General features: G+C 71.1%; 210 protein-coding genes, 4 pseudogenes and 4 riboswitches (1 of these 218 cut by a window edge). Of the genes and pseudogenes, 131 read left to right on the top strand and 83 right to left on the bottom strand.

The features are described 5' to 3' along the window. Positions 1-1,227: the 5' portion of an MFS transporter gene (locus ACFQ6S_RS13860; RefSeq protein WP_383407740.1), read on the bottom strand. It extends 111 nt beyond the left edge of the window; 1,227 of the gene's 1,338 nt are visible here — the first part of the coding sequence; its start codon is at positions 1,225-1,227; its stop codon lies off the left edge, out of view. 188 nt (positions 1,228-1,415) lie between these two features. Here ACFQ6S_RS13860 and ACFQ6S_RS13855 point away from each other — a divergent pair, with 188 nt between their 5' ends. Continuing rightward, positions 1,416-1,811, top strand: coding sequence for a winged helix-turn-helix transcriptional regulator (locus ACFQ6S_RS13855; protein WP_383407737.1), 396 nt, complete (start codon positions 1,416-1,418; stop codon positions 1,809-1,811). On the opposite strand, the gene ACFQ6S_RS13850 is transcribed toward ACFQ6S_RS13855, so the two are convergent. The 5 genes from ACFQ6S_RS13850 to ACFQ6S_RS13830 form a co-directional block, all read right to left on the bottom strand. Next, positions 1,812-2,234, bottom strand: a complete 423-nt coding sequence (locus ACFQ6S_RS13850) for an acyl-CoA thioesterase (RefSeq protein ID WP_383407735.1) — start codon at positions 2,232-2,234, stop codon at positions 1,812-1,814. It abuts the gene before it with no gap. 51 nt (positions 2,235-2,285) lie between these two features. After that, positions 2,286-2,915: a hypothetical protein gene (locus tag ACFQ6S_RS13845; protein WP_383407732.1), complete on the bottom strand. Its 630-nt coding sequence runs from the start codon at positions 2,913-2,915 to the stop codon at positions 2,286-2,288. A gap of 128 nt (positions 2,916-3,043) precedes the next feature. Next, positions 3,044-3,643 carry a histidine phosphatase family protein gene (locus ACFQ6S_RS13840; RefSeq protein WP_383407729.1) on the bottom strand — a complete coding sequence of 200 codons (600 nt, stop codon included), beginning with the start codon at positions 3,641-3,643 and terminating at the stop codon, positions 3,044-3,046. 3 nt (positions 3,644-3,646) lie between these two features. Next, positions 3,647-4,180, bottom strand: coding sequence for a hypothetical protein (locus ACFQ6S_RS13835; protein ID WP_383407726.1), 534 nt, complete (start codon positions 4,178-4,180; stop codon positions 3,647-3,649). 25 nt (positions 4,181-4,205) lie between these two features. Beyond that, the gene (locus ACFQ6S_RS13830) at positions 4,206-5,417 is read right to left on the bottom strand and encodes a pyridoxal phosphate-dependent aminotransferase (protein WP_383407723.1); all 1,212 of its coding nucleotides are present in this window, start codon (positions 5,415-5,417) and stop codon (positions 4,206-4,208) included. Between the two features lie 87 nt (positions 5,418-5,504). Between ACFQ6S_RS13830 and ACFQ6S_RS13825 the strand changes: the two genes are divergently transcribed. Beyond that, on the top strand, positions 5,505-6,131 hold the full coding sequence (locus tag ACFQ6S_RS13825) for a winged helix-turn-helix transcriptional regulator (protein ID WP_383407721.1): 627 nt from the start codon (positions 5,505-5,507) through the stop codon (positions 6,129-6,131). Between the two features lie 62 nt (positions 6,132-6,193). Here the strand turns inward: ACFQ6S_RS13825 and ACFQ6S_RS13820 are convergent, their stop codons facing one another. Genes ACFQ6S_RS13820 through ACFQ6S_RS13810 form a run of 3 tightly spaced genes read right to left on the bottom strand, consistent with a single transcriptional unit; the run spans position 6,194 to position 9,823 of the window. Further along, positions 6,194-6,997: a hypothetical protein gene (locus tag ACFQ6S_RS13820; RefSeq protein WP_383407718.1), complete on the bottom strand. Its 804-nt coding sequence runs from the start codon at positions 6,995-6,997 to the stop codon at positions 6,194-6,196. Beyond that, complete coding sequence (locus ACFQ6S_RS13815) at positions 6,997-8,265, bottom strand: VWA domain-containing protein (protein ID WP_383407716.1); 1,269 nt, start codon at positions 8,263-8,265, stop codon at positions 6,997-6,999. Before ACFQ6S_RS13815 ends, ACFQ6S_RS13820 begins: the two co-directional genes overlap by 1 nt. A gap of 43 nt (positions 8,266-8,308) precedes the next feature. Then, positions 8,309-9,823 carry an IucA/IucC family protein gene (locus ACFQ6S_RS13810; protein ID WP_383407713.1) on the bottom strand — a complete coding sequence of 505 codons (1,515 nt, stop codon included), beginning with the start codon at positions 9,821-9,823 and terminating at the stop codon, positions 8,309-8,311. Positions 9,824-9,917: 94 nt separating this feature from the next. On the opposite strand from ACFQ6S_RS13810, the gene ACFQ6S_RS13805 reads away from it, so the two are divergent. Then, positions 9,918-11,447, top strand: a complete 1,530-nt coding sequence (locus ACFQ6S_RS13805) for an IucA/IucC family protein (RefSeq protein WP_383407710.1) — start codon at positions 9,918-9,920, stop codon at positions 11,445-11,447. 50 nt (positions 11,448-11,497) lie between these two features. Here ACFQ6S_RS13805 and ACFQ6S_RS13800 read toward each other — a convergent pair whose 3' ends face one another. After that, positions 11,498-12,175, bottom strand: a complete 678-nt coding sequence (locus tag ACFQ6S_RS13800) for a DUF429 domain-containing protein (RefSeq protein WP_383407707.1) — start codon at positions 12,173-12,175, stop codon at positions 11,498-11,500. Positions 12,176-12,304: 129 nt separating this feature from the next. On the opposite strand from ACFQ6S_RS13800, the gene ACFQ6S_RS13795 reads away from it, so the two are divergent. The 6 genes from ACFQ6S_RS13795 to ACFQ6S_RS13770 all read left to right on the top strand — a co-directional run bounded on the left by ACFQ6S_RS13795 (position 12,305) and on the right by ACFQ6S_RS13770 (position 17,088). After that, complete coding sequence (locus ACFQ6S_RS13795; protein ID WP_383407704.1) at positions 12,305-12,664, top strand: low affinity iron permease family protein; 360 nt, start codon at positions 12,305-12,307, stop codon at positions 12,662-12,664. A 146-nt stretch (positions 12,665-12,810) separates the two neighbouring features. Further along, positions 12,811-13,788 (top strand): polyphosphate kinase 2 family protein, encoded by a 978-nt coding sequence (locus ACFQ6S_RS13790; RefSeq protein WP_383407701.1) that lies wholly within the window; start codon positions 12,811-12,813, stop codon positions 13,786-13,788. Positions 13,789-13,804: 16 nt separating this feature from the next. Beyond that, a complete protein-coding gene (locus tag ACFQ6S_RS13785) occupies positions 13,805-13,990 on the top strand; it encodes a hypothetical protein (protein ID WP_383407697.1) in 186 nt (61 codons plus the stop codon). Positions 13,991-14,031: 41 nt separating this feature from the next. After that, complete coding sequence (locus ACFQ6S_RS13780) at positions 14,032-15,792, top strand: SulP family inorganic anion transporter (protein ID WP_383407694.1); 1,761 nt, start codon at positions 14,032-14,034, stop codon at positions 15,790-15,792. Positions 15,793-15,895: 103 nt separating this feature from the next. Next, positions 15,896-16,810, top strand: a complete 915-nt coding sequence (locus ACFQ6S_RS13775) for a HipA family kinase (protein ID WP_383407691.1) — start codon at positions 15,896-15,898, stop codon at positions 16,808-16,810. Then, positions 16,807-17,088, top strand: coding sequence for a SelT/SelW/SelH family protein (locus ACFQ6S_RS13770; RefSeq protein WP_383407688.1), 282 nt, complete (start codon positions 16,807-16,809; stop codon positions 17,086-17,088). Before ACFQ6S_RS13775 ends, ACFQ6S_RS13770 begins: the two co-directional genes overlap by 4 nt. Position 17,089: 1 nt before the next feature. On the opposite strand, the gene aceB (ACFQ6S_RS13765) is transcribed toward ACFQ6S_RS13770, so the two are convergent. Beyond that, positions 17,090-18,712: a malate synthase A gene (aceB, locus tag ACFQ6S_RS13765; protein ID WP_383407685.1), complete on the bottom strand. Its 1,623-nt coding sequence runs from the start codon at positions 18,710-18,712 to the stop codon at positions 17,090-17,092. Between the two features lie 209 nt (positions 18,713-18,921). Then, entirely contained in the window at positions 18,922-19,524 is a 603-nt protein-coding gene (locus tag ACFQ6S_RS13760) for an NTP transferase domain-containing protein (protein ID WP_383407683.1), read from the bottom strand. A 241-nt stretch (positions 19,525-19,765) separates the two neighbouring features. Between ACFQ6S_RS13760 and ACFQ6S_RS13755 the strand changes: the two genes are divergently transcribed. Further along, positions 19,766-20,077, top strand: a complete 312-nt coding sequence (locus tag ACFQ6S_RS13755) for a DUF5955 family protein (protein WP_383407680.1) — start codon at positions 19,766-19,768, stop codon at positions 20,075-20,077. Between the two features lie 6 nt (positions 20,078-20,083). Here the strand turns inward: ACFQ6S_RS13755 and ACFQ6S_RS13750 are convergent, their stop codons facing one another. Together ACFQ6S_RS13750 and ACFQ6S_RS13745 are read right to left on the bottom strand one after the other, a co-directional pair. After that, positions 20,084-20,767 (bottom strand): DUF6304 family protein, encoded by a 684-nt coding sequence (locus ACFQ6S_RS13750; protein ID WP_383407678.1) that lies wholly within the window; start codon positions 20,765-20,767, stop codon positions 20,084-20,086. Between the two features lie 5 nt (positions 20,768-20,772). After that, positions 20,773-21,567, bottom strand: a complete 795-nt coding sequence (locus tag ACFQ6S_RS13745) for an IclR family transcriptional regulator (protein WP_383407676.1) — start codon at positions 21,565-21,567, stop codon at positions 20,773-20,775. A gap of 250 nt (positions 21,568-21,817) precedes the next feature. Between ACFQ6S_RS13745 and allB the strand changes: the two genes are divergently transcribed. Further along, a complete protein-coding gene (gene allB, locus ACFQ6S_RS13740) occupies positions 21,818-23,155 on the top strand; it encodes an allantoinase AllB (protein ID WP_383407673.1) in 1,338 nt (445 codons plus the stop codon). A 38-nt stretch (positions 23,156-23,193) separates the two neighbouring features. Continuing rightward, positions 23,194-24,324: an allantoicase gene (alc, locus tag ACFQ6S_RS13735; RefSeq protein ID WP_383407670.1), complete on the top strand. Its 1,131-nt coding sequence runs from the start codon at positions 23,194-23,196 to the stop codon at positions 24,322-24,324. Between the two features lie 63 nt (positions 24,325-24,387). Here alc and ACFQ6S_RS13730 read toward each other — a convergent pair whose 3' ends face one another. After that, entirely contained in the window at positions 24,388-25,155 is a 768-nt protein-coding gene (locus ACFQ6S_RS13730; RefSeq protein WP_383407667.1) for a 3-oxoacyl-ACP reductase family protein, read from the bottom strand. Positions 25,156-25,258: 103 nt separating this feature from the next. Between ACFQ6S_RS13730 and ACFQ6S_RS13725 the strand changes: the two genes are divergently transcribed. The 3 genes from ACFQ6S_RS13725 (at position 25,259) to ACFQ6S_RS13715 (ending at position 27,323) form a co-directional block, all read left to right on the top strand. Then, entirely contained in the window at positions 25,259-26,068 is an 810-nt protein-coding gene (locus ACFQ6S_RS13725) for an AIM24 family protein (RefSeq protein ID WP_383407664.1), read from the top strand. An 89-nt stretch (positions 26,069-26,157) separates the two neighbouring features. Beyond that, entirely contained in the window at positions 26,158-26,784 is a 627-nt protein-coding gene (locus ACFQ6S_RS13720; protein WP_383407661.1) for a dihydrofolate reductase family protein, read from the top strand. Between the two features lie 152 nt (positions 26,785-26,936). Continuing rightward, complete coding sequence (locus tag ACFQ6S_RS13715) at positions 26,937-27,323, top strand: ribonuclease domain-containing protein (protein WP_383407658.1); 387 nt, start codon at positions 26,937-26,939, stop codon at positions 27,321-27,323. A gap of 60 nt (positions 27,324-27,383) precedes the next feature. Here ACFQ6S_RS13715 and ACFQ6S_RS13710 read toward each other — a convergent pair whose 3' ends face one another. Then, the gene (locus ACFQ6S_RS13710) at positions 27,384-27,584 is read right to left on the bottom strand and encodes a hypothetical protein (RefSeq protein WP_383407655.1); all 201 of its coding nucleotides are present in this window, start codon (positions 27,582-27,584) and stop codon (positions 27,384-27,386) included. 179 nt (positions 27,585-27,763) lie between these two features. Here ACFQ6S_RS13710 and ACFQ6S_RS13705 point away from each other — a divergent pair, with 179 nt between their 5' ends. The 3 genes from ACFQ6S_RS13705 to ACFQ6S_RS13695 all read left to right on the top strand — a co-directional run bounded on the left by ACFQ6S_RS13705 (position 27,764) and on the right by ACFQ6S_RS13695 (position 30,994). Next, complete coding sequence (locus tag ACFQ6S_RS13705) at positions 27,764-29,008, top strand: sensor histidine kinase (RefSeq protein WP_383407652.1); 1,245 nt, start codon at positions 27,764-27,766, stop codon at positions 29,006-29,008. A gap of 82 nt (positions 29,009-29,090) precedes the next feature. Then, positions 29,091-29,771, top strand: coding sequence for a response regulator (locus ACFQ6S_RS13700; RefSeq protein WP_383407649.1), 681 nt, complete (start codon positions 29,091-29,093; stop codon positions 29,769-29,771). A gap of 44 nt (positions 29,772-29,815) precedes the next feature. Beyond that, complete coding sequence (locus ACFQ6S_RS13695; protein WP_383407646.1) at positions 29,816-30,994, top strand: cytochrome P450; 1,179 nt, start codon at positions 29,816-29,818, stop codon at positions 30,992-30,994. A gap of 35 nt (positions 30,995-31,029) precedes the next feature. On the opposite strand, the gene ACFQ6S_RS13690 is transcribed toward ACFQ6S_RS13695, so the two are convergent. Beyond that, positions 31,030-32,052, bottom strand: coding sequence for a Gfo/Idh/MocA family oxidoreductase (locus tag ACFQ6S_RS13690; protein ID WP_383407643.1), 1,023 nt, complete (start codon positions 32,050-32,052; stop codon positions 31,030-31,032). 129 nt (positions 32,053-32,181) lie between these two features. On the opposite strand from ACFQ6S_RS13690, the gene ACFQ6S_RS13685 reads away from it, so the two are divergent. The 14 genes from ACFQ6S_RS13685 (at position 32,182) to ACFQ6S_RS13620 (ending at position 50,812) form a co-directional block, all read left to right on the top strand. Further along, positions 32,182-32,919 carry a GntR family transcriptional regulator gene (locus ACFQ6S_RS13685; RefSeq protein ID WP_383409256.1) on the top strand — a complete coding sequence of 246 codons (738 nt, stop codon included), beginning with the start codon at positions 32,182-32,184 and terminating at the stop codon, positions 32,917-32,919. A 205-nt stretch (positions 32,920-33,124) separates the two neighbouring features. Then, a complete protein-coding gene (locus tag ACFQ6S_RS13680) occupies positions 33,125-34,273 on the top strand; it encodes an ROK family glucokinase (protein ID WP_383407640.1) in 1,149 nt (382 codons plus the stop codon). Positions 34,274-34,275: 2 nt separating this feature from the next. Continuing rightward, positions 34,276-34,851 carry a sugar kinase gene (locus tag ACFQ6S_RS13675; protein WP_383407637.1) on the top strand — a complete coding sequence of 192 codons (576 nt, stop codon included), beginning with the start codon at positions 34,276-34,278 and terminating at the stop codon, positions 34,849-34,851. Positions 34,852-34,961: 110 nt separating this feature from the next. After that, positions 34,962-37,784, top strand: coding sequence for an SNF2-related protein (locus ACFQ6S_RS13670; protein WP_383407634.1), 2,823 nt, complete (start codon positions 34,962-34,964; stop codon positions 37,782-37,784). A 512-nt stretch (positions 37,785-38,296) separates the two neighbouring features. Further along, positions 38,297-39,889 carry an SWIM zinc finger family protein gene (locus ACFQ6S_RS13665; RefSeq protein ID WP_383409254.1) on the top strand — a complete coding sequence of 531 codons (1,593 nt, stop codon included), beginning with the start codon at positions 38,297-38,299 and terminating at the stop codon, positions 39,887-39,889. Between the two features lie 148 nt (positions 39,890-40,037). Next, on the top strand, positions 40,038-41,045 hold the full coding sequence (locus tag ACFQ6S_RS13660; RefSeq protein ID WP_383407631.1) for a hypothetical protein: 1,008 nt from the start codon (positions 40,038-40,040) through the stop codon (positions 41,043-41,045). Positions 41,046-41,462: 417 nt separating this feature from the next. Beyond that, the gene (locus tag ACFQ6S_RS13655; protein WP_383407628.1) at positions 41,463-43,589 is read left to right on the top strand and encodes a hypothetical protein; all 2,127 of its coding nucleotides are present in this window, start codon (positions 41,463-41,465) and stop codon (positions 43,587-43,589) included. Between the two features lie 86 nt (positions 43,590-43,675). Continuing rightward, the gene (pelF, locus tag ACFQ6S_RS13650; protein ID WP_383407626.1) at positions 43,676-45,187 is read left to right on the top strand and encodes a GT4 family glycosyltransferase PelF; all 1,512 of its coding nucleotides are present in this window, start codon (positions 43,676-43,678) and stop codon (positions 45,185-45,187) included. Then, a complete protein-coding gene (locus tag ACFQ6S_RS13645; RefSeq protein ID WP_383407623.1) occupies positions 45,184-46,599 on the top strand; it encodes a hypothetical protein in 1,416 nt (471 codons plus the stop codon). The genes pelF and ACFQ6S_RS13645 overlap by 4 nt, the downstream gene beginning before the upstream one ends. An 86-nt stretch (positions 46,600-46,685) precedes the next feature. After that, on the top strand, positions 46,686-47,687 hold the full coding sequence (locus tag ACFQ6S_RS13640; protein WP_383407620.1) for a GDP-mannose 4,6-dehydratase: 1,002 nt from the start codon (positions 46,686-46,688) through the stop codon (positions 47,685-47,687). A gap of 31 nt (positions 47,688-47,718) precedes the next feature. Beyond that, positions 47,719-48,432 (top strand): NDP-sugar synthase, encoded by a 714-nt coding sequence (locus ACFQ6S_RS13635; protein ID WP_383407617.1) that lies wholly within the window; start codon positions 47,719-47,721, stop codon positions 48,430-48,432. Positions 48,433-48,438: 6 nt separating this feature from the next. Then, on the top strand, positions 48,439-49,365 hold the full coding sequence (locus ACFQ6S_RS13630) for an NAD-dependent epimerase/dehydratase family protein (protein WP_383407614.1): 927 nt from the start codon (positions 48,439-48,441) through the stop codon (positions 49,363-49,365). Then, positions 49,362-50,024, top strand: a complete 663-nt coding sequence (locus tag ACFQ6S_RS13625) for a spherulation-specific family 4 protein (RefSeq protein ID WP_383407611.1) — start codon at positions 49,362-49,364, stop codon at positions 50,022-50,024. The genes ACFQ6S_RS13630 and ACFQ6S_RS13625 overlap by 4 nt, the downstream gene beginning before the upstream one ends. 20 nt (positions 50,025-50,044) lie before the next feature. Beyond that, positions 50,045-50,812, top strand: coding sequence for an endo alpha-1,4 polygalactosaminidase (locus ACFQ6S_RS13620; protein ID WP_383409252.1), 768 nt, complete (start codon positions 50,045-50,047; stop codon positions 50,810-50,812). 21 nt (positions 50,813-50,833) lie between these two features. Here ACFQ6S_RS13620 and ACFQ6S_RS13615 read toward each other — a convergent pair whose 3' ends face one another. Continuing rightward, positions 50,834-52,258: a Gfo/Idh/MocA family protein gene (locus tag ACFQ6S_RS13615; RefSeq protein ID WP_383407608.1), complete on the bottom strand. Its 1,425-nt coding sequence runs from the start codon at positions 52,256-52,258 to the stop codon at positions 50,834-50,836. Positions 52,259-53,371: 1,113 nt separating this feature from the next. Here ACFQ6S_RS13615 and ACFQ6S_RS13610 point away from each other — a divergent pair. The 5 genes from ACFQ6S_RS13610 (at position 53,372) to ACFQ6S_RS13590 (ending at position 57,403) form a co-directional block, all read left to right on the top strand. Further along, positions 53,372-53,860 (top strand): GNAT family N-acetyltransferase, encoded by a 489-nt coding sequence (locus ACFQ6S_RS13610; RefSeq protein ID WP_383407605.1) that lies wholly within the window; start codon positions 53,372-53,374, stop codon positions 53,858-53,860. A gap of 703 nt (positions 53,861-54,563) precedes the next feature. Beyond that, positions 54,564-54,767, top strand: a complete 204-nt coding sequence (locus ACFQ6S_RS13605) for a cold-shock protein (RefSeq protein WP_006136369.1) — start codon at positions 54,564-54,566, stop codon at positions 54,765-54,767. Between the two features lie 338 nt (positions 54,768-55,105). After that, positions 55,106-56,587, top strand: coding sequence for a DEAD/DEAH box helicase (locus ACFQ6S_RS13600; protein ID WP_383407602.1), 1,482 nt, complete (start codon positions 55,106-55,108; stop codon positions 56,585-56,587). A gap of 46 nt (positions 56,588-56,633) precedes the next feature. Beyond that, positions 56,634-57,044: a CBS domain-containing protein gene (locus ACFQ6S_RS13595; protein WP_383407599.1), complete on the top strand. Its 411-nt coding sequence runs from the start codon at positions 56,634-56,636 to the stop codon at positions 57,042-57,044. Between the two features lie 50 nt (positions 57,045-57,094). Next, the gene (locus ACFQ6S_RS13590; protein WP_383407597.1) at positions 57,095-57,403 is read left to right on the top strand and encodes an SCO5918 family protein; all 309 of its coding nucleotides are present in this window, start codon (positions 57,095-57,097) and stop codon (positions 57,401-57,403) included. Between the two features lie 101 nt (positions 57,404-57,504). On the opposite strand, the pseudogene ACFQ6S_RS13585 reads toward ACFQ6S_RS13590, so the two are convergent. Further along, a pseudogene (locus ACFQ6S_RS13585) lies at positions 57,505-57,861 on the bottom strand (hypothetical protein). Positions 57,862-58,973: 1,112 nt separating this feature from the next. Between ACFQ6S_RS13585 and ACFQ6S_RS13580 the strand changes: the two are divergent. Both ACFQ6S_RS13580 and ACFQ6S_RS13575 read left to right on the top strand, forming a co-directional pair. Then, positions 58,974-59,312, top strand: a complete 339-nt coding sequence (locus ACFQ6S_RS13580) for a MerR family transcriptional regulator (RefSeq protein WP_383407594.1) — start codon at positions 58,974-58,976, stop codon at positions 59,310-59,312. A gap of 244 nt (positions 59,313-59,556) precedes the next feature. Continuing rightward, entirely contained in the window at positions 59,557-59,760 is a 204-nt protein-coding gene (locus tag ACFQ6S_RS13575; protein ID WP_055495910.1) for a cold-shock protein, read from the top strand. 277 nt (positions 59,761-60,037) lie between these two features. On the opposite strand, the gene ACFQ6S_RS13570 is transcribed toward ACFQ6S_RS13575, so the two are convergent. After that, on the bottom strand, positions 60,038-60,562 hold the full coding sequence (locus ACFQ6S_RS13570) for a hypothetical protein (protein ID WP_383407590.1): 525 nt from the start codon (positions 60,560-60,562) through the stop codon (positions 60,038-60,040). 727 nt (positions 60,563-61,289) lie between these two features. Next, the gene (locus ACFQ6S_RS13565) at positions 61,290-62,975 is read right to left on the bottom strand and encodes a ribonuclease J (protein ID WP_383407587.1); all 1,686 of its coding nucleotides are present in this window, start codon (positions 62,973-62,975) and stop codon (positions 61,290-61,292) included. 776 nt (positions 62,976-63,751) lie between these two features. Here ACFQ6S_RS13565 and pcaC point away from each other — a divergent pair. The 3 genes from pcaC to ACFQ6S_RS13550 are packed head-to-tail and all read left to right on the top strand — an operon-like array spanning position 63,752 to position 66,571. Continuing rightward, positions 63,752-65,053, top strand: a complete 1,302-nt coding sequence (gene pcaC, locus ACFQ6S_RS13560; protein ID WP_383407584.1) for a 4-carboxymuconolactone decarboxylase — start codon at positions 63,752-63,754, stop codon at positions 65,051-65,053. A 46-nt stretch (positions 65,054-65,099) separates the two neighbouring features. Beyond that, positions 65,100-65,735 carry an MBL fold metallo-hydrolase gene (locus ACFQ6S_RS13555; protein WP_383407581.1) on the top strand — a complete coding sequence of 212 codons (636 nt, stop codon included), beginning with the start codon at positions 65,100-65,102 and terminating at the stop codon, positions 65,733-65,735. A gap of 56 nt (positions 65,736-65,791) precedes the next feature. Beyond that, positions 65,792-66,571, top strand: coding sequence for an exodeoxyribonuclease III (locus ACFQ6S_RS13550; protein WP_383407578.1), 780 nt, complete (start codon positions 65,792-65,794; stop codon positions 66,569-66,571). 18 nt (positions 66,572-66,589) lie between these two features. On the opposite strand, the gene ACFQ6S_RS13545 is transcribed toward ACFQ6S_RS13550, so the two are convergent. Further along, on the bottom strand, positions 66,590-68,356 hold the full coding sequence (locus tag ACFQ6S_RS13545) for an SGNH/GDSL hydrolase family protein (RefSeq protein ID WP_383407575.1): 1,767 nt from the start codon (positions 68,354-68,356) through the stop codon (positions 66,590-66,592). A gap of 222 nt (positions 68,357-68,578) precedes the next feature. On the opposite strand from ACFQ6S_RS13545, the gene ACFQ6S_RS13540 reads away from it, so the two are divergent. After that, entirely contained in the window at positions 68,579-68,986 is a 408-nt protein-coding gene (locus ACFQ6S_RS13540) for a DUF6278 family protein (RefSeq protein ID WP_383407572.1), read from the top strand. A 283-nt stretch (positions 68,987-69,269) separates the two neighbouring features. Here ACFQ6S_RS13540 and ACFQ6S_RS13535 read toward each other — a convergent pair whose 3' ends face one another. Further along, entirely contained in the window at positions 69,270-70,838 is a 1,569-nt protein-coding gene (locus ACFQ6S_RS13535) for a CocE/NonD family hydrolase (RefSeq protein WP_383407570.1), read from the bottom strand. A 116-nt stretch (positions 70,839-70,954) separates the two neighbouring features. Next, positions 70,955-71,716: a hypothetical protein gene (locus ACFQ6S_RS13530; RefSeq protein WP_383407567.1), complete on the bottom strand. Its 762-nt coding sequence runs from the start codon at positions 71,714-71,716 to the stop codon at positions 70,955-70,957. A 119-nt stretch (positions 71,717-71,835) separates the two neighbouring features. Here ACFQ6S_RS13530 and ggt point away from each other — a divergent pair, with 119 nt between their 5' ends. Continuing rightward, positions 71,836-73,635, top strand: coding sequence for a gamma-glutamyltransferase (gene ggt, locus ACFQ6S_RS13525; protein ID WP_383407566.1), 1,800 nt, complete (start codon positions 71,836-71,838; stop codon positions 73,633-73,635). A gap of 21 nt (positions 73,636-73,656) precedes the next feature. On the opposite strand, the gene ACFQ6S_RS13520 is transcribed toward ggt, so the two are convergent. From ACFQ6S_RS13520 to map, 7 genes are all read right to left on the bottom strand, one after another. Continuing rightward, entirely contained in the window at positions 73,657-76,206 is a 2,550-nt protein-coding gene (locus ACFQ6S_RS13520) for an ATP-dependent Clp protease ATP-binding subunit (RefSeq protein WP_383407564.1), read from the bottom strand. A gap of 134 nt (positions 76,207-76,340) precedes the next feature. Beyond that, a complete protein-coding gene (locus tag ACFQ6S_RS13515) occupies positions 76,341-78,221 on the bottom strand; it encodes an ABC transporter ATP-binding protein (protein ID WP_383407561.1) in 1,881 nt (626 codons plus the stop codon). Beyond that, positions 78,218-78,643, bottom strand: a complete 426-nt coding sequence (locus tag ACFQ6S_RS13510) for a lasso peptide biosynthesis B2 protein (protein WP_383407558.1) — start codon at positions 78,641-78,643, stop codon at positions 78,218-78,220. The genes ACFQ6S_RS13515 and ACFQ6S_RS13510 overlap by 4 nt, the downstream gene beginning before the upstream one ends. Further along, positions 78,640-78,894 (bottom strand): lasso peptide biosynthesis PqqD family chaperone, encoded by a 255-nt coding sequence (locus ACFQ6S_RS13505; protein ID WP_383407555.1) that lies wholly within the window; start codon positions 78,892-78,894, stop codon positions 78,640-78,642. Before ACFQ6S_RS13505 ends, ACFQ6S_RS13510 begins: the two co-directional genes overlap by 4 nt. A gap of 30 nt (positions 78,895-78,924) precedes the next feature. Continuing rightward, positions 78,925-80,772 carry a lasso peptide isopeptide bond-forming cyclase gene (locus tag ACFQ6S_RS13500; protein ID WP_383407553.1) on the bottom strand — a complete coding sequence of 616 codons (1,848 nt, stop codon included), beginning with the start codon at positions 80,770-80,772 and terminating at the stop codon, positions 78,925-78,927. 25 nt (positions 80,773-80,797) lie between these two features. Then, complete coding sequence (locus ACFQ6S_RS13495) at positions 80,798-80,908, bottom strand: keywimysin-related RiPP (RefSeq protein ID WP_383407550.1); 111 nt, start codon at positions 80,906-80,908, stop codon at positions 80,798-80,800. 325 nt (positions 80,909-81,233) lie between these two features. Beyond that, positions 81,234-82,010, bottom strand: a complete 777-nt coding sequence (map, locus tag ACFQ6S_RS13490) for a type I methionyl aminopeptidase (RefSeq protein ID WP_383407547.1) — start codon at positions 82,008-82,010, stop codon at positions 81,234-81,236. Between the two features lie 64 nt (positions 82,011-82,074). On the opposite strand from map, the gene ACFQ6S_RS13485 reads away from it, so the two are divergent. From ACFQ6S_RS13485 to ACFQ6S_RS13445, 9 genes are all read left to right on the top strand, one after another. Beyond that, entirely contained in the window at positions 82,075-82,335 is a 261-nt protein-coding gene (locus tag ACFQ6S_RS13485; RefSeq protein ID WP_383407544.1) for a helix-turn-helix domain-containing protein, read from the top strand. A gap of 158 nt (positions 82,336-82,493) precedes the next feature. Continuing rightward, a complete protein-coding gene (locus tag ACFQ6S_RS13480) occupies positions 82,494-84,074 on the top strand; it encodes a hypothetical protein (protein ID WP_383407541.1) in 1,581 nt (526 codons plus the stop codon). Between the two features lie 191 nt (positions 84,075-84,265). After that, on the top strand, positions 84,266-85,108 hold the full coding sequence (locus tag ACFQ6S_RS13475; protein WP_107907925.1) for a nitrilase-related carbon-nitrogen hydrolase: 843 nt from the start codon (positions 84,266-84,268) through the stop codon (positions 85,106-85,108). Beyond that, positions 85,105-86,388 (top strand): aspartate aminotransferase family protein, encoded by a 1,284-nt coding sequence (locus tag ACFQ6S_RS13470; RefSeq protein WP_383407538.1) that lies wholly within the window; start codon positions 85,105-85,107, stop codon positions 86,386-86,388. Before ACFQ6S_RS13475 ends, ACFQ6S_RS13470 begins: the two co-directional genes overlap by 4 nt. Positions 86,389-86,426: 38 nt before the next feature. Beyond that, positions 86,427-87,992 (top strand): PucR family transcriptional regulator, encoded by a 1,566-nt coding sequence (locus ACFQ6S_RS13465; RefSeq protein WP_383407535.1) that lies wholly within the window; start codon positions 86,427-86,429, stop codon positions 87,990-87,992. A gap of 155 nt (positions 87,993-88,147) precedes the next feature. Next, positions 88,148-88,990, top strand: a complete 843-nt coding sequence (locus ACFQ6S_RS13460; protein ID WP_285514726.1) for a nitrilase-related carbon-nitrogen hydrolase — start codon at positions 88,148-88,150, stop codon at positions 88,988-88,990. Positions 88,991-89,030: 40 nt separating this feature from the next. Then, entirely contained in the window at positions 89,031-90,434 is a 1,404-nt protein-coding gene (gene hydA / locus ACFQ6S_RS13455; protein WP_383407531.1) for a dihydropyrimidinase, read from the top strand. 11 nt (positions 90,435-90,445) lie between these two features. Further along, complete coding sequence (locus tag ACFQ6S_RS13450) at positions 90,446-91,468, top strand: TIGR03842 family LLM class F420-dependent oxidoreductase (protein WP_383407528.1); 1,023 nt, start codon at positions 90,446-90,448, stop codon at positions 91,466-91,468. A 202-nt stretch (positions 91,469-91,670) separates the two neighbouring features. Further along, on the top strand, positions 91,671-93,218 hold the full coding sequence (locus ACFQ6S_RS13445; RefSeq protein ID WP_383407526.1) for an NCS1 family nucleobase:cation symporter-1: 1,548 nt from the start codon (positions 91,671-91,673) through the stop codon (positions 93,216-93,218). 21 nt (positions 93,219-93,239) lie between these two features. On the opposite strand, the gene ACFQ6S_RS13440 is transcribed toward ACFQ6S_RS13445, so the two are convergent. Both ACFQ6S_RS13440 and ACFQ6S_RS13435 read right to left on the bottom strand, forming a co-directional pair. Then, positions 93,240-93,911, bottom strand: a complete 672-nt coding sequence (locus ACFQ6S_RS13440; RefSeq protein WP_383407523.1) for a hypothetical protein — start codon at positions 93,909-93,911, stop codon at positions 93,240-93,242. A 150-nt stretch (positions 93,912-94,061) separates the two neighbouring features. Next, positions 94,062-94,603, bottom strand: a pseudogene (locus ACFQ6S_RS13435) (DNA-binding protein); the annotation flags it as partial. Positions 94,604-94,670: 67 nt separating this feature from the next. Here ACFQ6S_RS13435 and ACFQ6S_RS13430 point away from each other — a divergent pair. Continuing rightward, positions 94,671-94,808: pseudogene (locus tag ACFQ6S_RS13430) on the top strand (LuxR C-terminal-related transcriptional regulator); the annotation flags it as partial. Here the strand turns inward: ACFQ6S_RS13430 and meaB are convergent. The 3 genes from meaB to ACFQ6S_RS13415 are packed head-to-tail and all read right to left on the bottom strand — an operon-like array spanning position 94,757 to position 99,761. Then, positions 94,757-95,788 (bottom strand): methylmalonyl Co-A mutase-associated GTPase MeaB, encoded by a 1,032-nt coding sequence (meaB, locus tag ACFQ6S_RS13425; RefSeq protein WP_383407520.1) that lies wholly within the window; start codon positions 95,786-95,788, stop codon positions 94,757-94,759. The pseudogene ACFQ6S_RS13430 and the gene meaB sit on opposite strands and share 52 nt — an antisense overlap. Beyond that, positions 95,785-97,959: a methylmalonyl-CoA mutase gene (gene scpA, locus ACFQ6S_RS13420; protein WP_383407517.1), complete on the bottom strand. Its 2,175-nt coding sequence runs from the start codon at positions 97,957-97,959 to the stop codon at positions 95,785-95,787. Before scpA ends, meaB begins: the two co-directional genes overlap by 4 nt. Next, complete coding sequence (locus tag ACFQ6S_RS13415) at positions 97,959-99,761, bottom strand: methylmalonyl-CoA mutase family protein (RefSeq protein WP_383407515.1); 1,803 nt, start codon at positions 99,759-99,761, stop codon at positions 97,959-97,961. The genes scpA and ACFQ6S_RS13415 overlap by 1 nt, the downstream gene beginning before the upstream one ends. Before the next feature lie 234 nt (positions 99,762-99,995). Further along, a riboswitch (cobalamin riboswitch) is annotated at positions 99,996-100,068 on the top strand. A 61-nt stretch (positions 100,069-100,129) separates the two neighbouring features. Between ACFQ6S_RS13415 and ACFQ6S_RS13410 the strand changes: the two genes are divergently transcribed. From ACFQ6S_RS13410 to ACFQ6S_RS13400, 3 genes are all read left to right on the top strand, one after another. Beyond that, entirely contained in the window at positions 100,130-100,351 is a 222-nt protein-coding gene (locus ACFQ6S_RS13410) for a CbtB-domain containing protein (protein ID WP_383407512.1), read from the top strand. A 21-nt stretch (positions 100,352-100,372) separates the two neighbouring features. Beyond that, entirely contained in the window at positions 100,373-101,131 is a 759-nt protein-coding gene (locus tag ACFQ6S_RS13405) for a CbtA family protein (RefSeq protein ID WP_383407510.1), read from the top strand. Between the two features lie 144 nt (positions 101,132-101,275). Then, positions 101,276-101,605 carry a hypothetical protein gene (locus tag ACFQ6S_RS13400; RefSeq protein WP_383407507.1) on the top strand — a complete coding sequence of 110 codons (330 nt, stop codon included), beginning with the start codon at positions 101,276-101,278 and terminating at the stop codon, positions 101,603-101,605. A 20-nt stretch (positions 101,606-101,625) separates the two neighbouring features. Here ACFQ6S_RS13400 and ACFQ6S_RS13395 read toward each other — a convergent pair whose 3' ends face one another. From ACFQ6S_RS13395 to aceA, 5 genes are all read right to left on the bottom strand, one after another. Next, complete coding sequence (locus ACFQ6S_RS13395) at positions 101,626-102,219, bottom strand: histidine phosphatase family protein (protein WP_383407504.1); 594 nt, start codon at positions 102,217-102,219, stop codon at positions 101,626-101,628. Between the two features lie 96 nt (positions 102,220-102,315). Next, entirely contained in the window at positions 102,316-104,634 is a 2,319-nt protein-coding gene (gene metE / locus ACFQ6S_RS13390; RefSeq protein ID WP_383407501.1) for a 5-methyltetrahydropteroyltriglutamate--homocysteine S-methyltransferase, read from the bottom strand. Positions 104,635-104,788: 154 nt separating this feature from the next. Further along, positions 104,789-105,013: riboswitch (cobalamin riboswitch) on the bottom strand. Beyond that, the gene (locus tag ACFQ6S_RS13385) at positions 105,007-105,879 is read right to left on the bottom strand and encodes a 3-hydroxybutyryl-CoA dehydrogenase (RefSeq protein WP_383407498.1); all 873 of its coding nucleotides are present in this window, start codon (positions 105,877-105,879) and stop codon (positions 105,007-105,009) included. (Overlaps the previous riboswitch by 7 nt.) Then, positions 105,876-107,468: a malate synthase A gene (aceB, locus tag ACFQ6S_RS13380; protein WP_383407495.1), complete on the bottom strand. Its 1,593-nt coding sequence runs from the start codon at positions 107,466-107,468 to the stop codon at positions 105,876-105,878. The genes ACFQ6S_RS13385 and aceB (ACFQ6S_RS13380) overlap by 4 nt, the downstream gene beginning before the upstream one ends. 92 nt (positions 107,469-107,560) lie before the next feature. After that, positions 107,561-108,844 (bottom strand): isocitrate lyase, encoded by a 1,284-nt coding sequence (aceA, locus tag ACFQ6S_RS13375; RefSeq protein WP_383407492.1) that lies wholly within the window; start codon positions 108,842-108,844, stop codon positions 107,561-107,563. 377 nt (positions 108,845-109,221) lie between these two features. Here aceA and ACFQ6S_RS13370 point away from each other — a divergent pair, with 377 nt between their 5' ends. From ACFQ6S_RS13370 to ACFQ6S_RS13340, 7 genes are all read left to right on the top strand, one after another. Then, a complete protein-coding gene (locus ACFQ6S_RS13370) occupies positions 109,222-110,625 on the top strand; it encodes a short-chain fatty acyl-CoA regulator family protein (protein WP_383407489.1) in 1,404 nt (467 codons plus the stop codon). A gap of 214 nt (positions 110,626-110,839) precedes the next feature. Next, positions 110,840-111,018, top strand: a riboswitch (cobalamin riboswitch). A gap of 54 nt (positions 111,019-111,072) precedes the next feature. Then, a complete protein-coding gene (locus ACFQ6S_RS13365; RefSeq protein ID WP_383407486.1) occupies positions 111,073-112,122 on the top strand; it encodes an ABC transporter substrate-binding protein in 1,050 nt (349 codons plus the stop codon). Beyond that, a complete protein-coding gene (locus tag ACFQ6S_RS13360; RefSeq protein WP_383407483.1) occupies positions 112,119-113,132 on the top strand; it encodes a FecCD family ABC transporter permease in 1,014 nt (337 codons plus the stop codon). The genes ACFQ6S_RS13365 and ACFQ6S_RS13360 overlap by 4 nt, the downstream gene beginning before the upstream one ends. Then, positions 113,129-113,911: an ABC transporter ATP-binding protein gene (locus tag ACFQ6S_RS13355; protein ID WP_383407480.1), complete on the top strand. Its 783-nt coding sequence runs from the start codon at positions 113,129-113,131 to the stop codon at positions 113,909-113,911. The genes ACFQ6S_RS13360 and ACFQ6S_RS13355 overlap by 4 nt, the downstream gene beginning before the upstream one ends. 1 nt (position 113,912) lies before the next feature. After that, positions 113,913-114,311, top strand: coding sequence for a (2Fe-2S) ferredoxin domain-containing protein (locus tag ACFQ6S_RS13350; protein WP_383407477.1), 399 nt, complete (start codon positions 113,913-113,915; stop codon positions 114,309-114,311). 67 nt (positions 114,312-114,378) lie between these two features. Further along, on the top strand, positions 114,379-116,205 hold the full coding sequence (locus ACFQ6S_RS13345) for a gamma-glutamyltransferase family protein (protein WP_383407474.1): 1,827 nt from the start codon (positions 114,379-114,381) through the stop codon (positions 116,203-116,205). A 158-nt stretch (positions 116,206-116,363) separates the two neighbouring features. Further along, complete coding sequence (locus tag ACFQ6S_RS13340; protein WP_383407471.1) at positions 116,364-117,209, top strand: inositol monophosphatase family protein; 846 nt, start codon at positions 116,364-116,366, stop codon at positions 117,207-117,209. On the opposite strand, the gene ACFQ6S_RS13335 is transcribed toward ACFQ6S_RS13340, so the two are convergent. After that, entirely contained in the window at positions 117,145-117,747 is a 603-nt protein-coding gene (locus ACFQ6S_RS13335) for a hypothetical protein (protein ID WP_383407468.1), read from the bottom strand. The two genes, ACFQ6S_RS13340 and ACFQ6S_RS13335, sit on opposite strands and share 65 nt — an antisense overlap. Before the next feature lie 97 nt (positions 117,748-117,844). On the opposite strand from ACFQ6S_RS13335, the gene ACFQ6S_RS13330 reads away from it, so the two are divergent. The 10 genes from ACFQ6S_RS13330 to ACFQ6S_RS13285 all read left to right on the top strand — a co-directional run bounded on the left by ACFQ6S_RS13330 (position 117,845) and on the right by ACFQ6S_RS13285 (position 127,276). Beyond that, positions 117,845-119,257: a phytoene desaturase family protein gene (locus tag ACFQ6S_RS13330; RefSeq protein ID WP_383407465.1), complete on the top strand. Its 1,413-nt coding sequence runs from the start codon at positions 117,845-117,847 to the stop codon at positions 119,255-119,257. Positions 119,258-119,433: 176 nt separating this feature from the next. Then, complete coding sequence (locus ACFQ6S_RS13325) at positions 119,434-120,462, top strand: SCO3242 family prenyltransferase (protein ID WP_383407462.1); 1,029 nt, start codon at positions 119,434-119,436, stop codon at positions 120,460-120,462. A gap of 32 nt (positions 120,463-120,494) precedes the next feature. Then, a complete protein-coding gene (locus tag ACFQ6S_RS13320) occupies positions 120,495-121,355 on the top strand; it encodes a sugar phosphate isomerase/epimerase family protein (RefSeq protein ID WP_383407459.1) in 861 nt (286 codons plus the stop codon). An 86-nt stretch (positions 121,356-121,441) separates the two neighbouring features. Continuing rightward, positions 121,442-122,137: an EboA domain-containing protein gene (locus ACFQ6S_RS13315; RefSeq protein ID WP_383407456.1), complete on the top strand. Its 696-nt coding sequence runs from the start codon at positions 121,442-121,444 to the stop codon at positions 122,135-122,137. 2 nt (positions 122,138-122,139) lie between these two features. After that, positions 122,140-122,994: a TatD family hydrolase gene (locus tag ACFQ6S_RS13310; protein ID WP_383407453.1), complete on the top strand. Its 855-nt coding sequence runs from the start codon at positions 122,140-122,142 to the stop codon at positions 122,992-122,994. Positions 122,995-123,001: 7 nt separating this feature from the next. Continuing rightward, positions 123,002-124,159 carry a metabolite traffic protein EboE gene (gene eboE / locus ACFQ6S_RS13305; RefSeq protein WP_383407450.1) on the top strand — a complete coding sequence of 386 codons (1,158 nt, stop codon included), beginning with the start codon at positions 123,002-123,004 and terminating at the stop codon, positions 124,157-124,159. Continuing rightward, positions 124,156-125,544, top strand: coding sequence for an alkaline phosphatase family protein (locus ACFQ6S_RS13300; protein WP_383407447.1), 1,389 nt, complete (start codon positions 124,156-124,158; stop codon positions 125,542-125,544). Before eboE ends, ACFQ6S_RS13300 begins: the two co-directional genes overlap by 4 nt. Next, positions 125,541-126,248 (top strand): hypothetical protein, encoded by a 708-nt coding sequence (locus ACFQ6S_RS13295; protein ID WP_383407444.1) that lies wholly within the window; start codon positions 125,541-125,543, stop codon positions 126,246-126,248. Before ACFQ6S_RS13300 ends, ACFQ6S_RS13295 begins: the two co-directional genes overlap by 4 nt. Continuing rightward, positions 126,217-126,729: a cytochrome P450 gene (locus ACFQ6S_RS13290; RefSeq protein ID WP_383407441.1), complete on the top strand. Its 513-nt coding sequence runs from the start codon at positions 126,217-126,219 to the stop codon at positions 126,727-126,729. Before ACFQ6S_RS13295 ends, ACFQ6S_RS13290 begins: the two co-directional genes overlap by 32 nt. 37 nt (positions 126,730-126,766) lie before the next feature. After that, positions 126,767-127,276, top strand: a complete 510-nt coding sequence (locus ACFQ6S_RS13285) for an O-acetyl-ADP-ribose deacetylase (RefSeq protein ID WP_383407438.1) — start codon at positions 126,767-126,769, stop codon at positions 127,274-127,276. A 3-nt stretch (positions 127,277-127,279) separates the two neighbouring features. Here ACFQ6S_RS13285 and ACFQ6S_RS13280 read toward each other — a convergent pair whose 3' ends face one another. After that, on the bottom strand, positions 127,280-128,245 hold the full coding sequence (locus tag ACFQ6S_RS13280; protein WP_383407435.1) for an alpha/beta fold hydrolase: 966 nt from the start codon (positions 128,243-128,245) through the stop codon (positions 127,280-127,282). 100 nt (positions 128,246-128,345) lie between these two features. On the opposite strand from ACFQ6S_RS13280, the gene ACFQ6S_RS13275 reads away from it, so the two are divergent. Then, the gene (locus ACFQ6S_RS13275) at positions 128,346-129,905 is read left to right on the top strand and encodes an FAD-dependent monooxygenase (protein WP_383407433.1); all 1,560 of its coding nucleotides are present in this window, start codon (positions 128,346-128,348) and stop codon (positions 129,903-129,905) included. Then, positions 129,902-130,393, top strand: a complete 492-nt coding sequence (locus ACFQ6S_RS13270) for a hypothetical protein (protein ID WP_383407430.1) — start codon at positions 129,902-129,904, stop codon at positions 130,391-130,393. The genes ACFQ6S_RS13275 and ACFQ6S_RS13270 overlap by 4 nt, the downstream gene beginning before the upstream one ends. Before the next feature lie 30 nt (positions 130,394-130,423). Here the strand turns inward: ACFQ6S_RS13270 and ACFQ6S_RS13265 are convergent, their stop codons facing one another. Further along, positions 130,424-130,786 carry an ArsR/SmtB family transcription factor gene (locus ACFQ6S_RS13265; protein WP_383407427.1) on the bottom strand — a complete coding sequence of 121 codons (363 nt, stop codon included), beginning with the start codon at positions 130,784-130,786 and terminating at the stop codon, positions 130,424-130,426. A 162-nt stretch (positions 130,787-130,948) separates the two neighbouring features. Between ACFQ6S_RS13265 and ACFQ6S_RS13260 the strand changes: the two genes are divergently transcribed. Further along, the gene (locus tag ACFQ6S_RS13260) at positions 130,949-132,418 is read left to right on the top strand and encodes a DNA-3-methyladenine glycosylase 2 family protein (protein ID WP_383409248.1); all 1,470 of its coding nucleotides are present in this window, start codon (positions 130,949-130,951) and stop codon (positions 132,416-132,418) included. Positions 132,419-132,462: 44 nt separating this feature from the next. Then, entirely contained in the window at positions 132,463-132,945 is a 483-nt protein-coding gene (locus ACFQ6S_RS13255; protein WP_383407424.1) for a methylated-DNA--[protein]-cysteine S-methyltransferase, read from the top strand. 11 nt (positions 132,946-132,956) lie between these two features. Here the strand turns inward: ACFQ6S_RS13255 and ACFQ6S_RS13250 are convergent, their stop codons facing one another. Then, positions 132,957-133,328: a VOC family protein gene (locus ACFQ6S_RS13250; RefSeq protein WP_383407422.1), complete on the bottom strand. Its 372-nt coding sequence runs from the start codon at positions 133,326-133,328 to the stop codon at positions 132,957-132,959. Between the two features lie 162 nt (positions 133,329-133,490). On the opposite strand from ACFQ6S_RS13250, the gene ACFQ6S_RS13245 reads away from it, so the two are divergent. The 4 genes from ACFQ6S_RS13245 to ACFQ6S_RS13230 all read left to right on the top strand — a co-directional run bounded on the left by ACFQ6S_RS13245 (position 133,491) and on the right by ACFQ6S_RS13230 (position 137,109). Then, positions 133,491-134,132, top strand: a complete 642-nt coding sequence (locus ACFQ6S_RS13245; RefSeq protein ID WP_383407419.1) for a hypothetical protein — start codon at positions 133,491-133,493, stop codon at positions 134,130-134,132. 111 nt (positions 134,133-134,243) lie between these two features. Then, positions 134,244-134,468 carry a ferredoxin gene (locus tag ACFQ6S_RS13240; RefSeq protein ID WP_383409246.1) on the top strand — a complete coding sequence of 75 codons (225 nt, stop codon included), beginning with the start codon at positions 134,244-134,246 and terminating at the stop codon, positions 134,466-134,468. After that, positions 134,425-135,849, top strand: a complete 1,425-nt coding sequence (locus tag ACFQ6S_RS13235; protein ID WP_383407416.1) for an NAD(P)/FAD-dependent oxidoreductase — start codon at positions 134,425-134,427, stop codon at positions 135,847-135,849. The genes ACFQ6S_RS13240 and ACFQ6S_RS13235 overlap by 44 nt, the downstream gene beginning before the upstream one ends. A gap of 24 nt (positions 135,850-135,873) precedes the next feature. After that, positions 135,874-137,109 (top strand): cytochrome P450, encoded by a 1,236-nt coding sequence (locus ACFQ6S_RS13230; RefSeq protein ID WP_383407413.1) that lies wholly within the window; start codon positions 135,874-135,876, stop codon positions 137,107-137,109. Between the two features lie 16 nt (positions 137,110-137,125). Here the strand turns inward: ACFQ6S_RS13230 and ACFQ6S_RS13225 are convergent, their stop codons facing one another. The 3 genes from ACFQ6S_RS13225 to ACFQ6S_RS13215 form a co-directional block, all read right to left on the bottom strand. Beyond that, on the bottom strand, positions 137,126-137,872 hold the full coding sequence (locus ACFQ6S_RS13225; protein ID WP_383407411.1) for an NAD-dependent deacetylase: 747 nt from the start codon (positions 137,870-137,872) through the stop codon (positions 137,126-137,128). Between the two features lie 178 nt (positions 137,873-138,050). Then, positions 138,051-138,557: an NUDIX domain-containing protein gene (locus ACFQ6S_RS13220; RefSeq protein WP_383407408.1), complete on the bottom strand. Its 507-nt coding sequence runs from the start codon at positions 138,555-138,557 to the stop codon at positions 138,051-138,053. Positions 138,558-138,596: 39 nt separating this feature from the next. Further along, entirely contained in the window at positions 138,597-139,670 is a 1,074-nt protein-coding gene (locus tag ACFQ6S_RS13215; protein WP_383407405.1) for an ADP-ribosylglycohydrolase family protein, read from the bottom strand. A gap of 214 nt (positions 139,671-139,884) precedes the next feature. On the opposite strand from ACFQ6S_RS13215, the gene ACFQ6S_RS13210 reads away from it, so the two are divergent. Beyond that, positions 139,885-141,003, top strand: coding sequence for a glycerate kinase (locus ACFQ6S_RS13210; RefSeq protein ID WP_383409243.1), 1,119 nt, complete (start codon positions 139,885-139,887; stop codon positions 141,001-141,003). Between the two features lie 330 nt (positions 141,004-141,333). Here ACFQ6S_RS13210 and pssA read toward each other — a convergent pair whose 3' ends face one another. The 9 genes from pssA to ACFQ6S_RS13165 all read right to left on the bottom strand — a co-directional run bounded on the left by pssA (position 141,334) and on the right by ACFQ6S_RS13165 (position 152,502). After that, positions 141,334-142,185: a CDP-diacylglycerol--serine O-phosphatidyltransferase gene (gene pssA / locus ACFQ6S_RS13205; protein ID WP_383407402.1), complete on the bottom strand. Its 852-nt coding sequence runs from the start codon at positions 142,183-142,185 to the stop codon at positions 141,334-141,336. Then, on the bottom strand, positions 142,172-142,831 hold the full coding sequence (locus ACFQ6S_RS13200; RefSeq protein WP_003996602.1) for a phosphatidylserine decarboxylase: 660 nt from the start codon (positions 142,829-142,831) through the stop codon (positions 142,172-142,174). The genes pssA and ACFQ6S_RS13200 overlap by 14 nt, the downstream gene beginning before the upstream one ends. A gap of 170 nt (positions 142,832-143,001) precedes the next feature. Continuing rightward, entirely contained in the window at positions 143,002-144,207 is a 1,206-nt protein-coding gene (locus ACFQ6S_RS13195; RefSeq protein WP_369173703.1) for an acyl-CoA dehydrogenase family protein, read from the bottom strand. A gap of 3 nt (positions 144,208-144,210) precedes the next feature. Then, positions 144,211-144,723: a MaoC family dehydratase gene (locus tag ACFQ6S_RS13190; protein WP_093905754.1), complete on the bottom strand. Its 513-nt coding sequence runs from the start codon at positions 144,721-144,723 to the stop codon at positions 144,211-144,213. A gap of 5 nt (positions 144,724-144,728) precedes the next feature. Next, the gene (locus tag ACFQ6S_RS13185) at positions 144,729-145,691 is read right to left on the bottom strand and encodes an HpcH/HpaI aldolase/citrate lyase family protein (RefSeq protein WP_383407398.1); all 963 of its coding nucleotides are present in this window, start codon (positions 145,689-145,691) and stop codon (positions 144,729-144,731) included. Then, positions 145,688-147,736, bottom strand: coding sequence for a protein meaA (locus ACFQ6S_RS13180; RefSeq protein WP_383407395.1), 2,049 nt, complete (start codon positions 147,734-147,736; stop codon positions 145,688-145,690). The genes ACFQ6S_RS13185 and ACFQ6S_RS13180 overlap by 4 nt, the downstream gene beginning before the upstream one ends. A 17-nt stretch (positions 147,737-147,753) precedes the next feature. After that, positions 147,754-149,097: a crotonyl-CoA carboxylase/reductase gene (ccrA, locus tag ACFQ6S_RS13175; RefSeq protein ID WP_383407392.1), complete on the bottom strand. Its 1,344-nt coding sequence runs from the start codon at positions 149,095-149,097 to the stop codon at positions 147,754-147,756. Between the two features lie 599 nt (positions 149,098-149,696). Continuing rightward, positions 149,697-150,509 carry a TetR family transcriptional regulator gene (locus ACFQ6S_RS13170; protein ID WP_383407389.1) on the bottom strand — a complete coding sequence of 271 codons (813 nt, stop codon included), beginning with the start codon at positions 150,507-150,509 and terminating at the stop codon, positions 149,697-149,699. Between the two features lie 187 nt (positions 150,510-150,696). After that, a complete protein-coding gene (locus tag ACFQ6S_RS13165) occupies positions 150,697-152,502 on the bottom strand; it encodes a 3-hydroxyacyl-CoA dehydrogenase family protein (RefSeq protein WP_383407386.1) in 1,806 nt (601 codons plus the stop codon). A gap of 375 nt (positions 152,503-152,877) precedes the next feature. Here ACFQ6S_RS13165 and ACFQ6S_RS13160 point away from each other — a divergent pair, with 375 nt between their 5' ends. Then, positions 152,878-153,453 (top strand): adenylosuccinate lyase, encoded by a 576-nt coding sequence (locus ACFQ6S_RS13160; protein WP_383407383.1) that lies wholly within the window; start codon positions 152,878-152,880, stop codon positions 153,451-153,453. Between the two features lie 6 nt (positions 153,454-153,459). On the opposite strand, the gene ACFQ6S_RS13155 is transcribed toward ACFQ6S_RS13160, so the two are convergent. From ACFQ6S_RS13155 to ACFQ6S_RS13140, 4 genes are all read right to left on the bottom strand, one after another. Further along, positions 153,460-153,996, bottom strand: a complete 537-nt coding sequence (locus tag ACFQ6S_RS13155) for a GNAT family N-acetyltransferase (protein ID WP_383407380.1) — start codon at positions 153,994-153,996, stop codon at positions 153,460-153,462. 40 nt (positions 153,997-154,036) lie between these two features. Continuing rightward, positions 154,037-154,435, bottom strand: a complete 399-nt coding sequence (locus tag ACFQ6S_RS13150) for a RidA family protein (RefSeq protein ID WP_383407377.1) — start codon at positions 154,433-154,435, stop codon at positions 154,037-154,039. Positions 154,436-154,497: 62 nt separating this feature from the next. Continuing rightward, positions 154,498-156,075: an alpha/beta hydrolase gene (locus ACFQ6S_RS13145; RefSeq protein ID WP_383407374.1), complete on the bottom strand. Its 1,578-nt coding sequence runs from the start codon at positions 156,073-156,075 to the stop codon at positions 154,498-154,500. Between the two features lie 163 nt (positions 156,076-156,238). Beyond that, the gene (locus ACFQ6S_RS13140) at positions 156,239-157,276 is read right to left on the bottom strand and encodes an Rv2578c family radical SAM protein (protein WP_383407371.1); all 1,038 of its coding nucleotides are present in this window, start codon (positions 157,274-157,276) and stop codon (positions 156,239-156,241) included. Positions 157,277-157,467: 191 nt separating this feature from the next. On the opposite strand from ACFQ6S_RS13140, the gene ACFQ6S_RS13135 reads away from it, so the two are divergent. The 5 genes from ACFQ6S_RS13135 to ACFQ6S_RS13115 all read left to right on the top strand — a co-directional run bounded on the left by ACFQ6S_RS13135 (position 157,468) and on the right by ACFQ6S_RS13115 (position 164,383). Beyond that, entirely contained in the window at positions 157,468-157,911 is a 444-nt protein-coding gene (locus tag ACFQ6S_RS13135; protein ID WP_383407368.1) for an SRPBCC family protein, read from the top strand. 163 nt (positions 157,912-158,074) lie between these two features. Next, entirely contained in the window at positions 158,075-160,462 is a 2,388-nt protein-coding gene (locus ACFQ6S_RS13130; RefSeq protein ID WP_383407365.1) for an MFS transporter, read from the top strand. 187 nt (positions 160,463-160,649) lie between these two features. Then, positions 160,650-163,085 (top strand): SpoIIE family protein phosphatase, encoded by a 2,436-nt coding sequence (locus ACFQ6S_RS13125; protein WP_383407362.1) that lies wholly within the window; start codon positions 160,650-160,652, stop codon positions 163,083-163,085. A 153-nt stretch (positions 163,086-163,238) separates the two neighbouring features. Then, positions 163,239-163,964 carry a class I SAM-dependent methyltransferase gene (locus ACFQ6S_RS13120; protein WP_383407359.1) on the top strand — a complete coding sequence of 242 codons (726 nt, stop codon included), beginning with the start codon at positions 163,239-163,241 and terminating at the stop codon, positions 163,962-163,964. A gap of 134 nt (positions 163,965-164,098) precedes the next feature. Further along, complete coding sequence (locus ACFQ6S_RS13115) at positions 164,099-164,383, top strand: hypothetical protein (RefSeq protein ID WP_383409312.1); 285 nt, start codon at positions 164,099-164,101, stop codon at positions 164,381-164,383. A 10-nt stretch (positions 164,384-164,393) separates the two neighbouring features. On the opposite strand, the gene ACFQ6S_RS13110 is transcribed toward ACFQ6S_RS13115, so the two are convergent. The 6 genes from ACFQ6S_RS13110 to ACFQ6S_RS13085 form a co-directional block, all read right to left on the bottom strand. Beyond that, positions 164,394-164,810 carry a universal stress protein gene (locus ACFQ6S_RS13110; RefSeq protein ID WP_383407356.1) on the bottom strand — a complete coding sequence of 139 codons (417 nt, stop codon included), beginning with the start codon at positions 164,808-164,810 and terminating at the stop codon, positions 164,394-164,396. A gap of 2 nt (positions 164,811-164,812) precedes the next feature. Then, positions 164,813-166,309: an APC family permease gene (locus ACFQ6S_RS13105; RefSeq protein WP_383407353.1), complete on the bottom strand. Its 1,497-nt coding sequence runs from the start codon at positions 166,307-166,309 to the stop codon at positions 164,813-164,815. 112 nt (positions 166,310-166,421) lie between these two features. Then, positions 166,422-167,288, bottom strand: a complete 867-nt coding sequence (locus ACFQ6S_RS13100; RefSeq protein ID WP_383407350.1) for an energy-coupling factor ABC transporter ATP-binding protein — start codon at positions 167,286-167,288, stop codon at positions 166,422-166,424. Then, a complete protein-coding gene (cbiQ, locus tag ACFQ6S_RS13095; RefSeq protein ID WP_383407347.1) occupies positions 167,285-168,034 on the bottom strand; it encodes a cobalt ECF transporter T component CbiQ in 750 nt (249 codons plus the stop codon). Before cbiQ ends, ACFQ6S_RS13100 begins: the two co-directional genes overlap by 4 nt. Before the next feature lie 3 nt (positions 168,035-168,037). Further along, positions 168,038-168,388 (bottom strand): energy-coupling factor ABC transporter substrate-binding protein, encoded by a 351-nt coding sequence (locus tag ACFQ6S_RS13090; RefSeq protein ID WP_383407344.1) that lies wholly within the window; start codon positions 168,386-168,388, stop codon positions 168,038-168,040. Continuing rightward, positions 168,385-169,086, bottom strand: coding sequence for an energy-coupling factor ABC transporter permease (locus ACFQ6S_RS13085; RefSeq protein ID WP_383407341.1), 702 nt, complete (start codon positions 169,084-169,086; stop codon positions 168,385-168,387). Before ACFQ6S_RS13085 ends, ACFQ6S_RS13090 begins: the two co-directional genes overlap by 4 nt. A gap of 29 nt (positions 169,087-169,115) precedes the next feature. Then, positions 169,116-169,303, bottom strand: a riboswitch (cobalamin riboswitch). 100 nt (positions 169,304-169,403) lie between these two features. On the opposite strand from ACFQ6S_RS13085, the gene ACFQ6S_RS13080 reads away from it, so the two are divergent. From ACFQ6S_RS13080 to ACFQ6S_RS13050, 7 genes are all read left to right on the top strand, one after another. After that, the gene (locus ACFQ6S_RS13080; protein WP_383407338.1) at positions 169,404-170,237 is read left to right on the top strand and encodes a M55 family metallopeptidase; all 834 of its coding nucleotides are present in this window, start codon (positions 169,404-169,406) and stop codon (positions 170,235-170,237) included. Further along, positions 170,230-171,534 carry a M20/M25/M40 family metallo-hydrolase gene (locus ACFQ6S_RS13075; RefSeq protein WP_383407335.1) on the top strand — a complete coding sequence of 435 codons (1,305 nt, stop codon included), beginning with the start codon at positions 170,230-170,232 and terminating at the stop codon, positions 171,532-171,534. Before ACFQ6S_RS13080 ends, ACFQ6S_RS13075 begins: the two co-directional genes overlap by 8 nt. A gap of 17 nt (positions 171,535-171,551) precedes the next feature. Beyond that, complete coding sequence (locus tag ACFQ6S_RS13070; RefSeq protein ID WP_383407332.1) at positions 171,552-173,504, top strand: prolyl oligopeptidase family serine peptidase; 1,953 nt, start codon at positions 171,552-171,554, stop codon at positions 173,502-173,504. Continuing rightward, positions 173,501-174,436 carry an LD-carboxypeptidase gene (locus tag ACFQ6S_RS13065; protein ID WP_383407329.1) on the top strand — a complete coding sequence of 312 codons (936 nt, stop codon included), beginning with the start codon at positions 173,501-173,503 and terminating at the stop codon, positions 174,434-174,436. The genes ACFQ6S_RS13070 and ACFQ6S_RS13065 overlap by 4 nt, the downstream gene beginning before the upstream one ends. Before the next feature lie 142 nt (positions 174,437-174,578). Next, positions 174,579-176,360: a CocE/NonD family hydrolase gene (locus ACFQ6S_RS13060; RefSeq protein WP_383407327.1), complete on the top strand. Its 1,782-nt coding sequence runs from the start codon at positions 174,579-174,581 to the stop codon at positions 176,358-176,360. A gap of 57 nt (positions 176,361-176,417) precedes the next feature. Next, positions 176,418-176,672 carry a DUF1049 domain-containing protein gene (locus ACFQ6S_RS13055; RefSeq protein ID WP_383407323.1) on the top strand — a complete coding sequence of 85 codons (255 nt, stop codon included), beginning with the start codon at positions 176,418-176,420 and terminating at the stop codon, positions 176,670-176,672. A gap of 19 nt (positions 176,673-176,691) precedes the next feature. Next, on the top strand, positions 176,692-177,240 hold the full coding sequence (locus ACFQ6S_RS13050; protein ID WP_383407321.1) for a GNAT family N-acetyltransferase: 549 nt from the start codon (positions 176,692-176,694) through the stop codon (positions 177,238-177,240). Here the strand turns inward: ACFQ6S_RS13050 and ACFQ6S_RS13045 are convergent. Both ACFQ6S_RS13045 and ACFQ6S_RS13040 read right to left on the bottom strand, forming a co-directional pair. Next, entirely contained in the window at positions 177,218-177,565 is a 348-nt protein-coding gene (locus tag ACFQ6S_RS13045) for a DUF6204 family protein (protein ID WP_383407318.1), read from the bottom strand. The genes ACFQ6S_RS13050 and ACFQ6S_RS13045 overlap by 23 nt on opposite strands. Before the next feature lie 150 nt (positions 177,566-177,715). After that, positions 177,716-178,063: a VOC family protein gene (locus ACFQ6S_RS13040; RefSeq protein WP_383407315.1), complete on the bottom strand. Its 348-nt coding sequence runs from the start codon at positions 178,061-178,063 to the stop codon at positions 177,716-177,718. Positions 178,064-178,160: 97 nt separating this feature from the next. Here ACFQ6S_RS13040 and ACFQ6S_RS13035 point away from each other — a divergent pair, with 97 nt between their 5' ends. After that, entirely contained in the window at positions 178,161-178,658 is a 498-nt protein-coding gene (locus tag ACFQ6S_RS13035; RefSeq protein ID WP_383407312.1) for a phage holin family protein, read from the top strand. Positions 178,659-178,665: 7 nt separating this feature from the next. On the opposite strand, the gene ACFQ6S_RS13030 is transcribed toward ACFQ6S_RS13035, so the two are convergent. Further along, a complete protein-coding gene (locus ACFQ6S_RS13030) occupies positions 178,666-179,757 on the bottom strand; it encodes an enolase C-terminal domain-like protein (RefSeq protein ID WP_383407309.1) in 1,092 nt (363 codons plus the stop codon). 242 nt (positions 179,758-179,999) lie between these two features. Here ACFQ6S_RS13030 and ACFQ6S_RS13025 point away from each other — a divergent pair, with 242 nt between their 5' ends. The 13 genes from ACFQ6S_RS13025 to ACFQ6S_RS12965 all read left to right on the top strand — a co-directional run bounded on the left by ACFQ6S_RS13025 (position 180,000) and on the right by ACFQ6S_RS12965 (position 189,668). Then, on the top strand, positions 180,000-181,559 hold the full coding sequence (locus tag ACFQ6S_RS13025; protein ID WP_383407306.1) for an FAD-dependent oxidoreductase: 1,560 nt from the start codon (positions 180,000-180,002) through the stop codon (positions 181,557-181,559). Beyond that, on the top strand, positions 181,556-183,403 hold the full coding sequence (locus ACFQ6S_RS13020) for a transketolase (RefSeq protein WP_383407303.1): 1,848 nt from the start codon (positions 181,556-181,558) through the stop codon (positions 183,401-183,403). Before ACFQ6S_RS13025 ends, ACFQ6S_RS13020 begins: the two co-directional genes overlap by 4 nt. Further along, positions 183,400-184,329 (top strand): non-homologous end-joining DNA ligase, encoded by a 930-nt coding sequence (ligD, locus tag ACFQ6S_RS13015; protein ID WP_383407300.1) that lies wholly within the window; start codon positions 183,400-183,402, stop codon positions 184,327-184,329. The genes ACFQ6S_RS13020 and ligD overlap by 4 nt, the downstream gene beginning before the upstream one ends. Positions 184,330-184,411: 82 nt before the next feature. Then, on the top strand, positions 184,412-184,744 hold the full coding sequence (locus tag ACFQ6S_RS13010) for a gas vesicle protein (RefSeq protein WP_383407297.1): 333 nt from the start codon (positions 184,412-184,414) through the stop codon (positions 184,742-184,744). Positions 184,745-184,796: 52 nt separating this feature from the next. After that, a complete protein-coding gene (locus tag ACFQ6S_RS13005; protein WP_383407295.1) occupies positions 184,797-185,222 on the top strand; it encodes a gas vesicle structural protein GvpA in 426 nt (141 codons plus the stop codon). Further along, positions 185,219-185,989, top strand: coding sequence for a GvpL/GvpF family gas vesicle protein (locus ACFQ6S_RS13000; RefSeq protein ID WP_383407292.1), 771 nt, complete (start codon positions 185,219-185,221; stop codon positions 185,987-185,989). Before ACFQ6S_RS13005 ends, ACFQ6S_RS13000 begins: the two co-directional genes overlap by 4 nt. 4 nt (positions 185,990-185,993) lie before the next feature. Further along, positions 185,994-186,254, top strand: a complete 261-nt coding sequence (locus tag ACFQ6S_RS12995) for a gas vesicle protein GvpG (RefSeq protein ID WP_383407289.1) — start codon at positions 185,994-185,996, stop codon at positions 186,252-186,254. Continuing rightward, complete coding sequence (locus tag ACFQ6S_RS12990; protein WP_383407286.1) at positions 186,254-186,919, top strand: DNA primase; 666 nt, start codon at positions 186,254-186,256, stop codon at positions 186,917-186,919. Before ACFQ6S_RS12995 ends, ACFQ6S_RS12990 begins: the two co-directional genes overlap by 1 nt. Further along, complete coding sequence (locus ACFQ6S_RS12985) at positions 186,916-188,022, top strand: SRPBCC family protein (RefSeq protein ID WP_383407283.1); 1,107 nt, start codon at positions 186,916-186,918, stop codon at positions 188,020-188,022. Before ACFQ6S_RS12990 ends, ACFQ6S_RS12985 begins: the two co-directional genes overlap by 4 nt. Beyond that, positions 188,019-188,357: a gas vesicle protein gene (locus ACFQ6S_RS12980; protein WP_383407280.1), complete on the top strand. Its 339-nt coding sequence runs from the start codon at positions 188,019-188,021 to the stop codon at positions 188,355-188,357. Before ACFQ6S_RS12985 ends, ACFQ6S_RS12980 begins: the two co-directional genes overlap by 4 nt. After that, a complete protein-coding gene (locus ACFQ6S_RS12975; RefSeq protein ID WP_383407277.1) occupies positions 188,354-189,148 on the top strand; it encodes a GvpL/GvpF family gas vesicle protein in 795 nt (264 codons plus the stop codon). The genes ACFQ6S_RS12980 and ACFQ6S_RS12975 overlap by 4 nt, the downstream gene beginning before the upstream one ends. Beyond that, complete coding sequence (locus tag ACFQ6S_RS12970; RefSeq protein ID WP_031475810.1) at positions 189,145-189,333, top strand: gas vesicle protein; 189 nt, start codon at positions 189,145-189,147, stop codon at positions 189,331-189,333. Before ACFQ6S_RS12975 ends, ACFQ6S_RS12970 begins: the two co-directional genes overlap by 4 nt. Before the next feature lie 71 nt (positions 189,334-189,404). After that, positions 189,405-189,668, top strand: coding sequence for a gas vesicle protein K (locus ACFQ6S_RS12965; RefSeq protein ID WP_383409239.1), 264 nt, complete (start codon positions 189,405-189,407; stop codon positions 189,666-189,668). A gap of 7 nt (positions 189,669-189,675) precedes the next feature. On the opposite strand, the gene ACFQ6S_RS12960 is transcribed toward ACFQ6S_RS12965, so the two are convergent. The 3 genes from ACFQ6S_RS12960 to ACFQ6S_RS12950 form a co-directional block, all read right to left on the bottom strand. Further along, positions 189,676-189,846, bottom strand: coding sequence for a hydrophobic protein (locus ACFQ6S_RS12960; protein WP_107908017.1), 171 nt, complete (start codon positions 189,844-189,846; stop codon positions 189,676-189,678). Between the two features lie 40 nt (positions 189,847-189,886). Further along, a complete protein-coding gene (locus ACFQ6S_RS12955; protein WP_383407273.1) occupies positions 189,887-190,708 on the bottom strand; it encodes a class I SAM-dependent methyltransferase in 822 nt (273 codons plus the stop codon). A 124-nt stretch (positions 190,709-190,832) separates the two neighbouring features. Then, complete coding sequence (locus ACFQ6S_RS12950; RefSeq protein WP_383407270.1) at positions 190,833-192,329, bottom strand: bifunctional phosphatase PAP2/diacylglycerol kinase family protein; 1,497 nt, start codon at positions 192,327-192,329, stop codon at positions 190,833-190,835. A gap of 75 nt (positions 192,330-192,404) precedes the next feature. On the opposite strand from ACFQ6S_RS12950, the gene ACFQ6S_RS12945 reads away from it, so the two are divergent. The 3 genes from ACFQ6S_RS12945 to ACFQ6S_RS12935 all read left to right on the top strand — a co-directional run bounded on the left by ACFQ6S_RS12945 (position 192,405) and on the right by ACFQ6S_RS12935 (position 195,187). Next, positions 192,405-193,064: a histidine phosphatase family protein gene (locus ACFQ6S_RS12945; RefSeq protein WP_383407267.1), complete on the top strand. Its 660-nt coding sequence runs from the start codon at positions 192,405-192,407 to the stop codon at positions 193,062-193,064. An 81-nt stretch (positions 193,065-193,145) separates the two neighbouring features. Then, a complete protein-coding gene (locus ACFQ6S_RS12940; RefSeq protein ID WP_383407264.1) occupies positions 193,146-194,765 on the top strand; it encodes an ABC-F family ATP-binding cassette domain-containing protein in 1,620 nt (539 codons plus the stop codon). Between the two features lie 131 nt (positions 194,766-194,896). Next, the gene (locus ACFQ6S_RS12935) at positions 194,897-195,187 is read left to right on the top strand and encodes a DUF6158 family protein (RefSeq protein WP_383407261.1); all 291 of its coding nucleotides are present in this window, start codon (positions 194,897-194,899) and stop codon (positions 195,185-195,187) included. A gap of 22 nt (positions 195,188-195,209) precedes the next feature. Here the strand turns inward: ACFQ6S_RS12935 and ACFQ6S_RS12930 are convergent, their stop codons facing one another. From ACFQ6S_RS12930 to ACFQ6S_RS12920, 3 genes and pseudogenes are all read right to left on the bottom strand, one after another. Then, entirely contained in the window at positions 195,210-195,761 is a 552-nt protein-coding gene (locus tag ACFQ6S_RS12930) for a type 1 glutamine amidotransferase domain-containing protein (RefSeq protein WP_383407258.1), read from the bottom strand. Between the two features lie 79 nt (positions 195,762-195,840). Continuing rightward, a pseudogene (locus ACFQ6S_RS12925) lies at positions 195,841-196,216 on the bottom strand (CBS domain-containing protein). 45 nt (positions 196,217-196,261) lie between these two features. After that, on the bottom strand, positions 196,262-196,654 hold the full coding sequence (locus tag ACFQ6S_RS12920) for a DUF2795 domain-containing protein (RefSeq protein ID WP_383407255.1): 393 nt from the start codon (positions 196,652-196,654) through the stop codon (positions 196,262-196,264). A 131-nt stretch (positions 196,655-196,785) separates the two neighbouring features. Between ACFQ6S_RS12920 and ACFQ6S_RS12915 the strand changes: the two genes are divergently transcribed. Together ACFQ6S_RS12915 and ACFQ6S_RS12910 are read left to right on the top strand one after the other, a co-directional pair. Beyond that, positions 196,786-196,917: a hypothetical protein gene (locus ACFQ6S_RS12915; RefSeq protein WP_383407253.1), complete on the top strand. Its 132-nt coding sequence runs from the start codon at positions 196,786-196,788 to the stop codon at positions 196,915-196,917. 135 nt (positions 196,918-197,052) lie between these two features. After that, positions 197,053-197,238 (top strand): hypothetical protein, encoded by a 186-nt coding sequence (locus ACFQ6S_RS12910; protein WP_383407250.1) that lies wholly within the window; start codon positions 197,053-197,055, stop codon positions 197,236-197,238. A 14-nt stretch (positions 197,239-197,252) separates the two neighbouring features. Here ACFQ6S_RS12910 and ACFQ6S_RS12905 read toward each other — a convergent pair whose 3' ends face one another. Beyond that, on the bottom strand, positions 197,253-199,388 hold the full coding sequence (locus ACFQ6S_RS12905; protein WP_383407247.1) for a PQQ-binding-like beta-propeller repeat protein: 2,136 nt from the start codon (positions 199,386-199,388) through the stop codon (positions 197,253-197,255). 148 nt (positions 199,389-199,536) lie between these two features. Then, a complete protein-coding gene (locus ACFQ6S_RS12900) occupies positions 199,537-201,126 on the bottom strand; it encodes a serine hydrolase domain-containing protein (RefSeq protein ID WP_383407245.1) in 1,590 nt (529 codons plus the stop codon). Between the two features lie 110 nt (positions 201,127-201,236). On the opposite strand from ACFQ6S_RS12900, the gene ACFQ6S_RS12895 reads away from it, so the two are divergent. Beyond that, complete coding sequence (locus ACFQ6S_RS12895) at positions 201,237-202,457, top strand: sensor histidine kinase (protein ID WP_383407242.1); 1,221 nt, start codon at positions 201,237-201,239, stop codon at positions 202,455-202,457. Then, entirely contained in the window at positions 202,448-203,095 is a 648-nt protein-coding gene (locus ACFQ6S_RS12890; protein ID WP_383407241.1) for a response regulator, read from the top strand. The genes ACFQ6S_RS12895 and ACFQ6S_RS12890 overlap by 10 nt, the downstream gene beginning before the upstream one ends. A gap of 118 nt (positions 203,096-203,213) precedes the next feature. Here the strand turns inward: ACFQ6S_RS12890 and merB are convergent, their stop codons facing one another. Further along, positions 203,214-204,356, bottom strand: a complete 1,143-nt coding sequence (gene merB, locus ACFQ6S_RS12885; protein WP_383407238.1) for an organomercurial lyase — start codon at positions 204,354-204,356, stop codon at positions 203,214-203,216. 118 nt (positions 204,357-204,474) lie between these two features. Between merB and ACFQ6S_RS12880 the strand changes: the two genes are divergently transcribed. Then, positions 204,475-205,593 carry an acetate/propionate family kinase gene (locus ACFQ6S_RS12880; RefSeq protein ID WP_383407236.1) on the top strand — a complete coding sequence of 373 codons (1,119 nt, stop codon included), beginning with the start codon at positions 204,475-204,477 and terminating at the stop codon, positions 205,591-205,593. A 257-nt stretch (positions 205,594-205,850) separates the two neighbouring features. On the opposite strand, the gene ACFQ6S_RS12875 is transcribed toward ACFQ6S_RS12880, so the two are convergent. Then, on the bottom strand, positions 205,851-207,611 hold the full coding sequence (locus ACFQ6S_RS12875; protein ID WP_383409236.1) for a PucR family transcriptional regulator: 1,761 nt from the start codon (positions 207,609-207,611) through the stop codon (positions 205,851-205,853). 252 nt (positions 207,612-207,863) lie between these two features. Here ACFQ6S_RS12875 and ACFQ6S_RS12870 point away from each other — a divergent pair, with 252 nt between their 5' ends. From ACFQ6S_RS12870 to ACFQ6S_RS12825, 10 genes are all read left to right on the top strand, one after another. Then, the gene (locus tag ACFQ6S_RS12870) at positions 207,864-208,391 is read left to right on the top strand and encodes a general stress protein (protein ID WP_383407233.1); all 528 of its coding nucleotides are present in this window, start codon (positions 207,864-207,866) and stop codon (positions 208,389-208,391) included. A gap of 67 nt (positions 208,392-208,458) precedes the next feature. Then, positions 208,459-210,375, top strand: a complete 1,917-nt coding sequence (gene dnaK / locus ACFQ6S_RS12865; RefSeq protein WP_383407230.1) for a molecular chaperone DnaK — start codon at positions 208,459-208,461, stop codon at positions 210,373-210,375. 11 nt (positions 210,376-210,386) lie between these two features. Next, positions 210,387-210,971: a nucleotide exchange factor GrpE gene (locus tag ACFQ6S_RS12860; protein ID WP_383407227.1), complete on the top strand. Its 585-nt coding sequence runs from the start codon at positions 210,387-210,389 to the stop codon at positions 210,969-210,971. A 6-nt stretch (positions 210,972-210,977) separates the two neighbouring features. After that, a complete protein-coding gene (locus tag ACFQ6S_RS12855) occupies positions 210,978-211,913 on the top strand; it encodes a DnaJ C-terminal domain-containing protein (protein WP_383407224.1) in 936 nt (311 codons plus the stop codon). Beyond that, a complete protein-coding gene (locus ACFQ6S_RS12850) occupies positions 211,913-212,281 on the top strand; it encodes a chaperone modulator CbpM (RefSeq protein ID WP_383407221.1) in 369 nt (122 codons plus the stop codon). The genes ACFQ6S_RS12855 and ACFQ6S_RS12850 overlap by 1 nt, the downstream gene beginning before the upstream one ends. Continuing rightward, positions 212,272-214,911, top strand: coding sequence for an ATP-dependent chaperone ClpB (gene clpB, locus ACFQ6S_RS12845; RefSeq protein ID WP_383407218.1), 2,640 nt, complete (start codon positions 212,272-212,274; stop codon positions 214,909-214,911). Before ACFQ6S_RS12850 ends, clpB begins: the two co-directional genes overlap by 10 nt. Then, positions 214,908-215,366, top strand: coding sequence for a thioredoxin (gene trxA / locus ACFQ6S_RS12840; RefSeq protein ID WP_383407215.1), 459 nt, complete (start codon positions 214,908-214,910; stop codon positions 215,364-215,366). Before clpB ends, trxA begins: the two co-directional genes overlap by 4 nt. Before the next feature lie 6 nt (positions 215,367-215,372). Then, positions 215,373-215,633 (top strand): UBP-type zinc finger domain-containing protein, encoded by a 261-nt coding sequence (locus ACFQ6S_RS12835; protein WP_383407212.1) that lies wholly within the window; start codon positions 215,373-215,375, stop codon positions 215,631-215,633. Next, positions 215,633-217,414, top strand: coding sequence for an FAD-dependent oxidoreductase (locus ACFQ6S_RS12830; RefSeq protein WP_383407209.1), 1,782 nt, complete (start codon positions 215,633-215,635; stop codon positions 217,412-217,414). The genes ACFQ6S_RS12835 and ACFQ6S_RS12830 overlap by 1 nt, the downstream gene beginning before the upstream one ends. Positions 217,415-217,461: 47 nt before the next feature. Beyond that, positions 217,462-217,965: an Hsp20/alpha crystallin family protein gene (locus tag ACFQ6S_RS12825; protein WP_383409234.1), complete on the top strand. Its 504-nt coding sequence runs from the start codon at positions 217,462-217,464 to the stop codon at positions 217,963-217,965. A 102-nt stretch (positions 217,966-218,067) separates the two neighbouring features. Here ACFQ6S_RS12825 and ACFQ6S_RS12820 read toward each other — a convergent pair whose 3' ends face one another. Continuing rightward, on the bottom strand, positions 218,068-218,292 hold the full coding sequence (locus tag ACFQ6S_RS12820; protein WP_383407206.1) for a hypothetical protein: 225 nt from the start codon (positions 218,290-218,292) through the stop codon (positions 218,068-218,070). 138 nt (positions 218,293-218,430) lie between these two features. Between ACFQ6S_RS12820 and ACFQ6S_RS12815 the strand changes: the two genes are divergently transcribed. From ACFQ6S_RS12815 to ACFQ6S_RS12805, 3 genes are all read left to right on the top strand, one after another. Continuing rightward, positions 218,431-220,362, top strand: a complete 1,932-nt coding sequence (locus ACFQ6S_RS12815; RefSeq protein WP_383407203.1) for an MFS transporter — start codon at positions 218,431-218,433, stop codon at positions 220,360-220,362. Between the two features lie 21 nt (positions 220,363-220,383). Further along, positions 220,384-220,776 (top strand): DUF2267 domain-containing protein, encoded by a 393-nt coding sequence (locus ACFQ6S_RS12810; RefSeq protein WP_383407200.1) that lies wholly within the window; start codon positions 220,384-220,386, stop codon positions 220,774-220,776. Between the two features lie 68 nt (positions 220,777-220,844). Then, positions 220,845-221,240 carry a DUF2267 domain-containing protein gene (locus ACFQ6S_RS12805; RefSeq protein WP_383407197.1) on the top strand — a complete coding sequence of 132 codons (396 nt, stop codon included), beginning with the start codon at positions 220,845-220,847 and terminating at the stop codon, positions 221,238-221,240. A 129-nt stretch (positions 221,241-221,369) separates the two neighbouring features. Here the strand turns inward: ACFQ6S_RS12805 and ACFQ6S_RS12800 are convergent, their stop codons facing one another. Next, the gene (locus ACFQ6S_RS12800; protein WP_383407194.1) at positions 221,370-222,563 is read right to left on the bottom strand and encodes a PP2C family protein-serine/threonine phosphatase; all 1,194 of its coding nucleotides are present in this window, start codon (positions 222,561-222,563) and stop codon (positions 221,370-221,372) included. Between the two features lie 506 nt (positions 222,564-223,069). Further along, entirely contained in the window at positions 223,070-223,519 is a 450-nt protein-coding gene (locus tag ACFQ6S_RS12795; protein ID WP_383407191.1) for a DUF1931 family protein, read from the bottom strand. Positions 223,520-223,649 lie beyond the last annotated feature (130 nt).

The following is a 223,649-nucleotide window of genomic DNA, read 5'->3' as shown; positions in this document are numbered from 1 at the left end:
CGCCGCACCCTCGTCGAGCAATCCCTCCGTACGGCTCGCCGCCAGTACCGACAGCACCGCCAGACCCAGCGAACCGCCCACCACCTGCGTGGTGTTGAAGAGCCCGGACGCCAGCCCCGCGTCCTCCTCCCGTGCCCCCGACATCGCGAGCCCGGTCAGCGCGGGCATCGCGGCGGCGAAACCGGTGGAGAGCAGGAGCAGGGGCGGGAGTACGTCCGTGACGTACGACCCGTCGACGGGTGCCCGGCTCAGCAGTGCCATGCCGGCGACGATGAGCACCAGCCCCGCCAGCAGCACCCGGTACGCGCCGAACCGGCCGACGGTACGGGCCGACAGGCCCAGCATCAGCACCCCGATGGCGATCGGCGCCGGCAGGAAAGCCGTGCCGGTGAGCAGCTCGCCGTAGCCGAGGACGCGTTGCAGATAGAGCGCGCCGATGAACTGGAAGCCGTACATCGTCGCGATCATCAGGATCTGCACGGCGTTCGCACCGCTCAGCAGCCGGGAGCCGAACAGACGCAGCCGCAGCAGCGGACGCGCCGCCCGGGCCTGGCGGAGGGTGAAGGCGACGAACAGGGTCAGGGACAGGGCCGCCAGCAGCAGCGTGGCGGTGAGCTCGCGGTCGCCGGCGCCGACGATGACGTACACCGTGAGCATCAGAGCGCCGGTCACCAGCGCCGCGCCCGGGTAGTCGGCGCCCTTGCCGAGCCCCGCGCCGCGGTCCGGTGCCAGGACCCGTACGGCCGCGAGCCCGGAGACGATTCCGATCGGCAGGTTGATCAGGAAGATCCAGTGCCAGTTCAGGGCCTGGGTCAACGCCCCGCCGAGGAACGTGCCGAGCGCCCCGCCCGCCGCGCCGACCGCGCTGAACACCGCGATGGCGCGGGCCTGGTCGCGTGGTTCGGGGAACAGCGCGACCAGCATGCCGAGCACCACGGCCGAGGTCATCGCCCCGCCCACGCCCTGCAAGGCGCGCGCCGCGATCAGCATGGCCTGCCCGTTCGCCACCCCGCACAGCACGGAGGCCGCGGTGAACACGGCGAGGCCCGCCGTGAACATCCTTTTGCGGCCGATCAGATCGCCGAGCCTGCCCACCAGCAACAGCAGTCCGCCGAAGGGGATCAGATACGCGTTGACGACCCAGGCCAGGCCCGGCCCCGAGAAGCCGAGGTCGCTCTGGACGGCCGGCATCGCGACGGTGACGATGTTGCCGTCCAGGATGGTCATGAGCGTTCCCGCGCAGAGCACGACGAGGGACGCCCAGCGGGAGTACGTTCGCTGCGTTCGGCGCGGTGTCCGCGTCGGGGACTCGACGATGGCCATGGCGGCGCTGCCTCCGGATTCTCCATAGGTGCACGACTTGTAACGGGGTACATCGTGAGTGACCATGGAGAGCGGCGTAAGGAGGCAGTCCGATGTCCCAGAGGAACACCGGTGTTACCGTCCAGGCAGTGAACGCGGAGGCGTGCCCGGTCCGCGAGGTTCTTGACAGGGTCTCCGGCAAATGGAGCGTCCAGATCCTCGTCGCGGCGGCCCACGGACCCATCCGCTTCACCGAGTTGGAGCGCGGCATCGAGGGCATCAGCCGCCGGATGCTGACCCTGACGCTGCGCAATCTGGAGCGCGACGGCCTCGTCACGCGCACCGTCCATCCGACGGTGCCGCCGAAGGTGGAGTACGAACTCACCCCCGTGGCCCGGGAGTTGCACGAGACCCTGCGACGCCTGACCGACTGGGCCGAGCGCAACAGGGTCCACATCGCCGAGTCGCGTGCGGCCTACGACGCCGAGCACGACACGGAGCAGGAGTGATTACAGCCCGAACAGGCTCGGGTCCGTGGACAGTTCCTTGAAGTAGTCCTGCGGATTCGCCACCAGTTTGCGTTCCTTCAGGTCCAGCAGCCCGCCGACGCCCGTGAGCTCGGCCGCCACCGTGCCGTCGGCCTTGCTGATGGTCTGCCGAACCTTGAACGTCTTGCCGCCCGACCACTCGAAGGCGCACGTCACGTCGACCTCGTCACCGGCTGTCAGCTCGCGTTCGTAACGGATGGTCGTCTCCAGCGCGACGGGTCCCACCCCCTTGCCCATGAGGCCCGTCTGGCTGATGCCCGCGGCCTGGAGCAGCGACCAGCGGGCGTGCTCGGCGTAGTTGATGTACACGCTCTGGTTGACGTGCCCCTGCGTGTCCGTCTCATAGCCGCGGACGGTGACCGGGACGGAAAACGGCTCGCTCACTGCTTCCCCCTCTGACATTCGGTGGACTGTGCACTGATCTTGGCACGCGCCTCATGCCCGGCGTGGGGACGCCAGCAGATAGCGCGCTCTGGTACGAGGCTCGGTGTACTCGCCGACCTGCCAGCCCGCCTCTTCCAGTGTGGCCGCGCAGGCCCGCAGACGCGCGCCGTCGGGCTCGCGCACGGCGACCGCCTCCGGCTGCGGGGTGGCCCGCACCTGGTACCCCTCCTCGGAGTCCGGCCAGGCCGGAGGGTGTCCGGCGGCCTCCAGCGCGAGCGCGGCGGCCTGCACCAGATGCGTACGCTCCCACCCGCACGGCCGGTCCGTCGCCCCGTCCGGATTGGTCATCCGACGCAACTCCAACAGCCCCTGCCAGGCGCCGCGCACCTCACGCAGCCGCGCCGGGCCCGGCTTCGGGGCGTCCTGCTCACCGCCGATCCGCGCGGCGAAGACACCACCGGCCGCGGGAGCCTCGGCTTGCGCGGGTGCCGTCGGCTCGGCCTCCCGTATCCGATGCCCGGTCGGCGTCAGAAAGTGGTCGTGCGGCGGCCGTGGGTGCCGGAAGGCGAGCCCGCGTTTCACCAGCGCCGCGAGTTGTGCCTCCGTGCCCCGCAGCCGCCCGGTGACGGGATCGGCGCTGTCGATGACACGCCGCTGGGCCGCGGTCGGTGGTCTGGTCACGGCGTGCTCCTCCCCGGGCGCTCGGGCGCCGGCCCCGCCCTCGCGGCAGGACACGGGCACCCGAACTGGTGGCAGGGTGCCGGCCGCCCCGCCTCCCGGCGGGGCACCGGCACCATCTGCTGGGAAGGCTACGACCCGGGTCTGACATTCCAGCCGGCGATCACCGGCCGCCCGTGCTCCGTGCTCAGCCGGCACACCGCCCCCGTCGCCAGCTGGAACAAGGCCCCGTCCGCCGGCGGCAGCCCGAGCCGCCGGGCGGTGAGCACCCGCAGGAAGTGCCCGTGCGCCACGAGCACCACACAGCCCTCGTGGTTCGCGAACGCGGCGTCCACCTTGGCCAGGATCCGGTCGGCGCGCTCCCCGACCTGGTCCGGGCTCTCCCCGGGATGCTCGGGCGGCCCCGGCGCGACACCGTCCGTGAACAGGAACCACCCCGGCCGCTCGTGCTGGATCTCGATGGTCGCGATCCCCTCGTACCCGCCGTAGTCCCACTCCCGCAGATCGGTGTCGATCCGCACGTCGTGCAGCCCGATGAGCTCGGCGGTCTCCCGGGCCCGCTCCAGCGGGCTGACGAACGCGGCCCCGATCCGATGCGACCGGATCAACGGCACCAGCCGCCGCGCCTCCTCCCGCCCGCGCTCGGTCAGCGGAACGTCCGTCCATCCCGTGTGCCGTCCGGACCGTGACCACTCGGTCTCACCGTGCCGGACGAGGAAGAGATCAGCCATGAGTCACAGGCTAAGAGCCCAGCGCTCCAACTCCGTGAAGTCACGCTCACGCAGTCCCCTGCGCGCGTCGACCGGCAGCAGCAGCGCGGCGGCGTCGTGATGGGCCGCGACATGCCGTACGTCGAGGTCGGTGATCATGTCGTCGACCCAGACGAACGGCCGCCCCGCCGCCCACGCCAGCACGTGCCGGGTCTTCCAGTACAGCCCGTCGGGATCCCTCTCGAACGGCTCCGGCCACTCGATCACCGGCAGATCGGCGGGCAGTCCGATCACCGGCGCGATCATCTCGTTGGCCTGGTGCTGCCAGGTGGTGGCCCACGCCAGCTCGTAGGGCAGCGCCAGCAGCCGCGCCCCGTGCCCCGGATGCAGCCGCACCCGCAGACCCCGACGCAGCCGCCGGGATCCCGGCGGCTGCCGGGCCGACCAGCTCGCCGGATGCACCCGGCGCGTGACATAGCCGCGATGGCCGAGGTACAGGGCGCGGAACGGGTTGAGGGGGCCGTCCACGTCGAGGAGCAGGAGAGGGCGGGTGCTCATGCACGGGTCCTACCCGCGCAGACGGTCAGTCCTGCCGGTATCCGCTCAGGAACCGCCCGATCCGCCCGATGGCCGCCTCCAGGTCCTCGGCGTACGGCAGGGTCAGGATCCGGAAATGGTCGGGGGTCGGCCAGTTGAAGCCCGTGCCCTGGACCACCTGGATCTTCTCCCGCAACAGCAGGTCCAGGACGAACTTCTCGTCGTCGTGGATCTTGTGCACCTTGGGGTCGAGGCGCGGGAAGGCGTACAGCGCGCCCTTCGGCTTCACGCACGAGACGCCCGGGATCTCGTTGAGCTTCTCCCAGACCACGTCGCGCTGTTCGCGCAGGCGGCCACCGGGCTCGGTCAGCTCCCGGATCGACTGGCGGCCGCCGAGCGCGGCCTGGATGGCGTACTGGGCGGGCGCGTTGGCGCACAGCCGCATGGAGGCCAGCATCGTCAGGCCCTCCAGATAGTCCTTCGCGTGCTGCTTCGGACCGGTGACCACCAGCCAGCCGGAGCGGAAACCTGCCACCCGGTAGGTCTTCGACAGGCCGCAGAAGGTGAGGACCACCAGATCGGGGGCGAGGGCGGCGGCCGAGTGGTGCACGGCGTCGTCGTAGAGGATCTGGTCGTAGATCTCGTCGGCGAAGACCATCAGGCCGTGGCGGCGCGCGAGGTCGAGGATGCCCTCGACGATCTCCTTGGGGTAGACCGCGCCGGTGGGGTTGTTCGGGTTGATGATGACCAGGGCCTTGGTGCGGTCCGTGATCTTCGACGCCATGTCGTCCAGGTCGGGGTACCAGCCGGATTGCTCGTCGCAGAGATAGTGCACCGCCTTGCCGCCGGCGAGGGTCGTCACCGCGGTCCAGAGGGGGAAGTCCGGGGCCGGGATGAGGATCTCGTCGCCGTCCTCGATCAGCGCCTGTACGGCCATGGAGACCAGCTCGGACACACCGTTGCCGAGGAAGACGTCGTCGACGCCGACCTCCAGGCCGAGCGTCTGATAGCGCTGGGCGACGGCCCGGCGGGCGGAGAGGATGCCGCGCGAGTCGGTGTAGCCGTGTGCCTGGGGGAGCATCCGGATCATGTCCTGGAGGATCTCCTCCGGCGCCTCGAAGCCGAAGAGCGCGGGGTTGCCGGTGTTCAGGCGCAGCACGCTGTGGCCCGCCTTCTCCAGTGCGTCGGCGTGCTCGATCACCGGGCCGCGGATCTCGTAACAGACTTCGCTCAGCTTGTTCGACTGCCGGAACTCCATGCGCGCTCGCCCCTCCGGTTTCGTGTGTTGCTTGGTTTTACCAAGTTCGAGCTTGGAAAGTCCAACAACATGTCTAGACTGCGTCGCATGTCACCTCGCCGAAGCTACGACCAGTACTGTTCCGCCGCACGCGCACTCGATGTCGTCGGCGACCGCTGGACCCTGCTGATCGTCCGGGAACTGCTGGCCGGCCCGCGGCGCTACACAGACCTGCACGCCGATCTGCCGGGCGTCAGCACGGACGTACTCGCCTCTCGGCTGAAGGACATGGAGCGGGACGGCATCAGCACGCGGCGCAAGCTGCCGCCGCCCGGAGCGGCGTACGTGTACGAACTCACCGCACGCGGCCGCCAGTTGCTGCCCGTGCTGCAGGCGCTGGGGGAGTGGGGTCAGGCCGAGCTCGGCGCGCGGCGCCCCACCGACGCCGTGCGCGCGCACTGGTTCGCGCTGCCGCTGCTACGGGCGCTGGAAGGGGAGGGCGTCGTCGAAGTCCGGCTGGCGGAGGGGGAGTTCCACCTCCACGTCGGCGCCGAGGACGGGCCGGTCTACGGGGAAGGCACCGCGCCCGTGGAGCCCGACGCACGGCTGGTGCTGGACTCCGGGACGTGCGAGGCGCTGGCGCGGGGGGAGTTGAGTCTGGCGGACGCCGTACGGGACGGCCGGATCGAGGTGACCGGCGAGGGGACCTTGGCCAAGGCCCTGCTCGACCTCTGAGAAGAGCGAGGCCCGCCGCACGATCACGTACGACGGGCCTCGGTGGTCGAGTTGACGGGATGTCAGACGCCGGGCGGCGCCTGTGACGGCCGCCCCGAGCCGCGGGTCAGCGCGTACCCGCCGATCCCCGCGAGCGCGGCCAGCGCCCCGCCGATCGCCGTCCACACCCACCGGTCGGACCACCAGCCGGAGGCCCAGCCGTCCTCGGGCTCGATGCTGGACAGCACCGCCGAGGCCGACGAACTCTCCTCTTCCTCCTGCGACTTCACGGCCACGCCCGGCACCAGCGGCCGGGCCAGCGACCCGTCCACCGCCGCCGAACCGCCGATGTCCTCGGAATCGACCCGGACCTCGGCGCCGACCGGCAGACCGAGGTCGGAGGTGGGCACGTCCACGACCGTCAGCCGGATGTAGTACGTGCCCGGCAGCGGGTCATCGGCCCACTGCTCCGACCAGGCCCGGACGGTACGCAGGACGCAGCTCAGCTCGACCGAGGCCGCGTTCGCCGCGGCGGTGCGCGTCTGTGCCCCGTACTGGCAGGCCTGGCGGCGCCGCAGGCCGTCGTACACATCGATCTGCCAGGTCTCGGCGGCGTGCGTGTCCGGCAGCTTCACCGTCGCCTTGACGGTGGGGCGCTGACCGGCGTCCGCGGGGAAGGACCAGTACAGGTAGTCGCCCGTGGAGGCGCTCGCCGTGGCCGTCTGCCCCTGCTCGATCTCCGTCGCCGTACGGTACGAGGTGCCCGCCTGCGTCGGCGCGCCGGCGTCCTCCGACGCGCTCGGCGACGGCGAGGAGTCGGCCGCGGCGGGACCCGCCGCCAGCCCCAGCGCCAGCAGAGCGCCGCTCAACACACTTGTGATCCGCATCAGTTGGTCCTCCAGACCGCGAGCCGCCAGCGGGACAGCCAGCCCCAGACGAGACCGGCGAGGAAGCCGGTGAGGATCAGCGCGCCGAGCAGCCACCAGCCGCGCCCGAGGCCGAAGGAGGCCACGTCGCTCGACGTCGACGGCCCGTCCACGACGTCGACCGTCAGCTCCAGCGGCAGACCGGGCGTGGTCTGCACACCCGAGCCCGCCGAGAAGGAGTGGGTGACCTGGAGGCACACGGTCTCGGCGGGCGCGCCGTCCTCGTCGTCGTCGATCTCGGCCTTCGGGTAGCGCACGCCGGTGGACACCACGTCCGTACGGCCGTTGCCCGCCGCCTCGCCGCGCACGATCTCCCGGCCGCGCTCGGTCACCGCCCGCAGCAGCACCCCGTAGGAGGGGTTCACCGCACGGTCGGCCGACACGCTCACGGACGCCCGCAGCTCCTGGCCGGGCTCGACGTCCACGCGGTACCAGCGCTGCCGTCCGAACTCCTCGCGGTCGGTGTACAGGCCGGACTTCAGCGTGGGTGCCTTCGCGCACCGGTCGGCGCCCGTCGTCGCGACCGGCGTCACCACCGGATCGGCCGCTCGGTCCACCAACTGGTTGACCTTGTCGGTGAGTTCCTCGGTGTGCTCGACCGAGGTGAAGGTGCCGCCGGTCGCCTCCGCGATGCAGCTCAGCTGCTGCCGCATCTTGGTGTTCGGGACCAGACCGAGCGTGTCGATGGTCAGGCCGATGCCCTTGGCGGCGATCTCCCGGGCCACCTCGCACGGGTCGAGCGGGGCGCAGGTGTCCTCGCCGTCGCTGATCAGCACGATGCGCTTCGAGCCCTCGCCGCCGTCCAAATCGTCGGCAGCCTTCAGCAGCGCCGGGCCGATCGGCGTCCAGCCGGTGGGCGCCAGCGTCGCCACCGCCGCCTTCGCCTCGGTGCGGTCCAGCGGGCCGACCGGGTAAAGCTGCGCGGTGTCCTTGCAGCCCGTCCTGCGGTCGTCGCCCGGGTAGTCGGCGCCGAGCGTGCGGATGCCGAGCTGGACCTCTTCGGGCGTCGCGTCCAGCACCTCGTTGAATGCCTGCTTCGCGGCGGCCATTCGCGACTGGCCGTCGATGTCGCGCGCTCGCATCGAGCCGCTCACATCGAGGACGAGGTCGACCTTCGGTGCGAGCGCACTGGTCTCGTCGGCAATCGCTCCGGCCGGGAACGCCATCCCGGCCGCGAGCGCGGCGAGCAGGGCGCAGACCCCGGTCACCAGCCGTGTTCTTGTGATCATCGGCGGATCTTATTGATCAGAGGTGTCCCGCTTCAAAACGAGGTCAGAACACCTCGGTGACCAGCGGATTGGGCAGCCGCGCCCACTGGTCCCCGGGTGTTCCCGGCGAAAGCCGCATCAAGGTCAGCGCCTTCGTGGGCAGCGCCTCCGCACGCAGTGCGGCCAGATCCACGGTCCCCGGCAGCTCCCCTACGACCGCCTCCAGCGCCCCGCGCAAGGCCGGGCCCGAGCCCGCCGTACCCGCGAGCGCACCGGCCACCAGCGAGCCGAAAAGCTTGCGGCGCAGGGCCGTCACGTCGTCCGTGACGATCCGGCCGGTCAGCTCGGGGACCGGGATGCCGTGCCGGGCCAGGCGCTCGGGACTGACCCGGATGTCGGCGAGGTCCCGATAGACCAGCCGCACCGGGGAGCCGCCGGGCGACACCACCACGAGCAGGTTCTGACCGTGCGCCTCCAGCGCCACCCCCAGCTCCAGCAGCCGCAGCCCCACCGTGAGGGCGAGCAGGGCGAACTCGGCCTGCCAAGCGGGGGATCGGGCCAGCTCGGTGGTGGCCAGCGCGGCCACCGGTACGACCCGCTCACCCGAGGCCGCGTACACCTGCGGCGACTCCCGCACCACCGCCGCCAGATCGGGCGAGTCGGCCGTCGCCGCCCCCAGCGTGCGGGTGACATGCAGCAGCCCGTCCATACGGGCCGCCAGGGTCTCCGCGAAGTCCGACAGCGTGGCCGACAGGCCGATGGAGTACACCGAGATGTCCCGCACCGAGGAGGTCAGCCGGGCGCTCAACGCGGTCTTGACGTGCGGCCCTTCGGGGAGGGCGAGGGTACGCAGGGACATCAGCGGATGCGCGGCGATCCCGCCGTCGTAGGGATCGCGGGGTCGCTTGAGGACATGCTCGGCCTGCCAGGGATGCACCGGGATCAGCAGCCGCTCCCCGTCCCGCATCCCCTCCGGCCACTCGCCCGTCACCAGGCACTCCCGCGCCCGCACCGGAACCCGCGCCAGCGTCACCACCGGACGGTGCTCGGGCCCGTACGCCAGCTGCTCGGCGACCGAGAAACCGGGCCGGGAACGGCAGTTGGGGTGGAACGGATGCCCGTCGACCACCCGCTGCTCCCACTCCCAGTCCCGCGTCGGCCACTCCTTCGAGTGGCCCTGCTGGCCGGCCCGGGACAGCGCCAACGAGGCGACGCTGTGGCCGAGTTCGGCGGCCAGGGAGGTGCCGTGCGGTACGGCGAGGTCGGTCAGCAGCCGGGCCGGATCGTCGTACGGGGTCTCGCCGAGCCGTACGGCGGTGACGTACGCGGTGGTGGCATACGGGTCGGCATGCGGGCCGTGCAGCCGGCGGCCGTCCGAGAGGCCCAGGGCGAGGCCCTCCCGGCCGCGCTCACGCCGGGCCACCCAGGGCAGCGGCTCGTACGCCAGCGCACGCCACAGCCGGGTCAGCACGGCCGCGCGGGCACCGGGGAGTTCGGCCGTGTAGCGCGCTACGAGCTCGGGGCGCACTTCGGCCAGTTCGGCGGCGACCTCGGACTCTGCGCTGAGAGGACGGTGCACGGGCGGGCTCCTCGGGTACGAGTAGAACGTCGGGGCAGGCGCCGACGAGGGACATACTGATCGTCTCCCCGCCTGAACGGACCGTAGAGAACGAGTGGATCGCGTGCATCTCAACCCTCCGCCCGCCGCCGACGTCGCGGAACGCGCCGACGCCCACTCGGTCGCGCCCTTGCTCAACTGTCTGCTGCGCGAGGCGGCCGCACCGCACGGCGGATCCCGCGACGCGGACGGGCGGGCACCGGACGACGGGCGGCGGGTGTACCGGCTGCGCGGCTCGGGCCGCCTGCTGCGCGTCCTCGGCGAGCGACGGCCCGCCGAGCCCGAGATGTACGTGAGCGACGCGTGGCAGCGCATCGGGCACGCCGAGCTCGTCAAACTCGTCGCGGACGAACTGCGCCGCCACACCGGCCTGTCCAACCACGAACTGCCCGCCGAGATCATCGACAGCCGGAACGCGCTGGCCGCGCTGCTCACGGCACGCGCGCGTGCGACAGCGCCGGACGACCTCTACCTGCGCTCCGAACAGTCCCTCCTCACCGGCCACCCCTTCCACCCCGCTCCCAAGGCGCGCGGCGGCGGCCCGGTCGCGACCTGGCTGCCGTACGCCCCGGAGGCACACGCCCGCTTCCCGCTGACGCTGCTCGGCCTGCGCGAGGACACGGTCGTCGAGGAGGGCGACACCTCCGCGCTCGACGCCCTCGGCGAGGCCCCGCCCGGGTACCGGCTGCTGCCCGCGCACCCCTGGCAGCTGGACCTGGTCGGACGGGAGCTCGCGGACGCCTTCGCCGACGGGCGGCTGGTGCGGCTGGGCACGACCGGCTTCGACACCTGGCCGACGGCCGCGATCCGCACGCTGTACGCCCCGGAGCGCGACCTCTTCGTCAAGTTCAGCCTGGACGTGCGCATCACCAACGACATCCGTCGGCTGTGGCGCCACGACCTGCTGAAACTCCGCCGCACGGACACAGCGACGGCGGCCGCCCTCGCGGCGATCGACGGCCCCGCCGCCTGGCTCGGCGACCGCGGCTACCGCACCGCCGACTTCGCCTTCGAGGAGCTCGCGGTCCTGGTCCGCGACGGACTGCGGGGCCGGGTGCTGCCGGGCGCGACTCCGCTGCTCGCCGCCGGGCTCGTCGAGGGCTTCGAGGGAAGCCCGCTGCAGGGCGCCCAGGACCCGGCGGCATGGTGGGAGGCATATCTCGCCCAGGTCGTCCCACCGGCCCTCGCGGCCTTCGCCGACCACGGCGTCGTGCTCGAAGCGCACCTGCAGAACACGCTGGTCGCCGTCGGCACCGACGGCATGCCGGTGCAGGCCCTGTTCCGGGACGCCGAGGGCGTGAAGCTGCTGCCGGACGTGTCCCGGGCGGCCGGCTGGGAGCGGCTGGTGTACTGCCTGGTCGTCAACCATCTCGTCGAGATCGCCGGCGCCCTCGCCGCACACCACCCGACCCTGAACCCCTGGCCTGCCGTCCGCCGCGAACTGGCCCGCCACGACCTCCCCGAGATTCCGGCGCTGCTGTCGTCCCCCACCCTCCCCGGCAAGACCAACCTGCTGCTGCGCTGGACGGGCGCGGACGGCGCGGACGCCCGCTATCTGCCCTTGCCGAACCCGCTGGCAGGCTGAGCGCCGGGAGCCTCGAAGACCGGCGCCGTACCTGCTGGACGGACAGGCCCTCAGTACCGGATCTCCACGGCGCGGCCTTCCGCGTCCAACTCCGGTACCTCCGGGATCCGTTCCGCGACTCCCTGTGCGATCCGGTGTGCCGACCAGGCCGCCGCGGCGGCGTCGAGCACGTCGTCGGCCGGTACGCGGTCCGCCTCGCCGAGCTCGTCCGGCAGTACGACCCCGGCCGCGGCCAGCAGGGAGCGGCGCGTGTGCTGGCCGCGCCAGGTCTTCTTGGCGTGCGCCGGCGGCACCCCGCCGGCCAGGGCACGGAAGGACACCTCGGGGTGCACCTCGTGGATCCGCTCGTCGGCGAGCCAGCACGCCCGAGCCTCCAGCAGCTTCGGAGCGAGCGCCCACGCCTGCCGGCTCAGCCGCTGCCCGGTCAGCTCATGGCACCGGTCACCGGCCGCCACGTACTCCGACTCCTGCCACGCAGGCCGCGGCGCCACGAGGAAGACGGTGCTGCGCCGCTCCCGGAGCAGCACCCTCGCCCCGAGATCCGCGGCCCGCCAGCCCCGCTCGACCAGCCCCAGCGGCATGTCGACCGCGATGGCAAAGACACCTCCGGCCCGCTCGATCAACGCGTCCAGCCGGACATCCACCAGGCTGACGGCATACCCGCCGCCCGTGAGAGCGATCCCCACCCAGCCCTGCTTGCCGCAGGCATCGACACCCAGGACATCCACCGCGTATGCCTGCTTTCTCCTCCGAGGTGCCCCGCCGAACCGCTGGAACCTGGATCACCGGCGGGGATGCCGTCGCCGATGGTGGGAACTCGGACCGGGCTTCTCCCAGCTCTGCGGAAGGCAGTGGCCATGACCGTTCGACATCCTGCCGCGCGCCCGGACGGACGGTACAAGCGTCTGTCCGAATCCGCGGCCCACTTCACCAGCTCGCTGCCCTTCTACATCATCTGCCTGGCGCTGGTGGCCTTCTTCATCGTCACGCACGCGGCCGGGCTCGATGAGACGTGGATGTTTCTGGCCGGGGACATGATGACCGCGGTGACCTTGCTGCTGCTGGCCCTGCTGAAGAACTCCGAGCAGCGGGCCGAGCACGCCATCCAGCGGAAGCTGGACGCCATCGCCGCGGCCCTCCTGGAGGAGCGGGAAGGCAAGACCGGCGAGGCCACCGAGGATCTGCGACGGTCGATCAGGATGGACGAGGACGTCTGAGCGCCCGGATCGGAACTCGAACCACCCCCGGAGGGTGAGGCGGAGCCGCTCCCGTCGCTGTGATCTGTTCGTGCCCGGTGATCGGCGTCGCGGTGACCGACGCCGAGGTGTGTCAGCGGGCCGGACGGAGAAGGGGCGAGCGGGTGATGGTCGACGACAGGGCCGCAGGCATAGCGGCCTTCATCGAGCCCTTGCGGGTCGAGCCCGGCACGAAGGTGCACCTGGCCGAGGACTTCGATCCCGGCTACAAGGCGGGCATCCGGAAGAAGAAGGAGGGTGTGGAGCTGCTGCGCGGCGGCATCGAGCTGCTCGCGGACTACCAGCGGCGACTGGCCGCCCAGGACACCTACGGAGTGCTCGTGTGTCTCCAGGCGCTGGACGCCGGTGGCAAGGACGGCACGATCCGGCACGTCATGAGCGGCGTCAATCCGCAGGGTGTGAGCGTGTCGTCGTTCAAGGTGCCCTCCGACGAGGAACTCGACCACGACTATCTGTGGCGCTATGCCTGCCGCCTGCCCCGACGCGGGGAGATCGGGATCTTCAACCGCTCGCACTACGAAGAGGTCCTGGTGGTGCGGGTGCACCCGGAGAACCTCGAGCGGCAGAAACTGCCGGAGGCGGCACGTGGACCGGACGTGTGGGAGCGGCGCTACCGCGAGATCAATCAGTGGGAGCGCTATCTGACCGACAACGGCTTCAAGGTCGTGAAGCTGTTTCTGAACCTGTCCAAGGAGGAACAGCGCGCCCGCTTCCTCAAACGCATCGACGTTCCCGAGCGGAACTGGAAGTTCTCCGCGGCGGACGTCCGCGAACGGGCCCGGTGGGACGACTATCAGCGGGCGTTCTCGCAGATGCTGTCCGCCACCAGCACGCAATGGGCGCCCTGGTACGTCATTCCGGCCGACCACAAGTGGTTCGCGCGTGTGTGTGCCGCCGCGGTGCTGGGGCACACCCTGATCGAGATCGATCCTCAGTATCCGCAGGTCAGCGACCGGACCCGGCGCGACCTGGCAAAGGTCAGGCGTGAGCTGGAACGCCAGGCCCCGGAGGGTGCCGCGTCCGACCCTTATGCGGAGTCGGCCGGGAAGCCCAAGAAGCGCGGGCGCTCCGGCGGGAAGGGCTAGCGACCCGGCCCCATCGGTGGGCGACGCCGGATCGGAGGACGTCCATGACCGCGCACAGCGGAGCAACCGACTGCTCGGCACGACCGGACTGGAACTGCGGGAGTTCGCCTGGACCCTCGTCCCGCCGCTGCTGCTTCTCGCCCTGTGGGGGCTCGGTAAGTTCCTCGTGCGGCGAGGCGCCGGGTCGGTGCCGCGTGGGTGACGCCTTCCGGCGCCCCGACCGGGCAGAGGGGAAGGACGGTCATGAAGAGCGGTCATCTCCGGGCGCGGGCGGCGCTGGACCGGCTGCGGGCCGTGCCGGGAGTGCGCGCGGCGCTCTCCTACCGGCGCGAGTGGCTGATGAAGGACGTGATCGCCGGCGTCGTCCTGACGACGCTGCTGGTGCCGCAGGGCATGGCGTACGCGGACCTCGCCGGCCTGCCGCCGATCACCGGCCTGTACACCTCCATCCTGTGCCTGCTCGGCTACGCGGTGTTCGGCCCGTCGCGGATCCTCGTGCTGGGCCCCGACTCCTCACTCGGCCCGATGATCGCCGCCACCGTCCTGCCCCTGGTCGCCGCGGACGGAGACCCGGACCGGGCCGTCGCCCTGGCCTCGATGCTCGCGCTCATGGTCGCCGTCGTGATGATCCTGGCTTCCGTGGCCAGGCTCGGCTTCATCGCCGACCTGCTCTCCAAGCCCACCACGATCGGTTACATGAACGGCCTGGCGCTGACCATCCTGATCGGTCAACTGCCCAAGCTGCTCGGCTTCGACGTCGACGCGGACAGCCTGATCGGCGAGTGCGCGGGCCTGGTGGAGAAGCTCGCCGATGGTGCCGTCGTGCCCTCCGCTGCCGCCGTGGGGATCGGCGGCATCGTGGTGATCCTGCTGCTGCAGCGCTCTCTGCCGAAGGTGCCGGCCGTCCTGGTCATGGTGCTGCTGGCCATCGGCGCCACCACCCTCTTCGGCCTCGGCGAGCACGATGTGGACCTGGTGGGCACGCTGCCCGAGGGCCTTCCGCCCCTCACCGTGCCCGACATCCGGCTCGACGACCTGGCACCGCTGGCCGGCGGCGCGCTCGGCATCGCCCTGGTGTCCCTGGCCGACACGATCTCCAACGCGTCCGCCTTCGCCGCCCGCACCGGACAGGAGGTCCGCGGCAACCAGGAGATGGCGGGGATCGGCGCCGCCAACCTCGCGGCAGGCCTCTTCCAGGGCTTCCCTGTCAGCACGAGCGGTTCACGCACCGCGGTCGCCGAGCGGGCCGGCGCGAAGAGCCAGCTCACCGGGGTCGTCGGTGCCGTACTGATCACGCTCATGCTCGTGCTGCTCCCGGGCCTGTTCCGCAACCTGCCCCAACCCGCCCTCGCCGCGGTCGTCATCACCGCGTCGCTGTCGCTGGCCGATGTGTCCGGAACGGTACGGCTGTGGCGGCAGCGGCGTATCGAGTTCCTGCTGTGCATGGTCGCCTTCGCCGGTGTCGCGCTGCTCGGCGTGCTGCCGGGCATCGCGCTCGCCGTCGCGCTCTCGGTGCTCAATGTCTTCCGGCGCGCCTGGTGGCCGTACGAGACCGTGCTGGGCCGGGTCCCGGGCCTGGACGGCTTCCATGACATCCGCTCCTACCCTCAGGCGGAGCGGCTGCCGGGTCTGGTCATCTACCGCTTTGACGCGCCCCTCTTCTTCGCCAACGCCAAGACCTTCCGGGACCAGGTCCTGCGGCTGGCCCGGACGGACCCCGCGCCGAGCTGGATCGTGCTGGCTGCAGAGCCGATGACAGACGTGGACACCACGGCCTCCGACGTCCTCGAAGACCTCGACGAGACCCTCAACGCCGAACAGGTCCACTTGGTGTTCGCCGAGCTCAAGGACCCGGTCCGGCGCAAGATCGACCGCTACGGGCTGACCCGGACGATCGACCCGGCCCACTTCTTCCCCACCCTGGAGTCCGCCGTCAGCGCATTCCGCCGTCGCACGGGCGCCGAGTGGACCGCCGTCCCGCCCTCCGACGCGGACCACCGGTGACCCCGCCCGACCGCACGCGACGCCGATGTCTCCGGGGCCGATGAATTACACGCTTGATTACTATGCTCATCGTGCAGGCAAACGAGATGCGGGGCCTTGGAAGATGCTGAGAGAGGTCACCGCAACCCGCTACGTCGAACCTCTGCGCTCCGGCGGCTCGGTCCCCGGCGTCGTCGAGGCCGACGACCTGGGCATGTACGTCGTCAAGTTCACCGCCTCCGCGCAGGGCCGCAAGGCGCTGGTCGCCGAGGTGATCGTCGGTGAGCTGGCCCGCGCGCTCGGGCTGCGCTTCCCCGAGCTGGTCCTGGTGCACTTCGACCCCGCCATCGCGGACGGCGAGCCCCACCAGGAGGTGCGCGAGCTGCACGCCGCCAGCGCGGGCGTCAACCTCGGCATGGACTTCCTGCCGGGCGCGCGGGACTTCACCCCGGAGGTCGCGAAGGCCTTCCGCGTGGACCCGTTGGAGGCGGGTCGGATCGTCTGGGTGGACGCCCTGACGGCGAACGTCGACCGTACGGTGCACAGCTCCAACCTGATGATCTGGCCGACGCTCGGCACGGTGCCGCCGCGCCTGTGGCTGATCGACCACGGAGCGGCCCTGATCTTCCACCACCGCTGGGACGGCTCGGACCCCGAGAAGGCCTACGACTTCCGCCATCACGCGCTGGGCCACTACGCCCCCGACGTGCGCGCCGCCGACGCCGAGCTGGCGCCCAGGGTGACCGAGGAACTGCTGCGCGCGATCGTGGCGGAGGTACCGGACGCCTGGCTGGCCGACGAGCCCGGCTTCGAGACGCCCGACGCGGCCCGTGAGGCCTACGTCGCCCACCTCCACGCGCGCGTGAGGGCGTCCGCCGCCTGGCTCCCCACCGACTTCCCCACCCGGGAGGAACTCGCCGCCGAGGAGGCCCTGCGGGCGGCGAGGTCACAGCAAGGCAGGCCCAAGTGGCTGAAGCAGGTGCCCGACCTGCACGGCAAACCGGCCGCGGAACAGGATTGGTCGGTGCACCTCGGATGAGTGGCCGTGTCGAGATCGAGTACTGCACCCAGTGCAAGTGGCTGCCGCGCGCGGCCTGGCTGGCGCAGGAACTGCTCACGACCTTCGAGGCGGAGCTGTCCGAGCTGGCGCTGAAGCCCGGCAAGGGCGGCGTGTTCGTCGTCCGCGTGGACGACGAGGTGGTGTGGGACCGTCGCGGGCAGGGCTTCCCCGAGCCGACGGCGGTCAAGCAGGCCGTACGCGACCGAGTGGCCCCGAGGAAGTCCCTGGGCCACTCGGACAAGGCGTCTCAGGAGTAGGTCAGCCCCTCAGCTGCTCGTACGCCGGCAGCGTCAGGAAGTCCGCGTAGTCCTCGTCGAGGGAGACCTCCAGGAGCAGGTCGTGGGCCTGCTGCCAGTGGCCGGCCGCGAAGGCCTCCTCGCCGATCTCGGCACGGATGTTCGCCAGTTCCTCGGCGGCGACCTTGCGCGCCAGCTCGGGCGTGGCCTGCTCGCCGTTCTCGAACTCGACGCCCGCGTTGATCCACTGCCAGATCTGCGAGCGCGAGATCTCCGCGGTGGCCGCGTCCTCCATGAGGTTGAAGATGGCGACCGCGCCGAGGCCGCGCAGCCAGGCCTCGATGTAACGGATGCCGACCTGGACGGCGTTGACCAGACCCGGGTACGTGGGCTTGGCGTCCAGCGAGTCGATCGCGATCAGGTCGGCCGCCTCGACGTGGACGTCCTCGCGCAGCCGGTCCTTCTGGTTCGGCCGGTCGCCGAGCACCTTGTCGAAGGACTCCATGGCGATCGGCACCAGGTCGGGGTGGGCGACCCAGGAGCCGTCGAAGCCGTCGCCGGCCTCGCGGTCCTTGTCGGCGCGGACCTTCTCGAAGGCGACCTTGTTGACCTCGGCGTCCCGGCGGGACGGGATGAAGGCCGCCATGCCGCCGATCGCGTGCGCGCCGCGCTTGTGGCAGGTGCGGACGAGGAGTTCGGTGTACGCCCGCATGAACGGGGCCGTCATCGTCACCGCGTTGCGGTCCGGCAGCACGAACTTGGCGCCGCCGTCACGGAAGTTCTTGACGATGGAGAACAGGTAGTCCCAGCGGCCGGCGTTCAACCCCGAGGCGTGGTCGCGCAGTTCGTGGAGGATCTCCTCCATCTCGTACGCCGCCGTGATCGTCTCGATGAGGACGGTCGCGCGGATGGTGCCCTGCGGGATGCCGACGTAGTCCTGCGCGAAGACGAACACGTCGTTCCAGAGGCGGGCCTCCAGGTGCGACTCCGTCTTCGGGAGGTAGAAGTACGGGCCCTTGCCGAGGTCGATCAGGCGTTGGGCGTTGTGGAAGAAGTACAGGCCGAAGTCGACGAGGGCGCCGGGGACCGGCTCGCCGTCGACCTGGAGGTGACGCTCGTTCAGGTGCCAGCCGCGCGGGCGCATGACGACGGTCGCGAGCTCGTCGGCGTCCTTGAGGGCGTACGACTTGCCGGACCTCTCGTCGGTGAAGTCGATGTTCCGGGTGTACGCGTCGCTCAGGTTGACCTGGCCGAGGACGACGTTCTCCCAGGTGGGCGCGGAGGCGTCCTCGAAGTCGGCGAGCCAGATCCGCGCGCCCGAGTTGAGGGCGTTGATCGTCATCTTGCGGTCGGTGGGGCCGGTGATCTCGACGCGGCGGTCCTGGAGCGCGGACGGGCACGGGGCCACCCGCCAGGAGTCGTCCGCGCGGATCGCGGCGGTCTCCGGGAGGAAGTCGAGCGTGGACGTCCGCGCGATCTCGGCGCGGCGCTCCGCGCGGCGGGCGAGCAACTCGTCACGCCGGGGCGTGAACCGCCGGTGCAGCTCGGCCACGAAGGCGAGGGCCGCCTCGTTAAGGACCTCCTCCTGCCGGGGCAGGGGCGCGGCGTCGACGATGGCCAGCGGGGACGGCGCTGGTGCGGACATGAGCTGTCACTTCCTTCAGCGAGCTACGAAGACGAGCTGTCGAGCTTTGGCACCGGGTGCCAGTCTTCCCGGATACGTCGGACAACGCCCGTGGACGGGACGGGCGCTTCTGATCAGTGGATACTAGTTTCCTCATGGTGGAAGTTCAATGGTTTGTTGACGTCGAGATTCTCTGAGTCGAGGCAAGATGGCTCCCGGTGCCACCGCACTTACTCAAGGTGCGCGAGATCGGCCTCCGTGTCGATGTCGTACGGCTGTGCCACGTCACCGCACTCGACGAGTCTGATGGCCTCCTGGTGCTCCTTCAGGTAGGCGCGTGCCCCACGGTCGCCGGTCGCGGTCGCCGCGATGCCGGACCAGTGGGCGGCACCGAAGAGAACGGGATGCCCGCGTACCCCGTCGTAGGCGGCCGAGACCAGCGACCACTCGTCCTCGTATGCGGCGAGCACCCGCGTGACCGCCTCCGGCCCGATGCCGGGCTGGTCGACGAGCGAGACGAGCGCCGCGACGGCCCCCGTACCGGCGAGCGAATCGAGTCCGGCGCGCAGCGACGAGCCCATTCCGTCGGCCCAGTCCGGGTTCTCCACCAGGACGCAGTCATCGAGCTCCGCCTGCTCCCGTACGGCGGCGGCACGCGCCCCCAGCACCACGTGCACCCGGGCGCAGCCCGCGGCCCACAGCACTTCGGCCGCGTGCTCCACCAGCGGCCGGCCGCGGTGCAGGAGCAGGGCCTTGGGCCGTCCGCCGAGCCGTCGTCCACCCCCGGCGGCTAGGAGCAGACCGGCGACCGCGGGTGTTTCGTCCTCAGTCATGAACCTCGTCCTTCTCCTGTCTTTCACGGTCATGCGTCCCGTCTTTCTCGGGCCTGCCTCCTGCATACCTGACACCTGCGCGCGTGCCTGACTTCCCACGACTGAAATTCCGTCCGCGTGGTGGCGCTTCGGCATCGGGTGGCGTTTACTGACCCGCGTCCCCGGCGCCCGAGCTACGCCAGGGGTGCTCGGCGGGCGATGCGCGACTACTGGCGCACAACGGCGTGCGAGGGGGAGAGCTTTGTTGCGGAGCTTGGGGCAGAGGCCGGTGACGGGCAGCGACGAGGACCCAAGGGTGGCGGAACTGCGGACGGCCGTGTCCCGTCTGCGCCGCGAACTCGCCGCGCACCCGGCCGAGTTCCCGGACCGGGGGATCGCCGAGGACGAACTCGCGGCGCTGGCCGCGATGGTGATCTCAGGAGCACCGGAGACTCCTCGGCTGCGGAGGTCGCTGCTGCTGATCGCGGGGGCGATCGGGTCGGTCAGCGCGCTGTCCCCGGGGCTCACCCAGGTGCGCGACGCGGTGGAGATGTTCGGCGAGCCGAGGCGCTAGCCCGCTTCAGCGGCGGAACGGGAACTCGCTGCGGTAACCCCAGGTGGACGTCCGGTGCTCGAACTGGTCGCACAGCCAGGTCTCCTGGACGAACTCGGTGTGCTGCGGCCAGATCGTGAGGATGCCGCGCGGGCCCTTCTTGCCGTCGCACTGCCGGTAGACGTCCTTGGCGTCCCGGAAACAGGCCAGCCCGCTCATCATCCCGTGGCCGACCGGGTGGTAGTCGGACCAGGCGCACGCCACGCATGCCTTGAGCCGGGTGTCCGGGGGCAGCGCGAGCGCGATCTCGTGCAGCCCGTCCTCGAAGTCGTACGTGGGGTGCGTGGTGCGGTGGGCGCGCCCGTCGAGGCCCAGGGTGAGGGTCAGGTGCTCCTCGTCCAGGCCGCCGGTGCCGGCCGGGTTGCCGAGCCGCAGCGCGCAGTGCAGCGTGGCCGCCCGCTCGCCCTGTCCCTCGACCTCGACGGGCATCGTCAGCCCCCATTCCAGGAGGCAGGCGCACAGGTCGCCGTCGAGGAAGGTGAACATCGCGTCGAGCGGAGGCTCCCCGGACAGCGCGCCGAGCGTGTCCATCGTCTCGCCCTCGAAGCGGACGCCTCTGATCGTCGTACGGATCGTCTCCCGGCCGTCGGTCTCGAGGACGATCTCCTGCGACCCGTGCCGGTCGGTGTAGCGCCCGGACCAGCGCCGCATCGGCGTCAGGCGTGGTTCTGGGTGGCCAGCGCCTCGGACAGCTCGCCCGCGACCTGCTGGAGCACGGGCACGATCTTCTCGGTCGCCGCCTCGGTGACCCGGCCGGCCGGGCCGGAGATCGAAATCGCGGCCGCGGTGGGGGAGTCGGGGACGGGGACCGCCAGACAGCGCACCCCGACCTCCTGCTCGTTGTCGTCCACCGCGTAGCCGCTGCGCCGCACGTCCTCCAGGGCCGCGAGGAAGCCGTCCGCCGTGGTGATCGTCTTCTCGGTGGCGGCGGGCATCCCGGTACGGGACAGCAGGGCCCGCACCTCCTCCGGCGGGAACGAGGCGAGCAGCGCCTTGCCGACGCCCGTGGAGTGCGGCAGCACCCGTCGGCCGACCTCGGTGAACATGCGCATCGAGTGCTTGGACGGCACCTGGGCGACGTAGACGATCTCGTCGCCGTCGAGCAGGGCCATGTTCGCCGTCTCGCCGGTCTCCTCGACCAGTCGGGCGAGGTAGGGGCGGGCCCAGGTGCCGAGCAGCCGGGAGGCGGACTCGCCGAGCCGGATCAGGCGCGGGCCGAGGGCGTACCGGCGGTTGGGCTGCTGGCGTACGTATCCGCAGGCCACGAGGGTTCGCATGAGGCGGTGGATGGTGGGCAGCGGCAGACCGCTGCTCGCGGACAGCTCGCTCAGGCCGACCTCGCCACCCGCGTCCGCCATCCGCTCGAGCAGATCGAAGGCGCGCTCGAGGGACTGGACCCCGCCGCCGTTGGACTTGGCGGACTCGGTGGTGCTGGCGCTGGACGTCGGCACGGCACGTTCCTTTCGGGACCGGTGGGAGGGCAGAAGCCTACCCGTCGGTCGGTTGACTCCCTGCTTGTACGTAGCTACGTTCTGCTTGCTGGAATTGTAATTCCGCTTTGTGGAAACGTCCAGAGAGTGTCGGACGGGTGCACTGTGGAGAAGTGTGCCCTTGACGGCGCCGGAACGGGAGACAAGACTCCTTCAACAGAACGTTGAATTCCGTGAGAGCGGAAGCAAGAGGCGGCAGAGAGGGGTCCGGGTGTCCGACGCTGAACTGGTGCTGCGCTCGACGCGCGTCATCACCCCGGAAGGGACACGGGCCGCCTCGGTCACCGTGTCCGCCGGCAAGATCACGGCCGTACTCGGGTACGACGCCGAAGTCCCGTCCGGCGCCCGGCTGGAGGACCTCGGCGACGACGTCCTGCTGCCCGGCCTGGTCGACACGCACGTGCACGTCAACGACCCCGGCCGCACCGAGTGGGAGGGCTTCTGGACCGCCACGCGCGCCGCGGCGGCCGGTGGCATCACCACCCTCGTCGACATGCCGCTCAACTCCCTCCCGCCGACGACGACGGTCGACAACCTCCTGACGAAGAAGGCGGTCGCCGCCGAGAAGGCGCACATAGACGTCGGCTTCTGGGGCGGCGCCCTGCCCGACAACCTCAAGGACCTGCGTCCGCTGCACGAGGCAGGCGTCTTCGGCTTCAAGGCCTTCCTCTCGCCCTCGGGCGTGGACGAGTTCCCGCATCTCGACCAGGACCGGCTCGCCCGGTCGCTGGCCGAGATCGGCTCCTTCGGCGGCCTGCTGATCGTGCACGCCGAGGACCCGCACCACCTCGAAGCGGCCCCGCAGCACGGCGGCCCCAAGTACGCCGACTTCCTCGCCTCGCGCCCGCGCGACGCGGAGGACACGGCCATCGCCCAGCTGATCGCCCAGGCGAAACGTCTCCACGCGCGCGTGCACGTACTGCACCTTTCGTCGAGCGACGCGCTGCCGATGATCGCCGAGGCGAAGCGGGAGGGCGTACGGATCACGGTCGAGACGTGCCCGCACTACCTCACCCTCACGGCCGAGGAAGTCCCGGACGGCGCCAGCGAGTTCAAGTGCTGCCCGCCGATCCGCGAGTCCGCCAATCAGGACCTGCTGTGGCAGGCGCTGGCCGACGGCACGATCGACTGCGTCGTCACCGACCACTCGCCCTCCACGGCCGACCTGAAGACCGACGACTTCGCGACCGCCTGGGGCGGGATCTCCGGACTCCAGCTGAGCCTGGCGGCCGTATGGACTCAGGCGCGCAAGCGCGGACACGGCCTGGACGACGTCGTCCGATGGATGTCCGCGCGGACGGCGCAACTCGTCGGACTGGACCAGAAGGGCGCCATCGAGGCGGGCCGCGACGCCGACTTCGCGGTCCTCGCGCCTGAGGCGACCTTCACCGTCGACCCGGCCGCGCTCCAGCACCGCAACCGTGTGACGGCGTACGCGGGCAAGACCCTGTACGGCGTCGTGAAGTCCACCTGGCTGCGCGGCGAACGCATCGTCGCGGACGGAGAGTTCACCGACCCGAAGGGGCGACTCCTCACCCGGACCAGCTGAATCCCACCCATCGACCTCGAAAGGCAGACCTGATCACCGTGACGGCCCAGCATCAATCCGGTTCGGCAGGCTTCACCGGCGACTCGAACCCCTACGGCGGCGGCGACCCGTACGCGGACTACCGCACCGCCGACTTCCCGTTCACCCAGTACGCCAACCTCGCCGACCGCCGGCTGGGCGCAGGGGTCATCGCCGCCAACGACGAGTTCTTCGCCCAGCGCGAGAATCTGCTGGTGCCCGAGCGGGCCGAGTTCGACCCCGAGCACTTCGGGCACAAGGGCAAGATCATGGACGGCTGGGAGACCCGGCGGCGGCGCGGTGCCTCCGCCGAGCACCCGTGGCCGACGGCCGAGGACCACGACTGGGCGCTGGTGCGCCTCGGCGCCCCCGGCGTGATCCGCGGGATCGTCGTCGACACCGCCCACTTCCGCGGCAACTACCCGCAGGCGGTGTCGGTCGAGGGCGCGTCGGTACCCGGCTCCCCGTCTCCCGAGGAACTGCTCGGCGACGACGTGAAGTGGACGACGCTGGTCCCGCGCACACCGGTCGGCGGCCACGCGGCGAACGGTTTCGCGATCTCCGCCGAGCAGCGCTTCACCCACCTCCGGGTCAACCAGCACCCCGATGGCGGCATAGCGCGCCTGCGGGTGCACGGAGAGGTCGTACCCGACCCGAAGTGGCTGGAGGTCCTCGGCACCTTCGACGTGGTCGCCCTGGAGAACGGCGGTCAGGCCGAGGACGCCTCCAACCTCTTCTACTCGCCCGCCACCAACACCATCCAGCCGGGCCGCTCCCGCAAGATGGACGACGGCTGGGAGACCCGCCGGCGCCGCGACCAGGGCAACGACTGGATCCGCTACCGGCTGGCGGCGCAGTCCCAGATCCGGGCGATCGAGATCGACACCGCGTATCTGAAGGGCAACAGCGCGGGCTGGGCCTCGGTGTCGGTGAGGGACGGCGAGGGCGGGGACTGGACGGAGATCCTCCCGCGCACCCGTCTCCAGCCCGACACCAACCACCGCTTCGTCCTGCCGGCCCCCGCCGTCGGCACGCACGCGCGGGTGGACATCTTCCCGGACGGCGGCATCTCCCGACTCCGCCTGCACGGCTCACTCACGGAGCAGGGCGCGGCGGGGCTGGCGGCGCGGCATCAGGAGCTGGGCGGCTGAACCCGTGGGGCGCACCGGCCGGACAGCACCGGTGCGCCACGTCGTCCCACTCCCCACGTCACCTCACGCCGCGTGGCCGCCGTCCACCGCGAACTCGGTCCCGGTGACGTAGTCCGCCGCGGCCAGATACGCCACCGTCGACGCCACCTCCTCCGCCGTGCCGAAGCGGCCCAGCGCCGTCATCTCCGCCTGGCCGGGCGCATAGGGGCCGTTCGCCGGATTCATGTCCGTGTCGATGGGGCCGGGGTGCACGATGTTCGCCGTGATCCCGCGCGGGCCCAGCTCGCGGGCCAGGGCCTTCGTCAGACCGATCAGGGCCGACTTGCTGGTGGCGTAGAGCGTCCCGCCGGGTCCCGGCACGCGCTGGGCCATGCAACTGCCGATCGTGATGATCCTGCCGCCGGTGCCCATCCGGGCGGCCGCCGCCCGTGAGGCCAGGAAGACGCCCCGGACGTTCACGGCGAGGACCCGGTCCACGTCCGCGAGCGCGAGGCCCTCCAGCGGCCCCAGCACACCGATTCCGGCGTTGTTGACCAGCACGTCCAAACCGCCGAGCGTCTCCGCCGTACGGCCCACCGCGCCCACGGCCTCGTCCGGGTCGCCGGAGTCCGCCCGCAGCGCCACGGCCCGCCGCCCCAGCGCCTCAATGGCCCGTACGACCTCATCGGCCGCGTCCTTGCCGTTCACGTACGTCACGGCGACGTCCGCGCCCTCCCGCGCGAGCCGCACGGCCGTGGCCGCGCCGATACCGCGGCTGCCGCCGGTGACCAGGGCGACCTTGCCGCGCAGGGTTGTGTGAGTGCCGGTCGTGGATTCGTCAGTGGTTGTCATGAGTCCATCCCAGCGCCGCGGGGGAGGAAGTGCTGGCGGCGAACGGACACCTAGGTGGCCCAGGGAGCGGAACTCTTTCCTCCGGATCCGTCGTTCACCCCATGTGACCCTTCAGCAAGAGATCGTCGGCAACGCCACGCAGATGGCGGTCGTCAGCCTCCAGCCCGGTCGGACCGTGTACTGCGAGGCGGGAAAGTTCCTGTTCAAGACCACGAACGTCGCCATGGAGACGCGTCTGGCCGGGCCCTCCGGCGGCGGTCAGCAGCCACCGGGCAGCGGCGGCATGGGCGGCATGCTGCGCCAGGCCATGGGCACCGCCATGCAGGTCGGCCAGCGCGTCCTCGCGGGCGAGTCGATGGCCTTCCAGTACTTCACCGCCCAGGGCGGCGAGGGCACCGTCGGCTTCGCGGGTGTGCTGCCCGGTGAGATGCGGGCACTGGAGCTCGACGGCACGCGCGCGTGGTTCGCCGAGAAGGACGCCTTCGTCGCCGCCGAGTCCACGGTCGACTTCGGCATCGCCTTCCAGGGCGGCAGGACCGGCATGAAGGGCGGCGAGGGCTTCGTCCTGGAGAAGTTCACCGGGCACGGCACCGTGATCATCGCCGGGGCGGGCAACTTCATCGACCTCGACCCGGCCGACTTCGGCGGCCGTATCGAGGTCGACACCGGCTGCGTCGTCGCCTTCGAGGAGGGCATCCGCTACGGCGTCCAGCGCGTCGGCGGCCTCAACCGCCAGGGCATGATGAACGCCGTCTTCGGCGGCGAGGGCCTCTCCCTCGCGACCCTGGAGGGCAGTGGCCGCGTCATCCTGCAGTCCCTGACCATCGAGAGCCTCGCCAACGCCCTGAGGAAGGCGCAGGGCGGCGACAAGCAGGGCCCGGCGGGCGGTCTCTTCTCGACGAACGCGGGATGAGGAGGCGCGCGGCCCACCGATGAGTTGCGGGTGCCGGTGGGGTCTGAGGTGATGACAACAGACCCCACCCCGGAAAAGAGGCACTCCTCATGGGCAAGCTCGTTTCCACCCTCTTCGTCACGCTCGACGGTGTCTACCAGGCGCCCGGCGGCAGGGAGGAGGACACCCGCGGCGGCTTCGAACACGGCGGCTGGGTCTTTCCGTACGCCGACGACGACTTCGGTCAGTTCATCAACGAGGTCTTCGCCCGTCCGGCCGCCTTCCTCCTGGGACGCCGTACGTACGACATCTTCGCCTCGTTCTGGCCGAAGGTGACCGACCCCGACGACCCGGTCGCCTCCAGGCTCAACGCACTGCCGAAGTACGTCCCCTCCGCCACGCTGACCGACCCCGACTGGGCCGGCACCACCGTGCTCGGCGGCGATCTCGGCAAGGAGGTCACCGCCCTCAAGGAGCGCACCGACGGCGAGCTCCAGGTGCACGGCAGCGGCGCCCTGGTCAGGTCCCTGCTGGCCCTCGGCCTCGTCGACACCCTCCACCTGCTGACCTTCCCGGTCGTGCTCGGCGCGGGTCAGCGCCTCTTCACGGAGGGTGCGGTGCCCACCCGGTTCACGCACACCGGCGGCCGCAGCACGGGCAAGGGCGTCGCCATCAACTCCTACGACCTCGCGGGCCGCCCGGAGTACGGCACGTTCGGGCTCCCCGAGGGCGCGTGAGCGTCCGCCCCCGGCGTTCTCAGCCGGCCTGATGGAGATCGGGTGAGAACGCCGGGACGCACGTTAACTTCCCGAAAACTCATCGGGCTTGAAGGGAAATTCTCCCGTCTTGACATTGACATGCCACTGTCTACGCGCGTCATCATGAAGCCATGAGATTCCCCCCACGAATCACTCGCATCGGCGCGGCAGCCGCCGTCCTGTCCGCCCTCCTCGTCGGCGGCACCGTCACCGCCACTCCGGCCGCGGCCGCGGTGGGCAGCATCTGCTACAGCGACCTGCCCTCCCAGGCGTACGACACGCTCGAGCTCATCGAGCAGGGCGGCCCCTACCCGTATGAGCAGGATGGCACCGTCTTCCAGAACCGGGAAGGCATCCTGCCGAGCCAGTCGTCCGGGTACTACCACGAGTACACGGTCAAGACGCCTGGCTCCTCCACGCGCGGAGCTCGCCGGATCGTCACCGGCGAGAAGAGCCAGGAGGACTACTACACGGCCGACCACTACGAGTCGTTCGACCTGGTCAACTACGGCTGCTGAACCCGCCGACCACGGTCGACGCCGAGGAACGGTGCGACCAGCCGGGAGTCCGGTCCGCGTTCAGCCGGACTTCCGGCTCTCGGCGGCGGCGAACAGCGCGGCCGCCAGCACGAGCAGGGCGACGCTCGCGTAGATCTCGAAGCCGTCGAGGAAGCCGATCCGCTGTACGAGCCCCCAGTGCCAGTCGGTGAACTCGTGCACCAGACCGGCGATGCCCTGCACCAGGGCGATGAATCCGAGGATCTCCAGCAACTGCTTCATGCCATGACTCTCGCCCCGCGGTGCCCCCCACGCCAAGAGACCGCGGGGCGAGCCATGGCCGACGGAAGTCCACGTTCCGGGCGGCCCGCCGCGACCGAAGTCGGCGGCGGCACGACTTTGGTCGCCGATCGCGCCCGAAGAGACGCGTCGGGGTCCCGCACTGCGTAGATTTGTCGACCGTGAGTGGTGACAGGCAGGGGTACACGCCGCAGGCGTTCGCGGGGCGACGCTGGCTGCTGCCCTCGGCCCTGATCAAGGAGTTCGACCTCGACCCGGACCGCTCCGGGCGGCCCCGGCGCACCGCGCGCGACTGGGTGGTCGACTTCTCCTGCTTCCTGGTGGCCGTGATCATCGGTCTGCTGGCCGCGGACACCATCACGAAGGAGAACCTCCCCGAGGCCTACGCCGCCTTCGACCAGGTGCTGGGCGCACTCTCCTGCGCCGCGGTGTGGCTGCGCCGCCGCTGGCCGGTCGGGCTGGCCGCCGTGATGGTCCCGGTGGGCCTGGTGTCGAGCACCGCGGGCGGCGCGGGCCTGGTCGCCCTGTTCACCCTCGCCGTGCACCGGCCCTTCCGGTACGTCGCCTGGGTGGCCGGCACCTACGCGGTGCTGAACCCGCTGTACTTCCTGTTGCGCCCCGAACCCGACATGTCGTACGGCTGGTCGGTCTTCCTGGCCTCGCTGCTGACGGTCGCCGTGGTCGGCTGGGGCATGCTCGTGCGGTCCAAGCGGCAGCTCATGCTGAGCCTGCGCGACAGCGCCCGGCGCGCCGAGAACGAGGCCCGGCTGCGGGCCGAGCAGGCACAGCGGCTCGCCCGGGAGGCCATCGCCCGCGAGATGCACGACGTCCTCGCCCACCGGCTGACGCTGCTCAGCGTGCACGCGGGCGCGCTGGAGTTCCGGCCGGACGCGCCCCGCGAGGAGATCCAGCGGGCGGCCGGAGTCATCCGGGAGAGCGCCCACGAGGCGCTCCAGGACCTGCGGGAGATCATCGGTGTGCTGCGGGCCGACGAGCCCGACGACACCGGCCGCCCGCAACCGACCCTCGCGGCGCTGGAGGCGCTGGTCACCGAGTCCCGCGAGGCCGGCATGAAGGTCACCCTCGACCAGCGCGTCACCGACCCCGCCGCCGTGCCCGCCTCCGTCGGCCGCACCGCCTACCGCATCGCCCAGGAGGGCCTGACCAACGCCCGCAAGCACGCCCCCGGCACGGAAGTCACGGTCACCGTGACCGGAGCGCCGGGCGAGGGCCTGTCCGTGGCGGTCCGCAATCCCGCCCCCGAGGGCCCCGTCCCGCACGTACCGGGCTCCGGGCAGGGCCTGATCGGCCTGACCGAACGGGCGACGCTGACGGGCGGTCTGCTGGAACACGGCCCGACGGGCGACGGAGGGTTCGAGGTACGGGGCCGGCTGCCGTGGGGATGACGCCGGCCGTCGCGCCGTGCCTGCGGGATACTCCTCCCGATCCGGCACCTGCACGCCGTGCAACCGTGATTACGTGAGCCCCATGACTGCGATCAGACTCCTCCTCGTCGACGACGACCCGTTGGTCAGGGCGGGCCTGTCCTTCATGCTGGGCGGCGCCGACGACATCGAGATCGTCGGCGAGGGGGCCGACGGCGCCGAGGTCGAGGCGCTGGTCGATCGCACCCGGCCGGACGTGGTCCTGATGGACATCCGGATGCCGTCCGTCGACGGCCTCACCGCCACGGAGCGGCTGCGCGGCAGGAAGGACGCCCCGCAGGTCGTCCTGCTGACCACCTTCCACGCCGACGACCAGGTGCTGCGCGCCCTGCGCGCGGGCGCCGCCGGGTTCGTGCTCAAGGACACCCCGCCCGCCGAGATCGTCGCGGCGGTGCGCCGCGTCGCGGCCGGCGACCCGGTCCTGTCGCCCACCGTCACACGCCAGTTGATGGACCACGCGGCCGGCGCCGCCGCCGACACCCGCCGCACGCGCGCACGCGCACGGCTCGCCGATCTCAACGACCGTGAACGCGAGGTCGCCGTCGCGGTGGGCCGGGGCCTGTCCAACGCCGAGATCGCCGCGACGCTCTTCATGAGCGTCGCCACCGTCAAGACGCACGTCTCCCGGGTCCTCGCCAAGCTCGACCTCAACAACCGTGTACAGATCGCCCTGTTGGCGTACGACGCGGGACTTCTGGAGGAACTCGACGACGGCGGGCACTAGTCGGGGCTTTCGTGCGTTCTCGGTGTGGCGGAGGGGGGAGCGTCATGGCGGACGTGATCGACCTGGGGGAGTTCGGAGACGGGTTCCGGGTGAACCCGCATCCTGTTTACGCGCGTCTGCGCGAGCAGGGTCCGATCCACCGGGTTGTGCTGCCCGACTGGCAGTCAGAGGTCTGGCTCGTCGTCGGGCACGAGGAGGCGCGCGCGGCGCTCGCCGATCAGCGGCTGTCCAAGGACGGCGCCAAGATCGGCCTGAAGTCGCTCGAGGAGGCGATGATCGGGAAGAACCTGCTGGCCACCGATCCGCCCCAGCACACCCGACTGCGCGGGCTCATCTCGCGCGCCTTCACCATGCGCCGCGTGGAAGAGCTGCGGCCGAGGGTCCGGCAGATCACCGACGAGCTGCTCGACGCCATGCTGCCGCGGGGCCACGCCGACCTCGTGGAGTCGCTCGCCCACCCCCTGCCGCTCACCGTCATCTGCGAGCTGCTCGGAGTGCCCGAGATGGACCGCTCGGAGTTTCGCAGGATGTCGACGGAGGCGATCGCCCCGACCAGTCCGGGCAGTGAGGTCGACGCCTTCACCCGCCTCGGGGTGTACTTCACCGACCTGATCGAGGACAAGAGGTGCGCCGGGCCCACCGGTGATCTGCTGAGCGACTTGATCCGCACCACGGCCGAGGACGGCGACCGGCTCTCCCCGGACGAACTGCGGGGCATGGCCTTCATCCTGCTGATCGCCGGCCACGAGACGACGGTCAACCTGATCACCGGCGGCGTCCACGCCCTGCTCACCCACCCGGATCAACTGGCCGCCCTGCGCGCCGACATGACCCTCCTGGACGGCGCGGTCGAGGAGATGCTGCGCCACGAGGGTCCGGTGGAGACGGCGACCTTCCGGTATGCCGCCGAGCCCTTGGAGATCGCGGGCAACCACATCGAGAAGGGCGAGCCGGTGATGGTCGGTCTCACGGCGGCCAACCGGGACGCCGGCCGCTATGCCGCTCCCGACGCCTTCGACATCCACCGGGACACCCGGGGCCACCTCGCCTTCGGCCACGGCATCCACTACTGCCTGGGCGCTCCCCTGGCCCGCCTCGAGGCCCGCACGGCCCTGCGCTCCCTCCTGGAGCGCGCACCCGGCCTGGCGCCGGACGGCCCACCGGGGGAGTGGCTGCCCGGGATGCTGATACGGGGGATGCGGAGCCTGCCGGTGCGCTGGTAGCCGCACGAGCGCGGACGCCCATGCGCGTGCCCCGTTCACATTGCCGCGGCCTGGGTCCCGCCCGGAAGCTCCCCGATCGCGACCGGTCTTCGCTCGCGTCTCGACAGCTCGCAAGCCTCCGAGACCCGCAGCGCCTGCAGGGCCTCCCGCCCGTCGCAGGGGTTGGCCCGCTCACCGCGCACGACCTCGACGAACGCGTTCAGCTCCGCCTCGTAGGCGGGCCCGAACCGCTCCAGGAACCCGCCCCACGGCTTGTCCGCCGCGGGTGGCCCGGTCGGCTCGGTGGACGCGATCGGCGTACGGTCGTCCAGGCCGACCACGACCTGGTCCAGCTCCCCGGCCAGCTCCATGCGTACGTCGTACCCGGCGCCGTTCAGCCGGGTCGCCGTGGCCGTGGCGAGCATGCCGTCGTCCAGTGTGAGCACCACCGCCGCCGTGTCCACGTCGCCCGCCTCACGGAAGATCGCGGGGCCGGCGTCGGAGCCGGCCGCGTACACGTCGACGATCTCGCGCCCGGTCACCCAGCGCAGTACGTCGAAGTCGTGGATCAGGGTGTCGCGGTACAGTCCGCCGGACGCCCGCAGCCAGTCGGCCGGCGGAGGCGCCTGGTCGCTGGTCAGCGCCCGCACGGTGTGCAGCCGTCCGAGCCGGCCGGACCGCACCGCCTCGCGCGCGCCCGCATAGCCCGCGTCGAAGCGCCGCTGGAACCCCATCTGAAGCACGGTCCCGGCGGTCTCCACCTCCCCGATCGCGTGCAAGGTGCCCGGCAGATCGAGGGCTATGGGCTTCTCGCAGAAGACGGGGAGCCCGGACCGTGCTGCCCGACCGATCAGTTCGGCGTGGGCCGAGGTCGCGGTGGTGATCACCACCGCGTCCACGCCCCACCTGAAGATCTCGTCCACTCCAGGCGCCGCCGTCTCGCCCAGCCGGTGCGCCAGATCCTGGGCACGCGACGTGTCCGCGTCCGTGAGGATCAGGGACCCGACGTCGCGATGGCGGCTGAGTGTGTTGGCGTGGATCGTGCCGATGCGGCCCGTACCGATGACCCCGATGCGCATGGAAACAAAGTGCGGGTTCAGTGCGTACCCTGTCAATGCAAATGTCCGGACAATCAAACTACACGACTTCCCGTCAACAACGCGTAGAGCTACAGTCGGCCCGTGCCGAAACCAGAAGTGGACCCGACCGTGGAACTCGAGCTCAGTGTGGACCGGAGCAGTCCGGTGCCCTTGTACTTCCAGCTGTCCCAGCAGCTCGAGGCCGCGATCGAGCACGGAGCGCTCACCCCCGGCAGCCTGCTGGGCAACGAGATCGAACTCGCCGGACGCCTCGGCCTGTCCCGGCCGACCGTCCGCCAGGCCATCCAGTCACTGGTCGACAAGGGCCTGCTGGTGCGCCGCCGGGGTGTCGGGACCCAGGTCGTGCACAGTCAGGTCAAGCGCCCGCTGGAGCTCAGCAGCCTCTACGACGACCTGGAGTCGGCCGGCCAGCGCCCGGCGACGAGGGTGATCGTCAACACCCTCGTCCCGGCATCCGCCGAGGTGGCGGCCGCGCTCGGAGTCGCCGAGGACAGTGACGTACACCGGATCGAGCGGCTGCGCCTCGCGCACGGCGAGCCGATGGCGTACCTGTGCAACTTCCTGCCGCCCGGCCTGCTGGGCCTGGACACCGCGCAGTTGGAGGCCACCGGCCTCTACCGCCTGATGCGCACCGCCGGCATCACCCTGCACAGCGCCCGCCAGACGATCGGCGCCCGCGCCGCCACCGCCGCGGAGGCCGAGCGCCTGGCCGAGAAGGAGGGCGCCCCCCTGCTCACGATGCAGCGCGTGACGTTCGACGACACGGGCCGGGCGGTGGAGTACGGCACGCACACGTACCGGCCGAGCCGGTACTCCTTCGAGTTCCAGCTGCTCGTACGTTCATGATTGACCGATTGGTACGTTGCAATGTCAGGACATTGCAACGTGCCGTGGAGTGCATCGCCCCGTGAGGGGCGCGGGGCGGTATCGATGTGCGGCTCCGCCGCGTGGGCGCGATCAGCCACGACGAACGGGCACCCGGCATGTGACGCGCACCCCCTTTGTCACCCCGTTCGGCACCCAGCGTGAGCGTGCGGCAGAATCGGCCCTGATGAGCACCTACCGCGACTTCACCGCCCCCATCGGCTCAAGGCGGGCCCCCGTTCTGAGGACGGTGGGCCCCAGAGAGCGCCGCTCACACCTGTCGGCGCCCAGAGTCCCCACCGTGGGCATCGACATCGGCGGCACCAAGGTGATGGCGGGCGTCGTGGACGCCGACGGCAACATCCTGGAGAAGCTCCGCACGGAGACCCCGGACAAGTCCAAGAGCCCGAAGGTCGTCGAGGACACGATCGTCGAACTGGTCCTGGACCTGTCCGATCGCCACGACGTCCACGCCGTCGGCATCGGCGCGGCCGGCTGGGTCGACGCCGACCGCAACCGCGTCCTGTTCGCGCCCCACCTGTCCTGGCGCAACGAGCCCCTGCGCGACCGTCTGGCCGGCCGGCTCGCCGTGCCCGTGCTGGTCGACAACGACGCCAACTCCGCCGCCTGGGCCGAGTGGCGCTTCGGCGCCGGCCGGGGCGAGGACCACCTCGTCATGATCACGCTGGGCACCGGCATCGGCGGCGCGATCCTGGAGGACGGTCAGGTCAAGCGCGGCAAGTACGGCGTCGCCGGCGAGTTCGGCCATATGCAGGTCGTGCCCGGCGGCCACCGCTGCCCGTGCGGCAACCGCGGCTGCTGGGAGCAGTACAGCTCCGGCAACGCGCTGGTGCGCGAGGCCAAGGAACTGGCCGCCGCCGACTCCCCGGTGGCGTACGGGATCATCGAGCACGTCAAGGGCCAGATCGACGACATCAGCGGCCCGATGATCACCGAGCTGGCCCGCGACGGCGACGCGATGTGCATCGAGCTGCTCCAGGACATCGGCCAGTGGCTCGGCGTCGGCATCGCCAACCTCGCGGCCGCCCTGGACCCGTCCTGCTTCGTGATCGGCGGCGGTGTCTCGGCCGCCGACGACCTGCTGATCGGCCCCGCGCGGGACGCCTTCAAGCGCCATCTCACCGGCCGCGGCTACCGCCCCGAGGCCCGCATCACGCGCGCGCAGCTCGGCCCCGAGGCCGGCATGGTCGGCGCCGCCGACCTCGCCCGCCTGGTCGCCCGCCGCTTCCGCCGCGCCAACCGGCGCCGGGTGGAGCGGTACGAGCGCTACGCGCGGTTCGCCGAGGCCCGTCGAGCATCACAGGGGCCCGCGTAACCATGTCCGTACCCCATCAGGCCGACGCTTCCGGCGAGCCGCAGCAGTCGGCCGAGGACCGTCGCCACATGATCCGGCGCAGGGCGCTCACCCTGCTCATCATCGTGCTGCTCATCGGCGTCCCCGCCGGCTATCTCGTGATCTCCGCCAACCAGAGCCGCGACAGCGGCAAGGACAAGGAGGAGAAGTACTCGGCGACCGGTCTGAGCAAGGGCTGGCCGTCGAGGGTCCAGCGGCGCGTCTACCAGATCCCGATCCCGCATCCGGCGTACAAGGTCGCGTACTACGAGACCAACAACTGGAAGACCAGCCGTCTCTACGTCCAGTTCGAGACGAACGGCGAGAACCTGGACTCATATCTGAAGGCCATGGGCGCCGACCGGGACGATTTGGAGCAGGACGACATCACCATCAACGCCCGCGACCGGAAGGTCACCGGCTGGGACTTCACCGGCCCGGGCCCGTGGTACGGCTTCATCCACAAGCAGAAGAACCCGGCGCCCACCAAGGACGTCGTCGTGAACATGTCCGATCCGGACCGTCCGTTCGTGTACGTCGTCTCGCGCACGGTGCCTTGATCGCCCCGTGAGGTACCGGCCTCGCGGCGGGCGCCGGGGCCGATTGTCAGACCCCGCCCGTAGAGTCGAAGACGGTTGATCCGACTCGAGGGCGGGAGGTGACAGGACGTATGAGCGACAGGGTCGCGGTGGCCGGGCATGCGGGGCAGGCCGTCCCCGTCAGGCTCGCGGCTGTCTTCCTGCCCGCGCCGCTTCCCCGTGAGGGGCGGGTGGCCTTCTGGGACCCGGAGGGCGGACCGCTGCCCGCCGAGGACACCGAGCTCACCGTCGTACGACGCCATGGAGCCGGCGTCCGCCGCCGGACCACCCCCGCGCTGTCCCTGCCGCTGGGCGAGGCCCTGCCGCTGCTCGTGCGGGCCCGTCGCGACCCGGCCGCCCATCCCGCCACCGCCTGCTGGGGCGCCGCCGCGCTGCACGCCCTGCGGCTCACCGCGCGCGGCCGGCTGCTGCCCGGTCTGACCCCCACCGGCCACGACGCCTGGCGGGCCGGCCCCCTCGACCCGGACGACATCGCGCACCTGCGCGCGGTCGCCGCCGCCCTGCCCCACGAGGGCCACGCGGTCCCCCTGCCCGGCTCGGGCCCACTCCGGCTGCCCGAGCCGGAGGCCCTGATGCGCGCCTTCCTGGACGCCGTCGCCGACACCCTGCCCCGCACACCCGCCGCACCGCACACCTCGGGGAAGCCCTTCGCCGCGCGCGAGGCCCAGCACCTGCCCGGCGCCCACGACTGGGCGGCCGAGGTCGCCGCCGGCATGGACGCGGGCGTGCGGATCTCGCTCCGCCTGGACCTGTCGGCGTACGACCTCTTCGACGACCGTGACGAGGGCGTACGCAGCGCGGGCGCGGCGATCGTCCAGGTGCACAGCCTCACCGACCCCACCCTGGTGGCCGACGCGGCGGCCCTGTGGTCGGGCGAGGCGGACGCGGCCTTCGGGCCACGCGCGCGGGTGGACGCGGCACTGGCGGTGCGGCGCGCCGCCCGGGTGTGGGCGCCGCTCGACCGGCTCGCCGAGCAGGACGTGCCCGACGTACTGGCGCTGTCCGACGAGGAGTTGGGCGACCTGCTGGGGGTGGCCGCGACCCGGCTCGCCGCGGCCGGGGTGGCGGTGCACTGGCCCCGGGACCTGGCGCAGGACCTCAGCGCGGCGGCGGTCGTACGGCCCGCGCCGGGCTCGGCCACCGACGGCACCGGCTTCTTCGAGAGCGAGGAACTGCTCCAGTTCCGTTGGCAGTTGGCGATCGGCGGCGACCCGCTCACCGAGGGCGAGATGGACGCGCTCGCCGAGGCGCACCGCCCGGTGGTCCGGCTGCGGGACAGCTGGGTGCTGGTCGACCCCGCCCTCGTCCGCAAGGCACGCAAGCGCGAACTGGGCCTGCTCGACCCGGTCGACGCACTCTCCGTCGCCCTCACCGGCAGCGCGGAGGTCGACGGCGAGATGGTCGAGGCGGTACCGGTGGGCGCCCTGGCCGCGCTGCGGGACCGACTGACGGCGGGCGTACGGCCTGCGGAGCCGCCGCCGGGACTGCGGGCGACCCTGCGGGACTACCAACTCCGGGGCCTGGGCTGGCTGGAGCTGATGACGTCCCTGGGACTGGGCGGCTGCCTGGCCGACGACATGGGGCTCGGCAAGACGATCACGCTCATCGCGCTGCACCTGAAGCGCGCCCGGACGGCCCCGACTCTGGTGATCTGCCCGGCGTCGCTGCTCGGCAACTGGCAGCGCGAGATCAACCGTTTCGCACCCGGCGTCCCCGTCCGCCGCTTCCACGGCCCGGACCGCACCCTGGAGGGCATGGACGGCGGCTTCGTGCTCACCACGTACGGCACGATGCGGTCGACGGCACCGGCCCTGGCGCAGCACACCTGGGGCATGGTCGTCGCCGACGAGGCACAGCACGTCAAGAACCCTTACTCGGCGACGGCGAAGGCCCTGCGCACCATCCCGACGCCCGCACGCGTGGCGCTGACCGGCACACCCGTGGAGAACAACCTCTCCGAGCTCTGGGCCCTGCTCGACTGGACGACGCCGGGACTGCTCGGCCCGCTGAAGTCCTTCCGCGCCCGGCATGCGCGCGCGGTGGAGAACGGGGAGGACGAGGAGGCGGTGTCCAGGCTGGCCCGCCTCGTGCGGCCCTTCCTCCTGCGCCGCAAGAAGTCCGACCCCGGCATCGTCCCGGAACTGCCGCCCAAGACCGAGACGGACCACCCGGTCCCGCTCACCCGTGAACAGGCCTCGCTCTACGAGGCGGTGGTGCGTGAGTCGATGTACGCCATCGAGACGGCGGAGGGCATGGCGCGCCGGGGCCTGGTGCTGAAGCTGCTCACCTCCCTGAAGCAGATCTGCGACCACCCGGCGCTGTATCTGAAGGAGGAGGCAGCGCCGGCGACCGACCGACTGGCCGTCCGCTCGGGCAAGCTGACGCTGCTGGACGAACTGCTGGACACCTTGCTGGCCGAGGACGGTTCGGCGCTGGTCTTCACGCAGTACGTGCGCATGGCCCGCCTGATCGCCTCCCACCTCGCCGGCCGTGCCGTTCCGGTGGACCTGCTCCACGGCGGCACGCCGATCCCGGAGCGCGAACGCATGGTGGACCGCTTCCAGAGCGGCGCGACCCCGGTACTGGTCCTGTCCTTGAAGGCGGCGGGCACCGGTCTGAACCTGACCCGCGCGGGCCACGTCGTCCACTTCGACCGCTGGTGGAACCCCGCCGTCGAGGAACAGGCCACCGACCGCGCCTACCGCATCGGCCAGACCCAGCCCGTCCAGGTCCACCGCCTCATCACCGAGGGCACGGTGGAGGACCGCATCGCAGAGATGCTCGAATCCAAGCGCGCCCTGGCCGACGCGATCCTCGGCTCCGGCGAGTCGGCCCTCACGGAACTGACGGACCGTGAGCTGTCCGACCTTGTGTCGCTGAGGAGGGAGTCGTGACGGGGCCGGAGGAGCGGAGCCGATCGGACGAGCCCGAGCCCCGACCGGCCGACGCGGTCCGCCGGGCACTGCGGGCTGCTCGGGAGCGGCGGGGCGCCGAGCAGGAGGCGTCTGCGGGCGCGGAGTCGGCCAGGGGTGAGGGCGACCGCCGGGCAGCCCGGCCGGGTGATGCCGTCCGTGCCGCGCTGCGGCCCGTCCGGGAGCATGGCAGGGCGGTTGAAGCCTCCACCGACGGCGTGGAGAGGTCGGAGGGGGCCACACGGCCTACGAACCCCCGAACCTCCAGCGGCGACGCGGACCGGCCGGACACGGAAGCGGGCTCCGCCCCCGAGGCACCCGACCCCGCGGCCGACCCCGCGCCCGACCCCGAGTCCGGCCGACGAGGAGCGCGCCCCGGGGATGTCGTGCGTGAAGCCTTGCGCGCTGCCAAGGAGGAGCGGCGGCGGGCCGAGTCTCAGGAAGCCGACCGGACCGTGACTCCGGGCACCCGAAGGCCGCGTCGGCCCGAGACCATGACCCGTTCCCGTGACCGACAGGACGCGGGCGCCGGTGCCGACAAGCGGCGTGCCCGTGACGTACGGAGCCTGCTCGCGGGTGCTTTCCAGATGCCGTCCCTGGACTCGCCCCATGGGGATGGCTCGACGCCGACGGATCCTGCCGAAGGCGGGCGAGGCGAACCGACATCCCCCGCCCCCGACACAACGGCTCCCTTCCCCGCCCCCGACACAACGGCTCCCTCCCTCGAGCCCGCCGATTCCGCGCCCCACCCGCCCCGCCCCGCCACGACCGGCACCCCACCCGGCCCCGCAGCTCCCGCAAGGCCCCAGATCCCCCGCTCCATGGCCGCCCCCGCCCGGGACGGCGAACTCCGCCGTACCTTCCCCGCGTTCGCGCCCCGCCCGTCCGACGACACCCGCTTCGCGGAGAGTTGGTGGGGCAACGCCTGGGTGTCAGCTCTGGAAGAGGGCGCCCTGGACGCCAAGCGGCTCGCCCGCGGACGTGGATACGCGCAGGAGGGGCATGTCGATGCCATCACCGTGACGCCGGGACTCGTGCTGGCGTATGTGCGGGGGAGCCGGCCACGGCCGTATCGCGTGCAGGTGCGGCTGCGGACGCTCGACGACGCCGACTGGGCGCGGTTCCTGGACGTCGTCGCCGAGCGGCCGGGGCACATCGCGGCGTTGCTGGACAAGGAGATGCCGCGGTCCCTGGCCGAGTGCGGGGTGTCGCTGCTGCCGGGAGCGGGCGACCTCGAACCCCGGTGCAGCTGCCCCGACCGGGGTCACCCCTGCAAACACGCCGCGGCCCTCTGCTACCAGACCGCACGTCTGCTGGACGCCGACCCCTTCGTCCTGCTCCTGCTGCGCGGCCGTGGCGAACGCGCGTTGCTCGACGCGCTGTCCCGCCTCAGCGCCGCCCGCGCGGCCCGCGCCGCGCAGGAACAGGATCCGGCGCCCCTGGCGGGCGTGCGGGCCTCCGAAGCGCTGGCCCCGGAGCGCCGACTCCCGCCCCTCCCGGCCCCGTTGCCCACGCCCCCGCATCCCGAGCAGCCGCCCGTATACCCGGCCTCCCCGGGCGGCCCGGACCCCTTCGCGCTGGACCAGCTGGCGACGGACGCGGCCGCCCGCGCGCACGCCCTCCTCGGTACCGGCCGCGACCCGGTCGCCGAACTGACGCTGTGGCAGGACGCCGTCCGGCTCGCGGCCGCCCGCCCCGGTTCCGGCCTCACGGCCGGCACCCGCGCCCTGTATGCGTCCCTCGCCTCCGCCGCGGACCGCACTCCGGCCGACCTCGCCCGCGCGGTCGCCGCCTGGCGTCAGGGCGGCTTCGAAGGGCTCGCCGTCCTCGAAGAACCCTGGGACCCGCCGGCCGGCCGCTTCGACCGGGCCCGCCCCCTGCTCCTCGCCGCCGACCTCCCCGCCTTCCGCCCCTGGCGCAACCGCCTCACCCACCCCCGCGGCCATGTCCAGCTCCGTCTCGGCCGCGACGGCCTCTGGTACCCGTACGAATCGGAACCGGGTCATGACGACTGGTGGCCGCGCGGCACCCCCGACCTCGACCCGGTCGGCGCTCTCACCGGCCTGGGTGCGACGCCGGAGAGCTGATGCGGGCTCAGCCGTCGTGGCCGGCCCGCCCACCCCCTGCCCGATCACGACGGTGGCCTTCGCCCGTTTCCCAGGAGCAACTACACTGCCGCGGTGTCGCCTTGCGGCACACAGCAGCTGGCCGGAAACGAACGGTGGGAGAGAGGCCATGGCTACGGGGGGATGGGTTCCTGGACCCGGCGCGGGGCAACCGGGCGGCAACGGACCGGGCGGTCAGGGCTGGGGCGCCCCGTACGGACCGACGCCCACCGGCCCCAACGGGCCCAACGCGGGCGGCAACCCCTACGGTCCGCCCGTGCCGAACCCGTACCCGAATCAGAACCCGTACCCCCACCCGAACCCGCACCCCTACGGCCCGCCGCCCGGCGCACCCGTTCCCGCGGCGCGCCGCCGCAGCTGTCTGTGGTACTTCTCCCCGCTCTTCCTCGCCGCCGTCATCCTCCGCTCCGCACACCGCATGGCCACGAAGCTCTTCGTGCAGCAGAGCGGGGACCGGATCGTGGACCGCGCGGTGGACCGCGTCCAGGTGGCCCGTACGGTGCTCGGCGTGCTGGCGACCCTCGCGCTGATCCTCGTCTACGGCGTGGAGAAGAACCGCTGGAACAACGCGGCGGAGGCGGGCTTCGCCAACGCGATCGTCACGCCGATCCTGCTGATCTGCACCGGGCCGCTGGTCATCCTCGGTTTCATCCTCTACGCGCCTGCGCACCTGAGGCCCCAGCTGCGTTCCCGGCTGCACGCCCCGCTCAAGGCGGTGGGCTGGTACCTGCTGAGCCTGGTCGTCCTCGCCGCGATCATCTACCTCGCGGGCGGCACCGGATTCAAGGACAATCTGCACGGCTGGCAGGTGGCGCCGTTCGCGCTGGTCGTGCTCGTCGCCATCGTCTGGGGTCTGCCCTTCCTCTTCCTGGCGTCGCTGTACTCGGCCCGCAGCGCCTTCAACACCGCCTATGTCCACCCGATGCTGCCGCCCGTGGTCACCGGCGTACTGGTGTGGGTGCTCGCCCTCTTCAACCTGATCGACAGCGGTATGCCGCAGGGTCCGCCGGTGGCCCAGTTCTGTTCCGTGCTGGGCGGACCGCTGTCGGTGACCGCGGTCTCGGCATGGGAGATGTGGCGACTGCGCACCCGGTTCGGAGTCACCGTCCGAGGCTGACCGGGGCCGCGCGCGTTGCCGCCTTCCTCGGTCGTCGTCCCGGCGAGATGACCTGAAACCGGCCGCGACGGGCCGTCCGACCGGTCCATACCAGTGGCAGTCGCATCGACGAGGTCCAGCGGCCCGTCGGGGCGGTACTGCCCCTGCCACCTGGGCGGCAGAGCCTGAAGCGGCCGCTGATCGGGTGCGTGATCCATCGTCGAGCACACGAACCGGCCGTAGTGACCGAGCGTTCCGCCCCTGCGTTTTTTCGTCAGGTTCCCCAGCAAGAGCACGAAAGCTCCACAGATACCTCACTATTTGACGCGACGGATGCGTCGACGACCGGTCTCTGAGGGGGAATCCGGCGTCACGCGTGGGGGTGCGTCCGCTCTGCGGAGCAGTGCTCACCCCTGCCCGGGGAGGGGACAGCACCGCATGAAGCGGACCTTACGTACGACCCTGCTCACGACGGGTGCGCTGATAGCCGCCTTCGGCCTACCGGCCGCACAGGCGGCGGCCGCGCCGCCGCCCCGCATCGACCTGCGGGTGCTCGTCGTCAGCGACGGCGGGCCGGCCACCGACGCCATCGCCGCCGAACTGGACACAGCGGGAACGCCGTACACGGAGATCGACCTCACCAGGTCCGACCGTCCCGTGATCGACGCCGGCTATCTCGCGGACACCGTGGACGGCCGGGACCGCGCCAAGTTCCAGGCGGTCGTCCTCCCCAACGACAACCCGTTCCCGGCGAACTCGCCGGAGATGGCCGCGCTGGTGACGTACGAGCAGGCCTACGGCATCCCGCAGGTCGACGCGTACACCTACGCCCGACCCGAGGCCGGACTCCAGTACCCGGTCCACGGCGGCTACTCCGGCAGCGTCGACGGGGTGCAGGCCCAGGTGACGGATGCCGGGCGGGCCGGTCCCTTCGGGTACCTCGACGGGCCGGTGCCGTTCGAGGACAACTCGCCCACCGTCGGCGAGAGTTACGCCTTCCTGTCGACTCCGATGGCCGGCGCCGACTTCACACCGTATGTACAGGCGCCGATCCCGGGCACCGCCAAACAGGGCTCCCTGGTGGGGGAGTACCGGCACGACGGACGCCGCGAACTCGTCGTCACGTTCGTCTACAACCAGTACCAGCAGCAGTTCCGGCTGCTCGCCCGCGGCGTCGTCGAGTGGATGACCGGCGGGGTGCACCTCGGCTCCTCCCGCAACTACTTCGCCGTGCACGTCGACGACGTCTTCGCGGCCGACGACCGCTGGAACTCCACCCTCAACTGCACACCCGGCGACGTGGACTGCACCGACCCCGGCGCCACGCCCGACCCGATCAGGATGACCGCCGACGACGTCGACCGCGCCGTCGCCTGGGAGCAGGAGCGGGGCTTCACGCTCGACCTCGCCTACAACGGCGCCGGAAGCGTCGACCACCGTGAGGACAACAACGGAGCCGACCCGCTGGCCGACCGGCTCTTGGCCGAACGGGCCGAGTTCCGGTGGATCAACCACACCTACACGCACGCCTTCCTCGGCTGCGAACAGGACACCACGGTGGTGCCGTGGCGGTGCGCCACCAACGCCGACGGCAGCACCAGGTGGGTCGGCCGCAGCGCCGTCGCCGACGAGATCGCCCACAACACCGTGTGGGGGCAGTCGGCCGGACTGCCGCTGGACGACGACGAGTTGGTGACCGGGGAGCACTCCGGGCTACGGGTGCTGCCGCAGCAGCCGGCCGACAACCCCAACCTGGCGCTCGCCCTCGCCGACAACGGCATCACCTGGCTCGCCTCGGACAACTCCCGCGAGCCCGCCCAGCGGCAGGTCGGCCCCGCCACCACGGTCCCGCGCTACCCGATGAACATCTTCTACAACGCGGGCCGGGCGGCCGAGCAGGTCGACGAGTACAACTGGATCTACACCAGCCGCGCACAGGGCGGCAGCGGCATCTGCGAGGACAACCCGGCCACCACGACCTGTCTGCCCGAGCCGCTCGACACCGCGACCGGCTACGCGCAGCACATCGTGCCCCTGGAACGGCAGATCGCGCTCGGCCACGTCCTCGGCAACGATCCCAAGCCGCACTTCATCCACCAGTCCAACCTGGCCGAGGACCGGATCGCCTACCCGGTCCTGGACGGTGTGCTCGACACCTACGACACGCTGTTCGCGCAGAACACGCCCGTGGTCAACCTGAGAATGAAGGACATCGGCAACGAGCTGAAGCGGCGCGCCTCGTGGCGGACCGCGGAGGCAGACGGGCAGGTCACCGCCTACCGGATCGGCGACACCGTCACGATCGAGAGCCCCGCCGGCGTCGACGTGCCCGCCACGATGCCCGAGGGCACCACACGGGCCGGCGCCGCCTTCGGTGACGCCTACGCGGGCGAACGGTCCGGGTGGACCGCCCCGGCCGCCACGCCGCTCACCCTCACCCTGCCGCAGTCCGCGGCAACCTCCACGGCCGCCGGCCCGAGCGGTTCCGCGCCGGCCACCGACCCGGCACCGGACGCCCGGGTGCCCGAGGGCGTGGCCGAGCCCGTCTCTCCCGCGGGGAGCTGACCGGGCGCACCGGCAGCGAGGTCCCGGCCGCCCGTCGGCGCGCCGGGACCGGCACCCTCACCACACCTCGGCCGTGGAGCACATCAATGCACGTTCACCACGGCGCGCGACGCAACGACGCCGCGCGCGTCACCCTGCTCACCGAAGGCACCTACCCGCACAGTCACGGCGGTGTGAGCGTCTGGTGCGACCAGCTCGTCACCGGCATGCCCGACATCGAGTTCGACGTCATCGCCGTCACCGGCACCGGACGGGAGTCGATCGTGTGGGACCTACCTGACCATGTCCGCGACGTCCTGTCCGTCCCCATGTGGGGCTCCGCTCCTTCAGGCCGCCCACCGCGCGGCCGGTCGCGCAGGCAACTCGCCGCCGCCTACGAGCGGTTCCTGACCGCGCTCGTCGACCCCGGCGCCGAGGACGGCTTCGCACCCGCCCTGCACACCCTGGCGCGAGCGGCGGCGGGCGGCGAGCTCAGCCCTTTTCTGCGGGGCGACACGGCGATCGCGATCCTGACCGCCGTATGGACGCGTCCCGGTCTTGCCGTGTGTGAGGCGCGGCCGACGCTGCATGACGCGCTCACCGCCACCGCTCTGCTCGAACACGCGCTGCGTCCGCTGGCCGCGCCGCCTCCGCAGGCCGGCGTCGCGCACGCCGTCAGCGGAGGCGTCGCCGTCCTGCCGGGGCTGGCCGCACGGGAGCGGTACGGGGTTCCGCTGCTGCTCACCGAGCACGGGGTGTATCTGCGCGAGCGCTACCTCGGCTATCGCACCGCGCCATACCGATGGCCGGTGAAGGCGGTGGTCCTGGGCTTCTTCCGGCTGCTGGCGGAGGAGAGCTACCGCCAGGCGGCCCTCATCACCCCCGGCAACCGTTACAACCGGCTGTGGGAGGAGCAGGGCGGCGCCGACCCGGAGTCGATCCGCACGGTCTACAACGGCGTCGATCCCGCGGCCTTCCCGCCGGCCGGCCCGGAGCCGGAGAGTCTCACCCTGAGCTGGGCCGGGAGGGTCGACCCGATCAAGGATCTGGAGACCCTGATCCGTGCCTTCGCCCTCGTCCGGGAGCAACTTCCGGACGTACGCCTGCGGTTGTTCGGGGGCACGCCCCGGGGCGGTGAGGCGTACCGGGAGCGGTGCGAAGCGCTGGCCGCCGAGCTGGGACACGGGGACGCCGTGACCTTCGAGGGCCGCGTCGAGGACATCAAGGACGCCTATGCCGCGGGGAACGTGGTGATGCTGTCCAGCATCAGTGAGGGCTTCCCGTTCACGCTGATCGAGGCCATGTCGTGCGGGCGGGCGACCGTCTCCACCGACGTCGGCGGCGTGCGCGAGGCCGTCGGGGACACCGGGCTCGTGGTGCCGCCGCGCGACCCGGCCGCCATGGCCGCCGCGGCGCTGGAGCTGCTGGGCGATCCCGTGCGCCGGCGGGCGATGGGCGAGGCGGCGCGGCTGCGGGTGATCGAGCAGTTCACCCTGCGGCAGACCATCGACACCTTCCGCGCGATCTACCACGAACTGGCGGCGGGGAAAGTGGAGTTGCCCGCCAGAATCGTGCTGCCCGCTCCGGCGGTCACCGGCACGGGGAGCCTGACCCGATGAGCGGTCCGATATCCCTCGAACCCGGTGGTGCCGAGCAGGACACCCTCGCCCTGCGGCTGGCCGAACCCCGCCCGCCGCGCCGCCGCCCGCGCTGGGCCCTCGACGACGAGACGCTCGCGATACGGCTGCCCGGGCAAGGGCCCGACGAGGCCGCGGTCAGCACGCTGGCCGCCGAACTCGCCGACGCCGTCGGGCCCGCCGTCCATCCCTACGAGGTCGCGGCACTGCTGGAGGCGGAGGGCCTGTCCGCCTCGGTGATCAAGGAACGGTACGGCCACCCGAACCTCTTCTCCCTGGCGACCGCGCTGTACGAGAGGGTCCCCAGGACGTTCCCCGAGCCGCCGCCCGCGACCGACCCGTGGCGGCCCGACACCCTGCGCTGTCTGCTGCGCGGCGTGCTGTTCGCGCTGCCGGCCCTGGCCTACCTGCTCACCGCGCCGCTCTGGCCGCTCGACCGGCACGCTCCTGTGCTGATCGTGGCGGGCATCGCCTCGTGGGCATGGGGGCAGGCGCTCGGCCACCGTGCGCACCTGAGGCTGGTGGCGGGGCGCCGTGAGGCGTCCGGCACCTTGCTGAGCGGGTCCTTGCTGGGCGCCGTCGTGGCCACGTCGCTCGCCGTGCTGCCCGCCGACAGCCCGGTGGCCGTCGGGGCGGCGGCCGCCCAGTCCCTGTACCTGGCCGCGGCGAGTGTGCTGCTGGTCCTGGCCCGGGAACGGCTGCTGCTGGCCGCGCTCAGCCCCTTGATCGCGGGAGCCGCGGCACTGCCCTGGTGGGAGCCCGGGCCGGAACTGCGGGCCGGATTGCCCCTGCTGGCACTCCTGGCCACGCTGGTGGCCGCCGGTTGGGTTCTGAGGGCGGGCCGCTCCGGCCCGGCAGCGGCCGACGCCGCGCGGCCGAGACTGCTCGCGTCCGTCCCTTACGGCCTGTTCGGGCTGGCCGCGGCGGTGCTCGTCATGCTGGAGGGCCGACGGCAGCCGTACGCGGTGATCGCCCTGACCCTGAGCATGGGCCCGGCCGAGTGGCTGCTGTACCGCTACCGCGGCTGGTCGGTCGCCGCGCTGCGGGTGAGCGCGACCCCCGCCGGATTCCTGCTGCGCTCGGCCGCCGTCCTCGGCCTGTGCCTGTCCGCCTATCTGTTGCTGTTGCTGCCGGCCGCCCTGCTCACCGGCTCCGACCCGGCCACACCACTGCTGCTCGCGGCAACCCTGTGGACCGCCCTGCTCCTACAGGCGTTCGGGGTGGCCTGGCCGCCTGCCCTGCTCTGCCTGGCCGCCGCCGGAACGGCCGGAGCGGTCACATTGCCGGCCCTGCCACCGGAACCGGCCGTGCTGCCGGCGGCCTGCGCTGCCGCCGCCGTCTGCCTTGCGACCTGTGCGATACGCCGGCTCGGCCGGCCCTCTCCGCACGCCTGACCAAGCGAACGATCCCGATCGGACCGCAGACCGGCACTGTCCGCGCCGGGTCTCCCGTCCGGCCACCACTATGAAGGGACCAAGAGTTGACACCCGCACCGCTCGCCGCCGTCACCGGAGCCGAAGGCTTCATCGGCTCCCATCTCACCGAGGCGCTCGTCGCCTCCGGCCACCGCGTCAGGGCCATGGCCCAGTACAACTCGTTCTCCTCGTACGGGTGGCTGGAGACCCTGCCCGCCGAAGTCCTGGACCAGGTGGAGATCGTCCTGGGCGACGTACGCGACCCGGGCTCGGTGCGCGGCCTGCTCGACGGCGCCGACTGCGCCTACCATCTCGCCGCGCTGATCGCGATCCCGTACTCCTACCAGGCCCCGCACAGCTATGTGGACACCAACGTCACCGGCACACTCAACGTGCTGGAGGCGGTGCGCGCGCTGGAGATCCCGCGTCTGGTGCACACCTCGACCAGCGAGACGTACGGCACCGCACAGACCGTGCCGATCACCGAGGACCACCCCATCAACACCCAGTCGCCGTACGCCGCTTCGAAGGCGGGCGGCGACCGGCTGGCGGACAGCTACCACGCCAGTTTCGGCACACCCGTGGTGACGCTCAGGCCGTTCAACACCTTCGGTCCGCGTCAGTCGATGCGCGCGGTGATCCCCACCGTCATCGGCCAGGTGGCGGCCGGGCAGCGCACCATCACGCTCGGCGATCTGCGCCCCGCCCGGGACTTCACCTTCGTCGAGGACACCGCGCGGGCGTTCCTCGCGGTGGGCACCGCCCCGGCGGACCGGGTGGTGGGCCGCACCTTCAACGCCGGGACCGGAGGGGAGATCTCCGTCGGTGACCTGGTCGCGCTGATCGGCAAGGTCATGGACGCCCCGCTCGACGTCCGCGAGGACTCCGCGCGGCTGCGGCCCGCGGCCTCCGAGGTGATGCGGCTCGTCGCCGACGCCACCCGGCTGACCACGGCGACCGGCTGGCTGCCCGGCAGCACGCTGGAGGAAGGACTCGCACGCACCGCGCGGTGGTTCACCGACCCGGCCAACCTGGGCCGCTACAAGACCGGCATCTACAACATCTGACCCGACCGGCACGTATCGCAGGAGGTATGCCATGCACGCAGTGATCCTGGCCGGGGGGAAAGGCGTGAGGCTGCGGCCGTACACGACCGCGCTGCCCAAGCCGCTCGTCCCCATCGGCGACCAGCACGCGATCCTGGAGATCGTGCTGCGCCAGCTGTCCACGGCCGGCTTCACCCGCTGCACCATCGCCATCGGTCACCTGGGCGAGATCATCCGTGCCTACGTGGGTGACGGGACCCAGTGGGGCCTGAGCGTCGACTACGCCACCGAGGAGAGCCCGCTCGGCACCATGGGCCCGCTGCTCACCCTGCGCGACCGGCTGCCCGAGAACTTCCTCGTCATGAACGGCGATGTCCTCACCGACCTCGACTACGCCGACGTACTGCGCACGCACGAGGCGTCGGGCACGCCCCTGACCATCGCCACCTACTCCCGCAAGGTGCACATCGACTTCGGGGTGCTGACCACCGACGCCAGCCGGGTCGTCGCCTTCACCGAGAAGCCCAGCATCGACTACCGGGTGTCCATGGGCGTCTACGGCGTCTCCCGGACCACCCTCGACGACTACACCCCCGGGCTGCCGCTCGGCTTCGACGAACTCGTGATGGACCTGCTCGCCGCGGAACGCCCCCCGCACGCCTACGAGTTCGACGGCTACTGGCTGGACATCGGCCGTCCCGACGACTACGACCGGGCCAACGCGGAGTTCACCAGCCGCAAGTCGATGCTGCTCAAGGGGGCCTGAGGAGCCATGCACATCCTCGTACTCGGCGCCACCGGCTACCTGGGCGCGCATGTCGTCGAGCACCTGCGCACCCTGCCGGACGCGCGGGTCCTCCTCGCCGGCCGCTCGCCGGCCGCCGACGTCGCCGTGGACCTCGCCGCCGACCGCCCGCAGGACCTGGCGGCGGCCCTTGCCGAGGCCGCGCCCGACGCCATCGTCAACTGCGCGGGAGCGACCGGCGGCGACGCCGTCACCCTCGCCGAGGTGAACGCCCGGGGCCCCGCCGTGCTGTGCGCTGCACTGAGGGCCGCGGCGCCCGGGGCCCGCCTGGTCCATCTGGGCTCGGCCGCCGAGTACGGACCCACCGGCCCCGGAGTGCGGGTGGGGGAGTCGGCGGCGACCCGGCCGGCCGGCCCGTACGGCGCGACCAAGCTGGCGGGCACGGTGGTCGTGACCGCGTCCGGGCTGGACGCGGTGGTGCTGCGGGTGGGGAACCCGGTGGGCGCGGGGGCCCCGTCCACCGGGCTGCCCGGCCGGGTCGCGCGGCTGCTCGCGGACGCCGGGGACGACCCGGAGGCGGAGCTGCGGCTCGGCGACCTGTCCGCGCACCGCGACTTCGTGGACGTACGCGATGTGGCGCGGGCGGCCCGGCTGGCGGTCACGGCCGCCGGACCGCTGCCGCCCGTGCTGAACATCGGCGGCGGCGAGGCCCGCCCGGTCCGCGACCTCGTGCACACGCTCGCGGGCACGGCCGGCTTCCGGGGCCGGATCGTCGAGGCCGGGGCCGGCGGATCCGCGCGGTCCGCGCAGGTGTCGTGGCAGTGCTCGGACATCACCGCCGCCCGCGACGCCCTCGGCTGGACACCCACCCACACCCTCGACGCGTCCGTGGCGGCACTGTGGGCGGCCGCCCACCCCGGTCGGCGCACCGCCGAGGAGGTACCGGCGCGGTGAGCCTGCTGATCCCGCTGTACGTGCATCCGGCCGAGGACCCGGCCGCCTGGCACCGGCTCATCACGTGCGCCGCGCGCACCTACGCCGTCGTGCTGAACCCGGCGAACGGACCCGGCCGGGCCCCGGACCCGGCGTTCGTCACGGCGGCCGGGGCACTGCGCACGGCGGGAGCCCGCGTGCTGGGCTACCTCGACACGGACTACGGAGCTCGCGATCCGGCGCTGATCACCGAGGATCTGCGCCGGCACCAGGAGTGGTACGCCGTCGACGGCTGCTTTCTGGACCAGGTGCCGGCGGCTTCGCACGGACTGCCGGACTGCCGGCGCCTGGTCCGCTCCGCCCGCCGGCTCGGGGCGTCGACGGTCGTCCTCAACCCGGGCGTCCACCCCGCTCCCGGCTATGCCCGGCTCGCCGACCTGACGGTCACCTTCGAAGGTCCCTGGTCGAGATACGTGTCGGACTTCAGCCGCCCCTCGTGGACCGAGCGGCTGCCCGCCGAGCGGCTGTGCCACCTGGTCTATGGCGTCCCCGAACCGCTCGTGCCGCTCGCCATGCGGACGGCGAGGGAGAGGGGCGCGGGGGTGAGCGGGCCGGTGACGGGAGATCTGCCCAACCCCTGGTCCAGGCTGACGCCCGCGCTGGCGGAGGCGGGCCGGTGAGGCGGGCCGTCTCGGCCGTCATGGCGACCCTGCTGTCCCTGGCCGCCCTGGCCGCGTGCTCGGACAGTCCCGACTCCACCTCCGCCGCCGTGCGTTGGCAGCCCCGTCCCGGGCTGGCGTGGCAGTGGCAGCTCGACGGCAAGGTCGACCGGTCCGTCGACGTGCCCGTCTACGACATCGACGGATTCGAGAACAGCGCCGACGACGTCGCCCGCCTGCACCGGGACGGCCGCAAGGTGATCTGCTACGTCAACGTCGGCGCCTGGGAGGACTATCGCCCCGACCGCGGCGACTTCCCCCGCTCGGTGCTCGGCAGACCCAACGGCTGGCACGGCGAACGCTGGCTGGACATCCGCCGGTTGGAGGTGCTGCGGCCCATCATGGAACGCCGTTTCGACATGTGCCGGGACAAGGGCTTCGACGCGGTGGAGCCGGACCTGGTCGAGGGCTACGGCAACCACACCGGGTTCCCGCTCACCGCTCACGACCAGCTCCGCTACAACCGCATGATCGCCGCCGCCGCTCGTGAGCGTGGGCTCGCGGTGGGCCTCAAGAACGACCTGCCCCAAATCCCGCAGCTGGTCGCCGACTTCGACTTCGCGGTCAACGAGGAGTGCGCCCAGTACGACGAGTGTGCGCTGCTCGAACCGTTCACCGCGGCGGACAAGGCGGTCTTCCACGTGGAGTACGCCCGGCCCACGTCCCGCTTCTGCCAGGCGTCCCGCAAGCTGCGCCTCTCCTCGATGCTGAAGAGGCTGCAACTGGACGCCTGGCGCAGGCCGTGCTGACGCGGCCCACGGAAGTGTGGTTCAGCGAAGGGGCGGCATGTCCGTGGGGCTGGAGTCGAGTCCGGGCCGCTTGCCGGCCCAGGCGCCCCGGGTGAAGTCCGGGATCTCGACCGGGCGGCCGTCCCTCGCCAGGGACGCGGCGCTCAACGGGACCGCGGCGCACCAGGCGGCCGAGTCGTACACATCGATGTCGGGCACCAGCCCGGCGCGCATCGACTGGACGGTGCGCCACTGCAGGACGTAGTCCATGCCGCCGTGACCGCCGTTGTTCGCGGCGTCGTCGCCGACCTTCTGCCACAGCCAGTGGTCGAACTCCTTGCGGTAGTCGGCGAAGTCGCGCCAGGTGTGGCCGCCGTGGTCCGGCTCGAGGTAGACGCGGGCGCCGGTCGGGGTGGGCCCGGCGTAGTCCTCGACGATCCCGCGGCTGCCGGCGAGGGTGTTGATCCTGCTGTACGGCCGGGGTGAACTCACCTCGTGCTCGGCCCGGATGATCCTGCCCTGCTCGGTCTCGATGAGGCAGGTGACCAGGTCGCCGTTGATGTACGTCTCCTTCCAGGACGGGTGGTCCCGGGGGATGAAGCGCTCGCGGTAGTCGGCGAGCCCCTTCGGCGCGGTCGCCGTGGCGCGCAGGGTGGCCATCCGGTCGCCGCGGTTGATGTCCATGGCCGCCGCGATCGGGGCCAGCCCGTGCATGGGGTAGAGCGACGCGGTGCTGCGGGTGTGCCACAGTCGCCGCCAGGAGTCGGTGTAGTACGTGTCGGAGAACAGGAGTTCACGCAGGTCGTGCTGGTAGCCGCCATGGCCGTTGGTGATGTCTCCGAACAGGCCGGCGTGCGCCATCTTCAGCATGGCCAGTTCGTTGCGGCCGTAGCTGCAGTTCTCGGCGAGGAACAGATGCCTGCGGGTGCGCTCGGAGGTGTCGACCAGGTCCCACAGCTGACGCAGTTCGGTCGCGACGGGGAGTTCCACCACGGCGTGTCTGCCGGTCAGCAGTGCGGCTCTGCCGTGCTCGTGGTGGAACTCCCACGGGGTGGCGACGTACACCAGGTCTATGTCGTCGCGCCGTAGCATCTGGGCGTAGGAGTCGGCTGATCCGCCGTACTCGGCGGGGCGGGGTTCGCCCTTGCTCACCAGCCGGTCGGCGGCGCTTCGCGCGCGGTCGGCCCGGATGTCGCAGACGGCGGTCACGGTGCAGCCGGGGACGGCGGCCCAGCCCATGACCATGCCTCCGCCGCGGTTCCCCAGGCCGATGACACCGACACGGACGGTTCTGTGGACCTCGTACGGCACGCCGATCATCGACTTCTGTCCGGGGCGGCGGCGAGGCACCTGTCCGGTCGCGGCGGACGCGGCCGGCGCCGTGGCGGTCATCCCGGCCGCGAGGGCGCCGGTGGCGACGGCTCCGCCCAGGAGCAGTCGGCGTGAGACAGCGGGGGTTTCGGACATGACGGCAACACTCCTCGGTGGGGTGGCTTGCATCACTGCCGGTGCACTGTCGGGGCTGTGCGGACTGTCGGGGCATGACTCTGCGGGCTTTGCCGGTCCATGTCAATACGTGCTCGATAGGATGCAGTTCCGAGCAGGATCAAGCATTGAGGGGCAGTTGACGAGACGTCAGGACGGTTGATCGAACGTGAAGCCGAATGTGGAGGATCTTCGCGGAGTCGCAATACCGCTTTGACGGGCCAGAAGACGTACCCGTACTGATCTTGGGCCCCTCCCTTGGCACCACTTGGCACAGGTTGTAGGGACCGTCCAGGGGCGTCTACACCAGTCAATCGCGGGCATGAAATCGCAGGTCAGGGCCTACTGGTCCGAGAGGGTCCGCCCAGTTCGTGATAGCTGCGTGATAGCAGGTGATACGGCGAGGCCCGCCAGAAACCGTTCCGACGGCGACCTCCGCGCGGAGTCGTGAGACGCCGAAGCCGCGCCGGAGCGCTCCGGCGCGGCTTCGGCGTCTGCTGGCACGCACGATGCGGTCGAGTCCTCATGCAGTCCGCTTGTGGAAAGGGCGCGCGGCTTGACCGCACGGATAACGGACCCCGGATAGGGAATCTCGGCTGGCGGTATCAGCCTGATCCCGCCGACCCCGGCGAACACGGCGAGCAGCTGGTGCGCGGGCGCGCGGTTGATCTCGCTGAGGAAGCGCTGGGCGAGGGCGCGGTTGCCGATGGCGCCGCGGATGGACTCGATCGTCCACTGCTGGTCGCTCGACCATCCCTGCGGTCACTGGAGCGCATCGTCCCGGTGCCGCAAGCTTCGTGATCACCTCTCTCAGCGGCCGATCTCCCGGCCGCGCTGCACCGCCGCGACGGTGTCCTTGGCGATGCGCTCCCAGCGGCCAATCGGCAGGCCCAGGGAGAACAGTCGTCGACCACCCCGTTATCCAGCTCCCCGCAGCGGTTCGGGCGTCCAGTTGCTGCTGGCGGGCGGCCCATTCGGCGCAGTGAGTGGTCGATCGGAGCCTGGGCGAGTGGTTCCCGGGAGCGGTGCAGGAACGCCTGCCCGAGCAGCCGACCCGCCGCTGGAAGGCTCTCCCCGGTGCGAGATACTCTCCCTATGAGTTCAGGCACTTCCCCGGTCAGCCAGCCGATCACGATACGGAGGGCAGTCGCGCGGGATGCCAAACGGCTCACGCGGCTCGTGCGTGGCTCGGGCGCCTATGAGGGTAAGTACGCAGCCGCAGTGGCGGGCTACCGGGTCGGTCCTGATTACATCGAAGCCCACCGCGCCTTCGTAGCCGTCGGCGCCGACGAGCGTGGAGGCCGGGTCCTCGGGTTCTACTCGCTCGTCCTCGCTCCACCGGAGCTCGACCTGCTGTTCGTCGCCGACGAAGCCCAAGCACGTGGTATTGGACGGCTGCTCGTCGCGCACATGCAGTCCGAGGCCCGTGCCGCCGGGCTCGACCGTGTCAAGGTCGTGTCGCATCTTCCCGCCGAGGACTTCTACCACCGCGTCGGTGCAGTGCGGACCGGGACCGCGCTCGCGAACCCGCCCGCTGTGCCGTGGGACCGTCCCGAATTCGAGTTTCGCATTCCTTCGGAATGACGCGGTGTGGTGGTTCACGGGGCACCGGCTTCGTCTGCATGGTGGCTGGCAAGCAGGAGCCGCTGGACGCCGCGCGCTCCGTGTGTGCCGTCGTCTCTGCCCTGGCGGGGGGATCGCCTGCGCCAGGGCCTCTCCTGTGACGACACGCGTGTTACGACGCCTAGCACGCGGCACGGAAACTCCCCGCGACGCACCAGGTCGCAGCCCTTCGCCCGAGAGAACCCCAACGCCCTGGAGGCGTCTTCCACGCTCCCCGTTCCGCCCCAAGTGTGCGGATGCGTGCGGGGCTGTACTGGGCGCCTCTGCAACGCGTTGGGCTGTCTGCGCATTCAACTTTGTCTGTCGGTTTCTGAGGTGGCGCTGGGGTGCGCCGTCGACATGAGCTGCTAGACCCCTTGGGGGCGGCGTCTTACGAAAGCCGCGAGTATCTGTGCCCGAGAGATCAGATTTTGATGGACCACGCAGTGGGAATTTTTGCCGCGAAGAGCAGAGTGGAATTATCCAACGTACGCGGGCCGTTCCGGCGTGCTACTGTCGATCTCAGTTGCAGTTGTGGTTCCCAAAACTTCAAGTGCCCCCACCAGGCTTCTGCCGGTCGGGAGCCCTTTTGTATTTCCGGTCATTTCCGGGCGGGGTAATCATCGCGGCGACACGGCGTTCGCACAGTGTGGATGCCGACGCACTGCCCCAAAGGAGATATGACATGGCTACTGGTACCGTGAAGTGGTTCAACGCGGAAAAGGGCTTCGGCTTCATCGAGCAGGACGGTGGCGGCGCCGACGTGTTCGCCCACTACTCGAACATTGCGGCGCAGGGCTTCCGTGAGCTGCTCGAAGGCCAGAAAGTGACCTTCGACATCGCGCAGGGCCAGAAGGGCCCGACGGCCGAGAACATCGTTCCCGCCTGACGCTCACGCACCATCTGTAGCTGGGGCCCGCATCCTTCGGGGTGCGGGCCCCAGCTGCACGCATCTCCCGCAGCGGTTTCCCGCGGGACGACTCTGAGGAATCCGCAGTCTCACCGCACGCGGCTCGTCCTTCAGAGACGCAGGCGCATCCTGAAGAGCTGCACCGCAGCGGACGCCCGGATTTTACATCCCATCGCGTCGATCATTTCGTCACCTGTGCTCCGGAGTTTCCGCCGGCCAGATCTGCTCGATTTGCAACCGGTCCATACTTGTAATTCTCCATGCCGCTCATCGCTGCGGGAATTCCTTGATATGTGCCACATCGAGGAAGGTTCCGCATGAACCGCACGTACACGAACGACCGCTCCGCCCGCACCCGTAATGCCAGCGCCGACGCCGGAAGGGGCGGCCGCCGCTTCGGCTCGCAGGCACCGCGTCGTTCCGGCGGGCCTGCCCGTTCCGGCGGTTACGGCCGCCGACCCGCCGCAGTGCAGGGTGAGTTCGCGCTGCCCAGGACGATCACCCCCGCGCTGCCCGCCGTCGAGGGCTTCGCCGATCTCGACATGCCCGAGCAACTTCTGGCCGAACTCGGCAGGCAGGGTGTGACCGCACCGTTCCCGATCCAGGGAGCGACGCTGCCGAACTCCCTGGCAGGCCGCGACGTGCTGGGCCGCGGACGCACGGGTTCGGGCAAGACCCTCGCCTTCGGCCTCGCCCTGCTCGCCCGCACCGCTGGACAGCGTGCCGAACCCCGTCAGCCGTTGGGACTGATCCTCGTACCGACGCGTGAGCTGGCGCAGCAGGTGACCGACGCGCTCACGCCGTACGCCCGTTCCGTCAAGCTGCGGCTCGCCACGGTGGTGGGCGGGATGCCGATCGGCAAGCAGGCCGGCGCGCTGCGCGGCGGGGCCGAGGCCGTGGTCGCGACGCCCGGCCGGCTCAAGGACCTCATCGACCGTGGCGACTGCCGACTCGACCACGTGGGCATCACGGTGCTGGATGAGGCCGACCAGATGGCCGACATGGGTTTCATGCCGCAGGTCACCGCGCTGCTCGACCAGGTGCGTCCGGAGGGGCAGCGGATGCTGTTCTCCGCCACCCTGGACCGTAACGTCGACCTGCTGGTGCGCCGCTATCTGACCGAGCCTGTCGTGCATTCGGTCGACCCCTCGGCTGGTGCGGTCACGACGATGCAGCACCACGTCCTGCACGTCCACGGCGCCGACAAGCACGCCGCCACGACCGAGATCGCCGCCCGCGACGGCCGCGTGATCATGTTCCTGGACACCAAGCACGCCGTCGACCGGCTGACCCAGGATCTGCTCAACAGCGGGGTACGGGCCGCCGCGCTGCACGGCGGCAAGTCGCAGCCGCAGCGCACCCGCACGCTGGCGCAGTTCAAGACGGGGCACGTTACCGTGCTGGTGGCGACCAACGTCGCGGCGCGCGGCATCCACGTCGACAACCTCGACCTCGTCGTCAACGTCGATCCGCCGACCGACCACAAGGACTACCTCCACCGCGGCGGACGTACCGCCCGCGCCGGCGAGTCCGGCAGCGTCGTCACGCTCGTCACACCGAACCAGCGCCGCGGCATGGTCCGCCTCATGTCGGACGCCGGAATCCGGCCGCAGACCACCCAGGTCCGCTCGGGTGACGAGGCCCTGAGCCGGATCACCGGAGCCCAGGCCCCGTCCGGAACCCCGGTCGTCATCACCGCACCGGCGGTCGAACGCCCCAAGCGCAGCGCCACCTCCCGAGGCCGACGCCGCCCCTCCTCGGCGACCCGCCGCACCCCCGTCGGCCATGCGGCGGCCTAGAACCTTCGTGACCAGGAAGCTGACCCATCTCTGCAGGAGGTACCTTTTGACGCTGATTCAGTTGCCGCCCCGCCCGGCGGACGCCAACGCCAACCCCGTGCACAGGACGGTGGTTGAGGTCATGGACGCGGCCGGACCGCAGGTCTGTGACGACATGAGCGTAGAGGTGGCGCTGGCGGTCATGGCCGCCGCACGCACGGCCCGACTGGCCGTCTGCGACCAGGACGACCAGCGCATCGGTCTGGTGACCCGAACCGACCTCGCCGCCGTTCGCGACAGCGGCGCTCACACGGACCGGGTCCGCCTGCGCGACATCCTCGGCGACCACGGATCGTTCACCTCACCCGTGACCACGATGGCCGAAGCAGAGCACGCGATGCGCACCCGTCGGCTCGGTGCCCTGCGAGTCGTGGACGAGCAAGGCAGCGCCCCGGGCATCCCCGCCCTCTCCCGCTGAAACACCTCGCCCCTGGTCGGACCGTTCTCCCTTTCTCTCTGTGAGGCCACATGCGCTGCGTCATCGCCCGCTTCCCCTTCGAGCTCACCAGGGGCGGCGTGCTGGAATCGATGAAGGGCGTCAAGCCCGAACCGGTCACCGGTGAATCGGTGATCGTCGGCCGCCGCCACTACCCCGTCAAGCAGGTGGGCCAGGTCATCACCCGTCAGGACCGCCGTGACTTCAGTGCCGCCGAAGTCCTGCGGGCCATGACTCAGCTCGGCTTCACCTGCCGCGCCGTCCCCAAGGCCGCGCCCCTGGGCATTCTCAGCCCGATGCAGCACGCCTCCTCGATGCTCGGCACCCCCGTAGCCGTCTGACCGGGAGATCAGGCACGAGCCGATGCCCGAACAGCAGCGTGGGCCCTACCGGTACGCCGGTCGGGCCCACACTGCATGCAGCCGGTTCCCGTCGCCGTCGCTCAGCGGTCGGAACAGCTGAAGTCGCCCACCGTCCAGGCGCTGACGTCCTCGATCGCAACCCGGTACATCCCGCCCGCCTCCGGGATCCCCACCGTGCCCTGCAGGATCCGGGCGACATGGAAGTGCAGATGCGTGGGCGGCCTGCCCTCCTTCACGGGGCGTCGAAGACGGCGGCGAACTCGCCGAAGCGGGCGGAATCCCTCAGCACATCCGAACCCTCTGCCTCCACACCGCTTCGGGAGCCAGGCGGCCGGTGATGACAGTGCCACCGGTGACCACGGTCAGGGACATCTGGTTGCCTGCCCGGACTCCACCAGGGCGGCGACGTCAACGAGCAGCTCGTCAGACTTCGACATGAAGCGGACCTTCAAATCAGGGGTACGTATGCGCGGCACATGCCGGCTGCGGTCGTGAACAACGCATTGGTGACCAGCTCGGACACGACCAGGACCACCGTGTCCGCTGGGTCAGGGGCCGCGGCGAGAGTGACCGCGGGACGAGGAAGCAGATCCCCGTCAAGGCACTGAGGCGGCAGCAGGAGCGTCAACCGGTGGTGTTCTTCACGAGACGCAGTGTTGGCCGGTGCGCTCCGACGGTAGCCGCGGCGCAGTCGGCGACGCCACGATCAGCCCGACGTGCTGCGCGGCGGTGGTCACTGCGAGCGCCGGACGGAGCCTCGGAGCTGCTCGAACCATCCATGGACCGGTCGAGGCATTCTGGTCGAGGCTGATTACATCCTCTTCGAGGGCGCGGAAATCTATGCCAGCCGGAGTAGACATTGGGTGGCGGTGTGGTTATGGTTTCTCTCGTAGCCGAGATCGAGCGAGGCCCGGCAGAGATGAACTGCCGGGCAGTGGTACGCAGTTTGCAGTTTGCAGGGCGGTGCGGTGGTGGAGTTCCGAAGCCAGAGCGGTTGCAGGACGGTGACGGGACTGACGACCGGGCCGGGTGGCCCGCAGTGATCAGGGGCCGCCATGAGTAGTACCGCAGTGGCAGTAACCGTAAGTGAAGGTTCGCAGTACCCAGCAGTGAAGTCAGTGAGCAGTACCTCGGTGAAGGCGTCGGCTGCGGGCGCGCGCACCGGGAGGTTCGGCAGTGGGGTTCTAAGCCAGAGCAGACGCAGGACGGGCGACGGGGCTGGCTGCCGAAGAGTGGCGCTGTTCGCGGCCACCAGTAGTTCGTAGTTTCCGTTGGTGAGTAGTTGATCAAGAGGGAAGAACGGAGGAGCCGAGCGCCATCAGGATCGCCCGGGCGGAAGTGTTGGACCCGGGTACCGCAGGACATCGATAGTGAGGTGGTCTCCGGTCAAGCAACTGCGATCCCCGCGCCCCCGACGTCATCTCGGTCGGGTCTGCGCAAACCGAGGGCCGGTGCAGTATCAGGGCCGGCAGATGGTGTAGTAGTTCCTTCGGGGCCTTGGTGCCAGTACGGCGCCAGGGCCCCTCCAGGCGTTCCACAGAGAGGTGCAATGACAGCAGACGACACGTTCGGCCGTCTCGATGACGACGACTACCCCGCCTACACCATGGGCCGAGCCGCTGAACTGCTCGGCACCGCCCCCGCCTTCCTGCGCGCACTCGGCGAACACCGCCTGATCACCCCGCTGCGCTCCGAAGGCGGCCACCGCCGCTACTCCCGCTACCAGCTGCGCATCGCCGCCCGCGCCCGGGAAATCGTCGACCACGGGACCCCCATCGAGGCCGCCTGCCGGATCGTCATCCTCGAAGACCAGCTCGAGGAAGCCCAGCGCATCAACGCCGAATATCGCCGTGCCGCCGAATCATCGAACCCAACGGCAGCATCATGAGATGAGCGTGCCCGTCAGCGTCGGCGGGCACCGCACGCACGGGCTCCGTGTGCGGCCTGATCATTTCCTATGGTGACGCGGTGTGTGGGCGTGTAGCGTCTGCGTCAGCTGTCGTGGTTCGGAATTCCCTCTTGCCCGCGCCCCTGGTGTGGGCATTTTGCTGTGCTGTGCCGCAGGGACCAGGGCGATCACCTCCGTCTGCCACATGGAGTGGGAGGCGTTCATCGACTGGAAGGCATGAGACATGGCAACGGGAACTGTGAAGTGGTTCAACGCGGAGAAGGGCTTCGGCTTCATCGCCCAGGACGGCGGCGGCCCGGATGTCTTCGCGCACTACTCCGCGATCAACTCCACAGGCTTTCGTGAGCTCCAGGAGGGCCAGGCCGTGACGTTCGACGTCACCCAGGGCCAGAAGGGTCCGCAGGCCGAGAACATCAACCTGGTCTGACCTCCCAGACCTGCTCGAGAGATCGCGCGCGCCGCGTCCGGTGGCCGCCGCCCGTGCGGGCCCGGCCGCCCACCTCGACGAAGGCGCCTGCTCTCGTACCGGGCCGGCACAGGAACAGGGGCCGCGCAGCAATGGCTGCGCGGCCCCTGATCTGTCCAGGCCCTGGGCCGCTGCGACTTCGGCCCGGAACTTCCTGACCTCAGCTGCTGCCAAGCGTCGTCGGACACGGGAGCCGCATGTCCTGCGCGGCTGCCGTGCAGCGTGGAGGAGCCGCGGCTCAGACGCTCGTCCAGGCGTCGGGGAAGGCTTTCCGTCCAGCCGGATCGTCCGACCTGCGGTCTGCGTGCAGGACGCGCCAGGCGGTGAGCTCGAGATCTCGGAGCCACAGTTCTCCGATGACCTGTGTCTGGAGGTCGGGCAGACGGTCGGACTCGACGAGGGCCTGACCGATCACCTCCCCGGCCGCGACGCGCTGGGACGGGGTCATCTCATCGACGGCCGAGAGGACCTGCCGGGCCAGGGCGGTACCCTCTCCTGCCAGCGGCGCCGGCCGGGCCCGCAGTACCAGGGCCTTGATGTTGACGGGCAGCAGGTACGCGGTGCCCGACGACCTCCACAGGTCCGACCAAAAGTTTTCTCCTGCCTTGGTGGGGGCAGGCAGCGCGGCCAGCAACCCGAGGAGATGGCCGGTGGCCGCATAGCCGTCGCAGTGGGCAGCTGTGACGACTGCGATGCCGGCGACGCCCTCCACATCGAGCCGGCCGGCCTCGAGATGCGGAACCAGGTCCAGTTGGTGTCCCAACTGGTCTGCGAGGGCGGACCTCAGGAAGCATCGGCGATCCTTGTGCGTAGGCGAGCGGAGATGCCGTTCGGAAGCCTTGAGCGTTCCCATGACCAGCCGTTCTACTCGGCTTCGGCAGGCCCGATTGGCGGTAGCGCCAACGGGGCTGGAGCTCCCAGGGTGGCGAACCGGCCCGGGGCCCGGCGACGTGGCTCTGGGGTTCCGGACCGACCTCCCGGCATGTGTCCAGGTGAGGTTTCCTGGCATGACCGCATGGTTGCCAGTGACACCCAGGAGCCCGGGGGAGGACGAGAAGCTGTGTCCCGCGACGCCACTGAAGTCGAATGTGGTCACGTCGAGTCAGCTCGTGGAGAGCGTCGTGCAGTCGGGCTCCCCGACGAATCACCGGGCGACCGTGCGGGGGAGGGGGCTCACTCGGTTGCTGCACCGCGTACTGCACCGCCATCTCCCTCGCCAGCTACTGACCCCGCGGCGTACAGGTGGGCGAGGTCCTGCACGCCCTCGCATGGCGTGACCGTGACGCTCCGGACACTTCAGGGACCGTCCTCAAGGTGGGACAACACCCGCTGAACTGTAGGTTTCTCGCCTCCAGTCCTTAGGAAGTATTCCCGATGACTCATCCTGTGCAGTGCGTTGCCACCCCGGTCTCCTGGGGTGGCTGCTGACTCCCGTGCCCGACCTCGAGGCCGGCGGGCCGGAACCGGGAATCGTGCTGCCGGGCGGTGGCTCAGGCGTCGATGATGACGGGGATGATGAGGGGCCTGCGGCGGTGCGTGCGGAACGCCCAGTTCGCCACGGCGCGGGCGACGAGCTGTTCGAGTTGGCGCGCGTCCCCGACGCCTTCCTCGGCCGCGGTGGACAGGGTCTTCTCGATGACGGGGATGACCGGCTCGAAGGTGGTGTCGTCGTGGACGAAGCCGCGGGCCAGGAAGTCGGGGGCCTCGGCGAGGGCGCCGGTGTCCGCGTCGACGATCGCCACCACCGTGACCACACCTTCGGCGGCGAGGGTGAGGCGGTCCTTGAGGGACGCTTCGGTGGCGCCGCCGACTTCCATGCCGTCCACGTAGACGTTGCCGGCGGGGACCTTGCCGGTGATGGACGCGCGCCCGTCGACGAGGTCGACGACGACACCGTCCTCGGCGATGACGACCCGCTCGGGGTCGACGCCGGTACGGATGGCGAGGTCGCCGTTGGCCCGCAGGTGGCGCCATTCGCCGTGCACGGGCATGACATTGCGGGGTTTGACGATGTTGTAGCAGTAGACGAGTTCGCCGGCGCTGGCGTGCCCGGAGACGTGCACCTTGGCGTTGCCCTTGTGGACCACGTGGGCGCCCCACCGGGTGAGTCCGTTGATCACCCGGTAGATGGCGTTCTCGTTGCCGGGAATGAGGGAGCTGGCGAGCAGGACGGTGTCGCCCTTGCCGATGCGGATCATGTGGTCGCGGTTGGCCATCCGTGACAGCGCGGCCATCGGTTCGCCCTGGGAGCCGGTGCACACCAGAGTGATCTTGTGGTCCGGGAGCTTTTCCAGCTCCTTGGTGCTCACGACCAGACCGGACGGGACCTTCAGATAACCCAGGTCACGGGCGATGCCCATGTTGCGGACCATCGACCGGCCGACGAAGGCGACCTTGCGGCCGTGCTGGTGGGCGGCGTCCAGGACCTGCTGAATGCGGTGCACATGACTGGCGAAGCTGGAGACGATGACCCGGCGGGGCGCGGTGCGCATCACCTGCTCGATCGCCGGGTTCAGCTCACGCTCGGAGGTGGTGAAGCCGGGTACTTCGGCGTTGGTGGAGTCGGTGAGGAACAGGTCCACGCCCTCCTCGCCGAGGCGAGCGAAGGCACGCAGGTCGGTGATGCGGTCGTCGAGAGGGAACTGGTCCATCTTGAAGTCGCCCGTGTGCAGCACCATCCCGGCGCCGGTGCGGATCGCGACCGCGAGGCTGTCGGGGATGGAGTGGTTGACCGCCACGAACTCGCAGTCGAAGGGCCCGAAGCCGCGCCGGTCGCCCTCCCGTACCCGTGCCGTGCGCGGCCGGATGCCGTGTTCCTTGAGCTTGGCCTCCAGGAACGCCAGCGTCAGCTTGGAGCCGACGACGGGAATGTCGGACCGCTCGCGCAGCAGATACGGCACGCCGCCGATGTGATCCTCGTGGCCGTGGGTGAGGACCACGGCCACGATGTCGTCCAGCCGGTCCCGGATCGAGGTGAAGTCCGGCAGGATCACGTCCACGCCGGGCTGGGTCTCCTCGGGGAACAGCACGCCGCAGTCGACGATGAGCAGCTTGCCCGCGTGCTCGAAGACGGTCATGTTGCGGCCGATCTCACCCAGGCCGCCCAGGGCGATGACCCGCAGCCCTCCTTCGGGAAGGGGCGGGGCGGCTTTCAACTCGGGGTGCGGATGACTCATACCCTGACGGTACCCGGAGCGCGGGACGACATGATCCACTGCCTGTGTGATCTCTTCTTCCCGACGGAGCGGAGCGTCCGCAGTGGGTGCCCCGGGACGATCGGATCACGCGGGCGGACGGCCCGGGCATGCACGCACGGCCGCTGAAGTATCGAGGTCGCATGTGGTGTCGACCTTCGCGGCCCGTTGTGGTCGGCCGGAGTCGGATTCAGGGTGTTCCAGAGCTGGGATCGTGCATGGAGTGCGGGCTTGAGCGCGGGGGCCGTGAGCATGGGGAGAATTTGCGGGTGCTGTCCTGCGGAGGGGCCTGACTCCTGAGATCTGTGACCGGGGTGCTCACGCTGTGTCGACCTTGGTCGGGGATGGTGCGTTGCTGGTACCGGGCCGGCCGGGTGTGTCTCCATAGGGGCTTGCCGACCAGGCGTCGTCACGGTTCTGACCGTCCGCGCGGTCCGGTGCCGGCTACGCGATGCGCCATCGGGGCGGGAAAGGTGAACGAGCATGACCGGTAAGTCCCCTACCCCGCGTACCTCCGACGCTCCATGGGGGCGCCCGACAAGCCAGTGCGGCCCTGCACCGCATTGTGTTCACCCGGCTGCGCTTCAATCCCCGCACCCAGGCGTACTACGAACGCCGCACCCAGGAGGGCAAGTCCCGCCGTGAGATCATTCGATGCCGCAAGCGATATGCCGCCCGAGAGGTCTTCAACCTGGTCAGGACGGCGTCCAGCGCCCCCCGTTATAGGGGCCTCCGTGAGAGATGAGAGGGTCTGACGGGTGAGCGAGACACCACCGAACACCCTGCAATACCGCTTTGACGGGCCAGAAGACGCCCCGGTCCTGATCCTCGGTCCCTCACTGGGTACCACCTGGCACATGTGGGACCGGCAGGTCCCCGAGCTGACCCAGCAGTGGCGTGTCTTCCGGTTCGACCTGCCCGGACACGGCGGTGCGCCCGCGTACCCGGCCGGCTCCGTCGGCGACCTCTCCGAACGGCTGCTCGCCACCCTCGACAGCCTCGGTGTGCAGCGCTTCGGCTACGCGGGCTGTGCGCTCGGCGGCGCACTCGGCATCGAACTCGCGCTGCGCCACCCGGAGCGCATCGCCTCGCTCGCGCTGATCGCCGCCTCGCCCCGGTTCGGCACTGCCGACGAGTTCCGCCAGCGGGGCGTGATCGTGCGCACCAACGGCCTCGACCCCATCGCCCGTACCTCGCCGGACCGCTGGTTCACCACCGGCTTCGCCGCCGCCCAGCCCGCGATCACCGAGTGGGCGGTGCAGATGGTGCGCACCACCGACCCCGGCTGCTACATCGCCGCCTGCGAGGCGCTGGCCTCGTTCGACGTGCGGTCGCAGCTGGCCGGGGTCGCGGTCCCCACTCTCGTCCTCGTCGGCTCCGACGACCAGGTCACCGGCCCCGCCGAGGCCCGCACCCTGGTCGCCGGGATACCGGACGCCCGGCTCGCCGTCGTCCCCGGCGCCTCCCACCTCGTCCCGGTCGAACAGCCGGCCGCCGTCACCGACCTGCTGGTCCGGCACTTCTCCACCGCCTGGCAGCCCGCCTACGACTCCACCACCGGCCAGATGGCCATCGTGGCCGCCCCCGTCAAGCCGGTGCTGGCCGCCGCGCCGGCGCCGCAGCCCACGCCCATCGCCGAGATCGCGCCGGCCGTCGTACCGATGCAGACGCTGGGACGGCCCGATCCGTACGAGGCCGGGATCAAGGTCCGCCGCGAGGTGCTCGGCGACGCGCATGTCGACCGGGCGCTGGCGCAGGCTGACGACTTCTCGGGGGACTTCCAGGAGTTCATCACCCGGTACGCATGGGGCGAGATCTGGGACAGACCCGGCCTCGACCGGCGCTCCCGCAGCTGTGTGACCCTCACCGCCCTGGTCGCGGGCGGGCACCTGGACGAACTCGCCTTTCACGTACGCGCCGCCCTGCGCAACGGCCTCACCCCGGACGAGATCAAGGAGGTCCTGCTCCAGGCGGCCGTCTACTGCGGCGTCCCGGCGGCGAACAGCGCCTTCCGGGTGGCCCAGAAGGTGATAAGGGAAGAAACCACTCCGCAGGAGTGAGCGTCCCGGACGGGTGCGCGCCAGGACGGGCCGCCAGGATGGAGCCATGAAGCTCACGAAGAAGTCGCACGCCTGCATCCGGCTCGAGAAGGACGGACAGACGCTCGTCCTGGATCCCGGCGGGTTCAGCGAGGAGGACGCCGCGGTCGGCGCGGACGCGATCCTCGTCACACACGAGCACCCCGACCACTTCGACGAGGCACGGCTGCGGGCCGGCATGGAGGCCGACCCGGCCGCGCACATCTGGACGCTGAAGTCCGTCGCGGAGAAGATCTCGGCGGCCTTCCCGGGCCGTGTCCACACCGTCGGCCACGGCGACACCTTCACCGCCGCCGGCTTCGACGTCCAGGTCCACGGCGAACTGCACGCCGTCATCCACCCGGACATCCCGCGCATCACCAACGTCGGCTACCTCGTCGACGGCGGCCGTGTCTTCCACCCGGGCGACGCCCTCACGGTGCCCGACCACCCGGTCGAGACGCTGATGCTCCCGGTCATGGCCCCCTGGAACAAGATCGCGGAGGTCATCGACTACGTCCGCGAGGTCAAGCCGCAGCGCGCCTACGACATCCACGACGCCCTGCTCACCGACCTGGCCCGGCCTATCTACGACCGTCAGATCGGCGGCCTCGGCGGTGCGGAGCACCTGCGTCTGACGCCGGGGGACTCCGCGCAGCTGTGACCGGTCCCACCCCGGGCGGGGCCGGGTTGTCAGTCCCGCCCGGTAGGTTGTCAGGCATGCGCATCGCGACCTGGAACGTGAACTCGATCACCGCCCGCCTGCCCAGGCTCCTGGCCTGGCTGGAGAGCAGCGGCACCGATGTGCTGTGCCTCCAGGAGGCCAAGGTCGCCGAGGACCAGTTCCCGTTCGACCCGCTGCGCGACCTCGGCTACGAGGCGGCGGTCAACGCCACCGGCCGGTGGAACGGCGTGGCGGTGCTCTCCCGCGTAGGCCTCAAGGACGTCGTCAAGGGCCTCCCCGGCGACCCCGGCTACGACGGCGTCCAGGAGCCCCGCGCCATCTCGGCGACCTGCGGCCCGGTCCGTGTCTGGTCGGTCTATGTGCCCAACGGCCGTGAGGTGGACCACCCCCACTACGCGTACAAGCTCCAGTGGTTCGAGGCCCTGAAGGCCGCCGTCGCCGGTGACGCGGGCGGCAGCCGCCCGTTCGCGGTGATGGGCGACTACAACGTGGCGCCGACGGACGACGACGTCTACGACGTGGCCGCCTTCGAGGGCCTCACCCATGTCACCCCCGCCGAGCGCGCCGCCCTCGCCTCCCTGCGCGAGTCCGGCCTGTCCGACGTGGTCCCGCGCCCCCTCAAGTACGACCACCCGTACACGTACTGGGACTACCGCCAGCTCTGCTTCCCCAAGAACCGGGGCATGCGGATCGACCTGGTGTACGGCAACGAGCCGTTCGCCAAGTCCGTCACCGACTCCTACGTGGACCGCGAGGAGCGCAAGGGCAAGGGCGCGTCGGACCATGCGCCGGTGGTCGTGGACCTGGACGTGTAGGGCAGCACCCTTCGGCGGTCACGGCACGAGCGCCCGCAGGTCCACCGACCCGGCCAGCGCGGCGAGTCCCGCGTCCCCGGGATGCAGATGGTCCCCGCTGTCGTAGGCGGGGAGCATCCGCGAGGGCCGCGCCGGGTCCCGTACGACCGCATCGAAGTCGAGCACGCCGTCGAACACCCCGGCGCCGCGGATCCAGGCGTTGATCTCCACCCGCTCGGCATCGGCGGCCGCCGTGCACTGGGTCTCCCCCTCGCACGGCAGGATCGTCGCCGCCAGCATCCGCAGCCCGCGCGCATGCCCCCGGTCCGCGATCTCCCGCAGCCCGGCGATCACCTGCTCCGCGGTCGTGCCCCAGCGCACATCGTTGATGCCCTCGAACACCACCGCCGTACGCGCCGACGTCTGGGCCAGTACATCCCGGTCGAACCGGTACAGCGCGCTCACCCCGGCCGTGTCGGTGGAGACCCCGTCCCCGGGATAGCGGTCGGAGACCACACGGTTGCCCGAGATCCCCTGGTTGAGCACCCCATAGTGCGGGACCACACTCTGGTTCAGCAGCCGTGTGGCCAGCACATTGGGCCACCGCCGGTTGGCGTCCACCGTGGACTTGTCGCCGTCGGTGATCGAGTCCCCCAGCAGGACCACCGACCCCGGCCCGCCGCCCACGTCGACACCGGTCAGCAGCGGCCAGTTGGTCAGGACGGTCGGATAGGCGGAGGCGGAGGTGTCCGCCGTGTGGTCGCCCGGTGCGCTCACATACGACCGCTGCTGTGCGAGCCGGTGCACGGGCGCCGCCGGAACGGTCCCCGGCAGATGGAAGCTCACCAGCAGATTGCCGTCGGCGGGCACGCTGAAGCCGAGCGGGTCGCTGTACGCCTGTGCCCCCGCCGGGATCTCGACGCCCGCCGCACCCCGGAACGACACCCGGACCGGTGCCGCCTTCGCCGCCGCGCCCGACTGCTGCACCGCCACCGTGGCCCTCCCGATCCGCACCGGCCCCGCCGCGAAGGTGTTGTCGAACCGCAGCCGCACCCGCGGCCCGCCGACGGAGGTGTGAACCACCAGGCGCAACGTCCGGTCGGCCCACGGGCCCACGGTCGGATAGCCGCCCGTCGCGCTCGCCCAACTCCCCGTCCAGCCGGCGGCCGGGGCCCGAACCGCCGCCGCGAACACATGCATCCCGGTCGCCTGCGGCAGCCGTACGGACACGACCTCGCGGCCCGTCACGATCGGCACGGTCATGACGTACAGCCGCGCCCGCGCGGTGAGTTGCCCGCCGGGTGTGTTGATGTGCGGCAGGGCGACCGCCTTGGTGGCGAGCGGGCCGGTGCGCCAGTCGGGAGCGGTCAGGTGGTAGGCGGACCGGGTGCCGTCGGCGTACAGCACCGTCCCCGCCGCGCCGATGTCGGCACCGGCCGTACCCGCCACCAGGAAGGCGAGCGCGTCGCCGCGGCCGGTCACGCGCACGTCCTGCCCGGCGGCCCGGACGTTGTCCGGCTCGCCCGGCTGCCGGTTCGGCCAGGTCAGCCGCGCCCCCTGAACCGTGAGCGGGCGGCCGGGCGTCCAGCCGGCGGCCGTGAGGTCCTGAGCCGACAGCGAGGCGCCCTTCCCGTCCAAGTCGGCCTCGGCGGGCCGTGCGTCGTCGCTGACGGCCGTGTTGTCGAAGAGCCGCTCCAACGGGAGCGGCACGGCTCTGCGCTCGGTCGCGGCCTGCGCGGAGACTCCCGGCACGAGGGCGGCGAAGAGGGCAAGGACGACCGCAGAAATCCACACACATCGGCGCACTGCCGACTCCTCCCGTTCACGACCACTCAGGACTGCGTATGACTGCGCATGACAAGTTCGGTTCACATGAGTCGTTCAGACGAGACGCAGGACGCATCGAGAAAGTAGAGAGGCACCCGTGACCCGTCAACGAGCCATGCCAGAAGTCGGCGTGAAGTCGACCGGAATCGACGGCCCGCGCGCCTGTGGTGCGCTCGGCAGTGCGAATGACACGCTGTGCGTATGAAGATCCCTTTTCTGGGCCACCGGCACGAGAAGCGCGGGGCCCCCGACCCCGAGGGCATCGCCGAACTGCTCTCCGAGTGTGAACTTCTGCGTTCGCACGCGTCCCGGGCCGGGATCCAACTCGATGACACCGTGGCCTCGTTGGAGGCCCTGGATCAGCTGCTGCCGCGCTGGCGGGACGACGAGGAGAGCCTGCCCTGGCTGGGCAATGACGCCGGGCTGTACCTCGGCACCGTCATCGTGCGCACCGTGCCCGGTGCCGCCTGGGGGTTCTGGCCGGACGGTCAGCCGGTCGTCCGGCTCGCCTCCGGCCGTGAGTTCGACGTCGTGACCTCGGGGCGGGAGTGGGCCGCGAGCGGCGTGCCCGAGCTGTCGCAGCTGTACGCGGAGGTCGCGGAGGCGTGAGGACCGCGGGACGGTTTCACGTAAGAGCTGCATAAATACGGCTAATGCCCGAAAAGTGCGTGTCGTCCCATAAGTCCTTCGCTGCCCGGATAGTTTGCGGCCATCGCAACGCAGCTGAACCGACCTCGACTACGATGTTCCGTCCGTCCCCAGGACCGTGGCGGTGGCCCCGTCCACGTCCAGGGACGCTGCTGCCGGGTGGGGTTCCCCCCACGGCCCCTGGACGCAGGGGCAGCAGGGGGCAGCAGTCACAGAGCCATACCCGTCCGGCGCCGGCCGGAGATCACTGCTCGCGCAGTGGAATCGACACGTACGACGGGTCGTTCGCCGGCGAGGAGAAGGTCAGCCGCGCGCCGGACGGGTTGTGCTCGATGTAGAGCGGGTCGACCGTGTCGACGACCAGGGCGAGACGGTGCCCGGCCGGAACGTCGTAGGCCGTGGAGTACAGCTCCAGGTCGACGCCGAACGGCTGTCCGGGCGTACGTCCGTGGAAGGTGTACGGCGCGTTGCTGACCAGCTTGCCGAGGCCGAGCGGGCCCACGTCGTACAGGTAGGCGACGAGGGTGCCGCTCTCCTTGGTCGGGGTGACAGTGGTGTGCAACTTCGCGGTGCCGCGCACATGTTGGGCCGTGGCGTACTTCTCCGACTGCCAAACGCCCGCCCACAGCCGCGGGATCAGCGGGATCGAGGCCACCGGGGGCAGTTGGGCCACCTGGTCGAGGATGCTGGACAGGAAGACGACACCGCCGTTCGCTCCCGAGTCGATGTTGGTGCGGATCGTGGTCGAACCCCCGAGGGCGATCTTCCTGTCCGTCGCGCCGACCGACTTCCAGTCCGGGTAGCCCTCGTAGCCGCCGTTGGTGCGGGACTTGAGCCGGACCGGCAGTTCGCGGTTGACGCCGTTGTCCTCGCCCTTGAGGTAGTGGTCGAACCAGCGCTCGGTGTCCGTCCACACATCGTTGGGCAGGCCGAACAGCCCGGTCAGCTCGGCGGTGGCGTGGTCGCCGGGACGGAACTCCAGCCGCTTGGGGCCCGTCAGCTTCTCGTAGAAGTCCGCGTACTGGTTGGGCGGGAAGATCGTGTCGCCCCAGGCGTTGGCCATCATGACCGCGGCACCGCTGTCGTTGAGCTGGTCCACATATGTACCGACCGAACGTTTCTTCCCCCAGTTGATGATGTCCTGTTCCTTGGACAGGTTGGAGGCGTAGAAGTCGTCGAAGATCTGCCTCAGTTCCGCGCTCTGGCGTCCGGTGATCAGGCCCGCGCCGTCCAGCAGCGCGGCGGCCTGGACGTGCTGGGTGCGGCCGGAGTAGATCGAGCCGATGAGGTCCGCCCAGCCGCTCAGGGCGGCGACCGCCCTGACCCGCTTGTCGTGCGCGGCGGCCAGCAGGCTGATGCCGGCGCCGTACGAGACGCCCGCCATGCCGATGTGCTTCGCGTCGGCCGGGGTGTTGGCGAGCGCCCAGTCGATGACCCTGGACGCGTCGGCTATGTCGGGCGGGCCGGCCACTTCTATCTCGCCGCCCGACTGCCAGAATCCGCGCACGTTGTAACTGACCACGATGTAGCCCGAGTCGGCGAGCTTCTGGGCCTGCGCGAAGTACTCGACCTGGGGCAGGCCCCAGCTCGTGGGCAGGACGAGCAGCGGGTAGCGGCCGCCGGCGTCGGCGCCGGCCGGCGTGACGACGTTCGCCTTGAGCTTGGTGCCGCCGTCGCCGGTGATGTCGACGAAACGGACGCTGTTGGAGGCCGCTTGGGCCACGGGGGCGAGCCCGAGGGCGCTACCGGCGACCAGGGTCGCGGAGACGGCGCCCACGGCGGTCGTACGCAGGGCCTTGCGATGGGTTCCCACAGGTCACTCCTCACTCGTGTCAGTGCAAAGTGACCGAACGGTAACCTTGGCCCCTTACCGCAAGTAACCCGTCGGTAAGTTACGTGCCAGTAACGATTACCGGAATGTAACGGACCTCAGGAGGCGCGGTGTGCGTTGCGCGGAGCCGCCGCCGGTGTGGGCAGGGGTGCCTGCGCCGCCCGCGTCACGTCCGCGACGAGCTCCACCACGTCCGGGCCGTACGCCTGCGAGTTGACCACCTTCAGCAGCAGGACGAAGGAGCCGGTGCCGTGCTTGCGGGTGAGTCGCTCATGGTTGCGGGCGAGGTAGCGGGTGGCGGCCTGGTTGGTGATCGCGGTCTGCCCGCAGAAGAGGAAGACGGGACGGGGGCCCTGGCTCTCGCCGACGGTGAGCCGGGCGAGCAGTGCGTACTCCTCCTTGCCGACCTCCACCCGGTAGCGCTCGGAGCCGATCTGGAAGGCGCCCCGGTCCGGGCCGGGTTCGGCGTCGACGTTCACCCGCACACCGGGCAGCAGGGAAGCCAGGTGTGCCGTCATACGGCGGTTCGACGCCGGGCCGCCGACGCAGAACTCGGTGCGCTCGCCGAAGCCCTGGCGGGCCGCGTCGTGCGGGATGATCTGGGCGTGGGCGTTGCAGTCCTTGATCAGGGCGGCGAGTTCCAGGAGCGCGAAGACGTCGTAGCGCATCACCGTCAGCTCGGGCCCGCCCGCCCCGCGGTTGACCACGAGCAAGGACTCCGCGTTGTCGGGCAGCCCGAAGAACGCCTGCTTGCGCCGGAGCTTGCGCTTCCACAAGTAGGTGCGGGCAAGCCAGCCGAGCGCGGCGCTGATGCCGGCCGCGGCCACGCCCAGGACTATGTTGCGCACGTCGTCATTCATGGGCGCGCATGCTAGCGGGCGAATGCAAACCGGCGTTCGACGAGAGCCTGCCGTGGGCGGGCTGACGCGGGCATGTCGATCGCATAGGCTGCGCGAACGGTCCCTGACTGGAGGTGCGGATGCGTCGCCCTGTCGCGCGGAATCTGTCGGTCCTGGCGGTTTCGGCCGCTGTCGTGTCGGTGGGGGCGGCGGCGCCCCCCGGAGCGCAGAGCAGCCCAGCCGAGAAGGTCCCCGTCGCCGTCGGCTACGGCGGTGCGGTGTCCAGCGTCGACGCGGACGCCTCCGCCGCCGGCATCGAGGTACTGCGCAAGGGCGGCAACGCCGTCGACGCGGCCGTCGCCACGGCCGCCGCGCTCGGCGTCACCGAGCCCTACTCCGCCGGCGTCGGCGGGGGCGGCTACTTCGTCTACTACGACGCCAAGTCCCGTACGGTGCGCACCCTCGACGGCCGGGAGACCGCGCCGCTGACCGCCGACTCCGGCCTGTTCACGGAGAACGGCACCGCGATCCCGTTCGCCGAGGCCGTCAGCAGCGGCCTGAGCGTCGGCACCCCGGGCACGCCCGCCACCTGGCAGAAGGCGCTGGACCAGTGGGGGAGCAAGAGCCTCGGGTCGGTGCTGAAGCCCGCCGAGCGCCTCGCCCGCGACGGCTTCACCGTCGATGACACCTTCCGCTCGCAGACCGCGGCCAACGAGACCCGGTTCCGCTACTTCCCGGACACCACGAAGCTGTTCCTGCCGAACGGCGCGCTGCCGGTCGTCGGCTCCACCTTCAAGAACCCCGATCTCGCCCGCACCTACGCCGAGTTGGCGAAGAAGGGCGTCGGCACGCTGTACCGGGGCGAACTCGCCGAGGACATCGTCGACACGGTCAACGAGCCGCCCGTGGACCCGGCCGCCGGCTGGAAGGCCCGCCCCGGCGACCTGTCCGCCAAGGACCTGGCCGCCTACCGCGTCAAATCCCAGGCGCCCAGCCGGACCTCGTACCACGGTCTCGGCGTCTACTCCATGGCGCCCTCCTCCTCCGGCGGCACGACCGTCGGCGAGGCCCTCAACATCCTGGAGAACACGGACCTTTCCAAGGCGAGCGAGATCCAGTACCTGCACCGCTACATCGAGGCCAGCCGCATCGCGTTCGCGGACCGAGGGCGCTGGGTCGGCGACCCCGCCTTCGAGGACGTACCGACGAAGGAGCTGCTGTCGCAGCGGTACGCCGACTCGCGGGCGTGCCTGATCAAGGACGACGCGGTGCTCAAGAGCCCGGTCGCGCCGGGCGACCCGCGCGACCCGGCGGCCTGCGACGCGAGCGGCACAGCCGCCCCGACCACCTACGAGGGCGACAGCACCACCCACCTCACCGTGGCCGACAAGTGGGGCAACGTCGTCTCCTACACGCTCACCATCGAGCAGACCGGCGGCAGCGGCATCACGGTCCCGGGCCGGGGCTTCCTGCTGAACAACGAGCTGACGGACTTCTCCTTCACCCCGGCGAGCCCGGCCGTGCACGACCCGAACCTGCCGGGTCCGGGCAAGCGGCCGCGCTCCTCGATGTCCCCGACGATCGTCCTCGACCAGCACAACCGGGCCGTGGTGGCGCTCGGTTCGCCGGGCGGCGCCACCATCATCACCACCGTGCTCCAGTCGCTGACCGGGTTCCTCGACCGAGGGCTGCCGCTCGTCGACGCCATCGCCGCGCCGCGCGCCAGCCAGCGCAACGCCGCCCAGACCGAGCTGGAACCCGGGCTCTACAACAGCGCGGCGAAGGCTCAGCTGGAGGCCATCGGGCACTCCTTCAAGCTGAACCCCGAGATCGGCGCGGCCACGGGCGTACAGCGGCTGCCCGGCGGCAAGTGGCTCGCCGCCGCCGAGACGGTACGGCGGGGCGGCGGCTCGGCGATGGTGGTGCGGCCGGCGCCGTAGCGCCGCACGGCACTCGTCGGCTCACAACTCCGGGGCGGGCGGCAGCTCTTCCGCGCGGAAGGCCAGCCGCCCGTCCGCCACGTCCACGGTCACCCGGCCGCCCTCGCCGATCCGGCCGTCCAGCAGCAGCCGGGAGAGCTGGTTGTCGACCTCCCGCTGGATGGTGCGGCGCAGCGGACGGGCGCCGTACTCGGGCTGGTAGCCGCGCTCGGAGAGCCAGTCGACGGCCGCGCCGGTGAACTCGACCGAGACTCCCTGGGCGTGCAGCAGCCGGCGGGTCTTGTCCAGCAGCAGGTTGGTGATCTGCTCCAGCTCGACCGGGGTCAGCTGGCGGAAGACGACGATCTCGTCGATGCGGTTGAGGAACTCGGGCCGGAAGTGCTGGCGCAGCGGCCGCAGGATCCGCTCGCTGCGCGCCTCCTCGTCGGCCTGCTCATCGCCCGAGCCGAACCCGATCCCGGTGCCGCCCCGGCTGATCGCCTCCGAACCGAGGTTGCTGGTCATCACGATGACCGCGTTGGTGAAGTCCACCGTCCGGCCCTGCGAGTCGGTCAGCCGGCCGTCGTCCAGGACCTGCAGCAGGATGTTGAAGACGTCCGGGTGGGCCTTCTCGATCTCGTCGAGCAGCAGCAGCGAGTACGGGTGCCGGCGCACCACCTCGGTGAGCTGTCCGGCCTCCTCGTGGCCGACGTATCCGGGCGGGGCGCCGATCAGCCGGCTGACCGTGTGCCGCTCCTGGTACTCGCTCATGTCGAGGCGGACCATGCGCTCCTCGCTGCCGAACAGCGCCTCGGCGAGCGCCCGCGCCAGCTCGGTCTTGCCTACGCCGGTCGGGCCGAGGAAGAGGAAACTGCCGATCGGCCGGTCGGGGCTGGCGAGTCCGGCCCGCGAGCGCAGCACCGCGTCGGAGACCACGCGCACCGCCTCGTCCTGGCCGACGACCCGCTCGTGCAGATGCTCCTCCAGACCGAGCAGCCGGTCCTTCTCCTCCTCGGTGAGGCTGCTCACCGGGATGCCGGTCTGCCGGGACACGACCTCCGCGATGGCTTCGGTCGTGACCTTCAGGTCCATGCCCTCGTCGATCTCCGCGTCACCGCCCTCGGCGATCCGCTGCTTCAGCTCGACGATGCGGTCGCGCAGTTGCGTCGCCTGCTCGTAGCTCTCGTCGGCCACGGCCTGGTCCTTGTCCCGGGTCAGCTGCTCGACCTCGCGCTCCATGGCCCGTACGTCGGTGCCCTTGGTCCGCGCGCGCAGCCGCACCCGGGCACCCGCCTGGTCGATCAGGTCGATCGCCTTGTCCGGCAGACGGCGGTCGGTGAGATAGCGGTCGGACAACTCCACGGCGGCCACGAGCGCCTCGTCGCTGTAGCGGACCTGGTGGTGGGCCTCGTAGCGGTCGCGCAGGCCGCGCAGGATCTCGATCGCGTCGGCGGCGGTGGGCTCGGGGACCAGGATCGGCTGGAAGCGGCGGGAGAGCGCCGCGTCCTTCTCGATCCTGCGGTACTCCTCCAGCGTCGTCGCGCCCACGACGTGCAGTTCGCCGCGGGCGAGGGCCGGCTTGAGGATGTTCCCGGCGTCCATGGACCCGCCCTCGCCGCCGCCTCCGGCGCCCACCACGGTGTGCAGTTCGTCGATGAAGACGATCAGTTGGTCGGAGTGCGCGCGGATCTCGTCCACGATGTTGGTGAGCCGCTCCTCGAAGTCGCCCCGGTAGCGGGTGCCGGCGACCACCCCGGTCAGGTCGAGCGCGATGACCCGGCGGCCGCTGAGCACGTCGGGGACGTCGCCGTCGGCGATCCGCTGGGCCAGGCCCTCCACGATCGCGGTCTTGCCGACGCCCGCGTCACCGATCAGCACCGGGTTGTTCTTGCCGCGCCGGGAGAGCACCTCGACGGTCTGCTCGATCTCCTCGTCGCGGCCGATCACCGGGTCGATCCGGCCCTGGCGGGCGAGATCGGTGAGGTCGCGGCCGTACTTGTCGAGGGTGGGCGTGCCGGTGTCGACGCGCGGGCGCTGGTCGGTGCGCTCCCGGGGCCGGCCCCCGTCCGAGGCCTCGGACGGCATGCCGGAGGGGGCGAAGCGGGCCGCGTTGAGGATGTGCCCGGCCGCCGAGTCGGGGTTCGAGGCGAGGGCACTGAGCACATGCTCCGGGCCGATGTAGCCGGCGCCCCGCGTGCGGGCCAGGTCGTGCGCGTCCAGCAGGGCGCGCTTGGCGGCCGGGGTCAGGGACAGCGACGTGGGTGGCGGGCCCTCGCCCGAGGGGTGCTGTGCCGGGCCCGAGCGCTCGTCGATCTCCGTCGCCAGCGAGTCGGGATCCGCGCCGGCCCGGGTGAGCAGACTCCGGGTCGGCTCGGCGGACAGCGCGGCGCGCAGCAGATGCTGGGTGTCCAGGTCACGGCTGCCGTGTTCGGCGGCGTACTGGGCGGCACCGCGCACCAGCTCCCGGGCCGGCTGGCTGAGCAGACGGCCGATGTCGATCTGGCGGGGGCCGGGACGGGGTCCGCCGAAGAAGCTGGCGAGGAATTCTCCGAAGGGGTCGTAGTCTTCGGGACCACTGAAGCCGCTGGTCATGGCGTTCCCATCCGGCTTCCCTGCGCGGGCAGGGTCGCCCTCGCTCATCGACGTGCCGGAGTCGGGTAACCCGGTTCGGGCTCGCTCATGCCACGATGGCACGTTCTGGCCCAGGGGGCATGTGCAGGAACGCCTCAGCCGTTCGCCCGGCGGCCGCCGTGGTCCGCGGGCGGCCCGTCGCCGGGGCGCAGCATCTGGCTCGTGGCCAGTTCACGGTAGAGGGGATCGCGGGCCAGCAGCTGCTCGTGGCTTCCGCAGGCCGGGCCACGGCCCGGGTGGAGGACGACGATGTGGTCGGCGTGCCGCACGGTGGACAGGCGGTGGGCGATGATCAGCAGGGCGCATTCCTGGGCGACGTCCTTCATCACCGTGGTCAGTGCCGCTTCGTTGATCGCGTCGAGGTGGGCGGTGGGCTCGTCCAGGAGCAGCAGCGCGGGGCGGGCGAGCAAGGCCCGGGCCAGGGCGACGCGTTGACGTTCGCCGCCCGAGAGGGTGTTGCCGCGCTCACCGACGACGGTGTCCAGACCGCAGGGCAGCCGGTCGACGAGCTCCTCCAGCCGGGTCAGCGAGAGGACACGCCGGATTTCCGCCTCCGGGGCGTCGGGCACGGCGTAGGTGATGTTCTCCCGCAGGGTGCCGTGGACGACGTGGGTGTTCTGGTCCACCATCGCGATGCGCCGGCGGCAGGCGTCACGGCCGAGTTCCGCGGCGGGCCGGCCGTCGAACTGCACGGCTCCCGCGTCCGGTTCGTAGAACCCCGCCACCAGCGCGAAGACGGTGCTCTTGCCGGCTCCCGAGGGGCCCACGAGGGCGACCTGCCGACGGTGGGGGACGGCGAAGGACACGCCGGACAGCACCGGCCGGCCCGGGTCGTAGCCGAAGCGGACGTCGTGCAGCGCGAGCGCGGGGCGGCCGGCGGGGGCGGACGGTGCGGGCCGGGCGCGGCGCGGTCGCGCGTCCGACGGCCCGGTGTGCTCGACGGGCAGCCGCAGCGCCTGGTCGACGCGCCGGTGGGCGCCCATGCCGCGCTGGACCAGGCTCACCGCGTGGAACACGGAGGACAGCGGCAGGACGAGGTACGAGGCGTACAGCAGGAACGCGACGAGGTCGCCGAGGGAGCCGGCCTGACCGCCGACGCGCAGGCCCCCGACGACCAGGACGACGAGGAAGGAGCCCTGGACGGCGAGTTCGACGGCGGGGCTCATGACGGACGCGAGTTTCGCGGTGCGTACTCCCGCCTCGTAGGCCTCCTCGACCCGCGCCCCGATCCGGGCCGTCTCGCGATCCTCGGCGCGGTGCACCCGGACCATGGGCAGGGCGCCCAGCGCCCGTTCCAGATCCGCGGCGACGGCTCCGACGGAGTCCTGCATGCGCTCGGAGGCTCTGCGGATGCCCTGGAGCAGCGAGCTGACCACGGCCGTGGCCACGGCCACGGTGAGCGCGACCAGGAGCAGCAGCAGCGGGTCGAGCCAGGCCATCAGGACGAGCGCACCGGCGGCGACGAGGCTTCCGGTCACCAGGTCGACGAGGGCCTGGGAGACGACGTCGCGCAGCAGGGTGGTGTCGGTGGTGACCCGGGAGATGAGGTCGCCGCTGCGGTGGCGGTCGTACTCGCGCATCTCCAGCCGGAGCAGACGCCCCACCAGGTCCATGCGCAGCCGGCGTACGACACCCTCGCCCATCCGCTCCAGCAGGAAGCGTCCCGCCGATCCGATCGCGGCCTCCACCAGGAACAGCGCGCCGAGGAGTGCCAGCAGCGGCCAGACGACTTCTCCCCGGCCGCTCGCGTCCACCGCCTGCCGGGCCACCAGCGGCTGGGCCAGGCCCAGGGCCGAGCCGGCCAGCGTCAGCATGACGGCCACGGCGACGGCGGACCGGTGCCCGGCGGTGAGCCGGTACAGCGTGGCCACGGCCGCGCGGGTCGACCTGTCCTCGCCGGGGGACTCCCGTGCCGCGTCGTCCGCGACCGTGGTGCCGGGGGCCGGCCCGGCGTCCGCCGCCGTGCCGTCGCTCATCGCTCGGTCGGCTCGACGGCGACCAGCGGGGCGAAGTAGCCGTCGGGTACGTCCTCGCCGACGGGCCGGCCCTCCGCCTCGATCCAGGCGTGCGCGGTGAAGGGCGGGACGACACGGACCCCGGCGCACCAGGTCGGCCAGGCGCCCAGGAGCCGGCACAGCAGCGCGACCCCCAGGGACCGCGGCAGGCACCCCTTCGGCCCGGTGCAGCGCAGGCTGACGGCGCACATCGCGTCCCGCGCCCGCCGGGCCTGTGCGGTGGTGGCGGGCGCGGCCCCGTGGCGCAGGACACCGAGGACGGAGCGAATGCGGCGGGGCGGCAGCAGGGCGAGCGCGACGGCGGGCAGCAGGACGAGGCGGGCGGCCAGGCGGCTGCCGAGGGGCACGCCGGTGGGGCGTTCCAGCGCGCTGGGTGTCGTCATGAGGCCAGTCCCGCCTCACGCAGGTGCCCGACGAGCGCCTCGACGTCCCGCCGGGCCTGCTCCCGGTCGATGTCGAACTCGCGGACCAGCGCGGCGGTCGCGTCCGCCTCCTCGCCGCCGTCGAGCAGGGTGCGGACCACGAGGGTGGCGGTCGGGTTCAACTCCCAGTACGTACCGGCTCGTTCGTCCAGCAGGACGGTGCCGTAGTCGGTCTCGGCGGTGGAGATGTGTGCGTCGAACCGCAAGGGCATGTGTTCGCCTTTCTGACGCGGTGCGGGTGCTCAGGGAGTGCGGGCGTGGCCGCGGGACAGTCCCCGCAGCCACACCTCGGCGGCGATCGTGGAGTAGAGGATGGCGTCGGACAGTCCCGGAGAGGTGGGCCGCCGGGCCAGTCGGCGCAGCTCGGCGCCGTCCACCAGGCCGAGCCGCTCCAGCCGGGAGTCCTCCCACAGCGCCAGCAGGTCGGCGCGGTGATCACGCAGTCCGTCGGCGGCGTCCATGGCGGCCGTGGCCTTGGTGGTGCGCCGCAGGCATTCCTCAGGGACCAGGCCGCGCATCGCGGCGGTCAGCACCGGCTTGTACGCCCACGGCGTGACGCGCTCGGCGGGGCGTACGGCCAGACACGCCTCGATGACACGGTCGTCGAGGAAGGGGTGGGCCATCGGCAGACCGGCGCGGGCCGCCATCCGGTCCCACTGGCGGATGATGCGTGTGGTCGAGCGGATCTGTTCCAGGTCCGTGTGCATCCCCCGGTCCGGATGCAGGGGTGTCGCCGTCGGCGCCTCTTCGAGCAGCGCCCGCCGCGCCAGCCGCTCGGTTTCCGTGGTCACCCAGCCGAACAGCCGCGGCTCCATGCCCCAGCCGAGCCCTCCCGCCACCGAGGAGGAGGGGGAGGGATCGCGCAGCCGTCCGGCCGCGTCGGCGAGCCACCCGCCGTACGGCCGGGAGTCCGCCAGGGCGCGGACGGTGCCGCCGAGCGGCCAGTCCCACAGGGCCCGGAACCCGCGCAGCTGCCGTGCGGCGAACAGCGGACGGGTGCGCAGCAGACGGTGGTAGTAGGCCTCGGAGCACCAGGCCACGTGGTCGCCGCCGATGCCGGTCAGATGCAGCCGGCTGCCGCGGGCGGCGAGGGCCGGCAGGTGATGCAGGACCCGGGAGCGGTCCATGACGCCGATGGTGGGCTCGTCGAGGAGGTCATCGATACCGAGCAGGGCCTCGTAGACCAGTGGCGAGGCGTCCGCGTCCCAGATGACGTGCTCGACGTCCGGGAGGTGGCCCGCGGCCCGCTCGGCCCAGTACAGGTCGGTGTCCGCCGGATCGCGGCCCGGCCAGGTGCCGGCCACCACACGGGCGGGGGAGCGATCGGCGAGGAAGCAGACGGACGTGGAGTCCAGGCCGCCGGAGAGGTCGCAGCTGACCACGCCGCCCTGCCGGGTCCGCGCGTCGACGGCCTCCTCCAGCGCCTTCCGGATCAGCGGTGCCGCCTCGGCCAGGGGCCGGACCGGCTCCGGCGGGGTCCACCAGCGGGTGTGCCGTACCGACCGCCCGTCCGCGGCGACGATCACGGCGTCCTGCGGGGGCACGGCGGTGACCGGGCGCCACAGGGAGGTCTCGAACAGGGGGTACGGGGCCGGCCAGAGCAGCCGGACGGCCAGTTCCTGCGGATGGGGGTCGTGGCCGAGGGCGGCGGCGAGGGTGTCGGCGCGGCCGGCGGCCACCCGTACGCCGTCGATCTCCGAGTGGAAGACCAGCCGCAGTCCGGAGGCGGTGCCCTGCACCCGGAGCCGGCCGCCGAGGGTGGCGACGAGATGGAAGCTGCCGGGGAGGGAGCGGGCGAGAGCGTCGAGCTCCGCGAGGTCCCTCAGCCGTGCTGCCGTGCGGCGCAGTTCGCCCGCCCCGACCGGGCAGCAGCCGATGACGGCGAGGGCCGTGTCGCCGGCGCTCGCCGTGACGACCTCGTCGTCGTGCCAGTGGCCGACCAGCCAGGGCCGGCCCGACGCGTGGGTGAGGGTGCGACAGCCCGGCCGGGCGAAGGAGCGGGCCACGGCGGCCGCGTCCGCACGGTCCGGGAAGACCGTGAAGTCCGCGTCGCCGGGGCCCGTCCCCGCACTTTCGTGCAGTTCAGTCATGACGTCGGGTCAGTGCCGTCGCCCGTCAGTTCTTGCTCAGGATCAGACGGTCGTTGCCGTGGCGTCCCAGGAGCCCCGTCTCCTTGCGGAACTTACCGAGCCGGACGAGCGTCGGTGCCTCGTATGCCTTCTTCATGACTTCTCCTCACTGAGCCGTGGCCCAAGCCCCACGGTGGGGTGGGCGCAGCACACAGCTAGCTGCGGAATGTGAGGTTCCGGCAAGGTGTGGCACGAAAGTATGAACATACGAAAATGCCGGTGAATTTGGTCCGCTTTTACCTGCGTTCGGGCCTGGTGGGAGACCTTTGGCCATCGAAGGTTTGCCGTGCATATGTGCGAAGAATCGTTCCCGGCTGCGGCCCGTCAGTGGTCGCGGCAGCCGTGCACGAAACCCGGCGCGGGAGCCGCCGGAGCGCACTGTGCGGCCGCCGGTGCGCAACGTCTCCGGTGGGGGTGGCTGGTCAGAGGGCTTCCCGGGCCGTGAGAACGCGAGGCCCCGCCTCCGTGATCGCCACCGTGTGCTCCGCGTGGGCCGCGCGGGAGCCGTCGTTCGTGCGCAGGGTCCAGCCGTCCGGAGCCGCGTGGTAGCCGTCCCCGCCGCTCGCGATGAGCATCGGCTCGATGGCGAGGACCATGCCGTGCCGCAGCGGCATGCCCCGGCCCGGACGTCCCTCGTTCGGCACGGACGGGTCCTCGTGCATCTTGCGGCCGATGCCGTGCCCGCCGAAGCCGTCCGGGACGCCGTACCCGGCCGACCGGCACACCGAGCCGATCGCGTGCGCGATGTCGCCGATGCGGTTGCCGACCACGGCCGCCTCGATGCCCGCCGCCAGCGCCCGTTCCGCCGTCTCGATCAGGCGTACGTCCTCCGGGCGCGCCCTGCCCACCGTGAAGCTGATCGCCGAGTCGCCGGCCCAGCCGCCCAGTTGGGCGCCGAAGTCGGCGGAGAGCAGGTCGCCGTCGCGCAGGCGGTAGCCGGTCGGGATGCCGTGCACGATCGCGTCGTTCACCGATGTGCACAGGACGGCGGGGAAGGGGACGGGGGCGAAGGAGGGACGGTAACCGAGGAACGGGGAGGTCGCCCCGGCGCTGCGCAGCACCTCGTGCGCCACCTCGTCCAGTTCCAGCAGGGATACCCCGACGTCGGCGGCCTTGCGTACCGCCGTGAGGGCCTGGCCCACGACCTGTCCGGTCGCGTACATCGCATCGATCGACGTGTCTGTCTTCAGCTCCACCATGCCAATTACTATACCGGTATTTGAATAGGGGTGAGGGATCGGGGGCGGTATTAGAATGGGCGCCATGGTGCGCACCCCTCTCACCCCCGCAGAACGTGAACGTGGCGAGCGGCTCGGCCGGCTGCTCCGCGAAGCCCGAGGCGGCCGCAGCATGTCGGAGGTCGCGGCGAGCGCCGGTATCTCCGCCGAGACGCTGCGCAAGATCGAGACCGGGCGGGCGCCGACCCCGGCCTTCTTCACCGTCGCCGCGCTGGCGGAAGCCCTCGGGCTGTCGATGGACGAACTGTTCGGCCGGTGCGCGCCGGTTGTCGAGGCCGTCGCCTGAGAGGCCGCCGCCCGAGAGGCCCCGGCTGAGGGTCCGCACGTCACTTTCCGGCAGGTGCGGCGTACTCTGCGTTCAGTCGGAAAACTTCCCGTAGCGCGCTCGTAACACAGCTGGTGTTGCCTAACGGACCGGAGTGCTCCGGTCTGGCGGGAGTTGAGATGTCAGTGGATCAACTCCCGGCTCGGGTGCGGGAGTTCATGAACTACCTGGACGGCCTCATGGCGCGCCTGGATCAGGGCGGCGGCTGGTGCGGGGTGTTCTGGCAGCGCGACCCGGAGGGCATGCGGGCCTGTCTCGACGGACGTGAGGTGCCGCCCTGGGACGTCGTGGAGTCCCTGCTGCACGACCTCTCCGCCCAGTACGGCCCCGGCGGCGCCGGCCCCGAGACGGAACGCGCCCGCGCCCTGCACACCGCCGCCCTCGCCGCGTACGACGTCCGTCCCGGCGGCCGTGACGCCCTCGGTGACCGCCTCGACGTCATGCTCCGCGAACAGCGGTACGCCGTCGAACGGCAGGCGGAACTGGGCCGGGCGCTCGCCGCCGCCACCGGCCGGGAGGAGGCCGACTCCATCCGCCTCGACCTCGCCTGGGCCAGCGACGACCACGAACGCGCGACCGCGCGGTGCGCCGAGCTCCGCTCCCGGATGGCCGACCTGGACCGCCGGGCGGCGGGGATGCGGGGGCAGGCCATACCGAGGGCGCGGGTGGACGAGGGTGCTGTGTTCCGCGTCGCCGACGGCGGGTTCGGAGACGACGGGTTCGAAGACGACGGGTTCAGAGGCGGCGGGTTCGGAGACGACGGGTTCAGAGGCCAGGGGGCGGTCGGCGGCGGCGCCTTCCGGGACGACGGATCCACGAGTGACGGGTTCGCGGGCGGCGGCTTCGCGGGCGGCGGGTCGGGAGCGCACCGCACGGCCCCGAGCGACACCCGGCCGGAAGCCCGCCCCGCCCCCGACCCGGCCCCAGCCCCGTCCGCCACCCCCACCTCCACCCCGAAGCAGCGCAAGCGCCGCCGAGGCAGTGCCCGCTTCGCCGGCATCGTCGAGGAGGAGGCCGCCCCCGTCGTCGTACCGCCCACCGCCGAGCCCGTCCTCCCGGCACTCCCTGCCGAGGCCGTCACCGCCCGCCGCACCCCGCGAGGGGCCCGGTTCGCCGGGGCCGCCGAAGAGGCGTCCGGGACCCCGGAACGGCCGTCGCCGGCGGCGGACCCCACGGACCGACGCGAGGTCGGCGGCATCGTCGAGGCGCTGGTGCGGCTGCGGGCCGAAGGGCGCAGCGGTGAGGCGCACGTACTGCTCGTCGACGCCGCGCACTGGCCCGCCGATCGCCTTCCGCTGCTCGCCGCCGAGATGCAGCGCGCCGGGCTCGGGGCGGACTGGGCGACCCTGCTGTGGGAGGCGGCCTCGCTTCCCGCCGAGCGGCTGGTCGCCGCCGCCGACGCGCTGACCGCGGCGGGGCGCGCCGAGGACGGGGAGCAGATCCTGCGGCAGGGCGTGCTGCGGCCGGCGCCCGAGATAGGGCAGGCCGTGCTGGGGCTGGCCGGCGAGGGGCGGGGCCGTGAGGTCCGGGCGCTGCTGGACGCCTACGTCCGCGTGCGCACCCCGGAGGAGGCCGCCCGCAGTGCGGCGCTCGACCCGAGGACGCTCGTACCTCTGCTGCTGGCAGCCGCTCAAGGGGTCTCGGACGAGTGTCAGTGGGATCTCGTGCACGCGCTGCGGGTCGCGGGCTTCACGGCGTGACATCGCCTCGCACCACGCATCACACCCCTCCCACCGGCCCCATCCATCACCCACAGGAGGGTGAAACCTGATCGACTCAGCGGGTTAACGACGATGGTCTTGGCAAGGCTGTCCCAGGGGCTTACTTTCGAGCCTCTACGGCCCCCCTCTACGGGCGTAGAGGCTCTGACGTCCCGTCGAAGGAGCAGCTCATGGCCAACGTCGTACGCGCCGCTCTGGTCCAGGCCACCTGGACCGGCGACACCGAGTCCATGGTGGCGAAACACGAGGAGCACGCACGCGAGGCGGCCCGGCAGGGCGCCAGGATCATCGGCTTCCAGGAAGTCTTCAACGCTCCCTACTTCTGCCAGGTCCAGGACCCCGAGCACTACAGCTGGGCCGAGCCGGTCCCCGACGGGCCCACCACGCGTCGTATGCAGGAGCTGGCCCGTGAGACCGGCATGGTGATCGTCGTGCCCGTCTTCGAGGTCGAGCAGGCGGGCTTCTACTACAACACCGCCGCCGTGATCGACTCCGACGGCACCTTCCTCGGCAAGTACCGCAAGCACCACATCCCGCAGGTCAAGGGCTTCTGGGAGAAGTACTACTTCAAGCCCGGCAACATCGGCTGGCCGGTCTTCGAAACCGCGGTCGGGAAGGTGGGCGTCTACATCTGCTACGACCGCCACTTCCCCGAAGGGTGGCGGCAACTCGGCCTGAACGGCGCTCAGTTGGTCTACAACCCGTCGGCGACCTCGCGCGGCCTGTCCGCCTACCTGTGGCAGCTGGAGCAGCCGGCCGCGGCCGTCGCGAACGAGTACTTCGTCGCCGCCATCAACCGGGTGGGACAGGAGCCGTACGGCGACAACGACTTCTATGGGACGAGCTATTTCGTCGATCCCCGTGGGCAGGTTGTCGGGGAGATCGCCAGCGACAAGAGCGAGGAGCTCGTCGTGCGCGACCTCGACTTCGACCTGATCGACGAAGTGCGGCAGCAGTGGGCCTTCTACCGCGACCGCCGCCCCGACGCCTACGAAGGACTGGTGCAGCCGTGACCAAGGACCTGATGGGACGCCACCGCGCCGTCATGCCGGACTGGCTCGCCCTCTACTACGAGGAGCCGCTGGAGATCACCCACGGCGAGGGCCGCCACGTCTGGGACGCCGAGGGCAATCGGTACCTCGACTTCTTCGGCGGCATCCTCACCACGATGACCGCACACGCGCTGCCCGAGGTCACCAAGGCGGTGAGCGAGCAGGCCGGGCGGATCATCCACTCCTCCACCCTGTACCTCAACCGGCCGATGGTCGAACTCGCCGAGCGCATCGCCCACTTGAGCGGCATCCCGGACGCCCGTGTCTTCTTCACCACCTCCGGCACCGAGGCCAACGACACCGCCCTGCTGCTCGCGACGACACACCGGCAGAGCAACACCGTCCTCGCGATGCGCAACAGCTACCACGGCCGCTCCTTCAGCGCGGTCGGCATCACCGGCAACCGCGGCTGGTCGCCGACCTCGCTGTCGCCGCTGCAGACGCTGTATGTCCACGGCGGTGTCCGCACCCGTGGGCCGTACGCCGATCTCAGCGACGCCGACTTCATCGCGGCCTGCGTGGACGACCTGCAGGACCTCCTCGGCCACACCCGCCCGCCCGCCGCCCTCATCGCCGAGCCCATCCAGGGCGTCGGCGGCTTCACCTCGGGCCCGGACGGGCTGTACGCCGCCTTCCGGGAGGTGCTCGCCGAGCGCGGCATCCTGTGGATCTCCGACGAGGTGCAGACCGGCTGGGGCCGCACCGGCGACCACTTCTGGGGCTGGCAGGCGCACGGCCAGGCCGGACCGCCGGACATACTGACCTTCGCCAAGGGCATCGGCAACGGCATGTCCATCGGCGGGGTCGTCGCCCGCGCCGAGATCATGAACTGTCTGGACTCCAACAGCATCTCGACCTTCGGCGGCACCCAGATCACCATGGCGGCCGGCCTCGCCAACCTCTCCTACCTGCTGGAACACGACCTCCAGGGCAACGCCCGGCGGGTCGGCGGACTGCTCCTGGAGCGGCTGCGGGGCGTCGCCGCGCAGGTGCCGCACGTGCGGGAGGTGCGCGGCCGGGGCCTGATGCTGGGCATCGAGCTGACCCGGCCCGGCACCGACGAGGCCGACCCCGGTGCCGCGTCCGCCGTGCTGGAGGCGGCCCGCGACGGCGGCCTGCTCCTCGGCAAGGGCGGCGGGCACAACACCAGTTCCCTGCGCGTCGCCCCGCCCCTGTCCCTCACCGTCGCGGAGGCCGAGGAGGGCGCCGCGATCCTCGAGAACGCTCTGAGGAGCATCTAGCAGGACCCAAGTGAGCACCTGAGCAAGGGAACGCCGCCATGACCACCACCTCGGAACCCCTGGAACCCGCTCTGTCGGTCCGGCAGGTCCTCACCCTGGAGCGGGTGCAGGCCGGGGAGCCCGAGGTGGTGGCCGGCGCCGGTCAGCTGGACCGGCCGGTGCGCTGGGTGCATGTCGCCGAGGCGCCGGACGTCGGGGTGATGCTCAGCGGCGGCGAGATGGTGCTCACCACCGGGGTGCTGCTCGCCGGGGACGAGGACAAGCAGGCCGAGTACATCCGTTCCCTGCACCGGGCCGAGGCCGCGGCCGTCGTGCTGGGCCTCGGCCGGGCCTTCCCCGCCCCGCCGGAGGTGATGCGCCGGGCGGCCGAGCGGTGCGGGCTGCCCATGGTGGTGCTGCACCGGCCGTTCCCCTTCGCCGAGCTGACCGAGGAGGTCCAGTCCCGGCTCGTACGGCGGAAGTTCGCCGCCGTAAGCCTCTCGGAGTCCGTACGGACCGCCCTCACCGGACTCATCACCGCGGGCGCCCCGCTGCAACGCCTGCTCGACGAGGTCGCCTCGCACAGCGCCTGCCCCGTCGTCGTCACCAACCTCGCCCACCGCGTCCTCGCCACGGCGGGGGAGCGGCCGGCGGTGGACGACGTGCTGCGCGACTGGGAGCGCATCGCCCGGCAGGCAGGCGGCAGCGAGGGCGACGGCTGGATCCGCGCCGAGCTGGGCGGGCGCGGTGAGCGCTGGGGCCAGATCATGCTGTGCGGGCACCGCGGGGACACCGCCACCGGGCGGCTGCTCGCCGAGCGCGCCGCCGAGGCGCTCGTCCTGCACCGCATGCTCGGCGGGAACTCCGGCCACACCTGGGAGGAGCAGTCCGCGCAGAGTCTGCTCACGGACCTGGTCAGCGGGGTCGTACCGGCGAGGCAACTGCTGCCGCGCGCGCGTGCCGCCGGACTGCCCGTCAACCGGCGCACCTTCGTGCCGCTGGTCGTGCGGGACGGCGAGGCGGACCGACTGGAGCGTGTGCTGCGGATGCTGGGGCTCTCCGGGATCGTCGCCGAGCTCGCCGACGGGGCCACCGCGGTGCTGCTCAGCCTCGCCCGGGACCAGGACGCCGCCGTGCTCGCCGCGAACTTCGCCGCGCGGGTGCGCTCGGAGACGGGGGCCGCCCACACCGTCGTGGCCGCCGCCGACGCCCGGACCGTCTGGGACGACGTGCCCGCCGGGCTGCGCGAGGCCCAGCACGTCGCCGACGCCGTCGCCGACTCCTCGGCCGTCCTCGACCTCCCGGCCGTCGTCCGCCTCAAGGACGTGCATCTGCGGGGCCTGATCCGGTTGTTGCGCGACGACCCGTACGTCCAGTCGTTCGCCGAGCGGGAGCTGGACGGGCTGCTGTGCGCGGCCGACGAGGACATGCTGTCCGTGCTGCGGACGTATCTCGCGACCGGCCGGAACAAGTCCCGCACCGCCCAGCTCCACCATGTCTCGCGGCCCGCGCTCTATCGCCGCCTGGAGGCGATACAGACGCGGCTCGGCGTCGACCTCGACGACTTCGAACAGGCCGCATCCGTGCACATCGCACTCCTCGCGCACGACGCGCAACAAAGCTGAAACCTGGCACGACCTGGGAAAACGGCGGTGAAACATGGGACCACGACAGGGTGACACCGTGACACGCCGCACGCCCGCAGACGTGACACCGTGCAACTCAACCCGATGTTGTGGACTTCCTAGGCTCCTCGCACACCGAACGACCGGAGGTCCCGATGAGCCGAGTGATTCGTGCCGCCCTCTTCCAGACCGCCTGGACCGGCGACAAGGAATCGATGATCCAGGTACACGAGCAGGCGGCCCGCGACGCGGCCGCACAGGGTGCTCAAGTGCTGTGCTTCCAGGAGCTGTTCTACGGGCCGTACTTCTGCCAGGTGCAGGACAAGGCGTTCTACGAGTACGCCGAGCAGATCCCCGAGGGCCCGACCGTCCGGCGCTTCCAGGCGCTCGCCAAGGAGCTGGGCCTCGTCCTCGTCCTGCCGATGTACGAGGAGGAGCAGCCGGGCGTCCTGTACAACACCGCCGCCGTGATCGACGCGGACGGCTCCTACCTCGGCAAGTACCGCAAGACCCACATCCCCCAAGTGCAGGGATTCTGGGAGAAGTTCTACTTCCGCCCCGGGAACAGCGGCTGGCCGGTCTTCGAGACGGCCGTCGGGAAGATCGGCGTGTACATCTGCTACGACCGTCACTTCCCGGAGGGCTGGCGGGCCCTGGGCCTCGGCGGCGCCGAGATCGTGTTCAACCCCTCGGCCACCTCCCGCGGGCTCTCCCGCTACCTGTGGCAGCTGGAGCAGCCGGCCGCGGCCGTCGCCAACGAGTACTTCGTGGGCGCGATCAACCGGGTCGGCGTGGAGGACCTCGGCGACAACGACTTCTACGGCACCACGTACTTCGTGGACCCGGAGGCCCAGTTCGTCGGGGAGGTGGCGAGCGACAAGGAGACCGAACTCGTCGTCCGCGACCTGGACCTGGCCAAACTCCGCGAGGTCCGCGACCGCTGGCAGTTCTACCGGGACCGCGCGCCGGGGGCGTACACGCCGCTGACGGCGCCCTGATCGCACCGACCGCACCGTCCACCCTGCGAGGAGAGGGACCATGACCAGCCGTACCGTCATCCGCGGCGGCCTCGTCATCACCGCGTCCGACGAGATGCACGCCGACGTCCTGATCGAGGACGGCCGTATCGCCGCCCTCGCCGCCAGTGGCACCCCGGCCGCCGAGGCCTGGACGGCCGAGCGGACCCTCGACGCCTCCGGGAAGTACGTCATCCCGGGCGGCGTCGACGTCCACACCCATATGGAGCTGCCGTTCGGCGGCACCTTCGCCTCCGACACCTTCGAGACCGGCACCCGGGCCGCCGCCTGGGGCGGTACGACCACCATCGTCGACTTCGCCGTGCAGAGCCAGGGTCACTCGCTGCGCGAGGGCCTCGACGCCTGGCACGCCAAGGCCGAGGGCAACTGCGCGATCGACTACGGCTTCCACATGATCGTCTCCGACGTGAACCAGGAGACCCTCAAGGAGCTGGACCTGCTGGTCGAGGAGGGCGTGACCAGCTTCAAGCAGTTCATGGCCTACCCGGGGGTGTTCTACTCCGACGACGGCCAGATCCTGCGCGCCATGCAGCGCTCCGCCGAGAACGGCGGCCTGATCATGATGCACGCCGAGAACGGCATCGCGATCGATGTGCTGGTCGAGCAGGCGCTGGCGCGCGGTGAGACCGATCCCCGCTATCACGGCGAGGTCCGCAAGGCGCTCCTGGAGGCCGAGGCCACCCACCGGGCCATCAAACTCGCGCAGGTGGCGGGAGCCCCGTTGTACGTCGTGCACGTCTCGGCCACGGAGGCGGTGGCCGAGCTGGCACGCGCGCGTGACGAGGGCCTGAACGTCTTCGGCGAGACCTGCCCGCAGTATCTGTTCCTGTCCACCGACAACCTCGCCGAGCCGAACTTCGAGGGCGCCAAGTACGTGTGCTCGACGCCCCTGCGCCCGCGCGAGCACCAGGCCCAGCTGTGGAAGGGGCTCCGGACGAACGACCTCCAGGTCGTCTCCACCGACCACTGCCCCTTCTGCTTCGTGGGCCAGAAGGAGCTCGGCCGGGGCGACTTCTCCAAGATCCCCAACGGTCTGCCGGGCGTGGAGAACCGGATGGACCTGCTCCATCAGGCCGTGGTGGACGGCCGGATCTCGCGCCGCCGCTGGATCGAGATCGCCTGCGCGACCCCGGCCCGCATGTTCGGCATGTACCCGAAGAAGGGCACCATCGCGCCCGGCGCCGACGCCGACGTCGTGATCTACGACCCGCAGGCCGAGCAGGTCATGTCCGCCGTCACCCACCACATGAACGTCGACTACTCGGCGTACGAGGGCAAGCAGACCACCGGCCGGGTCGAGACGGTCCTCTCGCGCGGCGAACTCGTCATCACCGAGCGGGAGTACACCGGTCGTGCCGGGCACGGCGTCTACACGCCCCGCTCCACCTGCCAGTACCTCAACTAGGAGCGGAGCACATGGACTTCGGACTCGTCCTGCAGACCGACCCGCCGGCCTCGCGGGTCGTCAGCCTGATGAAACGCGCCGAACGGAGCGGGTTCACCCACGGCTGGACCTTCGACTCAGCCGTGCTGTGGCAGGAGCCGTTCGTCATCTACAGCCAGATCCTGTCCAACACGCAGAAGCTGACCGTCGGCCCGATGGTGACCAACCCGGGCACCCGCACCTGGGAGGTCACCGCCTCCACCTTCGCCACCCTGAACGACATGTTCGGCAACCGCACGGTCTGCGGCATCGGCCGCGGCGACTCGGCCATGCGCGTCGCCGGCCGCAAGCCCAACACCCTGGCCCGGATCAGCGAGGCCATGAAGGTCATCCGGGCCCTCGGCAGCGGTCAGGAGGCAGACCTCGGCGGCGGCACGGTCGTCAGGTTCCCGTGGATCAAGCCCGGCGCCGAACTCCCCGTGTGGATGGCGGCGTACGGCCCGAAGGCCCTGAAGATGACCGGTGAGGAGGCCGACGGGTTCATCCTCCAGCTCGCCGACCTCTATCTGACCGAGTACATGGTCAAGGCGGTGAAGGACGCGGCGGCCGCGGCCGGCCGTGACCCGTCCGAGGTGAAGATCTGCGTCGCCGCCCCGGCGTACGTGACCGAGGACGACTCGCCCGAGAAGCTCGCCCACGCCCGTGAGCAGTGCCGCTGGTTCGGCGGGATGGTCGGCAACCACGTGGCCGACCTGGTGTCCAAGTACGGCGCGCACTCCGCCGCCGTACCCGACGAACTCACCGACTACATCAAGGCCCGTGAGGGGTACGACTACTCCCATCACGGACGCGCCGACAACCCCGACACCGCCTTCGTCCCCGACGAGATCGTCGACCGGTTCTGCCTCATCGGACCGGTCGAGAAGCACATCGAGAAGCTGAACGCGCTGCGCGAGCTGGGCGTCGACCAGTTCGCCGTCTACGACATGCACGACGCGCAGGAAGCGGTGATCGACGCGTACGGCACGTCGGTCATCCCCGCGCTCAACTCCTGACACCGTCCACCAGTCCACGCGACACCGCTCCACCGACCCCCCACCCCTTGTCCCCCTCCCCACCGGTCCCGGCCTCCCCGCCGCCCCGGGGAGGGGAGGGGTGGCGGGGCCCGGGGAGGGCCGGTCCGCAACCGCCCGTCCCCGTCGCCCCGCCGGCCCCCGCACGGCCTCTCCCGTCCCGTCCTGATCGATTGGCCTGCTCATGACCGAAACAGTCCCCACGGGGTCGCCGATATCGAAGCCCGCCGACGCCGGCGGCCGGATCGAGCTCGCCCCCGAGGCGTACCCCGCCGACAGCCCCTTCGCCAACGAGGATCTGCGTCCCGTCCCGGTCGCCGAGCGCAAGTGGACGACGTACAACTTCGCCGCCCTGTGGATCTCGATGGCCCACTGCATCCCCAGCTGGACCCTGGCCTCCGGTCTGGTCGCGCTCGGCATGGACTGGAAGCAGGCCGTCTTCACCATCGCCCTGGCCAACGTCATCGTGCTGCTGCCGATGCTGGCCACCGGGCACGCCGGGCCCAAGTACGGCATACCCTTCCCGGTGCTGGCGCGGGCCTCCTTCGGGCTGCGCGGCGCCAACATCCCGGCGATGATCCGGGCGGCCGTGGCCTGCGGCTGGTTCGGCATCCAGACCTGGATCGGCGGCAGCGGCATCTTCGCCCTCGGCTCCAAGCTCACCGGGGGCCACTGGGAGAACGCGGGCAAGATCGCGGGCAACCCCTGGCCGCTGTGGCTCTGCTTCATCCTGTTCTGGGCCGTGCAGATCGCCATCATCTACCGCGGCATGGACTTCCTGCGGCACTTCGAGAACTGGGCCGCGCCCTTCGTGATCGTCGGTGCGGTGGTCCTGCTGGTCTGGATCGCCGTCAAGGCGGACGGCTTCGGTGCGCTGCTCGACCAGCCCTCGAAGCTCGGCTGGGGCCCCGACTTCTGGCCGGTCTTCTTCCCGTCCCTGATGGGAATGATCGGCTTCTGGGCCACGCTGTCCCTCAACATCCCTGACTTCACCCGCTTCGGCGCCAGTCAGAAGGCACAGACCTGGGGGCAGTCCCTCGGTCTGCCCACGACCATGACGCTCTTCGCGATCCTCGCCGTCCTGGTCACCTCCGGCTCCGAGGTCGTCTACGGCGAGGCCATCTGGGACCCGGTCACCCTGGCCGCCAAGACCGACAGCGTCTTCGGTCTGCTCTTCGCCCTCATCGTGGTGCTGGTCGCCACGATCTCCGTGAACATCGCGGCGAACGTCGTCTCCCCGGCGTACGACCTGGCGAATCTGGCGCCGAAGCTCATCAACTTCCGTACCGGCGCGCTGATCACCGGTGTCGTCGGCGTCCTGATCTTCCCCTGGAAGCTGATCTCCACCCCGGAGTTCTACATCTTCACCTGGCTCGGCGTGGTCGGCGGCCTGCTCGGCACGGTCGCGGGCATCCTGATCGCCGACTACTGGATCGTCCGCCGCACGGTCCTGCACCTCGCCGACCTGTACACCCCGGGCGGGCGCTACTGGTACTCGTCCGGCTGGAACTGGCGCGCGATCGCCGCCTTCCTGGTCGGCGGCGTCCTCGCGGTCGGCGGCTCGTACTCGGGTGTGGGGGCCGGCGGCGCGAAGACCGGGCCGTTCCCGGCCGACGGACTGATCCCGTTCCTCAAGCCGCTCGCCGACTACGGCTGGGCGGTGGGTCTGGGCGCCTCGCTGGTGCTGTACGTGGTGCTCATGGGCGGCCGCAAGGAACCCGCGGACGCCTGAGGAAACCGCCGGGGAGGACGGTCAGCCCTTCTGGCCGTCCTCCAGGGCGGCGACCGCCTCCTTGGCGGCCTTGATCGCACCCTTGTTGATCTCGTCGGTGTCGGGGGCCTTCTTCGACTCGAAGTCGCTTCCGCTGTAGGTGATGGAGACCAGCGCGTTGGACGCGCGGATCATCACCGTGCCCTCGCGGGTCTGCTGCTTGTCCTCGGTGGTGAGGTTCACGACCGAGTAGCCGGCGTCGCCGACACCGGGGACCTCGCCACCGCCGCCCTTGTCCGCCACGCGCTCCTTGTAGGACGCCTCCGCGGCCTCGTCCGACGCCGTGATCTCGTAGGACACGTCCAGCCAGCGGTAGTCGAAGTCCTTGAGCGCGTTCCAGGAGCAGGTGCGGCGCAGGTTCGAGTCGGTCGACGGGATCTCCTTGCCGGCCGCCTTGGCGCCGGGCACGAGGCCGCCTATCGTCTTCGAGCTCAGGGCTTTGCACGGCGCGGGAGCGGAGGAGTACGTCTTCGACGCCGCAGCCGTCGCGGGAGCCGAGGGCGAGTCGTCGCCGCCGGTGTTCTGCGTCGCCGTCCGGTCCTCGGCGGCCGGCGTCGCGGCCGGGCCGGACGACAGCGCCCAGCCCGCCGCGGCGAGCACGACGACGGGCGACAGACGCGCGGTGAGGGCGAGCGGCAAGGGAAGAGAACGCACGGCGCACTTCTCGTGGGGGACGGTGCGGAGGGAGTCCGCACTGCGGACGGGACGCCAGTGTCACATGACTCCCTGTGAGGCGAAAGTGCCAACTCGCTCCGTGCTGACGTCATTACGGAAGGGCCGCGATTACGTGGTGTCCTGGGTGACTTACATGGCCTCCTGGATGATTTGTGCGGAAAATGCGCTTTCGATGCGGTCTACGGCGATGAAGGCGCCGTACGCGACCATGCGCACCAGACAGTGGTCGGTGTGCTCAGGCCGGCGCCAGGCCGCCACGTCCTCGTCCGTGATGCGGTACGGCGCGAGGGCGGCCAGCAGCGCGAGCCGCGCCCCGGGACGCTCCCGGCGGTCCGGGAACCCTTCCAGGGCGAGCGGGGGATGGGCGCCGTCCCAGTCCTGGAGCGCCGCCTCCACGAGGTCGTGGTCGTCGGCGTCCAGGAGGTCCGCGCCCCGCATGGCCGCCCTGAGCAGTGCCGCGTACGCGAGGCCGACGGTGTGCCGCCCGCCCAGGCGGGGGCCTCGCCGGGATCGACGGCGTCGAGCAGCGCGAGCGAGTGGCCGGGGCGGGCGGTGCGGCGCACGGTCCGGGAGAGGGCGCGGCCCGCGACGCTCCGTACCGCCCGGAAGCGCTGGGCGCCCGCCGGGAGAAGGTTCTCGGTCAGCAGGGCCGACGCGATCCGGTTGATGAATTGACATCCTCCCCCTCCTAAGGAAGGGGGATTCCAACCTGGGTGGGTTGAGGTTCACGGGCGCTCGATCAGCCCGTTCACGGCGAAGACCCACATCAGCCGGGCGATGACCAAGCTGGCGGCGCGCGACCGGGCTCAACTCGTCGTGTTCGCCTATGAGTCGGGGCTGATGGCGCCGCGGGGTTCCGACACCTCGGTGGGCTGATCCCGCTTGCCCCCGAACGCCGCGAGGATCCGCTCGGCGGCCAGGGTTGCCGTCAACTCGCCCTCCCTGACCTGCTGTTCGAGCGTCGGGGCGACGGTCCGTACCGCCGGGTCGGCGTTCAGGCGGCCCAGGAGTTCGTCGCGGACCATGGTCCAGGTCCAGTCGACCTGCTGGTCACGGCGCTTGGCGGCGAGCCGGCCGGTGGAGTCGAGCAGGGTGCGGTGCTGTTCGAGGCGGTCCCAGAGCGTGTCCAGGCCGATCGACTCGCGCCCGCTGCAGTGCAGCACGGGCGGGGTCCAGGCGGCGTCCTTGCCGTGCATCAGGCGCAGGGCGCCCGCCAGTTCACGGGCGGCGGCACGGGCGTCCCGCTCGTGCGGGCCGTCGGCCTTGTTGACGGCGAGCACGTCGGCCAGTTCCAGGACGCCCTTCTTGATGCCCTGGAGCTGGTCGCCGGTGCGGGCCAGCGTCAGCAGCAGAAAGGAGTCGACCATGTTCGCGACCGCGGTCTCCGACTGGCCGACGCCGACCGTCTCGACCAGGATCACGTCGTAGCCGGCCGCCTCCATCACCACGATCGACTCGCGCGTGGCCTTGGCTACACCGCCCAGCGTGCCGGCCGTGGGGGAGGGGCGGATGAACGCCGCCGGATCCACCGCCAGACGCTCCATCCGCGTCTTGTCGCCCAGGATCGACCCGCCCGTCCGGCTGGACGACGGGTCGACGGCCAGCACCGCGACCCGGTACCCGAGCGCGGTGAGCATCGTCCCGAACGCGTCGATGAACGTCGACTTCCCGACCCCCGGCACCCCGCTGACACCGATCCGGCGCGCCTTCCCGCTGTGCGGCAGCAGCTCGGTCAGCAACTGCTGTGCCAGCACCCGGTGCCCGGGGCGGGTGGACTCGACGAGCGTGATGGCGCGCGCGACGATCGCCCGCTTCCCGTCGAGCACACCCTTCACATACGCGTCGAGATCGATCACAGCTCGTGCCCGAGATCGGCCCCCAGCCGCCGTACGAGGTCGTACGCGGCGTCCGGGATCACCGTCCCGGGCGGGAAGACGGCCGCAGCGCCCATCTCCAGGAGCGTCGGCACGTCCTGCGGTGGGATCACCCCGCCGACGACGATCATGATGTCCTCGCGGCCCTCCTCGGCCAGCTGCTCCTTGAGCGCCGGTACGAGGGTCAGGTGCCCGGCGGCCAGCGACGACACCCCGACGATGTGCACGTCCGCCTCGACGGCCTGACGGGCCACCTCGGCCGGGGTCTGGAACAGCGGGCCGACGTCCACGTCGAAGCCGAGGTCGGCGAAGGCGGTGGCGATCACCTTCTGGCCGCGGTCGTGGCCGTCCTGGCCCATCTTGGCGACCAGGATGCGCGGGCGGCGGCCCTCGGCCTCCTCGAAGTCGGACACGAGGGTGCGGGTGCGGTCCACGGACGGCGACTCTCCGGCTTCGTTGCGGTACACGCCGGTGATGGTACGGATCTGGCTCGCGTGCCGGCCGTACACCTTCTCCAGGGCGTCGGAGATCTCCCCGACGGTGGCCTTCGCGCGGGCGGCGTTCACCGCCAGCTCCAGCAGATTGCCCTCGCCCCCGGCGGCCCGGGTCAGCGCGTCCAGCGCGTCCCGGCACGCGGTCTCGTCCCGCTCCTCGCGCAGCCGCCGCAGCTTGGCGATCTGCTGGGCGCGCACGGAGGAGTTGTCGACCTTGAGCACCTCGATCTGCTCGTCGCTGTCGACGCGGTACTTGTTGACGCCGATGACCGGCTGGCGGCCGGAGTCGATCCGCGCCTGGGTGCGGGCCGCGGCCTCCTCCACGCGCAGCTTCGGGATGCCGGCGTCGATGGCCTGCGCCATGCCGCCCGCCTGCTCGACCTCCTGGATGTGCTGCCAGGCGCGGCGGGCGAGGTCGTACGTCAGCTTCTCGACGTAGGCGCTGCCGCCCCAGGGGTCGATGACCCGGGTCGTGCCCGACTCCTGCTGGAGCAGCAGCTGGGTGTTGCGGGCGATACGCGCGGAGAAGTCGGTGGGCAGCGCGAGCGCCTCGTCGAGGGCGTTGGTGTGCAGCGACTGCGTGTGGCCCTGCGTCGCGGCCATCGCCTCCACGCACGTCCGCGTGACGTTGTTGAACACGTCCTGCGCGGTCAGCGACCAGCCCGAGGTCTGCGAATGGGTGCGCAGCGACAGCGACTTGGAGTTCTTCGGGTCGAACTGCTTCACCAGCTTCGCCCACAGCAGGCGGGCCGCCCGCATCTTGGCGATCTCCATGAAGAAGTTCATGCCGATCGCCCAGAAGAACGACAGCCGCGGCGCGAACGCGTCGACGTCCAGCCCGGCCTCACGGCCAGCGCGGATGTACTCCACGCCGTCCGCGAGCGTGTACGCCAGCTCCAGGTCGGCCGTGGCACCGGCCTCCTGGATGTGATAGCCGGAGATGGAGATCGAGTTGTAGCGGGGCATCCGCTGCGAGGTGAAGGCGAAGATGTCGGAGATGATCCGCATCGACGGCTTCGGCGGATAGATGTAGGTGTTGCGGACCATGAACTCCTTGAGGATGTCGTTCTGGATGGTCCCGGCCAACTTCTCGGGCGCTACGCCCTGTTCCTCCGCCGCCACGATGTACAGCGCGAGCACCGGCAGCACGGCGCCGTTCATCGTCATCGACACGGTCATCTTGTCCAGCGGGATGCCGTCGAAGAGCTGCCGCATGTCGTAGATCGAGTCGATCGCCACGCCCGCCATGCCGACGTCACCCGTCACACGCGGGTGGTCGCTGTCGTACCCCCGGTGCGTGGGCAGGTCGAAGGCGACCGACAGGCCCTTCTGGCCGGCCGCCAGATTGCGCCGGTAGAAGGCGTTGGACTCCTCGGCGGTGGAGAAGCCCGCGTACTGGCGGATGGTCCAGGGCTGGTTGACGTACATCGTCGGGTACGGGCCGCGCAGATACGGCGCCATGCCCGGGTAGGTGCCCAGGAAGTCCAGGCCCTCCAGGTCACGGCCGGTGTACAGCGGCTTGACCGCGATGCCCTCGGGCGTCTCCCACAGCGGCTCCTCCCCGCCCGTGGCCTGCTTGACGGCCGTACGCCACTCGTCGGCACCGCCCACGGCGGCCGGGGTCCCCAGCTCGATCCCGGAGAAGTCGGGGATTCCCATCACGACGCTCCCATGCGGTCGAGGGTGGCGGACAGCACGGCGACGGCGTCACAGCCCGCGAAGACGTAACTGTCGACATCGGAGTACTGCCCGGGGCGGCCCGCGAGGAACACCTGCGTGGCGCCCGCCGACCTGAACTCGGCGGCCACGGTGGCGGCCTGCTCCTCGTAGAGCGCGTCACTGGAGCACAGACACACCTGAGTGGCACCGCTCTCCTCGAAGGTGCCCTCGGTGACCGGCTCGATGCCGCCCGCCTGGAACAGGTTCGAGGCGAAGGTGAGGCGCGCGGTGTGGGCCGCCGCGGGGCCGAGCGCGGCCAGGAAGATCCGGGGCCGGGAACCCGTGGCGGCCAGGTGGGCGTCGGAGCGGGCGCGCAGGGCCTCGTACGTCTCGTCACGCCGGACCCGCGGAAGGCCGCCGGACTCAGGCTCGGGAGCGGGCTCGCGCTGCACGGGCTGCTCGGCGAGGTGCGGGAACTCGCTGACACCGGTGACGGGTTCGCGGCGCCCCGCAAGCTTGCCGGTGCGCGCCTCCCAGGTGTCGGCGAGGTCCTGGCGCAGCCGCCCCGAGCGCAGGGCCGCGGCCTGACCGCCGGCCTGCTCGATCCGCTGGAAGAACTCCCAGCCCGCGTGGGCGAGTTCGTCGGTCAGCCGCTCCACGTACCAGGAACCGCCCGCCGGGTCGATCACCCGGGCCAGATGGGACTCCTCGATGAGGATGGTCGAGGTGTTGCGGGCGATGCGCCGCGCGAACGCGTCCGGCAGGCCGAGCGCGTGGTCGAAGGGCAGCACCGTCACCGATTCGGCGCCGCCGACCCCGGCCGCCAGCGTGGCGATCGTCGTGCGCAGCATGTTCACCCAGGGGTCGCGGCGCGTCATCATCACCGGCGAGGTGACGGCGTGCTGCACCTGAGCGCCCGGCGCCCCGCACACTTCGGTGACCCGCGCCCACAGCCGGCGCGCGGCGCGCAGCTTGGCGACGGTCAGAAACTGGTCGGCGGTGGCGGCGTAACGGAACTCCAGCTGCGCACCGGCCTGTTCGACGGTCAGCCCCGCCTCGGTGAGCTCGCGCAGATACGCGACGCCGGTCGCCAGTGAGCAGCCCAGCTCCTGGGCGGCCGAGCCACCGGCCTCGTGGTACGGCAGCGCGTCCACGGTCAGTGCCCGCAGCCCCGGGTACTCCTCGGCGCACCGCCGCGCCAGCGCGGCGACGGGTGCGAACTCCGAGGACTTGCCGGTACGGGCCTCATGGCCGAGCGGGTCCGCCCCGAGATTGCCGCGCGCCACGTCCTTGGCGACGCCCCGCTCCTCGTACAGCCGCAGCAACTCGCGCGCGGCGGGCTCCAGGTCGCTGCCCGCGTCGAGGACGACGGGGGCCAGGTCCAGGTAGACGCCGTCCAGGGCGCGGCCGAGCTCCGTCACCGGGATGCCGCCCGCGCCGAGCACCAGCCAGAGCGAGGTGACGCCGTTCTCCAGGTCCGCCAGCACCACGCCGTCGGTGAGCGCAGTGTGCCGCTGCCGGACGTCCCAGCCGCCGGCCGTGTTGCCCTCGGCGCGACCGCCGCGGACGAACGGGGCGAACCCGGGCAGGCCGGCATCGGGCGCGGCGTCGCGCGCGCTGTACAGAGGGCGGGTGCGCAACCCGTCCTCCAGGGCGGTGGACAGGGCGTCTTCCGCTGCCGTGCCCGAGACGTCCTTGCCCGCCTTGCGCAGCACACCTTCCACCAGGTGTTGCCACTGCTCATGGGTTGCGTCAGGGAACTCGGCGGCCAGCGAGAGCCCGTCGTCAGGCAGGACCGTCATGCTCGGATGCTAGGTCAGATCGACAAAGGAGCAGCAGAGGGCACGGCTGTGACCTTGCCCTCTTCCGCATTGTGACCTGCGTCTCCGGGCTGTACCGGCCGGTCGGCGAACGGTCGTTCCGCGGCTTTTGCCGTAGGTAAAGGTTCGGTCAGAGCAGGGTCCCGGGGGCCCGTGGGCCATTGGTCATGTCCTGGTCGAGGAGTACGGTCGGGGCGATATCGACGACGGCAGGACGGAAGCCGGTGGGAATCCGGCACGGTCGCGCCACTGTGTGCCTGCCCCTGGGAACGGGGGTGGCGAGTCAGACCCGTAGCCGTCGTCATGTGCACCACCGAGATGGGACGCGAACTCCCAGAGGAGGCCCTGCCATGGCGCAGCATGTCGCCCCGCCGACCGCCACCACCCCCGCTCTCCCCGCCAGACTGCCGATCGGCGCGATCGTCCCCTGGGCGGTCTTCTTCGGCATCCTGATGCTGGTCCTGCTGTACTTCGTCGGCGCCGAGCAGGGCGCCACCTCCGTCGTCTCCGGCGAGGACGTCCACGAGTGGGTGCATGACGCCCGCCACCTGCTCGGCTTCCCCTGCCACTGACTCCGGGGAGCCGCAACCCTCATGAACTCCGCAACCGTGAGAAACCTGCTCGTGCGAGGCATGCTCGCCGGCCTGGGCGCGGGCGTGCTCGCGCTGATCGTGGCCTACGTCCTCGGTGAGCCGAGCGTCGACAAGGCGATCGGCTTCGAGGAGGCGCACGCCTCCGGGCACGAGCACGAGGTCGAACTCGTCTCCCGCAGCCTCCAGTCCACCGCCGGCCTTGCCACCGGTGTCCTGATCTACGGTGTCTCCTTCGGAGGCCTCGCCGCCCTCGCCTACTGCTTCGCCCTGGGCCGCGTGGGCCGCTTCACCCCACGGGCCACCGCGCTGCTGCTGTCCGGCTGCGCGCTGCTCGCCGTCTACGTCGTGCCGTTCCTGAAGTACCCGGCCAACCCGCCGGCGGTCGGCGACCCCGACACCATCGGCAAGCGGACCACCCTGTACTTCCTGATGATGGTGCTCAGCGTCCTCCTCGCGGTGGCCGCGACCATCCTGGGCAAGCGCCTCGCCCCGAAGCTGGGCACCTGGTACGCCACCGTCGTCGCGGTGGCCGCGTTCGCCGTCGTGATCGCACTGGCGTACGCGTTCCTGCCCGTCGTCAACGAGGTGCCGGGCGACTTCCCAGCCACCGTGCTGTGGCGGTTCCGGCTCTCCGCGCTGGCCATGCAGGTCACGCTGTGGACGGGCTTCGGGCTGCTCTTCGGCGAGCTGGCCGAGCGACTGCTGAATCCCAAGCCGGCCGCCGCGGCTTCGGCCCCGGCGGTGGCCGCCCCCGGCTGACCGGAATGCGATCACGTGCGAGGGCCCGCGGAACCATCCGGGGGCCCTCTCGCGTTCCTCGGGCACCGAGTCGATCGGACAGCCATGGCAAGGACAACCGGCCGATCACCCGATGGACGATCCGACGGGGAGCGGAGGAGCCGAGTGGCCAGACATCCACAGCCGCGCCGCATCACGCTCGGCGGCCGCGAGGCGGTGGCGCTCACCGTGGAGGAGTACGAGCAACTGATGGCCAGCCGGCGGCAGATCGGCGGCCAGAGCGCCCGAGTGCGCGTACTCGGCCAGCAGGTCAAGCGGACCGAGCAACTGCTGCAGGATTTGGAGACGCTGGTCGCGGCCCCGCCGGAACGCTGCCGCGAGCAGCCGGGCGCGATGTGCGCCGACGGCGGGACGACGCAGGCGGACGCTGATCGGGGCTGTCTTCGCTGTGCCGTCGCGGCACTGCTGCGCCGCCACCGCGACTCGGCATCCTGAGATCCCGGGCAGGGTCGTTGCTAGTCGGTGTCCGGCGCGGCCAGGGGCCGCCCCAGCCGCAGGTTCCAGCGTCCGGCCCGTCCACTGAGCTCGGTGGCCGTCAGCGGGGCGACGTCGAGACGCCAGAACGCCGCAGTGGGCATGCCGAGCGCGTGGAGGACGGCCGCGCGTACGATCTCGGGCTCGACCACGGCGAGCGTACGACCGTCCAGATCCTGCGCGGTCGTCAGCCAGCGAGCGACCCGATCGCACAGGTCCCGCACCGACTCACCCCCGTGCGGCGCGCAGCCCGGGTCGGTGAGCCAGCGGCCCACCGGCTCCGGCTCGGCGGCACTCACCTCGTCGAGCGAACGGCCCCGCCAGCGGCCCACATCCAGCGCGGCCAGCTCCGGTATCGCCGGACCGAGCAGACCGAGCAGACCGAGCGCCTCGGCCGTCTCTTGGCAGCGCGAGCTCGGCGAGGTGAGCACACGGGCGGGCGAGGGCAGGGTCCCGGCGGCGGCGGCCGCCTGCGCTGCGCCGGTGGTGTCGAGCGGGGTCCGGCCGTCGTCGAAGCGGGCCTGGCGCAGTGCTGCGTTCATCGCGGGTGAGATGAAGGTGACGCGGCTGGTCACGCGGTCGCTCCTCGTGCCGGGGTCATGACGTGCTGCTCGCCCATGGGCCGGGCCCTCACCGCATGAGCGGTGAGGGCCCTTGGCCGGTCGGCCGGGTCAGGACCCGGACAGCTCCTCCCGTACCGTACGGGCCGCCGCCACCAGGTTCTCCAGCGAGGCCCGGGTCTCCGGCCAGCCGCGGGTCTTCAGACCGCAGTCGGGGTTGACCCAGAGCCGCTCGGCCGGGATCGCCTTCAGGCCCGTGCGGAGCAGCCCGGCGGCCTCCTCCGTGCTGGGGACGCGCGGCGAGTGGATGTCGTACACGCCCGGCCCGGCCTCGCGCGGATAGCCGTGGGCGGCCAGCTCGCGCGCGACCTGCATGTGGGAGCGGGCCGCCTCCAGGCTGATGACATCGGCGTCTAGGTCGTCGATGGCCTGGACGATGTCGCCGAACTCGGCGTAGCACATGTGCGTGTGGATCTGCGTGTCCGGCCGCACCCCGCCGGCGGTGAGCCGGAACGCCTCCGTGGCCCAGGCGAGGTAGGTGGTGTGATCGGCCGCGCGCAGCGGCAGCGTCTCGCGCAGCGCTGGCTCGTCCACCTGGATCACCGAAGTGCCGGCCGCTTCAAGGTCGTTCACCTCCTCACGCAGGGCGAGCGCGACCTGGCGGGCCGTCTCGGCGAGCGGCTGGTCATCGCGGACGAAGGACCAGGCGAGCATGGTGACCGGTCCGGTGAGCATGCCCTTGACCGGGCGGGAGGTGAGCGACTGGGCGTACGTCGTCCAGCGCACCGTCATCGGCTCGGGGCGGGAGATGTCGCCGGCCAGGATCGGCGGGCGGACGTACCGGGTGCCGTAGGACTGCACCCAGCCGTGCCGCGTGGCGAGGTAGCCGGTGAGCCGCTCGGCGAAGTACTGGACCATGTCGTTGCGTTCGGCCTCGCCGTGCACCAGGACGTCGATGCCGGTCGTCTCCTGGAAGGAGACGACCTCCTGGATCTCCGCCTTGATGCGCTCCTCGTAGCCGGCCGCGTCGATCCGGCCGGCGCGCAGATCGGCGCGCGCGATGCGCAGTTCGCCGGTCTGTGGGAAGGAGCCGATCGTGGTGGTCGGCAGCAACGGCAGCTTCAGGTGCGCGCGTTGGGCGGCGGCCCGCTCGGCGTACGGCTGCGAGCGGCGGGCGTCCGCCTCGGTGACGGCCGCCGAACGGGACCGGACCGCCGGGTCACCGGTGATCGGGGAGCCGGCGCGGGAGGCCAGGTCGGCCCGGTTGGCGGCCAGTTCGGCGGTGATCGTGCCGGTGCCCTGGGCGAGGCCCTTGGCGAGCGTGACGACCTCGGCGGTCTTCTGCCGCGCGAAGGCGAGCCAGCGCAGGATCTGCGGCTCGATGTCCCGCTCCGCCGCCGCGTCCAGCGGCACATGAAGGAGGGAGCAGGAGGCCGACACGTCCACCCGGTCGGCCAGGCCCAGCAGGGTGCCGAGCGTGGCCAGCGACGCCGACAGGTCGTTGACCCAGATGTTGCGGCCGTTGACGACCCCGGCCACCAGTCGCTTGCCGGGCAGCCCGCCGACGGCCGCGAGCGCGCCCAGGTTGGCGGCGGCGGACCCCGTGAAGTCCAGTGCGAGCCCCTCGACCGGCGCCTTGGCCAGCACGGGCAGCGCCTCGCCCAGCCGGTCGAAGTACGACGCGACCAGCAGCTTCGGCCGGTCGGTGCGGCCGCCGAGGTCGCGGTAGGCACGCGCGGCGGCGTTCAGCTCGGCCGGGGTGCGGTCCTGGACCAGGGCCGGTTCGTCCAGCTGAACCCACTCGGCGCCCGCCGCGCGCAGATCGGCCAGGATCTCCGCGTACACCGGCAGCAGCCGATCGAGCAGGGTCAGCGGCTCGAAGTCCGCGGCGACCCCGGGCGCGGGCTTGGCGAGCAGGAGATAGGTGATCGGGCCGACCAGGACCGGCCGGGCGGTCAGGTCCAGCGCCAAGGCCTCTTTCAGCTCGGCGACCTGCTTCGTCGAGTCGGCCGTGAACACCGTGTCCGGCCCCAACTCCGGCACGAGATAGTGGTAGTTGGTGTCGAACCACTTGGTCATTTCCAGCGGCGCGATGTCCTGGGTGCCGCGCGCCATCGCGAAGTAGCCGTCCAGGGCGTCGGCCTCGACCGAGGAGCGGTGGCGTTCGGGGATCGCGCCGAGCGCGACCGTGGTGTCCAGGACGTGGTCGTAGTACGAGAAGTCACCGGTCGGCACCTCGTGGATGCCGGCGTCGGCGAGCCGTCGCCAGTTCGAGCGGCGCAGTTCGGCGGCGGTGGAGCGGAGGGCGTCAGCGGTGACACGGCCCTTCCAGTAGCCCTCGATGGCCTTCTTCAGTTCCCGGTTCGGGCCCTGGCGGGGGTAGCCGTACACGGTGGCCCGTGCTGCCGCGGCTGCGGACTTGGTGGTCACGGAGATCTCCTTCGCGAGATGAATCCCTGAGATCCCGGCGACGGGACGAGAGCGCGAAGGGGTGACGAACCGATCGGCAACGGCCGTACGGCCGTCCGTTCGGTCATGTTCGCCGACCCGCCCTCGAGGTCACCGGGATGTCCGCGCACGAGTGGTTCGCGCGCGGGCAGTTGGCAGGTCTTCGGACTCGCGGGCACGCCCTCCTGGCCGGAGGACACCTACTGGCCGTCGCTTCCCGGGCCCGGTACGTCGGACCCAGTGCGTATGACGGCGGTCGTTCCCGCTCACCGCTGCGGGGCAGTCCCGGATTCCCACCGGGTTCCCTCTTGCGACGCATCCCGTCTGGCCGACGGGGCGAACCAGCTGCACGGATCAGCCTACCTGGCCGTACACATGGAACCCCCGGCCGCTCTTACGGCCCAGCAACCCCGCCTCCACCATCCGCTGGAGCAGCGGGGGAGGGGCGTGGAGGGGTTCCTTGAACTCCTCGTAGAGCGACTCGGCGATCGAGGCGACCGTGTCGAGGCCGATCAGGTCCGCGAGCTTCAGCGGGCCCATGGGGTGGGCGCAGCCCAGTTCCATGCCGTCGTCGATGTCGGCGGCGGTGGCGAAGCCGGACTCGGCCATGCGGATGGCGGACAGCAGGTAGGGGACGAGCAGCGCGTTGACGACGAAGCCCGCCCGGTCCTGGGAGCGGATCACGGTCCGGCCGAGGGCGCCGGTCGCGAAGTCCTCGACCCTGGCGATCGTCGCCGCCGACGTGTGCAGGGAGCTCACGACCTCCACCAGCGGCAGAACCGGCACGGGGTTGAAGAAGTGCAGGCCCACGACCCGGTCCGCGCGGCCGGTCGCCCGGCCGAGCCGCATGACCGGCAGGGAGGAGGTGTTGGTGGCCAGCACGGCCGCCGGATCCTCGACGATCTTGTCGAGCGCGGAGAACACCTCGATCTTGGCGTCCGGGTTCTCCACGACGGCCTCGACGACGAGCTGCCGGTCGGCCAGTTCCTCCAGACTGCCCGTGAACACCGTCCGGGCGAGCGCGTCCCGCGCGGCGGCCTGCTCCAGCCTGCCGCGTCGCACCGCGCGGTCTAGCGAAGCCCCCACTCGTTCCCGGGTGGCGCGGGCCGCGACCGCGTCCACCTCGCAGACCACGGTGTCGAGTCCGGCCAGCGCGCACACCTCGGCGATCCCGGCCCCCATCTGCCCGCCGCCGACCACGCCGACGCGCCCGATGCCCCCGCTCATGCCCCGGCTTCCGTCCGCCGCACCAGATGGCGGCGGTAGGCGTCCGGCGTGAAGAACCCCGGCAACTCGCCCGCCAGCGCGCTCCGTTCGAACAGCGCGCGGATCTCGTCGACCGGCGCCCACGGATACTCGGCGCCCAGCGCCACGATCTCGTCGTCGACCAGCCGCAGCACGGTCTCCCGGTCGATCACCCGGTGCCGCAGCCACTGCCAGATCTGCACCCGGGCGATCTCGGCGGTGGCCGCGTCCTCCATCAGGCCGTTGATGGCGACCGCGCCCTGTCCGCGCAGCCAGGCCGCGAAGTAGCGCAGCGCCACGGCGATGTTGACGCGCACCCCCTCGGGTGTGGGGGGCCCGCTGATCCGGCGCACCGACAGCAGGTCGGTGGCGCTGACGTCCACGTCGTCACGCATACGGTCGATCTGATGCGACCGGTCGCCGAGGACACCGCCGAACACCTCACGGCAGACCGGGACGAGCCCCGGATGGGCCACCCAGGACCCGTCGAACCCGTCCTCCGCCTCCCGCTCCTTGTCCAGCCGGACGGTGGCCAGCGCGGCCTCATTCCCGGCCGGGTCCCTGCCGGGCACCTGGGCGGCCATGCCTCCGATGGCGTGGGCGCCGCGACGGTGGCACGTGCGCACGAGGAGTTCGGTGTACGCCCGCATGAAGGGAGCAGTCATCGTCACCTTCGCCCGGTCGGGGAGAAGGAAATCGGTGCGGTGACCGAAGGTCTTGATCAGGCTGAACAGGTAGTCCCAACGGCCCGCGTTGAGCCCCGAGCTGTGCTCGCGCAGCTCGTAGAGGATCTCCTCCGTCTCGAACGCGGCGGTGATCGTCTCGATGAGGACCGTGGCCCGGACCGTGCCGCGCGGTATCCCGAGCAGTTCCTGGGCGAGGACGAACACGTCGTTCCACAGCCGGGCCTCGTACCGGTTCTCCAGCTTCGGCAGATAGAAGTACGGGCCGTGGCCGGCGTCGATCTGACGCTGGGCGCAGTGGAAGAAGTACAGCCCGAAGTCGACGAGGGCGGCGGGCACGGGATGGCCCTCGTACGCGAGGTGTTCCTCGTCGAGATGCCAGCCGCGGGGGCGGACCACGATGGTGGCGAGCCGTTCGCCGAGCCGGTAGTCCTTGCCCTCCGGGGTGCTGAAGTCGATACGGCGCTCGATGGCGTCGAGCAGGGTGAGCTGCCCGCCGATGACGTTCTCCCAGGTCGGGGAGGTGGCGTCCTCGAAGTCCGCCATCCACACCTGGGCCCCGGAGTTGAGCGCGTTGACGGCCATACGGCGGTCGGGCGGGCCGGTGATCTCCACGCGCCGGTCGGTCAGCCCGGGGGCGGGCGGCGCCACACGCCAGGTCGGATCGGCGCGCACGGCGGAAGTGACCATGGGGAAGTCGAGCACAGAGCCGCTCGCCAGGCGCAGAGCCTGACGCCGGCGCTCCTTCATCAGATCTTGGCGACGCTCACCGAAGGCGGCGGCGAGGTGGCCCAGGAAATCCAGGGCGGCGGGCGTGACGATCTCGTTGTGCCGGTGACCGGGGGCGCCGAGAACACGGACACGGTGGTTGAGCGCAGTAGTGGACAACGGTTTCTCCTGACTGAAGGCGAGGACACGTCCTCAAGGGGCGCGGGGAACCGCGCGACCAGCCCCCACGCACCCGCGGACGACAACCGGACCTAGTGGAACTGCTCTTCCTCCGTGGAACCGGCCAGCGCAGTCGTGGAGGACGCAGGATTCACCGCCGTGGACACCAGGTCGAAGTACCCCGTACCGACCTCCCGTTGATGCCTGACCGCAGTGAACCCCTGCGCCAGCGCAGCGAACTCCCGCTCCTGAAGGTCCACATACGCCGTCATCCCGTGCTCGGCATAACCCCGCGCAAGATCGAACATCCCGTGGTTCAGCGAGTGGAACCCGGCCAGCGTGATGAACTGGAACCGATACCCCATTGCCCCCAACTCCCGCTGGAACTTGGCGATCTGGTCGTCGTCCAGCGCCGCCTTCCAGTTGAAGGACGGCGAGCAGTTGTACGCCAGCATCTGATCCGGGTACCGGGCGTGGATCGCCTCGGCGAACTCCCGGGCCTGCGCGAGATCCGGCGTACCGGTCTCCACCCAGATCAGATCGGCGTACGGCGCGTACGCCAGCCCGCGTGCGATCACCGGCGCCATGCCGCCCCGCACCCGGTAGAAGCCCTCCGCCGTGCGCTCCCCGGTCACGAACTCGGCGTCACGCTCATCGACATCGCTGGTCAGCAGGTTGGCGGCCAGCGCATCCGTGCGGGCGACGATCAGCGTCGGCACATCGGCGATATCGGCCGCGAGCCGTGCCGCGTTGAGGGTGCGGATGTGCTGCGCGGTCGGCACCAGCACCTTGCCGCCGAGGTGGCCGCACTTCTTCTCGGAGGCCAGCTGGTCCTCGTAGTGGATGCCGGCGGCCCCCGCCGCGATCATCGCCTTGGTCAGTTCGAAGGCGTTCAACGGGCCGCCGAAGCCGGCTTCCGCGTCGGCGACGATCGGTGCGAGCCAGTCCGTGGTGTCGCCCGCGTCCTCGGCGGTGGCGATCTGGTCTGCGCGCAGCAGGGCGTTGTTGATCCGACGGACCACCTGGGGCACGGAGTTGGCCGGGTACAGGCTCTGGTCCGGGTAGGTGTGCCCGGCCTGGTTGGCGTCGGCGGCGACCTGCCAGCCGGACAGGTAGATCGCCTGGAGGCCCGCCTTGACCTGCTGCACGGCCTGGCCGCCGGTGAGCGCGCCCAGCGCGTGGACGTAGTCCCGCTCGTGCAGTTGGCGCCACAGCCGCTCGGCGCCGCGCCGGGCCAGGGTGTGCTCCTCGCGGACGCTGCCGGAGAGCCGTACGACGTCCTCGGCGCCGTAGGTGCGCTCGACGCCCCGCCACCTGGGGTCGTTCGCCCAGCGCCGCGCGAGCTCGTCGGCCGCCTGCGTCCTCGCCTCTGCCATGACTGTCACCGTCTCCTCGGTTGTTGTGTCTGCCAACCCCCCACTGGGAGCGACTGGGTTGGCACTGCGTGTCGTAGGGGTGAAACGCGGCCCGCCGTCGCCAGGGGCGAAGCTGAGCAATGCTGCCGATGCAGGACCTCGCCGATGCCGGGATCTCCGACGTCAGGGCGTGAGTCGCGCCCCGGTTCCGGGCGGTGTCTGCCGGGTCCGGCGGGCCGCACTGGAACTCTGGCACTGGCACTGGGTGCCATCAATGGTGGACGAATGCCAAGTTCTGCGAATCTTCTCGCCGCCGATTGCCAATCTTGCGAAGGGTGCGAGCGGCGCGGGTTCGCATACGCTGACCGGATCCCGTCCCGGATCCGACAGGAGCGCAGGTGAGCAAGACCTACGCGGGCGCGCGGCTGCGGCGGCTGCGCGAGGAGCGCCGGATGAGCCAGGCCGAACTCGCCCGCGTCCTGGCCATCTCGCCGAGCTATCTCAACCAGATGGAGCATGACTCCCGCCCGCTCACCGTGCCCGTTCTGCTCCGGCTCACCGAGACCTTCGGCGTCGACCCGGGCTTCTTCTCCGAGCGCGACACCGCCCGACTGGTGGCCGACCTGCGCGAGGCGCTGACGGGTGAGATCGCCGCCGCCCGGGTCTCCCCGTCCGACCTCGCCGAACTCGCCGCACGGATGCCCGCGGTCGCCCGGGTCCTGCTCGACCTGGGCCGCCGCAACCAGCAGCTGTCCGAGCGGCTCGCGGGGGCCGACGGCCGCGACAGCGCCGACGCCGGGCCGCGCTCACCGCACGAGGAGATCCGCGACTTCTTCTACCGCCGCCAGAACTACCTCCACGACACCGACGTCGCCGCCGAGCAACTGGCCGAGGAGATCGGCATCCGGCCCGGTGAGATCCTCCGGGCCCTGACCGCACGCCTCACCGACGCCCACGGAATCCGCCTGTCCACCGGCTCCGGCGACCATCTGCACCACTACGACGAACCGACCCGCACCCTCCACCTCTCGACCCGGCTGCGCCCCGGCCAGCGCGCGTTCCGTATGGCGACGCAGCTCGCCCTGCTGGAACACGGCAGCGAACTGGACCGGCAGGCCGCCGAGGACTTCCCGGCCGACTCGCCCGCCCGCACCCTGGCCCGCATCGGCGTCGCCAACTACTTCGCCGCCGCGCTGGTGTTGCCGTACACCGCCTTCCACACGGCGGCCGAGGAGGTCCGCTACGACATCGAGCGCCTCACCGACCGCTACGGCCTCGGCTACGAGACCGTCAGCCACCGGCTGAGCACCCTCCAGCGCCCCCGGCTGCGCGGCGTGCCCTTCTCCTTCGTCCGGGTCGACCGCGCCGGCAACATGTCCAAGCGGCAGTCCGCGACCGGGTTCCACTTCTCCCGGGCCGGCGGCACCTGTCCGCTGTGGAACGTCTACGAGGCCTTCGCCGCGCCCGGCCGGATCCTTGTGCAGATCGCCGAAATGCCGGACGGGCAGCGGTACTTGTGGACCGCCCGCGCGGTCACCCGGCACCGTGGCGGCTGGGGCGAGCCCGGCAAGACGTTCGCCATCGGGCTGGGCTGCGAGATCCGCCACGCGCACCGTCTCGTCTACTCCGACGGCCTCGACCTCACCAGCCCCTTCGCCGCCACCCCGATCGGCATGGGCTGCCGCGTCTGCGAACGCCTCGACTGCCCCCAGCGGGCCGCGCCGCCCCTCGGACAGACCCTGCGGATCGATCAGAACACCAGCACGTTCGTGCCGTACCCCGTGACCGATCGCACGAGCTGACCGGCCTAGGCCGTGTCCGCAGAGTCCCGTCGTCCGCCCGGAGGGCGGGCCCCGCGGCGGCGATGGGGGAGCGTGCTCTCGGCGTGCCGGGCGGGAGCCCTCGTGCTGGACGTACTTGGGCGTCGTCCGGTGCGGCGGGTGGGGGTCCCCTCTCTGGGGGAGCGTGTCAGGCGTCGCGGGGCAGGCGGGACTCTGCGGACGCGGCCTACGGACTTGATAGCCTCGTCGGGCCAGTCGAGCCACATCCGAGGCCAGGGAATCCGGTGCGAATCCGGAACTGACGCGCAGCGGTGAGGGGGACGGGCGGGGCACAGCACGCCACTGGGAGACCGGGAAGGCGCCCCGTCCGGACGAACCCGAGTCCGAAGACCTGCTGGCACTCCACGCCGCCCGGCGGGGAGGACGTCCGTAGGCCAGGCTCCGCGTACGAGCCCCGACACCCGAGGCATGCCCGTGCTCCGCTCAGCCCTCCGTCCAGCCGCCCTGCTGCTGGCTCCCGTCCTCCTGCTCACCGCCTGCGGCGGCGGTTCCGGCGCGGACACCGCGAAGCCCGCCGGCGCGGGATACCCCCGCACCATCGACAACTGCGGGCACGAGGTCACCCTGAAGGCGGCCCCGCAGCGCGTCGTCTCCCTCAACCAGGGCACCACGGAGATCCTGCTCTCCCTCGGCCTCGCCGACCGTGTCGCGGGTACGGCGACCTGGACGGACCCGGTGATGAAGGGCCTGGAGAAGGCCAACGCGTCCGTGCCGCGCCTGGCCGACGACAACCCCTCCTTCGAGAAAGTCCTCGACGCCGAACCCGACTTCGTCACCGCCTCGTTCGTCTCCACCCTCGGCAAGGGCGGCGTCGCCACCCGCGAGCGGTTCGAGAAGCTCGGAGTGCCGACGTATGTCTCGCCCTCCGACTGCGCGGCGGGCAAGGACAACGACAGCGGGGGCGACGGATCGCGCAGCGAGCCGCTCACCCTCGATGCCGTGTACGGCGAGATCCGCGACCTGGCCCGCGCGTTCGGCGTCGACGCGCGCGGCGAGAAGCTCGTCGCCGGGCTGAAGGAGCGGGTGCGCAAGGCCACCGACGGGCTGGACGCCTCCGGCGTCTCCCTCATGTACTGGTTCGCCAACTCCCAGTCGCCCTATCTCGCCGGCTGCTGCGGCGCGCCCGGTGCCATCACCCGGGCCGTCGGTGCGCAGAACTCCTTCTCCGACACCCACGACGAGTGGCCCCAGATCAACTGGGAGACCGTCGCCGACCGTGACCCCGACGTCATCGTGATCGGCGACCTCACGCGCAAGCAGCAGACCGCGGAGACCGCCGCTGCCAAGATCCGTTTCCTGGAGACCAACCCCGCCACCCGCAGTCTGACCGCGGTGAAGAAGAGGCGGTACGTCCTGCTGAGCGGGCAGGCGATGAACCCGTCCATCCGCACGGTCGAAGGGATCGAGCAGGTCGCCGCGGGACTGCGCGACTTCGCGCTCGACGGACGCGCCAAGTGAGCGTCCGTACGCTGCTGTTGACCGGCGGCGGGCTGGCCGCGCTGCTCGCGTCGGTCGCCGTCGCGGTGACGATCGGGCCCGCCGACATCTCCACGGGGGACGTGTGGGCCGCCGTCGCCGCCCATCTCGGCCTCGGCGAGAGCGCGTTGGCGCCGCTGCGGGACGGCATCGTGTGGAACCTGCGGATGCCGCGCACCCTGCTCGCCGCCGTGTGCGGCGCCGGGCTCGCGGTGTGCGGGGCGGTGATGCAGTGGCTGCTGCGCAATCCGCTGGCCGATCCGTTCGTGCTCGGGGTGTCCTCCGGCGCGTCCACGGGAGCCGTCGCCGTCGTCGTGCTGGGCGTCGGCGGAGGAGTGGTGTCGCTGTCGGCGGGCGCCTTCCTCGGCGCCCTGCTCTCCTTCGCGATGGTGCTGCTGCTCAGCCACGTCCTCGGCGGCAGCACGGACCGGGTCGTGCTGTCCGGGGTGGCGGCCATGCAGCTGTTCTCCGCACTGACCTCGTTCATCGTGCTGACCTCGGCCGACGCCGAGACCACCCGGGGCGTGCTGTTCTGGCTGCTGGGCTCGCTCTCCGGCGCCGACTGGGGGCAGGTGCTGCTCTGCACCGCCGTACTGGCCGTCGTCCTCGCCGTCTGCCTCGGTCACGCCCGCACCCTGGACGCCTTCGCCTTCGGTGACGACGCCGCCGCCGGACTCGGCGTCCGGGTCGCCCGCACCCGCCTGGTCCTGCTCTGCGCGACCGCGCTGCTCACGGCCGCCCTGGTCAGCTGTGCCGGCGCGATCGGCTTCGTCGGTCTGGTCCTGCCACATGTCACCCGCGCCCTCACCGGCGCCGGCCACGCCCGCCTGCTGCCGGTCACGGCGCTGACCGGAGCCGTCTTCCTGGTGTGGGTGGACACCGCCGCCCGCACCGTCCTCGACCCCCAGGAGGTCCCGGTGGGCGTGGTCACGTCCCTCATCGGCGTGCCGGCGTTCGTGGCGGTGCTCTACCGGGGACGGAGGAAGGCGTGACCAGCCTGCACGCCCAGGGTGTCGTACGCCGCATCGCCGGCCAGGTCATCGTCGACGGTGTCACCCTCACCCTGCGCCCCGGCGAGACCGTCGGCCTGCTCGGCCCCAACGGGTCCGGAAAGTCGACGCTGTTGAGGCTCCTCGCCGGAGTCCTCGCGCCCACCGCCGGAGTCGTCACCCTGGACGGACGCCCGCTCACCGAGGTCGGCCGCCGTGCCACCGCCCGGCGCGTCGCCACCGTCGAACAGCACGCCGACACCCAGACCGAACTGACCGTCCGGGACGTCGTGGCCCTCGGCCGCATCCCGCACCGCCGCGCCTGGACCCCGGCCACGGCGGACGACGCCGAGACGGTGGCCGCGGCACTGGAACGCACCGGACTGACCGCCCGGGCCGGCCAGTCCTGGCACACCCTCTCCGGAGGAGAACGCCAGCGCACCCAGATCGCCCGTGCGCTCGCCCAGGAACCCCGCGAACTCCTCCTCGACGAACCGACCAACCACCTCGACATCCAGCACCAACTCGACCTGCTGGACCTCGTCGCGGACCTCCCGGTCACCACCGTGATCGCCCTGCACGACCTCAACCTCGCCGCGATGTACTGCGACCGCCTGCTCGTGCTGCGCGAGGGCCGCGCGGTCACCGAGGGCACCCCGGCCGAGGTCCTCACCCCCGCCCTCATCGAGCAGGTCTACGGCGTCCGCGCCGAGGTCACCGACGACCCCGGCCACCCGGTGATCCGTTTCCTGCGGCCGACCGCTCCCGTGGAGAGGCACTGACGTGCAGACACCCCCGAAACAGCCGGTGCCCAGCCGGGTCGTCGTGTGCCGGGACTGCTGCTGCGGGACGCCGAAGGTGCCCGGAGTCGATCACGCCCAGCAGTCCGCGCGGCTCGCCGAGAACGTGCCCGTGCGCATCTCCGACTGCCTCGACGTGTGCGAACACGCCAACGTCATCGTCGTCCAGCCCTCCGCCGCAGGCCGCGCCGCGGGCGCCCGTCCCGTCTGGCTCGGCCTCGTCAACGACCCCGACGCGACCGAGGACATCGTCGACTGGGTCCGGGCAGGCGGGCCCGGCGTCGCACCCTGCCCCGACGTGCTCGACCTCTACACCTTCACCCCGCCCCGGCGGAGCACGGCGAAGCCGGACCCCACGGCCGTGTCCCAGCCGGAAGGTTGAAGCCCGAACAGGTGGGACAGGAAGATCGGATGGACCGATCCGCGCCGACAGCGAGGTGACCGACCCGATGTTCACCACCCGTCCCACCCTCCAGGGCACCTTCGGCATGGTGTCCTCCACCCACTGGCTCGCCTCGCAGTCCGCGATGGCGGTGCTGGAGCGCGGCGGCAATGCCTACGACGCCGCCGTGGCGGGCGCGTTCGTGCTGCATGTGGTCGAGCCGCACCTCAACGGTCCGGCCGGTGAGGTGCCGATCCTCATCGCCCCGGCGGGCGGCGAGGTGCGGGTCGTGTGCGGGCAGGGGGTCGCGCCGCGCGGGGCGACCGTCGCTCACTACCGGGAGCTCGGACTGGAGCTGGTGCCGGGGACGGGGCCGCTGGCCGCCGCCGTGCCCGGTGCCTTCGACGCCTGGATGCTTCTGCTGCGGGACCACGGGACCAGGACGCTCGCCGAGGTGCTGGAGTACGCCATCGGGTACGCCGAGCACGGACACGCGCCCGTGGAGCGGGTCGGCGAGACCGTCGAGACCGTGCGGGAGCTGTTCGAGACGGAGTGGACCTCGTCGGCCGAGGTGTATCTGCCGGACGGGGAGCCGCCCCGGCCCGGCGAACTGCTGCGCAACCCCGCCCTCGCCGCCACCTGGAAGCGACTGCTCGCCGAGGTCTCGGGGGCCGGGGACCGGGTCGCGCAGATCGAGGCGGCGCGGGAGGTGTGGCGGTCCGGCTTCATCGCCGAGGCCCTCGTACGGCAGGCCGGGCGCCCGACGACGGACACCAGCGGCCGGCGGCACTCCGGCACGCTCACGGCCGCCGACCTCGCCGACTGGTCCGCGAGCTACGAGGCGCCGGCGACGTACGACTGGAACGGCTGGACCGTGTGCAAGGCCGGCCCCTGGAGCCAGGGCCCGGTCCTCCTCCAGCAGCTCGCGCTGCTCCCGCACGAGCTGCCGCGGTACGGGTCCGCCGAGTACGTCCATCTGCTGGTCGAGGGCTGCAAGCTGGCCATGGCCGACCGGGAGGCCTGGTACGGCGACGCGGCCGAGGTACCGCTGGCCGACCTGCTGTCGGACGGGTACAACGCGGCCCGGCGGGAGCTGGTCGGCGACAAGGCGTCCCACGATCTGCGGCCCGGCAGTCCGGGCGGGCGCACCCCGCGGCTGAGCGCGCACGCGCGCGGGGCGGCCACCGAGGAGCCGGGCTTCGACGCGCTGGGCGCGGGGGAGCCCACGGTCGCCAGGCCGCCGACGTCCCCGGTGCCGGGGGAGCCCGAGGTCTCCGCCGACGGCGGCACCCGGGGCGACACCTGCCATCTCGACATCGTCGACCGCTGGGGCAACATGATCGCGGCCACCCCCAGCGGCGGCTGGCTGCAGTCCAACCCCGTCGTGCCCGAGCTGGGCTTCCCGCTCGGCACCCGGCTCCAGATGACCTGGCTGGAAGCGGGCCTGCCGAACTCCCTGACACCGGGACGGCGCCCGCGGACGACGCTCACCCCCTCGATCGCGCTGCGCGACGGAGTGCCCGTCATGGCCTTCGGCACGCCCGGCGGGGACCAGCAGGACCAGTGGCAGCTGCACTTCCTCCTCGCGGTCGCCCTGCGCGAGCGGGTCCGCGGCGGCCTCGACCTCCAGGGCGCGATCGACGCCCCGAACTGGCACAACGACAGCTTCCCCGGTTCCTTCCATCCGCGCGGGATGCGACCGGGGAGCGTGACCGTGGAGTCCCGGACGCACGCCGCGGTGGTGGACGAGCTGAGGCGGCGTGGTCATGAGGTGACCGTCGGTGACGCGTGGTCGGAGGGCAGGCTGTGCGCGGTGGCGAGGGACCCGGACACCGGGGTCCTCTCGGCGGCGGCGAATCCGCGGGGGATGCAGGGGTACGCGGTGGGGCGCTGAGGACCGGCACTGAGCACCGCCCCTGAGCACCGCCCCTGAGTACGGCGCTGAGAACATGCCTCTGACCTGCCGATTCGCACCCCTGGAGTTCACGCCGATGCCATCCGGCAGCCACCTGGCGGGCGGGGATTGTCAGTGGGGCATGTTCTTATTGACACGTGATCCGAACCAACGAAACCATCGAAGAGTTTCTCGCACAGCACTCCGCCGACGTGGCGGAAGCGGTCCGCAGGGCGGCAGCGGCCGAGGTCATGCCTCGTTTCCGGCAGCTCGCCGAGCACGAGGTCGACCAGAAGAGCGGACCGCACGACCTGGTGACCGACGCCGACCGGCTCGCCGAGAAGTACCTCACCGAGGCACTCGGCGCGCTCCTGCCCGGCTCGGTCGTGGTCGGCGAGGAAGCGGTGCACGCCGACCCGGCGACCTACGAGGCGGTGTGCGGCGACGCCCCGGTCTGGATCGTCGACCCCGTCGACGGCACCCGGCAGTTCGTCAACGGGGACGACGGCTTCTGCACGCTGGTCGCGCTCGCTCAGCGCGGCGTGCTCCTCGCCTCCTGGACCTACGCCCCCGCCCGCGACCAACTGGCCACGGCGATACGGGGCCAGGGCGCCTTCCTCGACGGCGAGCGGCTGATCTCCGGTGCGCCGGAGCCCGGTCGCGACCTCGAAATCGCCACCTCCCACCCGGACTACACCACCGACGAGCAGAAGCGCGCGCTCCTCGGCCTGTGGACCGACGGTGTCGCCCCGCGCCCCTGCGGCTCGGCCGGCCTGGAGTATCTCGCCGTCGCCCGCGGCGAGTTGGACGCGATCGCGTTCAGCTGGGAGGCCGCATGGGACCACGCGGCGGGCATCCTCCTGGTCGAGGAGGCCGGCGGCACGCACCTGACCCTCACGGGCGAGCCCTTCCGCGTCACCGGTGACAATGCCCTGCCGTTCACCGCGGCCCGGGACGAGGCCACGGCTCGGCGGGTGGCGGGACTGCTGTCGGGCGGAGTCTGATCTGCGGGTGGGAGCGGCCGACACGCAGGTCGACCACCTCGAACTCGGCCGGTGTGCCCTCCGCGGGCCACTGGCACCCGGCTTGGAGAAGGATCAGGGCGTCCACGAAGCCCGGGGCGGGCAGGCCGACGTCGACGAACACGCCGGTCATGCCGGGTCCCCAGGGTGAGACGGTGAAAGTGCCGGTCAGGCGGGTGCCGACGGGCAGGGGACCGCTGTCGTGCCGCACCTCGCACTGGCGGTACGCACGGGCACGGCCCCACGCGACGTCGAATGCGCGCCGGTCCACCGTCCGCGCGTCCGCCGGCTCCACGACCGGCTCTCGCGCCGGCACCCCGTACACCACCTCGTACAGCTGAACGCCCCAGTCCCCGCACGCCTGCCGGGTCAGCGCGAGTTCCTCCGCCTCCGCGGCGACCACCGGCACACCGGCGGGTCCCCGGAAGGAGATCTGCCGTACCACCCGGCCCGTGTCCGTCAGCTCGAACCAGTGCCAGGTGTCTTCCTCGGGCACATGGAAGCGGAAGCGGTGCGTCACCCGGCGGACCTTACCCGCGCCCCGGTGTTGTCGGTGCCCAGGCATATCCTGACCTTCAATGGCCATCGGCTGACGAAGGGGTCCGAAGGTGCCGTCGATGCTCGATGCGGTCGTGGTGGGTGCGGGACCGAACGGACTGACCGCTGCCGTGGAGCTGGCCCGCCGCGGCTTCTCCGTGGCAGTGTTCGAGGCGCGTGACACCGTCGGCGGGGGAGCCCGCACGGAGGAGCTGACCCTGCCCGGCTTCCGGCACGACCCGTGCTCCGCCGCGCACCCTCTCGGCATCAACTCACCCGCGTTCCGCGCGATGCCGCTCGAACGCTACGGCCTGGAGTGGCTGCACGCCGACCTGCCGATGGCGCACCCGTTCACCGACGGCACCGCCGCCGTGCTGGCCCGGTCCGTGGCCGAGACGGCCGCCTCCTTCGGACCGCGCGACGCGGGGCCGTACCGCAGGCTGGTCGCGCCGTTCCTGGCGAAGTGGGACACCCTCGCCCGCGACTTCATGTCCCTGCCACTGACGGCGCTGCCCCGCGACCCGGTCACCCTCGCCCGGTTCGGCCTGGTAGGGCTGCCCCCGTCCACATGGCTGATGCGCCGCTTCAAGGACGAGCGGGCCAGGACCCTGTTCTCCGGCCTCGTCGCGCACGTCATGGCCCCGCTCGGCGGCTTCGCCACCGGCGCCATCGGTCTGGTCTTCGCCCTCGCGGCGCACGCCCGCGGCTGGCCCGTGGCCCGCGGCGGCTCGCAGTCCATCTCCGACGCCCTCACCGCGTATCTGGAGGACCTCGGAGGCGGCGTCCACACCGACTACGAGGTCAAGCGGCTCGACGATCTGCCGCCCGCGCGCGCGTACATCTTCGACACCTCACCGACCGCCCTGGCCCGGATCGCCGGCTTCGGCCGTTACTACGAGGGCTATCGCTACGGCCCCGGCGTCTTCAAGATCGACTACGCGCTGGACGGCCCGGTGCCCTGGACCGCGCCGGACGCCCGGCGGGCCGGCACCGTGCAGATCGGCGGGAACAGCGCGGAGATCGACACCGCGCTGCGCGCCGTGTCCCGGGAGGGCCGGGCGCCCGACAAGCCGTTCATGATCACGGTGCAGCCCGGCGTCGCCGACCCCACCCGGGCCCCCGAGGGCAAGCAGGTCTTCTGGGCGTACGGGCATGTGCCCAACGGCTGGACCGGAGACCTCACGGACGCCATGGAGCGTCAACTGGAGCGGTACGCCCCGGGGTTCCGCGACCGCGTCCTCGCCCGCGCGACGGCCGGCCCCGCCGAACTCGTCGCCCGTAACGCCAACTACGTCGGCGGCGACATCGGCTCCGGCGCGGCCTCCGGGCTCCAACTCCTGCTGCGCCCCAAGCTGTCGCTCTTCCCCTACGCCACCCCGCACCCGGCCGTCTTCATCTGCTCGTCGGCGACCCCGCCCGGACCGGGCGTGCACGGCATGTCGGGACACAACGCGGCCAAGGCGGTATGGCGGCGACTGCGCCAGGAACCGTGAGACGGCTCAAACGACCCACCTTTACCGGTAGTTCGGGCCTCGCGGTAAGAGAAATCTGTGTCTTCTTTGTCACTCCGCTTACCGGGGGGTAGGTAGCTGAAGGCTCAACTGCCGCCGAGTAGGGTGCGGCCATGAAAGATCGGAAAGCGGTTGCCCGCTGTGGATCCCGGTCTGCCGTGCGCCTCGCCGACCTCGCCCTGCTCGTCAGAGCGCCGGCCGCGCTGAGTGTCCCCGGTGACGTGATCGCGGGAGCGGCCGCCGCCGGACGCCCCCTGGGCGCCCGTACCCTCGGAGTGATCGGCTCCTCCGTCTGTCTCTACTGGGCCGGCATGGCCCTCAACGACTACGCCGACGCGGCGGTCGACTCCGTCGAGCGGCCCGAACGTCCGGTGCCGTCGGGGCGTGTTCCGCGGCGTACCGCCCTTGCCGTGGCCGGGGGGCTCACGGCGGCGGGGCTGGGGCTGGCCGCGGTGGCGGGTGGTCGGCGGAGTGTGTTCACCGCGCTGCCTTTGGCAGGGCTGGTCTGGGCGTACGACCTGAAGCTCAAGTCCACGGCGGCGGGGGGCTTCGCCATGGCGGGGGCTCGGGTGCTGGATGTTCTGGCGGGGGCGGTGGTGCCTGGGCCGGGTGCGGAATCGGTCGGCGTTGCCCTTCGTCGTGCCGTTGTGCCTGCTGGACTGGTCGGTGTGCATACCGGGACGTTGATGGCTCTCAGCCGGCATGAGGTGGCTGGTGCGCCGGTGCGGGTTCCTGTCGGGACTCTTGCTGTGTCGGCGGCGGTTGCGGTTGCCACGGCGGTTCCGGTGGCCCGGGGCGACGGCGCCGGAAGCGCTGCGAAAGGTTGCTTGCCGGCTTCCGCGCCGTCGTGGCTGGTCGCGCAGTTCCCCGCGCCCCTGAGGGGCGTTGCTGTCGCCGCCCGGTCCAAGAAGGTGCGCACCGCCCTCACCGTCTCCGGAAAGCTCCTGCCCGCCGTCACCGCCGCCGGTGCTCTCGCCTACCTCGGTACCTATGGAACCGCCCAGGTCCGAGCCGTACGGGCGCCCTCGGGCGAGAACGTGCGGCGGGCCGTTGGGGCCGGGATCCTTGGGCTGATGCCCCTTCAGGCGGCGTTGACCGCGCGTGGTGGGGCGCCGGGCGTCGCCGCCGCGCTCGGCGTCGTGCACCCCCTCGCGCGACGGCTGGCCCGGCGCATATCCCCCACCTGAGACCCACCACCTCCGTGTGAGGAACCGGCACCATGAAACCTCCCCCCACCCCACTGAAGTTCGGCTACGGCACCAACGGCTTCACCCATCACCGGCTGAGCGATGTTCTCGTCGTCCTCGCCGACCTGGGCTATGACGGCGTCGCCCTCACGCTCGACCACAATCACCTCGACCCGTACGCCGAGGACCTGCCCCGCCGCGTCGCCGCCGTGGCCCGGCAGTTGGGCCGGCAGGGTCTCGGCATCACGGTCGAGACCGGCGCGCCCTACTTCCTCGACCTCTGGGGCAAGCATCTGCCCACGCTGATGTCGGACGGCTCCGAGCTCAGGGTCGACCTGCTGCGCCGTGCCCTGCGCATCGCCGCCGACCTCGGCTCGCCCACCGTGCATCTGTGCAGCGGCCCGGCGCCGGACGGGCTGCCGGAGCAGGACGCGTGGAAGCGGCTCGCGGAGGGCGTGGAGACGGTGCTGGAGACGGCGGAGAAGTACGGGGTGGCGTTGGCCTTCGAGCCGGAACCGTACATGTTCGTCGACACCGTGGAGCGCTGTCTGCGGCTCGCCCAACTGGTCGACGGGCATGAGCTGTTCGGGGTCACCTTCGATGTCGGCCACGCCCACTGCGTGGAGGAACGGCCGCTGCTGGACTGTCTGCGCCGGGCGGCGCCGATCCTGCGCAACACGCAGATCGAGGACATGCGGCGCGGCGTCCACCGGCATCTCGAATTCGGCGCCGGCGAGATCGACTTCCCGCCCGTGCTGGCCGTCCTGCGCGAGCTCGGACACCCCGGCCTGGTCTCCGTGGAGATCCAGGGCGGCTCGCTCGACGCGCCCGAAGTCGCCCGCCGTTCGATCGAGTTCCTGCGCGCGGCCGAACGGGCCGCCGCGGCCGAATAGCCGCAACCCACCGTTCAGGGGTTGCCCCCCGGCCCTTTCCCCCTCAGCCCCAACTCCTCTCACTTCAGCGGAAGTTGTTCCCCCCCATGGCTGTCACGTCCACCTCCCCCTCCGTTCCACCGCACCCCCACCCCGCCCTGAACGCCGCGCTGGACCCCACGGCACGCGCGTGGCTGGACGGGAGCGCCGCCGAGATCGCCGTCGAACCCGCCGCCGTACGGCGTCTCTTCCCCGCCGCACGACGGCGCTGCGGGCACGGCCGCCTCACCGAGCACTGGTCCGTGGACGAGGCCGCCCGCGCCGTCCTGCTCACCGCGCTGCCCCTGCGCGGCCCTACCCTGGCCGAGGAGGTCACCCGTCTGCATCGGCACGGCGACCCGGCCGAACAGCGTGCGGTCCTTCGGACCCTGCCGCTGCTCGACCTCGGCGACCTCGCCCTCCCCCTCGTACGAGAGGCCCTGCGCGGCAACGACACGACCCTGATCGAGGCCGCCCTCGGCCCGTACGCCGCCGCGCACCTCCCCGACGCCGAGTACCGCCAGGCCGTACTGAAGTGCGTCTTCTGCGAGATCCCGCTCGACCGCGTCAGCGGCCTCGGCACCCGCGCGGACCGTGAACTGGCCCGGATGCTCGCCGACTTCGCCCACGAGCGGATCGTCGCGGGACGTGACGTACCCCAGGACATCCGGTCCGTCGTCCGCGCCTTCCCGGACGTCATCGACGCCGAACTCGCGCCCGAACTCACCGACGCACTCACGGACGTACTCAAGGAAGAGGGCTGACCGTGCGCATCTTCGACCCCCATATCCACATGACCTCCCGGACGACCGACGACTACGAGGCGATGTACGCCGCCGGGGTGCGCGCCGTCGTCGAACCCGCCTTCTGGCTGGGCCAGCCCCGCACCTCGCCGGAGAGCTTCTACGACTACTTCGACGGACTGCTGGGCTGGGAGCCGTACCGCGCCGCCCAGTTCGGCATCCAGCACTTCTGCACGATCGCGCTCAACCCGAAGGAGGCGAACGACCCCCGCTGCGTCCCGGTCCTCGACGAACTGGACCGCTACCTCGCCAAGGACCGGGTCGTCGCCGTCGGCGAGATCGGCTACGACTCGATGACCCCGCAGGAGGACGAGGCGCTCGCCCTTCAGCTACGGCTCGCCATCGAGCACGAGCTGCCCGCCCTCGTGCACACCCCGCACCGCGACAAGGCCGCCGGGACGCGTCGCACTCTGGACGTCGTACGGGAGTCGGGCATCGCCCCCGAACTCGTCGTCCTCGACCACCTCAACGAGCTCACCGTCGGCATGGTCCTCGACAGCGGCTGCTGGGCCGGGTTCTCGGTCTACCCGAGGACCAAGATGAGCGAGGACCGGATGGTCGAGATCCTCAAGGAGCACGGGACGGAGCGGGTACTGGTCAACTCCGCCGCCGACTGGGGGCGTTCGGATCCGCTGAAGACGCGGAAGACCGCCGACGCCATGCTCCCCGCGGGGTTCGACGAGGACGACGTCGACAAGGTGCTGTGGCGCAACCCCGTCGCCTTCTACGGCCAGAGCGGACGCCTGGAGCTGGAGGAGCCCAAGCCGGACGAAGAGGCCACCTTCCAGGGCAACTCCATACGTCGCGGGGGAGCGTGAGGGTCCGATGCGCTTTCTGCACCCCGACGGCACCACCGTCCACCTCGGCTACTGCAGCAACGTCCACCAGGCCGAGGACCTGGAGGGGGTGATCGCCCAGCTCGCCGAGTACGCCGAACCCGTACGCGAGCGCCTCGGGGCCGGCCGGCTCGGTATCGGGCTGTGGCTGGCCCGTCCCGTGGTCACCGAACTCGCCGGCGACGAAGCCGCGTCGGCACGGCTGAAGACCGAGCTGCGGGCGCGCGGCCTGGAGACCGTCACCCTCAACGCCTTCCCCTACGCGGGATTCCACCGCGAGGTCGTCAAGAAGGACGTGTACCTGCCCGACTGGGCCGACGAGGCGCGGCTGCGATACACCCTGGACTGCGCCCGCGTCCTCGCCGTCCTGCTCCCGGACGACGTCGGCCACGGCAGCGTCTCCACCCTGCCGCTCGCCTGGCGCACCCCGTGGCACCGCGCCTGCGCCGACGAGGCCCGCCATGCCCTGGACCGGCTCGCCACCGGGCTCGCCGCGCTCGAATCGTGGACGGGCCGCCGTATCCGCGTCGGCTTCGAACCGGAACCGGGGTGCGTCGTCGAGACCACCACCCAGGCGGTACGGGAACTGGGCGGGCTGGACCCCGACCGGCTCGGCGTCTGCCTCGACGCCTGCCATCTCGCCGTCCAGTTCGAGCAGCCCGCCGAGGCCCTGCGCCGGCTGGCGGAGGCCGGGCTGCCCGTGGTCAAACTCCAGGCGTCCTGCGCCGTGGAGGCCGCGAACCCGGCCGATCCCGCCGCCCGAACGGCCCTGCACCGGCTCGCCGAACCCCGGTTCCTGCACCAGACCCGCACGGTGACCGACGGAGACGTCCTTGGCGTGGACGATCTGCCCGACGCCCTCGACGGCGGCCTCCCCAACGCCGACGGCCCCTGGCGCGTCCACTTCCACGCCCCGCTGCACACCCGGCCCGAACCCCCGCTACGTACGACCGCCGACCAGCTCGACCAGGTCCTCGCGGGGCTGCTGGGCGGCGCGTCGGCCGACTGCGACCACATCGAGGTCGAGACCTACACCTGGTCCGTCCTGCCCGAACCGCCCACCGACCTTCCCGGCGGCATCGCCGCCGAACTCGCCTGGGCCCGCGACCGGTTGACCGGCCTCGGCCTCAAGGAGGACCCCTCATGAACCGCGTGGTCGTACTCGACATCGTCGGCCTGACCCCGAAGCTCCTGAAGCACATGCCGGCCGTCGCCGCCCTCGGCGAACGCGGCTTCCAGGCCCGGCTCGACACCGTGCTGCCCGCCGTGACCTGCACCGTCCAGTCCACCCTTCTCACCGGCGAACCGCCCTCCACCCATGGCGCGGTGGCCAACGGCTGGTACTTCCGCGACCTCGGCGAAGTGATGCTGTGGCGCCAGCACAACGCGCTCGTCGGCGGCGAGAAGATCTGGGAGACGGCCCGCAGGACGAACCCGGACTACAAGGTCGCCAACATCTGCTGGTGGTACGCGATGGGCGCCGACGTCGACTGGACGGTCACCCCGCGCCCCGTCTACTACTCCGACGGCCGCAAGGAACCCGACTGCTACACCTGGCCGCCCTCCCTGCACGACGAACTCACCGACCGGCTCGGCCCGTTCCCCCTCTTCACCTACTGGGGCCCGAACGCGGGCATGCCCTCCACCCAGTGGATCCTCGCCGCCTCCCGCCAGATCTTCGACGAGCACCGCCCCGACCTCACCCTCGTCTACATCCCGCAGATGGACTACGAGCCCCAGCGCTCCGGCCCCGACTCGGACGCCACCCTCCGGGCCGCCCGCCGACTCGACGACGCCCTGCGCCCGTTGCTCGACCACTTCCTGCGCGAGGGCGCGACCGTCGTGGCACTCAGCGAGTACGGCATCGCGCCCGCCTCCCGCCCCGTCGACATCAACCGGGCGCTGCGCCGGGCGGGCCTGCTGGAGGTGTACACACAGGACGGCATGGAGTACCTCGACCCGTGGACCTCCCGCGCCTTCGCGGTGGCCGACCACCAGATCGCCCATGTGTACGTACGCGACCCGGCCGACACCGAGGCGGTCGCGAAGATCGTCACCGAACTGGGCGGCGTGGAGCGGGTGTTGGACGCCGACGGCAAGGCGGCGCACGGCCTGGACCACGAGCGCTCGGGCGAACTCGTCGCCGTGGCCGACCCCGACGCCTGGTTCACGTACTACTACTGGCTGGACGACGACCGCGCCCCCGACTTCGCCCGCCAGGTCGAGATCCACCGCAAGCCCGGCTACGACCCCGCCGAACTCCTCTACGACGACACGGTCCCGGGCGTGAAGCTGCGCGCCGTCGGCCAGGTCGCCCGCAAGAAGCTCGGCTTGCGCTACCGCCTCAGGACCGTCCCGCTCAACCCGTCCGGCGTCCGGGGCAGCCACGGCCGTCTGCCCGCCGACCCCGCCGACGGCCCCGTACTGCTGTGTTCGCAGCCGGACCCGGCACGGGAGGCCTACGCGGCCACGCAGGTCAAGTCCCTGCTGCTGGGCCTCGCGGGCCTGTCCACCGAAGGAACCGAGAAATGACGACCCACCCGCCGCTCCCCACGATCCGCCCCCTGCTCGACCCGGCACCCGAATACGCCAAGTGGCAGTCCGAGGAGCCGATCCGCCGGGTGACGATCTGGGGCGACAACAGCCCCTGGCTGATCACCGGCCACGAGGACGCCCGCACGGTCCTCGCGGACCCCCGCTTCAGCGCCGACGCCAACCACCCGGACTTCCCCCACACCCGCCCGGGCGCACCCCCGCAGGCCCCGGGCCTCTTCCACCAGATGGATCCGCCGGACCACACCCGGCTGCGGCGCATGCTCATCCCCGACTTCACCTTCCGGCGCATCGAGCAGATGGAGGGCGCGATCCAGCGGATCTGCGACGACCTGCTGGACGCGATGACGGACGGCGGCACGACGGAAGCCGACCTGGTGGCGTCGTACGCACTCCCGCTGCCCACCCTGGCCATCTGCGAACTGCTCGGCGTCCCCTACGACGACCACGGCTTCTTCCGCGAGAAGTCCAACGCCCTCACCAGCGTCGCCGGCGACCCGGCCGAGGCGATGAGCGCCCGCATGGCGCTCTACGGCTATCTGCGCGCCCTCATCGAGCGACGCGCCGAGGAACCCGCCGACGACCTGATCTCCCGGCTGGCCACGGAGCGGGTGGCGACCCGGCGAGGCCGGCCTCGACGAGGCCACCGGCATGGTCTCCCTGCTGCTGCTGGCGGGTCATGAGACGACGGCGAACATGTTCCCGCTGGCCGTGATCGCCCTGCTGCACAACCCCGCCCAACTCGACGCCCTGCGCGCCGACGACTCCCTGTGGCCCGGGGCGGTGGAGGAACTCCTGCGCCATCTGACCGTCATCCACTCGGGGATACGGCGGATCGCCATGGAGGACGTGGAGCTGTCCGGGGTCCGCATCCGCGCCGGGGAGGGCGTGGTGGTGGCGTTGCAGTCGGCCAACCGCGACCCCTCGACGTACTCCGACCCCGACTCCCTGGACGTCCGCCGCGATGCGTCCGGCCACCTGGCCTTCGGCCACGGACTGCACCAGTGCCTCGGCCAGTCCCTGGCCCGCGCAGAGCTCCGGCTGGGCCTGGCCGCCCTGTTCCGCAGGCTGCCGACCCTGCGCCTGACGGTGCCGCCCGAGTCGCTCGCCCTCTCGACCAGCACGGTCCACGGAGTGCGCTCGCTGCCGGTCGCCTGGCGGTGACCTGCGGCGGCCCCCACCGCCTGCTATAGAGACAGTCATGACCACCATCAGACTCGTCCAGGGCGACATCACACGAGAGTCCGTGGACGCGATCGTGAACGCCGCCAACTCCTCCCTCCTCGGCGGGGGAGGAGTCGACGGCGCCATCCACCGCCGCGGCGGCTCCGCGATCCTCTCCGAGTGCCGTGAGCTGCGCGCCTCCCGGTACGGCAAGGGCCTGCCGACGGGGCAGGCGGTGGCCACGACGGCGGGGGACCTGGACGCGCGATGGGTGATCCATACGGTGGGCCCGGTCTGGTCCGCCTCCGAGGACCGCTCGGATCTGCTGGCCTCCTGCTACCGCGAGTCGCTGCGGATCGCCGACGAACTGGGCGCGCGGTCCGTCGCCTTCCCGGCCATCTCCACCGGCATCTACGGCTGGCCGATGGACGACGGCGCCCGGATCGCGGTGGCGACGGTACGGGCGGCGCGGACGTCGGTCGAGGAGGTCAGGTTCGTCCTCTTCGACCAGAGGGCGTACGAGGTGTTCGAGGAACAGGTCGGGTAGGGCTCAGCCGGAACAGGCCGTCAGGAACTCGACGAGCGCCGCGTTCACCTCGTCCGGGCGTTCCTGCTGGGTCCAGTGTCCGCAGCCGGCCAGCTCGACGGGCCTGCGCCACAGGTTGGGCATCAGGTCCGGGAGCCTCTCGATGAGTTCGGGAGTGCCGGGGAAGGCGGGGACGAGGTCCCGGTCGCCGTAGACGTACAGGGCGGGCGGGGTGACGACCGCGTTGTGCCAGGGCGCGGTCAGTTCCCAGTTGCGGTCGAGGTTGCGATACCAGTTGAGGGCCCCGGTGAAGCCCTGGGAGAAGCTCTCGGTGAGTGCGTCGAGGTCGTCCTCGGTGAACCAGTCGGGCAGCACCTCGGGGTCCGGCAGGGTGGCGAGCCAGCCGTGCTCGGGATCGATCAGCGGCTGCACGCCGGAGCCGGCGCCGGGGGCGTCGCCGGACGCCGCGTAGAAGAACTTCCGCAAGGTGGTGCGTGTGTTCTTCGCGAACTCGGCGTCGGCGACGCCGCGGCGGGCGAAGTAGTTCCAGTAGAACCGGCCGTCGAAGCGCTCCTCCATGGCGGCCAGCGGAGGCCGCGTCCCCCGGAACGGGGGCGGCACGCTCAGGCCCGCCACGCCACGCACCACGTCCGGTCGCAGCAGCGCGGTGTGCCAGGCGACCGGCGCACCCCAGTCGTGGCCGACGACGAATGCCTTCTCCTCGCCCAGGGCCTGGATGAGGCCGACGACATCGCCGACCAGATGGAGGATGGTGTACGCGTCGACGGCGTCGGGGCGGTCACTGCTTCCGTATCCGCGCTGGTCGGGGGCGACCACCCGGAAGCCCGCGTCGGCCAGCGGGCCGAACTGGCGGTGCCAGGAGTGCCATGACTCGGGGAAGCCGTGCAGGAGCAGCACCAGGGGGCCGTCGCCCTGCTCGGCGATGTGCAGCCGGACGCCGTTCGCCTCGACCGTTCGATGCTCAACCATGCCGACGAGCCTACGTGCCGTGATCCCCGGGCCGCGGCGCAGGTCCTGGTCGGTGCACCGCGGCGGGAACCGATCACCGCCCAGTGCCTACGGTGGATCCATGACACCACCCCTGGACGTGCTGATCGTGGGCGCCGGCCCCACCGGGCTCGCGCTCGCCGCTCAACTGCGGGCCTACGGAACCCGGTTCCGGATCGTCGACCGCTCCCTCGACCGGGTGCGCGAGTCCCGGGCGCTCGGCATCCAGCCCCGCACCCTGGAGGCACTCGCCGGATTCGGTGTGACCGAGGAGCTCCTGGCGCGCGGCAACCCCGCGGTGGGACTGCGGCTGCACTTGAGGCGGCGCACGGTGTCGGTGCCGCTGTTCGACATCGGCGCGACCGACACTCCGTACCCCTTCCTGCTGTTCCTCTCGCAGGCGGAGACGGAGAGCGTGCTCGGTGAGCACCTGGCCGCCCGGGACGTTACGGTCGAGCGCGGCACCGAGCTGGTGCGGCTGGAGCGGCAGGGGCCGTACGTCGACTGTCTGCTGCGGAGCCGTGACGGTGTGGAGGAGAGCGTGACGGCCCGTCATGTCGTGGGCTGCGACGGCGCGCACAGCACGGTGCGCACCCAGGCCGGTATCGGTTTCGAGGGGTACGCCTACCCGCAGACGTACCTGCTCGCCGACCTGGAGGTGGACGGGCTGGAGCCCGGTGCCGTGCACTCGTACATGACCGGGGGCGGGATGGTGTTCTTCTTCCCGCTCGGCTCGCCCGCCCCCTGGCGCATGCTCGCGATGCGGCCCTCCCGCGCCCCCGAGGAAAAGGTGACGGTGCCGATGCTGCAAGGGATCGCCGAACGGTACGGCGCGGAAGGCCTGGTCCTGCGGGATCCCGTCTGGATGACCGAGTTCCGGCTCCACAACCGGGGCGCCGCCCGCTATCGCTCCGGCCCCTTCTTCCTCGCCGGCGACGCGGCCCACATCCACAGCCCGGCCGGGGCACAGGGCATGAACACCGGTATCCAGGACGCCCTCAACCTGGGCTGGAAGCTCGCCCTCGTGTGCCGGGACGCCGCGCCGGAGGAGCTGCTGGAGACGTACGGGGCCGAGCGGGCCCCGGTCGGCCGCGCCGTACGGCGTTTCACCGACCGTGCCTTCGTCATCGGCACGAGCCCGAATCCCGTCCTCCGGTTCGCCCGCGAGCGCCTCGTTCCGCGTGTCGCCCCGCTGGTGAAGCATGCGACGACGCTCCGCCGCCGGGTCTTCCGCACCGTCTCCGAACTCGGCATCCACTACCGCCGCAGCCCCGCCTCCACGACGGGCACCCGCCCGCCCCGCCGCGGCCCACGCGCCGGCGACCGGCTGCCCGACCTGCCCCGCGGCCTCCAGGCACGGACCGCCGCCCCCGGCTGGCATCTGCTGCTCGCGGGCCCGCCGCACCTCTGGCCGGACGAGCGGCTCGCCCCGGTCCTGACCGGCCGGGCCGGTCTGATCACCGTGCACCGCCTCGGCGACCGGAGCCCCTGGCCGGGCGTCGCCCAGGGACTCGTACGGCCCGACGGCCACCTCGGCTATGTCGCCCGCGGCGCCGGACTCGACGGACTGCGGGCCTACACCGCCCGCTGGCTGCCGACCGGGCCCACCCGACACCCCGAGGTGAACGTCGACCGGCCTTGATCCGTACCTCCTTCGTGCAGCTACACCGAGGAAGCAGAGCAAGCACCGCTCTCGTCGCGCCGGCCTGTGGTCTGGTTCTCCTGCTCACCGCCACCGCGTGCGGCGGCGGTGACGACAAGGGAACCTCCGCGCAGAGCAGCCCGACGAACGTCTCCGCCACCGTGGCCGGCGTCGTGGCACCGGCGAAGGTCGAGGTGATCGCCGATCTGACCGGTTGCAAGGTCAAGATCAGGACCGACGCGGACGAACTGCGCGAGGGGGTCTGCCACACCAAGGAGGGCGACTACCTCATCACCACGTTCCCGGCGGAGAAGTACAAGCTGACCTGGCTGGACGCGGCCGCCGTCTACGGGGGCAAGTACCTCGTCGGCACCCGCTGGGTGGTCAGCGCCAAACCGGCCCTGCTGGAGAGGCTCCGGCCCGAACTGGGCGGGAACGTCCAGCAGTTGCGGGGTGTGGGGCCGACTCCGGGTCCGGACGCGTCGTGACGCAGGCGCCGCCGAGCCGGCGGCGCGGGCTCACTCGGTCGCGTCGCTGATGCCCAGCCGCAGATGCTCCACGTGGTAGACGGCCTGGTCGAGCAGCTCGGCGACATGGTGGTCGTGCAGCGCGTACACCACCGACCGGCCGCGCCGCTCGCCCACCACCAGGCCCAGATTGCGCAGCAGCCGCAGCTGGTGCGAGCAGGCGGACTGCTCCATGCCCACCTCGGCCGCCAACTCCGTGGCCGGCAGCGGCCCCTCGCGGAGCCGCGCCAGGATCAGCAGGCGGGAGGGCGTGGAGAGGGCCTGGAGGGTGGTGGCCACCTTGGCCGCGTTGGCCGCGTCCAGACGTACGCGCTCGGGGGCGTCCTGCGCGGCGGTGACGGCTCCATGACCCATGAGGGGTATCTTACCCATCGTACATGAACGCATGAATGATTGTTCATGTGAACGGTTTTCGTCCAGGGTGATCCGGCAGCTCCCAGGACAGACGAGGTTGATGTCGGATTCTCGCCAGCCCTTGCCGCTCCCGTGGCCGATGCTGGACGTATGCAGAAGGGGATGCACACCGACACGGAGCGCTGCGTGCGCGCCGTCCAGTCCAAGGACGCCCGCTTCGACGGATGGTTCTTCACGGCGGTCGTCACCACCGGGATCTACTGCCGGCCCAGCTGCCCGGTGGTCCCGCCCAAGCCGGAGAACATGCGGTTCCTCCCGAGCGCGGCCGCCTGCCAGCAGGCCGGATTCCGGGCCTGCAAGCGCTGCCGCCCGGACACCAGCCCCGGCTCCCCGGAGTGGAACCAGCGCGCCGACCTCGTCGCCCGCGCGATGCGGCTGATCGCCGACGGCGTCGTCGACCGCGAGGGCGTGCCCGGCCTCGCCGCCCGGCTCGGCTACAGCACCCGGCAGGTCGAACGCCAGCTCCTCGCCGAACTCGGCGCGGGCCCGCTGGCCCTGGCCCGCGCCCAGCGCGCCCAGGCGGCCCGCCTCCTCATCGAGACGACACCCCTGCCCATGGCCGACATCGCCTTCGCGGCCGGCTTCGCCTCCATCCGCACCTTCAACGACACCGTCCGCGAGGTCTTCGCCCTCGCGCCGACCGACCTGCGCTCCCGCGCACCCCGCATCACCCCGGGCAACACCGCCGGCGCGCTCACCCTGCGCCTGCCGTTCCGCGCCCCCCTCAACCCCGACAACCTCTTCGGCCACCTCGCGGCGACCGCCGTGCCCGGGGTCGAGGAGTGGCGGGACGGTGCGTACCGGCGCACGCTCAGGCTGCCGTACGGCCACGGCATCGTGAACCTGACCCCGCAGCCCGACCACATCGGCTGCCGGCTCACCCTCTCCGACCTGCGCGACCTGACCGTGGCGATCAGCCGGTGCCGACGGATGCTCGACCTGGACGCCGATCCGGTCGCGATCGACGACCAGTTGCGTACCGATCCGCTGCTCGCGCCGCTGGTCGACAAGGCGCCCGGCCGACGGGTGCCGCGCACGGTCGACGAGGCGGAGTTCGCCGTACGGGCCGTGCTCGGCCAGCAGGTCTCCACCGCCGCCGCGCGCACCCACGCGGCCCGACTGGTCACCGCCCACGGCGAGCGGATCGACGACCCCGAGGGCGGCCTCACCCACCTCTTCCCGTCCCCCGAGGCGCTGGCCTCGGTGGACCCGGAGTCACTGGCGATGCCCAGGACCCGCCGTACGACGTTCACGACGCTGGTCGGCCGGCTCGCCGACGGCGAGGTGCGCCTGGGACCCGACAGTGACTGGCCGGAAACCCGGGCCCGCCTCCTGACCCTCCCCGGCTTCGGCCCCTGGACGGTCGACGTCATCGCGATGCGCGCCCTCGGCGACCCCGACGCCTTCCTCCCCACCGACCTCGGAATCCGCCGCGCCGCCCAGGAGTTGGGCCTGCCGTCCACTCCGGCGGCCCTCACGGCCCGCGCGGCGGCCTGGCGCCCCTGGCGGGCGTACGCCGTGCAGTACCTGTGGGCGACGGACAGCCACCCGATCAACTTCCTCCCCGTGTAGCCCGTGTAACGCGTGCAACCGTGTTACCCATGTAAGGAAATCCAGTGAAGCAGCACACCGTCATCGACAGCCCGTACGGCCCGCTCACCCTCGTCGCCGAGGGCGGCGTCCTGAGCGGCCTCTACATGACCGATCAACGCCACCGTCCACCCGAGGAATCCTTCGGCACCCGCGACGAGTCCCTCTTCGGAGCGGCCGAGGAGCAGCTGAAGGCCTATTTCGCGGGTGAGTTGAAGGAGTTCACGCTCGAACTGAGCCTGGGCGGAACGCCCTTCCAGCGCCGCGTCTGGGAACAGCTGCGCAAGATCCCGTACGGCGAGACCCGCTCCTACGGCCAACTCGCCGACGCCCTGGGCAACTCCGGCGCCTCACGCGCGGTCGGCCTCGCCAACGGCAAGAACCCGATCGGCATCATCGTCCCCTGCCATCGCGTGGTCGGCGCGAGCGGAAGCCTCACCGGCTACGGCGGCGGCCTGGACCGCAAACAGCGGCTGCTGGACTTCGAGAGCGGAACGGCGCTGTTCTGAGACCGGCCGGCTCAGCCGGCCGCCCGCTCCGCCGCGCCGCGCTCCACACAGAACTCGTTGCCCTCCGGATCGGCCAGGACCGCCCAGCCCGTGCCGTCCGCGTTGCGGCGGTCGTCGACCAGGGTGGCGCCGAGGGCGAGAACCCGCTCGACCTCCTGGTCCCGGGTGAGGTCCTGCGGCTGAAGGTCCAGATGCACGCGGTTCTTGACGGTCTTCGCCTCCGGGACGGTGACGAACAGCAGCCCCGCTGCCTCGATCAGCACCTCCTCGTCGCCCGGCTCGTCGTCCTCGTGCACGGGCAAGTCGAGCACCTGGGACCAGAAGCCGGCGAGGCGGTAGGCGTCGGAGGAGTCGATCGTCGTATGGCGTATCCGAGAGGTCATGATCGTATTCTGGGTCACCCGCCGAGCCCGCGCAGCGGCTTTTTCGGCGCGGCCGTGACCTGTATGGCCCACGCGGCGCTTCCTCCCGAGTGACCCCGGTGGCGTGGGTCCCGCGCACGCTGGTGTCTGTACGAAGGAGAAGCAGGCAGAAGGCGAGGGCCCATGGCGCGGAAGTACAAGCACCTCGCGACACCCTGGGCCGCCGGGGTGGCCGGGGTGGTGTTCGCGGTCCTGATGGCCACGGCGATCGTTCTGGTGCGGATCGCTCTGCCCGACGGCGCCGGCGCGGACGACGTGACCCTCGACGCCGGACAGCGGAGCGCCGTGCGGACCGCGCTGGAACTGCTCCCGTTCGCCGGGATCGCGTTCCTGTGGTTCATGGGCGCCCTGCGCGAGCAGGTCGGCGAGGGCGAGGACCGGTTCGTCTCCACCGTGTTCCTGGGCAGCGGCCTGGTCTTCGTGGCCACCCTGTTCGGCGCCGCCGCGGCAGCGGGAACCGTGCTCGACGAGAGCCGGCAGCAGGGCGCTCCCTTCGGCCGCGACTTCGCCTACGCCCTGCTGACCACGTACGCCATGCGGATGGCGGCGGTGTTCATCATCACGACCTCGACCATCGGCCGCCGGCTCGGCGCCCTGCCGCGCCCGCTCGTCGTCCTCGGCTATCTGGCCGGCCTGACGCTGCTCGTGGTGGGAGCGGACGTGCCCTGGTCCGAACTGGTCTTCCCGGCCTGGGCGCTGCTCCTCAGCCTGCACATCCTGTGGGCACGCCGTCGTGCCGCGGCACGGCCCGCCGCCCCGGCCTGATCCGGCCGCACCGCTCACCCGAACGGTCTCCCTCTCGTCGTCGCATCCCCTCCGGCCACCGAGAGTGGTCGATGGAGGGTTGACCGGGCCATTGGAAGGACCGATCCCGTGGTGAGGATTGCCGTCGATCTCAACCGCTGCCAGGGATATGCGCAGTGCGCGTTCCTCGCCCCGGAGGTCTTCGCCATGCACGGCGAGGAGGCGCTGCTGTACGACCCCGAGGTCGACGAGACACAGCGCGAGAAGCTGGCCCAGGCGGCCGCGGCCTGCCCCGTCCAGGCCATCCTCGTCGATGCCGTGGACGTACCGGCCGAGGCGGTGTCCGGTGCCCGGTGACGGATCCTTGGAACGGCTCAGGCGCGAGGGCCGCATCGTCGTCGTCGGCGCCTCGCTGGCCGGCCTGCGGGCCGCCGAGACCCTGCGGGCCAAGGGCTTCGCGGGGTCACTGACCATGATCGGCGACGAGCCCAGCGAGCCGTACGACCGGCCCCCGCTGTCCAAGCAGGTGCTGCTGGGCCGGGCGAGCGCCGAGCGCACCGCACTGCCCAGGCTCCGATCCGTCGACGCGACCTGGCGGCTCGGTGTCGCGGCCACCGGACTGGACATGGCCGCCCGGCGGGTGCGGCTGGCCGACGGCGACGAGGTGCCGTACGACAGGCTGCTGATCGCCACCGGGGTCAGGGCGCGACCGTGGCCGCAGGAGGCTGAGGCGGAACTCGACGGCGTCTTCTGCCTGCGCACCTGCGACGACAGCGCCGCGCTCGCCCGGCGTCTCGCGGCGGGACCCAGGCGGGTCCTGGTCATCGGGGCCGGGTTCACCGGGTCGGAGATCGCCTCCGCCTGCCGAGAGCGCGGCCTGCCCGTCACGGTCGCGGAACGCGGTGGGGCGCCACTCGTCGGGGCGCTCGGTGGCGTGGTCGGGGCGGTCGCCGCCGAGATGCAGCGCGAGCACGGTGTGGACCTGCTGTGCGGGGTCACGGTCACCGCTCTGGAGGGCGACGCCTCGGGGCGGGTACGCGCGGCGCATCTGTCCGACGGCTCCACCGTGGAGAGCGACGTGGTGATCGTTTCACTCGGCGCCACCCGCAACACCGAATGGCTCGCCGGGTCCGGACTCGGGGCCGGCCCCCGCGGCATCGCCTGCGACGCCGGCTGCCGCGCCTTCGACATCCGCGGAATCGTCACCGATGACATCTACGCGGCCGGCGATGTCGCCCGCTGTCCGCACCCCCTGTTCGGCTACCAGTTCCTGGCCCTGGAGCACTGGGGCAACGCCGTCACCCAGGCCGGGATCGCGGCGCACAACATGCTCAGCCGGAGCACCGACCGGATCCCTCACATGGAGGTGCCGTCGTTCTGGTCCGCGCAGTTCGGAGTCAACATCAAGTCGGTCGGGGTGCCGTCGATGGGGACGGAGATCCTCATCTCGCAGGGCTCACTCGAGCGCCGCCGGTTCATCGGCGTCTACGGATACCAGGGGCGCGTCATCGGCGCGGTCGCCTTCGACCAGGGCCGGTGGCTGCCGTTCTACCAGGAGCTGATCGAGCGCACCACGCCGTTCCCGCTGCCGTTCCCCACGGTGGACCGGCCACCCGACGGACAGCGGCCCGTCGACGCGGACTTCCCCGACCCGTCGATTCCCACCCACGGCCCCACCGTGACCCTCAGCGGCTACTCGCCGGCCGACCGCCGGACGACGTTCACCCCCGCCCTCTGACCCGCACGGCCACGAGGACCCGCCATGAAGCCATCCCTGCTCCACCAGATCCTGGACCACGCCAACCGTGCCAACCCCTACCCGCTCTACGAGGAGCTGCGGAAGACGCCGGTCCACCACGAGAGCGACGGGCCCTACGTCGTCAGCACGTACTACGAGATCCGCAGTCTCCTGCACGATCCCCGGATCAGCTCCGACGCCCGCAACCTCGCCTCGAACGCCGCCGACCCGCTGGCCGAGGCGCCCCAGGAGGAGAGCGCCCTGCCGCCGGGCTTCCTGAAGCTCGACCCGCCGGAACACGACCGGCTGCGCCGCATGACGAACCGGCCCTTCGGCCCGCCGCACTCCCCTCACCGCATCGACGGGATGCGCCCCGAGCTTCACGACATCGTCGCCGGCCTCATCGACGGCATCGGCGACCCGGGCCGGATCGACCTCGTGGAGCAGTTCTCCTACCCCTTCCCGGTGACGGTGATCTGCCGGCTGCTCGGTGTACCGCGTGAGGACGAGCCGCGCTTCCACTCCTGGGCGGACACCCTCGCCGCGAGCCTGGACCCCGACCCGGACGCGGATTCCGCCGAGCGGGGCAAGGGTGCGCACGACGCCCGGATGCAGCTGGGCATGTACCTGGCCGGCCTGATCGAGGAGCGCCGCAAGAACCCCGCGGGCGACATGCTCTCCCAGCTGGCGACGGCCGAGGGCGAGGACGGCCCGATGACCACGATGGAACTGCTCAGCACCGCGGCGCTGCTGCTGATCGCGGGGCACGAGACCACGGTCAACCTCATCACCAACGGGATGCTGACCCTGCTGCGCAATCCCGACGTCCTTGAGCGGCTGCGGACCGAGCCGCGGCTGGCCGTCCCCGTCGTCGAGGAACTGCTGCGCTTCGAGCCGCCGGTGCAACTGGTGCCGCAGCGCACCACCCTCGCCGACATCGAGGTCCACGGCGTCACCATCCCCAAGGGCGCCACCCTGTGGCTGGTCCTGGCGTCGGGCAACCGCGATCCCCGGCGCTTCCAGAACCCGGACCGCTTCGACCCGGACCGCCCGGACATCCAGCACCTCGGCCTGGGCAGCGGCATCCACAGCTGCTTCGGCGCCCCGCTCGCCCGGCTGGAGGCCCAGCTCGCCCTGGCGGAGCTGGCCCGGAGACTGGACAACCCACGTCTGCTGGCGGACCCGCCCCCGTACCGGCAGAACGCCGTGCTGCGCGGTCCACGCCAGCTGCACATCGCCTGCGACGGCATCCGCCCCTAACCATGGCGGTGCCGGGTCAGTCCACTTGGCCGCTCATCATGCCGAGCCCCCGCAGCAGCTCCGGCAGTGCGGTGCCGATCGGTTCGCGGATCACCTCGTCGGCGCGTTCGTCGTACGGCGTCGGCTCGGCGTTGACGATGACGAGCCGGGCGCCGTGGTCGGCGGCGACGCCCGCGAGGCCGGCGGCGGGCTGCACCTGGAGGCTGCTGCCGACGGCGATGAACACCTGGCAGGCCTTGGTGATCGCGACCGCCTCGCCGAGGACCATCGGGTCGAGCCGCTCGCCGAACATGACCGTCGCCGACTTCAGGATCCCGCCGCACTCCAGGCACGGCGGATCGGCCTCGCCCGCCTCGACCCGGGCCAGGGCGTCCTCCATCGGACCGCGCGCATGGCACTTCGTGCACAGCACGCTCCGTGCGCTGCCGTGCAGTTCGAGGACCTTGCGTGCGGGCATCCCGGCGAGCTGGTGCAGCCCGTCCACGTTCTGCGTGATCACCCGCACCGGCACCCCGGAGCGCTCCAGCTCGGCCACCGCGCGGTGCGCCGCGTTCGGCTCGGCCTTGAGCGTGCGGTTATTGCGGCGCATCTGCCACGAGCGTCGCCGGATCTCCGGATCGCCCATGTAGTACTCGTACGTCACGAGCTTCTCGGCCTCCGGGTCCCGGCGCCACAGCCCGTTCGGCCCGCGGTAGTCGGGGATCCCGGAGTCCGTGCTGATACCGGCGCCGCTGAGGAGGGCGACGAGGGGCGGCTTGGTCATGGCACCGAGGGTAGGACGGGCGTGGTGGGAGCTGCGAACGGATATCCGAGCGCCGTGCCCGGCGGTTCGTCGCCTCAGCTCTCGTGGTCGTCGCCGTGGTCCGGCCGAGGCGGGCCGCACTCCCGCCCGTTCCGGAAACACCACGGTGCCCGGGAATTCCCGGCGCACCAAGGGGGACTCACACGCCGCCGGAGTTCACCCGGTGCCCGTTCTCCAGCTCCACCGTCCCGCCGCCGGCCGCGAGGACGTCCAGCGCGGCCAGGACACGGCGGCCCAGGGAGCCCGGCAGATGAGCGGTGAGCTCCTCGCGGGCGGCGAGCCGCCAGGACAGCAGCTCCTCCTCCTGCAACCGGATCGCCTTGAAGTCGTCCTCGCCGAGGACGCCACCGTCGTACAGATACGCCACCAGCGGCGGCCGCCCCGTCCCGTGCACCCAGTCCACGGCGAGCAGCGGGCCCAACTCCCGGTCCAGCCCGATCTCCTCGGCCGTCTCACGACGCGCGCCCTGCCGGGGCGTCTCACCGTCGTCCGACTCGACCGTACCGCCCGGCAGCGCCCACCCCTCACGGTAGTTGGGCTCCACGAGCAGCACCCGGCCCGCGCCGTCACGGAAGAGGGCGGCGGCACCGGCGAGGACGCGGGGGAGACCCGCGATGTACGCGGCGAAGTCTGGCGTGGAGGTCATGGAGTGAAGGGTAGCCAGAGTCCGTGACCGCCCCCTCGGTCAGACCTCGGCCTCCGCCAGCCGCACCGTCCGCTGCGCCAGCTCGCTGATCCGCACCCCGTCGAACCCGAACACCGCGCTGCGGACCGTGTCCTCCAGCGGCGCGGTCCACTGGTCCGGGATCGCCTCCGCCCCGGTCAGCACCCCGGCCACCGAACCGGCCGTCGCCCCGTTGGAGTCGGTGTCCAGGCCGCCGCGGACGGTGAGCGTGATGGTGCGGGTGAAGTCGCCGTCGCCGTAGAGCAGCCCGGCGGTGAGCACGGCCGCGTTCGGGATGGTGTGGATCCAGCCGAGCCCGGCGGTCTCCTCGGCGACCGTGGTGAGCGTGTCCTCCCAGGTCATCCGGGTGTCGTGGAGCGAGACGACGCGGCGTACGGTGCGGGCGAGGCGGCTGCTCGCCGGAATGACCGCGAGCGCCTCGTCGACCGCCTTGCGGATCGTGGGCGCCGTGAACGCCGCCGCGATCAGCGCCGCCGCCCACATCGCGCCGTACACACCGTTGCCGGTGTGCGTCAGCACCGCGTCCCGGCGGGCGAGGGAGGAGGCGCGGCGCGGGTGGCCCGGACAGGTCCAGCCGTAGATGTCGGCACGGATGAGAGCGCCGATCCACTCCTGGTACGGGTTGTCGTACGTGGCCGTGAGCGGCGGCTTCAGACCATTGGCGAGGTTGCGGTACGCCGCCCGCTCCGCGGTGAAGGTCTGCAGATACGGCAGCCGCAGCAGCCACAGGTCGCCGACCTGCTCGGTGCTGAAGCCGAAGCCGTGGGTCTCCAGCAGGTCGAGGCCGAGGATCGCGTAGTCGACGTCGTCGTCGCGGCAGCTGCCGTGGATGCGGCCCCGTACGCACTGGCGCCACTCGGGCCGCAGCTCGAAGCCGTCGGTCTCGTCCACGGGCTCCGGCAGATAGTCGGTGAGGGGCAGGGCCGCGGCCTGCCGCAGATAGCGGTCGATACGGTCCCGCGTCCACAGGTCGCCCTGCTCGACCGGCTTGCCGAGCATGTTGCCCGCGATCCGGCCCAGCCAGCCCCCGAGGACGCGGTCGGCGAGCTCTGGCTCAGTGCCCACAGGGGTCATAGGACCGGTTTACCCAATTCCGGGGGCTTCCGCTCGGGGTTCGGGAACCGGCCACAGGGAGTTCGCAGGGCACGCCCACGGGGTTCCTGCGGAGTTCTCAAGCACCGGTCAGCGCATGACGGCGGGGGTGGACTCCGGTTATGGTCGCAGCGGCGCGACTGGCCTTGACGTGCGCGAGGCCCGGAGAGCAAGGGGAAAACAGGTGACACAGCGCGTGCTCATCGCCGCGGACAAGTTCAAGGGGTCGCTGACGGCCGTGCAGGTCGCCGAGCGCGTGACCGCCGGTCTGCGCCGGGTCGTGCCGGGCCTCGAGGTGGAGGCCATGCCCGTGGCCGACGGCGGCGACGGGACGGTGGACGCGGCGGTCGCGGCCGGGTTCGAGCGGCGGGAGATCCGGGTCGCCGGGCCCCTCGGGCACGAGGTGACGGCGGCGTTCGCGCTGCGCGGCGACGCGGCGGTCGTGGAGATGGCGGAGGCGAGCGGCCTCCAGCGGCTGCCCGCGGGCGTCTTCGCGCCGCTCACGGCGTCCACCCACGGCTCCGGGGAGCTGCTGCGGGCCGCGTTGGACGCGGGTGCCCGCACGATCGTGTTCGGAGTCGGCGGCAGCGCGACGACGGACGGCGGCGCCGGCATGCTGACCGCGCTGGGCGCGCGCTTCCTGGACACGGACGGGGAGCCGGTGGCGCCGGGCGGCGGCGGCCTGGGCGACCTGGCCACGGCCGACCTCTCCGGCCTGGACCCGAGGCTGGCCTCCGTCGACCTGGTGCTCGCCAGCGACGTCGACAACCCGCTGACCGGGCCCCAGGGCGCGCCGGCGGTGTACGGCCCGCAGAAGGGGGCCTCGCCGGACGACGTGGAGACGCTGGACGCGGCGCTCGGGCACTTCGCGAAGGTGCTGGAGGAGTCGGTCGGCGCCGGTGCCGCCGAGCACGCCGCGGCACCCGGCGCGGGCGCGGCGGGCGGAATCGGCTACGGCGCCCTTCTCCTCGGTGCCCGCTTCCGCCCCGGCATCGAGGTCATGCTGGACGTCCTGGGCTTCGCGCCGGCACTGGAGCGGGCCACGCTGGTGATCACCGGCGAGGGCTCCCTCGACGAGCAGACCCTCCACGGCAAGGCTCCCGCGGGTGTCGCGGCGGCGGCCCGCGCGGCGGACAAGGAGGTCGTCGCGGTCTGCGGCCGCCTCGCCCTGGCACCGGAGGCGCTGGGCCGGGCCGGGATCCGTCGGGCGTATCCCCTGACGGAGGCCGAGCCGGATGTGGCGAAGTGCATCGCGGAGGCGGGCCCGATCCTGGAACGGGTGGCGGAGCGGATCGGCCGGGACTTCCTGACGTAGGGCCGGATTCTCCCGCCCCCGCCGCCCCTACCCGTCTCATCTTCCAGGGGCGCTGCCCCTTCGACCCCGCCAGGGGCTCCGCACCCTGGACCCCCGCTCCTCAAACGCCGGAAGGGCTGCATTTCAGCAGACGCCGGAGGGGCCGGTTTCATCTCACGCCGGGCAGGTTGATCTCTCAGCCCGTCCGGCGTTCGAGGACGAGGCCCCTTCAGGGCCGACAGCGGGGGTCTGGGGGCGGCAGCCCCCAGGGAGCGCCCGCCAAAGCGCCGAGTGCGGACAAAGCGAAGGGCCCCGAACCAACCCGGTCCGGGGCCCAAGCAAAGCGCAGCGTCACGGCTGGGCCGCCCGCGCCTCCCGCCGGTTGTCGCGGAAGTTGTTCACCCGGCGAGCCGTGGCGAACAGCGGGATCACCGCGCCCGTGACCAGCTGGAGCGCACAGCCCGTCTGGAGCAGCAGCTGACCGCTCGGGGCGTCGAACGCCCAGGCGGCGAGGAGGCCCATGCTGACCACGATCCAGCCGAGCATCGCCACCGCGAGACGGCCCCGGGGCTTGGGGTATTCGACGCGGCTCACCATCAGCCAAGCGGTACCGAGGATCGCCAGCAGCGTCGCCACGAAGGGCAGCTCCAGCAGAACGATCGAGACCACCGTCAGCGCGCCGAACGGCGAGGGCATGCCCTGGAACATGCCGTTCGGCGGCGTCACGCAGGAGAAGCGGGCCAGTCTCAGCACCACCGCCAGCAGAACCACGATCGCGCCGACCGCCGCCACCCGCTGGTGCGCGTCGTCGGCGACCATGCCGTAGACCAGGACGAAGTACGCCGGCGCCAGGCCGAAGCTGATCAGGTCGGACAGGTTGTCCAGCTCCGCGCCCATCGGGGAGGAGCGCAGCTTGCGCGCGACCAGGCCGTCGAACAGGTCGAAGACCGCCGCGCACAGCATCAGAATGACCGCCGTGGCCGCGCTGTGGCGGGCCATGCCGGTCTCCTGGCTACCGGTGAGGTGCGGGATCAGGATGCCGGTGGTGGTGAAGTACACCGCCATGAAGCCGCAGGTGGCGTTGCCGAGAGTGAGGGTGTCCGCTATCGACAGGCGGAGAGAGAGGGGCATCTCCTCCTCTTCGTCCACCTCTTCGGCCTCGGGCACCCAGCCCGGCTGAGTCTCAGGATCAATCACGGTCAATGCGAGTCACCCCAGCCACGGTCTTCTGCCCGACCTCGACCGCGACCTCCACGCCCTCGGGCAGGTAGATGTCGACACGCGAGCCGAAGCGGATCAGACCGATACGGTCGCCCTGCTCGACCTTCGTGCCCTGCGGGATGTAGGGGACGATGCGACGAGCCACCGCGCCCGCGATCTGGATCATCTCGATGTCACCGAGTTCGGTGTCGAAATGCCAGACTACGCGCTCGTTGTTCTCGCTCTCCTTGTTGAACGCCGGAACGAACCCGCCCGGGATGTGCTCCACGGAGGTCACCGTGCCGGACAGCGGCGCACGGTTGACGTGGACGTTCAGCGGGCTCATGAAGATCGCGACGCGGGTGCGGCCGTCCTTCCACGGCATGATGCTCTGCACCACACCGTCGGCGGGCGAGATGACCCGGCCCTGGGCGATCTCGCGCTCGGGGTCGCGGAAGAACCACAGCATGCCCGCCGCGAGAGCGGTGGCGGGCACGGCGACTGCCTTGGCGACGCCGGAGCGGCGAGCGCGCAGCAGGCTGACGGCTGCGGTGGCGACGGTCGGGAGAAGCCACGGCGATGCTCCGCGCGCGAGGCGTACGCCGCCGACCTGGCTGTCGCGTGGTGCAGAGGTTTGGCTGTGGGGCATGGATGACCTTCGTAGCGGATGATGCCGCGCGGTATCAGGGGACGGCGGCTTTCCCGGGATCGTACCGGTCGCGGGCCACAACTGGGCAAGCCAGGAAGACGAGTCGGCGGCTGAAGAGTGCTGACGGGGTGTGATCTTCTTCTCCAAGAAAACACCCCGTATCCGGATATTCAGCCCTGGAACCGATACTCTTCGAGCAGCCTGCGACCAATGATCATTTTTTGGATCTCGGCGGTACCTTCACCGATCAGCAGCATCGGAGCCTCACGGTAGAGGCGCTCGATCTCGTACTCCTTGGAGAAGCCGTAGCCGCCGTGGATCCGGAAGGCATCCTCCACGACCTCCTTGCAGTACTCGGAGGCGAGGTACTTCGCCATCCCAGCCTCAAGGTCGTTTCGTTCCCCGGAGTCCTTTTTGCGTGCCGCGTTCACCATCATGGCATGCGCGGCCTCGACCTTGGTAGCCATCTCGGCCAGCTTGAACTGGATGGCCTGGTGCTGGGCGATCGGCTTGCCGAAGGTGTGTCGCTGCTGGGCGTACTGGACACCGAGCTCGAAGGCACGCTGAGCGACGCCACAGCCACGCGCCGCCACATTGACGCGGCCGACCTCGACGCCGTCCATCATCTGGTAAAAACCTCGGCCGGTGACGCCGCCGAGCACCCGATTGGCCGGAATGCGCAGGCCGTCCATGATGAGCTCGGTCGTGTCGACGCCCTTGTAGCCCATCTTGTCGATCTTGCCGGGGATGGTGAGGCCGGGGCGGACCTCTCCGAAGCCGGGCTCCTTCTCGACGAGGAAGGTCGTCATCGACTTGTGGGGGGCGGTGCCCTCGGGGTGTCCTTCGTCACTTCGGACGAGAACGGCGACCAGACTTGACGTTCCACCGTTCGTCAGCCACATCTTCTGGCCGTTGAGGACGTACTCCTCGCCGTCCTTGACCGCCTTCGACGTGATGGCCGACACATCGGAGCCCAGGGCCGGCTCCGACATCGAGAAGGCGCCGCGAATGTCGCCGGCCGCCATCCTCGGCAGGAAGTGGTCCTTCTGCTCCTGCGTGCCGTGCTGCTTGAGCATGTACGCCACGATGAAGTGCGTGTTGATGATGCCGGACACCGACATCCAGCCGCGGGCGATCTCCTCGACGCACAGGGCGTAGGTGAGGAGCGACTCGCCCAGACCGCCGTACTCCTCGGGAATCATCAGGCCGAACAGGCCCAGTTCCTTGAGACCGTCGACGATCTGCTGCGGGTACTCGTCGCGGTGCTCCAGCTCGGTCGCGACCGGGATGATCTCCTTGTCCACGAAGTCGCGGACGGTGGAGAGGATCTCCTGCTGAATGTCGGTCAGACCTGCGGTCTGGGCGAGACGGGCCATGGCTTACTTCTCCTGCGACTTGAGCTCAGGGCGGCCGGGCTGCTCGCCGCCGCGCTCCTTGATGTACGTCTCGGTCGGCACCATCACCTTGCGGCGGAACACGCAGACCAGCGTGCCGTCCTGCTTGTAGCCCTTGGTCTCGACGTAGACGATCCCGCGGTCGTTCTTCGACTTCGACGGCCACTTGTCCAGCACGGTCGTCTGGCCGTAGATCGTGTCGCCGTGGAAGGTCGGCGCCACGTGCTTGAGCGACTCGATCTCCAGGTTGGCGATCGCCTTGCCGGAGATGTCCGGCACGGACATGCCGAGCAACAGGGAGTAGATGTAGTTCCCGACGACGACGTTCTTGCCGAAGTCCGTCGTCTTCTCCGCATAGTTCGTGTCCATGTGGAGCGGGTGGTGGTTCATGGTGAGGAGACAGAACAGGTGGTCGTCGTACTCGGTGACCGTCTTGCCGGGCCAGTGCTTGTACGTCGCCCCGACCTCGAACTCCTCGTAGGTGCGTCCGAACTGCATCGCGCTCAGGCCTCCGGGATCTCGAACTTCGACGTGCGCTGCATACCGGCGGCGCGTCCCTTGCCGGAGATGACCAGGGCCATCTTGCGGCTGGCCTCGTCGATCATCTCGTCGCCGATCATCGCGGAGCCCTTCATGCCGCCCGCCTCGGACGTGTAGTAGTCGTACGCGTCCAGGATCAGCTCGGCGTGGTCGTAGTCCTCCTGCGACGGCGAGAAGATCTCGTTGGACGCCTCGACCTGGCCCGGGTGCAGCACCCACTTGCCGTCGAAGCCGAGCGCCGCGGCGCGCTGGGCGACCTCGCGGTAGCCGTCGACGTTGCGGATCTGGAGGTAGGGGCCGTCGATCGCCTGGAGGTTGTTGGCGCGGGCCGCCATCAGGATCTTCATCAGGATGTAGTGGTAGGCGTCCGCCGGGTAGCCGGGCGGCTGCTCGCCCACGACCAGCGACTTCATGTTGATGGACGCCATGAAGTCGGCCGGGCCGAAGATGATGGTCTCGACGCGCTGGGACGCCGTCGCGATCTCGTTGACGTTGTTCAGGCCCTGGGCGTTCTCGATCTGCGCCTCGATGCCGATCTTGCCGACCTCGAAGCCCATCGTCTTCTCGATCTGGGTCAGCAGGAGGTCGAGGGCCACGACCTGCTGGGCCGTCTGCACCTTCGGCAGCATGATGCAGTCGAGGTTCTGGCCGGCACCCTCGACGACGGTCACGACGTCGCGGTACGTCCACTCGGTCGTCCAGTCGTTGACGCGCACGACCCTCGTCTTGCCCGTCCAGTCGCCCTCGTTGAGGAACTTGACGATGGTGTGCCGCGCCTCGGGCTTGGCCAGCGGCGCGCACGCGTCCTCAAGGTCGAGGAAGACCTGGTCAGCCGGCAGACCCTGCGCCTTTTCGAGGAAGCGCGGGTTCGAGCCCGGTACAGCCAGGCAGGAGCGCCGCGGGCGAAGGCGGTTGACGGTCGTCATGCGGGGACCTCCAGGGGGTCGAGCTTGTTCGCTTTCCGGATCTCGTCGACGATGCGGCCGATGATTCCGGTGATGTCGAAGTCCTTCGGGGTGAAGACGGCGGCCACTCCGGCGGCCCGGAGCTGCTCGGCGTCCCCATTCGGGATGATGCCACCGGCGATCACGGGTATATCTGTGGCACCGGCCACACGGAGCCGCTCCAGGACGTCCGGCACCAGCTGGGCGTGCGAACCGGAGAGGATCGACAGGCCCACCGCGTGCACGTCCTCCGCGAGGGCCGCGTCCACGATCTGCTCCGGCGTCAGCCGGATGCCCTGGTAGACCACCTCGAAGCCGGCGTCACGGGCCCGCACCGCTATCTGCTCGGCGCCGTTGGAGTGCCCGTCCAGGCCGGGCTTGCCGACCAGGAAGCGCAGCTTGCCGACGCCCATGTCCCTGGCGGTCAGGTCGACCTTGCGGCGGACGTCGGCCATGGCCGAGCCCTCCTCCGCCGGGACCGCCACCGGTGCCGAGGAGACACCGGTCGGCGCCCGGAACTCCCCGAACACCTCGCGCAGCGCCCCGGACCACTCGCCGGTCGTGACACCGGCGCGGGCGCACTCCAGGGTGGCCTCCATGAGGTTTCCGGTGCCCTTGGCGGCCTCCTTCAGCTTCTCCAGCGCCTTGCAGGGGCGAGGGTGGTTGAAGGGCGGCTGGTAGCGGGTGTCGCGCCAGTTCTCCAGGCCCGCGATCACCCGGGCCTCGACGGCCGGGTCCACCGTCTGGATCGCGGTGTCCAGGTCCGCCGTCAGCGGGTTGGGCTCGGTCGTCTCGAAGATGTTGACGCCGATGATCTTCTCCTGGCCGGACTCGATCCGGGCCCGGCGCTCGGCGTGCGAGGAGACGAGCTGCGACTTGAGGTAGCCCGACTCGACGGCGGCCATCGCGCCGCCCATCTCCTGGATCCGCTCGATCTCGGCGAGCGACTCCTCGACCAGCCCCGCGACCTTCGCCTCGATGACGTGCGAGCCGTCGAAGATGTCCGCGTACTCCAGCAGGTCGCTCTCGTGCGCCAGGACCTGCTGGATGCGCAGCGACCACTGCTGGTCCCAGGGCCGGGGCAGGCCCAGCGCCTCGTTCCAGGCCGGCAGCTGCACGGCACGCGCGCGTGCGTCCTTCGACAGGGTCACGGCCAGCATCTCGAGCACGATCCGCTGGACGTTGTTCTCCGGCTGCGCCTCGGTCAGACCGAGGGAGTTGACCTGGACGCCGTACCGGAAGCGGCGCTGCTTGGGGTTCTCGATGCCGTACCGCTCGCGCGTGACCTGGTCCCAGATCCGCCCGAACGCCCGCATCTTGCACATCTCCTCGATGAAGCGGACACCCGCGTTCACGAAGAAGGAGATACGGGCCACGACGTCCCCGAACTTCTCGGCGGGGACCTGCCCTGAGTCGCGTACGGCATCGAGAACCGCGATCGCGGTGGACATCGCGTACGCGATCTCCTGGACCGGCGTGGCGCCCGCCTCCTGCAGGTGGTAGCTGCAGATGTTGATCGGGTTCCACTTCGGGATGTGGGAGACCGTGTACGCGATCATGTCCGTCGTCAGCCGGAGTGAGGGCTCCGGCGGGAAGACATGGGTTCCCCGCGACAGGTATTCCTTGACGATGTCGTTCTGGGTCGTGCCCTGGAGCTTGGTGATGTCCGCACCCTGCTCCTCGGCGACGACCTGATAGAGCGCCAGCAGCCACATGGCGGTGGCGTTGATCGTCATCGAGGTGTTCATCTGCTCCAGGGGGATGTCCTGGAACAGCCGGCGCATGTCACCGAGATGGGCCACCGGTACGCCGACCCGGCCGACCTCGCCGCGGGCGAGGATGTGGTCGGAGTCGTAGCCGGTCTGCGTGGGCAGGTCGAACGCGACCGACAGGCCGGTCTGCCCCTTGGCGAGGTTGCGCCGGTACAGCTCGTTGGACGCCTCGGCCGTGGAGTGACCGGCATACGTGCGCATGAGCCACGGCCGGTCCTTCTCCCTTGCCCCGTCGGCGTTCTGACGCTCAGTCATCTATGACCCCGGGTGTCTCAGACGTTGCGGAAGCGGTTGATGCCGTCGATGTGCTTGGCGCGCATCTCCTCGTCGCGCACGCCGAGGCCTTCCTCGGGGGCGAGGCAGAGAACGCCGACCTTGCCCTGGTGGAGGTTGCGGTGCACGTCGAACGCGGCCTGGCCGGTCTCCTCCAGGGAGTAGACCTTGGACAGGGTGGGGTGGATCTTGCCCTTCGCGATGAGCCGGTTGGCCTCCCAGGCCTCGCGGTAGTTGGCGAAGTGCGAGCCGATGATCCGCTTCAGGGACATCCACAGGTAGCGGTTGTCGTACTCGTGCATGTAGCCCGAGGTCGAGGCGCAGGTGGTGATGGTGCCGCCCTTGCGGGTGACGAAGACGCTCGCGCCGAAGGTCTCGCGGCCGGGGTGCTCGAAGACGATGTCGATGTCCTCGCCGCCGGTGAATTCGCGGATGCGCTTGCCGAAGCGCTTCCACTCCTTCGGGTCCTGGGTGGTCTCGTCCTTCCAGAACTTGTAGCCCTCGGCGTTGCGGTCGATGATCGCCTCGGCGCCCATCGCCCGGCAGATGTCCGCCTTCTGCGGTGAGGACACGACGCAGATCGGGTTGGCGCCGCCGGCCAGCGCGAACTGCGTGGCGTACGAGCCCAGGCCACCGCTCGCGCCCCAGATCAGGACGTTGTCGCCCTGCTTCATGCCGGCGCCGTTGCGGGACACCAGCTGGCGGTACGCGGTGGAGTTGACCAGGCCCGGGGCGGCGGCCTCCTCCCAGCTGAGGTGACCCGGCTTGGGCATCAGCTGGTTGGACTTGACCAGCGCGATCTCCGCGAGACCGCCGAAGTTGGTCTCGAAGCCCCAGATGCGCTGCTCGGGGTCGAGCATGGTGTCGTTGTGGCCGTCGCTGGACTCCAGCTCGACGGACAGACAGTGCGCGACGACCTCGTCACCGGGCTTCCAGGAGTTGACACCCGGGCCGGTGCGCAGGACGACGCCCGCGAGGTCGGAGCCGATGATGTGGTACGGCAGGTCGTGCCGCTTGGTGAGCTCGCTGACGCGGCCGTAGCGCTCCAGGAAGCCGAAGGTCGACAGCGGCTCGAAGATCGAGGTCCACACCGAGTTGTAGTTGACCGAGGAGGCCATGACGGCCACCAGGGCCTCACCCGGGCCCAGTTCGGGCAGGGGCACCTCGTCGAGGTGGATCGACTTGCGCGGGTCCTTGTCGCGGGTCTCCAGACCCGCGAACATCTCCGTCTCGTCCTTGTGCACGGTGATCGCGCGATACGACTCGGGGAGCGGCAGAGCGGCGAAGTCGGCCGGCGTCGAGTCCGGCGACTGGATCGCGTCCAGGATGTCCTTCACGGTCACGGTGTTGCCTCCGGCGGTACGCACCCTGAGGGAGGGGTGCTGAGGGTTACGTCGGTGCTGCTGAGGGTTTTTGAGGGTTGCCGTCGGTTCGGCGATCTGTGCTGTTCGGCAGCGCTTTGTGGCGCGGGAGGTTGCCTGTGACGCAGGCGTCCGGGCGCGCAGGCCCCGGGAGGAGCTTGCGGGGACAGCCGACGTACGAAAGGTCTCTGCACGCCGGCCGCCCGGACACTTTCAACGTATGGCACGGCGTGTCATCCGGCAAGGCACCGAGTGCCAGAACTTGCTCTCAGATGAAATCTTTACGTAACAAATGAGCGATGATCGATCAAAGCTACCGGCGAGTAGGTGCTAATCGGGCGCTATCGGTCGCCTGCGGTCATCCAGAAGACGGCAGGGGTGCGCCTCGCTCGGAGTGCGGATCGAGATGGCCGCCGGAAGGGCTACGGCTTCACGGCGGCGGGATGCTCACAGGAGAGGTGGACCCGGGGCCGCGGCACAGTTCGCGGCGGGTGGATCGGGCCGGCGGCGTGGCCGGGCCCCTGGCGCCGGCAGCGCGACCTCCGGCGGCGCCCCCGTCCAGGGGCCCCGGACCGGTTGCCCTAAGCCCGCTCCTTCAGCGCCTGCTCGATGGTGCGCATCACCTCGTCCAGCGGCGCGTCCGTCCTGGCCACCGTCACCAGCACCTCGCCCTGCGCCGCCATGGACGCCGGCGCCGTGCGCGGGGTGGTGTCCCGGCCCGCCCCGATCCCGGTCCCGAACGTCCTGCGCACGATCGCGAAGGCGTGGTCGAGCTGCGACTCCACGTCGCCCTGGCCGCCCGCGCGCAGCCAGCGCCGCAGGACGTGGTTGTGCGCGGTGACCACGGCGGACGCGGCGACCTCCGCCAGCAGCGGGTCGTCATTGGCGTCGTCGTCGTGCGCGTGCTCGTCGAAGTGGCCGAGGAGGTAGCGGGTGAACAGGCGCTCGTAGCGGGCCACCGAAGCGATCTCCGCCTCGCGCAGGGTGGGCACCTCGCGCGTGAGCTTGTAGCGGGCGACCGAGATCTCCGGCCGGGCCGCGTACATCTTCATGACTTCCTTGATGCCCCGGCACACGGTGTCGAGCGGGTGCTCGTGCGCGGGGGCCGCGTTGAGCACCGCCTCCGCGCGGATCAAGGTGTCGTCGTGGTCGGGGAAGATCGCCTCTTCCTTGGAGCGGAAGTGGCGGAAGAAGGTGCGGCGGGCGACCCCGGCCGCGGCCGCGATCTCGTCGACGGTGGTCGCCTCGTACCCCTTGGTCGCGAACAGCTCCATCGCCGCGGCCGCCAGTTCGCGGCGCATCTTGAGCCGTTGGGCGGCCGCGCGACTGCCGGCGGCACTTTCCGGCGCGTCGGGCGTGGCTGAGGTACGTGAGGACTTGGCGGGCTGGGACATGACCCGAACGTACTGCATGTGCGCAGCTTGATGCGCATGTACGGGGTTTCCCCCGCCCTGGGCGGGCGGGGGAGCGCCGGGTTCGGCGGGTGGGACCGGGCCGCGCCGGGAGGCCGGGGGAGAGCTGCCGGGGTCCAGCAGCCCGCCCCACTCCTGACCGTCTCTGAACCAGTCGCCGGGACGCCCCTTAGCGCCGGGCATATTCGCGGAAGCCGCGGCCCGTCTTGCGGCCGAGGCAGCCCGCGGCCACCAGGTGCTCCAGGAGCGGCGCCGGAGCGAGGCCCGGGTCGCGGAACTCGCGGTGCAGGACCTTCTCGATGGCGAGGGAGACATCGAGTCCGACGACGTCCAGCAGCTCGAACGGGCCCATCGGGTAGCCGCCGCCCAGCTTCATCGCCGCGTCGATGTCGTCGAGCGTGGCGTAGTGCTCCTGCACCATCTTGATCGCGTTGTTCAGGTACGGGAACAGCAGCGCGTTCACGATGAATCCGGCCCGGTCACCGCAGTCCACGGCGTGCTTGCGGATCTTGCCGCAGACCTCGCGGACGGTCGCGTGGACGTCGTCGGCCGTCAGGACCGTACGGACGACCTCGACCAGCTTCATCGCCGGCGCCGGGTTGAAGAAGTGCATGCCGATCACGTCCTGGGGACGCGAGGTGGCGCGGGCACAGGCGACGACGGGCAGCGACGAGGTGGTGGTGGCGAGCACCGCGCCCGGCTTGCAGACCTTGTCCAGCGTCGCGAACAGCTGCTGCTTGATCTCCAGGTCCTCGGCGACCGCCTCGACGGCCAGATCGACGTCGGCGAACGCGTCGTAGGTGCCCGCCGCGGTGATCCGGTCCAGGGTCTGCGCGGCGGCCTCGGCGGTCATCCGCCCCTTGTCGACGGAGCGCGAGAGCGACTTGCCGATCCGGGCCTTCGCGGTCTGCGCCTTCTCCTCGCTGCGGGCGGCCAGCACGACCTCGTACCCGGCCTTGGCGAAGACCTCCGCGATACCGGACGCCATGGTGCCGGAGCCCGCGACGCCGACCGAGCGGACCTCGCGGCCCGGCGTGAGGGCGGCGCCCTCCAGCGGCGACAGCGCGTCCCGCACGACGGTGGCGCTGCCGGGAGCCTCGTAGGTGTAGAAGCCGCGGCCCGACTTACGGCCCGTCAGGCCCGCCTCGCTGAGCTGCTTGAGGATCGGCGCCGGGGCGTGCAGCCGGTCGCGGGACTCGGTGTACATGGCGTCCAGGACCGTGCGCGCCGTGTCGATGCCGATCAGGTCGAGCAGGGCCAGCGGGCCCATCGGCAGTCCGCAGCCCAGCCGCATCGCCGCGTCGATGTCCTCGCGGGAGGCGTACTTGGCCTCGTACATCGCGGCCGCCTGGTTGAGGTAGCCGAAGAGCAGCCCGTCGGCGACGAATCCGGGCCGGTCGCCGACCGCGACGGGCTCCTTGCCGAGGTCCAGGGCGAGGTTGGTGACCGCGGAGACGGCCGCCGGCGCGGTCAGCACCGAGGAGACGACCTCGACCAGCCGCATCGCCGGAGCCGGGTTGAAGAAGTGCAGCCCGAGCACCCGCTCCGGGCGGGACGAGTCGGCGGCCAGCCGCGTCACCGACAGGGCGTTGGTGCCGGTCGCCAGGATCGTCTCGGGGCGCACGATCCCGTCCAGCTCGCGGAAGATCTGCTGCTTGATCTCGTACGACTCCGGAGCCACCTCGATGACCAGGTCCGCGTCGGCGGCGGCCCGCAGGTCGGTGAAGGTACGGACGCGGGCGAGGGCGTCCGCGCGCTCGTCCTCGGTGATCTTGCCGCGCTCCACGGCACGGGCGGTCGAGGACTCCAGGGCGGCGACGGCGTTGGCGGTCGCGGCCTCGCTGATGTCGATGCCGATCACCTCGCGACCGGCCTTGGCCAGGACCTCGGCGATGCCGGTGCCCATGGTGCCGAGGCCGACGACGGCAACGGTCTTGAGCGGGGACAGAGGGGTGTCGGACAGGGGAGTGGCCATCGCGGGACTCCAGAAATGAGGGTGACGACTGGGAGCGCGCCCGGGTGCGCCGAAGAGGCGCACCGGGTGCGGAGAGAAGTGAGTGCGGGTGTTGCCGGGCTACTGGCGCACACGCCCGGTCCGTCGCCGAGAACGCGCACACGCCTCGGGGAACGGTGGATCCGACCGGCTCTGTCCCGGAGCCGGGTCGTACTGCGGTACATGAGGTACCGAACCGACCTGCACTCGCGGCGGCTGCGTCACCAGGCCGCTGCAAGCAGATGTGCGAGTGGGTAACTCGCTCGTATGAGCTTAACCGGTGGGTAACGAGCGCGCCAGCCCTCGTCTTTGTGATGTAGGTCCCGTGCCGCGGGCCGCTTGCATACGCTCGGCATCATGGACGAAGAGTTGCGATCACTCACGGAGCGCTTACGGCAGGAGTCGGGAGCGTCGGCCGCGTACGACCGCCTCGTGGCGACCGAGGACCTCGACGAACTCGCGGGCGTGCTCACCGCGCCGGGACAGCCGCTGTGGGCCAGGGAGTTGGTCGCGTTCCGGCTGGGCCTCGCCCGGGACCGCCGGGCCTTCGAGTCCCTCGTCCTCCTGCTCAACCACCGCGATCCGGAGCGCTGTGTCTCCGCCGCCCACGCCCTCGCCCGCCTCGGCGACCCGCGCACGGCTCGCGCGGCGGCCGCCCTCGCCACCAATGAACTACGCGTCGCCTACGCGCTGCACCCGGTCCGCCTCCTGGTCGAACTGCGCGCCCCCGAGGCCGTCCCCGCCCTCATCACCACCCTGGAGCGACGCCTGCGCCCGCACGACCCCTACCGCCGGGTGGCCCTGGCCTGTGTGGAGGGCCTGGGCGCACTGGGCGACATCCGCGCCAGACAGGTCCTCAACGAGGCCCTGGCCCACCCGTCCCTGGCGGAGGCGGCGGTACGTGCGCTGGCGCGGATCCCCCATCAGCGGTGAGTCGTCTCAGTGGCCGGGCGTCAGCTCCCGCGCATACCGCACCTCCGGCACCTCGACCCCGTCCACCTCGAAGGGCTCCTCGGCGCCGTCCGCCCGGAAGCCCGCCCGCTCATAGAAGCGCCGCGCGCCGGTGTTGCCCTTGAGGACCCACAGCAGCATCCGAGCGTGACCGGCGGCCCTGCAGCGGCGCACCGACTCCTGGAGCAGGGTGTGCCCGATGCCGGCGCCGTACCGCCCGGGGTCGATGTAGATGGCGTACAACTCGGCGTCCTCGGTCCGCACTTCACCGTCGCGGTACGGCCCGTGGCAGGCCCAGCCGACGATCTCGCCGTCCTGCTCGGCGACCAGGTCCACCACGCCCCCGTCACCCTGCGAGAAATGTCCGCGCCTACGCTCGGCATCCCGCGCCACGTCCAGTCCATCCAGGTGGGACTGCGGTATCAGGCCCCGGTAGGCGCTCCGCCAGCCGCCGACCCGGATCTCGGCGACCCGGTCGCAGTCGGCCAGGGTCATGGGGCAAATCCGTATGCGCTCGTCGTCCATGAGGGGACCCTAGGCGTGGCACCAGGCGGCCGGCGTCCCATTAACCCGGCAACACCGCGTACGCCTCCACCTCCATCAGGAACTCCGGCCGCACCAGCCCTGCCACCTGCACGGCCGACGAGGCCGGAAGACGGTCGTCGGAGATGTGCTGTGCGCGGGCCGCGCGGATCGCCGGCAGATGGGTCATGTCCGTGAGGAAGTAGGTGAGTTTGACGACGTCTTCGAAGGTCGCCCCGGCCGCGGCCAGGCAGCGTCCGAGGTTCTCGAAGACCTGGCGGGCCTGGGCCGCCGGGTCGCCCTCGCCGACGAGCTCGCCCGCCTCGTCCAGGGCGAGCTGGCCGGAGACGGCGACGAAACGGCCCGTGCCGAGCACGACATGCGAGTACTGCGCGGCGGGGGCGACGCCGTCGGGGGCGGGAATCCTGGTCAGCTCACTCATGCCTCCATCGTGGACCATGGCACTGACAACGCCCCCGACGGGCGGTCCGGCCGCTCAGGCACTCAAGGACGGAACCCGAGCAGCTCATGCAGTTCCGCACCGCGTGCCGCCGTCGCCGTGGACTTGGAGCTCTTCGGCTTCGGATCGGGCTGTGCCTCGCACACCGCGTCGACCGTTCCCGTGCCGCGCGGCACCGTGCCGTCGGCCAGGTAGGCGGCGAGATGTCTGTCCAGGCAGGTGTTCCCGCCCAGCGTGACGGCGTGATTGCCGCCGCCCCGCTCGACCACGAGGCTGGAGCGGGCCAGCTGCCGGTGGACCGTGACGGCGCCCTGGTACGGGGTGGCGGCGTCGTCGGTCGCCTGGAACAGCAGGACCGGCGGCAGCTTCTTGTTGGCGATGTCCACCGAACGCAGCGAGTCCGTCGGCCAGTACGCGCACGGTGCGTTGTACCAGGCGTTGTTCCAGGTCATGAAGGGCGCCTTCCGGTACACCGCCCGGTTGTCCGCCCGCCACCGGTCCCAGTCACGCGGCCAGGCGGCGTCCCGGCACTGCACGGTGGCGTAGATGCTGTAGCTGTTGTCGTCGGACGCGTCGGAGGCACCGAACCTCTTGTACGCCTCGACCAGCGGATCGGCCTTCCTGTCGTTCACGTACGCCGCGAAGGCCTCCGCGAGATAGGGCCAGAAGCCGTTGTAGTAGCCGCCGGGAACGAAGGTGTCCTCCAGCTCGGAGGCCCCGACCTTCCCGCCGGCCGGCTTCTTGGCCAGCGCCGCGCGCATCGCGTACCACTTGGCCTCGATCCTCGCCGGATCGGTGCCGAGCCGGTAGGTCGCGTCGTGCTTGGCGACCCAGGCCAGGAAGGCGCGGTGCCGGTCGTCGAAGGCGACGTCCTGCGCGAGATTGTCCTCGTACCAGACACCGGTCGGATCGACGACCGAGTCCAGGGCCGCGCGCCGCACCCGCTCCGGGAAGAGCTTGGCGTAGACCGCGCCGAGGTAGGTGCCGTACGAGTAGCCGAAGTAGTTGATCTGCCGCGCGCCGAGCGCCTTGCGGATCCGGTCCATGTCCCGCACCGCGCTGATCGTGTCGATGTACGGCAGCACATCCGGGTACTTCTCCGCGCAGGCCCGCGCGAAGGACTCGGCACGCAGGAGGTTGGCCTGCTCCGTGCGCGCCGTGCTCGGCACGGAGTCGGGGCGCACCGGGGCGAAGTGGCCGGGCCTGCAGTTCAGGGCCGGCTTGCTCTTGCCGACCCCGCGCGGGTCGAAGCCGATGACGTCGTACTGGGCCGCCACCGCCTTGGGCAGCGCGGAGGCGACGTAGCCGGCGAGCACAAGCCCGCTCCCGCCGGGGCCGCCGGGGTTGACCAGCAGGGGGCCCTGGTACTTCTTCGCGGTGTGCGGGACGCGGGACAGCGCGAGGCTGATCTGCCGCCCGCGCGGATCGGTGTGGTCGAGCGGCACCTTCAAGGACGTGCACTGGAGCGTCGGGTACTTCTCGGTGCCGCACTGCTTCCAGGTGAGGGGCGCGGCGGGTGCGGATTCCGCGGGGTGCGTGGCGCGGGCTTGGGCGGGGACGACCGTCACCGTCCCGGCCACGAGGACGGCGGCGCCGCACAGTACGGCTGCGCGTTTTCCCATGGGTCCTCCCAGGACGGAGGGTTCGGACCGCGAGTGTCGAGGTCCTCGCCGCATAGTCCCGGAGAGGGTGTCCGAAGGAACTCGTTCCCTCCAGACTTGACCCGATTGGGTCGAGGGATGCGCTCCAATGCGCTCAGATCAATTGCGCTCAGATCAGTTGCGCTCAGATCAGCGAAAGCTGGGTCGGTTCGGTCGCCGTGGACTCGGCCGGCTCGGGTTCGGCGATCCGCCGGGGCATCCCCGCGCGCTTGGGGCCGATGCCGTACTCCTGCGCCAGATCGTGGACCTGGCGGGTGATCCGGCGCTGGTACCACTTCGGGGCGTAGGCGCCGTCCGCGTACAGCCGCTCGTAGCGGCGCACCAGGTAGGGGTGCTGACGGCCCAGCCAGGCCATGAACCACTCGCGGGCCCCGGGCCGCAGATGGAGCACCAGCGGGGTCACGGACGTGGCCCCGGAGGCGGCGATCGCCCGCACGGTGGCCCGCAGTTGGGCCGGGTGGTCGCTCAGGAACGGAATCACCGGCGCCATCAGCACACCGCACCCGAGCCCGTGCTCGCTCAGGGTCCGTACGACGTCCAGCCGCCGCTCGGGGGCGGGCGTGCCAGGTTCCACGGTGCGCCACAGCTCGGTGTCGGTGAAGCCGACCGAGACGGAGATGCCGACGTCCGTCACCTCGGCGGACTGCTTCAGCAGCTCCAGGTCGCGCAGGATCAGCGTGCCCTTGGTCAGGATCGAGTAGGGATTGGCGTGGTCGCGCAGGGCGGCGAGGATGCCCGGCATCAGACGGTAGCGGCCCTCCGCGCGCTGGTAGCAGTCGACGTTCGTGCCCATCGCTATGTGATCGCCCTGCCAGCGGCGTGAGGAGAGCTGGCGGCGCAGCAGCTCCGGCGCGTTCACCTTGACCACGATCTGGGAGTCGAAGCCGAGACCGGTGTCGAGGTCCAGATAGCTGTGGGTCTTGCGGGCGAAGCAGTACACGCACGCGTGCGAGCAGCCCCGATAGGGGTTGACCGTCCACTCGAAGGGCATCCGCGAGGCGCCCGGAACCCGGTTGATGATCGAACGGGACCGGATCTCGTGAAACGTGATCCCGGCGAACTCGGGCGTGTCGAAGGTGCGGGTGACCACGGCGTCCGCGCCGAACAGCGCGGAGTCGGCCCGGCTGTGGTCGGACTCCAGGGTGAGGTTCTCCCAGCGCATGACGCCTCCTCGTTGGCACTGACCCTAGAATAGAACACATGTTCCCTTGATCGTGCGACCTATCTGCCGGCTTCGTTTTCGATCACTGTGCGACCGCTTCGGGGAACAGTTCGGGACCCCGATTTGGGCGGGCCGGGAGCGGGGTGGTTGGCTTGCCCCAACCCCGAGAACTCTGGTCCTGGAGGAAGTCAATGGCGCAGGTCGAGGCCACTACGGAGCGTGTCGTCGCGGCGGACGCGGAGAAGGTGTTCGACGCCCTCGCCGACTACAGCGGCACCCGGCAGCAGTTGCTGCCCGAGCACTTCAGCGAGTACGAGGTGCGCGAGGGCGGCGACGGCGAGGGCACCCTCGTCCACTGGAAGCTCCAGGCCACCAGCAAGCGCGTGCGCGACTGCCTTCTGGAGGTCACCGAGCCCACCGACGGCGAACTCGTCGAGAAGGACCGCAACTCCTCCATGGTCACCGTCTGGCGGGTCACCCCGGCCGGTGAGGGCAAGTCCCGGGTCGTCGTCACCACCACCTGGCAGGGCGCCGGCGGCATCGGCGGCTTCTTCGAGAAGACCTTCGCGCCCAAGGGTCTCGGCCGTATCTACGACGAGATGCTCACCAATCTCGCGACCGAGGTCGAGAAGTAACCCGGAGATCTTTTCAACCCGCTGATCACGGGCGGTCGTTGGCCGCCTCACCGGATCGAGTGGATCTCTTCGTCGTCCGACCCTGTTCCGTAACTCGTCGCGCTTGCTCGTAGTTGTTCGCTTACGCGGGAATTGTGCAGCAGCGCGACGAGGGGAGCGGTACGTGGGCGGAAGCACTCTGGTAGAGGACGAACCGGCCGCGGCACCCCCGGAGGTCCCTCCTCCCGTACCGGCACGGGCGACCGAACTCGGCCCGCGCCGGGTCCGGTTGATCTTCTTCGCGCTCATGCTCGCGCTGCTGCTGGCAGCGCTGGAGCAGATGATCGTCGCCACCGCGCTGCCGAAGATCGTCGGCGAGCTGCACGGCCTGGACAAGATGTCCTGGGCGATCACCGCCTACCTGCTCACCGCCACCATCGGCCTGCCGGTCTACGGCAAACTCGGCGACCTCCTCGGCCGCAAGGGCGTCTTCCAGTTCGCGATCGTCGTCTTCGTCGTCGGCTCCGCGCTCGCCGGACGGGCCGAGACCATGGACCAGCTGATCGCCTATCGCGCGATCCAGGGCGTCGGCGCGGGCGGGCTCATGATCGGCGTCCAGGCGATCATCGCGGACATCGTGCCGCCCCGCGAGCGCGGCCGCTACATGGGCCTGATCGGTGCCGCCTTCGGCCTTGCCTCGGTCGCGGGACCGCTGCTGGGCGGCTACTTCACCGACCACCTCTCCTGGCGGTGGTGCTTCTACGTCAACGTCCCCTTCGGCCTCGTCACCCTGGCCGTCGTCGCCGCCGTACTGAAACTCCCGAAGCCCGGGACCAGGGCCCGGCTCGACATCCTCGGCTCGCTGCTGCTCGCCGTCGCCTCCACCTGCCTCGTCCTGCTGACCAGCTGGGGCGGGACCGAGTACGCCTGGGACGACCACGTCATCCTCGGCCTCGGCGCGGGGGCCGCCGTCGCCACCGTGCTCTTCCTCGTCGCCGAGCACTTCGCCGCCGAACCCCTCATCCCGCTCAGGCTGTTCCGGGACGCCGTCTTCAACGTCACCGGCCTGGTGGGCCTCGTGATCGGTGTCGCGCTGTTCGGCGCCGCCAGCTATCTGCCGACCTACCTGCAGATGGTCGACGGGGCCACGGCCACCGAGTCGGGACTGCTGATGCTGCCGATGATGGGCGGCATCGTCGGCGCCTCGATCGTCTGCGGTCAGCTCATCAGCCACACCGGCCGGTACAAGATCTATCCCGTGCTGGGCAGCGCCCTCTCGGTCGTCGGCATGTGGCTGCTGTCCCGCCTGGAGATCGACACGCCCCGGCTGCACTACAGCCTCTGGATGGCCGTACTCGGCGCGGGCATCGGCATGGTGATGCCGGTCCTGATCCTCGCCGTGCAGAACTCGGTGCGCCCCGCCGACCTCGGCACCGCCACCAGCGCCAACAACTACTTCCGGCAGATCGGCGGCAGCGTCGGCGCGGCCGTCTTCGGCACCCTGTTCGCCGACCGGCTCGCCGACGCCCTGGCCGAACGCCTCCCCGCGCACACGGGCGGCGAGCTGCCCGACGCCGAGTCCATCACCCCGCAGCTCGTCCACGCCCTGCCCCCGGCGCTGCGCGACGACTACATCCGGGCCTACGCCGACGCCATGCCGAGGATCTTCCTCTACCTCGTGCCGGTGCTCGTCCTCGGCCTGCTCATCGCCTTCTTCCTCAAGGAGAAACCGCTGGTGTCCCACAACGCCCCGGCCCCGGAGACGGAATCGGCGCCGGTGAACACCCAGATCCCCCCGGCCCGTTCACCCCACACGGCCGGCGTCCCCGTCCACGGCACCGTGCAGCACCCCGACGGGACCATCGTCCCGCGCGCGGCGCTCACACTCATCGACATCGCCGGGCAGCAGGTCGGCCGCGGCGCGAGCGGCGAGGACGGGGGGTACGCGCTGGCCACGTCCGGCCCGGGCACGTACGTCATGATCGCCGCGGCGGGCGGCCACCAGCCGCAGGCCGTCACCGTGACCGTCGGCGAGCGCCCCGTCGAACTGGACATCGTCCTCGGCGGCGCCGGACGCCTGGCCGGGAGGGTGCTCACCCCGGACGGCACACCCGTCGACGCCACCGTCACGCTCACCAACGTCCAGGGCGAGGTCGTCGCCACCACCCGCGGCGGCCGCGAGGGCGGCTACGTCATCACCGAACTGGTCGCCGGCGAGTACACCCTCGCCGCCAGCGCGCCCGCCTTCCGCCCCGCCGCGGTCCCCGTCACCGTCAAGGCGGCCCGCGAGACCCGCCAGGACATCGAACTCGCCGGCGGCGCCCTGCTGCGCGGCACCGTGCGGGCGGGCGGCGGACGGCCCGTCGAGGACGCGCGCGTGACGCTCCTCGACGCGGCCGGCAACGTGATGGACACGCTCACCACGGGCCCCGACGGCACCTTCCGGTTCGTCGACCTGTCCACCGGGGAGTACACCGTCATCGCCGCGGGTTACCCGCCGGTTGCAACGGTGCTCCAGGTCGCCGGTGGAGGCCGAACGGAACGCGATCTTCAGCTGGGGCACGAGGACTGAGGCCGGTGCACGCGCACCGGGGCTGTGCTGCGCGGACGCCGCGCGGACGGGAACTTCGCGCCCCCCGCGCGTCGTTGTGATCCCGTCACATCAATTCCCGTATTGCCTCACATCATCACGGCAGGGAGCCGTACGGTGGTGTGGGCGCGCAGATCTTGCGGAGCCTTGGGGAGAGAGGGCCTGGGCCATGGACCGTGGCACCGAGAGCGACGGCGCGGTGACGGAACACGCCGTGTCCGGACGCATCCCGCTGGCCGTGGTCGTCGTGGACCGCGAGGGCCTCGTCTCCCACTGGAGCTCCGGCGCACGACGCCTGTTCGGCGCCGCCAAGGAGGAGGCGATCGGACGCCCGGCGGTCGATCTGCTGCCCGTCTCCGGCGCGCTGCCCGAGGACGACGACGTCTCGCTGTACGGGGCCTACTCGGCGTACGACGGGCTCGGCCACGATCTCGAAACCTCCCTCGACGGACGGCTCTACTACCCCGCCGCGGGCCGGGCCCGCCTCACGGTGCCCGAGCGAGACCGGGTGGACGTGCTGTGGTGGGCCTACCCGCTGGTGGGACCCGGCCCGGAGCGGATGCTCGTGCTCGGCGCCGACGTGGGCCGGCTCCAGGAGGAGGACCGCGACGACGACCCCGGTTACGAGCGCGTCGCACCCGGCTTCGCCCTGCACACCGACTTCCCCGGCGCCGAGGAACTGGCCCGCAGACTCCCCGAGATCCTGCCCAGCATGAGCGTGGAGGAGGGTGCCCGCATCGTCGGGCAGATCCTCGAACTGGGCTATCCCGTCCTGGAGTTCAGCCAGAACGACCGGGTGCCCGTCACCCCCGACTGGGGCGTGCCACGGCGAGTGGAGCGCAGGGCCCGGCGCGAGCGGGCCGCCCGCGCCGCCGCCCAGGGCTTACCCCTGGCGCAGGAGCACACCGACGAGGTCGAGGACCTCGAGTACGCCGCCGTACGCGAGCGCCTGGAGTTCCTCAACGAGGTCAGCGGCCGCATCGGCACCTCCCTCGACCTGGCGCGGACCGTCATCGAGGTCAGCAGAGCGGTCGTGCCCCGCTTCACCGACGTGGCCGGCACCTATCTGCGCGAACAGGTCGTCGCCGGTGAGGGGTTCGCCGAGGGCGTGCCGGACACGACCACCATGTGGCACCGGGTCGCCATCGAGCACACCGACGAACCCGGCCGCTGGGACGACGTCGTACCGGTCGGCGAGGCCATGCCCTTTCCGGCGCACACACCCTTCTTCCAGTGCATGACCACCGGCGAGCCGGTGCTCGTGCCGCGCATCAGCGAGCAGATGGGCCATGCCATCGCCTCGCAGTTCGAGAAGCGCGACATCCGGCCGCTGATCACCCACCGCTCCATGCTGGTCGTACCGCTCAAGGCCCGCAATGTCGTGCTCGGCTTCATGATCCTGCTGCGTCACCCGGAGCGGGTCGAGTTCAACGACATGGACCGCGTCACCGGGGCCGAACTCGCCGCCCGCGCAGGCCTCGTGCTCGACAACGCGCGCATGTACACCTACCAGGAGAGCGTCGCAGAAACCCTCCAGGACAGCATGCTGCCGCACATCCCGCCGCGCATGGCGGGCTGCGACATCGCGACCCGCTATCTGCCGGGTACCTTGCTGGGCCGCGTCGGCGGTGACTGGTTCGACTCCGTCAAACTGCCCGGCGCCCGTACCGCCCTCGTCGTCGGCGACGTCATGGGGCACGGCCTCAACTCGGCCGCCATGATGGGCCAGTTGCGTACGGCCGTACAGACCATGGCCGCCCTCGACCTGCCGCCCGCGCAGCTTCTGCGCAACCTCGACGACCTCGCCCAGCGCCTCGGCGACACCTACCTCGCGACCTGCCTGTACGCCGTCTACGACCCCATCGCCGGCGAACTGCAGATCGCCAACGCCGGTCACATCCCGCCCGTACTGGTCCGCGCCGACGACGGGCGCAGCGAGCTGCTCGACCTGCCCACGGGCGCGCCGATCGGCGTCGGCGGGGTGCCCTTCGAGGCGGTCCGCGTGCGCGTGGAGCCCGGCGACCGGATCGTGATGTGCACCGACGGCCTGGTCGAAGTGCGGGGCGAAGACATCGGTGTCGGGCTCGCGACCCTCTGCGAGTCCGCCGCCCACCCGGCCGCGTCCATGGACGACGCCTGCGACATGATCATCCGCGCCCTCAACACCCGCGGCGGCCGCAAGGACGACGTCGCCCTGCTGATGGCCCGCTTGAACGGCATCGAGCCGCAGGACGTCGCCGCATGGCGGATCGCCCTCGACCCGGCGGAGGCCGGCCGTGCCCGCGCCGTCGTCCGCGAGCAGCTGCACGCATGGGGCCTGGCCCGCCTCGGGGACACCGCCGAACTCCTGGTCAGCGAGCTCGTCACCAACGCGGTACGGCACTCCCACAGCCGCCCGGTCGAACTGCGCCTCGTCCGCGGCGACACACTGCTGTGCGAGGTGGACGACGACGCCCACGATCTGCCCAACCTGCTCCACGCCGGCCCCCTCGACGAGACCGGGCGCGGGCTGCGCGTGGTGAGCACGCTCGCGCGGGAATGGGGCGCCAGCCGGACGAACGCCGGCAAGACCGTCTGGTTCGAACTCACGCTCCCGCGCCGCTGACCACGCGCGCCCCAACAGGCGTACGACGGCGCGCGGTTGTCGAATGCGGAGTGAAGGTATGCGCCGCGCGCTTGTGGCTGAAACCAGGCCGCGATAGACCGTACTCGCCCGTCACTTCACGATGGGCCGCCGTCGCTACCTGGGGAGTCGGTCATGAGTGTGACGCATCGGTACCGGGAGGCCTGGGAGGGTTTCTGGCGTGAAGCCCCCGCAGAACAGGGGGCGGTGTTCTGGGACGCGGAGCCGGCCCTGACCGCCGGACGCCATCTGGCCCTCTTCGAGCCGCACCTGACCGATCCGGGCCTGCCGATGGTGGATCTGGGCTGCGGCAACGGCACCCAGACCCGTTTCCTCGCCGACCGCTTCCCGCGCGTGGTCGGCGCCGACCTGTCCGTCGAGGCCGTCGAGCACGCCCGCCGCGCCGACCCCGCGGGCCAGGCGACGTACCGGGTGTTCGACGCGGTGGAGAAGACCGACGCGGAGACGCTGCACGCCGAGCTCGCTGACGCCAACATCTATATGCGGGGTGTGCTGCACCAGGCCGAGCCGGACGACCGGCAGCTGATGGTGAACGGGATCGCCACGCTGGTCGGCGAGCGCGGCCGGGCCTTCCTGGTGGAACTCTCGGAGGCGGCGAAGCCCGTCCTCGTCGGCCTCGCGCAGAGCCCTTCGGGACCGCCGCCCAAGCTGGCGCCCATCTTCCGGCACGGCATCGCCCCCGGTGAGGTCGCCGACGCCGCCGTGCCCGAGTTCTTGCGCGCGGCCGGTCTCACGGTCCTCGCGAGCGGCGAACTGCCCCTGATCACCACGGAGTACGGGCCCGACGGCACACGCATCGAGCTGCCGTCGAAGTGGCTGGTGGCGGGCCGGACGGCCTGACGGCGAAGGCCCTCCGGGTGGTCGTTGCCCACCCGGAGGGCCGACTCCGCACATCCGCCGATCAGTTGGCGTCACGGGCCTTGCGGTAGGCCACCCAGCCCGCGGCGAGCAGCGCGGCGACGGAGAGCACGCTCATGCCGGTCGAGGCGGGAGCGCCGCCGGATCCGCCCCCGGTGGGAGGCCGTACCGGTGCCCCCGTTGCCGCCGCCCGTCGTGCCCTGTTCTTCGTCGACTCCGCCGAGCAGCGGCCGATGGGCGTCAAGGACTCGCACGACCTGGCCTGGCAGGACTGGCTGAGCACGGGCGGCTGCGACCGGGGGATCGACGACCCCTTTCCTCGGCGGCTGCCTCTTCTCGGGCCGCACGGCGGGGCGGGCCGCACGGCGGGGCGGACGGAGGGCGCGGCCACGGCGACCTGAAACCGGCGCCTCACGGTTCGGTGGGCACACACAGGACCGGGGTCCGCGACAGATGCAGCAGCTTGTGGGGTGTGGCGCCCAGCAGGGCCCCGCGCAAGGGGCTCTCACCCCAGCTGCCGACCACGATGACCCTGGCGGCATGGCGCGTCGCCGCGTCGATCAGCGCCTCCGCCGGTTTCTGGTCGATGACCTCCACGGCGGTCGGCACGCCGGCCTCGTCCGCCACCGTGACGGCGTGCGACAGGGCGGTGCGGCCGACCTCCTGGACGGCGTCGCGGTGCGCGGCGGCCTCCTCGCCGAGGGCGCCGGGCGCCGCCGCGCCGTAGACCAGCACGAGCGGCTCGCCGAACGCGGCCGACACCTCGATGGCGACGTGCAGCGCGCGGACCGCGCCCGGGGACTCGTCGTAGCCGAGAACGACCGACATCTTCAGTGCTCCTTGTCGCCGTGCACGAGATCGGGGTCGGCCACCTCCGGGCGTTCCGACCAGAAGGCCGGGGCCATCAGACGCCACACGATCATGAGGACCACGCCCGCGAGGGTGATGCCGATGCCGATGACCAGCGGCGGGCCGAGCCCGAACCACGAGACGCCGCTGTAGGAGTTGGCCGGATCGGCCATGTCACTGATCGACTCGACCAGCAGCCAGACCAGCAGCCCGGCGCCGACCACCGGGCCGAGGCCGATGAGCAGGAAGTTGTGCACGCTCTCGGTGAGATGACGCCGGTAGTAGACCGCGCAGGCGATGCCGGTGAGCGCGTAGTAGAACGCGATCAGCAGGGACAGCGCGGTCAGCGAGTCGAACAGGGCGTTCTCGCTGATCTGGCGGACGACGAGGTACCAGGCGATGGCGATGCCCGCGACCCACCAGGTGCTCACGTCGGGTGTGCGGAACCGGGGGCTGATGTGCCCGAAGTGGCCCGGCAGCGCGTGCCGCCGCGCCATGGACAGGGCCGTGCGCGAGGCCGGGATGATCGTCGTCTGCGTCGAGGCCAGACCCGAGGTCGAGACCGCAAGCAGTACGACCCAGTCCCAGCCGCCCATCGCCTCGTCGGCGAGCAGGGCGAAGATGAACTCCTCCTCCGCGGCGTTCTCGGACAGGAAGGCCGGACCGGCGTAGGCCACGACCGCGTAGGCGACCGACACATAGGTCACCAGCAGGATGACCGTCGACCACACGGCCGCCTCGCCGGGCGCGGTGGCGGAGTTCTCGACCTCCTCGGTGAGGTTGACCGCGGACTCCCAGCCCCAGTAGATGAACACGCCCAGCAGCAGACCCGCGGTCAGATCGGCGCCTCCCGCGCCGAAGGGATTCAGCCAGCTGAACGCCGGATCCACGGAGTCGAGCGTGCCGGTGTCGGCGTAGACCCGGTAGAGCGCCACCACGGCGAAGGCGAGCAGACAGGCGACCTGAGCGAGGATCAGGACGTTCTGCACGCGCGCCGACACCTCGGTGCCGATGACGCACACGGCCGTCATCACCAGGATGAGCACCACCGTGAGCGTCTGGCGGACGACCTCGTTGTCGGCCCAGCTGTCGAGACCGACGGCGAGCAGCGCGAACGTCACCGCGACGTCCGCCAGCGATCCGACCACCAGGACCCCGGTCATCGTGATGGCCCAGCCGCCGAGCCAGCCGGCCCACGGGCCCATCGCCCGGGTGACCCAGGAGAAGGTCGTCCCGCAGTCCTGGTCGACCTTGTTGAGGTAATAGAAGGCCGACGCGATCAGCAGCATCGGGACGAACGACGCGAGCATGACGCCCGGGGCGTAGACACCCACGAGAGCCACGACCGGGCCGATGGCCGCGGCGAGTGAGTAGGCGGGCGAGGTGGCGTTGAGGCCGATGACGAGTGCGTCGAGAAACCCGATCGCGTTGGCTTTCAGCCCCTCGGGCGGGTGGGTGTCCATGGTGCCGTCGGCCATGCTGCCTCACTTCGGTCGCGCGTGACCTCATGAAACAGGGAACCGTAGGGCCCACCCCGCCTTTCGTGCGCGGTCGCGGAAGCTATCACCCATGTGCCCACCATGACCTGTGTCAGCCGTCGGTCGGCAGTGCCGGCGTGGTCTGTGCCGCCGCCAGGGCCGCCAGTTCGTCCGCGTCGCGCGGACCGGGTGCCGTCTCGTCCAGCAGCCCCTGCGCGCGGAGCAACCGGGCCGCCGCGACGCCCCAGGGCAGCCGCAGTCCGGCCTGCCGCAGGAGGTCGGTGCGGGCCAGCATCGCCGGCGCGGGGCCGGTGCGGACGCCGGACGGGGTCAGCAGTGCCGCGTCGTCGGCCCAGCGCAGGGCGAGGTCGACGTCGTGGGTGGCCATGACCACCGTGGTGCCGCTCGCGCGCAGCCCGTCGAGTGTGGCGAGCAGCCGCTCCTGGCCGTCGGGGTCGAGCCCGGCGGTCGGCTCGTCGAGGATCAGCACGCGCGGCCGCATCGCGACCGCCCCGGCGATGGCGGTGCGCTTGCGCTGCCCGTACGACAGCAGGTGCGTGGGCCGGTCGGCCAGCGCGGTGATGTCGAGGGCGGCCAGCGACTCGTCCACCCGCGCCCGCACCTCGGGGTCGGACAGGCCCAGGTTCAGCGGACCGAAGGAGACGTCCTGGGCGACGGACGCGGCGAAGAGCTGGTCGTCGGGGTCCTGCACCACCAGCTGCACGGTCGTCCGCAGCCGGGTCAGCCCCTTGCGGTCGTACCGGACCGCCGTACCCTCCACCGTCAACCTGCCGTCGCGCGGCTCGAGTCCGCCGCTGAGCAGCCGCATCAGGGTGGTCTTTCCGCTGCCGTTACGGCCCAGCAGCGCCAGCGCGCGCCCCTCGCACACGTCGAAGTCGAGGCCGCTGAGCACGACGGGACCGTCCTCGTAGGCGTAGGACGCGCCCCGCAGGGCGACCAGGGCGGTGGGCTCGCTCATGGCAGGGCCTTCTCCAGTACGAGGGTGAGGGCGGCCAGCGCTGCGAGCAGGGCGCAACTCGCGGCCGTGAAGCGGACGGAGACCCGGGCCTCGGGCACCAGGACCCGCAGTGTGCCGTCGTAGCCGCGCCCGGCGAGCCCGGCCTGGAGCCGGGTGGCCCGGTCGAAGGCCCGCACGAACGCGGTGGCACCGAGCCCGGATAGCGAGCGCCACTCCGCGGCCCGGCTGGTGTGGCCGAGCCGGGCGGCCTGTGCGTCCCGGATACGCCGCACCGAGTCCAGAAGCAGGAAGCTCATGCGGTACGTGACCAGGGCGACATCGACGACCGGCGCGGGCACCCCGGCCTTCACCAGACGGGGCAGCAGATCGGACATCGGCGTGGTGAAGGCGAACAGCAGCACGCCGAGAGAGGCGGCCGAGGTGCGCAGCAGCAGCTCCCCGGCACGCAGCCCCCCGTCGTCGGCGAGGGACACGAAGCCCTCCGGGCCGCCCACTTGGACCAGCAGCGTCACCGCGCCGGTCACACAGAAACCGAGCGGTACGCGATAGGCGCGCCACAGCCGCCGCGCGGGCACGCCCGCCGGACCCATCAGCGCGGCGAGCGCGGTGACCAGGACCAGCGCGGCGCCCGGCCAGGGCGGCAGCGAGATCGCGAGCACGGTGAGGCCGAGCCCGAGCACGGCCTTGTCCACGGGATGACGGCGGCGCCAGCGACTGCTGTGCGCCGCCGCGTCGATCGGCAGCACCCGTCAGACCTTGTCGGCCTTCGGTTCCTCGCCGGCGGGCTCTCGCACCAGCGCCCGCTGTTCGCCCTGCCGCCGGCCCCGGTGCAGGCCGAAGTAGTAGGCGAGAACACCGGCGCCGAGGGCCGCCTGGAGGCTGAACAGGGCCGACTCGATCTCACCCGACGGCGGCTCGTACAGCGGCGAGAACCAGGGCTCGTAATCCGGCTTGATCTCGGTGATCGCCGTCTCCGCCTCGCCGTCGGCGCCGGTGAACGGCTCCTCCTTGTGGTCGCCCAGGCCGAGCGCGAGCGGCAGCACGGCGAGCGCGGCCACGACGAGCAGCAGCAGGACATTGATCTTCGTGTTCTTGCTCATCGGGCCACCGCCTCCGTCTCGGTCCGCGACTGCTTCTTGGCGAGGAACACGCCCAGCCGGGTCAGTTCGCCCTTGCTGGACTGCACCAGCAGCCGCATCACGAGCACCGTGAGCAGGCCCTCGCTCACCGCGAGCGGGATCTGGGTGACGGCGAAGATGGAGCCGAACTTGCCGAGCGCGCCCAGGAATCCGCTGCTCGGGTCGGGGAAGGCGAGCGCCAGCTGGACGCTGGTCACACAGTAGGTGGACAGATCGGCGACGAACGCCCCGAAGAACACGGCGACCATCAACGGCACGTCATAGCGCCGCAGCAGCTTGTAGATCGCGTACCCGGCCCAGGGCCCGACGATCGCCATCGAGAAGACGTTGGCGCCGAGCGTGGTCAGGCCGCCGTGCGCGAGCAGCAGCGCCTGGAAGAGCAGGGTGATGGTGCCCAGGACCGCCATGATCGGCGGCCGGAACAGGATGGCGCCCAGTCCGGTGCCGGTGGGATGCGAGCAGCTGCCGGTCACCGAGGGCAGCTTCAGCGCGGACAGGACGAAGGTGAAGGCTCCGGAGGCGCCGAGGAGCAGTGTGCTCTCGGGATGCTCCCTGACCTCACGGGTGAGTGACCGTACTCCGTGGACGACGAACGGCGCGGACGCGACGCCCCAGGCGACCGCGTGCGCCGGCGGGAGGAAACCCTCGGCTATGTGCATGGCTCAGCAGACCCTCTCCAGCACCTCGTGGATGGTTGACGCGCCTTGGCCGGTCTCCTGGCTGACGGGTACCACACGCCCGTGCTCCGCCTTCCCGGGTTCCGAAGAACCCAGTGGCTGCCCGTGAGGGCCGGAGCCGGACTTCCCGATTCACAGTGGCGAGGGCCGCACCGGCATCACACCGGATTTCCCGTTCACCAAGGCGTGGTGACAGTAGTGCCCGGACACGGTGGCTGACAAGCAGGCCTCGGGGGCGCGAAAGCGGCGTTCGTCCGCTTCGTGGCGGGTTCACGCGCGGGCGCGTAACGTGACGGAGCATGAAGATCCTCATCAGCGCCGACATGGAGGGCGCCACCGGCGTGACCTGGCCGGGCGACGTGCTCCCCGGGACGCCGCAGTGGGAGCGCTGCCGGGGGATGTTCACCTCGGACGTCAACGCCGCGGTGCTGGGGTTCTTCGACGGCGGCGCCGACGACGTCGTCATCAACGAGGCGCACTGGTCCATGCGCAATCTGCTGCTCGAACGGCTCGACGAGCGGGCCGAGATGCTCACCGGCCGGCACAAGTCGCTGTCCATGGTCGAGGGCGTCCAGCACGGCGACGTGGACGGCATCGCCTTCGTCGGCTACCACGCGGGCGCCGGCATGGAAGGTGTCCTCGCCCACACCTACCTCGCGAACTCCGTCACAGGGGTGTGGCTGAACGACGTACGCGCCAGCGAGGGGCTGCTCAACGCACACGTCGTCGCCGAGTACGGCGTGCCCGTCGTGCTCGTCACCGGCGACGACGTGGCCTGCGAGGACGCGCTCGGGTACGCGCCCGGGGCGCTGAAGGTCGCCGTCAAGGACCACGTCTCGCGGTACGCCGCCGTGTGCCGTACGCCCGCCAGGACCGCCGCCGACATCCGCGCGGCGGCGAAGGAGGCGGCCGCGCTGGCGGTCCGTCAGCAGCCGGTGACCGGCGGCCCGTTCACGGTCGCCGTCGAGTTCGACGCCGAGCACCTCGCGATGGCCGCCACCGTCGTCCCGGGCGTCGAACGTATCGGCGAGCGAAAGGTGGCGTACACCAGCGAGCGCATGTACGAGGGAATCCGTACCTTCAAGGCGGTCACCACGATCGTCTCGGCCGCGGTGGAGGAGCAGTATGGCTGACGGGCAGGCACTGGAGGAGGTCGTGACGTTCACGTCCGACCTCATCCGCATCGACACCACCAATCGCGGGGGCGGGGACTGCCAGGAGCGTCCCGCTGCCGAGTACGCCGCCGCGCGGCTGGCCGAGGCGGGCCTGGAGCCCACTCTGCTGGAGCGCGTCAAGGGCCGTACAAACGTCGTCGCGCGCATCGAGGGCAGCGACCCCTCGGCGGACGCGTTGCTCGTCCACGGTCATCTGGACGTGGTGCCCGCGCAGGCCGACGAGTGGAGCGTGCACCCGTTCTCCGGGGAGATCCGCGACGGGGTGGTGTGGGGGCGGGGCGCGGTCGACATGAAGAACATGGACGCGATGATCCTCGCCGTCGTCCGGGCCTGGGCGCGGGAGGGCGTACGGCCCCGCCGGGACGTCGTGATCGCGTTCACCGCGGACGAGGAGGCGAGCGCCGCGGACGGCTCCGGCTTCCTCGCGGACCGGCACGCCGGACTGTTCGAGGGCTGCACCGAGGGGATCGGCGAGTCGGGCGCGTTCACCGTCCATGACGGCAGCGGCCGGCAGATCTACCCGCTCGCGGCCGGCGAGCGTGGCACCGGCTGGCTCAAGCTCACGGCACGCGGCAGGGCCGCGCACGGCTCCCGGCCGAACCGGGAGAACGCGGTGACCCGCCTCGCCGCCGCCGTCACCCGCATCGGCGCCCACGAGTGGCCGATCCGACTGACCCCGACGGTGCGCGCCGCCCTCACCGAACTGGCCGCGCTGTACGGTCTCGACGCCGACATGGACGACGTGGACGGGCTGCTGGCCAAGCTCGGCAATGCGGCCAAGCTCGTGGAGGCGACCGTCCGCAACAGCGCCAACCCGACGATGCTGGAAGCCGGTTACAAGGTCAATGTGATCCCGGGGGAGGCCGTGGCCTATGTCGACGGCCGGTATCTCCCGGGCTTCGAGGACGAGTTCCGGGCGACCATCGACGAACTCACCGGCCCGGACGTGGACTGGGAGTTCCACCATCACGAGGTGGCCCTCCAGTCGCCGATCGCCTCGCCGACCTACGCCCGGATGCGCGCCGCCGTCCAGGAGTTCGCGCCCGAGGGGCACATGGTGCCGTACTGCATGCCCGGCGGCACGGACGCCAAGCAGTTCTCGCGGCTCGGCATCACCGGCTACGGCTTCTCGCCGCTGCGGCTGCCGGAGGGCTACGACTACGGGGCCATGTTCCACGGCGTCGACGAAAGGGTGCCGGTCGAGGCACTGCACTTCGGTGTGCGGGTACTCGACCGCTTTCTGCGCACGGCCTAGACGAAGCAGGGGAGACAGTGCGGACGCTGGCGTACGGTTCCTGGCCCTCGCCCATCGACGCCGCCGTCGCCGCGGCGCACGAGGGGCGGCCCGAGTACGTGGGCCTCGTCGGTGACGAGGCGTGGTGGATCGAGCCACGGCCCACGGAGGGCGGGCGGCGCACGTTGGTGCGGCGGAGCGCCGACGGCACCGAGGAGTCGGTGCTGCCCGAGCCGTGGAACGTGCGCAGCCGGGTCGTCGAGTACGGCGGACAGCCGTGGGCGGGCGAGGTGGTCGACGGCCGGCCGCTCGTCGTCTTCGTCGACTTCGCCGATCAGCGGCTGTACCGGTACGAGGAGGGCGACGAGCCGCGTCCGCTGACCCCGGTGTCCGGCCTCGGCGGTGGACTGCGCTGGGTGGAACCGCAGTTGCGGCTCGACCTGGGTGAAGTGTGGTGCGTGCTGGAGGAGTTCACGGGGGAGGGGCCGACGGATGTGCGGCGCGTCCTGGCCGCGGTCCCGCTGGACGGCTCGGCGGCCGAGGACCGGGACGCCGTACGCGAACTCACCGACGGGCGGCACCGGTTCGTGACCGGAGCGCGGATCTCGCCCGACGCGGGGCGCGCGGCGTGGCTCGCCTGGGATCACCCGCGGATGCCGTGGGACGGCACAGAACTGCTGGTCGCGGACATCGGAGCCGACGGCACGCTCGGCGGCCCGCGGATCGTCGCGGGTGGGCCCGAGGAGTCGATCGCCCAGGTCGACTGGTCGGCCGACGGCAGGCTGCTGTACTCCAGCGACCGCAGCGGCTGGTGGAACCTCTACCGCGACGCGGAGCCGCTGTGCCCGCGCGAGGAGGAGTTCGGCGGTCCGCTGTGGAAGCTGGGACTGCGCTGGTTCGCCCCGCTGGCGAGCGGGCTCGTCGCCGTGGTGCACGGCCGTGGCTCGACGGCCCTCGGGGTTCTCGACCCCGAGACCGGCGAGATCGTCGACGCGGCGGGCCCCTGGAGCGAGTTCGCGCCCACGCTCGCGGTGCACGGCGATCGGGTGATCGCCGTCGGCGCCAGCCCGCGCAGCGCGTACGAGGTGGTCGAGCTGGACACCTGCACCGGCCGGTCCCGGGTGATCGGGGCCGCGCACGACGACGCCGTGGACCCCTCCCACTACCCCGAGCCGCAGATCCGCACCTTCACCGGCCCCGCCGGGAACGACATCCACGCGCACATCTACCCGCCCCACAACCCCGGCTGCGTCGCCCCCGCCGACACGCCGCCGCCCTACGTCGTCTGGGCGCACGGCGGCCCCACCGACCGGGCGCCCCTGGTGCTCGACCTGGCCATCGCCTACTTCACCTCGCGCGGCATCGGCGTCGCCGAGGTCGACTACGGCGGCTCCAGCGGGTACGGGCGGGAGTACCGCAACCGGCTGCGCGAGCAGTGGGGCGTGGTGGACGTCGAGGACTGCGCGACCGTCGCGCTCGCCCTCGCCGACGAGGGCACCGCCGACCGCGACCGGCTCGCCGTCCGGGGCGGCAGCGCGGGCGGCTGGACCACCGCCGCGTCGCTCACCATGACCGACGTCTACGCCTGCGGCACGATCCTCTACCCGATCCTCGACCTGGCCGGCTGGGGCACGGGCGAGACCCATGACCTCGAGTCGCAGTACCTGGAGTCGCTGGTCGGCCCGCTCGACGAGGTGCCGGCGCGGTACGCGGAGCGCTCGCCCGTCGCGCACGCCGACCGTCTCACCGTGCCGTTCCTGCTGTTGCAGGGCCTGGACGACGTGATCTGCCCGCCCGCCCAGTGCGAGCGGTTTCTGGCCCGGATGGTGGGACGCCGGGTGCCGCACGCCTACCTCGCCTTCGAGGGGGAGGGACACGGGTTCAAGCGGGCGGAGACGATGATCCGTGTCCTGGAATCCGAACTCTCCCTGTATGCCCAGGTGTTCGGACTGAACCCGCCCGGGATCCCGAAACTGGAGCTCGCCAAGTGACCGGGCCGGTACGGCCCTTGCTACGGCCCTCCCGGCTCGCCCCCGGCGCCCGTGTGGCCGTCGTCGCGCCCAGTGGACCTGTGCCCGAGGAGCGGCTGCAGGCAGGGCTCGATGTGCTGCGCGGCTGGGACCTCGACCCCGTGGTGGCGCCCCATGTGCTGGACCGGCACGGCGAGTTCGGCTATCTCGCGGGGACGGACGCCGACCGCGCCGCCGATCTGCAGGGCGCCTGGTGCGATCCGTCCGTGGACGCCGTGCTGTGTGCCCGGGGCGGATACGGCGTGCAGCGGATGATCGACCTGCTGGACTGGGACGCGATGGGCGCGGCCGGGCCGAAGGTGTTCGTCGGCTTCAGCGACATCACGGTGCTGCACGAGGCCTTCGCCACCCGGCTGGGCCTGGCCACGCTGTACGGGCCGATGGCGGCGGGCGTCGACTTCGTCAAGAACACGCGGGCGCAGGAGCATCTGAAGGCCACGCTGTTCGAGCCGGAGTCGGTGCGCACCCTCACCTCCGCCGGATCCGCGCTGGTCCCGGGCCGGGCGCGCGGTGTCACGCTCGGCGGCTGCCTCTGCCTGCTCGCCGCCGAGGCGGGCACCCCGCACGCCCGGACCTCCGCGAACGGCGGCCTGCTGTGCCTGGAGGACGTGGGCGAGGAGACATACCGGCTCGACCGCTACCTCACTCAGCTCCTGCGTGCCGGTCTGTTCGACGGCGTGCGCGGCGTGCTGCTCGGCTCGTGGCAGGAGTGCGAGCCGTACGAGCGGGTGCGTGCGCTGCTTCTGGACCGTCTGGGTGGCCTCGGTGTGCCCGTTGTGGAGGAGTTCGGGTTCGGGCACTGTGAGGGTGCGCTGACGATTCCGTTCGGGGCGAGTGCCGAACTCGACGCCGAGGCGGGGACGTTGACCCTCGACGAGCCCGCGCTGTGCTGAGCGCCGTTCACTGAATCTCCGTCAAGAAACCTCCGTCATGGCGATTGACCTCGCCTGACACGTGTCACACCATGACAACCGGCCAGTACTTACTGGTCGGTAAGCAGGGCATTCCCCAGCGCGCCTCAGTGTGGAGGTCTCCGTGTCCCGTCGTGTGCCCAGATTTCGAGCCCCGCTCGCTCTCGTCCTCGGCGCCACCCTCACCGCACCCCTCGCACTCACCGCACCGGACGCCGCAGCGGCGACCGGCCAGTACACCGTCACCGCCCTGAAGTTCACCGTCCAGGCGGGCGGTCGCACCTGCACCGTCGACGCCGATCTGTACCGGCCCGCGGGCGTGGACCGCGCCCACCCCGCGCCCGCCGTCGTCGCCACCAACGGCTTCGGCGGCAGCAAGTCCGACGGCTCCACCGATGTCGTCGGCAAGGCCTTCGCCGAGCGCGGATATGTCTCCCTCGTCTACTCCGGGCTCGGCTTCGGCAGGTCCGGCTGTCTGATCTCGCTCGACGACCCCACCCTCGACGGCGTCGCCGCCTCCCGGCTGATCGACTTCCTGGGCGGCGGACGCGCCGCCGACGACGGCACCAGGGCCGACTTCGTCACCCTCGACGCCCCCGGCGATCCACGCGTCGGCATGGTGGGCGGCTCCTACGGCGGGGCCGTCCAGCTGGCCACGGCCGCCGTCGACCGGCGCCTGGACGCACTGGTGCCGATGATCACCTGGAACGACCTGGCGTACTCCCTCGACCCGAACAACGCCGCAGGCAGCGGCAGCGTCCCCGGCGCCTTCAAATGGCAGTGGGCCAACGGCTTTTACCTCATCGGCGAGGGCCAGCCCCTGCTGGAGCCGAACCTGGACCCGTCCCGCATCAACTCCATGGCCTGTCTGCACTTCGTCACCCAGGCCTGCGACACGATCCGCACCCTCAACTCCGGCCGCTACCCGGCGGAGCGGACGGCCGAGCTGCTCGCCTACGCCCGCAGCGTCTCGCCGGTGTCGTACCTGCACCGCGTCAAGTCGCCCACCCTCCTGGTCCAGGGCCAGGCCGACAGCCTCTTCAACCTCAACGAGGCCACGGCGACGTACAAGACGCTCAAGGCCCAGGGGACCACGACAAAGCTGATCTGGCAGTCCTGGGGCCACAGCGGCGGAATCAGCGATCCCGCCTCCGGTGAACTCAACCTCGGCCAGGGCAACCTGGAGACCAGCTACGTCGGCCGGCGCATCCTCGCCTGGTTCGACCGCTATCTGCGCAAGAACCACGTCGACACCGGACCGGCCTTCGCCTACTACCGCGACTGGATCACCGACCCGAACCACACCTACGCCACCGCCGACCGCGTCCCCGCGCTCAGCGAGACCCTCTACCTCTCCGGCGACGGCAAGCTCGTCGACAACCGGGGCAAGGTGAAGCGCGGCAGCCGTACGTACACCAACTGGCTCGTCCCCACCAGCCACTCGGAGAGCTCGCTCGCCGGAGTCATCGGCCTCCCGGACCCGGCGCCGTACGACACTCCGGGCACCCATCTCGCCTGGACCAGCGAGCCGCTCGCGCGCACCACCGAAGTCGTCGGCGCGCCCCGGGCCACGCTGCGGGTCCTCTCCCCCAAGGCCGAGCGGACCCAGCACTCCGGGGACGCCGCCGACAAGCTCGTCCTGTTCGCCAAGCTCTACGACGTCGCGCCGGACGGCACGCGGACACTGGTGCACCGGCTGGTCGCACCGGTGCGGGTCCGGGACGTGACCAGGAGGTTCACCGTGACCCTGCCCGGGATCGTGCACCGGTACGAGAAGGGGCACCGGCTGCGCTTCGTGATCGCGGCGAGTGACGACGCGTACTTCGGGAACCGGGGGATCAAGCCGGTGACCGTGGTCAGCACACCGCAGGACACGGGGGTGATCGAGCTTCCGGTGCTCGACTGAGCGCACCGAGGTCCGCTCACCGTGCGTGATCGCGTCTTCGGGAGCATCCTTGGTGGTATGAGCGCGAAGACGTCGGAGAGCGGCACGAGGGCCGGCGGGAGGCGGGGTGGCCTGGCCGGGGCGATGACCCCTGCCAGGATCACCGTGCTGGTGCTCGCCGTCCTCGCGCTGATCTTCATCTTCGAGAACACCGGCGAGACCGAGATCCGGTTGCTGATCCCCTTGGTGACGATGCCGCTGTGGCTGGCGCTGCTCGCCGTGGGCCTCATCGGCGGGCTGTTCGGGGCGTTCTTCATGCGACGGCGCCGCTAGCGGGTCGTACGCTGGCCGAATGCCGCACCCCGTGTCCCGCTACCTCGCCGAAGGCCCCCGCGTGGGTATACGTCACTTCAGCTACGAGGACGCCGCCGAGTTCACCACGCGTGCCCGGGAGAGCAAGGGGCTGCACCAGCCGTGGCTCTTCCCGCCGGACAGCGCCGCCGCCTACGCCGCCTACGCCGGGCGGCTGATCGAGGATCCGACCAAGGCGGGGTTCCTGGTCTGCGCGAAGGACGACCACGGGGGGATCGGCGGGTTCATCAACATCAACAACATCGTCCAGGGCGCCTTCCAGAGCGGCGCCCTCGGCTACGGCGCCTTCGCCCACGCGGCCGGCCGGGGCCTGATGCGCCAGGCCCTCGACCTGGTGGTGGGGTACGCCTTCGGGCCGATGCGGCTGCACCGCCTGGAGATCAACGTCCAGCCCGCCAACACGGCCTCCATCGCCCTCGCCCGCACCTGCGGCTTCCGCCTGGAGGGCTTCTCGCCGGACCTGCTCTTCATCGACGGGGCGTGGCGCGACCATGAGCGGTGGGCGATCACCGCCGAGATGCGGCCTTGAAGTTGATCTTCATGGTGTCGAGGTCGGTGACCGTCGACCTCAGATCGCGGAAGCCGTGGCCCAGCTCCCGGAGCGCGGTCTCCGCCCGGTCCTCGGCGATGGCGCCGGCCATCTCCTCGCCGTCCGCCGCGTCGGAGACCACGACGTAGCGCATCGAGAAGTGCTTGAGCGGGGACGGCTCGTAGGACAGTGACCCGTCCTCGGTGAACCGCATGCTGCTCAGACCGTGCTCGGCGGCCTCGGCGAGCAGCCGCGTCCGGGCCTCGTCGGTGAGGCCGTCCCAGGTTCCCCGGACGATCACCCGGTAGGTGTGCCGCTCACTCATGCTCCCGCTCCCGTGCGTTGGCGTCGAGCGTCGAGCGTACGTCGAGGAGGACGAATCGCATGCGGAATATCCTCCGGCACCCGGGGAAGGGCCTCATGCCCGACGAACTCGTCGCGCTCCTACGGCCGTTGTCCCGCTCGGGCGCGACCGTCAGGCCTGACGGTCCGCGTACTCGTAGATCGACCCGTCCGGGTGCATCGCGATCAGGTTGCGCCCCACCGGCGTCGGCACCGGACCCGCGATGATCCGGGCACCCAGCTCGCTGAGCACCTGGTGCGTCTCCTCTACGTCCTTGACGGCGATCGTCGCCGCGACCTTGCGCAGCACCTCCAGCTCGGCCTCCGGGCCGCTCATCAGCAGGAAGCACCCGATCGCCGCCACCTGCACACCGCCGCGTTCGAAACGGAGGGCGGTGCCGCCGGCGAGGCGTTCGTAGAAGGGGACCGCGGCCTCCAGGTCGTCGACGCACACGCGCAGCGTGGCTCCCAGAATGTCCATGCGGAAACCCTAGTTGGCAGTGCCCGGGTGGGGAGATCGTTTCACGCGATCCCCTCACTCCCTGTTATGCGTACGCCTGTACGGGTACTCGGCGACCATGGACCGCTTGGATCATCTTGAGCATCTGGACAAGCACCTGGTCGACGAACTGGCGCAGGTGGCGCGCGAGACCATACGGGACGAACTGCGCGAGCAGACGCGCAGGCAGCGCCGCCGGGCCACGCTCTACGCCGCGTCCGGCGCCGTCGCCCTGTACGCGGGCGCGGCCCTCGCGCTCGCCCTGGGACTCGGCCTCGCCGCCGGGCTGCCCGACTGGGCCGCCGCCCTGATCACCGCGGCGATCCTCGGCGTGCTGGCCTACGTACTGCGCGGCATGGCCCGCCCGTCGGCGTCCCGGCCCACGGGCGTGACCACCGACGCCGCGCACGGTGGCACCCCCCTCGGCGGCACGGCCCCCTCCACCCCGCCGAGCGGGCTGGGCATGCCGTACCCGCCGATGCCGCCCGCACCGCCGACGGGCGCGCCGGACCCGACCGAGGCGCGGAAGCCGCATCCCGACGACATCGACCCCGAGCAGCCGCACCACCGGGCGTGAACAGGCTCTAGGCGACCCGGTACTCCTCGACCTCCTCCCCCCGCAGCGTCAGCCCGTGCCCCAGGCCCTGAACCGGGGCGACCGTGCCGCCCGTGGGGTCCAGGGCGCCGTCGAAGAACATGTCCTCGACCCGGACGTGGTCGTGGAACCACTCGATGTGGCGGAGGTTGGGGAGCGCGGCGGCCGCGGCCGCGTGCGCGTGCGGGGCGCCGTGGGCCGAGACCTCAAGGCCGTGGGCCTGGGCGAGGGCGGCGGCGCGGAGGAACTCCGTGAGGCCGCCGCAGCGGGTGGCGTCGATCTGCAGACAGTCGACGGCGCCCGCCGCGATCATGCGGGCGAAGTACGGCAGGGCGTAGCCGTACTCGCCCGCCGTCACGTCGCACGGCAGGGCGTCGCGGATCAGCCGCAGACCGGTGAGGTCGTCCGAGGACACCGGCTCCTCGAACCAGCCGACACCGTGCCCGGCGAGTGCGTGACCGACACGGATCGCCTGTTTGCGGGTGTAGGCGCCGTCGGCGTCCACATACAACTCGGCCTCGGAGCCGATCACCTGGCGTGCGGCCCGGACCCGGGCCACATCGCGCAGCACCGCCCCGCCCCGGTCCTGCCCGATCTTGATCTTCACGCGCGGGATGTGCTGACCGTGCACCCAGCCGTTCAACTGCGCGGCCAGGTGCTTGTCGTGGTACGTCGTGAAGCCGCCGCTGCCGTAGACCGGAACGCGTTCGCGGCAGGTGCCCAGCAGCCGGGCCAGGGGCAGTTCCAGCAGGCGGGCCTTGAGATCCCACAGGGCGATGTCCAGCGCCGAGACCGCGCACCCGGCGACACCCGGCCGGCCGGCGTTGCGGACCGCGCGGCACATCGCCTCGTGCATGGCCGGGACGTCCAGGGCGTTACGGCCCTCGACCAGCGGGGCGAGGTGGTAGCGCAGGAAGTCGCCGACCGCCGCCGGGCCGTACGTCCAGCCGGTGCCGGTCGCCTCGCCCGCCGCGACCTCGGCGATCACCACGGTCGTGGAGCTCCAGGTCAGGGTGCCGTCCGCCTCGGGGCCATCGGTGGGCACCGTATAGACGGAGACGACGGGGAGATGGAGCTTCATGGCGTCCGCCCGCCCTTCGTCACCGCCGAGGCCCGCCGATCACCGGCGACGCGAAGGAAGCAGCCGTACTGGGGCATGGGGGACACCTCCGAAAGGGCCGCGTCGGCGGCGGTGGCGGGTCGTTGCACCGGGTACCCGGAGGTCCGGACGGAAACCGGTGGCGGGCGTGGACCACGTTTGGGTGCCCTGGCCAGGGGGACGCGGAAGGCTCCCGAGGTACGCGACAGCGTCGGAGGCCCAACGTGAGTCGACCCCGCATCGTGATCGTCGGCGCCGGATTCGCCGGATTCCGGGCAGCGCGCGCCCTGTCCCGGCTCACCCGGCACAAGGCCGACATCACCCTGCTGAACCCGACCGACTACTTCCTGTATCTGCCCCTGCTGCCCCAGGTCGCCGCCGGCATCCTGGAACCGCGCAGGGTCACCATCTCGCTCTCCGGCACTCTGCCGCATGTACGGCTCGTGCTGGGCGAGGCCGGCGCCATCGACCTCGACGGGCAGACCGTGCACTACACCGGCCCCGAGGGCGACGCCGGCACCCTGCCCTTCGACCGGTTGATCCTCGCCGCGGGCAGCGTCAACAAGCTGCTGCCCATCCCCGGCGTGGCCGAGCACGCACATGGCTTCCGGAGCCTGCCCGAGGCGCTGTACGCGCGGGACCACGCGACCCGGCAGATGGAGCTGGCCGCCGTGGACGGCGACCCCGAGAGCCGCGCGGCGCGCTGCACGTTCGTCGTGGTCGGCGCCGGATACACCGGGACCGAGGTCGCCGCGCAGGGCAAGCTCTTCACCGACGCCCAGGTGCGCAAGCACCCCCTGCGGGCGGGCCTGCGGCCACGCTGGCTGCTGCTCGACATCGCCGATCGCGTCCTGCCCGAGCTGGACGAGAGGCTGTCGCGGACGGCCGACCGAGTGCTGCGGCAACGGGGCGTCGAGGTGCGGATGGGGACCTCCGTGAAGGAGGCCACGCACCGGGGGGTGCTGCTGACCGACGGCGAGTTCGTCGAGACCCGCACGCTGGTGTGGTGCGTCGGCGTACGGCCCGATCCGCTCGCCGAGTCCCTGGAACTGCCCCTGGAGCGGGGCCGTCTGCTCGTCGACCCGTACCTCCAGGTGCCGGGCCGGCCGGTGCTGTACGCCGCCGGGGACGCGGCCGCCGTGCCCGACCTGGAGAAGCCCGGCGAGTACACCCCGATGACCGCCCAGCACGCCTGGCGGCAGGGCAAGGCCGTGGCGCAGAACGTCGCCGCCTCCCTGGGCATGGGGGAGCGGCGGGCCTACCGCCACCGCGACATGGGCTTCGTGGTCGACCTGGGCGGCGTCAAGGCGGCCGCCAACCCGCTCGGCGTCCACCTGTCCGGTGTGGCGGCGGGCGCGGTCACCCGCGGCTACCACCTCGCCGCGATGCCCGGCAACCGCGTCCGCGTCGCCGCCGACTGGTTCCTGGACGCCGTACTGCCGCGGCAGGCCGTGCAGCTGGGCCTCGTACGGTCGTGGTCGGTGCCGCTCGACACGACCTCGCCCGAGCTCGTGCGGATGCCGGGCGGGCCGGAGGCGGACCAGATGGGTGACGAGCCCGCCGAGGACCAGCCCGCCGAGGACCAGCCCGCCGAGAGCCGGCCCGACCCCGTCCAGGACCCCGACGCCGCCAAGCACCACGAGCCCCCGGGGCCCGTGATGCGCCCCGGCCGCCCGGCGCCCTCCGGACCGCCCTCCGACGCCCCGGCGGTGCACAAGCCGCGCCCGGGAACTGCGGCACACCCCGAGACCGGCTCGCACAAGCCCTCGCAAGGAGAGACATGAACACAGCCGAACTCACCGAGCTCGCCCAGCAGTTGCGGGTGGACAGTGTGCGGGCCTCCGCTGCCGCCGGGTCGGGGCATCCGACATCGTCGATGTCCGCCGCCGATCTCATGGCCGTACTCCTCGCCAACCACCTTCGCTACGACTTCGAGCGCCCCGCCCACCCGGGCAACGACCGTTTCGTCCTGTCCAAGGGACACGCCACGCCGCTGCTGTACTCCGCCTACAAGGCCGTCGGTGCCATCGAGGACGGCGAGCTGCTCACCTTCCGCAAACTCGGCAGCCGGCTCGAAGGGCATCCCACCCCGCGCCGGGTGCCGTGGGTGGAGACCGCGTCCGGCTCGCTCGGGCAGGGGCTGCCCATCGGGGTCGGGATCGCGCTCGCCGGGCAGCGGCTGGACCGGACCGGGTACCGGGTGTGGGTGCTGTGCGGGGACAGCGAGCTCGCCGAGGGCTCCGTGTGGGAGGCCGCCGAGCACGCGGCGTACGAGCACCTGGACAACCTCACCGCCATCGTGGACGTGAACCGGCTGGGCCAGCGTGGCCCGACCCGGCACGGGCACGATCTCGACGCCTACGCCCGCCGCTTCCAGGCGTTCGGCTGGCACACCGTCGAGGTCGACGGGCATGACGTCGACGCCGTCGACCGGGCGTACGGAGAGGCCCGGTCCACCACCGGGCAGCCCACCGTCATCCTCGCCCGCACCCTCAAGGGCAAGGGCGTCGAGAGCGTGCAGGACCGGGAGGGACTGCACGGCAAGCCGCTGCCCGACGCCGACGAGGCGATCGCGGAGCTCGGCGGACCGCGCGAGCAGCGCATCCAGGTCCACGAGCCGCACGCGACCCGCATGCTGCACGCCGTACCGTCCGGGCACCTCCAACTGCCCCGCTGGGACAAGGGAGAAGAGGTCGCCACCCGGGACGCCTACGGCAAGGCGCTCGCCGCGCTGGGTGGCGGTCGCGGCGACGTCGTCGCCCTCGACGGCGAGGTCAGCGACTCCACGCGCGCGGAGTTCTTCGCCAAGGAACACCCCGAGCGGTTCTTCGAGTGCTACATCGCCGAGCAGCAGATGGTCGCCGCCGCGGTGGGGCTCGCCACGCGCGGCTGGCTGCCGTACGCCTCCACCTTCGCCGCCTTCCTGACCCGTGCCTACGACTTCGTGCGCATGGCGTCGGTCAGCGGTGCGGGCATCAACCTCGTCGGCTCGCACGCCGGCGTCGCCATCGGACAGGACGGGCCGAGCCAGATGGGCCTGGAGGACCTGGCGATGATGCGCGCCGTGTACGGCTCGACCGTGCTGTACCCGTGCGACGCCAATCAGACCGCGCACCTCGTCGCCCGCATGGCAGGCCTCGACGGCGTCCGCTATCTGCGGACCTCGCGCGGCGCCGGCCCGGTGATCTACGGCCCCGACGAGGAGTTCCCGATCGGCGGCAGCAAGGTGCTGCGCTCCAGTGACCGCGACCGGCTGACCGTCGTCGCGGCCGGTGTCACCGTGCACGAGGCGCTCGCCGCCGCCGACGTCCTGGACCGCGAGGGCATCCGGATCAGGGTCGTCGACCTGTACTCCGTCAAGCCCGTCGACCGGGACACCCTGCGCCGGGCCGCCGAGGAGACCGGCTGCCTGCTCACCGTCGAGGACCACCACGAGGAGGGCGGCATCGGCGACGCCGTGCTCGACGCGTTCACCGACGGGCGTCCGGTGCCGCGACTGGTACGGCTCGCCGTGCGCATGATGCCGGGCTCGGCCTCCCCGGACGAGCAGCTGCACGCCGCCGGCATCGACGCCATGGGCATCGCCGCCGCGGGCAACCTGCTGGTGGAGGAGGCGGTCGTACGGTGACCGACGGCGGCGCCACGAAACAGGTGCGGGCAGGCCGCCGTACCGTCGAGGTCAAGCGGGCCGACAAGGTGCTCTTTCCCGGCGATGGGGGTGCGAAGGAGTACACCAAGGGCGACCTCCTCGACTACCACCGGTCAGTCGCCCCGTTCATGCTGCCGCATCTGCGGGGCCGCCCGCTGATGCTGGAGCGGCACCCCGACGGACTCGACGGGCCCCTGTTCATGCAGAAGAACACCCCTGAGCACTACCCGGACTGGATCACCCGCGTCGAGGTGCCCAAAGAGAACGGCACCGTCTGCCACACGGTCTGCGACGACACCGCGACCCTCGTCTACCTCACCGACCAGGCCAGCCTCACCCTGCACCGCTGGCTCTCCCGCACCAGCGGCATCGACCGTCCCGACCGGCTGGTCTTCGACCTCGACCCGGCCGAGGACGATTTCGCGCAGGTCCGTGAGGCGGCGCGCCTGCTCGGCGAACTCCTCGACGCACTGAGGCTTCCGTCGGCCCTGATGACCACCGGCTCGCGCGGCCTGCATGTCGTCGTACCGCTGAAGGGGCAGGACGACTTCGACCAGGTGCGCGGGTTCGCGCGGGACGTCGCCGACACGCTCGCCGACGCCCACCCGGACCGGCTCACCACCGCCACCCGCAAGAAGGAGCGCGGCGGCCGGCTCTACCTCGATGTGCAGCGCAACGCCTACGCCCAGACCGCGGTCGTGCCCTACAGCGTGCGCGCCCGGCCCGGAGCCCCCGTCGCCACGCCTCTCACCTGGGACGAGCTGGATGATCCGGACCTCGACGCCGCCCGCTGGACGATCGCCGACGCCGTGGAACAGGCGCGTACCGACCCCTGGGCCGGGCTGATGGGCCGCAGCCGCTCCCTGGGACCGGCCCGGCGCAGGCTCGAAGCGCTGCGCGGCTGAGGAACTCGGCCCACCCGGCCCGAAGAAGCCGAGCGGGGGGTTTGATCGGCGCCTTCCAGGCCACTCGGCGTAGGAGGCGCCCATGAATGATTCACAGAACACACCCAAATCGTCCAGACGACAGACGGGCGGGGCGGAAGAACGGCCGGCCCTTATGGAGGTCCTGCGTCAGGCACGGGCCCAGCTGGCCGAGCTCACCGGCATGAACGCGGAATCGGTGTCGTCCTTCGAGCAGACGGAGGACGGCTGGACGCTCGAGATAGAGGTCCTGGAACTGACCCGCGTCCCCGACACGATGAGCCTGCTGGCGAGCTACCAGGTCGAGCTCGACCCACAGGGACAGCTCACCGGCTACCGGCGCGTCCGCCGTTACGAACGAGGACGGTCCGACGCACATCGGCCTGGCGGCCGCTAGGCCGCCCGCCCACGCCCGGAACACCAACCCCAGACAAGGAGGGACGTCCGGCATGACCGTTGTCCCGGCACAGCAGACCGGCGGCGGAGGCGGCAGCAGCGGCCTCTACGACGTGCTCGAGCTGGTACTCGACAGGGGACTCGTCATCGACGCGTTCATACGGGTCTCCCTGGTCGGCATCGAGATCCTCAAGATCGACATCCGCGTCGTCGTGGCCAGCGTCGACACCTATCTCCGCTTCGCCGAGGCGTGCAACCGGCTCGACCTGGAGGCCGGGCCGCGCAAGGACCCGGGTCTGCCCGACCTGGTCGGTGAGATCACCGAGTCCGGCGCGCGCGGCAAGTCCAAGGGCGCGCTGTCCGGCGCCGCCGAGACCGTCTCGGACGCCTTCAAGCAGGCACGCGAGGAAGGCGAGCGCGAGCCCAAGCCGCGCCCCCGTAGGTCCACGTCGACGCGCAGGAAGGAGGAGCAGGAGTGAGCACATATGTGTACGGCATCACCGCGAGCTCCCATCCCGAGCTTCCGAAGGACCTGGGCGGTGTCGGCGACCCGTCCCGCCCGGTCCGCGTACTGAAGCAGGGCGAACTGGCCGCCCTCGTCAGCGAGGCACCCGAAGGGCTGCGCCCCAAGCGCAGGGAACTGCTCGCCCACTCCAATGTGCTCGCCGAGGTGGGCGCGACCGGCTGCGTGCTGCCCATGCGGTTCGGCAGCGTCGCCCCCGACGAGGACACGGTGACATCCGTCCTCGCCGAGCGCGCCGAGCACTACAAGGAGCGCCTGGCGGCCCTGGACGGCAGGGTCGAGTACAACGTCAAGGCGACCCACGCCGAGGAGGCCGTGCTGCACCGCGTCCTGGCCGAGAACCCGGATCTCCGCGCGATGACGGAGGCCAACCGGCAGGCGGGCGGCGGCAGTTACGATGAGCGGCTCCGACTCGGCGAGATGGTGGTCGCCGCCATCCAGGCCCAGGAGGCCGAGGACGCGACCGACGTGCAGCACACCCTGGAACCGGCCGCGGACGCCATCAGCGTCGGCCCCGAATCCAGCGGCTGGCTCGCCAATGTGTCCTTCCTGGTGGACCGCGACGGAGCCGAGACCTTCCTCACCGCGGTCGAACAGCTCCGCAACGGCCATCCGCATCTCGAACTGCGCGTCAACGGCCCGCTGCCGCCGTACAGCTTCGTCGAGCCCGGCCCGGCCGAGCCCGCCGGCACCACCAGCGGCATGGAGAGCGTGGAGGAGTAAGACCGTGGGACTGCTCGGAGAGGTACTGCTGCTGCCGTTCGCCCCGGTGCGCGGCAGCGGATGGGTGATGAGACAGGTACTCCAGGAAGCGGAACGCATCTACTACGACCCGAGCGCCGTGCGCGCCGAACTGGCACGGCTCGAGGAGCGGTTGACCGCCGGCGAGATCGACGAGGAGGAGTTCGACCGCCAGGAGGACGAACTCCTCGACCGGCTCGAGATCGGCCTGCGCGCAGGCTACGGGAACAGTGACGGGACGGCATGATGAACCGAGTGGGACTGGGCCTCGCGGTAGGGGCCGGATACGTCCTCGGACGTACGAAGAAGATGAAACTGGCCTTCGCCCTGGGCACGTTGGTGGCGGGTAAACGCCTGCATCTGAGCCCTCGGGCCGTCGCGGATCTGCTGTCCCAACAGCTGCAGAACAACCCGCAGTTCAAGGAGATCGGGGACCAGCTGCGCGAGGACCTGCGCGGTGTGGGCCAGGCGGCGTCGGGCGCGATGGTCGAGCGGCAGCTCGACGCGTTCGCCGACCGGCTGCACGGACGCACCGCAGAGGTGCGCGACCAGTTGGAGGGTGTGGTTCCCGACGCGCCGGATCTCGGATCGGAGGACGAGGAGTCGGAGGAGCCCGAGGACTCGGAGCGGTCCGACGAGGAGCGGTCCGACGAGGAGCGGTCCGACGAAGGGCAGTCCGACGAAGGGCAGTCCGACGAGCCGGAGGCCGAGGAGGAGCCGCGTCGCAAGGCGGCGCAGAAGGCCCCGGCGAAGAAGGCTCCCGCGAAGAAGGCCGCGGCCAAGAAGCCGACGGCCAAGAAGGCGGCGGCGAAGAAGTCCACGGGCAAGCCGCCCGCCAGGAAGACGTCCGCCGCGCGGGGAGCCGCCCGCAGCGATCGGGCCCGCCAGTCGAAGGGCGGTGGTGAGCGATGACCGACACAGTCGGATCCGCAGCGGGTTCCGCGACCTCCGCGGCCAATGGAGCGAAAGGATCACTCAGCGGCGTGGCCCAGAGCGAGGCCGCCGAGCGACTGAAGGCCGAACTGCAGGAGTACCTCGCCGTGCAGGCCACGCGGCTGCTCACCGGCGCGGGACGCAAGCTCGGCGAGACCACGGTCAAACTGAACGACATCGCCGAGGGCAACAGCCCCGGCTTCGCCAAGCTCGCCCTCGACGGCGGGCGCAAGCTCGCCGAGGGCAAGGGGCCGCTGCGCAGCGCGCTGGAACTCGGCGCAACCCGCGCAAAGGACAATGTCGTGAACGCGTTCAAGAACCTCGGCGGGGGCGGCAAGGGCAAGAAGAAGGGCAAGGCGGGCAACAAGCCCACGGTCATCATGGAGTACGTCGACGTGGGTGTGCCACTGCGCACCGCGTACGACCAGTGGACCCAGTACCAGGACTTCAGCACCTTCGCGAAGGGCGTGAAGAGCGCGAACCGCGCCGACGACACGAACTCCGACTGGCAGCTGAAGGTCTTCTGGTCCAACCGCAGCTGGAAGGCGCACACCACCGAGCAGGTGCCCGACGAGCGGATCTCCTGGACCTCTGAGGGGGCCAAGGGCACCACGAAGGGTGTCGTCTCCTTCCACCGGCTCGCCGACAACCTCACCCGCGTCCTGCTGGTGATCGAGTACTACCCCGCGGGCCTGTTCGAGAAGACCGGCAACATCTGGCGCGCCCAGGGCCGTCGCGCCCGGCTCGACCTCAAGAACTACGTCCGCTTCATCACCTTCAAGGGAGAGGCCGAGGACGGCTGGCGCGGCGAGATCCGCGACGGCGAGGTGGTCCGCAGCCACGAGGACGCGGTCGCGGAGGAGGACGAGCAGGAGTACGAAGAGAACGAGGCGGAGAACGAGGCGGAGAACGAGGAAGACGGCGAGAGCGCCGAGTACGCCGAGGACGAGGAGCCCGAGGACGAGTACGAAGAGGAGGAGGACGAGGAGAGCGAGGGCGAGGAAGAGCCCGAGGGTGAGTACGAGGAAGAGCCCGAGGACGAGGACGAAGCCGAGTACGCGAGCGGCGGGAGCCGGCGATGACCATGTCCAGCAGGCTCCCCGAGCCCTATAGCCAGGGCAGCGGAGCCAACCTCGCGGACATCCTGGAGCGGGTGCTCGACAAGGGCATCATCATCGCGGGCGACATCCGGATCAACCTGCTCGACATCGAACTCCTCACGATCAAGCTCCGTCTCATCGTCTGCTCCGTCGACAAGGCGAAGGAGATGGGCATCGACTGGTGGGAGGACGACCCGTCGTTGTCCTCCCGCGCCCGCCGCAACGAACTCGCCAAGGAGAACGCCGAGTTGCGCGAGCGCCTGGCCCAGCTGGAGCCCGCCAGGGAAGCCGCCCGGGAACAGGAGGAGGCCCCATGACCGGACTGCGCTACGTCTACGCCGTGTGCCGTCCCTTTCGCTCAGCCCTCCAGGCCCAGCTCACGGGCGTCGCCGGCGCGCCGCCGAAACAGCTGACGCACCACGGCCTGGTCGCCGTCGTCAGTACGGTGCCCGAGGCGGACTTCGCCGAGGCCCCGCTGCGGGCCCATCTGGAGGACCTCGACTGGCTCACCGTGACCGCCCGCGCCCATCAGCAGGTCATCGACGCGCTCACCGCCGTCACGACCCCGCTGCCGCTGCGGCTCGCGACCGTCTTCCGGGACGACAGCGGCCTGCGGACCATGATGGAGGCCCGCGAGGAGGACTTCCGGCGCGTCCTCGACCGGCTGGAGGGTCGGGTGGAGTGGGGCGTCAAGGTGTACGTCGAGAGAGCGCCCACGGAAGCCACCGAGCCCACCGAGCCCGGCCCGTCCGATCGCAAGGCGGAGTCGGGCCGTGACTATCTGCGCCGGCGCCGTACGCAGACGCGCGCTCACGAGGACGTGTGGCAGCGGGCCACGGAATTCTCCGGCCGGCTGCACGAAACGCTTTCCGCGTTCGCCGAGGACCGCCGACTGCACGCCCCGCAGAGCGCCACGCTTTCCGCCGCGTCCGGCCAGAATGTGCTCAACGCCGCCTATCTGGTGCCGCGCGCGGATTCCGAGGAATTCGTGGAACTGGTGGACCGGGAAAAGGACGACGTACCCGGAATCCGGGTCGAACTCACCGGCCCCTGGGCGGCGTATTCCTTCACCGGGGAGTTCGGTCAGAATTCGGAGGTGGAGCAGTGACCGTCGTCGAACGCCGTGAGATCGCCCTCGTGGACCTGCTCGACCGGCTGCTCGCCGGCGGCGTCGTCGTCACGGGGGACATCACCCTGCGCATCGCCGACGTCGACCTCGTCCGTATCGACCTGAACGCGCTGATCAGCTCCGTCAACGAGCAGGTCCCGTCCCCTTGGGGTGAGTTGACGTGACATCACATCCCGACCCTGCCTCGCATCGCGACCCGGAACCGCATCGCGGCCGGGCTTCGCGTCGCAACCGGATGGACCTCGACCCCGACACCGTGGAACGCGACCTCGTGAAACTCGTCCTGACGGTCGTGGAGTTGCTTCGCCAGCTCATGGAGCGCCAGGCGGTGCGCCGCTTCGACGAGGGCGACCTGAGCGAGGAGCAGGAGGAACGGATCGGGTTGACGCTGATGCTGCTCGACGACCGTATGACCGAACTGCGGGAGCGCTACGGGCTGCGGCCCGAGGACCTGAATCTGGACCTCGGGCCGCTGGGACCACTACTTCCCCGGGAGTGAAATCAATTCACCACCGATACCAGCGGCCCCTGCCGCCGGCCGTGGTCGTGCCACGCATCACGAAACCCAATAGCCATACGACAAGGACCACGATCGCGATCCACCACAGGGCCTTCAGCGCGAATCCGGCACCGAAGAGAATCAGAGCCAGTAGCAGCACGAGCAGAATAGGAATCATCATCAACCTCCTGCTCGTCGGGTTTCCAGAAGTCCGTGATTCAGGCTTCTTTACGGCACAGAATCTCTCCGTGCAGCACGCTGAACCAGCCGTCGTCCCGCCGCCCCCACTCCCGCCAGGCCGCCGAGACGGCCCGCAGCTGGTCCTGTGTCGCGTGCCCGCCCCGCGTGGCACGCCCGGCATACGCGGAGGCCAGTGTGCGATCCGCCCACAGTCCGCTCCACCAGGCCCGCTCGTCGGGCGTCGAGAAGGTCCAGGTGCTCGACGTCGCCGCGATGTCCGTGAGCCCCGCCCCGAGCGCCCAGGACTTCAGCCGGCGCCCTGCGTCCGGCTCGCCGCCGTTGGCGCGGGCGACCCGGCGGTACAGGTCCAGCCAGTCGTCCATCCCGCGGGACGCCGGATACCAGGTCATGGCCGCGTAGTCCGAGTCGCGGACCGCGATGAAGCCGCCCGGCCTGGTGACCCGCACCATCTCGCGCAGCGCGGCCACCGGGTCGCCGACGTGCTGGAGCACCTGGTGGGCGTGGACCACGCAGAAGGTGTCGTCCGGGAAGTCCAGGGCGTGCACGTCCGCCACCGCGAAGTCGACGTTCGTCAGACCGCGCCCGGCGGCGGTGGCCCGGGCCTGCTCCAGCACCTCGGGCGCCGCGTCGACGCCGCTGACCTGCCCGTCGGGGACCAGGGCCGCCAGGTCGGCGGTGATCGTGCCCGGCCCGCAGCCGACATCCAGGATCCTCATGTGCGGCTTGAGTGAGTCCAGCAGGTAGGCCGCCGAGTTGGCGGCGGTGCGCCAGGTGTGCGAACGCAGCACGGACTCGTGGTGCCCATGGGTGTAGACGGCGGTCTCCTGGGCCTTCGACATGGCTGTTCCCCTCGTCTCGTCGTACCGCCCGACGGAGCGCACGGCCCCGCCGGCGGTACTCGACACCGTACGCCCGCATGTCGAATGATGAGACCCACGTTTTACTATCTGGACCGACGGTTGATCAGAAGCCGCCGGGCAGCGGGCGATAGACCGTCAGCGCCTCCGGCAGCTTCTCCAGCGTGACCTCGCCGCCCACCTCGGTGACCTCACCGTCGTACGCGAGCAGCGCGCCCTGGGTGACGCCGGACAGCCGCAGCCGGCCGATCTGCACCGCCGCATGGGCCGGGGAGCGGGTCAGCGGGCCGGCGACGGCCGCCGCGAGCAGGCGCAGCGCGGGCCGCCGGCCGCCGTGCACGACCCGTACGTCGAGCACGCCGTCCGCGAGATTCAGCCGGCGGGCGGGGGCGAGACCCAGCCGGTGGTAGGTGCCGTTCCCGGCGAACAGCATCCACAACGGGTGCGCGCGGCCCGCGACTTCGGCGTGCAGCGGGTGGCGGTCGCTGCGCAGGACGCGCAGCGCCGCGAGCACCCCGGCGGGCCAGGCCCCGAGCTTGGACGAGAAGCGGTCGCGCTCACGCACCAGCTCCGGATACACGCCCAGGCTGCAGGTGTTGAGGAACAGGCCCTGCTGTCCGTCGCAGCTGAACCGGCCCACGTCCACCCGCACGGCCTCGCCGCGCTGGACGGCCCGGCTCAGATCACGCTCGTTCTCCACGCCCAGGTCGTAGGCGAAGTGGTTCAGCGTGCCACCGGGCAGCACCGCCAGCGGCAGGCCGTGCCGCAACGCGATCTCGGCGGCCGCGTTCACCGTGCCGTCGCCGCCGCACACCCCGAGCACCCGGGCGCGGGCCGCCGCCTTGCGCAACTCGGTCCGCAGATCGTCCGGTTCGCACTCGACCAGCTCGGCGCGCGGCAGCAGGTCGAGCAGGGCGTGCACCCGCTCGGCCGTGCCCGACCGCTTGTTGGCCACCATGATCAGGCCGTCCCCCTCCGTCAGCGCCGGAACATCCGTACGCGGCCGGGCCGGCGGGACCTGCCGGTCACGCGTGGGCACCATCCCCCGCACGGCGAACGCGGCACCCGCGCCCAGTGCCGCGCCCGCCAGCACGTCGCTCGGGAAGTGGACGCCGGTGTACACCCGCGACAGCGCGACCGACCAGGCGATCGGCGCCACCACCAGGCCCCAGCCGGGCGACTCCAGGGCGACACCGGTGGCGAACGCGGCCGCCGACGCGGCGTGGCCGGACGGGAACGAGGTCGTGATCGGCTGCCGCTTCAGCTGCCGGACCAGCGGCACGGGATCCAGTACCGGGCGGGGGCGGCGCACCGACCGCTTGCCCAGGGTGTTGATGGTCAGCGAGGCCAGGCTCAGCGAGGCCAGGCCCCGCGCGGCGGCCCGGCGGGCCCGTGGCGTCCGGCTGACGGCGATCGCCGCGGCCGCGGTGAACCACAGCACGCCGTGGTTCGCGCTCCGGCTCAGCCGCGGCAGGACCCGCTCGGCATACGGCCAGTGCTGTTCGGCGGCGAACTCGAACAGCCGGGAGTCGAGGGCGAGGAACCGGTCGCGCAGGGCGTGCCGGCCGGGCTTGAGGACGGTGAGGTCGACGTCTGGGCTCATACAGCCCTGGGTACCCTGAAGTCGCCGATTGCTGTCCGGCAGGCGGTGAGCGACACACGGAGGAACCTCCAGCACATGCGCCTGCTCCTCATACGCCACGGCCAGACCCCGTCCAACGTGGCCCATCTGCTGGACACGGCCGTACCCGGCCCGGGCCTGACCGCGCTCGGCGAACAGCAGGCGGCCGCGCTGCCTGCGGCGCTGGCGGACGAGGACATCGATGCGATCTACGTCTCCACGCTGACCCGCACCCAGCTCACCGCCGCCCCGCTGGCCGCCGACCGGGGCCTCGATGTGATCGTCCGCGACGGCCTCCGCGAGGTGAGCGCGGGCGACCTGGAGATGCTGCCCGGTGACACCGAGCAGGGTGCGCTGTACATGAAGACGGTGTTCGCCTGGTCGGCCGGCGACACGGAGCTGCGCATGCCGGGCGGCGAGAGCGGGGCGGAGGCGCTGGCGCGCTACGACGCCGTGGTCTCGGAGGCCGCGGACAGCGGTGCCCGTGCCGTGGCCATGGTCAGCCACGGTGCCGCGATCCGGATGTGGACGGCGGCACGGGCGGTCAACGTGGACGTACCGTTCTCGGCCGCGCATCCCCTGGACAACACGGGAGTGGTGATCCTCGAGGGGTCGCCTGCGGATGGCTGGAAAGCGCTGGCGTGGGCCGGGGCGGTCGTGGCTCCCGCTGGGGACAGCGGTCCGGCCGGCGAGGTCGTGGACGGGGACGTGCCCTAGGTCTGCCTGTCGCGCGTCTCGTCGCCCGGCGTCCGGATAACGGTTTGCCCGTGCTCCGCGGCGCCCCGCAGAATTCGCCCCATGGGACATCTGGAAGCCGCGCATCTCGAGTACTACCTCCCCGACGGGAGGGCGTTGCTCGGCGACGTGTCCTTCCGGGTGGGAGAAGGGGCCGTCGTGGCGCTGGTCGGCCCCAACGGTGCCGGCAAGACGACCCTGCTGCGGCTGATCTCCGGAGAGCTGAAGCCGCACGGCGGCACCGTCACCGTCAGTGGCGGGCTCGGCGTGATGCGGCAGTTCGTGGGGTCCGTACGGGACGAGACGACCGTACGCGACCTGCTGGTGTCGGTCGCGCCGCCCCGGATCCGCGAGGCCGCGAAGGCGGTCGACGCCGCCGAGCACGGGATCATGACCGTCGACGACGAGGCCGCCCAGCTGAAGTACGCGCAGGCCCTCGCCGACTGGGCCGAGGCGCGCGGCTACGAGGCCGAGACACTGTGGGACATGTGCACCACGGCCGCGCTCGGCGTGCCGTACGAGAAGGCGCAGTGGCGGCAGGTGAGCACGTTGTCCGGCGGTGAGCAGAAGCGGCTCGTGCTGGAGGCGCTCCTGCGGGGCACCGACGAGGTGCTGCTGCTCGACGAGCCCGACAACTACCTCGACGTACCCGGCAAGCGCTGGCTGGAGGAGCGGCTGAAGGAGACCCGTAAGACGGTCCTCTTCGTCTCCCACGACCGCGAACTCCTCGCCCGCGCCGCCGAGAAGATCGTCTCCGTCGAGCCCTCGCCGGCCGGCGCGGACGCCTGGGTGCACGGGGGCGGCTTCGCCACCTATCACGAGGCCCGGCGCGCCCGCTTCGCCCGCTTCGAAGAGCTGCGCAAACGCTGGGACGAGAAACACGCCCAGCTGAAGAAGCTGGTGCTGGCACTGCGTCAGGCCGCCGAGAACAGCCCCGACATGGCCTCCCGCTACCGCGCCGCCCAGACCCGGCTGCGCAAGTTCGAGGAGGCCGGGCCGCCGCCGGAGCCGCCGCGCGAGCAGGACATCAGGATGCGGTTGAAGGGCGGGCGTACCGGGGTGCGTGCCGTCACCTGCGAGGCGCTTGAGCTCACGGGTCTGATGAAGCCGTTCTCCCTGGAGGTCTTCTACGGCGAACGTGTCGCCGTCCTCGGCTCCAATGGTTCCGGCAAGTCGCACTTCCTGCGGCTGCTGGCCGGGGACGACGTGGCGCACACGGGGGCGTGGAAGCTGGGCGCGCGCGTCGTGCCCGGCCACTTCGCCCAGACGCACGCACACCCCGAGCTGATCGGCCGCACCCTCCTGGACATCCTGTGGAAGGAGCACGCCCAGGACCGGGGCGCCGCGATGTCCCGGCTGCGCCGCTACGAGCTGACCAACCAGGCCGAGCAGGGCTTCGACCGCCTCTCCGGCGGCCAGCAGGCCCGCTTCCAGATCCTTCTGCTGGAGCTGGAGGGCGTCACCGCCCTCCTCCTCGACGAGCCGACCGACAACCTCGACCTGGAGTCCGCCGAGGCCCTCCAGGAGGGCCTGGAGGCCTTCGAGGGCACGGTGCTGGCCGTCACCCACGACCGCTGGTTCGCCCGCTCCTTCGACCGCTATCTGGTCTTCGGCAGCGACGGCCGTGTGCGGGAGACGGCGGAGCCGGTGTGGGACGAGCGGAGGGTGGAGCGGGCCCGCTGACTCGACCGGGTGCGCGCGCGAGGCTCAGGGCCCGAGGTGTTCGTACAGTGGAGGCAGCAAGGCGAGATCCAAGGCTGTCTCCCGTACACCGTTCGGAGGCATTGCGCTCCCTGGGCGGGTACCCGGACCGCATGGTTGAACACGACGAGCGGGGCACCACCATGACCGGAGTCGACCCCAGCCGGCTGGACGACACGCAGCTCATGAAGGAGCTGGAGACCATCCACCGGACGCGCCACGACACGCTGCTCTACGGCTCGAACGACGCGCTGCGGGCCCACAACGAACGGATGGCGCAGCTGGAGGGCGAGTATCTGCGCCGCAACCCGCGCCGCACCGTGGCCGCGGGCCGGACCCGCGACGGCGCCCGCGACCGCACGACGGGCAACCCGGCACCGACGGCTCCGCCCGGGGTGACCTGAGCGGCGCCGACGCGTTCCCGCTTCAGGCCGCTTCCTTCGACGCCCTGGCGAACACCTCGAGGAACGTCTGGCAGAACGCCTTCAGATCGTCCGGCTTACGGCTGGTGACCAGCAGGTTGGGGCCGTGGTCACAGATCCGCACCTGCTCGTCGACCCAGGTGCCGCCGGCGTTGCGGATGTCGGTCCGCAGGCTGGGCCAGGAGGTCAGCACCCGGTCGCGTACGACGTCCGCCTCCACCAGCGTCCATGCGGCGTGGCAGATCGCCGCGACGGGGCGGCCCTGGTCGAAGAAGTCCCGTACGAAGGCGACGGCCTTGCGGTTCGTCCGCAGATAGTCCGGGTTGGCGACCCCGCCCGGCAGGACCAGCCCGCCGAAGGAGTCGGCCGACGTCTCGCCCACGACCGCCTGCACGGGGAACTTCTCCGCCTTGTCGAGATGGTGGAACGCCTGAATGGTGCCCGGCTTCGTCGACACGAGCACCGGCTCGTGGCCGGCCTCCACCGCCGCCTGCCAGGGATCGGTCAGCTCGATCTGCTCGACGCCCTCGGGGGCGGTCAGAAAAGCGATACGCATGATGTGTCCACGTCCTTCCATGGCCCGTGGCGGGCCTCGTGACTGGGTCGGGTCGTGCACACCGGCAGCCCCGCGCGCCTCACTCGTCCGGGGCGGCGCGGCCGATCTCGGCCAGCGCCGAGCCGCGGTCCTGGTTCTCGGCCAGATCCCCGAGGCTGACGACGCCGACCGGCAGGCCGTCCTCGACGACCGGCAGCCGTCGTACGGCGTGCGCGCGCATCTGAGCGACGGCGACGGACACCCGCTCTCCCGGGCCGATCACCACGGGGTTGCGGGTGCACACCGCCCCGGCGCCCACCGTCAGCGGACCGGCGCCGTCCGCGACCGCCCGCACCGCAATGTCACGATCGGTGAGCACACCCAGGCCCGCATCGGCTGCGCCGCCTCGACGAGCGAGGCGCCGGGCGGACGGCGACCACTCCCGGGGGCATGCCGTCCTTCACGAATTCAGCCATCGACAGCCTTTCCCGGGTCGACCCGGCCGGTATGCGTACCGGCCGCTAGGCCCCGCGCCGAGGCGGCCGCCCGCCCCCGGTGAGGGCTTCGGCCAGCTCCTGGACATTGGCGTAGCGCGCCGAGCGCGGAAGCCGGTCCACCGACTCGACGAGGGCATCGGGCGCGTACCCGCGGCGTAGCTCACCCACCAGCTCTCGGGGGCTCGCCGGGAACGCGCCACGGCCCAGAATCCGCGCCAGCTCCAGCCGGACCGTCGCCAGGGAGGCCGCCCCCGGCGCCACCGGCCCGCCTGCGACCTGCGGATCGTCCTCGGCGGACGGCTCCGGATCGTGCCACTCCTCGGTCCGCGTGGGATGCCCGGACCGCAACAGCCCCTGTAGCTCGTGCTTCATCTCGTCGTCGCGGTGAACGCTCAGCCGGTCACTGCCTCGCTGCATGACTCCCTCCAGATCTTCGGAACTGGGCACCGCGTACCCGATGAGAGGGGGCCGACACAGGGTTTGCACTCCGGAACCGTGGTGACTCGAACGGGCACCCCCCGCGAAAGTTCTGGGGAAGGACGAGTCCCATGGCACTGCTCGCTGTGCTTCTCCCGCTCGTGATGCTCGGTGTGGTGCTGGCACTGGGGCGATACGAGGACCTGCTGCTGCCCAGGGAGCAGGACGAGGACCGGCCGGAGGGGGCGGCGCTGGGGCACTGAGGCCGGACACGCACCCCAACGCCGGATTCCCGGTGATTTCCCCTGCGCCGACGCGGGCACTTCGGTGCAGTTCCCGGAGATCCACGCGGAGCGCCTCTCGGCCGCGCCGCCGGACATGCCCTCGTGCTCCACCGCATGCCCGAGGGCACGCCCGACCCCTGTCGGCCCGGCCACCCGACGGTCCGCGTCGGACGACGATCCCGCGATCCACTCGCCGTCGCCGGTGCCACCCGTATCCGGCGTGGCCGCTACGCGCTCGAGCCGACGGGTGCCCGACGGCTGTGGACCCTGTCGGAAAAGATCCTCGCGAACGCCGGCTGACGGCCGGTCACCGGTCAGTCAAGCCCGTCCGGGCTCCGGGAGAAGGCCGTGTCGCCGGCCGTCGCCACGATCGCGTCCTTGACGAGCAGCACGCGCGGAGGGGTGCCTTGCGCCTTGTCCCCGGGGTCGTCCAGTGCGGAGGTACGCCATACCTCCGCTCCGGTGCGGCTGTTCAGCGCCAGCAGACGGCCGAAGCGGTTGGAGAAATAGACCCGCTTGTACGTCGCCGACACCACGGGCGCGGACAGACTCTCCATGTCCGTCGCCTTCTGCCAGAGTTGTCTGCCGCTGTCCGCCGACACCGCGGTGACCGACCCGTCGGACCGGACGAAGTAGACGACGCCGTCCACCAGGGTGGCCGCGCCGGTCAGCGGACGTGCCAGCGGTATCCGCCTGACCTTCCGGGTCTCCGGGTCCACTCGCAACAGCGCGTTGTACGGCCGTTCGTACCCGGCTTCGTACACGTCCTTCGCGGTCTGAGGGGCGAGGAACAAGGGTTGCCCGCCGACGGCGCCGAGCGCTTCCGTCTTCCGGGGCAGTACGGCCGATTCGGTCAGGCCGCCGGGTTCGATCTTCATCAGGTCGACCGGGGTCTGGCCGGGCTCGGTGCCGGCCGAGCACAGGGCGTAGGGGGCGCCTCCCAGCGCCGACGGAGCGCAGTACTCGTCCAGCGAGGGCGCCTGCCACAGTTCCTTGCCGGAAGGCCCGTAGGCGACGAACGATGAGGCGTCGGGAGACAGGGTCAGCAGTCCGCCGTCGTACAGGACCGGGTCCGCGGCCTTGTCGATGTCGCGCTGCCAACGCCGCTGCCCGGTACCGGCGTCCAGGGCCACCACGCGCCGGGTCGTGTCGTCCGGATCCTCGTACACGTAGACCAGCCCGTCGCGCACGCCGATCGGCCGTACCCCCTGAGGACGGGTGCCGGAACGCCACAGGGTGCGGCCGGAGGCCGGGTCGATCCTGGCCACCGTGAAGCCCGTGCCGCCGCAGAACAGGGCGCTTCCGTCCGCCACGCATCCGGGGGTCTGGTAGTCGAGGGGGACACCCTTCACCTCCTGCCGCAGGGCCGTGCGCCACGGCCGCCAGCCGTTGGGCAGTGACGCGGCAGGGGTGGTGGCGGTGGTGTCAGCGGCGGTGGTCGTGTCCTGGCCCGACACGAAGACACCCGCCCCGATACTCAGCCCCGTGACGGCCAGTGCCGCGGCGAGGCCGGTGAGCAGCATCCGGGATCGCCGTCCCTTGCCGGTGCCGGTTCCCACGGAGGTGGTGGCCGAGCTCAGGGGAGTGGGCCGGGGCCGGGGTGCGGCGGACTCCCTGGCCTTCGGGGGCGCGGCGGCATCGGATTCCGGCAGCGTCTGGAGCATGCGATGCAGATCCGCCAGGTCCGGCCGTGCGGCCGGGTCCTTGTCGAGGCAGCGCTCGACGATGCGCCGGAGAGCTTCGGGCACCCCGTCGAGGTCCGGGGCCTCATGCATCACCTGATAGCCGGTCATGTAGGGGCTGTCGGCGTCGAACGGTCCCGTGCCGACGGCCGCGAACACCATCAGTGACCCCAGCGAGAACACGTCCGACGCCGGGGTGACGTCTCGGGGAGAGGCGAGTTGCTCCGGCGACATGAAGGGCGGAGTGCCGATCACCCGTCCGGTCACGGTGAGGCTCTGGCTGTCGGCAGCGCGCGATATCCCGAAGTCGATGACGCGCGGCCCGTCCTCGGTCATCAGGACGTTGGCCGGTTTGAGGTCCCGGTGCACCAGGCCCGCCCGGTGGATGTCGCGCAGCGCCTCGGTGAGCCCCAGTCCCAGCGCGCGAAGTTCCCGCTGGCTCAGCGGGCCGTCCTTCCTCACGACTTGGGCGAGGCTGAGCCCCGGCACGTAGAGCGTCGCCATCCACGGTCGGTCGGCGTCCGGGTCGGCGTCCACGACAGGTGCGGTGAAGGCACCGCTCACCCTGCGCGCAGCGGCGATCTCCTGCCGGAAGCGCGTGCGGAACTCTTCTTCCTGGGCGTACGACCCATGCACGAGCTTGACCGCGACCTGCCGTCCGGAGGCGGAGACTCCCAGATAGACGACCCCCATGCCGCCCGCCCCGAGCCGACCGAGAAGGGTGTACTCGCCTATGGTCTCCGGGTCCCCCGTGCTCAGGGACGTCATAGCCGATCACCCTTCTCAGCGCCTGCCTGCCTCACGGGGATCAGCGTAGGGCCTGCCGCCCCGGAAGCGGAGCCGCGTCTGGTGTCCGGCCTGGTGAGGGCTCAACTCGGGGGAACACGTGGGGAGTTGTACCGAGCCCCGCGGGGCGTCAGACGGGGCGGAGGGCTTCGTGCTCGTCCCCTGCGCCGAGCGGTTGGTCGCGCTTGTCGCTCTTGTCGCCCTCAGCTCCCCGATGGGCGCGGTGGCGTTGGCGGAACAGCGCGAGGGCCCGGGCGGTGATGACCGAGGTGGAGGCGAGACAGCCGGCCGCCGCGCAGACGACGAGCGCCGGCCAGGCGTAGGTGGTCTGTGCCAGGGTTCCGGAACGGTTCATCAGCAGGCCCAGAAGCGAGGCGAGTTGGGTGAGGAGGAGGACGGGGAGTGCTTGGGGCAGCAGGCGCAGGGCAGTACGCCACCACGGCCGCCGCGCGCTGTGCCGCGCCCATCGCCGCGCCCGCAGGACGCCTCGGATGCCGAGGCCCGTCGCCAGCAGGGTCAGCGCCGCCAGGACCCAGTCGGCCGTCATCGAGAAGGGCTTCACCACCTCGGGGCTCTTGCCCCGCGCGAGGTCGACGAGCCCCAGCGAGATCTGGGCGGCGTCGTCTCCGGAGATCAGGCCGGTGTTGGTGACGACCGCGATGCCGACCTTGCTGTCGGGCAGCAGGGTGGCCATGGCGTTGTGGGTCAGGAGCTGGCCGCTGTGCTGGACCTCCTCGGTACCGTCGTGCCGGTATCGCCCCCAGCCCATCGCGTAGTCCGTGTCGCCCGGCACCTTGGGTGGGGTGTGCGTGAGCCGGATGGTGCGTGCGGTGGCGATCCGGCGGCCGTCGGCGGACAGGCCCTGGTTGTTCTGGGCGATCAGCCACTGGGAGAGGTCGTCCGCGGTGGTGACGACACCGTGGCCGCCGGCGGTGAACCAGCGGGGGTGGGCACGGGCGAACGTCGTGCCGTAGGCGCGCACGTAACCGCGTGCCTGGTCCGGCATCTCGGTGGTCGTGTCGACGGATGCGGTGTCTGTCATGCGCAGCGGGTTGAAGAGCCTGGCGGACAGGTAGTCGGCGAAGGGCTGTCCGCCGACGACCTCGACCAGGCGTGCCGCGACGAAGTAGTTGGGGTTGTGGTAGCGGTGCCGCGTGCCCGGCGCGGTGGCGAGGGGCGCCTCGCGCATCGCGGCCACTGCCTCCTTGAGGGTGTGCGGTTGGGCGCGGGTCAGATCCGGATAGGCGGAGTCGGCCATGCCGGAGGTCTGGGTCAGGATCTGCCGGACGGTGATCTCTTGGGAGCGTCGGTCGGCCATGGTGAACTCGGGCAGGTAGCGGTGCACGGGCTGGTCCAGGTCGACCTTGCCGGCCTCGACCAGTTGCATGACGGCGAGTGCGGTCATCGACTTCGACAGTGACGCCACGGGCAGGCGCGTCCGCTCCGTCATGGCCTGTCCGGCCGCGGTGTGTCCGTACCCGGCGGTGTGGACGACCTGGTCGCCCTTGGTCACGGCGACCACCGCGCCTGGCAGGCGGGTCTGCTCCAGGTAGTCGCGTACGAATCGGTCGATCGAGGCCGGATCCAGAGTGCGGGTGGCGGGGGTGGACCGCGTGGCCGGGGAGGCCGGTACGGCGGTCGCCGCGATCGCGATACCGAGCGCGGCCATCACGGTGCCGAGTCGGCGACGCGTACCGGCTTGAATGGTGAACAGCTTCATGGAACCCAGTGCACCGGTCCGCCCCTCGTCGGCACACTGGCGCACACACGAGTTCAGGGGGTAGTGCTTGCACTACTGCTTCAAGATCTCCGGCTCGCTAGGGTCGACGGATGCGACATCGGACCGCGTGGCAGGCGCTCGGCCAGAACCCGCTGAAGGTGCTCGGCTCCAGCTGGCCCTGGCGCTCCCTGGCATACCTGCTGTCCGGTGTCGTCTTCGGTGCCGTGACCAGCGTCGTCCTCGTGGTCGCGCTTGTCGCGGGAGTCGTCTCGCTGGTGGTGTTGGTCGGCGCGCCGATCCTGCTCGCTGTGGCACTGTCCGGCGTCGCCGTCACCCGCTTCGAGCGGTGGCGCCTGCGTCTGGTGGACCTGGACCCGGTGCCTGACCCCCATCAGGCCCCGGAACGAGCCGGGCCCGCCGGATGGGTGCGGACCCGGCTGCGGGAGCCGGCGACCTGGCGTGAGCTGGGCTTCACGGCGGTGTCGGCGACCGCCTTGTGGTGGATGGACCTCCTCGTTCTGGGCTTCGCTCTGGTCGTACCCGTACTGGTGATCACGTCGCCGATCGACGATCCCGGGGCCTGGCCGCTGGTGATCGTGGGCCTGTGTCTGCTCGCCGCCGCGCCGTACACCATCACCGCATGGGCCGGCGCGAGGGCCGCGGTCACGCGTCTCATGCTGGCGCCGCGCGACAGCGAACTGGGCCGGGAGCTCACCGACGTACGGGCCTCCAGGGCGCGGCTGGTCGACGCCTTCGACGCGGAGCGGCGGCGGATCGAGCGGGACTTGCACGACGGGGCGCAGCAGCGGCTGGTCTCCCTCAACGTGCTGCTCGGCCTGGCCGCCCTCGACACATCGCCGGACTCACCTCTGGCCGGGCAGCTCGCCAAGGCGCAGGAGCAGGTCGGGCTCGCCGTCGACGAGTTGCGTGAACTCAGTCGTGGCGTCCACCCGAAGGCCCTCACCGACCACGGCCTGGCCGCCGCGGTCGAGAACCTGGCGGGCCGCTCCGCTCTCCCCGTCACGGTCGACATCCGCTTGCCGCGTCGTCTGCCGCTCTCCGTGGAGACCACGGCGTACTTCGTGACCGCCGAGGCTCTGACCAACGCGGTCAAGCACAGTGAGGCGACCCGAGCCGAGGTGCATGCCCGCCTGCACGCCGACACTCTCGCCCTGTCCATCAGCGACGACGGCATCGGCGGTGCCGACCCCGAGGCGGGCACCGGACTCATCGGCCTGGCCGACCGCGTCGCCGTGGCGGACGGCAGGTTCCGCATATCCAGCCCTCAGGGCGGGCCTACCCTGCTGTATGTGGAGCTGCCGTGCCGCTGACCGTCGTACTCGCCGAGGACTCCCCGCTGATGCGGGACGGTCTGGTCGGCGTACTCACCCGCTTCGGCCATGAGGTGCCCGCCGCCGTCGGCGACGCGGACGCCCTGATCACCGCGGTGCGGGAACACCATCCCGACATCGTCGTCACCGACGTCCGCATGCCGCCGGACAACTCCGACGACGGTCTGCGCGCCGCCGTCGCCCTGCGCCATGAGCACCCCACCCTGCCGGTCCTGGTGCTCAGCCAGTACATCGAGCAGTCCTACGCCGCCCGCCTGCTCGACCTGGGGAGCGACACCGGCGTCGGCTACCTCCTCAAGGACCGCGTCAGCGCCGTCGGCGAGTTCGTCGACGCCGTCACCCAGGTCGCCGCGGGCGCGACGGTCGTGGACCCCGAAGTGGTCCGCCAACTCCTCAACCGCCGCCGCGATCCCCTGCAACGCCTCACCCCGCGAGAACGCGAGGTCCTCGCGCTGATGGCCGAGGGACGCACCAACGCCGCCATCGCGCGCGAGCTTTACGTCACCGAAGCGGCGGTCAACAAGCACGTCAGCAACATCCTCCAGAAACTGGAACTGCACCTCGACGGCCAGGTCCACCGGCGGGTCCTCGCGGTGCTCACCTACCTCCGTGCATGATCGACGGCGAGTGTTCGTCTGTCGGACGATGCGAAAGTGTTCAGTAGGCCAGGGTCCTCACCTGGGAACTGAATTGTTTTCCGCGCACCTGTTGTGGCCGATCTGCGCACTGAACTGTTCAGTGCGCAGCGTGCAACGCGGGTGGGCCGTGTGGCGCTAGCGGGGATATTCGAACATGCCATCCGCCGGCTCCAGGAGGGCAGCGAAGATGGATCGGTCCAGGGCCTCGGCGGGGGCTTGGTCGATAGTGATGCCGGTGTGGGTTCGGGTGCTGCCCGGCCCAGGTGCCGGCGGTGCCGCGGCCGGTGAAGAAGTTCAGGGCGCCGCAGGCGACTTCGGCGGCGGGGCCGGTGCAGGAGGAGCGCTGGCCGGCAAAGACCACGGCCGTCGCGGGCTGCCAGGTCATGTGCCCGCCGGTGGAGGTGACGGTGACGGCCTCGCCGGTGACCGGGTCGGCCGAGGTGATCACGGCGTCGGTGCCGAGCATGTCCGGGATGCCGAGTGCGTCGATCGCGCACATGGCCCACACCTCGGGGCCGTCGGCGAGCCGGAGGCGGTGGACGGTGGGGGTGACGGAGAAGGGGTATGCGGCCTGGATGCCGCCCTGCGCGTCGAGGGTGAGGAAGTCCTCGGAGGCCAGTTCGGCCAGAATCTCGCCGGGTTGGCGGCCGTAGTCGCACGTCACCTCTTTCAGATCGGCGGCCGCAGGTGCCCGGCCGGTACGCGCGAAGGACCGCAGGACGGCCTGCTGCACGGCGCGCAGCCCTCCGGCCACCGGCGCCGGCCGACCGCGGCCACTTCGCCCCGCCGCGTCCAGGGGCAGGCAGTCGCAGTCTTCGTCGGCCTGCGCCAGGTCCAGGACGCGGCGCAGGTCGGCCACGCTCGGCGCCCCCTCGGTCCGCCCGTCCCGGGTGCGGTACAGCCGGCAGGAGACAGAGGCGGCCGCAGCACCGGGCACCGCGAAGGGGTCGGCGCCATTGGTGAGGACGGTGGGGGAACCGGCCATACCCACCCTGGCGGCCTGCGCCTCATCGGCGACTTCGACCACGTCCACCACGGCGGCCCTGCCGTCCAGCGCCCGGTCGATCCGCTTTTGGGCCAGCGGTGCGCTGGGGCAGTCGGGCACTGTCAGAAGCGCCTTGATGTGTTCGGGCCGCAGCGGCTCCCGTAGCAGCACGTTGCCGCGCAGGAAGATCACTGATGCGGCCACATAGTCGGCCGCTCGCCGGTACGCCGCACCTACCTGGTGTGCCGAGCCCATCCGGTGGACCTCCGTTTCCTACGAGGTCAGGCGGGTACCCGGCTGCCTCGGCACACACGCCGAGCCGTTGCGGGCACAGCCGTGCGAACCGGGTCCGGGACCGCAGGGAAGGAGCACCGTGTCGGCTGGAAACATCGGCCCAGTCCTGGTGGCCGACGCAGGCTCGTCCAGCCTGAGGCTGACCGTGTTCGGCGACGACGGGCAGGTCCTGGCCGAACACCACAGCGCCTCCCCACCCGGCGAAGACGTGTCCGGCCCTCTGCGGCAACTGCTGGCCCAAACGCCATCGCCCACTGCCGTGGGTCACCGCATCGTCCACGGCGGACCCGGACTGCGCAGCCACGTCCTGGTCGACGACGAGGTCCGGGCCGCCCTCGGGAATGTGGCCGACCTGGCACCGCTGCACGTCCCGCCGGCCCTCACTGTCCTGGATACCGCCCGGAACTTGCTACCCGACGTCCCGCACGCCGTCTGCTTCGACACCGTCTTCCACGCCGGCCTGCCCGCCGCCGCCCGCGAGTACGCGGTGCCCGCCACCTGGCGCGAGGAGTACGGGATGCGCCGCTACGGCTTCCACGGGCTGTCCTACGCCTGGGCACTCGGCCGGACGGCCGAGCTGCTCGGTCAGCGCCCCCAGCAGCTCCACCTGGTGATCGCCCACCTCGGCGGCGGCTGCTCCGCCTGTGCGGTGCGCAACGGGACCAGCGTCGACACCACCATGGGCTTCACACCGCTGGAGGGGCTGGTGATGAGCCACCGCAGCGGAAGCGTGGACCCCGGCGCCCTGACCTGGCTGCAGACGCGGCACCGTCTGTCCGCCGACGACATCGAGGACGTACTGAATCGCCATTCCGGTCTGCTCGGCCTCTCCGGCACCTCCGACGACACCCGAGACCTCGTCCGCAGCCGGGCAGCGGGCGACGAGCGCGCCGCTCTCGCCCTGGACGTCTTCACTCATCACTCTCGCCGCGGCATCGCTGCGATGGCCGCGTCCCTCGACCGGCTCGACGCCCTGGTCTTCACCGGGGAGATCGGCGAAGACCAGCCCGAGGTCCGCGAAGAGGTATGCACCCGGCTCACCGCCCTCGGCCTGACCGGCGGCCTGCGCACGCCCGACGACGAGAGCCGTCCGGCAATCGTCAGCGGGCCGGGGGCGGAAATACCGATCGTGGTCGTACCCACCGGAGAGGCCCAGCAGATCGACCACGAGACCCGAACCCTTCTCCGCGGCCCGTGAGGCGCATGGGCGCCTTCCGCCCCGCCTCGTCGCGTTCGTAGGAGAAGTGCGAGAAGGTCGTGACCGGTCGGCACCGCACCGCTACCACTCCTGCTGGCCCGGCGCGCAGTGGCGCCGTTCTCATCCCGTCAGCCCACGTGCACAGGGTGACGTCGGCGGAAGGCCGCGAATGCATGGGTAGCAGCGTTCCAAGACATGTGTCGGCGGGCTCCGGCAGCCAGGCTGACCCGCCGCCGGCCCCCCCCGGGTCTCTGCGGTCAGCGCCCCCGCCCGCCCAGGATGATCTTCCAGACGCGGGTTGCCACCTGCAGATTGAGCCGGGTGTCCACATCCACCAGGTCCCGGTCGCTGATCTCACGAATGCGCTGCAGCCGGTAGCGCAGGGTGCTGCGGTGGACGGTCAGCGTGGCGGCCGCATCGTCGTAGTTGCCTCCGCAGTCGAAGTAGCGCGAGAGCGTCTCCACCAACTCCGTGTCGTGCCTTGCGTCGTAGTCGATCAGCTGGCCGAGCCACTCTCGCACGAAGCCTTCGAGCTCCCGGAGATCGTTTCCGGGCCCCAGGATCCGGTACAGCCCGAGGTCGTCGAAGAACGTCGTCCCGCTGCGCTGGCGGGAGTTCTGCCGCACCTCCAAGGCCCGCAGTGCCTCCTGATAACAGCGGGGAATGCCGTCCGGGGAGTCGCAGCGTGTGCTCACCCCGATCGCTCCGTCGGGCGTCCCCAGCTCATGGGCCAGCGCCGCGTACACGGCGTCGTCGTCGGGCCTCGCTTCGGTCAGCAGGACCATCCGGTCGCCGCGACGGGTGATCAGCGGCCGGGTCGCCGTGGTGGCCGTCGCTTGCTCGACGGCACGGGTGAAGGAGCTGTTCGCGGCGTTGCCCGGCCAGTGCACCACGACCACGTAGTGAGTACGTTGCAGGTCGTGGCCGACGGCTTCGGCCCGGGCATTGGCGCTCGTCTCGTCAGTGCCCTCCAACAGGTCGTCGATCAGCTGGCGGCGCAGCCGCAGTTCGACCTCGGTGAGTTCGCGCATATGCACGAGCTCCTGGGCAAGCGACCGCTGGGCGTGATCCAAGGCGAACATGGTGTGCTCGTTGGCCGTCGCCTCGGGGTCCTCGATGGCGAGTACGCCGAGGACGTCGCCGCGCGGCCGGGCCAGGGCGATCAGCCGGTCTTTGACTCTGACCGGGCCCGCCTCGCGCGCGACCTGGCTCAGCATCTCTTCCTGGGAGGTCGAGGACCGCACCGGATAGGGGTCGGGCCGGTCGGGGCCGGCCCAGGACCTCAGGTTGCCGAACCGGTCCTCGATGAGCGCCGACAGCCCGGTGAGCTCGTACAGCGCTCGGGTGATGGCGTCCTCGCCGCCGCCCCGGGCAGCGACACGGTCGAGGGTCTCGTGCACGGTCTTCTGAAGCTGCAGCTCGGAGCGCACTGTGTCCAACTGCCGCAGTGCGGTGTCCCGTTCGGTGCGGAGGCGGCTCAGTTCCCCGGCGTCGTCGTGCTGCGCGGCGCGCGCGACCGTCAGTGACAGGGCCGCCGATGTGAGCCCCACGAGGGTCGAGAGGAGGAATTGCCCCTGCTCATCGGGGCCGGAGTGGGAGGAGACCACGAGGTAGCCCAGCAGACGGTCGGCCCCGCGCAGGCCGAACGCCCAGGTCCAGGACCCTGGAAGAGGTACGGAGCCGTCAGCCTCGCCCAACTCCTTCATGCCCGCGTCGTCGACCGTTGGCGCTCCCACGTCGTGGCCGGGGATGCGGGACAAACCGTCGTCCGTCGCGAGGTATCCGGCCTCGGCGTGGTAGGGACCGAGGGCACTGACGTGCCGCATGGCCAACCGCACGATCTCACTCTGCTCCGCGCAGTTGAACAGGGTGTGGGACAGCATCAGCAGCCCGTGTGGGTCCAGCGCCGCGAGCGGACGGAGGTCGTGCCGTTCGGCGCCCGCGGTGTTGCTCGGGTGGCGGGTCACCTTCTGGTCGGAGACATGAGGGGAAAGCCTCCGTGACGGATGGGAGGCCATGGTCACTCCGTTCTCCTCCGGTCATCGGAGGCGATCGAGCGAGTCGTGGGATCCACTCCTGGGCGTGCCCTAGGCACCCAGCCTAGGCAAGGACATCCGCCTTGTCCGAATTTGAGCCTTGTTCTCGTGGACCGACCGACCGCGTCGATTTCTGACCTGCCGGGTGCAGGCGAAGCGCGCTGCTCTCTTGCAACTCTGGGCTTGTCAGGGATCACCGGGCGCACCGGTGGCCGTGGCAGGAAGGACTGGCTGATGAACGAGCAGGTCCGCAGGACCATCGCCTCGTACACGACCTACCAGGAGGCGGAACGAGCCGTCGATCACCTGTCCGATCACGGTTTTCCCGTCGAGAGGGTGGCCATCATCGGGCAGGACGTGCGCCTGGTCGAGCAGGTGACCGGCCGCATGGGACATGGCGGGGCCGCGCTGCAGGGCGCGGCGAGCGGTGCCCTGCCCGGCGCACTGATCGGGTGGATCTTCGGGCTCCTGAACTGGCTGGACCCGGTCGTGTCGGGACTGCTCCTCGCCTTGTACGGGCTGGTTTTCGGAGCACTCGTCGGCGCTCTGCTCGGCCTGCTGGTGCACGCGGCCCAGCGTGGCCGCCGGGACTTCGCCTCGGTGAGCTTCATGCAGCCCAGCCGGTACGACGTCGTCGCCGACGAAGCGGTCGCCGACGAGGCGGTGCAGATGCTGGCCGAGCTGCCCAGCGGGACCGGCACCAGCACAAGCAGCGGCGCTTGGAAGAGCAGCCGCCCGTGGAGCGGTCCCGCCGTCACCTGAGCGAGTGCGGAAGACCGGGCGCGACTCCGAGGCGAACGGGGGCCGCCCGTCGCGGAAGGAGTTCCTCATGGCCAAGGCAGTAGGCATCGACCTGGGCACCACGAACTCGGTGATCGCCGTCTGGGAGGGCGGCGAGTCAGCGGTCGTTCCCAACAGCGAGGGCAACCGCACGACGCCGTCCGTGGTGGCCTTCACCGACACCGGCGAGCGCCTGGTGGGCCAACTGGCCCGACGCCAGGCGATCCTCAACCCCAAGGGCACCATCTACTCGGCCAAGCGGTTCATCGGCCGGCACTTCGACGAGATCTCCGAAGAGGCCAAGGCCGTCGCGTACGACGTGGTCGAGGGAGACGGCGGCGCCGCCCGCTTCAAGGTGCGCGACAAGCTCTACGCGCCTGAGGAGATCAGCGCGCAGGTGCTGCGCAAGCTCGCCGACGACGCCTCCAAGCAGCTGGGAGAACGCGTCACAGAGGCGGTCATCACGGTGCCCGCCTACTTCAACGACGCCCAGCGCACCGCCACCAAGGACGCCGGACGGATCGCCGGCCTGGAAGTGCTGCGGATCATCAACGAGCCGACCGCGGCCGCCCTCGCCTACGGCATGGACAAGAAGCAGCACGAGACGGTGCTCGTCTTCGACCTGGGCGGCGGCACCTTCGACGTCAGCATCCTCGACGTCGGCGACGGCGTGGTGGAGGTACGGTCCACGGCGGGCGACAGCCATCTGGGCGGCGACGACTTCGACCGCCGGCTGGTCGACCAGCTCGCCGACGGCTTCCAGAAGGAGAACGGCATCGACCTGCGCCAGGACCCACAGGCCCTGCAACGCCTGTTCGAGGCCGCCGAGAAGGCCAAGACCGAGCTCAGCTCGGTGACCCAGACGCAGGTCAGCCTGCCGTTCATCACGGCCGACGCATCCGGTCCCAAGCATCTGACCACGACGATCATGCGGTCCACGTTCGAGCAGATCACCGGCGACCTGGTGGAGCGCTGCCTGGGCCCGGTGCGGCAGGCCATGGACGACGCCAAGGTCAGTGACAGCGACATCGACGAGGTCATCCTCGTAGGCGGCTCCACCCGCATCCCCGCCGTCCAGGCCCTGGTGCGGAGGCTGACCGGCGGCAAGGAACCCAACATGAGCGTCAACCCCGACGAGGTCGTGGCGATGGGCGCCGCGATCCAGGCCGGGGTCCTCAAAGGCGAGGTCAAGGACGTCCTGCTGCTCGATGTCACTCCGCTGTCGCTGGGCGTGGAGACACGCGGCGGCGTGATGACGAAGATCATCGAGCGGAACACCACCATCCCGGTGCGACGCTCCGAGACCTTCTCCACCGCCGAGGACAACCAGCCCGCCGTCGATGTCGTCGTCCTGCAGGGCGAGCGTGAGAGCGCCGCCGACAACCGGGTCCTGGGTCGCTTCCAGCTCACCGACATCCGCCCCGCGCCGCGCGGCGAGCCGCAGATCGAGGTCATCTTCGACATCGACGCCAACGGCATCCTCAACGTCACCGCGCGGGACAAGGACACCGGCAAGGAGCAGGGCATCACCATCAGCGAGAGCTCCAACCTCGACCGTACCGAGGTCGAGCGGATGGTCCAGGAGGCCGAACGCAACCGCGGCGAGGACCAGGCCCTGCGCGAGGCGGTCGACGCCCGCAACGAACTGGACGCCATCGCCTACCAGGTCGAGAAGCGCCTCAGCGAGCTCGGCGACGCCGCGCCCGCACACGAGAAGGCCCGCGCCGAGATGCTGGTGTCCGAGGCCCGCGAGGCGGTCAAGAACGAGGTCGGGGCGGACAAGGCCCGGCCGCTGGCGTCCGAACTCCAGCAGGTCTTCGCGGGGCTCGCAGCCCACCAGGCGGGAGCCGCCGCGGGCGGTCCGGCGGGCACCGGCTCACCGGACGGGTCCGGTCCCGGCGAGGCCGAGCCGGGCGGCGCCGGGGACGACGACGATGTGATCGACGCCGAGTTCGACAAGGGCTGAGGTGGCCCGCCATGCCCAAGCCACACCGGGGCCGAGAGCCCGACCCGCCGCCCAAAGGCGCCGTACAGCCGCCGCGCGGGGACCTTGAGCAGTCCGGACCGCCGGCCGAGGAGGCCGAGCCGGGGCCCGACGCCGCAACCGCCACCGCCGCACCCGAGGACGAATACGCGGCCGCGCTGCGAGAAGCCGAGGACCGCTGGCGCCGCGCCCTGGCCGACCTCGACAACCTGCGCAAACGCCACGCCAGGGAGCTGGAGCGGGAGGCCTCGGCCGAACGCGCCCGTACGGCAGCGGCCTTCCTGCCCGTCATCGACAACCTGGAACTTGCTCTGAGCCACGCGACCGCCGACCCCGACGCGATTGTCGAAGGTGTCCGGGCCGTGCGCGACCAGGCCGTGAACGTCCTGGAGCGGCTGGGCTACCCGCGCCACGCAGAGAGGGGCGTGTCGTTCGACCCGGCCCGGCACGAGGTGGTCGGCGTGGTCCAGGATTCCGACGCCGATCCGAACACCGTGGTCCAGGTGCTGCGACCCGGTTACGGGGAGGCCGAGCGGCAGCTGCGGCCTGCCGCCGTGACCGTCGCCAAGCGGGAGTGACCCTCCATGGCACGCGACTTCTACGAGGTGCTCGGCGTCGCCCGAACCGCCGACCCGGACGAGATCCAGCGGGCCTACCGCACCCTGGCCCGCAGGTACCACCCCGACGTCAACAAGGACCCCCAGGCGGAGGAGCGGTTCAAGGAGATCAATGAGGCCTTCAGCGTCCTGTCCGATCCGGAGCAGCGAGCCCGGTACGACCGCTTCGGCGAGGACTTCCGGAAGATCCCGGAGGACTGGGAGGAGCGAGTCGCCGCCGGCGCCGGAGCCGGCAGCGGCTTCTGGGGGACCACCGGCGGCGGTCCCCGGGTGCGGTACTCCACCGCAGGCTTCGGGGGAGAGGGGGTCGACGTCGAGGATCTGTTCGGCTCGCTCTTCGGCGGCGCAGGGCGGATGCGTGTGCCCGGCGCCGACCAGGAGGCCGAACTGCCGCTCACCGTCGAGGAGGCATACCGGGGCGGCCGCCGTACGGTCACCCTCGCCGGGCCGGCCGGGCAGCGGCGCTACCAGGTCGACGTGCCGCCCGGCGCCACCGACGGGCAGCGCATCCGGCTGGCCGGGGAGGGCGGGCGCGGGAGCGGCGACGACGCTCCCGCCGGGGACCTGTACCTGAGGGTGCGGATCCAGCCCCACCCCGAGTTCCGCCTCGAGGGCCGGGACGTCCACGTGCGGCTTCCGGTCACCCCGTGGGAGGCGGCGCTGGGCGCGACCGTGCCGGTGCGCACGCCGAGCGGTGCCACGGCGAAGGTGACCGTGCCCGCCGGGTCCTCCAGCGGACGGCGCCTGCGGCTGCGCGGCGAGGGCATGCCGGGCCCGCGCGGCGCGAACGGAGACCTGTACGCGGAGCTGCGGATCATGGTGCCGCCCCGGCTGAGCGACCGGGAGCGCGAGTTGCTGGAGGAACTTGCGGCAACATCCTCGTTCGACCCCAGGAGGACCTGATGAGCGACCGACCGGCCGAGGCCCGCCCGTCCCGCGCACGCACGCACGAGGTAGGCGTGCAGTACGCGATCGTGCCCGTGCCCAAGCTCTCCCTGGAGACCGTGGCCCGCCGCTCAGGCCTCCATCCCGACCTGATCCGTCGGTTCGTCGCCCTCGGACTGGTGGACGCCGACCGTGACGCCTCCGGACGGCTGGTGTTCGCCCCCACCGCCCCGGCCGCCCTGGCCCGCGTCCAGCGGTTGCGCACCGGGCTGTGCCTGAACTACGCATCAGTCGGTCTGGTGCTCGACCTGCTCGACCGCATCAGCTTGCTCGAAGCCGCGCTGCGGCGTGCAGGCGTGAGGAGTGATCTACCACCATGGACATGAACCGCCTGACCCAGAAGTCCCAGGAAGCCCTGCAGGAGGCCCAGAGCGCCGCCGGCCGCCTGGGCCACACCGAGGTCGACGGCGAGCATCTGCTGCTCGCCCTCCTCGACCAGGACGAGGGCCTGATCCCGCGGCTGCTGCAGCAGGCGGGCACCGAGCCCGAGGAGTTGCGCGCGGCCGTACGCGAGGAGCTCTCCCGTCGGCCCAAGGTGACCGGCCCGGGCGCGGCACCGGGTCAGGTCTTCGTCACCCAGCGCCTGGCCCGGCTGCTGGACGCGGCGGAGCGGGAGGCCAAACGCCTCAAGGACGAGTACGTGTCCGTGGAACACCTGCTGCTGGCCCTGGCCGAGGAGGGCTCGGCGACCGCCGCCGGGCGCCTGCTGAAGGAGCACGGCGTGACCCGGGATTCCTTCCTCGGCGCGCTCACCCAGGTCCGCGGCAACCAGCGCGTGACCTCCGCCAACCCCGAGGTGGCCTATGAGGCCCTGGAGAAGTACGGCCGTGACCTGGTCGCCGAGGCCAGGACGGGGCGCCTCGACCCCGTCATCGGCCGGGATGCCGAGATCCGCCGCGTCACCCAGATCCTCAGCCGCAAGAGCAAGAACAACCCTGTCCTGATCGGCGACCCCGGCGTCGGCAAGACCGCCATAGTAGAGGGGCTCGCCCAGCGCATCGTGCGCGGTGACGTGCCCGAAGGACTGCGCGACAGGACGGTGTTCGCCCTCGACATGGGCTCGCTCGTGGCAGGCGCCAAGTACCGCGGCGAGTTCGAGGAACGCCTCAAGGCCGTACTGAGCGAGGTCAAAGCCGCCGAGGGGCGGATCCTGCTCTTCGTCGACGAGTTGCACACGGTCGTCGGCGCGGGCGCCGCCGAGGGCGCCATGGACGCGGGCAACATGCTCAAGCCCATGCTGGCACGCGGCGAACTGCACATGATCGGCGCGACCACCCTGGACGAGTACCGCAAGCACATCGAGAAGGACGCCGCCCTCGAACGCCGCTTCCAGCAGGTACTGGTCGACGAACCCAGTCTGGAGGACACCATCTCCATCCTGCGCGGACTGCGTGAACGCCTGGAGGTCTTCCACGGTGTCAAGATCCAGGACACCGCTCTGGTCGCGGCGGCGACGCTCTCCCACCGCTACATCACCGACCGTTTCCTGCCCGACAAGGCCATCGACCTCGTCGACGAGGCCTGCGCTCGGCTGCGTACGGAGATCGACTCCATGCCGGCCGAGCTCGACGAGATCACCCGCCGCGTCACCCGCCTGGAGATCGAGGAAGCCGCCCTGTCCAAGGAGACCGACCCCGCCAGCAAGGCCCGCCTGGAGGAACTGCGCAAGGAACTGGCCGACCTGCGCGGCGAGGCCGACGCCAAGCACGCACAGTGGGAGGCCGAACGGCAGGCGATCCGCCGCGTGCAGGAACTGCGCCAGGAACTGGAGCAGGTCCGCCACGAGGCGGAGGAGGCCGAACGCGCTTACGACCTCAACCGCGCCGCCGAACTCCGCTACGGCCGCCTCCAGGACCTGGAGCGCCGACTCGCCGCAGAGGAGGACCAACTGGCCGCCAAACAAGGGCAGAACCGGCTACTGCGCGAGGTCGTCACCGAAGAGGAGATCGCCGACATCGTCGCCGCCTGGACCGGCATCCCCGTCGCCCGCCTCCAGGAGGGCGAACGCGAGAAACTGCTGCGCCTCGACGAGATCCTGCGCGAGCGCGTCATCGGCCAGGACGAGGCCGTCAAGCTCGTCGCCGACGCCATCATCCGCGCCCGCTCCGGCATCCGCGACCCGCGCCGCCCCATCGGCTCGTTCATCTTCCTCGGCCCGACCGGCGTCGGGAAGACCGAGCTGGCCAAGACCCTCGCCCGGGCCCTGTTCGACTCCGAGGAGAACATGGTCCGCCTCGACATGAGCGAGTACCAGGAGCGGCACACCGTCAGCCGGCTCATGGGGGCCCCGCCCGGATACGTCGGCTACGAGGAGGGCGGCCAACTCACCGAGGCCGTACGCCGCAAGCCGTACTCGGTCGTGCTGTTCGACGAGATCGAGAAGGCGCACACCGATGTGTTCAACACCCTGCTGCAGATCCTCGATGACGGCCGCATCACCGATGCCCAGGGCCGCACGGTCGACTTCCGCAACACCGTGATCATCATGACGTCCAACATCGGCTCCGAGCACCTCCTCGACGGCGCCACCGCCGAGGGTGAGATCAAGCCGGACGCCCGCGCCCTGGTGATGGGCGAGCTGCGCGGGCACTTCCGCCCGGAGTTCCTCAACCGCGTCGACGACATCGTGCTGTTCAAGCCGCTCGGTGAGCTGCAGATCGAGCGGATCGTGGAGCTGCAGTTCGACGAGCTGCGGCAGCGGCTCGCCGAACGCCGCATCACCGTCGAACTCACCGACGCCGCCCGGGAGGTGATCGCCCACCAGGGCTACGACCCGGTGTACGGGGCCCGGCCGCTGCGGCGCTACATCTCCCACGAGGTCGAAACCCTCGTCGGGCGCGCCCTGCTGCGGGGCGACGTCCAGGACGGCGCCACGGTCCGCGTCGACGCCCAGCACGGAGAGCTGGTGGTCACCTACGACCAGCCCGAGGACGTGACGGGAGCGAGGGCGGCATGAGTACCGTCCAAGCCACCAACGTCACCTGCCCGCACTGCGGGCGCACCAACCGGGTACCCGTGGCCGCCGAGGGCCGCCCCAGGTGCGGCCACTGCAAGCAGCCTCTGCCGTGGATGGCCGACGCGGGCGACGACGACTTCACCGAGGTCGTCGAGCAGGCCACCGTGCCCGTCGTCGTCGACCTGTGGGCCACCTGGTGCGGCCCCTGCCGCATGGTGAGCCCCGCGCTGGAGAAGGTCGCCGCCGATCTCGCGGGAAAGATCAAGCTGGTCAAGGTCGACATCGACAAGAACCCGCGCCTGGCGCAGCGGTTCGAGGTCCAGGCGGTACCGACGCTGCTGGTCCTCGACAAAGGACAGACCATCGCCCGACAGGCGGGTGCCGCACCTGCCCCTGCCCTGCGGCAGTGGGTGGAGCACTCGATCGCGGGCCACGAACCGGCCGGGAAAGGGTGATCGGCCATGACCGTAGGAACAGACCCACACCTCGCCCTCGTACGCCCCGTCACTCCGCGCGCCCCTGGGTGCGAGGAATGCCTGGCCGCACGTTCCCCCTGGGTCCACCTCAGGCTCTGCCTGACCTGCGGCCACGTCGGCTGCTGCGATTCCTCGCCGAACCGGCACGCCCGCCGTCACGCCGCCGCCGACGGCCATCCGATCGTGGCCTCGCTGGAGCCCGGCGAGGACTGGCGGTGGTGCTTCGTCCACGAGGCGTTCGTGTGATGCCCGGCGACGAGACGCGGCCGGGCACAGCGCCGGTGCCGGACGAGGCGGAGGAGAGCGTCCCCTTCGAGACACCCGACATCTATGGCGCCTATCCCCGTCTGTCGGACGACCAGATGGCCCGCCTGGCGCAGCACGGCCAGAGGCGCGCGGTTGACGTTGGTGACGTGCTGATCCGGGAGGGGGAGCGGTGTGAGGCGTTCTACGTCGTCCTCAGTGGCTCGGTCACCATCGTCGAGGGTTACGGCACACCCGGCGAACGCCTGCTGCGTGTCCACGGTCCTGGCCGCTTCATCGGCGAACTCGGCCTCCTGAACGGACAGGTGGCTTTCTACACCGCCGTGGTCAGGGACCCCGGCGAGATCCTCGCTCTGTCCATGGATCAGCTGCGTGACCTGGTGACCCGGGACTCCATCCTCGGTGATGTGGTGCTGCGCGCCTGCCTGGGCCGCCGTGCTCTGCTCGTCGGGCAGGGCGCCGGCTTCCGCATCATCGGCTCGCGCTACTCGCCCGACACCCGGCGGCTGCGCGAGTTCGCCGCCCGCAACCGGCTGCCGCACCGCTGGATCGATCTGGAGACGGACGAGGAGGCCGAGGCGCTGCTGCGCCGCTTCGCGGTCGGTCCGGAGCAGACGCCGCTGGTGATCTGGCGGGACACGACACTGCTGCGCAATCCGAGCAACGCCGAACTGGCCCGGTTGATCGGCTTGCCGCCCCTGCCATCGGGCAACGGACGCGGCGATCTCCTCATCGTCGGCTCCGGTCCGGCCGGTCTCGCCGCCGCGGTGAACGCCGCCTCGGAGGGCCTCGGCACGACCGTGGTCGAGGCGATGGCCACCGGCGGCCAGGCCGGAACCTCGTCCCGCATCGACAACTGCTTCGGCTTCCCCTCCGGCATATCCGGCGCCGAACTCACCGAGCGCGGGGTGCTCCAGGCGGGCAAGTTCGGCGCTCGGATCAGCGTCCCGGCGGAGGCGGCCCGGCTCGAACGGCGGGAGGACCATTATGCCGTTGGGTTCGCCGACGGCAGCGAGATCACCGCCCGTACCGTCGTTCTGGCCACCGGCGCCCACTACCGCCGCCTCCATGTGCCCGGCATCGAGCCGTTGGAGGGCGCGAGCGTCCACTACTCGGCGACCGTCTACGAGGCCCAGCAGTGCCGTACCGACCCGGTGGCGGTCGTCGGCGGCGGCAACTCCGCGGGGCAGGCGGTGCTCTTCCTGGCCGGGTACGCACCGCAGGTGTATCTGCTCGTCCGTGGGCCGAGCCTCGAGGCGCACATGTCCCGCTACCTGATCGATCAGATCGAGCGCCACCCGCGGGTGCACGTGCTGCTGCACACCGAGATGACCGAGGCACTCGGCGACAAGGCGCTGGAGGCGGTCACCGTGGTCGACCACCGCACGGGCGAGCACCGCCACCTGGCGGTGCGGGCCCTGTTCGTCTTCACCGGCGCCGACCCCCACACCGAGTGGCTGTCCGGCGCGCTCGCCCTCGACGAGCGCGGCTTCGTGCTCACCGGCGCGGAGGCGCAGGCCTGCTCCGTTCCCGAACTGTGGCAGAGCCAGGGCCGCGACTGCCTGACGTTGGAGACCAGCCTGCCTGGCGTCTTCGCCGCCGGCGACGTCCGCAGCGGCTCGGTGAAGCGCGTGGCCTCCGCGGTCGGCGAAGGCGCGATGAGCATCCACTTCGTGCACCGCTACCTGGACCACACGGCCGCGCCCGGCGGCACCGACAGCTCCTCGCGCACCCGTCCGAAGGAGTCCGCTTGGCTCGCATGACACTCAGCGGGCGACGAGATCACGAGAAGGAGAAGGAGAAGGAGGCGATGGGAATGACCACGCCCGTCCGGCGTCACCGCGGTGGCGCAATGCAGGGCAGCCCCGTCGGCTGGGCACGCAATCCGCTGACGGAGTTCGACCAACTGCTCAGCGAGATGAGCGGACTGATCGAATCCACGGTGGGCGGCACTGCGCCCGCAGTCGCGTGGACACCTTTGGCGGATGTCACGGAGTCCGACGACGCCTTCCACGTCGAGATCGAACTCCCCGGCGTCAAGAGCAAGGACGTCAACGTCGAAGCGAACGGCCAGGAGCTGGTGGTCACCGGAGAGATCAAGGAGAAGGAACGCAAAGGCGTCCTGCGCCGGAGCACCCGCCGCACCGGATCCTTCGAGTACCGGCTGCGGCTGCCCGGGGAGGTCGACACCGAAAAGATCAATGCGCAGATGTCGGACGGGGTGCTCGACATCACCGTCCCCAAGGCCGAGGTCGCAAAGCCCCGGCACATCGAGATCAGCGAGACGAGTGAAAGCACCGAGAACAAGGGTTGAGACGCGAACGCCGCGGTTCCGGGCACCCATCCGGCACCGCGGCCGGCCGGCGAGGCTCGACACCCGGGGTGACTCATGAACCACGTCCCCTGTCAGAACCCCTCACGGCGGCGGCGACTCGGCACGCGGCTCGCCACCGGCTTCCTTTCGGCGCCGCAGACGCCAGGCACGCAGCAGCCGAAGGGGGAGCAGACCCAGCGGTGCTCGCCGGCCCATGTCCGCCTGGTCCTCGCGGTCGAATGCCTGTGCGTAACGCTCGGCGTCCTGGGCCGTCGGGTATCGCTTGCTGCCCTCCGCTCCGCACCCACGCGCGCAGTGCCAGAGCATCGTGTCGCCCTCATGGAGAAAGCGAAAACGGTGTCCCAGAAGGTGGCAGCGCAGCACAGAAGACCACCCTATGCGGACCAGTCCATACCGGCCTGTTCTACCGGCGACAGCCCGTGGCCCTGAACGAGGAGGCACGGCATGACCACCACAGCCGAGCTCGGTGTCGTCACGACCAAGGTCCCCGCCCGGCTTGACCGGCTACCGTGGTCCCGATTCCATTGGCGCATCGTCATCGGTCTGGGAACCGTCTGGATTCTGGACGGACTCGAAGTGACGATCGTCGGGGCCGTCGCCGCCCGTATGACCGAGCCGGGCAGCGGCATCAACCTGACCAGCTCCGACATAGGCACTGCCGCCGCCATTTACGTGGCAGGCGCATGTGCGGGCGCTCTCCTGTTCGGGAGACTCACCGACCGCTACGGGCGCAAGAAGCTGTTCATGCTCACGCTCGGCATCTATATCCTCGCCACCGTCGCGACCGCGTTCGCCCACGACGCCTGGTACCTCTACCTCGCCCGCTTCATCACCGGTATGGGCATCGGCGGAGAGTATGCCGCGATCAACTCGGCCATCGACGAGCTGATTCCGGCCCGAAACCGCGGCCAGGTGGATCTGGCCATCAACGGCAGCTACTGGGTCGGTGCGGCGCTCGGCAGCCTGGTCGCCGTGCTGCTTCTCAACGAGAGTCTGCTGGCAGCCGACCTCGGCTGGCGGCTGGCCTTCGGCCTCGGCGGCATTCTGGGCCTGGGCATCATGCTGGTACGCCGCCACGTGCCGGAGAGTCCGCGCTGGCTGTTCATCCACGGGCATGAAGACGAGGCTGAACGCATCGTCGACCGGATCGAGGCCGAGGTGCAACAAGAGACCGGCCGCGAGCTGCCGGAACCAGGCGCGGCGGTCACCGTACGGCAGCGCGACGTCATCCCGTTCAAGGAGATCGCCGGCGCGGCTCTGCGGCGGTACCCGCGTCGCGCCGTTCTCGGTCTGGCGCTCTTCGTAGGACAGGCGTTCCTGTACAACGCGATCGTCTTCGACCTGGGCACGATCCTGAACGGCTTCTTCGACATCGGCTCCGGCTCGATCCCCTACTTCCTTGCCCTCTTCGCGATCGCCAACTTCCTCGGCCCACTCCTTCTCGGCCGACTGTTCGACACCGTCGGCAGGAAGCCGATGATCGCGGGCACCTACTTCGGCTCGGCAGTCGTGGCCGTCGTCCTCGCCGTCCTGCTGATCAACGGCTCCCTCACCGCATGGTCGTTCTTCCTACTGGTCTCGCTGACCTTCTTCGTGGCGTCCGCGGGAGCGAGCTCGGCCTACCTGACGGTGAGCGAGGTCTTCCCCATGGAGACCCGAGCCCTGTCCATCTCGCTGTTCTTCGCGATCGGCACGGCCGTGGGCGGAATCACCGGCCCGCTGCTGTTCGGCCACTTGATTCACAGTGGCGATGCCAACCTGGTGGCCATCGGCTTCCTCGTCGGAGCGGCAGCCATGGGGCTGGGCGGACTGGCCGAGGCCTTCTTCGGTGTCCGGGCCGAACAACAGTCCCTGGAGAACATCGCCCGGCCGCTCACCGCTGAGGAAGCCGAGGCAGCCTGGCGCAACGAGCCCGCGCCACAGGACGCACGAGACCGCCGCCGGCCCGCGCACGTCCGCCAGGCCGAGCACGACCGGGAATTGCGGATCGCCGACCGCACCGCCCGCCGCCGGGAGCGGGAGCGCGCCGGAGCCCGCCGCTACCGCCCGGGCACCGGACCGGGCAGCACGCTGTACTCGCCGGGGATGGCTGGCACCGCGGGCACGGCAAGCCGTACGTCCGCCATGGCCGAACAACGCCTCGACGACGAGATCGAACAGATCACCCACGCGCTCCAAGAAGCCGGCCCGACGAGCGGCGACCGACTCGAACAGGCCGTGGGCGGCCGCTCCTGGGGCCCCGGTCGCTTCCGCCGTGCCTTGCGTGAATCCGTGCGGGAGTCCCGGGCCAAGGGCCTTGGGAACGGCAGCTACGCGTCGGCCGACGGACCCGGACGGCCCGACAGCGCACCGGGCGACCCCGATGACCAGCGGTGACCGGGACAGAAGGAGGCAGCGATGAAATACGACGGATTCCTCGCCCGTGTACGCGAGCGAGGCGAATACGACGACCAGGACGAAGCCGCGGGCGTCACCAACGCCGTGCTGGAAGTGCTGGCCCAACGGATCAGCCCGGGAGAGGTCAAGGACCTCGCATCCCAGCTGCCCGGCCCACTGGGACGAGTTCTGGAACATGCCACGCCGCAGCAGGCGCAGAGCTTCGGGATCGAAGAGTTCTACCGCCGGGTCGCCGAGCGCACCAATGCCCGGCCGCGTACGGCGCAGTGGGACGCCAGCGCGGTCCTGACCACCGTTGCCGACGCTGTCACCGGCGGAGAACTGAATCAGATCATCAGCCAACTCCCCTCCAGTTACGCGGTCCTGTTCGGCAAGGCCGACCTCGCGGACTGAGCCCGTGAGGCGCCCAGAACGAAAGGCCCACGAAAATGGTTGATACAGGTTTCTCCTCGTTCGACACCATGGTGGACAAGGCCAATCGGCTCCTCAAAGACGTCGAGGAGGCCTTCGAATGGCCCAAAGACCGCCGCAAGCAGTCGTACGCGGCACTTCGGGCCGTGCTGCACCCACTCCGGGATCGTCTCCCGGTCGAGACGGCCGTACAGTTCGGCGCCCAGCTGCCGACCATCGTCAGGGGCGTCTACTACGACGGCTGGAAGCCGGCCGAGACGCCCGTGAAGATGAGCAACGAGGAGTTCTTCGCACGGGTCCGGAGCGAATTCCCGTATGCGGTCGAGGGCGGCAGCGAAGAGCTGGTGCGCACCGTACTGAAATCTCTGGAGCGCCATGTGAGCGCCGGCGAATGGGAGCACCTCAAATCCCGGGTGCCGAACTCGTTCGCGACGTTCCTGCCGTGATCCGGCCCGAGGAGATAACCCATCCTCCGGCAGCATCCGCCAAGGAACAGGGCGCCGCTGCGGCCAAGGACCTGCAGCCCATCGCCTGAGGCATCTGCCTGCGCGGGTATGGCGCTGCAGATGTTGCGGTCACGGTTCAGGGGGCTGCCACTCGACCATCAAAATCGTGGCGTCGTCGCTGAGTTTGTCGTGCCGATGCTCGAGGATGGCATGGATGAGCAGGCGCAGCGCTTCCGGGGCGCTCTGCCCCGCTGCGGTCGACCGGATGATGTAGTCGGTGAAGCGCTCCAGGCCGAACTCTTCGCCTGCATCATCGCGTGACTCCACGACGCCGTCTGAGTAGAGCAGCATTCGGTCACCGGGTTCGAGGCTGGCGTCGTGCACCTGACGGGCGGTCCCGGCGAGACTGGCGGGCAGACCCAAAGGAGGCTCAGGTGGCCGCTCCAAGGCCCTATGGAGCAGGCGGTGGCGACGGATGAGCAACGGAGGAGGGTGGCCGCAGTTGCACCAGCGCAGCACTCCGGTGGGCATGTGCAACTGGGTGAAGATACCCGTGCAGAACTGCTCCGGAAGCCACTTCGCCAGCGCCTCGTCCACGGTGCCCGCGAGTTCGTTCAGGTCTGCCCCGCTGCGCCGGGCGTTACGGCAGCCTGCCATGGCGACAGAGGTGGCAAGTCCGGACGCCAGGTTGTGCCCCATGCCGTCAAGGATTGTGGCGTGCAGAACGTCGTCGGTGAACGCATGGTCGAAAGCATCGCCGCCCAGTTCGTACGCAGGCTCCAGAACCGCCGTCGAAACGACCCGCCCGGTCCCGATCGACCGGGGAGGGAGAAAAGCCCTCGCCATCTCCGTGGGCAGGTGCATCGGCCTGGTACGCATGCGTTGCGCGATGGTGTCGCTGTAGGTGCGCTTGGATGTGATGATCAATGCGAGGAGCAGCGCCGTCGTTCGACAGCGCCGCAGCTTGAGCGCGTCCAGGGTGCTCATGTTCAGCTCAACGACGCCCAGCCGCTCCGCTCCGTCGGCCAGGGGCAGCCAGACGTTCATCCCGCCGGAGGGGCCTTCTTCCACTCGGAGTGAGTCGGTGCGGTAGGCCCATCCGGCCAGCGAAGTGTCGAGGTCCAGTTCCGGCTCGCCGTCGACAAGCGGCACCAGCAGTCTTTGCTGGATGTCGACCAGATAGATAGCGGCACTGCCCAGACCCATGGCCTCGGCATACCGGTTCAGGACCACGGGCAGTTCCGCAGGTGATGCCAGCTGGGCTGCTCTGACCAGTTCCTCCAGCAGCCGCTCCCCGGACCCGTCGGACATGCTCCTGCCCATGCCTTCGATGATCCCTGCGAGGTGGAACCGACACAATCTGAGCCCTCCGACACTCGAGATGTGGGCCGATCAGCCTGGCGTGTTAGAGCCCCCCGGCGGATCGGTCGGGAATCGGGATCGAGTTCGGCTGACACCAGAAGGTCGGGGATCGTGCGGATCCCCACAAGCCGCACAGCGGCGGCTTCAGCAGCCGACGGGACGGGTGCCCGCCGCGGTCTAGGTCGGCTCACCGACCAGATGCGTCAGGCGACCTAGGCTGGTTGCCCCTCGCCCGTCGGGCGTTGCGCTCCACCGCAACCGCAGGACGAGCTCGACGTGGACGCGGGGCTGCAGCGGCTCTGGACCTCCTGCCGCTGCTGGCTGGCGGAGGTACGCGACCGGTCTCAGCAACACTGGACGTGGACGAGGCCCTGCGGCGGCTGAGCAGGATCGTTGCGGCAGCCGCGGAAGCAGAGCGCGCTGAAGCTGTTTGGCCCATGGCCTGCTCCGCCTGGTCCAATCGCCACTCACAGCAGGAGGTCAAAGACGGCTCGAGCCTCGCCCCAGTGCTGGGTCTGGGGGTTCTTCAGGTCGGGGTGGAGGATCTTGAAGCTCTGGGCAAGGGCCAGGCTGAGTCCGCCGATGATGTCCGGATAGGCCGCCTCGGTCTCCTCGTCGGGCGTGCGGTCCAGAGCGGGGTGGGTGGCGAGCTGTTCCAGGATCGGCTTGAGTTCTACTTCCTGGTCGATCTTCCGGAAGTGGTGAATGCTCTCCTGCAGGCCTTTAGTGATCGGTAGGTCACAGGTCCGGATGACGTCGCGCCCGTTGGCCTTGGCCGTGGCCTGGGCGACGGTCAGCAGATCGTAGAGCTTGGCGTCGACGAAGTCGCTGTAGCGCTTGAGATCGTTCTTGTCGACGTCCAGCCCCCCGGCCGCGCGGAAGAACCTTTCGAACCTGGCGATGGACATCACGGTCATGACGGCAACCTCCGGCTGCGGGCGTCGGGTGGCTCCCGGCCCCCTGGGGCTTCCCCGTCAGCCTGGCCGACGGGGGTGCGCGAACGCATGCGCATACCGGGCCCAATTAGCCTCCCTGTATTGCCCTGCC

Source organism: Streptomyces sp. NPDC056479, assembly GCF_042795335.1.
GTDB lineage: Bacteria > Actinomycetota > Actinomycetes > Streptomycetales > Streptomycetaceae > Streptomyces.
Note: the sequence above shows the minus strand (reverse complement) of the source record. Positions and strands in the feature narration are given on the sequence as shown.

What these genes read in the sequence shown, in the direction of transcription:
- ACFQ6S_RS13855 (WP_383407737.1), top strand. Translation starts at nt 1,416, where the DNA reads ATGTCCCAGAGGAACACCGGTGTTACCGTCCAGGCAGTGAACGCGGAG.
- ACFQ6S_RS13840 (WP_383407729.1), bottom strand. Translation starts at nt 3,643, where the DNA reads ATGGCTGATCTCTTCCTCGTCCGGCACGGTGAGACCGAGTGGTCACGG.
- ACFQ6S_RS13835 (WP_383407726.1), bottom strand. Translation starts at nt 4,180, where the DNA reads ATGAGCACCCGCCCTCTCCTGCTCCTCGACGTGGACGGCCCCCTCAAC.
- ACFQ6S_RS13830 (WP_383407723.1), bottom strand. Translation starts at nt 5,417, where the DNA reads ATGGAGTTCCGGCAGTCGAACAAGCTGAGCGAAGTCTGTTACGAGATC.
- ACFQ6S_RS13825 (WP_383407721.1), top strand. Translation starts at nt 5,505, where the DNA reads ATGTCACCTCGCCGAAGCTACGACCAGTACTGTTCCGCCGCACGCGCA.
- ACFQ6S_RS13820 (WP_383407718.1), bottom strand. Translation starts at nt 6,997, where the DNA reads ATGCGGATCACAAGTGTGTTGAGCGGCGCTCTGCTGGCGCTGGGGCTG.
- ACFQ6S_RS13815 (WP_383407716.1), bottom strand. Translation starts at nt 8,265, where the DNA reads ATGATCACAAGAACACGGCTGGTGACCGGGGTCTGCGCCCTGCTCGCC.
- ACFQ6S_RS13795 (WP_383407704.1), top strand. Translation starts at nt 12,305, where the DNA reads ATGACCGTTCGACATCCTGCCGCGCGCCCGGACGGACGGTACAAGCGT.
- ACFQ6S_RS13790 (WP_383407701.1), top strand. Translation starts at nt 12,811, where the DNA reads ATGGTCGACGACAGGGCCGCAGGCATAGCGGCCTTCATCGAGCCCTTG.
- ACFQ6S_RS13780 (WP_383407694.1), top strand. Translation starts at nt 14,032, where the DNA reads ATGAAGAGCGGTCATCTCCGGGCGCGGGCGGCGCTGGACCGGCTGCGG.
- ACFQ6S_RS13775 (WP_383407691.1), top strand. Translation starts at nt 15,896, where the DNA reads ATGCTGAGAGAGGTCACCGCAACCCGCTACGTCGAACCTCTGCGCTCC.
- ACFQ6S_RS13770 (WP_383407688.1), top strand. Translation starts at nt 16,807, where the DNA reads ATGAGTGGCCGTGTCGAGATCGAGTACTGCACCCAGTGCAAGTGGCTG.
- aceB (WP_383407685.1), bottom strand. Translation starts at nt 18,712, where the DNA reads ATGTCCGCACCAGCGCCGTCCCCGCTGGCCATCGTCGACGCCGCGCCC.
- ACFQ6S_RS13760 (WP_383407683.1), bottom strand. Translation starts at nt 19,524, where the DNA reads ATGACTGAGGACGAAACACCCGCGGTCGCCGGTCTGCTCCTAGCCGCC.
- ACFQ6S_RS13750 (WP_383407678.1), bottom strand. Translation starts at nt 20,767, where the DNA reads ATGCGGCGCTGGTCCGGGCGCTACACCGACCGGCACGGGTCGCAGGAG.
- ACFQ6S_RS13730 (WP_383407667.1), bottom strand. Translation starts at nt 25,155, where the DNA reads ATGACAACCACTGACGAATCCACGACCGGCACTCACACAACCCTGCGC.
- ACFQ6S_RS13720 (WP_383407661.1), top strand. Translation starts at nt 26,158, where the DNA reads ATGGGCAAGCTCGTTTCCACCCTCTTCGTCACGCTCGACGGTGTCTAC.
- ACFQ6S_RS13715 (WP_383407658.1), top strand. Translation starts at nt 26,937, where the DNA reads ATGAGATTCCCCCCACGAATCACTCGCATCGGCGCGGCAGCCGCCGTC.
- ACFQ6S_RS13710 (WP_383407655.1), bottom strand. Translation starts at nt 27,584, where the DNA reads ATGAAGCAGTTGCTGGAGATCCTCGGATTCATCGCCCTGGTGCAGGGC.
- ACFQ6S_RS13700 (WP_383407649.1), top strand. Translation starts at nt 29,091, where the DNA reads ATGACTGCGATCAGACTCCTCCTCGTCGACGACGACCCGTTGGTCAGG.
- ACFQ6S_RS13695 (WP_383407646.1), top strand. Translation starts at nt 29,816, where the DNA reads ATGGCGGACGTGATCGACCTGGGGGAGTTCGGAGACGGGTTCCGGGTG.
- ACFQ6S_RS13690 (WP_383407643.1), bottom strand. Translation starts at nt 32,052, where the DNA reads ATGCGCATCGGGGTCATCGGTACGGGCCGCATCGGCACGATCCACGCC.
- ACFQ6S_RS13680 (WP_383407640.1), top strand. Translation starts at nt 33,125, where the DNA reads ATGAGCACCTACCGCGACTTCACCGCCCCCATCGGCTCAAGGCGGGCC.
- ACFQ6S_RS13675 (WP_383407637.1), top strand. Translation starts at nt 34,276, where the DNA reads ATGTCCGTACCCCATCAGGCCGACGCTTCCGGCGAGCCGCAGCAGTCG.
- ACFQ6S_RS13670 (WP_383407634.1), top strand. Translation starts at nt 34,962, where the DNA reads ATGAGCGACAGGGTCGCGGTGGCCGGGCATGCGGGGCAGGCCGTCCCC.
- ACFQ6S_RS13665 (WP_383409254.1), top strand. Translation starts at nt 38,297, where the DNA reads ATGACCCGTTCCCGTGACCGACAGGACGCGGGCGCCGGTGCCGACAAG.
- ACFQ6S_RS13660 (WP_383407631.1), top strand. Translation starts at nt 40,038, where the DNA reads ATGGCTACGGGGGGATGGGTTCCTGGACCCGGCGCGGGGCAACCGGGC.
- ACFQ6S_RS13655 (WP_383407628.1), top strand. Translation starts at nt 41,463, where the DNA reads ATGAAGCGGACCTTACGTACGACCCTGCTCACGACGGGTGCGCTGATA.
- pelF (WP_383407626.1), top strand. Translation starts at nt 43,676, where the DNA reads ATGCACGTTCACCACGGCGCGCGACGCAACGACGCCGCGCGCGTCACC.
- ACFQ6S_RS13645 (WP_383407623.1), top strand. Translation starts at nt 45,184, where the DNA reads ATGAGCGGTCCGATATCCCTCGAACCCGGTGGTGCCGAGCAGGACACC.
- ACFQ6S_RS13635 (WP_383407617.1), top strand. Translation starts at nt 47,719, where the DNA reads ATGCACGCAGTGATCCTGGCCGGGGGGAAAGGCGTGAGGCTGCGGCCG.
- ACFQ6S_RS13630 (WP_383407614.1), top strand. Translation starts at nt 48,439, where the DNA reads ATGCACATCCTCGTACTCGGCGCCACCGGCTACCTGGGCGCGCATGTC.
- ACFQ6S_RS13620 (WP_383409252.1), top strand. Translation starts at nt 50,045, where the DNA reads ATGGCGACCCTGCTGTCCCTGGCCGCCCTGGCCGCGTGCTCGGACAGT.
- ACFQ6S_RS13615 (WP_383407608.1), bottom strand. Translation starts at nt 52,258, where the DNA reads ATGTCCGAAACCCCCGCTGTCTCACGCCGACTGCTCCTGGGCGGAGCC.
- ACFQ6S_RS13610 (WP_383407605.1), top strand. Translation starts at nt 53,372, where the DNA reads ATGAGTTCAGGCACTTCCCCGGTCAGCCAGCCGATCACGATACGGAGG.
- ACFQ6S_RS13605 (WP_006136369.1), top strand. Translation starts at nt 54,564, where the DNA reads ATGGCTACTGGTACCGTGAAGTGGTTCAACGCGGAAAAGGGCTTCGGC.
- ACFQ6S_RS13600 (WP_383407602.1), top strand. Translation starts at nt 55,106, where the DNA reads ATGAACCGCACGTACACGAACGACCGCTCCGCCCGCACCCGTAATGCC.
- ACFQ6S_RS13590 (WP_383407597.1), top strand. Translation starts at nt 57,095, where the DNA reads ATGCGCTGCGTCATCGCCCGCTTCCCCTTCGAGCTCACCAGGGGCGGC.
- ACFQ6S_RS13580 (WP_383407594.1), top strand. Translation starts at nt 58,974, where the DNA reads ATGACAGCAGACGACACGTTCGGCCGTCTCGATGACGACGACTACCCC.
- ACFQ6S_RS13575 (WP_055495910.1), top strand. Translation starts at nt 59,557, where the DNA reads ATGGCAACGGGAACTGTGAAGTGGTTCAACGCGGAGAAGGGCTTCGGC.
- ACFQ6S_RS13565 (WP_383407587.1), bottom strand. Translation starts at nt 62,975, where the DNA reads ATGAGTCATCCGCACCCCGAGTTGAAAGCCGCCCCGCCCCTTCCCGAA.
- ACFQ6S_RS13555 (WP_383407581.1), top strand. Translation starts at nt 65,100, where the DNA reads ATGAAGCTCACGAAGAAGTCGCACGCCTGCATCCGGCTCGAGAAGGAC.
- ACFQ6S_RS13550 (WP_383407578.1), top strand. Translation starts at nt 65,792, where the DNA reads ATGCGCATCGCGACCTGGAACGTGAACTCGATCACCGCCCGCCTGCCC.
- ACFQ6S_RS13540 (WP_383407572.1), top strand. Translation starts at nt 68,579, where the DNA reads ATGAAGATCCCTTTTCTGGGCCACCGGCACGAGAAGCGCGGGGCCCCC.
- ACFQ6S_RS13530 (WP_383407567.1), bottom strand. Translation starts at nt 71,716, where the DNA reads ATGAATGACGACGTGCGCAACATAGTCCTGGGCGTGGCCGCGGCCGGC.
- ggt (WP_383407566.1), top strand. Translation starts at nt 71,836, where the DNA reads ATGCGTCGCCCTGTCGCGCGGAATCTGTCGGTCCTGGCGGTTTCGGCC.
- ACFQ6S_RS13520 (WP_383407564.1), bottom strand. Translation starts at nt 76,206, where the DNA reads ATGACCAGCGGCTTCAGTGGTCCCGAAGACTACGACCCCTTCGGAGAA.
- ACFQ6S_RS13515 (WP_383407561.1), bottom strand. Translation starts at nt 78,221, where the DNA reads ATGAGCGACGGCACGGCGGCGGACGCCGGGCCGGCCCCCGGCACCACG.
- ACFQ6S_RS13510 (WP_383407558.1), bottom strand. Translation starts at nt 78,643, where the DNA reads ATGACGACACCCAGCGCGCTGGAACGCCCCACCGGCGTGCCCCTCGGC.
- ACFQ6S_RS13505 (WP_383407555.1), bottom strand. Translation starts at nt 78,894, where the DNA reads ATGCCCTTGCGGTTCGACGCACACATCTCCACCGCCGAGACCGACTAC.
- ACFQ6S_RS13500 (WP_383407553.1), bottom strand. Translation starts at nt 80,772, where the DNA reads ATGACTGAACTGCACGAAAGTGCGGGGACGGGCCCCGGCGACGCGGAC.
- ACFQ6S_RS13495 (WP_383407550.1), bottom strand. Translation starts at nt 80,908, where the DNA reads ATGAAGAAGGCATACGAGGCACCGACGCTCGTCCGGCTCGGTAAGTTC.
- map (WP_383407547.1), bottom strand. Translation starts at nt 82,010, where the DNA reads ATGGTGGAGCTGAAGACAGACACGTCGATCGATGCGATGTACGCGACC.
- ACFQ6S_RS13485 (WP_383407544.1), top strand. Translation starts at nt 82,075, where the DNA reads ATGGTGCGCACCCCTCTCACCCCCGCAGAACGTGAACGTGGCGAGCGG.
- ACFQ6S_RS13480 (WP_383407541.1), top strand. Translation starts at nt 82,494, where the DNA reads ATGTCAGTGGATCAACTCCCGGCTCGGGTGCGGGAGTTCATGAACTAC.
- ACFQ6S_RS13475 (WP_107907925.1), top strand. Translation starts at nt 84,266, where the DNA reads ATGGCCAACGTCGTACGCGCCGCTCTGGTCCAGGCCACCTGGACCGGC.
- ACFQ6S_RS13465 (WP_383407535.1), top strand. Translation starts at nt 86,427, where the DNA reads ATGACCACCACCTCGGAACCCCTGGAACCCGCTCTGTCGGTCCGGCAG.
- ACFQ6S_RS13460 (WP_285514726.1), top strand. Translation starts at nt 88,148, where the DNA reads ATGAGCCGAGTGATTCGTGCCGCCCTCTTCCAGACCGCCTGGACCGGC.
- hydA (WP_383407531.1), top strand. Translation starts at nt 89,031, where the DNA reads ATGACCAGCCGTACCGTCATCCGCGGCGGCCTCGTCATCACCGCGTCC.
- ACFQ6S_RS13450 (WP_383407528.1), top strand. Translation starts at nt 90,446, where the DNA reads ATGGACTTCGGACTCGTCCTGCAGACCGACCCGCCGGCCTCGCGGGTC.
- ACFQ6S_RS13445 (WP_383407526.1), top strand. Translation starts at nt 91,671, where the DNA reads ATGACCGAAACAGTCCCCACGGGGTCGCCGATATCGAAGCCCGCCGAC.
- scpA (WP_383407517.1), bottom strand. Translation starts at nt 97,959, where the DNA reads ATGGGAATCCCCGACTTCTCCGGGATCGAGCTGGGGACCCCGGCCGCC.
- ACFQ6S_RS13415 (WP_383407515.1), bottom strand. Translation starts at nt 99,761, where the DNA reads ATGACGGTCCTGCCTGACGACGGGCTCTCGCTGGCCGCCGAGTTCCCT.
- ACFQ6S_RS13410 (WP_383407512.1), top strand. Translation starts at nt 100,130, where the DNA reads ATGGCGCAGCATGTCGCCCCGCCGACCGCCACCACCCCCGCTCTCCCC.
- ACFQ6S_RS13405 (WP_383407510.1), top strand. Translation starts at nt 100,373, where the DNA reads ATGAACTCCGCAACCGTGAGAAACCTGCTCGTGCGAGGCATGCTCGCC.
- ACFQ6S_RS13385 (WP_383407498.1), bottom strand. Translation starts at nt 105,879, where the DNA reads ATGAGCGGGGGCATCGGGCGCGTCGGCGTGGTCGGCGGCGGGCAGATG.
- aceA (WP_383407492.1), bottom strand. Translation starts at nt 108,844, where the DNA reads ATGGCAGAGGCGAGGACGCAGGCGGCCGACGAGCTCGCGCGGCGCTGG.
- ACFQ6S_RS13365 (WP_383407486.1), top strand. Translation starts at nt 111,073, where the DNA reads ATGCCCGTGCTCCGCTCAGCCCTCCGTCCAGCCGCCCTGCTGCTGGCT.
- ACFQ6S_RS13345 (WP_383407474.1), top strand. Translation starts at nt 114,379, where the DNA reads ATGTTCACCACCCGTCCCACCCTCCAGGGCACCTTCGGCATGGTGTCC.
- ACFQ6S_RS13330 (WP_383407465.1), top strand. Translation starts at nt 117,845, where the DNA reads ATGCTCGATGCGGTCGTGGTGGGTGCGGGACCGAACGGACTGACCGCT.
- ACFQ6S_RS13320 (WP_383407459.1), top strand. Translation starts at nt 120,495, where the DNA reads ATGAAACCTCCCCCCACCCCACTGAAGTTCGGCTACGGCACCAACGGC.
- ACFQ6S_RS13315 (WP_383407456.1), top strand. Translation starts at nt 121,442, where the DNA reads ATGGCTGTCACGTCCACCTCCCCCTCCGTTCCACCGCACCCCCACCCC.
- eboE (WP_383407450.1), top strand. Translation starts at nt 123,002, where the DNA reads ATGCGCTTTCTGCACCCCGACGGCACCACCGTCCACCTCGGCTACTGC.
- ACFQ6S_RS13300 (WP_383407447.1), top strand. Translation starts at nt 124,156, where the DNA reads ATGAACCGCGTGGTCGTACTCGACATCGTCGGCCTGACCCCGAAGCTC.
- ACFQ6S_RS13295 (WP_383407444.1), top strand. Translation starts at nt 125,541, where the DNA reads ATGACGACCCACCCGCCGCTCCCCACGATCCGCCCCCTGCTCGACCCG.
- ACFQ6S_RS13290 (WP_383407441.1), top strand. Translation starts at nt 126,217, where the DNA reads ATGGTCTCCCTGCTGCTGCTGGCGGGTCATGAGACGACGGCGAACATG.
- ACFQ6S_RS13285 (WP_383407438.1), top strand. Translation starts at nt 126,767, where the DNA reads ATGACCACCATCAGACTCGTCCAGGGCGACATCACACGAGAGTCCGTG.
- ACFQ6S_RS13280 (WP_383407435.1), bottom strand. Translation starts at nt 128,245, where the DNA reads ATGGTTGAGCATCGAACGGTCGAGGCGAACGGCGTCCGGCTGCACATC.
- ACFQ6S_RS13275 (WP_383407433.1), top strand. Translation starts at nt 128,346, where the DNA reads ATGACACCACCCCTGGACGTGCTGATCGTGGGCGCCGGCCCCACCGGG.
- ACFQ6S_RS13265 (WP_383407427.1), bottom strand. Translation starts at nt 130,786, where the DNA reads ATGGGTCATGGAGCCGTCACCGCCGCGCAGGACGCCCCCGAGCGCGTA.
- ACFQ6S_RS13260 (WP_383409248.1), top strand. Translation starts at nt 130,949, where the DNA reads ATGCACACCGACACGGAGCGCTGCGTGCGCGCCGTCCAGTCCAAGGAC.
- ACFQ6S_RS13250 (WP_383407422.1), bottom strand. Translation starts at nt 133,328, where the DNA reads ATGACCTCTCGGATACGCCATACGACGATCGACTCCTCCGACGCCTAC.
- ACFQ6S_RS13245 (WP_383407419.1), top strand. Translation starts at nt 133,491, where the DNA reads ATGGCGCGGAAGTACAAGCACCTCGCGACACCCTGGGCCGCCGGGGTG.
- ACFQ6S_RS13235 (WP_383407416.1), top strand. Translation starts at nt 134,425, where the DNA reads ATGCCGTGGACGTACCGGCCGAGGCGGTGTCCGGTGCCCGGTGACGGA.
- ACFQ6S_RS13230 (WP_383407413.1), top strand. Translation starts at nt 135,874, where the DNA reads ATGAAGCCATCCCTGCTCCACCAGATCCTGGACCACGCCAACCGTGCC.
- ACFQ6S_RS13225 (WP_383407411.1), bottom strand. Translation starts at nt 137,872, where the DNA reads ATGACCAAGCCGCCCCTCGTCGCCCTCCTCAGCGGCGCCGGTATCAGC.
- ACFQ6S_RS13220 (WP_383407408.1), bottom strand. Translation starts at nt 138,557, where the DNA reads ATGACCTCCACGCCAGACTTCGCCGCGTACATCGCGGGTCTCCCCCGC.
- ACFQ6S_RS13215 (WP_383407405.1), bottom strand. Translation starts at nt 139,670, where the DNA reads ATGACCCCTGTGGGCACTGAGCCAGAGCTCGCCGACCGCGTCCTCGGG.
- ACFQ6S_RS13200 (WP_003996602.1), bottom strand. Translation starts at nt 142,831, where the DNA reads ATGCCCCACAGCCAAACCTCTGCACCACGCGACAGCCAGGTCGGCGGC.
- ACFQ6S_RS13195 (WP_369173703.1), bottom strand. Translation starts at nt 144,207, where the DNA reads ATGGCCCGTCTCGCCCAGACCGCAGGTCTGACCGACATTCAGCAGGAG.
- ACFQ6S_RS13190 (WP_093905754.1), bottom strand. Translation starts at nt 144,723, where the DNA reads ATGCAGTTCGGACGCACCTACGAGGAGTTCGAGGTCGGGGCGACGTAC.
- ACFQ6S_RS13185 (WP_383407398.1), bottom strand. Translation starts at nt 145,691, where the DNA reads ATGACGACCGTCAACCGCCTTCGCCCGCGGCGCTCCTGCCTGGCTGTA.
- ACFQ6S_RS13180 (WP_383407395.1), bottom strand. Translation starts at nt 147,736, where the DNA reads ATGACTGAGCGTCAGAACGCCGACGGGGCAAGGGAGAAGGACCGGCCG.
- ACFQ6S_RS13170 (WP_383407389.1), bottom strand. Translation starts at nt 150,509, where the DNA reads ATGTCCCAGCCCGCCAAGTCCTCACGTACCTCAGCCACGCCCGACGCG.
- ACFQ6S_RS13165 (WP_383407386.1), bottom strand. Translation starts at nt 152,502, where the DNA reads ATGGCCACTCCCCTGTCCGACACCCCTCTGTCCCCGCTCAAGACCGTT.
- ACFQ6S_RS13160 (WP_383407383.1), top strand. Translation starts at nt 152,878, where the DNA reads ATGGACGAAGAGTTGCGATCACTCACGGAGCGCTTACGGCAGGAGTCG.
- ACFQ6S_RS13155 (WP_383407380.1), bottom strand. Translation starts at nt 153,996, where the DNA reads ATGGACGACGAGCGCATACGGATTTGCCCCATGACCCTGGCCGACTGC.
- ACFQ6S_RS13150 (WP_383407377.1), bottom strand. Translation starts at nt 154,435, where the DNA reads ATGAGTGAGCTGACCAGGATTCCCGCCCCCGACGGCGTCGCCCCCGCC.
- ACFQ6S_RS13145 (WP_383407374.1), bottom strand. Translation starts at nt 156,075, where the DNA reads ATGGGAAAACGCGCAGCCGTACTGTGCGGCGCCGCCGTCCTCGTGGCC.
- ACFQ6S_RS13140 (WP_383407371.1), bottom strand. Translation starts at nt 157,276, where the DNA reads ATGCGCTGGGAGAACCTCACCCTGGAGTCCGACCACAGCCGGGCCGAC.
- ACFQ6S_RS13135 (WP_383407368.1), top strand. Translation starts at nt 157,468, where the DNA reads ATGGCGCAGGTCGAGGCCACTACGGAGCGTGTCGTCGCGGCGGACGCG.
- ACFQ6S_RS13125 (WP_383407362.1), top strand. Translation starts at nt 160,650, where the DNA reads ATGGACCGTGGCACCGAGAGCGACGGCGCGGTGACGGAACACGCCGTG.
- ACFQ6S_RS13120 (WP_383407359.1), top strand. Translation starts at nt 163,239, where the DNA reads ATGAGTGTGACGCATCGGTACCGGGAGGCCTGGGAGGGTTTCTGGCGT.
- ACFQ6S_RS13115 (WP_383409312.1), top strand. Translation starts at nt 164,099, where the DNA reads ATGCCGGTCGAGGCGGGAGCGCCGCCGGATCCGCCCCCGGTGGGAGGC.
- ACFQ6S_RS13110 (WP_383407356.1), bottom strand. Translation starts at nt 164,810, where the DNA reads ATGTCGGTCGTTCTCGGCTACGACGAGTCCCCGGGCGCGGTCCGCGCG.
- ACFQ6S_RS13105 (WP_383407353.1), bottom strand. Translation starts at nt 166,309, where the DNA reads ATGGCCGACGGCACCATGGACACCCACCCGCCCGAGGGGCTGAAAGCC.
- ACFQ6S_RS13100 (WP_383407350.1), bottom strand. Translation starts at nt 167,288, where the DNA reads ATGAGCGAGCCCACCGCCCTGGTCGCCCTGCGGGGCGCGTCCTACGCC.
- ACFQ6S_RS13090 (WP_383407344.1), bottom strand. Translation starts at nt 168,388, where the DNA reads ATGAGCAAGAACACGAAGATCAATGTCCTGCTGCTGCTCGTCGTGGCC.
- ACFQ6S_RS13085 (WP_383407341.1), bottom strand. Translation starts at nt 169,086, where the DNA reads ATGCACATAGCCGAGGGTTTCCTCCCGCCGGCGCACGCGGTCGCCTGG.
- ACFQ6S_RS13080 (WP_383407338.1), top strand. Translation starts at nt 169,404, where the DNA reads ATGAAGATCCTCATCAGCGCCGACATGGAGGGCGCCACCGGCGTGACC.
- ACFQ6S_RS13075 (WP_383407335.1), top strand. Translation starts at nt 170,230, where the DNA reads ATGGCTGACGGGCAGGCACTGGAGGAGGTCGTGACGTTCACGTCCGAC.
- ACFQ6S_RS13055 (WP_383407323.1), top strand. Translation starts at nt 176,418, where the DNA reads ATGAGCGCGAAGACGTCGGAGAGCGGCACGAGGGCCGGCGGGAGGCGG.
- ACFQ6S_RS13050 (WP_383407321.1), top strand. Translation starts at nt 176,692, where the DNA reads ATGCCGCACCCCGTGTCCCGCTACCTCGCCGAAGGCCCCCGCGTGGGT.
- ACFQ6S_RS13045 (WP_383407318.1), bottom strand. Translation starts at nt 177,565, where the DNA reads ATGAGTGAGCGGCACACCTACCGGGTGATCGTCCGGGGAACCTGGGAC.
- ACFQ6S_RS13040 (WP_383407315.1), bottom strand. Translation starts at nt 178,063, where the DNA reads ATGGACATTCTGGGAGCCACGCTGCGCGTGTGCGTCGACGACCTGGAG.
- ACFQ6S_RS13035 (WP_383407312.1), top strand. Translation starts at nt 178,161, where the DNA reads ATGGACCGCTTGGATCATCTTGAGCATCTGGACAAGCACCTGGTCGAC.
- ACFQ6S_RS13030 (WP_383407309.1), bottom strand. Translation starts at nt 179,757, where the DNA reads ATGAAGCTCCATCTCCCCGTCGTCTCCGTCTATACGGTGCCCACCGAT.
- ACFQ6S_RS13020 (WP_383407303.1), top strand. Translation starts at nt 181,556, where the DNA reads ATGAACACAGCCGAACTCACCGAGCTCGCCCAGCAGTTGCGGGTGGAC.
- ACFQ6S_RS13010 (WP_383407297.1), top strand. Translation starts at nt 184,412, where the DNA reads ATGAATGATTCACAGAACACACCCAAATCGTCCAGACGACAGACGGGC.
- ACFQ6S_RS13005 (WP_383407295.1), top strand. Translation starts at nt 184,797, where the DNA reads ATGACCGTTGTCCCGGCACAGCAGACCGGCGGCGGAGGCGGCAGCAGC.
- ACFQ6S_RS12990 (WP_383407286.1), top strand. Translation starts at nt 186,254, where the DNA reads ATGAACCGAGTGGGACTGGGCCTCGCGGTAGGGGCCGGATACGTCCTC.
- ACFQ6S_RS12985 (WP_383407283.1), top strand. Translation starts at nt 186,916, where the DNA reads ATGACCGACACAGTCGGATCCGCAGCGGGTTCCGCGACCTCCGCGGCC.
- ACFQ6S_RS12980 (WP_383407280.1), top strand. Translation starts at nt 188,019, where the DNA reads ATGACCATGTCCAGCAGGCTCCCCGAGCCCTATAGCCAGGGCAGCGGA.
- ACFQ6S_RS12975 (WP_383407277.1), top strand. Translation starts at nt 188,354, where the DNA reads ATGACCGGACTGCGCTACGTCTACGCCGTGTGCCGTCCCTTTCGCTCA.
- ACFQ6S_RS12965 (WP_383409239.1), top strand. Translation starts at nt 189,405, where the DNA reads ATGGACCTCGACCCCGACACCGTGGAACGCGACCTCGTGAAACTCGTC.
- ACFQ6S_RS12960 (WP_107908017.1), bottom strand. Translation starts at nt 189,846, where the DNA reads ATGATTCCTATTCTGCTCGTGCTGCTACTGGCTCTGATTCTCTTCGGT.
- ACFQ6S_RS12955 (WP_383407273.1), bottom strand. Translation starts at nt 190,708, where the DNA reads ATGTCGAAGGCCCAGGAGACCGCCGTCTACACCCATGGGCACCACGAG.
- ACFQ6S_RS12950 (WP_383407270.1), bottom strand. Translation starts at nt 192,329, where the DNA reads ATGAGCCCAGACGTCGACCTCACCGTCCTCAAGCCCGGCCGGCACGCC.
- ACFQ6S_RS12945 (WP_383407267.1), top strand. Translation starts at nt 192,405, where the DNA reads ATGCGCCTGCTCCTCATACGCCACGGCCAGACCCCGTCCAACGTGGCC.
- ACFQ6S_RS12940 (WP_383407264.1), top strand. Translation starts at nt 193,146, where the DNA reads ATGGGACATCTGGAAGCCGCGCATCTCGAGTACTACCTCCCCGACGGG.
- ACFQ6S_RS12935 (WP_383407261.1), top strand. Translation starts at nt 194,897, where the DNA reads ATGGTTGAACACGACGAGCGGGGCACCACCATGACCGGAGTCGACCCC.
- ACFQ6S_RS12930 (WP_383407258.1), bottom strand. Translation starts at nt 195,761, where the DNA reads ATGCGTATCGCTTTTCTGACCGCCCCCGAGGGCGTCGAGCAGATCGAG.
- ACFQ6S_RS12920 (WP_383407255.1), bottom strand. Translation starts at nt 196,654, where the DNA reads ATGCAGCGAGGCAGTGACCGGCTGAGCGTTCACCGCGACGACGAGATG.
- ACFQ6S_RS12915 (WP_383407253.1), top strand. Translation starts at nt 196,786, where the DNA reads ATGGCACTGCTCGCTGTGCTTCTCCCGCTCGTGATGCTCGGTGTGGTG.
- ACFQ6S_RS12910 (WP_383407250.1), top strand. Translation starts at nt 197,053, where the DNA reads ATGCCCGAGGGCACGCCCGACCCCTGTCGGCCCGGCCACCCGACGGTC.
- ACFQ6S_RS12905 (WP_383407247.1), bottom strand. Translation starts at nt 199,388, where the DNA reads ATGACGTCCCTGAGCACGGGGGACCCGGAGACCATAGGCGAGTACACC.
- ACFQ6S_RS12900 (WP_383407245.1), bottom strand. Translation starts at nt 201,126, where the DNA reads ATGAAGCTGTTCACCATTCAAGCCGGTACGCGTCGCCGACTCGGCACC.
- ACFQ6S_RS12895 (WP_383407242.1), top strand. Translation starts at nt 201,237, where the DNA reads ATGCGACATCGGACCGCGTGGCAGGCGCTCGGCCAGAACCCGCTGAAG.
- merB (WP_383407238.1), bottom strand. Translation starts at nt 204,356, where the DNA reads ATGGGCTCGGCACACCAGGTAGGTGCGGCGTACCGGCGAGCGGCCGAC.
- ACFQ6S_RS12875 (WP_383409236.1), bottom strand. Translation starts at nt 207,611, where the DNA reads ATGGCCTCCCATCCGTCACGGAGGCTTTCCCCTCATGTCTCCGACCAG.
- ACFQ6S_RS12870 (WP_383407233.1), top strand. Translation starts at nt 207,864, where the DNA reads ATGAACGAGCAGGTCCGCAGGACCATCGCCTCGTACACGACCTACCAG.
- dnaK (WP_383407230.1), top strand. Translation starts at nt 208,459, where the DNA reads ATGGCCAAGGCAGTAGGCATCGACCTGGGCACCACGAACTCGGTGATC.
- ACFQ6S_RS12860 (WP_383407227.1), top strand. Translation starts at nt 210,387, where the DNA reads ATGCCCAAGCCACACCGGGGCCGAGAGCCCGACCCGCCGCCCAAAGGC.
- ACFQ6S_RS12855 (WP_383407224.1), top strand. Translation starts at nt 210,978, where the DNA reads ATGGCACGCGACTTCTACGAGGTGCTCGGCGTCGCCCGAACCGCCGAC.
- ACFQ6S_RS12850 (WP_383407221.1), top strand. Translation starts at nt 211,913, where the DNA reads ATGAGCGACCGACCGGCCGAGGCCCGCCCGTCCCGCGCACGCACGCAC.
- clpB (WP_383407218.1), top strand. Translation starts at nt 212,272, where the DNA reads ATGGACATGAACCGCCTGACCCAGAAGTCCCAGGAAGCCCTGCAGGAG.
- trxA (WP_383407215.1), top strand. Translation starts at nt 214,908, where the DNA reads ATGAGTACCGTCCAAGCCACCAACGTCACCTGCCCGCACTGCGGGCGC.
- ACFQ6S_RS12835 (WP_383407212.1), top strand. Translation starts at nt 215,373, where the DNA reads ATGACCGTAGGAACAGACCCACACCTCGCCCTCGTACGCCCCGTCACT.
- ACFQ6S_RS12830 (WP_383407209.1), top strand. Translation starts at nt 215,633, where the DNA reads ATGCCCGGCGACGAGACGCGGCCGGGCACAGCGCCGGTGCCGGACGAG.
- ACFQ6S_RS12825 (WP_383409234.1), top strand. Translation starts at nt 217,462, where the DNA reads ATGGGAATGACCACGCCCGTCCGGCGTCACCGCGGTGGCGCAATGCAG.
- ACFQ6S_RS12820 (WP_383407206.1), bottom strand. Translation starts at nt 218,292, where the DNA reads ATGCTCTGGCACTGCGCGCGTGGGTGCGGAGCGGAGGGCAGCAAGCGA.
- ACFQ6S_RS12815 (WP_383407203.1), top strand. Translation starts at nt 218,431, where the DNA reads ATGACCACCACAGCCGAGCTCGGTGTCGTCACGACCAAGGTCCCCGCC.
- ACFQ6S_RS12810 (WP_383407200.1), top strand. Translation starts at nt 220,384, where the DNA reads ATGAAATACGACGGATTCCTCGCCCGTGTACGCGAGCGAGGCGAATAC.
- ACFQ6S_RS12805 (WP_383407197.1), top strand. Translation starts at nt 220,845, where the DNA reads ATGGTGGACAAGGCCAATCGGCTCCTCAAAGACGTCGAGGAGGCCTTC.
- ACFQ6S_RS12800 (WP_383407194.1), bottom strand. Translation starts at nt 222,563, where the DNA reads ATGGGCAGGAGCATGTCCGACGGGTCCGGGGAGCGGCTGCTGGAGGAA.
- ACFQ6S_RS12795 (WP_383407191.1), bottom strand. Translation starts at nt 223,519, where the DNA reads ATGACCGTGATGTCCATCGCCAGGTTCGAAAGGTTCTTCCGCGCGGCC.